Consider the following 225,625-nt stretch of genomic DNA (forward strand, 5'->3'; position numbering starts at 1 on the left):
CCATCATCGACAGCGACCCGCCGCAGACCGATGCCATCGAGGAAGAGCCGTTCGATTCGGTGATCTCGGAGACCACGCGGATCGTGTAGGGGAAGTCGGTCGGCGCGGGCAGGACCGCCTGCAGCGCGCGCCAGGCCAGCTTGCCGTGGCCGATCTCGCGGCGGCCGGGCGAGCCCACACGGCCAACTTCGCCGACCGAATAGGGCGGGAAGTTGTAGTGCAGCAGGAAGTTCTGCCGGTAGTTGCCGTTCAGCGCGTCTATGATCTGCTCGTCCTCGCCGGTGCCCAGCGTGGTGACGACCAGTCCCTGCGTTTCACCCCGGGTGAACAGGGCCGAGCCATGCGCCCGCGGCAGCACGCCGGTTTCGCAGACGATCGGGCGGACGGTCTTGGTGTCGCGGCCGTCGATCCGGCGGCCGTGCTTTACCACGTCGCCGCGCAGCACTGCCGATTCCAGCTGCTTGATCGCCGGGTAGAGGTTCGGGTCCGCCTTGTCCTCGTCGCTCATCCTGGCGGTGATCTCGGCGACGGCGGCCTCAATGGCCTTGGTGCGTTCCTGCTTGTCGCGGATCGCGAAGGCGGCGCGCATCTGCTCTTCGCCGGCGGCTTTCACCTTGGCATAAAGCGCCGAGAAATCGGGCGGGGTAAAGTCGAACGGCTCCTTCGCGCAGTCCTCGGCAAAGTCGATGATCAGGTCGATCACCGGCTGCATCTGTTCGTGACCGAAGACGACCGCACCCAGCATTTCCTCTTCCGTCAGCTCGTAAGCCTCGGATTCGACCATCATCACGGCGTCCTTGGTGCCGGCGACGACAAGATCAAGCCGCTGTTCGGGCTTCATCCGCAGTTGGGTCATGTCGTCCATGCTGGGGTTCAGCACATACTTGCCATCGACATAGCCCACACGCGCGGCACCGATCGGGCCGCGGAAAGGCACGCCCGAGACGGTCAGCGCAGCCGAGGCCGCGATCATCGCCACGATGTCGGGGTCGTTCACCAGGTCGCACGACAGCACGGTCGCCATGACCAGCACTTCGTTGCGGAAGCCATCGACGAACAGCGGGCGGATCGGCCGGTCGATCAGACGCGAAACCAGCGTCTCCTTCTCCGAAGGGCGCGCCTCGCGCTTGAAGAAGCCACCGGGGATCTTGCCGGCCGCATAGTATTTTTCCTGATAGTGAACCGTCAGCGGGAAGAAGTCCTGGCCTTCCTTCGCCGTCTTGGCGAAGGTCACGTTGGCCATGACCTGGGTTTCGCCCAGCGTCGCGATTACCGACCCGTCGGCCTGGCGCGCAACTTTCCCCGTTTCCAGCGTGAGCGTCTCATTGCCCCACTGGATCGATTTCTTCGTCACATTGAACATGTATCGTTTCCTCTGGAGGTCCGGCCCCTGCCGGCACCCCCGTACATCTGGCGGCCCCATTGCCGCCGTCCCCCCCGATCCTTCGCACGGGCCCCGGGGGCGGGCCTCACGTCTCAGATGGCGGGGCCATACAGGAAAACGCTGGATTTGGAAAGCGTGAGCTTGGACACCGGGTGAAAGGCCGGCAAGGCGGCAGGAAGACAGTCTGTCGAAGGACCAGCGCGAATGCGTGACGGGGGGGATGAAAACCTGCACCGCGCCCGGGCAAGCCTTCGGAAGCGCAGGAAATGGCCGGCAGGCCATGGGAACCCGGTCGGCATGAAAAACCCGGCCACGCTGGGACGAGGCCGGGCAGCTTGTCGATGACTTCGTCGCGCGGGCAGCGCCCGCAGCGCGACAGGCGTCAGATCGCCGACTTGATCCAGTTTTCCAGAGCGGCCTTCGGCGCGGCGCCGACCTTGTTCGACACGACCTGGCCATCCTTGAACAGGAACAGCGCCGGGATGCCGCGCACGCCCAGAACGGCGGGGCTGTCGGGATTTTCGTCGACGTTGACCTTCACGATCTTGACCTTGCCAGCATATTCGGCGGCCAGTTCCTCAAGCGCCGGGCCGATCTGACGGCAGGGGCCGCACCATTCAGCCCAGAAATCCACGACAACCGGGATCGGCGACTGGCGCACTTCGGCGTCGAAGGTGGCATCGGTAACGGCGACAGTGGCGGCGCCCATGGTCATTCTCCTGCGGGAAAGGGTCAGTCTGGCAAGCTAAGAACCGGGGCCGGGAAGGTCAAGGGATCGTGGCACGGGCAAGGGCAGCGCTCACGATCCCGGGATCAAGGGGCATGAGCCGGGGCGCACGGGTCCACAGGATCGCGGTCTCGATCGGTCGGTCGGGATAGACCTGCGCCAGAAGGTGGGCATAGGCGCCCAGCTGACGCAGGATGCCCTCGGGAACCAGGTCGGGGTGATCCGGGATCAGGGCGTTGGACTTGTAGTCGATGACACGCACGCGGTCGGGGGCGACGATCAGGCGGTCGATCGTGCCCACGAGACGCGCGCCGTTCCAGTCGCCGGAGACGGCCACTTCGGCCAGAGTGTCGGGTGAAAAGAGGGGGGAAAGATCGGGATGGTCAAGCACCGTCCGGGCCTCGGCCAGAAGCGCCGCGGCAAGGTCGGGGCCGATCAGGCCCGCGGCATGGGCGGGCCAGTCGGCGCGAGGCAGACAAGGCAGGCGTTCCAGCAGAAGATGCAGCGCCGTGCCCCGGCGTTTCGCTTCCTCGCTGTCAAGGGCCGCTTCGCCGGGCAGCGCCTTCGCACCGCCGAGGTCGGAGGGGGACAGGACCGGCGGACCTGCAGGCGCGGGAGGGGCCGGGCGCGCAAGCCAGTCGGGCAGAGTCTGTTCTTCCACCCGGGGCTCTGCCTTTCGCACGGGGAGGGGCCAGTCGCCGAAGGCGTGGCGGCGGATGCCCTCGCCCGCGTCGGTGGCGATCGCGCGTTCGACCCCGTCACGGATCAGGGAATACCAGCTGTCCTCCTGCCTGACCTCGCCCGCGACGGCGGCGACCAGCCAGCAACGCGCGCGGGTCATGGCGACGTAAAGCAGGCGCAGCCGTTCCTCGGCCTCGCGCGCCTTGCGGGCGGAGCGTTCGGCGGCGATCAAGGCCGGGCTTTCCGCCTGTGGCGCCTTCCATACGGCGGGGCCATCGGGCAGGCGGTAAAGTTCGTCCCGTTCTTGCGGCTTGCGGTCCCCGGTGTCCGGCAGGATGACGATTTCGGCCTCCAGCCCCTTGGCGCCGTGGACCGTCATCACCCGGATGCGGTCGCCTTCGCTATCAAGCTGGCGCTTCACCTCGACATCGTCGGTCTGCATCCAGACGAGAAAACCGGTCAGGCTGGGCACCTCGTTCGCCTCGTAGGCAAGGGCCTGGCCGAGCAGTTCGTCGATACCGTCCTCGGCCTCGGGCCCCAGCCGGTCCAGCAGCTTGCGGCGGCCGTCGTGTCGGTAAAGCACCCTTTCCAGAAGATCGTAGGGCCGCAGGAAATCGGCCTGGTCGCGCAGGTCGTTCAGGAAGGCCAGCGTTGCGTGGTGGGCGGGGTCGTCGCGCAGGGCCTCCCACAGGAAACCCTTGCGGGAGTGGGCAAGACGGAAAAGGTCGGCCTCGGACCAGCCGCAGAGCGGAGAGCGCAGGACAGCGGCCAGCGACAGGTCGTCCTCGGGCGTGTCGAGGAACGCAAGCAGCGCGGCCAGATCCTTGACTGCAAGCTCACCCCCAAGTTTCAGCCGGTCGGCCCCGGCAATGGGCAGGCCCAGCGCCTTGCAGGCGCGGATGATCTCGTGAAACAGCGGCGATCGGCGCTGGACGAGGATCAGGAAGTCACCATAGCGGATCGGGCGCTCTGGCGGCTTGTCGTTGCCTGCCTGCGGAATCTGCTCGCCGCGCTCCACCCGGTCGCGCATCCATTCGGCGATCCTGCGGGCCAGAACGACAACAGGGCTTTCCGGGCTGGGCTGGTCGACGGGATCGTGCCAGTCGCCTTCGGGCTCGGCTCCGGTGGGTTCGACGGGGGGCCAGACATCGACGCGACCAGACAGGGTTTCATGGAACGCTTTGTGACGCGATTCGCCACCAAGGGCCGCCTGCTGGGCGGGGGTGAAGGTGCGGTCCACCACCTGAAGGATCGCAGGGGAAGAGCGGAAGGAATATTCCAGCGAACGCATGACCAGCGCGTTCCCGCCAGCAAGAAAGTCGGCGAAATGGTCGCGCTTGTGATCGAAGGCGGCGACATCCGCGCCCTGGAAGGAATAGATCGACTGCTTCTTGTCGCCGACAACGAACAGCGTCCGGGGCCGGTTTCCGGCACCTTCCCCGGCGGTCATCTCGGAGGTCAGGGCCTGGATCAGATCCCATTGTTCTGGACTGGTGTCCTGCGCCTCGTCGACGAGCACATGGTCGATGCCCCCGTCCAGACGGTACAGCACCCAGGCGGCAAGCGAGGGGTCTTTCAACAGTCGCCGGGCCCGCCGGATCAGGTCGTCGAAGTCGAGATGGCCGCCGTCGGCCTTGCGCCGGTCGTATTCGGCCAGGAACGGCAGGGCCAAGCCATGGAGTGCGGCGGTTTTCTCGGCGGCAGCAAGGGCGAGGCGCCTTTCCCTGGCAGCCTCGACCCGCAGCATCAGGGCCTCGAGGGCGGGCATCAGGTCGGCAAGGCGGTTGCGTGTGGCCTTGGTGGGAAAGTCGCCGACCTTGGCGGTGAAACGTTTTGCCGGATCCCTGGTGCCATCGCCGAAAAGCAGGACGCCTTCCAGCATCGCCAGAACCTCTGGTCCGGGGCGCGCAAGATCAATGGCGCCGAGCCTTTCGGCGGCCTTCACATCGCTGACGGACCCCGCCGCCAGACCGGAGATGAGGTCGGGCAGCCAGGCGGCCTCATCGCCTGCAAAGACCCCCTGCAAAAGGTCTGGCACGCCAAATCCCGGCGGCAGGCCGAACAGCTTCCAGATCGCGGCGCGGTCAATCTGCGGGTCGAAACTGTCGCGGTAGCGGGCGATCTGTTCGACGAGCGCGGTGAAATCCTCGCCCGTGTGCAGGCGCGTGACCTTGCGCACGGCTTCGGGGGCCAACCGGTCGGCAAGATCCTCGACGATCTGGGCGCGCATCAGTCTGGCCAGCCGGTCGTCCATCTCGGTGAACCCTGGCGGCACCCCGGCCTCGAGCGGGAAGCGGCGCAGAAGGCTGGCGCAGAAGCTGTGGATCGTCTGGATGCGCAAGCCGCCCGGTGTCTCGATCGCGCGGGCGAACAGCTGCCGGGCGCGCGCCAGGCGGGGCGCGTCAAGCTCGGTCTCGCCCAGATCCAGCAGCGCGCGGCGCAGATCTTCGTCGGGCTTCATCGCCCATTCGCCAAGACGCTTGAACAGGCGGTTCTGCATCTCGCTTGCTGCGGCCTTGGTGTAGGTAAGGCAGAGGATATGCTGCGGCTCTACCCCGCCCAGCAGAAGCCGCGCCACCCGGTCGGTGAGAACACGGGTCTTGCCCGACCCCGCATTTGCCGAAAGCCAGGTGTTCCGCGCGGGATGGGCGGCGTCGATCTGGGCAAGGCCGGCCGGGGTGATCGTCATGCCAGATCCTCGCCCCTCGGGATGGCGGTCATGTCCCATTCGCCGAACCGCGAAAGGTGATCATAGTCAGAGGTGTAGCTGGTGCTGTGTGGCGCACGGCGGGCGGTGTAGCCCGTGCCTTGCCGGGCATAGCGGGATACCAGCGTGCGGAATTCCTCCCAGACCCGGTCGATCTCGCCCGGCCCCGGCACGGTGACGACTTCTTTCAGGTCGCCCTTCACGCCGACATAGGTCAGCCGCGCGACCTCGGCCGGATCAAGGCCGGGAAATCCCCCTCGTTCGGCCATGGCCGCAGCGAGAAGCAGCTGCTTGTCATAGGCCTTCTGCTGTTTTTCCGTGGGCGGCGTGCCGGTCTTGTAGTCGATCAGGTGCAGCCGGCCGTCGGGCAGGCGGTCGATGCGGTCGGGCTTGCCGGTGAGGGTGAAATCCAGATCCTCGATCGTGACGGCGCCCTTCTGCTCGGTCAGCACGGGGGTGCCGCCGGTATTGGCCGAAAAGCGCAGGAAGGCGTCCGCCGCGCGGTCGATCCGCGCCAGCCAGACGCTGCGGGCCAGCGGCCAGGCGACATGGGCCTCAAGCGTGTGCGCGGCAATCCGCAGCAGCGTTTCGCGGTCACGGCCGCCCTCGCGGACGAATTTTTCCAGGATCTCGTGCAGCACGATGCCGCGCAGGCGGGGGTCGGGCTCGGGGCGCAGCGGATCAAGCGGGCGCAGGCGCAGGACGTGGCGGGCATAGATGGCGTAAGGGTCGCGCACCAGCGTGCCGATTTCCGTCAGCGACAGGCGTTTCGGGCGCGCCTCAACCGGGGGGCGGGGTGAGGGGCGTGGGGCAGGTTCGGCCAGCGCCGGCGGCCTGTCGAAGGCTGCGGCAAGCGCCAGCCAGTCATGGCCGCGCTGGCGCATGGCTTTCAGCGCCTGCGGTCCCTGCCGGTCGGGCAACCCCTCCATCAGGTTCACCAGCCGGTTCAACCAGCGCGACGGGACGGTTTCCGCCTCGGCCCCGCGGAGGCTGCGCGACAGGACGACGCGCGGCGCGGCAATGGCCTGCTGATAGTCATGCGCGGCAAGGCCGATCTGGCGTTCGGGCAGAAGAAGGCCCGCTGCCTTGCGCATCGCCCGGTTCAGCCAGGGGTCAGGCGCGGCCTGCGCGGGCCAGACCCCGTCATTCAGCCCGCCCAGCACGACCAGATCCGCCCCCTGCACACGCGCCTCCAGCGTGCCGCGGATCATGATCGAGGGATTGACGGTTTCTGCCTCGCGCACCTCGCCCGAAAGGACGGTGCGCAGAAGGTTGGCATAATCACCCGGCGTGACTGCGCCGCCCGCCCCGGCCTCGGCGGCAAGGTCGGCCATGGCAGACCGGGCGGCTTCGCCGGCCTCTTTCTCCCATAGCGCACCGCTGCCGCTTTCGCCAAAGCCGCGGGCAAGGCGTTCGGTGACGCTCAGGTGGCGGGCGACAAGTTCAGGCAGCGGCGTGGTGCCGGTGTCTTCGTGGCCGCACAGGGTTTCGCCCAGGATCGCGGCCCATTCGACGGCACGGCCGATGCCCGAGGCGGCAGCCCAGGCGGCCAGACTTTCGGCCGTGGGGAAGGCCGGACCGTTGCGCCGGGCGTGAAGTTCGTATTCCCGCGTCAGGATCAGATGCCCGCCGCGTCCGGGGCCGGAAAAGACAAGGGGATGCTTCAGGATGGCAAGCGCCGCGTCAATGGTCAGGCGCTGGCCGAACAGCCCCGCCACCTGCCGCAACAGGCGGCCCGGTGCCGACAGGGCCAGCGGGCGGCCGGCGGAATCGTCGGGACGCAGCCCCCAGCGGTCAAGCGCCGCCGTCACCCGGCGGGTCAGGTTGCGGTCGGGGCAGACCAGTGCCGCGGTGGTGCCTGCCTCCGCCGCCTGGCGCAGCACGAGCGCAATCGCCAGCGCCTCGGCCCTTTCCGAGGGGGCCTCGATCAGGGTCATATCCCTTGTGGCAGGGATCAGGTCGGGCAGCGCCTGCCCTTCCGTCAGCCACTGGTCAGTGACCGGTGCGGGGCGAAGCGAGAGAGAAATCAGCCGGTTGCGATCCGGGGCGGGGGCCTGCGCGGTTGTCCAGGGGCGCACGTCGCGGGGGGCGATGCCCAGCGCCTCCATCAGGCGGCGAAACCGGTATTGCGGGTGATCCTCGGCGGTCAGGGCGTCGTCCATGCCGTGCCAGACGGCATCGGGCAGATCGAAGTCGAAGCCCGGCAGCACGACCGCGCCACCCGGCAACCTTGCGATGGCCTGCATCAGAAGCGCCGTCGTCCCGCGCGAGCCGGTCGAGCCGGCAAGCATCACCGGGTGGCCGGGCGGAGAGACCTGCCAGCCTTCGGCCAATGCCTCGACGGCCCGGCGCTGACGGGCCTCGGCATCCATCCCCTCGCCTGACATCGCCTCGGCAACGATGCCCAGAAACACCTGCATGCGCGCCCAGTGGGCCGAATGGTTGCCAACGTCCAGCGCGGCGATCCGGTCGCGGGAAACGGCTTCTTCCTGCATCTCGGCCATGAGACGGGCAAGACTGTCGGCCAGATCGTAAAGCCCGGCGCGGGGGAAGTGGGTGCTGCCGGTCTGAAGCAGCCCCTCCAGGAGGCGCGCAAAATGCAGGCGGCGGCGCAGGGGCGGCACGACGGGGGCAAGGGGCTCGCGGGCCAGCGCCTCGGGAACTTCGGTGACCAGCAGAAGCCGCGGCAGAAGGCGGGCGCCGGTCGCGGCAAAGCAGTCGGCGACCCGGCGGCGCATGCGGGCGGTGTTCAGGATCAGGGTCAGGCGGGCCAGCGTCTCGGGCGGCTGGCCTGCATGGCGCGCGAGGATTCCGGCGACAAGCTCGGCCGGAAAATCCACTCCGGGCGGCAAGGCGTAAAGGGCCGGCTCAGTCATGGGCGGCATCGTGCAGAAGGGCTTCCGCCGCGGCAATTCCTGCCGGATGGCCCACGTCGCACCACGTGCCGCGATGCACGATCCCGAAGGCGCGGCCGCGGGCGATCAGGTCATCCCAGGCCCGGTTCAGGGAAAATACCTGTTCCTCGATCCGGTCCAGGCAATCTGGGTTCAGGACATGCGCGCCGATATAGACGTGATCCTCGCCCCCTGCCCCGCGAGAGATGCGGCCATCTGGGTCCAGCGCGAAATCACCCTTCGTCCCATGGGCAAGGGTCTGCTCTGCCGGCAGGAGGAGGAGGAGAGCATCCATGGCTGTGCCGTCCCAGGCTGCGGCCAGCTGGTCCAGCGGGTTGTTGCCGGTCCAGATGCCGTCACTGTTCAGAACCGCCACCGGGCCGGGGCCAAGCAGCGGCAGCGCCGCCTTGAGCCCGCCGCCCGTTTCCAGGATCGGTCCCGGCTCATGGCTGATCATGACCCCCCGGCCCGCCAGATGCGCGGCCATCTGGTCGGCGCGGTAGTGCGTGTTCACCACGATGCGGTCGGCGCCCGCGCCCCGCGCGGTTTCCAGCGCATGGTCGATCAGCGCCCGGCCCGCGACCGGGATCAGCGGCTTCGGCCGGTCGGCGGTCAGCGCGCCCATCCGCGTGCCGAAGCCCGCGGCGAAGATCATCAGCGGGAAGGGAAAGCGGCGCATTGCGATTCGATCCGGGACAGGATTTCGGGGCTGGGAGCGGGCAGCACAGCCTGACAGACGGCGCGCAGATCGGCCAGAACGGGGTGGGTGAGGTTCCCTTGCAGCTGATCCCAGACACGGGGGATCAGGCGCAGGTAGCCGGGTTTTCCTGCGTGGACGCACAGGCGGGCGAATACCCCCAGAATGCGCAGGGCCCGCTGGGCACCAAGGACGGCATAGTGGGCAGCGAAGCCTTCGGGATCAGCGCCGACAGCCCCTGCGAAACGGGCGACCAGGGCGGCTTCGGTCGCAGGCGACACATCGCGGCGGGCATCCTGCAACAGGGATACAAGGTCATATCCCGGCTGGCCCATCTGGCCAAGCTGGAAGTCCAGCAGCCCCACCCGCGCCAATTCGTCCCGCCAGGGCAGCCAAAGCAGGTTTCCGGCATGGAAATCGCGCAGGATCAGCACGCGGGGGCCATCGGCATGGGCTTCCAGCGCGGCCTGCAGCGCGGCACGGAACGCGGCGGGGTCTGGCTTCGCCCCTGTCGCGGCAAAGGCATAATGGTCCAGCGCGAAGCAGGCGGCTTCGGCCCAGTCGGCCGCAGTCAGGTTCGGCAGCCCGGGGGGCGCGGGCGCGCGCTGCAGGTGAAGAAGAACGTCCACCGCCTGCGTGTAAAGCGCCAGTTCGCGGGCAGGGTCGGCGTCAAGTAGCCGGGCGTAGAGGTCGTCGCCCAGATCTTCAAGCAGAAGGAACCCATGCACCAGATCCGCAGCCAGAATCGCGGGGGCCGAAAGACCGAGGCTGCGCAGATGGCGGGCCATGGCGACAAAGGCACCCGGGTCGTCGGCCCCGCCGGGCGGGTTGTCCATCAGGACAGCCGTCGCCGCACCCAGCCGAAGCCGTTCGTAGCGCCGGTCAGAGGCGTCGCCGGCCAGATGCTGTCTGAGGGCCTTGCCCCAGCCGGCGCTCTCGAGAAAGACCACGGCCCGGGCCGCGCGGTCAGCCATGGGCCAACGCCCCGATCAGCCCGGCACGTCCGCCCGTCAGCACGGCCTGCCGCCCATCGCCCTTCTGTGATAGCCGGATATGCAGGGCATCGGGCGGAAGGTGACCGCCCAGCCGGTCGGGCCATTCCACCAGGCAGATCGCGCGGATGAAGGCCTCGTCCAGGCCCAGTTCCCAGACCTCGTCGGGATGGGTCAGGCGGTAGAGGTCGGCGTGCCAGATCTCGACGTCGGCCTCATAGACCTGGACCAGGGTGAAGGTTGGCGAGGGCACCTCTTCCTCGCGCCCGAGCCGCGCCCGGATGAAGGCGCGCGCAAGATGGCTTTTGCCCGCACCGATCGGGCCTTCCAGAAGGATGCAGTCGCCCGCCCGCGCCAAACGCGCCAGCCGACCGCCCAGCGCGGCGGTGGCGGCTTCGTTCGGGAGATCAAGCGTAAGGGAGGGGGCCGGTGCATCGGTCATGGGGCGCGAGTCTACCCGCCGCCCCGGCTGCCGCAAGCCCCCGCAGCGCCGCGTCAGGCCGACAGCAGGCTGCGGATGTCGTCGCGAACCGGCACCACGGCTTCGCTTGCCCGCGCGCGGAAGGTGATCAGCGTGGCCCCACCCGGCAACGAGCGGAGCCGACAGGTGACCAGCCGCCCGTCCAGAAGTCTTACCTCGCCTTCCCAGGGGGCACGGTCGCCCAAGGCCGCGACAAAGGCGATGGCATCGTCCCACAGAAGCGTCGGCGCCGAATGGTTGCGCCACCAGGCCGACAGAGTGCCGATCCCGGCATCGGACAGCATGACCGCGGGATCGTGGTTCCAAAGCCGGGTATAGGCAAGGTTCGACATCAGCAGTTGCCCACCCTGCGAAAAGACCGCGACTGCATCTTCCACCGCGTCGATGACCGACTGGCCCAGTTCCAGATCCGCCCGATAGCGCCGGGTGCGCAGCATTTCGCTCGAGATGTCCTCGAACATGAAGGCAAGCGCGCCGTTCGGATGCGGCCGTCCGATCACCCGATAGGTCTGGCCGCCCGGCAGGTTCCACGTTTCCTCGAAATGGCCGGCCGAAGCCTCCTCCTCGACCCGCATCACCTGGCGTCGCCAGCTGCGATAGTCCCTGGGCTCGGGTATCATCGCCTTGGCGCGCATCGCATCCAGCACGGCCGACAACGTGGGACGCGAAATCAGGAATTCGGGTGAAAGCGCGGTCAGGTCGGCCAGCGCCGGGTTGAACAGTTGCAGGATGCGCGAACGGTCGAAGATTGCCAGACCGATGGGCAGGTCGGCGAAGGTCTTGGTCAGGGTCTGCATGAACTCGCGCAGCGCGGTTTCCGCCTCGACCGCGGCATCGGCGGCGAGGGCATAGTGCAGCACCTCCTCGCCCGCCGAGACGCGGAACAGGTCGAACCATTCCAGCCCGCTGCGCGCCTGCAGGCTGATCCGGGGCGTTCGGCCGCCAGAGGGTTCGGTCGTCTGGAACAATCTGGGCAAGGGCCAGCTCAGATCCTGCCGGTCGGGCAGAAGTTCAGTCGCGCGGATCAGATAGGCATGATTGGCCCAGACCACCTGCCCACGGGCATCCTCTTTCCACATCACGACGGGTGATCGGGCCAGAATGACACGCTGGGCCAGAACCTCGTGCTGAAGGGCGGCCAGCACCGCGCCGTCACCCGGACCGGGCTGCCCGTCGCCGGCGGCCTGGATCATCGTCAGTCTGGTCAGGCCCCGCAGGTATTCGCCTTTCAGAACCAGGGGCGGCTGCACGTCGCCGGACGAGGCGATCACGATCAACCCGGCCCGGGGCAGCGTGTCAAGCGCCTGCGACAGGCCGGGAAAAAGCGGACCAAGCGTGCCAATCAGCCGCGACAGGGCGCCACCGTCCTCTCCCTCCGGCAGGATCGATCGGGCTGCGGGCGTGGCATCCAGAAGCCGGTCACCATCGAACAGGAATGCGGCCGCAGGCCCCTGGGCGGAAAAGATGCTGCTGGTCCGACAGGGTCTGCGCATCTGCCAGGCGGCCATCAGGGCAAGGCTGGCCAGCGCGACCAGCGTCGCGGTCAGCACCATGGCGACGGCGGCAAGCAGATCCTCGATCACGACAGCCTTCATCCTTAACGCTCGGGTAAGCCTAATGGCAGAAACCTTAACCGAGCGTTAAGCAGACCGGGCGCTATTCGATCCGCCGGTTCTCGCCCAGGGCGGCGCCTTCGGGCGCGGCGAGGTCCTCCATGGCCCAGACGGCCTCGACCACGGCGCCGCAGCGTTCGGGTCGGTCCTCGGGCGGAAGAAAGGGGTCGGTCGCATTGGCGAAGGTCAGTTCGGCGCCAGAGCGTTCCAGAAGCGTCTTGGCGATGAAAAGGCCCAGGCCCATGCCGTCATAGCCCGGTCGGCGCGCGCTTTCCCGGTCCGAGCGGCGGAAGCGCACGAAGGGGTCGCCGATCCGGCCGATGACGTTGGGGGGAAAGCCCTCGCCGTCGTCGATGATCCGCACGGTCACCGTCCGGTCCGTCCATTCGCCTTCGATCCAGACGGTGGTGCGGGCAAAGTCCACCGCGTTCTGCACAAGGTTTCGCAAACCGTGGATGATCTCGGGCCGGCGAACGATGGTGGGCTGGCGCTCGGGCGCGCCTTCCGTCGGGGCAAAGCTGAATTCGACCCGCTTGCCTCGCGACATGTGGGGTTCGGCCGCCTCGCGCAGGGCGGCCGACAGGGGGGCCTGGCGCAGGTGCAGGTCATCCTTTCCCGCCCGGCCCATGTCGCGCAGGATGTCCCGGCAGCGATCGGCCTGATCGCGGATCAGCCGGGCGTCCTCCTGCAGGTCGGGGCGGTCGGCAAGTTCCTGCATCAGTTCGGCGCTGACCAGCTTGATGGTGGCAAGCGGCGTGCCCAGCTCATGCGCCGCCGCCGCCACCACGCCGCCAAGATCGGTCAGCTTCTGTTCCCGTGCCAGCGCCATCTGGGTGGCTAGCAGCGCCTGTGACATCGACCGCATCTCGGTGGCCACCCGGCGCGAATAGAGGCCGATGAACAGGATGCCGATCACGATGGACAGCCAGAACCCAAATTCGAAGATCCGCGGGATCACCAGTTCGCGCCCGTCGGCAAAGCGCAGGGGAATGTTCCAGAAGGCCGCGACCGAGATCAGCAGGATCGCTGCCATCCCCAGCAGAACCGTCGATTGCAGCCGCAGCGCGCTGGCCGAAATGGTGACCGGCGCCAGCACCAGAAGCGCGAAGGGGTTCGTCAGCCCTCCGGTGACGAAGATCAGGAAGGCCAGCTGCGCCAGGTCGAAAAGCAGGGTGAAGAAAGCTTCGGCCTCGTTCAGCCGCTTGTTTTCCGGGAACAGCGTGATCGCAAAAAGGTTGGCGATGATCGAGGCGCCGACAGCCAGATAGCACAGACCCAGCGGCAGCTGCAGGCCATACCAGCGGTCGGCCACGATGATTGCGGCCAGCTGGCCGACGATCGCCATCCAGCGCAGCAGGATCAGAGTACGCAGCCGGACCCAGTTGCCCTGCATCTCGCGTTCGGGAAGAGGGATGCCCGCCGTAACCATGCTGTGACCAGTTGTCCCCGTGGGCGCCTTTGCCATTGTTAAGGCGGTCCGCTTCTGGGATCAATGCGCCCGGATCGGACCCCTGACCGTCGGAGACCCCCATGACCAGACTTTACGCCGGACTGGCCGCCGCCGCCGTGGCCGCGCTGATCGGCGGAACCGCAGCCTATGTCTTCCTGAACCGCACCGATGATGCCTTTGCCCAGTGCCGCCAGGGCAATGTCGCCGGGGGGGATATCGGCGGTCCGTTCACCCTGGTCAACACGAAGGGCGAGACTGTGACGGACGCGGACGTGCTGACAAAGCCCAGCCTGGTCTATTTCGGCTATACCTTCTGCCCTGACGTCTGCCCGTTCGACATGGCGCGCAATGTCGAGGCGGTCGATATTCTGGCCGAGAAGGGTTACGACGTGACCCCGGTCTTCATCTCGATCGACCCCGAACGGGATACGCCCCAGGCCCTGGCCGACTATGAATTCAACATGCATCCGAAGCTGGTGGCCCTGACCGGCAGCCCGGAACAGGTGAAGGCGGCCTCGCAGGCCTACAAGACCTTCTATCGCCGCCAACCCTCTGAGGAAGGCGACGAGTTCTACCTGATCGACCATTCGACCTTCACCTATCTGATGCTGCCCGGCGTCGGATTTGTGGATTTCTTCCGCCGCGACATTACATCCGGGCAAATGGCGGAAAGCGTTGCTTGTTTTCTAGAGGCGGGCAAAGCTGGCAGCTGACCGCCGCGCAGCTGGGGAATGACGCATGGCAAACGATCTGGGCGCTGACCTTGGGGCCGACCGGTCCCTGCTTCTGGTCGATGACGACGAACCCTTCGTGAAGCGCCTCGCCAAGGCGATGGAAAAGCGCGGCTTCCAGCCGGATACCGCGCAAAGCGTGGCGGAAGGCCGGGCCAAGGCGCAGACGAATCCGCCGGCCTATGCGGTCGTGGACCTGCGGCTTGAGGACGGAAATGGCCTTGACGTGATCGAGACGCTGCGCGAACAGCGGCCGGATTGCCGCATCGTGGTATTGACCGGCTATGGCGCGATTGCGACCGCCGTGGCGGCGGTAAAGATCGGCGCGATCGATTATCTGTCAAAGCCCGCCGATGCCGACGACGTGACCAATGCGCTTCTGGCAAAGGGCGAAACCCTGCCGCAGCCGCCGGAAAACCCGATGTCGGCTGATCGGGTGCGTTGGGAACACATTCAGCGGGTTTATGAAATGTGCGACCGCAATGTCAGCGAAACCGCACGTCGCCTTTCGATGCACCGCCGCACGCTTCAGCGGATTCTGGCGAAACGCAGTCCGAAATGATGCGGAATTGTTGCCCCTTTTGAATTGGGCGCCTATGAAGCGGCATCCAGTTTGAAGGGGGGGGGGTAGAAAATTGGAAATCGATCTGAACAATCTTTCGCTGAAGGAACTGAAAGATCTGCAATCACAAGTGGCAAAGGCCATTGCCACCTATGATGAGCGCCGCAGACACGAAGTGCTTGTCGAATTGGATGCAATTGCAAAGGCGCGGGGTTTTTCGCTGGCGGAACTGACCGGCATTTCGGCGGGGCGGAAGCGGTCGCTCTCGTTGGCGAAATATGCCAACCCGGCGAACAGTGCCGACACCTGGTCGGGCCGTGGCAGGAAACCGCGCTGGTTCAGCGAGGCGCTGGCCAGGGGGATGAAGCCGGAAGACATGGCGATCTGAACTCGGGGGCGGGCAGGTCCGTCCGGCGGGGGGTTCAGACCTGTGATTTCAGCCATCCGAGAAACGCCCGGGCGGCCGCGCGCTGCTGGCCGGGCAGGTTCACGATGAAATAGGCCGGCAGGGTTTCGGCGCGTTCATGGACCAGCCGCAGACGGCCCTCGGCCACGTCTGCCTCGACTAGTGCCAGGCTTTCCACCACCAGACCCAGCCCCTGCCGTGCCGCCGCGATGGCAAGGTGGTCGCTGTCGATGTCGGTGCGGCTGAGCGTTGCGGGATCAAGCCCCAGGCTGCGCAGGTAGCTGTCCTGTTCCGGCCAGTTCGGGCTGAGCACCCAGTCCATCCTGCGCAGGTCTTCGATCGTCAGGTCACGTTCGCCGGTCAGGGCGGGTGCCCCAGCAATCACCAGCCGGGCCGGGGCAAGCCAGGTCGCCTCGACCCCCGGCCAATCGCCGTTGCCATAGCGGATGGCCAGGTCCATCCGTTCGCGCCGCAGGTCCATCACGCGGGCATCAGGATGCAGCGACAGGCCGATATCGGGGTGGCGGTCCCAGAAACCTTTGAGCCGCGGCATCAGCCATTGCGCGGCGAAGCTGGCCGTCAGCGTCACCCGCACGGGGCGGTCCGCCTCGCCCGCCCGCAGCGCCTCGACCCCACGGATCATGGCGGCGAAGCCCTCGCCCAATGCCTCGGCCAGCTTCTCGCCATCGGCGGTCAGGCCGACCCCGCGCCCTTCGCGATGCACGAGCGGGCGGGCCAGATGATCCTCCAGCGCGCGAACCTGCTGGGCAACGGCGGCATGAGTGACATTCAGCACCCGCGCCGCCTGGGAAAAGCTGCGCAACTCCGCAGTCGCGGCGAAGGCACGCAGCGCGGTCAGCGGCGGAAGGGAGCGCCAGTCGGTTGGCATATGTTAGAATAACTCATATATTCATAGCGTTTCTGAATCATATCATGGCCCTTTTCATGGCAAAAGGGGCCATTCACCAAACCGATGGAGAAAGAAAATGTTGAACATCTTTGCCGAAGCCCTGATGATCGCCGCGCGGATGGCACCCCTTGATCGGCCAACGCGTCACAGCAGCCGCAGCCAGCGCGACGTGCCGGGTTCAGACGTTCTCTGCCGCAGCGGCAAGCGGCAACCGCAGGCACGGTGACGGCGGAAGGCCGTCAGCCGCAATCGGCCAGTAGCCGCGCCACCCGCGATACATAGTCCGCCCGCACCTCGGCGGGCGGACGCAGCCTGATTTCGAGCCGGTGAACCACCTGCGGCGCGGGGCGGCCAAAAAGCCGGTCAGCCTCGGCCTCCTGAAAGCCGGCGATCCGAACCGCCTCGAGCCAGGCGCTGATCCTGTCCGCCGCCTTGATCGCCTTCTTGATTGGCGAGGGCAGGACAGCAGGCAGACCGAAGCGCAGATGGATCGCCGCGGACAGCCGGCGGTCAAGCTCTTCATAGCCGGGGCCGACAGCGGCCTTTACCGGGCTGATCATGTCGCCGATCACGTATTCCGGCGCGTCGTGCAGCACCGCCGCAAGCTTCCAGCGCGGTGCGATTCCGGCGTTCATCCGGCTGAAGATGGTCTCGACCAGCAGCGAATGTTCCGCCACCGAATAGGGCCAGTCGCCCCGCGTCTGCCCGTTCCAGCGCGCGACGAAGGCAAGGCCATGAGCGATGTCCTCGATCTCGATATCGACCGGGGTCGGGTCCAGCAGGTCCAGCCTGCGCCCTGAAAGCATCCTTTGCCACGCCCGCGGCTGTTTCGCCTTCACTGCCTGCCCCTTTGTTGTCTGTCCGGCCGTTCGATGCTATCTGCCCCGCAACCACAGGATCAAGGAGCGCCCGCATGGCTGCGGATTACATCGTCAAGGACATCTCGCTGGCCGATTTCGGCCGCAAGGAACTGATCATCGCCGAAACAGAGATGCCGGGCCTGATGGCCTGCCGCGAGGAATTCGGGGCGTCACAACCGCTGAAGGGTGCGAAGATCGCCGGCTCGCTGCACATGACGATCCAGACGGGCGTGCTGATCGAGACGCTGAAGGCGCTGGGCGCGGATGTGCGCTGGGCCTCGTGCAACATCTTCTCGACCCAGGACCATGCGGCGGCGGCCATCGCGGCCACCGGCACGCCGGTCTTCGCGATCAAGGGCGAAAGCCTTGAACAATACTGGGATTACACCGACCGCATCTTCCAGTTCGGCGGCGAAGGCGGCACGGCGAACATGATCCTCGACGATGGCGGGGATGCGACGCTCTATGTCCTTCTCGGCGCGCGGGTGGAGGCCGGCGAGACCGACCTGATCGCGGTGCCGACCAGCGACGAGGAAGTGTGCCTCTTCAACCAGATCCGCAAGCGGATGGCCGCCACCCCCGGCTGGTTCACGAAACAGCGCGCCGCGATCAGGGGTGTGTCCGAGGAAACCACCACCGGCGTCCACCGCCTGTACGAGCTGCACCGCAAGGGCCTGCTGCCCTTCCCGGCGATCAACGTCAACGACAGCGTGACGAAGTCGAAGTTCGACAACAAGTATGGCTGCCGCGAAAGCCTGGTCGACGGCATCCGCCGTGCGACCGACACGATGATCGCCGGCAAGGTCGCCGTCGTCTGCGGCTATGGCGACGTGGGCAAGGGCTCGGCGGCGTCCCTGCGCGGTGCGGGCGCGCGGGTGAAGGTGACCGAGGTCGATCCGATCTGCGCGCTGCAGGCGGCGATGGACGGCTATGAAGTCACCCTGCTGGAAGATGAGGTCGCAACCGCCGACATCTTCATCACCACCACCGGCAACAAGGACGTGATCCGCATCGAGCACATGCGCGAGATGAAGGACATGGCCATCGTCGGCAACATCGGCCATTTCGACAACGAGATCCAGGTCGCCGCCTTGCGGAACCACAAGTGGACCAACATCAAGGACCAGGTGGACATGATCGAGATGCCCTCGGGCAACCGGATCATCCTTCTGTCCGAAGGCCGCCTGCTCAACCTGGGCAATGCTACCGGACATCCGTCCTTCGTGATGTCTGCCAGCTTCACCAACCAGGTCCTCGCTCAGATCGAGCTGTGGACCAAGGGCCAGGACTATGCGCCGGGCGTCTATATCTTGCCCAAGGCGCTGGACGAGAAGGTGGCCCGCCTGCACCTGAAGAAGATCGGCGTCAAACTGACCGAGCTGCGCCCCGATCAGGCCGCATATATCGGCGTGAAGGTCGAAGGCCCGTTCAAGCCTGATCACTACCGCTATTGACGCTGGCCGGGCCGGATTGGAGACAGGACGTCCTGTTGACGACCTGTCGCCAATCCGGCCCACAGTGCAGCGAAATCTTGTGGCTGAAGAAGGCCGCAGCCAACCGCGGAACCGGAAACCGGTGCAACCGGCCGGCAGCGAGGGCCGCGACATTTTCCGTTGCCGTTTGGTCTTGATCCCGTAAGCTTGCCCTTGTCCTGCCAGGACGGGACCTGTGAGGGAACGAGGGAGAGAGATGGGAAAGCGCGACGAACTTATTGCCAGGTATGCCGATGACCTGAAGACCAAGTGCAAGGTCACCCCGGACATGGCGCTTCTGACCAAGGTCACCATCGGCTGCGGCCCGGCGATCTACGACAACGACGCCCAGACCGTTGCCGCCTCGGACCCGGCAGAACTGGAGAGGATCAAGACCAACTTCCTGATCAGGAAGCTGGGGCTGAAGGACGGCCCAGAGCTGATGGAAGGAATCAATGCCGCGATCGACACCTACGGCAAGTCGGAACGCAACAAGTATCGCGCGGTATTCTACTATCTTCTGGTGAAGCACTTCGGCAAGGAAGCCGCCTACGCATGATCGCCGGCGCCTGCCGGGCGGTGACCCGCGCCGATCAGGTGCGGGCCTTTGGCTGACCGTTGCCGTCCGTCAGACCGGCGATCGCACACCCAGCATCTGTGCAAGCCGCATCATCACGGCACGGTCGCTCTCGGTCCAGTCTGCGACGCGGCTGGCCCAGAGCACGGCCTCGCTGGAATGGATCAGCCCGTCCGACAGGATGCGCAGATGGTTCGCGCGCAGCGTCTCGCCGGAACTGGTGATGTCGGCGATCGCCTCGGCGGTGCCGTTTTTCACCGTGCCCTCGGTCGCGCCCTGGCTGTCGACCAGCTGATAGTCGGCAACACCCTGGGCGGTCAGGAAGTCGCGCACCAGCCGGTGATACTTGGTGGCGATCCGCAGGCGATGGCCATGCACCTTGCGGAAGGCCGCTGCCGCCGCATCCAGGTCATCCACCGTCTCCACATCGATCCAGACGTTGGGCACCGCGATGATCAGGTCGGCCTGGCCGAAACCAAGCCGCGCCAGCTCCACCACTTCCACCGCCCCGGTGCCCAGTTCCTCGCAGACCAGATCGGACCCCGTGACCCCCAGATGGATCCGCCCCGCCGCCAGTTCCCTGGGGATTTCCCCGGCCGACAGCAGAACCGGGGCAACCCCATCGATCCCCTCGACCACGCCGGAATATTCCCGGTCGGCACCGGATCGCCGCATGGCGACGCCGCGCACACCGAACCAGTCGAAGGTGTCCTGCATCAGCCGCCCCTTTGACGGCACCCCGATACGGATCATGCCACCACCCCCTTCAGCCGGGCGACAAGGCCGGGCCGGATCACGCCGCCGACAGCCGGGATGAAGGCCCCCGCGCCCAACACCGCCGTCAGCGCGTCATAGCGGCCGCCGCTGGCGACCGGGGGCATTCCGTCCGCCAGAAAGCTGAACACGAAACCGTCGTAATATTCCAGCGCGGTGCGGCCATGGCTGGCCTCGAAGGCCAGGGTCTCGACATCCACGCCCTTCGCCGCCAGCGCCTCTAGCCGGGCGGCGAAGCGGTCCACCGCCGGGGCGATGGCAGGCAGCATTGGTGTGATGCCGCGCAGATGGGTCAGCGCAGCTGCGGCCGGGGCTTCCAGCGTCAGCAGGTCATAAAGCAGTGCCGCCTCGGTCGCCTTGATCGGCGGGGTTTCGGCATCGGCGACCAGGGCCTCGGCCCGGGCGACGATTTCCTCGGGCGTGCGCAGGCCGATGAAGGTGCCCGCCTCCTCAATCAGCGCCATGGGCGAGCCGGCCTTCAGCCGCTGCAGCAGGCGCAGCCGGCCCGGTGGAACCGGTGCCCGACCGGCGAAGCGGTCAAGCAGGGCGCGAAAGCGCACCGGACGCCAGATATGCCGCAGCAGCGCGGCCTTGCGGCGATCGGTCGTCTGAAGCCCCCGGACGGCAGCCATCAGAATGCCGATGTCGCCAGTGACGGGACGCAGGTTCAGACCGGCCAGCAGGTCGCGGAACAGCGCGAAGACCTCGGCATCCGCCGCCTCGGGCGCGGCGCGGTCGAAGACCTCATAGCCGACCTGAAGATATTCGCTGGCCCGGCCGGAGCCGCGTGCCTGCTTGCGGAACACTTCGCCCAGGTACGCATAGCGTGCGGGTTCCGCCCCGTGGGCCATATGCGCCTGCACCACCGGCACGGTGAAATCGGGGCGCAGCATCATCTCGCCGCGCACGGGATCGTCGGTCACATAGGCGCGGGCGCGGATGTCCTCGCCGTAAAGGTCCAGGAGGGTGCCGGCCGGTTGCAGGATGTCGGTTTCGACCGGAACGGCACCGGCCTGCAGGAAGGCAGCAAGCAGGCGTTCGCCCTCGGCACGGATGGCGGCCTTGGGGGTCATTGCCCGGCTCCCCTTGCCAAGGGCTGGCCCCCCCCCACCCTTGCCCTAACCCACAAGGGGAGAGGGAAGCCCCGCAATGCCCGGCCCTGCAAGGGACGGCGGCATGCATGCCTATCCCCTCTCCCCCTGCGGGAAGGGAGCAGGCGACAGGCTGATGAACGGGGCAAGGAACGGACTGCGATCATTGCCCCAGCATCCGCCTGACCGCTGCCACCAGGTCGCCACGCGGCACTTCGACCTGCGCGGGGCGGTCCTTCCATTCCTCCAGCGTGGCACTTTCGGCAATCTTCGCGCCCAGGACCAGATCCTTGAGGATCACCGTGCCCACAGCCGCCTCGTTGCCGCCCTGGATCACGGCCACGGGCGAGGCGCGCTTGTCGGCATATTTCAACTGATTTCCGAAGTTCTTCGGGTTGCCCAGATAGACCTCGGCCCGGATGCCTGCCTGCCGCAACTCGCCCACCATCGCCATGTAGTCGGCCATCCGCTCGCGGTCCATCACCGTTACCACGACCGGCCCGGCGGTCTCGCCCCCGATGCGCCCCTTGGCCCGCAGCGCGGCAAGAAGGCGGTCAACCCCGATCGAAACGCCCGTTGCCGGCACGTCCTGCCCGGTGAAGCGTTTCACCAGCCCGTCGTATCGCCCGCCCCCCGCGACCGAGCCGAAGTTCCGCGGCCTGCCCTTTTCGTCGGTGATCTGGAAGGTAAGTTCCGCCTCGTAGACCGGGCCGGTATAGTAGCCCAGGCCACGCACGACGCCGGGGTCGATCATGATGCGGTCCGGGCCGTAGCCCTGCGCCGAAAGCAATGCTGCGATGGCCTCCAGCTCTGAAATCCCCTCGGCGCCGACGGTCGAGGTTCCCACCAGTTCGCGCAGCCGGGCCAGCGTCTCTGTCCCGCTGTCACGGCGGGCCGTGGTAAAACCCATCACCACCTCGGCCTGCGCCACGCTCAGGCCGGCGCCTTTGGTGAAATCGCCGCTTTCGTCCTTGCGCCCCTCGCCCAGAAGCGCCCGAACCCCCTCGGGCCCCAGACGGTCGATCTTGTCGATGGCGCGCAGCACGATGCCGCGTTCATGGGCGAATTTCTCGGGGTCGGCAGGGTCCAGCACGCCTGCGACCTCCATCACCCCGTTCAGAACCTTGCGGTTGTTGACCTTCACCACATAGTCACCGCGTGGAATGCCCGCGACCTCCAGCGCGTCGGCCAGCATCGCGCAGATCTCGGCATCCGCCGCGACCGAACCCGACCCCACAGTATCTGCATCGCACTGGTAGAACTGCCGGAACCGCCCCGGTCCCGGCTTTTCGTTCCTCCACACCGGCCCCATTGCATAGCGGCGGTAAGGGCTGGGCAACTCGTTGCGATATTGCGCGGCAACCCGCGCCAAGGGCGCGGTCAGGTCATAGCGCAACGCAAGCCAGTCATTGTCTTCCTCCTGCCAGGCAAAGACACCCTCGTTCGGGCGGTCCACGTCGGGCAGGAACTTGCCCAGTGCCTCAACCGTCTCGACGGCGCTGGTCTCCAGCGGGTCAAAGCCGTAGCGGTGATAGACCCCGGCAATGGCATCCAGCATCGCCTTGCGTTCGGTCACTTCCGCACCGAAATAGTCGCGGAAACCCTTCGGCGGCTCGGCACGCGGGCGGCGGACTTTTTCACTGGCCATGGGGGCGGACCCTTCGCTTTTCACCGGACCCCGTGTATCGAATGGGGCAAGGGGCGGCAAGCGCCCCGGAAGGACGCCCATGGACCGGATCGACACCCTTGAGGAACGCATCAGTCACCTGATCCGCGCGGTAGAGGATCTGTCGGACGTGGTGGCCCGCCAGACTGTGGAGATTGACCGGCTGACCCGGCTGACCCGCCTGCTGGCCGAACGCGAGGCAGAGCGTGAGGCAGGCCTTGACGCGCCCCCCGCAAACCAGAAGCCCCCGCACTGGTGATGCGCTCCCTGATCGGCAGTGACCCGGCAGCCCTGGCGGTCACGCTTGCCCTTGGCACGGTGGGCGGGGTCGTCGCCCAGGCGCTGCACCTGCCGCTGGGCCATCTGCTTGGCTCGCTTGCCGTGACGGGTTTTCTGGCTGTCTCCGGCCTCCGGCCACTGGGGCAAAGCGTCACCATGCCGGCCCCGCTGCGGATGTGCTTCGTGCCGGTGATCGGCGTCGCCATCGGGGGCGCCTTCACGCCCGAGGTGGTCGGGCAGGCGCCCGGCTGGTGGCCCTCGCTGGTGGCGCTGTGCCTGTTCGTGCCCTTGGCCCATGCGCTGGCCTTTGCGATCTACCGCAAGGGCGGCATCGACCGGCAGACGGCCTTCTACGGGGCGGCGCCGGGGGGGCTGATGGAAACCGTCCAGCTTGGCGAGGAAGCGGGGGCGGATGTGGCCCTGCTGACGGTGCTGCAATTCCTGCGGCTGATCGGGACGATCATTGCCGTGCCATTGATCTTCTGGGGGATGACGGGGCATGCGGTCGGCTCGGCCTCGGGCGTGCAGATGGTGGGGTCAGGGGCGGCGCTGGGGCTGCTCGACGTGGCGATCCTGACGGGCGCGGGGCTGCTTGGCGTCGGTGTCGGACGGGTGCTGCGGCTGCCGGGCCGGATCATCACCGGCCCGATCCTTCTGTCTTCGGCCGCGCACGCCCTGGGCTGGGTCGAGGGTGTGCCGCCGGGCTGGCTGATCGCAGTCACGCAGATCGTCGTCGGCACAGGCCTTGGCGCGCGTTTCGCCGGTGCCCCCATGGCGGTGCTGCGCCGGGGGGCAGTGCTGGCGGCGGTGAACGGGCTGGCGGCGCTGGGCATTGCGCTGGGCTTTGCCCTTGCGCTGCATGCGCTGGTGGACGAGCCGGTGGCCGCAGTGTTCCTGGCCTTTGCCCCGGGCGGCCTGGCAGAAATGAGCCTGATCGCGCTGAGCCTGAACATGAGCGTGATCTACGTCACCGCACACCATGTTGCCCGGATTGTTCTTGCCGTTGCCCTGGCAGGTGCGGGACGCAGGCTTTTGCCCTGACAGGGCCGCGGGATCCGACAGGCCCGCAGCAACGGCAGTCGGCTCATGCGCCGACGAGGGATGTCACGGCAAGAAAGATGACCGCGGCCGCCATGGCCATCCCGACCGGCACATGCCGCTGGGCACGGGCGCTTTCCCAGCCGAGCCTCTGGAAGAACGGCACGCGCTGAACCGCAAGCGCACCAAGACTGACGGCGCCAAGCGCCAGGGCAAAGACCTGCATGAAGCCCACGACGTCCTGCGCGGGGACGAACAGCATGATGACCGGCATCATCTTTGCGTCTCCTCCCCCGATCACACCCAGGGCGAAGAGGGCGAAGCACAGGGCAAAGGTGATGCCAGCCGCCAGAAGCCTGGGAGAAAGCTCTGGCCAGGCCAGCATGAAGGGGGCCGTGACGGCAAACAGCCCAAGCGCGACCAGCACATGCGTGTTCGGAATGCGCAGATGGCGCAGGTCGGAAATCGCGCTGGCGGCAACGATCAGGGCAAGCGCGGACAGAAGCAGCCCTTCGGCAGTCATCAGGCCAACCTGGCCTGCGAGGCCGGTGCGCCGCGTGTCGGGGCGGACGACGTCAGTCGATAGATCAGCTCGCCCAGGTTGGAGCAGTTCGTCTTGGCGTAAAGGCTGCTCAGGTGCGAGCGCAGGGTCGATTCGCGGATGTGCAGTTCCGTCTGCACCTGTTCGATCGACAGGCCACGGCTCAGAAGCAGCGACACCCGGTATTCGGCGCGGCTTAGCCTGGCCGGATTCTCGGCGCTGAGGATCGGCGCCAGATCCCGGCTGGAAGCCTTGGAAGGTGGTCGCAGGATCGCCTCGGTGAACAGGCCCTGGGCCCGCTTTTGCCAGGTTGTGGCCAGGACAGGCGCAAGACTGTTCAGGATAAGTTGCTGATGGTTGCGCAACCGGTCCCGGAAATGGAATTCGACGGTATCGACGAAGCGCGACTGCAATTCCAAGGGGATGACGGCAAGTTCCCGCAGGTGACGTGCAGTATGGAACTCTTCCAGGTCAGAGGTCGTTCCCGTCTCGACCATCGAGCGGAACCACAGACTGCCTGGCCGGGATGCCTCGAAATACGGGCCCATCAGCGCGCGTGCAAAACCCCTGTCCACGGGACTGGCGTTTCCATCCTCGATCGCACGATCCCAGGCCAGGCTGCGCAGCGAAGCGCCGCCATCGCGGGCATAACGGACCATGGCCACGATCTCGGCGCCAAGTCCCTTTCCCAGGGTTTCAAGGCTTTTCAACAGCGGATCACGGCCATGCAGGCATTCGCACCACTGTGCAACGGCGCCGATCAGGCCAACCTCTGCAACCAGACGCAGATCGGACTGGTCTTCGCTTTCGGTCCGCTGCAACAACGACATGGCCATCACCTGGAACTGCACTGGTCAATGGCCCAGATGATGAACCATCCATGGCCATCTGCAAGAAGTTTGGACGGGTGTTCCCGTTCGGCAAGGCTGTTTCAATTTGCGGTTGCCGCGTCTGCGGGATTGTGTGTCGGAACGATACCAATGGCCTGTGGTGCGATTTCCGGCATGCGTACCCCGGCGCCGGAAATGGCATCAGAACTGGCGCAGATAGCGAATCACCACAGGTCCGATGGTCATCATGATCAGGGCCGGCAGCATCAGGGATGCCATCACGGCCGACATCTTCACCGGCAGCTTGTTGGCCATTTCCTGGGCGCGCAGTTCGCGGGTCTGACGCAGTTCGTCGGCATAGGTTGTCATCGCCTGAGACATGCTTGTGCCGAACCTGATCGACTGCTGAACGACATTGGCGAAGGAACGGATCGATTCCAGTCCCACACGGTCGGCCATGTCGCGCATGGCCGCATCGCGCGGGCGGCCGGCCTGCACCTGATACTGAACCGTCAGGAATTCCTGCGATATCTCGGGTGACACGCGCTTGAGTTCGTTGGCGACCCGGGTCATCGCCGCGTCAAAGCCAAGCCCGGCCTCGATCGAGACCTGGATCAGGTCCAGCGCATTCGGGAAACCCTCTTCGATCCGCAGCTTGCGTGCCTTGACCCGCGATTCCAGCCAGTAGGTGGGCACGAAATAGCCGATGGCCAGCAGGACCGAGAGAATCTGATACACCCGCAACGTGCTGAAGCCGACCAGAGTCTGGGTCAGCCCCGCCGGAAGGATCGTGTCCGACATCCGGGCAAGATAGAGCAGGGCAAGGAATGTCACAGGCAGGCCCATCGCAAGGCCGACACGGACCAGAGTGTAGATCTGTATGGCATCCGGCCGTGTAAGCCCGGCCTGCATCAGCTTGCGCTGCAGAGAGCTGCGCTTTTCCTTTTCGGAAGGCACGAACGCCTTCATCAGCGTGCCCGGTCCCCGTTCCGCCGGCAGCAGGAACATCCGATCCCGGCGCTGCTGCTGTCGAGTGCGGGAAATCGCTGCGATCCTTGCCACCGCCGGGTCAGGCCGACGCAGCGCAGTCACCAGGCCGATGGCCAGAAGAAGCACCCCGAACCCCACGCCGATCGCCAGCAGGGCTTCGGGCTGCAGGCCCAGCCGCAGGGCAACCTGTTCCAGATATTGCAGCATGGCGGCCTCCGGTTCAGACGTGGAAATTGACCAGTTTGCGCAGGATCAGCGCATTCGCGATCGTCAGTACGATGATGGCGGTCGCCATGGGCGCAAACAGTGGGTCGTCATAGACGCCGGCGTAGTAGTTCGGCGACGAGATCGAGGTGAACACGAACATCAGGATCGGCAGCACCGAAAGAAACGCCGCCGAGGCCCGCCCCTCGGCCGAGATGGCGCGCACCTTCCGGCGCATCATGATGCGCGACCGCACGACCTTCGATAGCAGTTCGACCACGTGGGCCAGGTCGCTGCCGGTGCCGTGCTGTATGCCGATGCTGGCGGAAAGGTAGTAGACATCCTCGATATCCACCCGTTCGGCAAAGTCCTGAAAGGCATCCGGCAGGGTATCGCCGTAGTTCACCTGATCGAAGATGATGCCGAATTCGCTGCCGATCGGGTCCGGCATCTCCTGCGCGACGGTGCCGATGGAGATGTCCAGCGGATGCCCGACGCGCAGGCCCCGGGCCATCAGTTCCAGCGCGTCGGGAAGCTGCATGATCAGGGCCTGCTTCTTCCGCTCGACCCGCAGCCGCAGGATGCTGACCGGCACGCCAAAGCCGAGAACAAGGGCCAGGACGGCCGCCGCCGGCACTGGCACCGGCGTCAGAAGCATGGGCAGGAAGCTGCCCAGGGCCAGCACAAGGCAAAGCGCCAGGAAGCTGCTGACCGAAAGGGAAAGGTCGGCGCGCCGCAACAGCACCGCAAGCTTGCCGAGGATCGGGATCCGTCCGCCGACCTCGTCGGCCGAGGGCGGTTTCAGCAGTGCCAGCCGTTCTTCGATCGAACGACCCTCGCGGATCATGCGCAGCCGGCGCGAGCGGACCTCTTCCGTTGTCTCGCGCCGGCTGAGAAAGGCGGTAAGCGACGTGAAGGCAACAAGCACGCCCACGGCAACACCGCAGTAGATCAGAAAGATCTGTGTCTGTTCGGAAAAGAAGTCCTGCACCGCTCAGCCCCTTCCCAGCTGGAAATCGGCCGGATCGAAATGCGCGCCGGCACTGATCAGGGCGTCGGCGCAGTGGGGCCGAATGCCGGTCGGGACGAATTCGCCCAGGACATGGCCATCTTCGCCGACCCCAAGCCGGCGGAACACGAAGATGTCCTGCATGGTGATGACCGAACCCTCCAGACCGGTGATCTCGCTGATGCTGATCAGGCGGCGGCTGCCGTCGGAAAGCCGCGCCGCCTGGACGACGATATGGATCCCCGAGGCGATCTGTGCGCGGATGGCCGACAGGGGCAGGTCCAGACCGATCATCGTGACCATCTGCTCGATCCGCCCCAGCGCATCGCGCGCCGAGTTCGCATGCACCGTTGTCATCGACCCGTCATGCCCGGTGTTCATCGCCTGAAGCATGTCGAAGGCCTCGGCCCCGCGCACCTCGCCGACGATGATCCGGTCGGGGCGCATCCGCAGCGCGTTCCGCACGAGGTCGCGCTGAATGACGGCGCCCTGCCCGTTCGGGTTCGGCGGACGGGTTTCCAGCCGGACGACATGGGTCTGCTGCAACTGCAATTCCGCCGCGTCCTCGATCGTCACGATCCTGGACCTGTCGTCGATGGCTGCCGAAATGGCGTTCAGAAGCGTGGTCTTGCCGGATCCGGTGCCGCCGGAAATCAGGATGTTCATCCGGGCCTGGACCAGCGCCTGAAGGAAGCGCATCGCAGGTTCGGTCAGCGTCCCGATCTCGACCAGGCGACGCAGCGTCAGCGGCTTGCGCGAGAACTTGCGGATCGACAGGCTGGGGCCGTCGATGGCGCAGGGCCGGATGATCGCATTGACCCGGCTTCCGTCCTCGAGCCGCGCATCGACCCAGGGGCTTGCCTCATCGACCCGGCGACCGACGCGCGAGACGATCTTTTCGATGATCCGCATCAGGTGCCGTTCATCCCGGAACCGCGCCCGCGCCCGTTCCAGCACACCGTTGCGTTCGACATAGACGTTGCTGTGCCCGTTCACCAGAATGTCGTTGACCGTGGGATCGGCCATCAGCGGTTCCAGCGGTCCCAGACCCAGCACTTCATCCATCAGCTCGTTGACAAGCTTGCGGAAGTCCTCGGCCTTCAATGGCCTGCCCATGTCGCGAAGCTCTTCGGTGACAAGGGCCGAGACTTCACGGCGCAGCTCGTCAGGTTCGACCTTGTCGATGGCGGCGAGGTTCAGCCTTTCAAGCAGCACTTCGTGCAGGCGGCTTTTCAGTTCCAGCGCCTCAAGCAGCTCCCGGTCTTCGGGCACGATGACGGCCGGCACCATCGGGCGTGGTGGTTCTGCCCCGATGAAGGGCACCACCTTGTCGGCCTTGCTGCCACGACGGGACAGATCGACGAAATCCTTGAACATGGTTACCTTCCCGGCCGATCGGCTCTTGCATCATGGGTGGGGCTTGTCTCGCTGGCCGCCTTCAGCAGGTCGGCAGCGATCTGGGCGATTTCCTTGGTCAGCGCTGATCCGCTGGCCGCCTGTGACAGCGGACAGCCGCGATCCATGGCAATTTCCGCCGCCCGTGGATCGGGGGGCAGCCAGTGCCTGAACTCGGTCTCCAGCGCCTTGGCGGCCTCGATGTGGCGGCGCGACCGGATCAGCGGCTTCTTCTCCTGACCGACGATCACCTCGACATGGATCGACGGGTTCTGTTCCTTGAAGAAGTCGATCAGCCGCCGTGTCTGCTGAACGAAGGGCACCGAGGTGCCGCTGACGATCAGCACGTGATTTGCTGTCTCGAGAACCGGGGTAAGCCAGTCGACCATGGCATGCGGCAGGTCGATCACGATGAAATCGTAGTTCTGCCGCAGGCGCCGGATCAGCGCGCTTACCTGGTCGGGCTGAAGCGCGTTCAGCGGCATGAACCCCGCCGGCGCCGTCAGCACGGCCAGGCCCGATGGCGTCGTCTCGATGGATTGCTGCAGGAAGACGCTGTCCGGCTCGATCCGGTCGCGCGCCATGCTGTAGAAGGCATTGTTGGGTTGCAGGTCCAGAAAGCCCGCCACCGCACCGAACTGAAGGTCCAGGTCCACCAGCGCGACCTTGCGATTTTCCGTCTTGCCGAACAGCTTCTTGCGACTGCACAGCTGGTCGGCAAGGTTCACGGCCAGCGTCGTGGCGCCGATGCCGCCGCGCGCCTTGGAAATCGCGATGACCTGCCCTTCGCGCTGGTCCTGCGGGTTCAGCGTCAGGCGCCTGGGCATCGACAGACGGCTGACGACCCTGGCCAGTTCGGCATCCTCGATCGTATCCGGCACCACCTCCGACACGCCGGCGCGCAGCAGGCCGTGCGCCACGCCGAACGGAACCGTGCTGTCGCTGACCGCAAGCAGCCGCGCCGTCCCACCCGATGCGATCAGCGACTTGAGGGCCTGTTCCTCCTTCAGCGCGTCGGACGAGGCCTTGAAGATGATCAGCTCGGACGACCTGGCAAACTCGTTCGCCTTGCCGTTCATCCCGGAAAGCGAGCTATTGCACTGTGTGACCGAAAGTCCGGCCTGCTTGCTGAGGATTGCGCCGATCCGGTCGTTGAACTCCGGGTCTTCCGAGATCAGGACGATATCTTTGTCTTTCTGGGCCATCTGTCCGTTCCTGGATTCCCTGCTCTTTATCCATTCCCGCCATGCGCAAGATCCTCGCCCGGCAAGGAGACGCTTATCGCGGGCATCGGGATCGACGATCCGGGCGAAGGCCCGCCCGGCGCCGCCCCGGCCAGCCGCGCCAGCGCCGAAAGCGGGGTCACGAAATCAAAGTCCACGCCTTCCAGTGCAACCGTGACGACAGGCACATAAGGCCCGCCAAGGAAACTGAGCCGGGGGTCGTAGCTGTAGGTGAACCGCAGGTTGGCGATCGTGCTGTTCGGCGGCAGCACCACGCGCGCCTGCGTCCAGACCTCGGCAGCCGTCGGGTTCGCGGCGCTGCCGGTGCAGGTGATCGTGGCCGGAGCCTGGCAGATGTTCGCCCCGGCACTGCATTTCGTGCCGTAGTCGGTGCCGGCGGGGGCAGAACCCGACAGCGAGACAAAGGTCGGCACGCCGAGGCAGGCCGGCGGGCGCACCACGGCGACCCGCGCCGCGGCATGCACCGCGCGTTCGGAATTGACCACATGATAGGCCAGACGGCCAAAATCGATCAGCCCGAAGAAGATCAGCAGGAAAAGGCTGATCACGATGGCGAATTCGACCAGCGTGGCCCCGCCCTCGTCACGCAGGAACGCCGAAGCGCGGACACTGGGGGGCGCACGGCGGGTCATGATCCGTAGACCCTGCTCTGGTCGGTGACGCTGGTCTGCAGCGCCGGGCGGTCGCCCCCCACCAGGGTGAACAGCCCGGCGAAGGGAAAGGTCACCAGCACATCGGCGCGCACCGTGACGATCGGGGCCATGTCGGACCGGTAGGCGCCCGCATTGCAGGTCAGGCTGGGCTCCACCGCCGTGACCGTGACACCGCTGGGCAGGATCGACCGGCCGTCGCTTGCGTTGCGGACGATGCCGGTCAGAGTTGCTGCATAGCCCGTCACGTCGCCGCCCGTATCGCAGATGTTGCGCGGCGCGACACGGGCCAGGAACCGCGTGGCATCCCGCACCCCGGCGATCACCGTCTGATAGGACCACATCATCCGCGCGCCCTCGACGATGACGGCAAAGACCAGCAGCATCACCGGCAGGACGATCGCGAATTCCACCAGCTGCGCGCCCGACTCGTCGGCTGCGAAGCGGCGGATCCTGGGGGCAAGACGGCGGCACTGCATCGCGGTCACCGGTAAAGCTGCACGACATCGCGGACGAGCCCGCCGATGTCCTGCCCGCCTTCGCCCGCAAAGCTGGCCGAGCCGACGATCTCGCCGTAGATCTGGAAGTCAACCACAGGCTCGGTCAGGAAGATCTTGAAGAATTCCTTCACCGGCACATTGCTTGCGCTGCCGCGGATCCCGTTTGCCGCGCAGTCGATCCCGGCCACGGTGATGATCCGGCGGTCCGGGGGGGCCGGGGGCCGGGTCGAGCAGGTCGGAAGGCCGGACTCGGCCCTGCCGGCCGGCAGGATGCGCCCGGACCGGGCCGCGGCGATCTCTGCCAGGTAGTACTGGTAGCGCGTTTGTGCGTTCGGGTGCGGATCCGGTGTGTTCAGGGCACCCGACGGCGTACCGTAGTTGACGTTGACATAGTTCGTCCTGCCGGCGGCCCAGTTGCCGTCGCCAAAGCGGGTGCAGGTTCCATTGGCGAAACAGGTGTCGCGGGGCAGCGCAACGGTATTTGGCGACGGGTCAGAGTTGTTGCCGATGCAGGCATTGCCACCGCCGCTGTTACCTCCGCCAGAGTTGCCACCACCGCTGTTGCCGCCCCCGGAATTGCCGCCGCCGCCACCAGGAATGTTGGGAACCCGTCCCTTGATGACGTTCGGCGCGGGCGCGTAATCCGGATCGTTGCGCTTGCCGTTCATGATCGACTGATAGATGTCGAAGCGCACGTTGAAGAACGCATCTTCCAGGCCGACCTTCTGGCCCGGCTCCATGTCCACGCCGCGCTGGTTGAAGCACTGGGTGATGTGGTCCACTGCCCCGACAAGGCAGGCAAGCAGTTGGGCACCTTTTTCTTTCGCACAGGGACCGGTCGGGTCGATCTTCATGCCGGTCGGGTCAAGAAAGCCGAAATCCCCCGGGCCCCAGGCGGCACCGTTGCCTCCCCTGCGCAGCAGCACCATCTTTCCGATGTTGTCCTTGGCGCTGTAGTTCGGGCTTGGCAGGCAGAACATCATCGGCGTGATGTCGCAGGCATAGGTGGACAGGCCCGCCACGGCGGTTGCGCCCAGGTTGAAGTCGCGGTTCTGCCGGTTGGTCAGCGCGGCGAAGGCGGCGCCGAAGGTGCTTTCCACCACGGTCGGCGTCACCGTCACCCGCACGAAGGCGGCCCTTGCGGGGTCGGTCGTCACCGCCGTCATCGCCGAAGTGTCGTTTGCGGGCAGCGACGAGAAGAAGGTCAGGGTAAAGCTGGCCTGCCCTTCAAGGATGCGGCTGGTGTTGCCAAAGCTCTGGCTGTCCCTGATCAGGTTCGCGGCGGCGGTGGCGCGCACGATGGCGTCGCTGTTGCCGTCCAGTTCGCCCGCCGCGGCCAGCGCCACGCTGTCGGCGAACGACTGAAGTTCCGACCGCGTGATGCTGGCGCGGCCCAGGTCGAAGGACAGCGCCACGATCCCCAGGATCACGCCCAGCGCAATGCCCCAGAAGACCAGGATGGTGCCGGCCTGGTTGCGGGCGAAATCCCTGATCCTTGCCGGATTGCGCATCGCTTTGCCCCCCTGTTCCGGCCCGGTCAGCGCAGTTCGTCTTCCGTGGTCTCGACACCGCGGCGGACGACGACGGAACGCACGGTCACCTCTTCGGGCGCGGCGACATCCTGGGGCTCGGGCTCGCGCAGCACGTCGCGCAGGCTGATCGCTTCCAGAACCGGCTCGTCCTCGTTCTCGATGGTGCGCAGGGCAAGGCTGAGCGTGCCCGCCTGTTGCGCCAGCGCCAGGCGCTGGCCTTCGTCGGCGGTGACCTCAAGCGTGACGGTGCGGGCGACGCCGGGCTTGTCCGTCTCGGCGTTGGCGTCCTGATCGACGCCGATCACCCGGATGTTCTGCAGGATGGTGACGGTCTTCAGATCCTCGGACCGGCCATGGGTCAGGATCACGTCCACCTTGTCGCCGGGCGTGACGAAACCGCCGACACCGGTTTCCGCCGTCACCTTGATCGCGATGGCGCGGCGGTTCGGACCCAGCGACTGGACGATCGTCACCTTTTCGCCAAAGCCGGAAACCTTCGAGGCCAGCAGCAGATCGCCCTTGGCCAGCGCCATCTTGGCGCGGCGCGGGTCGGTGCCCGCGGCGGGCAGCAGGGCGGCGGGGTCGGTAAAGGCCCCCGGTGGCAGGGCGGATGCCGGCCAGTCGATCACGGCCAGCTTGCCCGCGTCGATCACCTTGCCGAAGGGAATGTCCTGCGTGGCGATCACGACCTTGACCAGATCGTTGGTGCAGGCCTGGGCTTCGACCTGCGCATATTTCGTTTCCATCAGGTCGCGCACCATGTAGGCGGATCCCCCCGCGACAGCGAGACCTGCGACAAAGGTGAGAAGGGAGGTGATCCGCATGGGGGACTCCGGCGCTGGAAAAGGGGGGCGGCTTGTCGGTCTCGAGGGCAGTGGATCAGGGCCGTCCGCAGCGTTACGGACGGCCCTGTATGTTCAGTCGTTGGCTTGCAGCACGCCGCTGGCCTGGCCCATTTCGGCGTCCACATCCGTGCCAAGCACGGTCAGTGCGCCGACGCCGACGGTCACCGCCAGCGTCAGGGCGATGCCGTATTCGACCAGGGTCACGCCCTTCTCGTCCTTGATCAGGCGGGCGAAGGTCTTCTTCAGGAAATTCGTCATGTTACACTCCATCTGGTTGCTCTGGCAGAAACCTGTCCAGTCCTGGCACCCGGCGCGGCAAGCAGTGCGGGCCCATTGCCACCAGACTACGCCCGCGTCGTGCCGGGGCGCATCCACTGGAACGATGAACTTTACCCGCCACGGTTGAAAGATTGGCTGGGCCGGGGCGGGAATGTGGCCGAATGGTGGCCGGCCCGGGGGAATCATGGCGGGAAACGGGCGGGTGATTCCCCGGTGTTCCGGGCCATGCGGCGCCGGTTCGGCGTGCGGGTGCCTCAGGCGCCCAGGCGGTCTGCCACCGTGGCGATCGGCAGGATTTCCAGCCCCGCGGCCCTTGCCTGCCGGATGAAGCCGTCCAGCCTTTCGGCGGGGCAGCTGTAGGGGTGATCGCTGTCGTCCACCCCGTGGGCCAGGGCGATGGCCCAGGCCCCCTGGCGCGCGACGGCGGCCAGCGTTGCGCCCCAGTCTGCCCCCCGGGCAAAGATGTTGTCGATGGCGATGATCCGCAGCTGGTCACGATCGGCGCCGGACCGGTTCAGCCCCGGCCGGACGCTGCGCGATGTCGCAAAGCGGCGACTGCACAGCCACTTGGCCCCAAGCGAGATTTCGCCATAGGGGTAGGCAAAGCTGCGGGCGCGGAACCCCGGGCCGACGGCCTGTTGCAGGAAGGCGTCGTTCAGGGCGATTTCGCGGCGCACCTGGCCGGGGGTCAGGCCAAGCGTGCTGACGTGGTGGAAAAGGTGGGATCCGATCTCGTGCCCCTCGGCGGCGATGTCGGCCACATCCTCGGGCCGATACTGTTCGCGGTTCTCGAAGATGGTGCCGCACAGGGCGCCGTTCAGGAAATAGGTCGCCCGCACCCCGTGCCGGCGCAGGACCTCGCCGCCCGCAGTCCAGGCAGAGCGGGGGATGTCGTCGAAGCTGATGCTGAGGAACCCCTGCCCCGGCAGATCGGGCAGCCGCCTGAGCCGCAGGCGCGTGGCCGCGGCAAAGGAAATGCGGCCCGCCAGCGTGGTGCGGCGCGGGGCGGGGTCGGATGGCTGGCCGGGGGCGGGGTGTGCGGCACGCCCGCCCGGCGCAGGCGTGCCGTCCGAAGGCCTATGATCTGTAGATTTCAAGGATCTTTCCCCCAAGAAGTTGCGAACAGACCCCGGCATGCAGGGATGCGCGCATCAGCGCCCGCGTCCGTCGCGCCGGCGAAAGAACGGAAAGCCCGGCCTGCGCCAGCAGCACGGACACCTTCGCCGTGGACGTGGCGAACAGGATGGCCCGCCCTGCGGCGCGCGCCGGGGCGTTGATGCGGCCGAAGGTCTGGCCCGCGCGGAAGTTCCGTCGCAGCAGGAAGCCCAGTTTCTCGCGCCTTTCGGGGATGTCCTCGAACGCGACGGCGGCAGGGGCATAGCCGATCGTGCCGCCATCCCTGACCAGACCGTGAAAGAAGACGTCGTCCTCGCCGCCGGTGCGGCCATAGGCCGGGTCGAAGCGGCGGTCGCGCAGCCGCCCGCTGCCCAGGCGCAGGATGACATTGCCGGTGTAGCCTGTCAGGATCCTGCCGTCGGGCCGGATGACCGGGACAACATCGTGCAGGCCCGCCTTGCGCATCCATGCCGGCGCCCCGGGCCGGTAGCTTGCACGGACCGGGCCCAGCACCGCATCGGCGGCCGAGCCCGAGATTTCCGCAATCAGCGCCGCGGCCCAGTCGGGGGTTGCCACCTCGTCGTCGTCGATCATCGCAAGGAAATCGGCGTCAAGCGCGATGGCCCGCTCCATCAGCGCGTTGCGCGCAACCGAGATGTTGCGCGCCGGGGCGTGGACGTAATGCACGGGCAACGCCTGGCCGACCCCGGCCCGTTCGACCACGCCCCGCGCCGAGGGCGTGTCGTCATTGTCGGCCACGATGATGCAGCAGCTGCATTGCTGCAGGGCCGACTGCGCAGCCAGGCTTTGCAGCGTCCGGTCCAGGATCGGCCGCCGGAAGGTGCAGACCCCGAAGGCCACGCGCGGACCGGGCGCGGAAGGGCCGCTGAATCGTGTGTCCTTCATCGCCGACCCTCTGAAGCTGTTCGGCGCCACCCGACATTCCCGCCGGCTTCGGCGGTTTTGGGCTTATTTAGGCCATAATTGCCATGCATCCATTGATGCAGACCTGACCTGTTGTTAGCGTATGTGTCAGGTCGCCGCACGATAACAGGCACTGACGGCGACCTGGGGCATACGGGCAAGCTAGAGAGCAGACGATGAAGCTGTCTTCCTTTTTGATTGGAATGTTCGTCACGGCCGGCGCAACGGCAATTGCGGTCTTGGCACTTGGCGGGTCGTTGATATTTGCGGTGGCAATGTGGTTCGCTGCCCTTGTGGTTGCGCAACTGCTTTACACGGCACTTCTGGTCGCCATGGCGCGGCTCGCCGGCGACGGCCAGCACACGGCCTGGGCGGACGGGGGCACGCAGGGTGTCTTTGCGCATCAGGGTGACTTCGCCAAACCCGTGAGAGAGCGGTCGGGCAGCCCGAAGGCGTGACCGAACGGCCCAGGTCGGGTTGAAGGCTGCATCTTTGGCGGCAGTCCGGTCACTCCCCTTATCTGACTTTGCAAGCGACTTTGCGTGGCGCGCGTTCCTTCGCTTTTCGCGGAAGTTCTCGATCAGCCGTCTGGCATGGCGAATGTAGGCCCCGGGCCCCTTGCGCGCCACCTTCCGCAGGATGGCGGCGCTGCCGGGCGTGACCATGGATCGCGAATCCATGCAGAGCACCGGCTTGCCCGAAATTCTGGAAATCTGATCGGCTTCCCAGGCATTGCTTTCGATGAACAGGCCGGCTTCGATCTTCCGGTAGAAATCTCCCTTGAACCGCCCGCCACCCCCGCTGGCCTTCCTGGCGGCATTCGAGCCGGCCGGATGCATCACCAGCTTGTCATAGCTCACCCCATGGCGCTGCAACCATGCCTCGGTGGCGGGGCGGTGCCGTTCCAGCCTTCCGGTGACCAGCCATCCCACCTTTGCCGTCGGAAGAAACAGCGGCTCGGCCGTTTCGAGGAAGCGCGCGTAGCGATCGCCCTCGTCATCCTCCTCGACAAGGCAGTCGCGGCACAGGACGCCGTCGATGTCCACGCACCACGTCTCGATCGCGTCATGATGCATGACATTCCAGGCGAAGAAATGCCGCAGCGTCGGCACCAGCCTGCTGTAGAAATCCACAAGCGGGGCACCCACGGGCGTGGCATAGACCACGGCGATGCTGATGCGGACCACGGCGATGCTGATGCGATGCGGAAGAGCGCGCGCCACCAGCCCTTCGCGGATCTTGCGCAGCTGGGCACCCGTGCCGACGCTGTCATCGACGATCAGCACATTCAGCGAACCGTCGGTCGCGCGCTTTCCGCGAAGGCTGCGATCACCCGAGGCGAGCATCCGTCCTTCGTAGAACCCCTGCAGATCGGTGATCGGCAGGTTCATGTGCAGGGCGATCATGCTGGCCGGAACAAGCCCGCTGCGCGGGATGGCAACGATCAGGTCAAGGTCGCGCGGCAGGCGCGGAAGCATGGACAGCACGTCTGCCTCGAGGTCGGCGTAGCTTTTGAATTCCATTCTGCGCCGCCTCCTGCGTTGCGTGACGAAAACTCAGACCATCCGTGCGGCACTTTCAGGGTGAAGAAGATCGACCTCGCGGTTGGCCCGCAGGGCATAGGCCAGGGACGCGACCACCATCACCGTCAGTGCATTGAATTCGAAAAAGACCGGCACCTCGACCATTGAAAGGACCATGACGAAGGCGGTGGCCATGAAGCAGAACAGGGCCGAGGCCCTGCCGGTATAGAGAACCCAGCGTGTGCTCAGCAGCAGGGCCGGGATCAGCAGGGTCAACAGAAGAACGACACCGACAATCCCGATATCGACAGCGTTCGACAGGAAGAGGTTGTGGAAATTGAACCCTGATTTCGATGCGATGTAGAAGTCTGCCCAGATCTGCTCGGCCAGGGCATTCCCCTCTACCCAGAAAGCCCGATAACCTGTGCCCAGCAGAGGCGACCGGGAGATCTGGTCCATGGCAGAGGCCCAGAGATCGGTTCGACCCGTAAGCGAAGGATCCTTTCCCGTCACGTCGATCACTAGCGCGATGATCGCATCAAGAAAGTAGATCGAGACAAGAACCACGATAACGGCAAAGACGCAGAACAGGGCAATCGCGGCCATCCGGCGTGCGGGCGGCAGCAGCTGCGTGCCAAGAATGACCAGCGCCGCGCCGAAGACGAATGCCGTGGCAAGGACAGCCCCTACCGATTCTGCCATCACGATCTGGGGCAATCCGACAAGCAGGCCAAGAAGACCGGCCCGGCGCCACGTCCTGGCCTGCCCGCGATCGGCCAGCAGCGCGAAGGAACACAGAACCAGCGAGACCATCGTGAAGGCATAGTAGTTCTTGCTTTCGAAGATGCCGATCCAGATACCGTCCTCTCGGACGTTGCCGATCAGAAGGCTGGCCAGCCCCGCGATCATCAGCGACAGGAAAAGGACGCGCAGGAACACCAGCGGCGACAGCCTGCTGGCGATCGTCACGGAAATCAGGAAGGTGAGCAGAAGCTGGACGCCATGGCGCAGCGAAAGGTCGGGATGTTCGGACCACAGCAGGCTGAGGATGCACCACACCGGCAGCAGATAAAGCCACCAGTGGCGGCGCGTTTCATCCATCGCCAGATCGGCACGCCGCAACAGCAGCAGCAGGCCGGCGGCAAGGAACACCAGCACGCTGATTCGTCCAAGGTAGGAGACGAAAACCAGAGAGGTCAGGATCAGGGCGCTCAGCACCGTGTTCGGGCAGATGCTGATGACCGCTGCCTGCCGTGCGCCGATGCCGTTCTGTTCCAGGACAGATGTCATCTCAATCGTCCGACAGTGTGCAGAGGACCGATCCTTCGAATTGGCAGCCTTCGCCGGCTGCCGTGTATGCGACCCAGTCGATTTCCATCCGCCTGGGCCTTTCGGGCGGTTCGAACGGACCCATCCAGTCGTTCAGCGTCTCTGTTCCCCAGATGCTGAGATAGATCTTCTGCGGCCGTTCCGGGAGGATCGGATCCTCGACAGATCGGATCAGCTTGCCATCGACGAACCAGCGCAGTCGTCCGGGTTCCCAGATGAAGGAATAGACGATGAAATCGGAATTGGACGGATGCGGCAGGGGGTGGACACTGCCGTGATGCGGCTTGCCATCGACATAGGTGTTCACGGTCACCTCATCGACATTGGCTGTCAGGATCTCGAAGTCGATCTCGTCATGCCGTTCGCCATGGACCGGACCGATGTAGGTGAAGAAAGCCGAATTCAATCCGCTTCCGTCATCGGTCTTGATCCTGGCTTCATAGGTGCCATAGCCGAACCGCTGCTGCGACTGGATCTCTCCGCAGCGGTAGGCGTGGGTCGGGGTGGGATCGGCAATGAAGTCAAGGGCCACCCTGCCCGGCAGATGAACCACGGCCGAAGCCGACCATTGGCAGTTCTGGTGGTCGCCGTTGCTCCAGCCATCCGACACATACCAGCGATCGGGATCGAATGTCGTGAAGTCATCCTTGAAGGATCCGCCCAGGACCAGTTCTGCCCCTGCGCCGCCTGCCGCGGTCAGCCAGACGACCAGGCCGTAACCTGCCGCCCGCAAGGGCTTCAGCGCAGCATCGCACCTGCGGCGCGCTCTCGGATCACGATTTGGGTTCACTGTAGCCATCATAGTATTCTTCGAATGGGGTGGTGCGGCTGTAGCGCGCCAGGGCATCCATGTCGGTCTTGTTCAGGGCAATCCCGATCAGCTTTTCGTATAGGGCAGAGTCCGCGGACAGAACCTCCTGCAGGATTTCCTTCGACACCTTCCCCCACTCCAGCACCATCACCAGGCCATCCAGCAACGGGGCCAGCGCGCGCGCATCCGAAACCGGCGCGAGGGGTGCCAGATCGATCACCGTCAGGTCATAGCGCCGGCGGGCCTCGTTGATCAGGCTTCGGAACTCCGGCACGCCGATCAGATCGCCTGCCGTGGCGTCATTCGTCGAAGAGGTGAAGGGCAGAAAATGCAGGCCCGTGTTCACTTCACGCCGCAGCGCCCCCTCCAGGGCGGCCCGCCCCGTCAGCACCTCGCGCAGGCCCACGCCCATCGACTGGCGCAATCCCCGGCTCAGGGCAGCGGTCCTGACGTCGGCATCCACCAGCAGGACCGACCGTCCCGCAACTGCCGCAAGGGCCGCCAGGTTCCTGGCCGACGTCGTCTTGCCTTCACCCGGGCGGATCGACACCACGCCAAGCACATAGCCCGTCTTGCCACCGCCCGAGGATTCGACCGCGATACGAATGTTGCGCAGCGTTTCGGAATATTGGGATCTGGGATTCTTCAGCACGGCAAATTCATGCCTGAAGGCCTTGCGGGGGGCGTCGCTGCCGCGTGCCGGTCTGCTTGCCGTTTCGGGCTCGGTCGCACCGTCCATGTCATCGGGCGCCATCACGGGCAGATAGCCAAGGAACGGCAAGCCGCTGGCATCCTGCAGGTCTTCCCGCGTACGGATCACCCGTTCCAGGCGTTCCCGCCACAGGGCAGCACCGACGCCGGCGATCGCCCCCAGGATCAGCATGATCGCAAGAACCATGGTCTTGCGGGGGGCGACAGGCTTTTGCGGCACATCCGCAAAGGATAGCACCCGCACATTGGTGACCGGGAAGGTCTGGGTCTGTTCCAGATCCTTCAGACGCAGCAGATAGGTCTCGTTCAGGGCTTCGTAGATCTCGGCCTGACGCTCCAGCGCGCGCAGTTCCACACGCGATTTCGCAAGATCCAGGTTCTCGTTCGAGATTTCGTCGATACTGTTCTGCAGCATGGAAATCTCGGTTTCGACAGCGCGCACGGCATTCGCGGTCGTCTCGTAAAGACGCTGCATCTCGCGCTGCAGGGCGCGACCCTCCATGGCAATCCGCTCGCGCAGCTGGCGAACCTCTGCATGGTCCGCCCCGTAACGCCGTTCGGCTTCGTCAAGCCGCTGCTGCAGGCTGAGCAGACGTTCCTGGCCGGCCGAAAACTCTGCATCCGGGACACGCGCCCCCGCGGCACCGGATTCAACGAAACGTTCCGGATCCAGCTGGCGCAGCTCGTCATAGGTCTTGCTCAGCGCCTGCAGCCGCGCACGCTCGACCGTGGCCCTGGCAAGGTCGGACTTGAGCTGGGCGATCATCTGGACCGTGATCGGTTCGCCCTCGATCGTCTCCAACCCGCTGCGCGCCCGGTACTCTTCGGCCCGCAGGGCGGCCTGGGTCGAGTTGTCCTGAATGACGAACAGGCGTTGCTGCAGCCAATCCAGCACCCTGGCCGATGCCTCGACGTTGCCGATCAGCTGATCGGCGACAAAAGCCTCGCCATAGGCATTCACGATGGCCGCGACAAGCTGCGGGTCGGATGATGCATAGCGCACAAGAAAGACCGAGCTGCGTCCTTCGCGGCGAACGTCGATGCTCTCGCGCAGCGCATCGGCCGCGACCATGCGCTTGTGCAGTTCGGCCGCTTGCGGATCTGCCAGATCCGCAGCGGGCCCGCCGCCGGGGATGATGGCTGACAGCACCGCGCGCAAACCTTGCACGATTCGCCCGGGCAAGGACCGGGGCGGTGACATGAAGGTTTCGTTCTCATGCAGGCGCAGCTTGTCCACGACCGCCAGCGCCAGGGTCTGCGATTGCAGCACCCTCAACGCGCTTTCCAGCGTCACCTCGCTTTGCGTCATCGACGTGGGTCGGTTGAAGCCGTTGCCGACGCCTGCGACGTCATCGCCGATCATCACCTGGGTCGAGGCCATGTAGACCCGCGGCGCCGTCAGGACATGCAGCAGGCCAAGCAGCAGCGCGACGGCAACAGCCGCGATGACCACATTCTTCTGCCGGATGACTGCAGCGACCAGGGCATTCAGATCAATCTCCCTGCCCTTGCGCACCGGGCCGACTGTCGGCTTCGGCCCCTGTACGATACCGGGATCGCTGTCTTTGATTTGCACGAGCATTCGCTTCACTGTCACCTTCCGGTCATCTCATGTGGCGCATGGCCGGATCCGGGCCCTTGCCCTGCCACGCCCGTTCGCAGGCGCAATGCCTCGGCCCAGAAGCCCAAGGACCAAGCCATCTGCGTGACGGCCCCCGGCACACCACATGCCAGTATTGCCGGTTTCCCTGCCCGAAGGGCCGTCACGACGCCGGCCCCAAGGCAGGCGCAAAGCCAAAGGCCAAGCGGCAGTGCCAGCAGCGGTACGGCCGGCGCAAAGGCCGCCAGGCCACCGACCGGCGCAAGCCCGATCAGGATGAAATGCCGCTTGCGCAGACTGCCCGGGTGCCTTCGGGCCGTTGCCATCCGGCCGGCCCCGAAGCTGAAATACTGCCGGGCCACGCCGCGCAAGGTGTCGCGGGGGTGATACTCCATGACTGTCGCCGCGGTCAGCCAGATGCGGAACCCCGCCTTCACCAGCCGCTGGTCAAGTTCCACATCCTCGTTGTGGCTGAAGCCTTCATCATAGCCACCGACCTTGCGGAATGCCGCCACCCGCATCAGCGCATGATGGCCGTGTTCGACGAAACGGCCCTCGCCACTGCCACGATGGGCCGAACCGCCGTTGCCGAACAGCGAATTCTGCGCTGCGGCTATGTTGCGCTGCATCAGTCCCCGGCCCGTCGCGTGCATCCTGACGACGACCGAGTCGGCACCGGTCCGGCAAGCCTCGGCGAAAAGTGCCTCGCAGTAGTCATGCGGATAGTCGGCGTGGGCGTCCACGCGAATGATCCAGTCGGCCGTATCGCCAAGATGCCTGACGGCAAGGTTCACGGCGGCCGATTGCAGACGCCCGGGGTTGTGCAGCAGGAAAAGCCCGGGCCGATGGCGGGCTTCCTGCCGGACCAGGTCCAGTGTGCCATCGGTCGAACCGCCATCAACAACCAGAATGTGCGCCCCAAGCCGATCGGCGCCACCGGCGACGGCGCGGATCACCCGGATGATGTGGCGCGCCTCGTTCAGCGTCGGAATGACGATGGCGATCCGCCCCGGTGGACCGGGCGTGCCACCGGCGGTCGCCGGCTGGACGTCGTCAAGGGGATATGGCGTCATGAGGGTCATCCGGCCACCCTTTCGGCTTGGGGGGACAGCAGGTCGGCAGCGGGGTCTGAATCCATCCTGCGTCCGGCCAGCTGGTCGACCAGCCGTGCACATTCCCGCCGCGTCGTGCGCCAGTCTGCCATGTCGATCGCGCGGATCCGCGATTGCAGCGATGCCAGTTCCGCATCGTCAAGCCCGGCAAGCAGGGCTGATACCGTATCCGGCCGCAGGTCGGCCAGGACGAGGCCAAGTCCCCGGCGCGCAAGATACCGGCCGGTTTCGGTACCGGACAGCGCAAGAGGGACGGCACCGTGGACGCAGCTTTCGTATAGCCGGTTCGGAAGCAGCCAGTCCGAATTGGCCCCGGCATCGAACCGGTCAACCAGCCAGGCAATGTCGACCTCGCCGTAGATCCCGGGCAGATCGTCGGGATAGCTGTAGGCACCGTGAAAAGAGATATGCGGGTTTGCCTCCACGACCTGATGAAAATCCGGCAGGACGGCCAGCGCCGGACGCCCCCGCAGGACCAGGCGCACCCGCCCCTCCGCAGCCCTGCAAAGCCCGTCGAGGCAGCGCAGCGACTCGGCGCAGCGCAGGATGCCGAACCAGCCGATGACCAGCGGCTCGCCTGCCTTTCGCGGGGGGCGCATGACCTGCGGCGCCGGGTCAGCGGCCATCGGATCCCAGACCTTGTTCTCGACCAGCAAAGCGGGCGCTGCCACCTGACCGTAGCGGCGGAAATGTTCTTCCCAGAACCGTTCCGAGGAAATCACCACCCTGTCCACGCCGCGGCAGAGATGGCGTTCCACCTGGCGCATCAGCGAGGGCACAAGGCCCGGACCGACCATCAGACGGTGAATGTCGAGAACCTCGTAGATCAGCCGGGTCGGCCTGTGCCGGGACGACAATCTGTGAACCCTGCGGGCAAGCGGCAGCATCTCCAGGTTGCGGGCAACGATGACATCGAACGCCCCTTTGCCGGCAAGGTCACGGGCCTTCGCGATCGAACGCAGGGCGCTGAACCCACGATGCAGGAAACGGCCGCTGTGGGTCTGCCCCAGCACCGTTGCCTTGCGACCGATAGGACCGGTCAGGCGGCGGAAGCCGGCAACACGCACCGAAGCACCGCCTGCCTCCAGCATGCTTGCCCGGCGCCAGGTGGCCGGATCGTCCAGATCATGCGACAGGTAAAGGATGTTCGTCATGCCTCCTCCGGATGGGCGACGGCGGCGGTATCTGCGGAAACGGGCGCGCCCTGCCCGGATAGGCCAGCTTTAGCAGCAGCGGTCCGGCGCACCTCGGCGCCAACATGACGGGGCACCAAGCCCAGCGCGAATTCGCCTGCCTCGTCAAGCGCGACGATGGCGAGATCGTTCCTGCATGCCAGGCTTGCCAGACGTGCCCAGATGCGCGCCGCTGATGGCCCTGATGCAGGGCCGCACACATCCGGCACCTCGAACCTGGTGAAACCGGAATATTCCGCCGGAACATCCTGCCCCTGTCGGCACAGCAGAAGGTTGATCCGGGTTCGGGCGGCATTCTGACGAAGACGCCTGCGCTGCAGGCGTTCCCCAAGACTGCGGATCAGGAACGCCATGTTGCGCGGAGATCCGAGCAGACCGGCAGTGGCCGCAAACCACCTGCGCGTCCTGATCGCGTCGATTACGCGAACATATCCAAGTTCCCTGACATGATCCCGCATGCGCAGGCTGACCGCGCGCGACAGGTCCGCCTTGTCAGGGGGCAGTCCGTCCAGGAATTCCGACTGCGCCTGCACCATCCGCTCCAGGCTGAAGGCGCTGATCCGGTGCGAGGTGGACTGTGCGTGACGGCGGTAAAGATACATGGCCTCGGGGATCACGAAGAACCGCGCGCCCGCCATCAGAAGATGCAGATAGAGATCATAGTCCTCGTCGATCCTCAGCGCCTCGTTGTAGCGGATCTGGCCCATCGCCCCACGGCGGATCAGCGGCTTGAGATATCCAAGCGACAGATCGCTTGCCCCGGCCAGATTCCCCGAGACCAGGGCCAGTGCATCGATTTCCTGCGGACCGCGCAGATCCAGATCCTGCAGAAGGGTGCCCGGCTGCTCGCCCGGATCTTCCCCGAAGAAGACCAGATCATCCGCCACTATGTCGGCGCCAAGGTCCACTGCCGCCGCCAGAAGGCGCTGCAGTCGCTGCGGGTGGATCATGTCGTCCGAATCGAAGATGGCGATCCAGTCGCCCAGGGCAGCGTTCAGCGCGCGATTGCGGGCCGCCGCCGGGCCGGTCGGTCTGTCCGACTCAAGCAGCCGGACACGGGGATCATTCGCCATGGCGTCCCGGATCAGCCGAAGGCTGCCATCGCCCGATCCGTCATCGCTGATGACAAGCTCCAGGTTCCGGTGGGTCTGATCCAGCACAGACCGGATCGCACGTTCCAGATGCGGCTCACCGTTCAGGTTCGCCATGATGACCGAGATCAGCGGTTCGCCCGTCGCCTCGGGGACGGTCTGCGCGCGGTGCTGGGCGAACTGGGCATGCCCTGCTTCACTCACCTGCGGCCCCCTTAGAGAACGTCTGTTTCAGCTCGGCAATCTCGCGACCGGACAGGCTTAGGATGATGCCAAGATAGACGGTCGCCCCCACGACAATCTGCGCCGCAAGGATCATCGCCGGCCCCGCCTCTGGCAGAAAACCCGGAAGCACCTCCAGCACGGCGCACATCGCAAGCGTTGCCAGCATCGGCATGAACAGAGGCTCCAGATACTGCCGCAGACTGACACCGGTCAGCTTTCGGGCGATAAGAAAAGTGCCTGGCAGCATGACGGCATGCGCCGCAACCAAAGCAGCCATGACAGCCGGGAAGCCCTGGTTCAGGAACAGCAGGATCGCCACGACTGCCATCAGGTTTCGCAGCAGATCGACGATGAATGGCAGGTCCGCCCTGCCAAGACCGGTGGCCAACGCATGCGACGTTGCGACGAGTGCCGCGAAAAGACCAATGACGGCAAAAGCCCGCACTGCCGGCACCGCGGGGATCCAGTGATCGCCCAGAACCAGGGGCACGGCGCTGTCGGCCACCGATAGCAGCCCGCCGAAGACCGGAAAGGAGATGATGACAGTTGCACGCAGGGCGTTGCGCAGGGCCCGGATGTGCGTGTCAGGCTCTTTCTGGATCGAGGCGAAGAACACCGTGGACACCGGCTGGATCACCCCGGAGGTTACCCCGTTCAGCAGATCGAAAAGCCGCTTGCCAAGAAAGTACAGGCCCAGGACAGCCGGTCCTGCCAGGAACCCCAGCACCAGCCTGTCGATGTTCAGGAAATACAGCGCATTGTTGGCAGAGGCGAAAAGTCCGAAACGCAGCAGGTCGCGGACGGCGCTGACCCGCACACGGAACCCGGGGATCCAGCGCGCGGCCCAGACAAGGATGGCCAGCGACACGACCGAGGTGATCATCGGTGCCATGGCCAGGGCCCAGACCCCGTAACCGTTCAATGCCATCAGGATGCAGATCAGCCCGCTGATGCTGTTTCCGATGGCCGTCCGGGCCGCGATATGCTTGAATTTCATGGCCCGCACGATCAGCGCCTGCGGCACGACCGCCACCAGATCGAGGATCATCTTCACCCCGAAAAAGGGCAGAAGCAGCGTCAGGATGGGCTCGCCGGCGATTTCGGCCACCGTGTCGGCCAGCAGCACGATCGGCACGAAGAAGATCAGGCCGGATCCGACGCACAGCCAGAACACCGTATCCAGGTGTTCGTCCGCGATTTCGACCCGCTGGATGATCGCTTCGCCAAATCCGCCAGGGGTTGCGCAGCCCACGACAGTGATGATCGAGATGGCAAGAGCGACGACCCCGAATTCCTGCGGCCCCATCAACCGAGAGGTGATGATGAACACGATGACCGAGATGAGCAGCGCCGAACCGGTATTCAGGGCCGACCAGCCGACGCCCAGAATGGCAATCCGGCCACGTCCGACCGACACATGAGAACGCGCACCGGGAACGGCAACGGCGTCCGCTGCTGGTTGCCCGGCGACCGGCTTCATTGACTCACCCGGCTTCGCTGGTCATCGAACCAGCGGCCCCAGGTTCTGGGCATCGCGACGGTGACAACGTCTCCGGGCTCAAGCTCGGTTTCAAGGCCGGAAAGCCTGATGGCGTCCTGGCCCTTGCCCCGCAGGATCGTGACGATCGGTTCGGGCATCGTCAGATCCTCGTCCGTCAGGCCGCTGCCCAGCACAAGTCCTGTCTCGACAATGGAAAGGCTTTGCTGCGTGTCCAGCGAGGCAAGCACGCGCTCCAGCTCTTCTTCAACGCGCTGAAGTTCGCGCGTGTCCTCGATCAGGTCGCGGTCCCGCAGGGCCTGCTTTTCGGCCTCGGCCTGGGTTATGGCCTGCCGCGCCCGCAGCCTGGCGGTTGAAACGTCAAGCAACTGCGCCTCGGTCAACGCAAGCGAACGTTCGGTTTCGGTCACGCGGGATCCGACGGCAAGGCCGCGTTCGGCAAGGGACTGGGCGTTCTCCTTTTCGCGGCGGGCACTTTCGACCAGAAGTTCCAGGGCCTCGGCCCTGCCGGTCAACGATTCTATCTCGTTCAGAAGAAGCAGGATCTGGTTATCTAGGGTGGCAAGTTCGCGTGTGCGCCGTTCCCGCCGCAGCCGAAGCACTTCGTTCTCGCTCTTGATCAGGCTTTCTGGCCAGGTTCCCCCGTCCTGGCGTTCGGGAACGACCAGCTGTTCATGCCCCTCGATCGCGGCCTGCAGCATGGCGCGCCGTATCGCCAGGCGCTCGCCCTCGAGCTGGAGCAGCCGCATGGTGCCCTCACGCGTCAGGATTTCGCGCGGATCGACGGACCCGTTTCCCTGTCCCAGGCCACCGCCACCGGCCTGCGCGACAAGCTGCGCAGCGGTCAGTCCCGGCCTAAACGGGTATTCGCCCGGGTTGCGGACCGCCCCGGTCACATAGACGGGACGGTAGGCCGTGACCTGAATGATCGCGTCCAGCGATGTGGTGACGGCAAGCCGTTCCTGCAGACCTGCGGCGATCTTCCCGGACAGGTCGTCCGGCGACAGGCCGCCCGCATCGACAGGTCCCAGGAAGGGCACCGTCACCCTGCCTTCGGCATCGACGCGCAGATCGCCGCGCATGGATTCCCATTCCACCGCCTGTCCTTCGACCGGCTGCCATTCCAGAACGCGAAGGCTGAGCTCGTCACCTGGCGATATCCTGTAGCCTTCGGCCACTGCGGCCACGGGCAGAAGGCAAAGCCACAGGACTGCACCAAGAAGGCACCGGCAGGATGACATTCAACCTTTCCTTCAATTACGCGACGCTTGCGGACTCACTTCAGTATGATCCCTGGCCGGTCAATGCGACGGGGACCGTCTTCAGAATCAGGGCCATGTCGAGTTTCAGCGTGCTGTGCGTCGCGTAATAGCGATCAAGAACGACCCGGCGTTCATAGGACGTATCACTTCTGCCGCTGACCTGCCACAATCCCGTCAGTCCCGGACGGCATTTCAGATAATGGCGCAAAGACCGACGGTATCGGACACACTCTGCCTCCTCGATTGGACGAGGCCCGACAAAGCTCATGTCACCCAGCAGGATATTGAACAGCTGCGGCAATTCATCGACGCTGTATTTTCTGATAACCCGGCCAAGCGGCGTAATTCGCGGGTCGCATTTCAGCTTTCTTGTCGCCTGCCATTCCCTTCTCGCCTGAGGATCGCGATCGAGGTGTTCGCGCAGCCTTTCAGCGGCATCCGGCACCATGCTGCGGAATTTCCAGATCCTGAATGGCTTGCCGTTCGCTCCGATGCGCGTCTGACCGAACAGGGCCGGGCCACCGTCCGACAACCGGATCGCAAGAGCCACGCCGATCAGCAACGGAGACAGCAGAACGATCGCCACGGTCGCGAGAGCGACATCGAAGGCACGCTTGCGAAAGCCCCCCCGGATGTCGCCACCGATCTCAAGGGATTGTTGCGCAGATGGCAGCACTATCCGGTCCTGCTGCGAAAGTCTGATATAATTCTGTTTCATTTCAATAAGTCCACCCCTTATCGCTAGTGCGGCGACGGCAGTCTTCGAAGTGTCGTCAGGCCGGATGAGAACCGCTGAAGAGCCGGGATCAGATTATGTCCAAAATGTGGCTTGAGGCTAGGGAGTTTCGATCCGGAAGATCGACGTTAGGGCAGGCGGCACTACTAGAGCTTGTAAATTATGGTAGCTTTTTCAACCTTAAATGGCATATTGCCCCGCCAGGGACACATCCCGAAAACCGACGTCTCCCGGAGCCGGAAATATCGCCAACCGATTCGCCGGGGCACAGATCCCGACCGGTCGTCATTCGAAAACCCCCCGTCTCCTGAGATCAGGCGTACGGGATGATTTTGCATCACCTTGTTTGCTGCCGATTGTTTCCGATTCAGCTACCAATCCCGCATGGCAATTTGCCCTGACCATGCTGGAACCGCAGCGGGACAGCCATGAAGCAAGGCCGATCGAAATGCCGACGACGGGCGCGCGGCGTTCGGGCTTTTCGGGCCCCGGCGGCCCATGCAGGCTGTTTTAGGTGGGCGGATGGGAAAGGATGCGAACCTGCCTCGCCACGAAATTCCGCAGGCACGAAAGACCATGAGCCGGTTTTCTGCCCCGTATTCTGCATCAAGGCCCGATTTTCATCGGTTCAAGGGCCGGTTCAATCCGACACTCACTGAAAGTGGCTCACTCCCGAACTGCAAAACCAAGATTGAAAACTGTCCCGGCTTTGCCGGCATGCTGGCAACGAAACCGCGTGCCAGCGGCAGAATGAAGCGGCCAGTGAAGAATTTTCCGGCAGCATGCGTTGCGGCCCCATATCGGACGAATCGGCGGCCGCAGGCTTCATCGCCCTGACAGAACCGGCCGATCCACCTTGGTCAACACACGGTTCACCGAGTCGGGCGGTGGCGGATTGCATCAGCTTTTCAGGAGCGACAGTCGCGGATCACCCTCGGGCAGAATCGTGAAAGTGTTTCGGGTGAACAGGCCAAAGCCATAGTCCCGGCGTTCGTGAACCATGTAGATATCGAAGCCGGCGCGCTTGCAGCCCTTCAACGAGGCCATGTTGTCGCCGGCAACAAAGGTGAACGCATAGTCGGCACCGAAATCGCGCGCCCGGTCAGCGATAAGATACATGGCCTCGGACATGATGCGCTGCCCGCGATAGGCAGGCGGGGTATAGGCATTTTCAAGCAGCGCCTCGTTGCTGGCCAGAACGGGAAAGCCCCAGGATTTTGCCTGGATCTTCTCGTTCTGATCCGCGCCCATCAGCCACTGCATGTAACACGGCGTTCCCGTCGTTTCGTCGACCGCCACATATGGCGTGGGTATGTCGGCAGCCAGATGTTCCAGCCGATATCTGATCTCGACTTCGTCTGCGGGGTCGGTTCCGTTGCGACGGTGCCCGAAAAGGGCCTCTTCATCTCCGGGGGCGAAGGGCCGCACATGCAGCGGTATCTTCGCCCGCGGGGGCTCGAACTGCTCATGCAACGACCGGCGCAGGCCGAAGCGCCACGAATAGCAATAGGCGCCCTTCTTGAGGCGCCAGGAAATCCTGTCGTGCAGCGTGCGCCTTACGACAATCTGGCCCGAATCTGACATCGCCACCCCCATTGTCACCTTCAGGAATTCCGATCTGACACAGCCTAGCAGAATGCCTGCAGAATCCTACGGTCAGCTGCGCGCTCGCGCGGGCTATCCACATCTTCCTTTGCCGGCCTTGCCCTGGACCAGAAACCTCTTGCCAAACCCCGGATATCCAAGGCAGCCTGACGCCGTTGCGCGCAGAGTGACGCATGAACGACAGTGTCCGGCTGGTCCTTGGCTTCCGCAATGGCAGTTGCCCCGAAAGGGGCGGCCGGGTGTTCTTGCCAAAGGGGCCCTTATGCGAGGGATGCGCGGCCAGTCGGCGATTCCGTGGCCCGATGCGCACCCTGAATGGTCGCGGAAGCTTGAGTATTCAGTCATGAACCACATGGTCACCGACGCCGGATCACCGGGAACACGTCGATCGACGGCACGAAAGATCGAACTTCACACCGACTGGCGCGCCCTCGAGAAGACATGGCGCGCGCTTGAGGCCGACGGCCGCTGCACGGTGTTCCAGACATACGACTGGGTCGCACCCTGGTATGAAAATACCAACAGGCATGGCGTTGCGAAGCCGCTGATCGCAACCGTCGCCGATGAAGGTGGCGTCGTCTGGATCCTTCCGCTCTGCCGCCACCGCTGGAAGGGGCTGAATTTCATCTCGCTCGCCGATCTCGGGGTCAGCGACTACGGCGGGCTTCTCATGGCCCGCAACGACCGGATCGGCGATCATGAGGTTCGCGATGTCCTGACCGACATCCTGCGGGCGCTTCCCCGCTGTGACATGGTGCACTTCCAGAAACTTCAGCTGCGCATTGATGACCGGCCCAACCCCCTGTTGCAGGTGGGTCATGTCGTTGCCATGCGGGAAAAATGCTACGGGATCGAGGTGAACCGACCCTGGGCAGATCTGTCGAAGGACATCATGCAATCGCGACTGCGATCAACGATCCGCCAGCAGAAGAAGAAGATTGCCGTTCATGGCCCGCTCAGCCTGGAGCATGTCAGGGATCCGCGCGCAATGAAGGCGGCGATGGATATCCTTTGGGAAATGCGGCGCGGCAGGTTCAGACGCATCGGACGCGCCGACACGCCCGAGGTGTGGCGCAGCTTCTATTATGACGTTGCGACGAACCCGGAACGGCAGCTGGATCTCTGCGTGACCATCTGTCGCGCGGGCGACACGCCGATCGCCGCGTGCTTCGGCCCGACCCGGGGCAGAACCTATCATGTGGTCCTTCCGACCTTTGCCGCCGACGAATGGGAAACCTATCGTCCCGGCATGCTGATGTTCGACGCGATGCTCGAAGAATTCGGCCCGAGAACCGGATTCACCGGCTATTTCGATTTCACCATCGGCGATGAACCGTACAAGCAGCGTTTCGGCGCAGTCGGCAGCCCGCTGATGGAAACGATGACCCCCAGAAGCCTGAAGGGCCGTCTTGCCTTTGTCTATTGGCGCGCCAAGGCTTCAAGGCGCCATCGTCCGGTCAGGCAGAAGGCAGAGAACGACTGACCCGCCTGCGGCTTGTGCCGCGACACGCACGGAAATTGCCGAACAGGCTTCGCGCGACCCGGCCGGTTCCGCCGGGTGGCGCATCCTTGGCGGCCACCCGAACCCCGGCGATGACCCCGCCATCCGCGACAGGTGCCTGATCTGGGCACGTGAAAAAGCAAAGGCCCGGGCAATCATGCCAAGGCCTTCGGATTGAATGGCGGACCCGGAGCGATTCGAACGCCCGACCCTCAGATTCGTAGTCTGATGCTCTATCCAGCTGAGCTACGGGTCCGCGATGCGGGCGATGTAGACCCAAGGGCCGGGGTTTGCAAGGGGCAAATCACCCCTCGGCATCCGTGGTCGACTTGGGAAGGTGGATGACGAACTCGGTACCCTCGGCATCGCTGCGCGCAAGCTCCAGACGCCCGCCATGTCCGCGCACCAGTTCGGCGGCGATCGCAAGGCCCAGGCCCGTGCCGCCCTTCCGCGCGCCGCCCTGGAAGGCCGAGAAAAGATGCTCGCGTGCCTTCGGCGGCAGACCGGGGCCGGTATCGCCGACACGGATCCACCAATCCCTTTCATCTTCGCCGGCAGAAATCTCGATGGTGCCGGGCTGGCCGGTGGCCTCGATCGCCTGGCGGGCATTGCGGACAAGGTTCGACAGCACACGATGAAGCTGCTCGCCATCGGCGCGGATCATCAGGCCCGGCGGCACATCGATAAGAAACGTGATCTGGGTTTCGGCTCCCAGCCCTTCGCCTTCCGCAACTTCCGCGGCCAGTTGCGCCATGTTCAGCCGGCGCAGTTGCGGTGGCGGCTCCTCTGCCTTGCCGAATGCCAGGGTTGATTCGCACAGGCTGACCGCCCGGCTGATCGAGTTGATCAGCTTCGGCGCAGAACGCGCCACGGCCGGATCGGCGCTGCCTTCCAGCCGGTCGGCGAACAGCTGCGCCGTGGTCAGGATGTTGCGCAGGTCGTGGCTGATCTTGGCCACTGCCGCGCCCAGCTGGGCCAGTCGTTCCTTCTGCCGCAGGGCGCCGGTAAGCTGGGTCTGCATCGACTGCAGCGCCTCTTCCGCCGCGCGCAACTCTTCGACATCGGCGGTGGGCTCGATCACGCGGCGCGCATCCTCGGGTGCCTCGGCATAGGTCTGCATGTGATGCACGACGCGGCGGATCGGCACGACCAGCAGCCGCTGCACGGCCAGAAACAGCAGCAGGGCGGTAACCACCGAGATCAGGGCAGACAGGACCAGGATCCGCAACCCGTAGTCCAGCATCTCGCGCCGCAGGGCGCGGGTTTCCATCGTCACCTCGATCAGGGTTCCTGCCTCCTGCACCGGATAGCCGATCACGCGGATGATGCGGTTGTGCGGATCGAACAGCACGGCAAAGGCATCGCGGATCAGTTCCCACGGGCCGGCCATGCGCAGGTCGTAGGTGGCATGGATCTCGCCCGGCACGGGCGAGGAAAGGACAAGCTGCCGCACCTCGTCGCGCCGCAGGACGACGTTGAAGACCTCGGCGTTCTTCAGCAGTTCGGCTTCCAGGTCCGGGGCGATCATGTCTTCCGCGGCAAGCTGGGTCAGCGCGGCGATCTGCGCCTGTTTCAGCCGGGTCAGCAGGAAATCTGCCCGGTACCGCGCAATCGAGGGCACGAAGATCAGCACTTCGGCCAGCATGACGAAGATCACGGTCAGAATCAGGAACCGTCCCGAAAGCGTGTTGAGAAAGCCCCGTCGCCGTTCCGTCACCCGAACCTACCTTGGCAATCCGGCGTCAGGGGATCCAGCGCTGCACCAGCCGGACGATCCGCCTTACTGCCGGATTGTCGAACAATTTCGGGCTAAAATAGGCGCCTGCAGCGCGTTTGGAAACCTCTCCCAGCGTGGGATAGGCGGCAATCATCCCGGCAATGGCGGACATTTTCAGCCTTGCGCCGATCGCCAACGCCCACAGGCCGATCAGCTCGCCCGCCTGCGGACCGACGATCGAGGCGCCCACGGGTCGGCCCCCGGCCACCATGACCTTGATCAGCCCAACCGCCCTGCCGTCGGCCAGGGCACGGTCGTTATGGGCAAAATCCGCCCGGACCACGGTCAGACCTGCGCCATGGGCGGCGCGCGCCTCGGCTTCGGTCAGGCCGACCTGGGCAAGTTCCGGGTCGGTATAGGTCACGCGCGGGACGGCGCAAGGGTCGGCCTTCGCGGGCAGGCCCAGCACCGCCTGGCGGATCACGATTCCCGCGTGCCAGCCCGCGACATGGGTGAGTTGCGGCCCGCCCGCCGCATCGCCCACGGCATAGACGCGGCGGTTGGTCGTGCGCAACCGGGCGTCCACTGTGACACCTTTGGATGTATGCGCGATTCCGGCGGCCTCCAGCCCCATCCCGTCAAGCGATGCCCTGCGGCCCACGGCCATCAGGATGTGGCTGCCCTTCACTTGCGTCCCGTCAGCCAGTGTGACTTCGACCGCGCCCTCGGCTCCGGCCAGACGGACGACCGGCAGGCCCGCGACGACGGCGATTCCCTCAGCCCTGAGCGCATCGGCCACGACCGCAACCAATTCCGGGTCTTCCCGACCCAGGATCCCGGCCCCTTCTATCACCGTGACCCCGCAGCCCAGTCGGCGATGCGCCTGGGCCAGTTCCATCCCGATCGGCCCGCCGCCAATGACGATCAGATGCTGCGGCCGCTCCCGCAGGGCGAAGATCGTTTCGTTGGTCAGGAAGGGCACCGTATCCACCCCCTGGATCGGCGGGACATAGGGGCGCGAGCCGGTGGCGATGACAAAGCGCCGGGCGCGGATGACATGATCGCCTGCCTGCACCTCGCGCGGGCCGGCGAAGCGGGCAAAGGCGCGGATCACGGTGCAGCCCAGGCCCTCGAACCTCTCCTGGCTGTCCACGGGCGCGATCTGGGCGATGACGGCAGCGACGTGATCCTTGACCGCGCCGAAATCGACCCGCGGATCGACACCGATCACGCCCGGGAACCCGCGGCGCTGACCCTCGGCCGCCCGGGCGGCGGCGATCAGCGCCTTGGATGGCACGCAGCCCGCGTTCAGGCAGTCGCCGCCCATCTCGCCGGCTTCGATCAGCACCACCCGCGCACCCATCTGCACCGCCCCGGCGGCGACCGACAGCCCGCCTGCCCCGGCGCCGATCACGCAGATGTCGGTGTCGATCCGCATCTCAGCGCCCCTTGCGCAACGCCTTGAGAACCATGGGCAGCGCCGCAAGCGCGGCAAGGCCCAGCATCGGCAGCAGGATCGGGGGGGTGAAGACGATCGACAGGTCAGGCTTGTCGCCGCGGGCGAAGACCTCTCCCAGCCCGGCGCCTATCGAGGTGAACACCAGCGCCGCCGGGATGATGCCGAAGAAGGTCGTGGTGGCATAGACCCGCAGGCGAATGCCGGTGAAGGCGGGGATCAGGTTTGCCAGCACGAAGGGCACGGCCGGGATCAGCCGCATCAGGAACAGGACGGACCATTCGTTTTCACGGATGCCCGCCATCAGCCGCGCCGCGCCGCCGCCGCCGCCCGCTACGCGCGCTGCCATGCGGTTGCCGAAACCCGCGCGCACCGCCAGGAAGATCAGGATCGCCCCCAGCGTCGCCCCGGTCACATTGTAAAGGACGCCGGGGAAGAGCCCGAACAGGAATCCCCCGGTCAGCGAGGCCACGGTCCCTCCCGGAAGGCTGAGCGCGACGATCGCCGCATAGGCCGCCATGAAGGCCAGGACCGTCGGCAGGTAATGCGCATCACGGAAGGCCAGCAGCGCCTCGCGGTTCGCCGCCAGTGTCTCGAAGCTGAGCTGTTCGCGCAGGAGAACCGCACCGGCCAGAGCTGCGGCAAGGATTGCCAGCACCGGCAGACGCCGTACCCAGGGGTTGCGCGAACTGGGTGCAGTCTTGACGATCAGGGTCGGCTCATGTCCTTGCATGTCGGGAGGATGGCCGATGCGGCCGCGATTGCACAGGGGCATCACGCGGCCTTGAAGCCCGATCCGCCCACGCAGCGCGGCTTGCGGCATTTCCCGCGCATCGCAGGGGAAATGTTGCAGGAAATCCGCGCCGGGTGCGTTGACTTGGGCGAAAACCGCCCGTAAAGGACGGGCTTCAAGTTAGGGGCCCTCGAATCCGTCCGGGGTTCGGGGCAATTACGGAGAGCCGCGATGAAGCGCACCTTTCAACCGTCGAACCTGGTTCGCAAGCGCCGCCACGGCTTCCGGGCGCGCATGGCAACCAAGAACGGCCGTCTTGTGCTGGCAGCCCGCCGTGCCAAGGGCCGTCACAAGCTGACCGCCTGATGCTGGCCCCTGCGGGGGCAATGGGTGGCGACAGGATACCGCCGGAAAACCCCGGGAACGGCCCCCGCGCCGCCACACCCGCCGGTTCTCCGGCGGTTTCGTTTTGCGTCCTGCGCAAGCGCACCGATTTCCTGAAATGCGCTTCGGCGCGGCGGCAGGGGACCGATGGTTTCCTGTTGCAGGCCCGCGACCGCGGGGATGGAGACAGTACGGTGCGTGTGGGTTTCACTGCGTCGAAGAAGATCGGCAACGCGGTTACGCGCAACCGGGCCAAGCGCCGGTTACGGGCGCTTGCGCGCGAGGTTCTGGCCGACCTTGCCCGCCCCGGCTGGGACTATGTTCTGGTCGCGCGGCCAGAGGCGACGGTGACCCGCGCCTATGCCGATCTGTGCGCGGATCTGCGGCGCGCCCTGCGCTCGGTGCACCGGGCATGACACCGCTTGCGCATATCCTTGCCCTGCCCGTCCGGGCCTACCGGCTGTTCCTGTCGCCCTGGGTCGGCCACGGTTGCCGGTTCCAGCCGACCTGCTCGGCCTATGCGCTGGAGGCGCTGGAGCGGCACGGGGCCGTCCGCGGCGGATATCTGACCATGCACCGGCTGTGCCGGTGCCACCCCTGGGGTGGCCATGGCTATGACCCGGTGCCCGGCGCGGACCCGGAACACGACAGGACGCAGCACGGATCCTGAGACCCGCCGCCTAGACCGGAATATTGTCGATCAGCCGCACGCCGTCGATCCAGGCCGCCGCCAGCATCCGGCGCGGGCGACGCGGATCGTCCGAGGGCATCAGCGTTTCGGCATCTCGCAGCTCGATGTATTCCACCCGCTCGAACCCGGCTGCGCGCATGGTTTCTGCCGCCTCGCGGATCGCCATGCGGTCGGCATGGCCGGCGCGGATGTCCTCGGCCGCGCGGGTGATGGCCGCATAAAGCACCGGAGCCTTCGCCCGCCCTTCGGGCGTCAGCCGGACGTTGCGAGATGACATTGCCAGACCGTCCGCCTCGCGGATCGTTTCGCAGCCCACGATCTCGACCGGCAGGTTCAGGTCACGCACCAGCCGCAGCACGACCTGCAACTGCTGCCAATCCTTCTGCCCGAAATAGCCCCTGTCCGCCAGGGACATGCCGAACAGCTTGGTCACCACCGTCGCCACACCATCGAAATGGCCCGGGCGCATGTGGCCCTCCAACGGCTGTGCCACGCCGGCCATCGAAACCGTGGTGATGAAACCCTCGGGATAGACCTCTTCCACCGACGGGGCAAAGATCGCATCGACCGGCACCGTGGCCAGCAGGCTTGCATCCGCCTCTTCGTTGCGGGGATATTTCTTCAGATCCTCGGGGTTGTTGAACTGTTTCGGGTTCACGAAGATCGTGGTGATCACCCGGTCGCATTCCGCCCGCGCGCGGCGGGCCAGAGACAGGTGGCCGTCATGCAGCGCGCCCATCGTCGGCACCACGCCCACCGTTTCGCCCCGTGCCTTCCAGCCCCGCGCCAAGGCGCGCAGGTCGGCCACAGTCCGCAGGATCGGGATCATTTCTTCACCGGAAGCACGTCGGGAAAACCGTGTTCTTCGGCCGGGAAAGCGCGGCTGCGCACCTCGGCGGCATAGGCGGCAATCGCCTCGTCCGCCGCGCGGCCCAGCTCGGCATAGCGTTTCACGAACTTCGGCCGGAACTCGGTGAACAGACCCAGCATGTCATCGACCACCAGAACCTGGCCATCGCAATCGACCCCGGCGCCGATGCCGATGGTCGGGATCGAGAGGGCCCGCGTCACCTTGCCTGCAAGACCGGCCGGCACCTTCTCCAGCACCACGGAAAACGCCCCAGCGGCCTCGACCGCGCGGGCGTCGGCCATGACCTTCGCCGCCTCGGCGTCGCGGCCCACCACCTTGTAGCCGCCCAGCGTGTTCACCGCCTGCGGCGTCAGGCCGATGTGCGCCATGACCGGCACGCCGCGTGCGGTCAGGAATGCGATCGTATCGGCCATGTGCTGGCCGCCTTCCAGCTTTACCGCCGGGGCGCCGGTTTCTGCCATCAGGCGGCTGGCATTGCGGAAGGCCTGCTGCGGCCCTTCCTCGTAACTGCCGAAGGGCATGTCGATCACCGGCATCGCCTTCTGCGCGCCCCGGACGACGGCACGCCCATGCAGGATCATCATCTCCATCGTCACCCCCAGGGTCGAGGGCAGCCCGTGGATCACCATGCCGACAGAATCGCCCACCAGCACCACGTCGCAATGCGCATCGACCAGGCGCGCGACAGGTGTGGAATAGGCCGTCAGCACGACCAGAGGCACACCGCCCTTGCGGGCGCGGATGTCGGGGGGCAGCACGGGACGGACGGGGGAGGTGGCGCTCATCTTCGGTCCCTCGCGGTTCGCAATCTGCCCGCCATATGGGCACAAGCGCACCGCAACCGCAACAAAATTGCGCCGCACCGCAGCGTCACCGCCAGGGCTTGACGCGGCCCGCCCCGGACGCCCCAATGCGCCAGAGGAAAGGAGCCCCCATGTCCCTTGTCGAACGCCTGACCCGCGACGGCATCACGCCCGAAGTCGCCCGCCCGGACCCCGCCAGGGTCGTGAAGGGCGATCCGGTGCATACCACCTGGAACATCGAGGACCGCGACGGCCTGTATGCTGGCCTGTGGCAATCCACCCCCGGGGCGTGGCGCATGTCCTATACCGAATGGGAATATGTCCACATCCATTCCGGCCATTCGATCCTGACCGGCGATGACGGCACTATCGTTCATCTGCGGGCTGGTGACAGCTACATCATCCGCCCGGGCTTTCAGGGCGTGTGGGAGGTCGTCGAGACCACCCTGAAGGACTATGTCATCCTGACCTAGACGTGTCCGAGGTGCCGACGATGACCGTCGCATCCACCGGCATCGGGCGCGGGCAATCCCCGGGCTCGATGCCGCGGCGGGCGCAGGCGGCAAGTCGCTTTTCTTCGGCAATCCGGGCTGCCTCGCGGTCCTTTTCGGCCTTGCGCGCGATCTCGGCCAGGTCGCGCTCCTTCTTCGCCATGTTCTCGGGCGTAGCCGGAACCACGCGGCCGAAGGCGTCGATCATCTGCGGGCCTTCGATGGCCAGGCTTTCGGCCTCGGTCCGGACCTTGACCCGTGTGCCGATCGGGACGCGGTTGTAAAGATCGATGATGTCCTGATTGAACAGCCGGATGCAGCCCGCGCTGGTTGCCGCGCCGATCGAGGCGGCATCAGAGGTGCCGTGAATGCGGAACATCGTGTCGCGCCCACCGCGGTAAAGATACAGCGCCCGCGCGCCCAGCGGATTCATCAGGCCACCCGGCAGTCCGCCGGCATAGGCGGCGTAAAGGTCGGGCCGGGTGCGCACCATGTTTGCGGTCGGCTGCCAGCGCGGCCATTCCGCCTTGCGCCCGATCACGCCGGTACCCTTGAACGACAGCCCCTCGCGGCCCACTGCGATGGGATAGCGCGTGGCCGTGCCGCCCTCGCCCACAAGGTAGAGCTTGCGGGTGAAGATGTCGACCACGATGGTCCCCGGCGCCTCGTCCCCGGCATAGGCTACTTCGGCCCGCCGGTTGTCGCCGGTCAGATACTGCGCCGGCACCGGTTCGATGAAGAATTCGCCATCCTGAACGCCTTCATACCCCTGGACGACCGGAGGCTCTGACGGCGTAGGGTTTCCGGCACAGGCGGCAAGCAGCGGCAGGGCAAGGATCGCGACGATCCGGGCAACAGACAAGGACACTTGGCAGACTCGGGTTTGGTGGCAGCTGTGCCAGCTTGCGCCATGGCAAACCGCCTGCGTCAAGCCCGAATCCGTATATTTTTCCGAATCTTGCGCGACAGGGCGGCCCCGGAACCGGATTTCTGCCGATTCCGGGGCCGCCAGGCGCGGCGTTCGGTCAGCCCACCACGTTGAACGCCGGGCCATAGGGGTAGTGCGTGATGTCCTCTGCCCCGTCCTCGGTGATGACCAGGATGTCATGCTCGCGGTAGCCGCCGGCACCCGGCTGGCCATGGGCGATGGTCAGCATCGGTTCCATGCTGATCACCATGCCGGGTTCCAGCACCGTCTCGATATCCTCGCGCAGTTCCAGCCCCGCCTCACGGCCGTAATAGTGGCTGAGGACGCCGAAGGAATGGCCATAGCCGAAGGTGCGATACTGCAGCATGTCGCGTTCGGCCAGGAAGGCGTTGATCTTGTGGGTGACCTCGGCGCAGGACACGCCGGGTTTCAGCAGGCTCATCCCGTATTCGTGCGCGGCGATGTTCGTTTCCCAGACCTTCAGGCTGGCTTCGTCCACTTCGCCCACGAACATCGTCCGTTCCAGCGCGGTGTAATAGCCGGAGATCATGGGAAAGCAGTTCAGCGACAGGATGTCCCCGCGTTGCAGCTTGCGGTTCGTCACCGGGTTGTGCGCGCCGTCGGTGTTCAGCCCCGACTGGAACCACACCCAGGTGTCGCGGTATTCGGCATCGGGGAAGCGCCTCGCGATCTCGCGCTCCATCGCGTCGCGGCCGACCATGGCGATTTCCAGCTCGGTCGCGCCTGCCTTGACCGCCTCACGGATCGCATAGCCGCCCACATCGGCCACGTTGGCCCCATGCCGGATCAGCGCGATCTCGGCCGGCGACTTGCGCATCCGCTGTTCCATTGTCGCGGCCGAGATATCCACCCCGCGCTTCGGGCGCAGGAAGGCATTGAGCTTTTCGGCCCTCTCCATCGTCAGATGGTCGGCCTCGCAGCCGATGACCTTGCCCTCGCCGGTGATGCTGACCACGGCGCGCCAGAAGTTGTCGCGCTTCCAGTCGGTATAGGTGATGTTGTCGCCGATCGATCGCCGCCACGGCTGGCCCGCGTCGATACCCGCCGAAACCGTCACGCAATCGGATTTCGTCACGACACAGGCATACGGCCGACCGAAGCTGCAATAGAGGAAGCCGGAATAGTAGGCGACATTATGCATGCTGGTCAGCACCACCGCATCCAGCCCGTGCATCTCCATGATGTCGTGCAGGCCGGCAAGGCGGTCATGGTATTCCTCGTCGGCGAAGGGAAGGGCGTCCTTTCCCGGTCCGTTGTGATAGCGATAGTATTCGGGACGGATCAGTTCCATGTCAGACCCCATTGCTGCGGGGCCACGTCAGGACCCCGAAAGGTCCCGGCGTTCAGGACGGTAGCGGTTCCCCGCAAGCGTCGGGGCCGCGGCCCCTGTGGCGACGCCATCGCCACGGCTCATGTCGGCTATGTGCGCCCGCAACATTTCGCGCAAGCGCCTTTGCGACCCTTGCTGGCCGCTTTTGCGACCCCATCTAAGGTGCGACGCAGGAAATGGAGTGACAGATGCGCTGCCCGGTGGACGGAGAAACCCTGGTGATGGCCGACCGAAGCGGGGTCGAGATCGACTATTGCCCGAAGTGCCGCGGTGTCTGGCTGGATCGGGGCGAGCTGGACAAGATCATCGATCGGTCGCTTGGTCTGGTGGCGCAGGCGCCGGCCCCCGTGCCACCACCATCCCCGAAGGTGCAGCAGGCTGGCCCGATCTACCAGCCGGAACCGCGCGCGCCGCACCACAGCGACGACGACCGCCGCCGCCACAAGGATGATGACGACGATTATCGCAGGGGCTACAAGAAGAAGCGCCGCGACAGCTTTCTGTCCGACATCTTCGATTTCTGATACCTGCGCCTCTTGTCGGCGACTGGGTCGCTCCGAGGGTGCTGCCAGCGACGCACATACGCATGAAAAGCAGCCCCGGCCCATCGGCACGACTGGCCGCGGCCTGCATGCTGCTTTATCCTGACGGTGTCCCGATCGGCGACAAGGCGCGATCCCATGTCAACACCATCGCGGAAAACCGCATTCGGACCGAAGACGAAGGCCTTGACCAGGTGCCCGGACGGCCGGGCGCCGCGCGCCGTGCCCCTGGCTGATCATTGACGCCATGCGGCCCGGCTCACGGAACCTGATCACCGATGTCGCGGGCCTGCGGGTCGGCAATGCCGATGACGCGGCCTTGCGGTCGGGCGTCACCGTGCTGACCGCCGACCGTCCCATGGTTGCCGCGGTGCATGTCATGGGCGGCGCGCCCGGCACGCGCGAGACCGATCTGCTGGCCCCGGACCGGCTGGTGCAGAAGGTGGATGCGCTGTTCCTGTCTGGCGGGTCGGCCTTCGGGCTGGATGCAGGCACGGGCGTAATGGACGGCCTGCGCGTCATGGGCCGGGGCTTTCCGGTCGGCCCGGTGCGCGTGCCCATCGTGCCGGGGGCGATCCTGTTCGACCTTCTCAACGGCGGGGACAAGGCCTGGGCCGAAAGCCCCTATCCGGCGCTGGGCCGCCGGGCACTTGAGGCGGCGGATACGGGATTTGCCCTTGGCACGGCCGGGGCGGGTTACGGCGCGATGACGGGCCGACTGAAGGGCGGCCTGGGGTCAGCCTCGGCGGTCCTGCCCTCGGGCATCACGGTGGGGGCTCTGGTCGCCGTCAATGCGCTGGGATCGCCCACCGTGGGCGATGGGCCGCAGTTCTGGGCGGCACCTTTCGAGGAAGGCGCCGAGTTCGGTGGGCTGGGCCCCGCGCCGGTCACCGCGCAGGAGGCGCCACTGCCCGCCAAGCGGCTGGGCGAGGCCACGACCATTGCCATCGTCGCCACCGATGCCGCGCTGACCAGGGCGCAGGCCCGACGCATGGCAGTTGCCGCCCATGACGGGATTGCCCGGGCGCTGGTGCCGTCGCATACGCTGCTGGATGGCGATCTGGTCTTCGCTGCCGCGACCGGCGCACGCGCCATGCGGGACGAGCTGACCGACCTGTTCCAGATCGGCCATGCCGCCGCCACCTGCCTGGCCCGTGCCATAGCGCGCGCAGTCTATCTGGCCCGGCCCGTGCCGGGTGACATCCAGCCCTGCTGGCGGTCGCGCTTCGGCATGACCGGCACAGGCCTCACCAGCGTCTGAGCGCCGCTTCGTCCTCGTCCCTGGCCGCGACCCAGGCTTCGCCTTGTGCGCGGATCTCCTTCTTCCAGAAGGGCGCGCGGGATTTCAGGTAATCCATCAGGAATTCGGCCGCCTGGAAGGCGTCGGCCCGGTGCGGGGCTGCGGTGGCGACCATCATGATCGCCTCGCCCGGTTTCAGGCTGCCGTAGCGGTGGATCACCAGCGCATCCGCCAGCGCCCAGCGCGCCACGGCCTGGGCGGCGATGTCCGAAATGGCCTTTTCGGTCATACCGGGGTAATGCTCGATTTCCATCGCCGTCAGCCCGCCATCCGGGCGCACGATTCCGGTGAAGGTCACAACCGCCCCGGCCCCGATGACGCTGTCGGTAAAGGCCGCGACTTCCGCCCCAAGGTCAAAGGCAGCCGACTGGACCGCGACCCGCATTGTCAGCCGCCCGTCATCGGCGGAAAGAAGGCAACCTCGCGCACCCCGGCAAGGGGGGCATCGAAATTGGCCAGCTCCTGGTCCAGCGCCACCCGCAGGGCAGAGGTATCGGCAAAGGCGGCGGCATAGCGGTCTTCCCGGCCCCGAAGTTCGGCGACCAGATCGGCAACGGTTGCGGCCGTGGTTTCGACCCTTTCACGGGGCACGCCGATCCGTTCACGGACCCAGGCGAAATAGAGCACTTCGATCATTTTTCGTCCCGCAGGTAGGGCATCGACTTGGCGAAGTATTCCCAGCCGGTGATCAGGGTCAGAAAGGCCGCAATCCACAGAAGGGCAATTCCGGCCAGGTTGGCGTATGAGGCGCAGTCGCGGTTGCCGCAGGTGCGGATTGCTTCGGCCTCGCCGGCGGCGACAGCCTCCATGTGCTGTTCGGGCGTCATCCCCTCCAGCGCCAGCACGTTCAGGTAGTCAAGGCCGGTTCCCAGAAAGAGAACGGCGATTGCCAGCATCTGGGCGGTGGTCTTCCATTTGGCCAGCTTCGTCACCTTCAGCAGGCTTGCCTTGGCACCCAGAAACTCGCGCAGGCCGGAGACGAATACCTCGCGGAAGAAGATGACGGTCGCGGGCAGGATGAGCCACGGGTTCATGCCGTTGTAACCAGTGATGACCATCAGTGCGATCAGCACCATCGCCTTGTCGGCGATCGGGTCCATCATCGCGCCGAACTTGGATTCCTGCTTCCAGAGCCGGGCGAGATACCCGTCGAACCAGTCGGTCAGGGCGGCCCCGATGAACAGCGCCAGAGCGAACCAGTCGGCCCAGGGGCGATGGAAATACAGGAACATTACCGCAACGCCAGGGGCCGCCAGCAAGCGCAGGACAGTCAGAGAGTTCGGGATCGTCCAGGTCATGGGCAAGTCGTAGACGAAGGGAAGGACAGGGGAAAGTGCTTTCCGGGCCTGCAGCGCGACGATTTCCGACGTCAATCACCCCGGATTCCGCCACCCCGCGCCTGTCCCTATCCCTTTGCCGAGAAATAGTCGGCGATGGTCCTGGCCATCGCTTCCGAGATGCCGTCGACCGCCTGCAGGTCCGCCACCCCGGCGCGGGCGACAGCCTTTGCCGACCCGAAATGCGCAAGAAGGGCGCGCTTGCGCGCGGCGCCGATGCCGGGGATGTCGTCCAGCGGCGTGGCGCTGACCGCTTTCGCCCGCTTGGCGCGGTGGGCGCCGATGGCCCAGCGGTGGGCCTCGTCGCGCAGGCGCTGGATGAAGTAGAGGACCGGGTCGTTCCGTTGCAACGCAAACGGGCGTTCGCCGGGGCGGTGGAATTCCTCTTTCCCCGCATCGCGGTCGATACCCTTGGCGACGCCGACCATCGGGATGTCCTCCACCCCAAGCTCGGCCATGATCTCGGCCACCGCCGACACCTGCCCCGCACCGCCGTCGATCAGGAGGAGGTCGGGCCACATGTCGGTCTTGCGCTCGGGGTCTTCCTTCAACAGGCGCTCGAAGCGGCGGGTCAGGACTTCCTTCATCATGCCGAAGTCGTCGGAGTTCGCCCCGGCCTCGGACTTGATGTTGAACTTGCGATACTGCGATTTCAGGAAACCTTCCGGCCCCGCAACGATCATTCCCCCCACGGCATGGGCACCCTGGATGTGGCTGTTGTCGTAGACCTCGATCCGCCGCGGCGGGGCGTCAAGGTCGAAGGCCTCGGCCAGACCCTGCAGCAGCCGGCTCTGCGTGGAGGACTCGGCCATCCTGCGGGCAAGGCTTTCGCGGGCATTCCTGGCCGCGTTCGCCACCAGCTCGGCCTTCTCGCCGCGCTGGGGAACGGCCAGCTCGACCTTGCGTCCGGCGCGGGCAGACAGGGCCTCGGCCACCAGATCGGGATTGTCCACCGGGTGCGACAGGAGGATCAGCCGCGGCGGGTCCTTGTCGTCGTAGAACTGGGTGAGGAATGCTTCCAGAATCTCCGGTGCCTCTGCGCCGGCGCCGGTCTTGGGGTAGAAGTCGCGATTGCCCCAGCTTTGATTTGCACGGATGAAGAAGACCTGCACGCAGGCCTGCCCGTGTTCCAGGTGCAGGGCGACCACATCCGCCTCGGCCACGCCCTGAGGGTTGATGACCTGGCTCTGCTGCACCTGGGTCAGCGCGCGGATCCGATCGCGGAGCGCCGCGGCGCGTTCGAATTCCATGGCCTCCGACGCCTCGGCCATCTGCCGGGCCAGCTCTGCCTGAACCGAGGTGCTCTTGCCCTGCAGGAAGCGTTTGGCGTCCTCGACAAGGGCCGCATAGGCCTGTTCGCTGATCTTGCCGACGCAGGGGGCAGAACAGCGCTTGATCTGGTATTGCAGACAGGGCCGTGTCCGGCTGTCGAACACCGAATCCGAACAGTTCCGCAGCAGGAACACCTTCTGCAGCTGGTTCAGCGTGCGGTTCACCGCACCAGCACTGGCGAAGGGGCCGAAATAGGCGCCCTTCTCCGACTTCTTGCCCCGGTGCTTCCTGATCTGTGGAAAGCGGTGTTCGGAAGAGATCAGGATGTTCGGAAAGCTCTTGTCGTCGCGCAAAAGCACGTTGTAGCGCGGCTTCAGCTGCTTGATGAGGTTCTGTTCCAGAAGCAGGGCCTCAAGTTCCGTCCGCGTGGTCAGGAACATCATTGATGCCGTTTCGTGGATCATCCTGGCGATGCGGGCCGAATGTCCCGAAGGCCGCGCATAATTGGCCACCCGCGCCTTCAGGTTCCGCGCCTTGCCGACATAAAGCACCTCGGAAGCTGCGTTCAGCATCCGGTAGACACCCGGACTGCCGTCGAGCGTCTTCAGGTAATCCTGGATCACCTCGTGTCCGCTGCGGGGTTTGTCGTCCATGGTTTACAGTCGGTCGATTCTCGGGTCAGGGCTGCACCGAACCGGGGTCGGAGGCAAGGGGAAAGCTGTCCACGGTTTCTGTGGATAACTATGCGGAGAAGTTTCGTGCAGGGCCGATTTTCCGTGGATTCAGGCCGGTTTCGTGAGGTTGCCTAATTTTTGGGCACAATTTCAACCTTTTGAAAACAAAGAAAAGATTTTCATGCATAAAGCAAATCCCTGAAATCTCACGGCTTTTATGACAGTCTCGTGAATGGGGCGTGAGAAGTGGACAACTTCGCGTCATATCAGGCTGACGGGCTATTCCACGCCCAGGACATCGGGGGTCTGCCAGGCCAGATGCTGGCCTCCGTCGATGGCAATGAACTGCCCTGTGACGGCGGGGCTGTCCATGAAGAATCCCAGCGCCGCAGTGATGTCTGCCGGGTTCGCGCCGCGGCCCAGAACGGTTGCCGCACGCTGGCGGGCAAAGTGCGCCGCGCTTTGCCGGGCGCCTTGCAGGGTCGGGCCCGGGCCGATGGCGTTGACGCGGACATGGGGCGCCAGGCCCTGCGCCGCAGTCCTGGTCAGCGCCCAGAGCCCCATCTTGGCGATGGTATAGGTCGAGAACTCCGGCGTCAGCTTCAGGATGCGCTGGTCGATCAGGTTGACGATCAGGCCCTGCGCCAGCGGCTCGCCATGCTCGTCGGTGGTGGCAGGTGGGCATTGGCGGGCAAAGGCCTGTGTCAGGACGTAGGGTGCCCGCAGGTTCGATTCGATGTGCCGGTCCCAGCTTTCGCGGGTCGCGGTGTCGATCCGGTCGTATTCGAAGATCGAGGCATTGTTGACCAGCACCGTAAGCGGACCAAGCGCAGCGGTCACGGCGGGAACCAGGGCCTGCGTCTCGGCCTCGACCAGAAGATCGGCGTGGAAGCACATTGCCCGGCGCCCCATGGCGCGGATCTCGCGTGCCACCGCCTCGGCTTCGTCGCCCGAGGTGGCGTAATGCACGGCCACGTCATGCCCGCGCTGCGCCAGATACAGCGCCATGGCCCTGCCAAGCCGCCGTCCTGCCCCCGTCACCAGTGCCGTCATCCCGCCTTGCCTCCGCAGTCGCATGTCTTGCGGCCGATCAGATAGCGTCCGCATTTTGCGCAGACAGGGGGCGCCGACTTCTTTCGCAGCACCCTGGGCAGGGCGCCGGGAAAGAGAACACGCCCGATCATGGCGACAAGCACCATGCCGCCCAGAAAGACGATGATGATCTTCAGAAGCATCTAGAGCCCATACCGCGCCCAGAGCGCCCTGTCCTCTGCCGCGCCCAGGGTTTCGGCGACCAGCGAAAGACCCAGGCGCTGGAACAGGCTGCGCCTTCGGCCAAGCGGGACCAGCTTGACCTTGTCGCCGTAAAGCGCCTTCAGCTTCGGCACCGCATGCGCCACGCCATCGGTCAGCCCAAGGTCCACCGACTGCCGGCCCACCCAGATGTCGGCGTTGAACAGGTCCGCCGTCGGGTTCAGCCGCTGACCGCGCGACCGCTTCACATGGTCGATGAAGGCCTGATGAATCGGCGCTTGCAGGGCCTTCAGCCGCTCGACGTCCTCGGCCTTCTGGGGCAGGAAGGGATCTGCAAGGCTCTTGTGCTTTCCTGCCGCCACCACGCGGCGTTCCACGCCTTGCCGCGCCATCAGTTCAGGAAAGCCGAAACTGGCAAAAATGACACCGATCGAGCCAACGATGCTGCTTTCATCCACCCAGATGTCATCCGCCGCGCAGGCCAGCCAGTAGCCGCCCGAGGCCGCCACATCCTCGACAAAGGCATGGACGGGCACCTTCTTCTCATCCGCCAGCCGCCGGATGCGCGCGGCGATCAGGCTGGACTGAACCGCCGACCCGCCCGGAGAATTCACCTGCAAGGCAACCGCTGCCGGCTTCATGCGGAAGGCCTTTTCGATCAGCGGGGCCAAAGCCTCGTCGTTCAGGCTGCGGGCGCCGATGCCGATGGTGCCGCCAAGGCGGATCACCGGAACAATGGACGGTCTGGGCAGAAAGGGGATGAACAGGCGCATGGGCCAGAGGTAAGCGGTAAGGGCCTTGCGGGCAAGGGCGGCGCGCGGCAGGGTCTGGCGCATGATCGACAAGCTGGAAATGTTCATCGCGCTGGCCAAGGAACGGCATTTCGGCCGCGCTGCCGAGGTCTGCGGAGTGACGCAGCCGTCGCTCTCCAGTGCGATCCGGCAACTGGAGGACCAGCTGGGCGTGCAGCTGGTCTTTCGCGGCAGCCGGTTTCAGGGCCTGACACCGGAAGGGCAAAGGGTGCTGGATCGGGCGCTGAAGATCGTCGGTGATGTCCGCGCGCTGAAGGACGAGATGCGCGTCGTGCGTTCCGGCCTGTCGGGCAACCTGCGGATCGGGGTCATCCCCACGGCCCTGCCGATGGTGGCCGACCTGACGGGGCCCTTCACGCAAAGGCATCCCAACGTGCGGGTGTCGATCCTGTCGCGCACCAGCATCGAGATCCTGACCGGGATCGAGGCGCTCGACCTCGAGGCGGGGATCACCTACCTGGACAACGAACCGCTCGGCCGGGTGTCGCAGGTGCCGCTTTACACCGAATTCTACCGGCTGCTCATCGCACCGGGGTCGGAAATCGCCTTGCGCCGGCAGGTGACCTGGGGCGATCTGGCAACCGTGCCGCTGTGCCTTCTGACCTCGGACATGCAGAACCGCCGGATCGTGAACCAGCACCTTGGCGAGGCCGGGGTGATCGCCCAGCCCATGATCGAGTCGAACTCGACCATGGCGCTGGTCGCGCACGTGCTGACCGGCCGATGGGCGTCCATCGTGCCGAAAAAGCTGGCCGACATGTTCGTGGCCGACGGACGACTGGTGTCGATCCCGATCGTCGAACCCGAAGCCGAGCACACGGTGGGCCTGATCACCGCCCGCCGCGACCCGCAGACCCCGATCCTCCAGGCCCTGCTGGATGAGGCAGTCCGCCGCTTTCGATAGATGCTCTCTATTGTTTGACGGCATATCTGAATTGATATTCCTATCAATCGGCGTATACCGCAACATGCCAGCCAGAGGTTGTCCGCATGCTTGATTCCCATGCCCTATCCGACCGGATCGCCGAAATCCTTGATGCCCATCAGGGGCTTGAGGGTCCGCTGCTGCCGATCCTTCATGCGATCCAGGAGGCCTTCGGTTACATCCCCGAAGCCGCCGTGCCGCAGATTGCCAAGGCGCTGATGCTGTCGAAGGCGGAAGTGCATGGGGTGATCAGCTTCTACCACGACTTCCGCGACAAGCCGGCCGGGCGGCATGTGCTGAAGCTGTGCCGGGCCGAGGCCTGCCAGACCATGGGCGCCGATGCCGTGGCGGACCGGATCAAGAAGGCGCTGGGCATCGGTTGGCACGAGACGACACCGGACGGCCGCGTGACGCTGGAGCCGGTGTTCTGCCTGGGCCTCTGTGCCTGCGGACCTGCGGCGATGGTTGATGGTCGGCTGGTCGGCCGGGTGGACGAGGGTGTGCTGGCAGAGGTGGCGAAATGAAGCTGTATGTTCCGCTTGACAGCGCCGCCGTTGCCCTTGGCGCCGACCGCATCGTCCAGGCGATCCTTGACGAGGCTGCCGCGCGCGGGGTCGAGGTGCAGATCATCCGCAACGGCAGCCGCGGCATGGTCTGGCTGGAGCCTCTGGTCGAGGTGGTGACGGACGCGGGCCGCATCGGGTTCGGCCCGATGACGCCTGCCGATGTGCCGGGGCTGTTCGGCGATCTGGCCTCGCATCCCAAGGCGCTGGGGCTGGTCGAGGAACTGCCCTGGATGAAGGGCCAGACCCGGCTGACCTTTGCCCGGGTGGGGGTGATCGACCCCCTGTCGCTGGACGACTACCGCGCGCATGGCGGTCTGGTGGGGCTGGAGCGTGCCAAAGGCATGACCAAGGCCGAGATCGTGGCCGAAGTGACGGAGTCGGGCCTGCGCGGACGCGGCGGCGCGGGGTTCCCGACCGGCATCAAGTGGAAGACGGTGTCCGAGGCCCCGGGCGAGCAGAAATACATCGTCTGCAACGCCGACGAGGGCGACAGCGCCACCTTCGCCGACCGCATGCTGATGGAGGGCGATCCCTTCTGCCTGATCGAGGGCATGGCGATTGCCGGCCTCGCCTGCGGGGCGAGCAAAGGCTATGTGTACATCCGTTCGGAATACCCGGTGGCCATCCGCATCATGGACGAGGCCGTGCGCATCGCGCGCGCCGCCGGAATCCTTGGTCCTGCCTTCGACATGGAAATCCGCGTCGGTGCCGGGGCCTATGTCTGTGGCGAGGAAACCAGCCTTCTCAACAGCCTGGAAGGCAAGCGCGGCATTGTCCGCGCCAAGCCACCCCTGCCCGCGCTGCAGGGCTTCATGGGCCGCCCGACCGTGGTGAACAACGTCATCTCTCTGGCCTCGGTGCCGGTGATCCTTGCGAAGGGCGCGGCGTTCTACAAGGATTTCGGCCTTGGCCGAAGCCGCGGAACGATCCCCTTGCAGATCGCCGGCAACGTGCGCTTCGGCGGGCTTTATGAGGTCGCCTTCGGTCTGACCCTGGGTCAGATCGTCAACGAGATCGGCGGTGGCACGGCCTCGGGCCGGCCGGTCAAGGCGGTGCAGGTCGGCGGGCCGCTGGGCGCCTGGTTCCCGCCGGCGCTGTTCGACACGCCTTTCGGATACGAGGAATTCGGCGCGAAGGATGGGCTGATCGGCCATGCCGGGCTGACGGTGGCCGACGACACGGTGGACATGCTGGCCATGGCGCGCTTTGCCATGGAGTTCTGCGCCATCGAGTCCTGCGGCAAGTGCACCCCCTGCCGCATCGGATCGACCCGCGGGGTGGAGACCATCGACCGGCTGGCCCGCGGCGACGCTTCGGCGCTGCCGATCCTGACCGACCTGTGCAACACCATGAAATTCGGCTCGCTCTGCGCGCTGGGGGGCTTCACCCCCTATCCGGTGCTGAGCGCGCTGACCCATTTCCCCGATGACTTCGCCCGCGCGAAGGAGGCCGCAGAATGAAGGACTTCATCATCCCCGACCGCGATTTCGGCACCCCTGCCGCCAAATCGAAACAGATGGTCACGCTGACCATCGACGGCTTCGACGTGACCGTCCCGGAAGGCACCAGCATCATGCGCGCGGCGGCAGAGATCGGAATCTCGGTCCCGAAGCTTTGCGCGACCGACAGCCTCGAGGCCTTCGGATCCTGCCGGCTGTGTCTGGTCGAGATCGAGGGCCGCGCCGGCACTCCGGCCTCCTGCACCACGCCGGTTGCGCCGGGGCTGAAGGTCCACACCCAGACCGGCAAGCTGAAGCAGCTGCGCCGCGGGGTGATGGAGCTTTACATCTCGGACCACCCGCTGGACTGCCTGACCTGCGCGGCCAACGGCGATTGCGAGTTGCAGGACATGGCCGGCGCCGTGGGCCTGCGCGACGTGCGCTATGAGGCGGTGGAGACCCATTTCCGCCCCCGCAACACCAGCGGCGAGGCCAATCCGCAATGGCTGCCGAAGGACGATTCCAACCCCTATTTCACCTATGATCCGTCCAAGTGCATCGTCTGCAGCCGCTGCGTGCGCGCCTGCGAGGAAGTGCAGGGCACCTTCGCGCTGACGATCGAGGGCCGGGGCTGGGACAGCCGGGTTTCGTTCGGGGCGAAAACGGACAATGCGCTGGCGTCCGACTGCGTGTCCTGCGGCGCCTGCGTGCAGGCCTGCCCGACCGCGACGCTGTCGGAAAAGTCGGTGATCGAGATCGGCACCCCCGACCGTTCCATCATCACTACCTGCGCCTATTGCGGTGTGGGCTGTTCCTTCAAGGCCGAGATGCGCGGCGACGAGCTGGTGCGGATGACCCCCTACAAGCACGGCAAGGCCAACCGGGGCCATTCCTGCGTGAAAGGCCGCTTCGCCTATGGCTATGCCATGCACAAGGACCGCATCCTGAAGCCGATGATCCGCGAGGCGATCACCGAGCCGTGGCGCGAGGTCTCGTGGGCCGAGGCGATGGAATTCGCGGCCAGCCGCATGAAGGCGATCCAGGCGAAATACGGCCGGAACTCGGTGGGGGTGATCACCTCCAGCCGCTGCACCAACGAGGAAACCTACCTGGTGCAGAAACTGGCACGCGCGGTGTTCCGGAACAACAATACGGATACCTGCGCGCGTGTCTGCCATTCGCCCACGGGCTATGGGTTGGGGCAGACCTTCGGCACCTCGGCGGGCACGCAGGATTTCGACTCGGTCGAGGAAGCCGATGTCATCATGGTGATCGGTGCGAACCCGCATGCAGGCCACCCGGTCTTTGCCAGCCGGATGAAGAAGCGGCTGCGCCAGGGGGCCAAGCTGATCGTCGTCGATCCCCGCCGCACCGAAACGGTGGAAGGCCCGCATTACAAGGCCGCTTATCATCTTGCGCTGACGCCCGGCACCAACGTCGCCGTTGTCTCGGCCATGGCGCATGTGATCGTGACCGAGAAACTCTACAACGAGACCTTCATCCGGGAACGCTGCGACTGGGACGAGTTCCAGGACTATGCCGAGTTCATCAGCGACCCGCGCCACAGCCCCGAGGCGGTGCAGATGGTCACTGGCGTTCCGGCCGAGCAGATCCGCGCCGCCGCCCGGCTTTACGCTACCGGCGGCAATGCGGCGATCTACTACGGGCTGGGCGTGACCGAACATTCGCAGGGTTCGACCACCGTGATCGGCATCGCCAACCTGGCCATGATGACCGGCAACATTGGCCGGCGCGGCGTGGGGGTGAACCCGCTGCGCGGGCAGAACAACGTGCAGGGTTCCTGCGACATGGGGTCGTTCCCGCATGAACTGCCGGGCTACCGCCACGTGAAGAACCCCGAGGTCCGCGCGATCTATGAAAAGGCCTGGGGCGTGACGATCGACCCCGAGCCCGGCCTGCGCATCCCCAATATGCTGGATGCTGCGGTCGAGGGCAGCTTCAAGGGGCTCTACTGCCAGGGCGAAGACATCCTGCAATCCGACCCTGACACGCATCATGTCGCCGCCGGTCTTGCGGCGATGGAATGTGTCATCGTCCACGACCTGTTCCTGAACGAGACCGCGAACTACGCGCATGTGTTCTTCCCCGGCTCGTCCTTCCTGGAAAAGGACGGCACCTTCACCAACGCCGAACGCCGCATCAACCGCGTGCGCAAGGTGATGGCGCCGAAACAGGGCTATGCCGACTGGGAAGTGACCCAGATGTTCGCCAATGCCATGGGCGCGAACTGGACCTACACGCATCCCAGCCAGATCATGGACGAGATCGCCATGACCACGCCCTCCTTTGCGGGGGTGAGTTACGAGAAGCTCGAGGAGCTGGGGTCCGTCCAGTGGCCGTGCAATGACAAGGCGCCCGAGGGCACACCCTTGATGCACATCGACGGCTTCATGCGCGGCAAGGGCAAGTTCATCCGCACCGAATATGTGGCGACAGATGAAAAGACCGGCCCGCGCTTCCCGCTTCTGCTGACCACGGGGCGCATCCTGTCGCAATACAACGTCGGTGCGCAGACCCGCCGGACGGCGAATGTGGTCTGGCATGATGAGGACGTGCTTGAAATCAACCCCCACGACGCCGAGAACCGCGGCATCCGCGAGGGCGACTGGGTGCGCCTGGCCAGCCGCTCGGGTGAAACGACGCTGCGTGCGACGATCACCGACAAGGTGCCGCCGGGGGTGGTCTATACCACCTTCCACCACCCCGAGACCCAGGCCAACGTCATCACCACCGATTTCAGCGACTGGGCGACGAACTGTCCGGAATACAAGGTGACGGCGGTGCAGGTCTCTCCGTCGAACGGACCGTCCGAATGGCAGCAGGAATATGCCGCCCAGGCGGCCCTGTCGCGCCGCATCCTGGCCGCCGAATGAAGGGCGCGCGGCCAACCCCTCGGCTGGCATTCGGCCCCTCGGTCCAGCCGGGGGTGCGGGTGCTGCCCGAAGAGGTGGCTGTCGCGCTTTCGTTCAATGGCAGCACCCAGGCGGTGATGATGGCGACGCCTGCGGATCTGGAGGATTTCGGCTACGGCTTTGCCCTTACCGAAGGCATCGCGGCGCCGGAAGATATCCTGTCGGTTGACGTGGTCGCGCTGCCCAGGGGCTTCGATGTGCAGATCTGGCTGAAACCCGAAGCCGAGGCGCGGCTCGCCGCGCGGCGGCGGGTGATGGCCGGGCCGGTGGGCTGCGGCCTTTGCGGGATCGATTCGATCGACCAGGCGCTGCGCGCGGTTCCGGTCGTGATGCCCTCGGCTTTCCGCATGACGCCGGACCAGGTGTGCCATGCAGTCGCGGCCCTGCCGGGGCAGCAGCAGCTGCATGACGCGACCCGTGCGGTGCATGGCGCGGCCTTCTGGAACGGAAGGATGCGTCTGTCGCGCGAGGACGTGGGCCGGCACAACGCGCTGGACAAGCTGGCGGGCGCGATGGTGCGTCACGGCATCGCGCCAGAGGGTGCGGTGGTGCTGACCAGCCGGGTTTCGACCGACATGGTGCAGAAGGTCGCCATGCTGGGCGCCCCCCTCATCATCGCCGTTTCGGCCCCCACAGCCGAGGCAGTCGAACTGGCCGATCAGGCGGGAATAACCCTGATCGCCCTGGCCCGCGGGGACCGGTTCGAAGTCTTTTCACATACGGATCGTTTGACGACGGAGAATGCCCATGTCGGCTGAAAAGATCGTGCGGATGGCAAACCAGATCTCGCTGTTCATGGAAACGAAACCCCACGCCGAGGCCGTGGCAGGCCTTGCCGCCCACATAAACGATTTCTGGGAGCCCAGGATGCGGCGCCAGCTCTTCGCGCTGATCGAGGCCGGTGGGGCGGGTCTGCGCCCCCTTGTCCTGGACGCGGCCCCGCTGATCCGCCGGCCTGTGGACCAACCTGCCACCTGACGCGGGACCGCGGGGCCGCCAAAGGCCGCACTCACTCGCGCAGGACCGCCTCGAGATAGGCGCCGTAGCCGCCCCTTCCATGAAGCCTTGCGCGTTCCGCCATCCCGGCGCGATCGATCCAGCCCTGACGGAATGCCACTTCGTCGGGCGATCCCACCTGCATCCCCTGCCGCTCCTGAAGCGTGCGGACGAAATTCCCGGCATCAAGCAGGCTGCCCGGCGTGCCGGTATCCAGCCAGGCAAAGCCGCGGCCCATGCGTTCGACCTCAAGCGAACCCTCGGCGCGGTAGTGTTCCAGGACATCCACAATCTCCAGCTCTCCGCGCAGCGAGGGGGTGATGCGTGCGGCGATCTCGGGCGCGCGGCCGTCGAGGAAGTAGAGCCCGGTGATGGCAAAGCTGGAGGGCGGCACCTTCGGCTTTTCGACGATCTGGGTGACGCGGCCATGGGCGTCGAAGGCCGCGACGCCGTAGCGTTCGGGGTCGGAGACGTGGTAGCCGAAGACCGTGCCGCCCGAGGGCTGCTGATCGGCGCGCTTCAACATCTCGGGCAGGCCGTGGCCGAAGAAGATGTTGTCGCCCAGGACCATGGCCGAGGGCGCTCCGGCGAGGAAATCGCGGGCAAGGAGGTAGGCCTGGGCGAGGCCTTCGGGTTTCTCCTGCACGATCCAGGTGAAGGACAGCCCCCACTGGCGACCGTCACCGAGGAGGCGCTGGAACTGCGGCTGATCCTCGGGCGTCGTGATGATGGCGATGTCGCGGATGCCGGCGAGCATGAGGACCGAGATCGGGTAGTAGATCATCGGCTTGTCGTAGATCGGCAGAAGCTGTTTCGAGACGCCCAGCGTGATCGGCCAGAGGCGCGAGCCGGTGCCTCCGGCGAGGACGATGCCTTTGCGGGTCATGGGCGCAACTCCTGCACTATGGCGGCGAGGCCCGCGCGCCAGTCGGGGCGCGGTATGCCGAATGCTGCCGTGAATGAACTGCAATCGAGGCGGGAATTCAGCGGCCGTCTGGCCGGGGTGGGGTATTCGCGGGTCGGGATGTCGTTGATCCGGCAGGGAAGGCCGGCCTCGGCCATGATCGCGCGGGCGAAATCGGCCCAGCAGGTATCGGGGCTGCCCGAGAGGTGATGCGTGCCGCCGGGCGCGCCTTCGGCCATGGCGCGGGCGGCGGTCATCAGGGCGCCGGCGATGGCGGCGGCGGGGGTGGGGCCGCCGATCTGGTCGGCGACGACGTTCAGGCTTTCACGCTCGGCGCCGAGGCGGAGCATCGTCTTGACGAAGTTTGCGCCGTGGGCGGAGACGACCCAGGAGGTGCGCAGGATGAGGTGGGGGCCGTCCGCCGCGCGGATGCCCAGTTCCCCGGCCAGTTTCGACCGGCCGTAGGCGTTCAGGGGCGCGGTCGCGTGGTCGGGGGCGAAGGGCTGGTTGCCCGCACCGTCGAAGACGTAATCGGTGGAAATGTGCAGGAAAGGGATGCCCCTTGCGGCGGCGGCGCGGGCCATGGCGGCGGGGGCCTCGCCGTTGACGATGGTGGCAGCGGCTTCCTCGGTTTCCGCCTTGTCCACGGCGGTCCAGGCGGCGGCGTTGACGATCGCATCGGCATCATGGGCCGCGATGGCGGCGGCGCAGGCGGCGGGGTTGGCGAGGTCCGCTTCCTCGCGCCCGAGGAACGTGGCCCCGGGGGCAAGACGCTGAAGCTCGCGCGCGACCTGGCCGGTCTTGCCGAAGACGAGCAGTTTCATGCCTTTCCCAATCGTTCGCCCACCCCATTGCGATCGAGGAGCGGGCGCCACCAGGCTTCGTTGTCGAGATACCATCGGACGGTGCGGCGCAGGCCCTCTTCCACGGTCACGCTGGGCCGCCAACCGAGTTCGTCGCGGATGCGGGAGGGGTCGATGGCATAGCGGGCGTCGTGACCGGGGCGGTCGGCGACGAAGGTGATCTGGTCCGCGTAGGGGGTGGATTTGGGGGCCATCTCGTCGAGCAGCGCGCAGATCGTGCGGACGAGGTCGATGTTGCGCCGTTCGTTTTCCCCGCCGATATTGTAGCTGCGGCCGACCGTGCCCTTTTCCAGGACGAGAAGAAGGGCATCGGCGTGATCCTCGACGTAAAGCCAGTCGCGCACGTTCTCGCCCTGGCCATAGACCGGGATCGGCCGGCCGTGCAGCGCGTTCAGGATCACGACCGGGATCAGCTTTTCGGGGAAATGGTAGGGCCCGTAGTTGTTCGAGCAGTTGGTGAGGACGACCGGCAGGCCGTAGGTTTCGTGCCAGGCCCGGACGAGGTGGTCGGAGGCGGCCTTGGACGCGGAATAGGGCGAGCGCGGGTCGTAGGGGGTTTCCTCGGTGAACTGGCCGGTGGGTCCGAGCGAGCCGAAGACCTCGTCGGTGGAGATGTGGTGAAAGCGGAAGCCCGAGGGCTTGCCTGCGCGGGTCCAGTGGGCGCGGGCGGCTTCCAGCAGGTTGAAGGTGCCGGTGATGTTGGTGTCGATGAAGTCCGAGGGGCCGTCGATCGACCGGTCCACATGGCTTTCGGCGGCCAGATGCATCACCGCATCGGGGGCATGGGTGGCGAAGATCCGGTCCAGCGCGGCGCGGTCGCGGATGTCGGCCTGTTCGAAGCGGTAGAGCGGCGAATCCGCGACCATGGCGACATTGGCCGGGTTCGCGGCATAGGTCAGGGCGTCGAGGTTCACCACCTGATGCCCGCGCGCGACGGCCAGACGGACGACGGCGGAGCCGATGAAGCCGCAACCTCCGGTGACAAGAAGTTTCATGTCGCCTCCCAGCGGAAGGGGATGCCGATCTCGGACAGAAGCGGCGCGCGGGCGTCCTTGTCGGACAGGATCGGGGCCGAGATGCCCCAGTCGATGCCGAGGGCTGGATCGTCCCAGCGCACGGCGCCGTCATGGTCGGGGCTGTAGAAGTCGGTGCATTTGTATTGCACCTCGGTGTCGTCGATCAGGGTAAGGAAGCCGTGCAGGAAGCCCCTGGGCACCAGAAGCTGACGACCGTTGTCGGCCGTCAGTTCCACCGCGACCCAGCGGCCGTAGGTGGCAGAGCCTTCGCGGATGTCCACCGCCACGTCGAGGATCGCGCCGCGCGAACAGCGCACCAGCTTGTCCTGCGCGCGGGGGGGGCGCTGGAAATGCAGCCCGCGCAGGGTGCCCTTCGCGGCCGAGAAGGAGTGGTTGTCCTGGACGAAGGTCAGGTCCAACCCGGCCTCGGCCATGCGGGAGGCGTTCCAGGTTTCGCTGAACCAGCCGCGCGCGTCGAATTGGCGGTTCGGGTTCAGCACAAGCACCCCGGGAAGGCGGGTCGGTTCAATCTGCATGGCGGTCCGGCAGTTGCATCGCGGCATGGTGACCTGAACCGCAAGGCATTTGCAAAGGGTGAAAATGCGCCGCTGGCCCCCTGTTTCCCGGCAATGGTTCTGCTATCACTCCGCCGAAGCAGCGGAAGGATGCGAAAGATGACCCATCTCTGGGTACGGGCAGAGCAGCGGCCGAACGAGGAACGGGTAGGCCTGACCCCCGAAGGTGCGGCCGAACTGGTCAGGACAGGGATCCGGGTGACCGTGGAACGTTCCTCGGTCAGGGCAATACCGCTGGAAGGTTATGTGGATGCCGGCTGCGAGATTGCCGCCGAAAATTCCTGGCCGCAGGCCCCCGCCGATGCAATCATCTTCGGGCTCAAGGAACTGCCCGAGGACGGCACGCCCCTGACCCACCGCCACATCATGTTCGGCCACGCCTACAAGGGCCAGCCGGCGGGGCGGGTGCTTCTGCAACGCTTCAAGGCCGGAGGCGGGACGCTGTATGACCTGGAATACCTGGTGGACGAGACCGGCCGCCGGGTCGCCGCCTTCGGCTATTGGGCGGGCTATGCCGGCGCGGCGGTCAGCCTGAAGTGCTGGGCGGCACAGCAGCGCGCCGGGATTGCGGGTCCGGTGCACAGGGTGGCCTCGAAAGAGGCGCTGCTTCAGGAACTGGCGGCCGATCTGGCAGGGCTGGGCCGTCCGCGGGCAATCATCATCGGCGCGCTCGGCCGGGTCGGCACCGGGGCAGCGGACCTGTGCGACGCGATGGGCGTTCCGGTCACGAAATGGGACATGGCCGAAACGGCGCACGGCGGGCCATTCCCGGAAGTGCTGCAGCACGAGATCTTCCTGAACTGCATCCTGGCGCGACCGGGTTGCCCGGTCTTTGTTCCCGCTTCGGCGAAGACCGCGCCGCGCAAGCTGACGGTGATCGGCGACATCGCCTGCGACCCGACCAGTGATTTCTCGCCGATCAAGGTCTATGACCGGGCGACCGACTGGGCGGCGCCAGCGCTGCGGGTGCATGACGCGCCCCCGCTGGACGTGATGGCGATCGACAATCTGCCCAGCCTGATGCCGGTGGAATCCTCGCAGGATTACGCCGCGCAGCTGTTGCCGTCGCTTCTGACGCTGACGGACCTGGACAAGGGCGTCTGGGGCCGCGCCAAGGCGGAATTCGACCGCCACATCGCCACGATCTGACAGGGAGGCAAGCATGACGATCCATTGGTGCGGCACGGGGCTGTCGTCGATACCGGGGCTGCGGCGGCTGATTCAGGGCGGGCATCCCGTCACCGTCTGGAACCGCACGGTCGAAAAGGCGCGCGCCGAGGTGGGTGACCTCACGCAGGACATCCGCCCCTTCAGCCTGGAGGCCCTGGCCGAGGCGCTGAAGCCCGGAGACATCGCCGTATCGATGCTGCCGGCCGACCAGCATGTGGCCATCGCGAAGCTGTGTCTGGAGAAGGGGGCGAACTTCTGCTCCTCCAGCTACATCGCCCCCGAGATGCGGGCGCTGGATCAGGACTTCCGGGAAAAGGGGCTGGTCTCGATCAACGAGGTCGGCCTCGACCCGGGCATCGACCACCTCATGGCGCATGACCTGGTGGCGCGTTATCGCGCGTCGAAGGCCTATCACAACGACAACGTGCTGAGCTTCACCAGCTACTGCGGCGGGGTGCCGAAGATCCCGAACGCCTTCCGCTACAAGTTCAGCTGGGCCCCGGCGGGTGTGCTGAAGGCCCTGCGGTCGCCTTCGCGTAGCCTGCGGCACTTCACAGAACTGCGGGTCAGCCGCCCGTGGGAGGCGATCACCCGCTATGATGCGCCGCTGCCGGTGCCGGAAAGCTTCGAGGTCTATCCGAACCGCGACAGCTATCCCTTCATGGAGGAATACCGGTTCGAGAAGCACTGGAAGGTCAAGGACTTCGTCCGGGGCACGATCCGGCTGAACGGCTGGGCCGATGCCTGGGCGCCCATCTTCCGCGAAATCGAGGCACTGGAGGGCAAGCCCCTGGCCGAGATCAACGCCGCACTGGAAGCCCGGGCTGCGGCGCTTTTGAAGGACAACGCCTATGCCGAGGGCGAGCCGGACCGCGTGGTTCTTTTCGTCTCGCTGAAGGCAGAACGCGACGGACGACCCGTGTTCCACGAAACCTGGGCACTGGATGCCTGGGGCGATGCGCGCGGCACGGCGATGTCGCGGCTGGTGTCGGTTCCCGTGGCCATGGCGATCGAGGCAGTCCTTTCGCGCGAGATCCCGGCCGGCGTCCATGGTGCGCCCCACGATCCCCGTCTGGTGCGGCGCTGGCTGGATGAGGTGCAAACCCTGGCCCAGTTCATGGCACGGATCGACCATCTGGCCTGACGGCTGTGATCTGCCTTTGACGTGACAGGACCTGCCGCCCGAGGCTATGCTGTCTGCGAGAACCCGGGCCAACCGGGCGCATCAGGCGACGGGGCAGGGCATGGGCGGCACTGGCGCGGCATCAGAACGGATGGTCAGTCTGGCGGATCGGCTGGCCATACTCGCGGCCCGCAGGGCGCGGGTCGCCAGCGGATTTGTCATGCAGCCCGAACCGCGGTCGATCGGGGTCTATGCCCATGGAAAGCGGCTGACAGCGGGACATATCCTTCTGGCCGGGCATCTGGCCGAAGCCCCCGGAACGCCGCTGTGGGATCTGGCACCCGACCCCGCTTTCGTCGCTGCGGCGCAAGGGTTTTCCTGGCTGGACGATCTGGCCGCCTTCGGCACCCCGACCGCGCGCCGGCGGGCGCAGGACTGGACCTGGGACTGGATCGCCCGCTTCGGCACAGGCAAGGGACCGGGCTGGTCACCCGAACTGACCGGACGCAGGATCATCCGCTGGATCCACCACGCCACATTCCTGCTGACAGCCCGTAACCGCGCGCAGACCGATGCCTTCCACCGCGCCCTGTCGCTGCAGGCCGCCTTTCTGTCGCGCCGCTGGAAAGGCGCACCCCCCGGCCTGCCGCGATTTGAGGCACTGGCTGGCCTGATCCATGCCGGCCTGTTGCTGATCGGAATGGAGCGACTGATCGCCCCCGCGACCGCTGCCCTGGCGGGCGCCTGCGATGCGGACATCGATGGCGCAGGCGGCATTCCCAGCCGCAATCCCGAAGAACTGATGGACATCCTGACCCTGCTGACATGGTCGGCCACCACGATGACCGAGACAGGCCACCCGGTGCCCGACGCCCTGTCGCGGGCGATCACGCGCACGGCCCCTACGCTGCGGGCCCTGCGGCATGCCGACGGCACTCTTGCGCGCTTTCACGGCGGCGACCGGGGCATCGAGGGACGGCTTGATCAGGCTTTGGCCGCCGCAGGCGCGCGCCTTGCCGCACCGCCTGCCATCGCGATGGGATTTGCCCGCCTTTCCGGCCGTCGGACCTCGGTGATCGTCGATGCCTCTGCGCCTCCGGCAGGGCGCGCCGCCTTGACGGCACACGCCTCTACCGCGGCTTTCGAACTGACGTCAGGCCGGCGCCCGCTGGTGGTCAGCTGTGGCGCCGGTGACGAGTTCGGACCCGCCTGGCGGCTTGCTGCACGCGCAACGCAGTCGCATTCGGTGCTTTGTCTGGAGGGCGTTTCCTCATCCCGGCTCAGCGCGGCGGGCGACGCGCTACAATACCGCGCCGCGGTCACGGAATCGCGGCTGATCCAGGGACATGAGGGCAGCGATCTTTACATTGCGCATGACGGCTGGCTTTCCAGCCATGGCCTGACTGCGGGGCGCAGCCTGACCCTGTCGCACGACGGCCGGCGCCTGTCGGGAGTCGAAACCCTGACTGCCCTGACCGCCGAAGCCCGCCGCCGGTTCGAGGAGGTGATGTCCCAGACCCGGATGGATGGCACGGGCTTTGCCGTCCGCTTCCACCTGCATCCCGAGGTCGAAGCAACCCTGGACACGGCAGGAACCGCGGTCTCGATGTTACTGCGCAGCGGCGAGATCTGGCTATTCCGTGCCACCGGGCCTGTCGTCCTGTCGCTGGAGCCTTCGGCCTATCTGGAAAAGGGCCGGCTTGACCCGCGTCCGTGCCGGCAGATCGTGCTGCGCGGGCAGGTGCGGACGTTCGAAACCCGGATAGGCTGGACCTTGGCGAAGGCACAGGATACTCCGCTGGCCATCCGGGACCTGGAAGGCGCCGAAGCGGGCGACCCCCTGGGCTTGGGCGGGTAGTGCAGGGGTTTTGCCATGACCAATCTCATTCCCATCGGCCGCGCGCTGATTTCGGTGTCGGACAAGACCGGCCTTCTGGACCTGGCCCGCGCCCTGGCAAGCTACGGGGTAGAGCTGATCTCGACCGGCGGGACCAGCGGCATGCTGCGTTCGGCGGGGCTGGCCGTGCGCGATGTCAGCGACGTGACCGGGTTCCCCGAGATGATGGACGGCCGGGTCAAGACGCTGCATCCGAACGTGCATGGCGGGCTGCTGGCCCTTCGCGATGATGACGAGCACCTGGTGGCCATGGCCGCGCACGGGATCGAGCCGATCGACCTTCTGATCGTCAACCTTTACCCGTTCGAGGAAACGGTGGCGAAAGGCGCCGACCACGCCACCTGCATCGAGAACATCGACATCGGCGGGCCGGCGATGATCCGGGCGGCGGCGAAGAACCATCGTTTCGTCACCGTGGTGACGGACCCGGCGGATTATGCAGCGCTGCTGGATCAGCTGAAGGCGCATGACGGGGCGACCACGATGGCCTTCCGGCAGAAGCTGGCCTTGACCGCCTATTCCCGCACCGCCGCCTATGACACCGCCGTCTCGACCTGGCTTGCGGACCAGATCGGCGAAGCGACGCCACGGTATCGCAGCTTTGCCGGGAAACTGGCGCAGCCCCTGCGCTATGGCGAGAATCCGCATCAGGCAGCGGCCTTCTATGTGGATGGCAGCCACCGGCCCGGCGTGGCGACGGCGCGCCAGTGGCAGGGGAAGGAGCTGTCCTACAACAACATCAACGACACCGACGCTGCCTTCGAACTGGTGGCGGAGTTCGGCGGGGGCGCCCCGGCCTGTGCGATCATCAAGCACGCCAACCCCTGCGGCGTCGCCACCGCAGCGACCCTGACCGAGGCCTACATCCGTGCCTACCAGTGCGATCAGACCTCGGCCTTCGGCGGGATCGTGGCGCTGAACCAGGTGCTGGACGGGGCGACGGCGGAAGAGATCGTGAAGATCTTCACCGAGGTCGTCATCGCCCCCGATGCGACCGACGAGGCAAAGGCGATCTTCGCGGCGAAGAAGAACCTGCGGCTTCTGACCACGGGCGCGCTGCCGGACCCGAAGGCGAAGGGCCTGGCCTTCCGGCAGGTGGCGGGCGGGTTCCTGGTGCAGGACCTGGATTCCGGGCATGTCACGGCGTCCGACCTGAAGGTGGTGACGAAACGCGCGCCGACCGAGGCGGAACTGCGCGACCTGATGTTCGCCTGGACCGTGGCCAAGCATGTCAAGTCGAACGCGATCGTCTATGTGAAGGACGGCGCCACAGTGGGCATCGGCGCGGGCCAGATGAGCCGGGTCGATTCGACCCGCATCGCCGCGCGCAAGGCGCAGGACATGGCCGAGGCGCTGGGCCTGCCCGGGCCGCTGACGAAAGGCTCGGTCGTGGCGTCGGATGCCTTCTTCCCCTTCGCCGACGGGCTGATCACCGCGGCCGAGGCCGGGGCGACGGCGATCATCCAGCCCGGCGGGTCGATGCGCGACGACGAGGTGATCACGGCGGCGGACGAGCGGGGCCTGGCCATGGTGTTCACCGGCATGCGGCATTTCCGGCACTGAGATGCGGCGGTTCTGGATCAGCGCGGGCGCGACCTTCGGCCTTGACCAGATCACCAAGCTGGCCATCGTCCATGGCCTGAACCTGCGCGAGCGGGGCGAGATCGACGTATTTCCCCCCTACCTCGTCTTTCGCATGGCGTGGAATCAGGGCATCAACTTCGGCCTCATGGCACACGGCTCTGACGTGGCGCGCTGGGGGCTGATTGCCTTGGCTCTGGCGATCTCGGGCTGGGTGGTCTGGTGGATGCGGACCGAGCGCGGCAACTGGAAGGCAGAACTTTCGGGCGGACTGCTGGTCGGCGGGGCCATGGGCAACGTGATCGACCGCATCGCCTATGGCGCCGTGGCCGATTTCCTGAACATGTCGTGCTGCGGGATCGAGAATCCTTATGCCTTCAACGTGGCCGACATTGCCATCTTCGTCGGCGCGCTGGGCCTGGTGGTGTTCGCCAAGGGGTCGGCGAAGGATGGATAACCCTTCCGCCGCAGACACCAAAGACCCCGTGACGACCGGATCGCTTTAGGCTAAGAGAAGCTCAAGACCGGTTCGGAGGCAGGCATATGCACGCGGCAGGAGGCAAGGCGATCATCGCGCTGTTGGCGGTGCTTGTCCTATCGGCCTGTGGCAACGGCGGCGATCCGCAGCTGATGAACCTGCGTAGCGGAAGCGGCCCGGACGAATTCGGCATCGTGCCGCCAAAGCCGCTGGCCATGCCGGAAAGCCTGACCGAACTGCCAGAGCCCACCCCGGGCGGTACGAACCGCACCGACCGCAACCCCGAGGAAGACGCAGCCATCGCCCTTGGCGGCAAACCTGGCGCGGCCGGGGGCATTCCGTCCGGCGACAGCGCGCTTTTTGCCCATGCCGCGCGGTTCGGAATGGATGCCTCGATCCGCTCGACCCTCGCCGCGGAAGACCTGCAATGGCGGCGCGACAACCAGGGACGTATCCTGGAACGGCTGTTCAACGTGAACGTCTACTACAAGGCCTACCGCGAACAGAGCCTTGACCAGCACGCCGAACTGGCCCGCTGGCGCCTGCTGGGCCTGCGCACGCCGTCGGCACCGCCGCCCAAGCAGGGCGAGTAACAAGCGCGTGCCCCGACGCCGGCACGGCTTGATTGCCCGTCCGAACCCTGCACCTTATCCGTGACTTCCACGAGGGGAATCCCGATGCTCGGACACCTGGGCCGAAGCGCACTGCTGGCGCTGGCCATTGCCCTTCCCGCTGCCGCCGAACCGGTGACGACCTTCACGCTGGACAACGGGCTGAATGTCGTCGTGATCGAGGATCACCGCGCGCCAGTCGTCGTGCAGATGATCTGGTATCGCGTCGGCGCGGCCGATGAACCGCCGGGCCATTCCGGTATCGCGCATTTCCTGGAACACCTGATGTTCAAGGGCACCGATACGGTCGGGCCGAACCAGTTTTCCGCCATCGTGGAGGCGCAGGGCGGTGACGACAACGCCTTCACCTCGTGGGACTACACCGCCTACTTCCAGCGCATCGCCGCCGATCGGCTTGACCTGGTGATGCAGATGGAAGCCGACCGGATGCGCAACCTGCGCCTGACCGAGGAGGACGTGGCCACCGAACGCCAGGTGATCCTGGAGGAACGCGCCCAGCGCACCGACTCGTCCCCGGGCGCGCTCCTGACGGAACAGATGCGCGCGGCGCAATACCTGAACCACCCCTACGGCATTCCGGTCATCGGCTGGCGGCACGAGGTCGAGGCGCTGGATCGCACGGCGGCGCTGACCTACTATGAACGCTTCTACGCACCGAACAACGCGACGCTTGTCATCGCGGGCGACGTGGACCCTTCCGCCGTCAAGGCGCTGGCCGAGGAACATTACGGCCCCATCGCCCCTTCGGACGGCATTGCCCCGCGCAACCGCCCGCAGGAACCCCCGCAACTGGCCGAACGGCGGCTGAGCCTGGCCGACGAACGGGTGTCGGAACCCTATGTCTTCCGAACCTACCTTGCCCCCGAACGCAATCCCGGCGACCAGAAGGAGGCCGCCGCCCTGACCGTCCTGGCCGAGCTTCTGGGCGGGTCGGGCCAGACCTCGGTGCTGGCCCGCGCCCTGCAATTCGACAGCCAGACCGCCGTCTACTCCACCGCCTTCTACGACGGAACCTCGATCGACGATGCCACCTTCGGCCTGATCGTCGTGCCCGCCCCCGGTGTCGGCCTGGCCGAGGCCGAGGCCGCACTGGACCGGGTGATCGCCGATTTCCTGGCAACCGGCCCCGACCCCGCGGCGCTGGAGCGCATCCGCACCAAGGTCCGCGCCGCCGACATCTATTCGCGCGACGATGTGATGCGCCTTGCCCGCCGCTATGGCGAGGGCCTGTCCATCGGCCTTTCGCTGGACGACATCGACAGCTGGGACGAGGCCCTGTCCGCAGTGACCGAGGCCGACATCATGGCCGCCGCAGAAAAGGTCTTTGACCGCAGGAACGCCGTAACCGGCTGGCTGACCCGCCCGGACACCGACACCGCCGCCGGCACACCGGCACCCGAAGCCGTGCCCGCCGTTCCTACCGGCCAGGAGGTCACCGAATGATCCGCGCCCTTTTCGCAGTCTTTCTGGCCCTGGCCACACCCGCGCGGGCTGAACTGGACATCAAGCAGGTCACCTCTCCGGGCGGGATCACCGCCTGGCTGGTCGAGGATCACAACATCCCCTTCACCGCGCTGGAAATCCAGTTCCGCGGCGGCACCTCGCTGGATGCGCCGGGCAAGCGCGGGGCGGTCAACCTGATGACCGCGCTCATCGAAGAAGGCGCGGGACAGATGGACAGCCGCGCATTTGCCGAGGCGCGGGATGCGCTGGCGGCGGAATTCACCTTTGACGCGGGCGCCGATTCGGTCGGCGTCTCGGCGCGCTTCCTGACGGAAAACCGGGATCAGGCCGTCACGCTGCTGCGCGAGGCGCTGGTCAACCCGCGCTTCGATCAGGATGCGATCGACCGGGTGCGCGAACAGGTGCTGTCGATCCTGCGGTCATACGAGAAGGATCCCTCGAAACTTGCCGCGCGCCGGTTCAACGAACTGGCCTTCGGCAACCATCCCTATGGCTCAATCGGCGACGGCACCCTGGAAACCGTGGCCGCGCTGACCCGCGACGATGTCGTTGCCGCCCACCGGGCGGCGCTTGCCCGCGACAGGGTCTATGTCTCGGCGGCGGGCGACATAACCGCAGACGAACTGGGCCCGCTGCTCGACCGGCTGCTGGGCGACCTGCCCGCGACCGGCGCCCCTCTGCCTGGCCCGGCCGAGGTGCGGCTGCCCCCGGGCGTCACCGTCATCGACTTTCCCACGCCGCAATCCACCGTTCTGTTCGGCCACATCGGCATTCCGCGCGAGGACCCGGACTTCTTCGCCGCCTTCATCCTGAACGAGGCGCTGGGCGGGGGCCGCTTCACCTCTCGGCTGATGTCCGAAGTGCGGGAAAAGCGCGGCCTGACCTATGGAATCGGCAGCTATCTGGTAAGTTACGATCTTGCCGACATGTATCTGGGCCAGTTTTCGGCATCGAACGACAAGGTGGCCGAAGCGATCGCCGTCCTGCGCGCCGAATGGGCGCGGATCGCGGCCGAAGGGCTTTCCGAACGGGAACTGGCCGACACCAAGACCTATCTCACCGGTTCCTACCCGCTGCGCTTCGATGGCAACAGCCGGATCGCCAGCATCCTGGTTGGGATGCAGATGGAAGGCATGCCGATCGACTATGCCGTGACCCGCAACGCCAAGATCGAGGCGGTGACGATGGATGACATCCGGCGCGTCGCTGCCCGGCTCTACCAGCCCGAGGCGCTGCATTTCGTTGTCGTGGGGCAACCTGTCGGTCTGTGACAGGCAGATCGCAAGGTCACAGGGCACCCTGTTCGGGGGTGCCGGTCGGCTTGGGCCGGCTGCGCGACAGCTGCACAGCCAGGATCCCGGCCATGACAATGGCCACGCCGACAAGATCCAGCAGCCGGACACGTTCGCCCAGCAGCGCAGCAGCGATGGCGACGCCGAAGAAAGGGTTCAGGAAATGGAATGTGGCGGCGCGCGTGCTGCCGATCCGCCCGACCAGGGCGAACCAGATCAGCGTGGCAGAAAGGCCGGGAACAGCGATCTGATAGGCGAATGCAGCCAGGAAGGCCGGGGACCAGCGCACGGAAATCGTCTCTGTTCTTGCGGAAATCAGCCCCAGCACAAGTGAACCAACCAGCATCTGCAACCCCACGACCATCAGCAGATTGCCACCCGAAGATGCCCCCCGCACCGTCAGCGTGGCCACCGCGAGCGCCACCGCGCCAGCGATGCACAGCAAGACGCCCAGCAGGTCGGCCCCGCCGGAAAGCCGTGTGCCCATGATCAGTCCGACGCCGGCCAGCCCCGCGATCAGCCCGGCCATGCCCAGTGGCGCCACCCTCTCGCGAAAGAGCAGCCAGCCCAGCGCCGCCACGATCAGCGGCATGGATGCGGCAATGATCGCGGCAAGCGAGGCTTCCACCCACTGCATGGCGATGAAGTTCAGGCCAAGGTAAGCCCCGTTCTGGCACAGGCCGAACAGGATGACCGCGCGGGCCTGTGCCGCCGGCAGGCGCCAGGTCTGGCCCAGCGCACGGGCAATCACAATGGCGATCAGCCCGGAAATCAGGAAGCGCACCGACAGCGCCACCAAGGGCGGGGCATGGGCGACGATCACCCGCGCGGTGGCGAAGGCCGAGGACCACATGGCCGCAAAGACCGTGCCAAGAAGAAGCGCGCGGAAATCCATCCGGGGTTGGTGCCTGCCGCCGCGCGGAAGGTCAAGCCGGCGGCGGCTGCCACAGTTCGATCGGCGTGCCCTCGGGGTCATGGATGCGGGCGAATTTGCCATGGCTGCCGTCGCCATCCCAGTCAGCCCGGGTTTCGACCGCTATGCCCGCATCCCGCAGCCGGCTGATCAGGCCCGCCAGGTCATCGACGCGCAGGTTCAGCATCCATTGCCTGCCGGGCGCGAAATAGTCGGTATCGGCGGCAAAAGGCGAAAGGACTGTCGGCCCGGCCTCCTGCATCCAGACGGCGATCTCGGGCTGCGTGATGCCCAGATGGATCCGGTACCAGTCGCTCAGCGCCGCCGGATCCCGCGCCCGGAAGAAGATGCCGCCGATGCCCGTGACCCTTGCCATGCGCGCCCTCCAAGCAAAAGGGCCGCCCGTGGGCGACCCTTTCACGAAATGCCGATCCGGTGCAGCCTCAGCCGTTCACCACGTCCTTCAGCGCCTTGGCGATGGCGAACTTCACCTGCTTGTCGGCAGGCTTGGTCATCGTCTCGCCCGTGGCGGGGTTGCGGACCTGACGCTCGGGACGGGCCTTGCAGGCGACCTTGCCGAGGCCCGGAATGGTGACGGTGCCACCCGCGGCGACTTCGCGCGATACCACCGTAGCGATGGCCTCCAGCGCGGCGCCGGCGGTCTTCTTGTCGCTGCCCATGGCTTCGGCGACGGCAGCCACCAGCTGGGTCTTGGTCATCGGTTTGGACATCGGATCATCCTTCGTTTGTTATCATTTGGGTTCTGTTCACGCCTGAACCCCGCCATGCGGGGCTTCCCCTCCCCGGAACCGGGGCCATCGCCCAAACACACAGTTTCGCCGCCAAAATCAACCCCGGAACATTGCGCCCGGGACATTTGACGCCGTTTTCGCGGGATCACAGGAAAGCGGTTTCCTCGAATGACCGCAGTTTCCGGCTGTGAATGCGCGCAAGCGGGGTCTCGCGCAGGCGTTCCATCGCGCGGATGCCGATCTGGAGATGCCGGCTGACCTGCGTCTTGTAGAAGTCGGACGCCATGCCGGGCAGCTTCAGCTCGCCATGCAGCGGCTTGTCGCTGACGCAGAGCAGCGTGCCGTAGGGCACCCGGAAGCGGAATCCGTTCGCCGCGATGGTGGCGCTTTCCATGTCCAGCGCCACGGCGCGCGACTGCGACAGGCGGCGGACGGGGCCGGACTGGTCGCGCAGCTCCCAGTTGCGGTTGTCGATCGTGGCGACGGTGCCGGTGCGCATGATCCGCTTCAGCTCATAGCCTTCCAGCTTGGTGACCTCGGCCACGGCCTGTTCCAGCGCGATCTGGATTTCCGCAAGGGCAGGGATCGGCACCCAGACCGGCAGATCGTCGTCCAGGACGTGATCCTCGCGCAGGTAGGCATGGGCGAGGACGAAATCGCCCAGGCTCTGGCTGTTGCGCAGCCCGGCACAGTGGCCGACCATCAGCCAGGCATGGGGCCGCAGGACAGCGATGTGGTCGGTCGCGGTCTTGGCATTGGACGGCCCCACCCCGATGTTGACCAGGGTGATCCCGTTCCCGTCTGCCCGTTTCAGATGGTAGGTCGGCATCTGCGGCATCTTCGCCGTGGGCTGGATCACCCCATCGGGCGACGTGATCTCCTGGTTCCCGGTGGCCACGAAACTGGTGTAGCCGGACCGCGGGTCGGACAGGGCGGCGCGGGCATAGGCCTCGAACTCGTCCACATAGAACTGATAGTTGGTGAACAGGACGTGGTTCTGGAAATGCGTCGGGTCGGTCGCGGTATAGTGCGACAGGCGCGCCAGGCTGTAATCCACACGCTGCGCGGTGAACGGCGCCAACGGGGCCGAACCGTCGTCATATCGCGTCAGCGTTCCGTTCACGATGTCATCGTTGGTCGTCGCCAGGTCGGGCACATCGAACACGTCGCGCAGCGAGAAATCCATCACGCCTTCCTGCGGCACCGACAGACCGGGATTGCCGCCCACGGCGAAATGCACCGGGATCGGCGTGTCGGACACGCCGATCTGCACCGGCACACCGTGGTTGCGCACCAGAAGCTCGATCTGCTGGATCAGGTAGTTGCGGAACAGGTCGGGCCGGGTGACCGTCGTCGCATAGGTTCCGGGTGCCGAGACATGACCGAATGACAGGCGCGAATCGACCTTGTCGAAGCTGGTCACGGTCAGGCGGATTTCCGGGTAGAAGGCCCGCACACGGCGGCCGGGATGGCCCTTGCCGATCGTCGCCTGGAACTGGTCCACAAGGAAACCGGTTGCCCTGTCGTAAAGCAGCTGCAGCCGGTCGACCGCAGCGGCGGCATCGGTAAAGCTTTCGGATGCCGGAACTTCCGGGCTGAGAATGGCAGAGTGAGGGTCGTCCTGCATCGCGGGTCCTGCGGTTGATCCGGCATATAAGCCGGAAGCCGCGCCCCTCTGCAAGTGAAGGGATTGCGACAGCGGTTCAGACCGAACGGAACAGCGCGATCAGCGCCCGGTCGCCGGCATGTTCGGCATCCAGCGCCGCCGCTGCCGCGCCATAGATCTCGACCTCGATCAGCTGAAGCCCGGCAATCCGGCCCTCGCGCGCCAGGCCATCGAGCGCGCGGTCGAAGCCTGCTGCTTCCCAGACCCGGCGGTTGATCGACAGCGCGAACTGCGCGGCGGGCAGGGCGACATCCAAAAGGTTCGGAAAGGCCTCTGGCCCGACATGGCCGGCGGTGAAGGTTCCTGAACTGACGATCCCGCCATACCGCCGCGGCAGGGTCAGCGGCCGGGTGATATCGGCGCGGAAAAGGCTGGAATAGAGCCGCTTTTCCGCGGCCCGGGCCAGCATCTCGGCCGAGAAATCCACAGCATCAATCTCGCCGGTAAAGCCCATCTCGCGCAGCCGTTCCGCAAGAAGGCCGGTGCCGGCGCCAACGTCCAGCACCGGCCTGCCGGCGGCGGTTCCAGCGAAGGCTGCCGCGACATGGGCCGGCAGCAGATACTGCATGTCTGCCGCGAAACCCGCATCGTAACTGGCCGCCCAGTCACGGTAATAGGCCAGGCAGGCTTCCGGCCCCGTCAGCGTCAGCGCGCCTTTCAGTCCCTGAACCATCCCCTACCTCCGGCTTGCAGATTGGGCCAGGCCGCCGGATGCCGCAAGCCCTTGCACCCGGCCCCGCGGCCCCCGATAGTCGCGCGCATGTCCATGCTTCTTTCCCTCGGCCACGGCTATTCCGCCCGCGCCCTTGCCCGCCGCCTGATACCGCAGGGCTGGCGCATCGTGGGCACCACACGCAACCCCGCCAAGGCCGAGGCCTTCCGCGCAGAGGGCGTCGAACCGCTGCTCTGGCCGGGTGATCTGGCACCCGCCCTGGCCGAGGCCACGCATATCCTGGCCTCGGCCGCCCCCGATGCGCTGGGCGATCCCTTCCTGCAGGCGGTTCCAGCAATCGCGCAAGCGAAGGTGGAATGGGTGGGATATCTGTCCACCACCGGCGTCTATGGCGACCATCAGGGCGGCTGGGTGGACGAAACAACACCCCTGACCCCGCAATCCGACCGCGCCCGACAGCGCGTGGTGGCCGAACGGCAATGGCTGGATACCGGCCTGCCGGTCCACATCTTCCGTCTTGCCGGGATCTACGGCCCCGGTCGCGGCCCCTTCGAGAAGGTGCGCGACGGCACCGCGCGGCGGATCATCAAGCCCGGCCAGGTCTTCAGCCGCATCCATGTCGAGGACATCGCCCAGGTGCTGGAAGCCTCGATCCGCCATCCGAATCCGGGCGCCGCCTACAACGTCTGCGACGACAACCCCTGCCCGCCCGAAGAGGTGCTGAGCCATGCCGCCCGCCTTCTGGGGTTGCCCGATCCGCCGGCCGTCCCGTTCGAAGAGGCCGAGATGACGCCGATGCAACGCGCCTTCTACGCCGATTCCAAGCGGGTGCGGAACGACCGGATCAAGACCGAACTGGGTGTCCGCCTGCTTTACCCGGACTATCCCGCCGGGCTGGCCGCCCTGCTGGCCGAGGAAACCCGTTGACCCACGCCTTCCTGCCGTGCGGCCTCGGGCGCAAGGCAGGCAGGTCTATTCGGCTGCCACGCCAAGGACCTGGCCGGTCAGAATCGCCTCGGTGACGGCCGAAAGCGCCAGGGCGGCGGCGCCATGGGCCCAGAGCAGGTCGCCCCAGGCATGAATCTCGATCGGCGGTCGGGGGCGGCCGGTTGCAATGACCAGGTTTTCCATCTCGGCCAGTGTCTCTGCGGCGTAAAGATAATCATAGCGCATCCGTTCGCCCGACAGGATGATCAGCGAAGGGTCAAACAGGTTGACCACGTTCGACAGGCCAACCGCCAGGTAGCGCCCGGCCCGGCGGAAGATGGATTTGGCCGTCGCATTTCCGGCTTTGGCGTGATCATACAGGCTTTCCAGCAGCACGTTGATCGGCTGGCTTTCCTTGTGCCCCCAGTTCAGCGCGGTCGTTGCCTCGCGGGCAAGCGCATAGTCGGCGATGTAGGCCTCCAGGCAGCCGCGCTGACCGCAGCGGCAAAGCGCACCATCCAGCTGCACCTTGGTGTGGCCCAGTTCCATCCCGACGCGCTGCGCACCGCGATAGATCCGGTGGTTCATCACGAAGCCCATGCCCACGCCGTGTTCGATGGTGACCACGGCGAAATCCGGCAGGCTGCGGCCCGCACCGAACCACAGTTCGGCCAATGCCACCAGGTTCGCGTCGTTGTCGATGGCCACGGGAAGGCCCAGCCGGGCGCTGGCGGCATTCGACAGGTTCACCGCCCGGTCGGCCAGAACCGATGACCACAGCACCATGCCTTCGGCAGAATCGACAAAGCCGGGCACGCCGATCCCCACGGCGGACAGATCGGCCCTGGACATGCCGGCCTTGATGCAGACCCTGTCCAGCAAGGTCTCGATCGCATCAAGGATTTCGTTGACCGACATCGGTCCGGGGCGTCTGGGAATGACGTCATCCGCGATCAGCCGGCCTGCGAAATCGACGATCACGGCGGTATGTTCCCGGTCGGACAGCTTCATTCCCGCGACACGATGTGCCTCGGCGCGCACACCCAGGGCCACGGCCGGGCGGCCGCGCCCGGCCTCGCCGTCGCGCTGGGCTGCGACCTCCTCGATCAGGCCCGCGTCGATCAGTTCCGAGGTTATCGTCGTGACCGAGGCCGGACTGATCCCGAGATCCTTGGCCACCTGGACCCGCGGCATCAGCCCCGCAGCACGCACCAGTTCGAACACCTGCTGACGCAGCGGGCGCTGTGATTCTGCCAGCGGTGGAATCAGCGGGCCGACACCCCTGTGCGCCTCGCTGCTGCCCGGACGGATTGCCTTCGGTGGCATTTCTTTGATCTCCGAAGTAAAATGGCGCCACGTCTGCGGAAACTGTCAGGCATTCGTCCCGCCATGCCCGCGCCGGTCGGGTCAGGGCATGTGACCTCAGCTTTTACGACGATTTTTATTTTGACAACTGAAATTATTGACGGCAGGCTTTTTCCGTTCGGCGAATCTGCCGGGCCGGTCAAACATGGCCGATCCATAGGGAGGATACATATGCGTACCGCAATTCTCGCCGCCGTCCTGGCGGTGACCGGCTTCTCGTCCGCCGCTCTGGCCGAAGGCAAGAAGATCGGTGTTTCGTGGGCCCAGTTCCAGGAAGAGCGCTGGAAGATCGACGAAGCCGCGATGAAGGCCGCGATCGAAGCCGCCGGCAACGAATATGTCTCGGCGGACGCCCAGTCCTCGGCCGAAAAGCAGCTGTCGGACATCGACGCGCTGATCGCGCAGGGCGTGGATGCGCTGGTCATCAACGCCTGGGACAAGGACGCCATCGGCCCGGCCATCGAGAAGGCCGCTGCCGAAGGCATCCCGGTCGTGGGCTATGACCGCCTGATCGAGGACAACCGCACCTTCTACCTGACCTTCGACAACGTCGGCGTCGGCCGCATCATTGCCCAGGAAGTGTACAAGCTGGTGCCCAAGGGGAACTACGCCATCATCAAGGGCGACCCGGGCGACCCGAACGTCGGCTTCCTGCGTCAGGGCATGGAAGAGGTGATCGGTGCGGCCGTGGCCTCGGGCGACATCAAGATCGTCGGCGAGGCGAACTCGGACGGCTGGAAGCCCGAGAATGCCCAGAAGAACATGGAACAGATCCTGACCGCCAACAACAACCAGATCGATGCCGTTCTGGCACAGAACGACGGCATGGCGGGCGGTGTGGCGGCTGCGCTGGCCGCGCAGGGCCTGAACGTTCCGCTGGGCGGACAAGACGGCGACCTTGCCGCGATCAACCGCGTGGCGCGCGGCACGCAGACCGTCTCGGTCTGGAAGGACGCCCGCCAGCTGGGCAAGGCCGCGGGCGAAATCGCCTCGGCGCTGGCTGAAGGCGCGGCGCTGGACTCGATCCCGGGCGCGGTCAAGTTCTCGGGCGGCGAGAAGGGCATCGAGATGAATGCCATCCTGCTGACCCCGACCCCGATCACCAAGGAAACGATCGGCGTCGCGATCGAAGCGGGCCACATCTCCAAGGAACAGGCCTGCGAAGGCGCGATGCCCGACGTTCCTGCCTGCCAGTAATCTGGTCTGATTGCCGGCGCCGTCCCGCAGGGGCGGCGCCGGTCGCCTTCTTCTGGCCGGTCCGTCGCCCCTAAGCCGGGGCCTGAAGCTGCGCTTTCCCCGCGCACGGCATCGGCACAGGCCCATCCCCTCTCAGGCTGGACGAGGACATGACCGACACCCCCCATTCCCCTGCTTCCCAAGCATCCAAGGAAAGCGGCTTCACCCGTTTCCTGCGCGCAACCGAGATCGATCCGCGCCTTCTGGGCATGGTCGGCGCGCTGCTGCTGATCTGGCTGGCCTTCGAGGCCTATTCGACCTTCGTCCTTGGCCGTCCCTCGATGCTGCTGGGCGCCAGCCAGGCCGAGGCGAACGGCTTCCTGACGCCGCGAAACCTGTGGAACCTTTCGGTGCAGACCGCCTATATCGGGATCATGGCCACGGGCATGGTGCTGGTCATCATCACCCGCAACATCGACCTGTCGGTGGGTTCGATCATGGGCATGGTGGGCATGTACATGGGCCTGTTGCAGGTCGAATACCTGACACCGGCGCTGGGGCTGGGCCATCCGTCGATCTGGATCATCACGGTCATCTTCGGCATCGTCATGGGTGCGCTGATCGGTGCGTTCCAGGGAGTGCTGATCGCCTACCTGTCGATCCCCGCCTTCATCGTCACGCTGGGCGGCCTTCTGGTGTGGCGCGGCGCGGCCTTCCTGGTTGCCGGCGGCAAGACCATCGCGCCCCTGGACGAGACCTTCTCGCTGATCGGCGGCGGCTCCTTCGGGGCGCTGGGCCGCACCGGCAGCTGGATCTTCGGCGTGATCGCCTGCGCCTTCGTGGTTTGGGCCTTCCTGAACGGTCGCAAGTCGCGCCAGCGGCACGGGTTCCCGCTGCGCCCTGTCTGGGCCGAAACCTTCGTGATCGGCCTGGTCTGCGCGGTCATCATCGGCACGACGGCGCTGTTCAACTCCTACATCTGGCCGCGCGGAAACATTCAGAAGTACTACAGCCAGCTTGGCCAGGAGCCACCGGCCTGTGCTCAGGCGAACGACACGATCTATACCGATGTCTGCGCCAGCTTCGGCCACGGCTACGCCTATCCGGTGCTGATCATGATAGCGGTGGCCATCTTCATGACGGTCCTGATGACCCGCACGCGCTTCGGCCGCTATGTCTTTGCCATCGGCGGCAACCCCGAGGCGGCGACGCTGTCGGGCATCAACACGCGCGCGATGACGGTGAAGATCTTCACCCTGATGGGGGCGCTGGCCGGGATCGCGGCTGTCATCGGCTCGGCCCGCCAGAACAGCGCCACCAACGCGATGGGCAACCTGGACGAGCTTTACGTCATCGCTGCGGCCGTCGTGGGCGGCACCTCGCTGGCCGGCGGCGTGGGCACGATCCATGGCGCGATCATCGGCGCGCTGATCCTGACCAGCCTGCAAACCGGCATGGTGCTGATCGGATTCGGCGACGGCTCGTACCAGCGCATCGTGATCGGCATCGCCCTGGTGTTCGCCGTGTTCCTCGACATCGTTTACCGCAAGCGCATCAAGTGAAGGGGCCAAGATCATGGTAGACAGAACCGGAACCCCTCTTGTCGAAATGCGTGACATCTCGATCGCCTTCGGGGGGATCAAGGCCGTCGATCACGTCACGGTCGATCTTTACCCCGGCGAAGTCGTGGGCCTGCTGGGCCACAACGGTGCGGGCAAGTCCACGCTGATCAAGTGTCTGTCGGGCGCCTACAAGGCCGACAGCGGGCAGATCTTCATCAATGGCAAGGAAGTCGAGATCAACAATCCGCGCGATGCGCGCGCGCTGAACATCGAGACGATCTACCAGACGCTGGCGCTGGCCGACAACCTGGACGCTGCCTCGAACCTGTTCCTCGGGCGCGAGATCGTGAACAGTTTCGGCTTCGTCGACGAAAGCGCCATGGAGGCCGAGACACGCAAGATCATGGGGCGGCTGAACCCGAACTTCCGCAAGTTCAACGTGCCTGTGTCCGCACTGTCGGGCGGGCAGCGTCAGTCGGTCGCCATCGCACGCGCGGTCTATTTCAACGCCAAGATCCTGATCATGGACGAACCCACCGCCGCGCTGGGGCCGCATGAAACCCAGATGGTGTCCGAACTGATCCAGGAGCTGAAGGCGCAGGGCCTGGGCATCTTCCTGATCGAACACGACATCCACAACGTGATGAAGCTGTGCGACCGGGCATCCGTGATGAAGAACGGTCAGCTGGTCGGCACCGTCAACGTCGATGAAGTGACCGACGAGGACATCCTGGGCATGATCATCCTGGGCAAGAAGCCAGCGAAGGCGGCCTGACATGTACATCGGGCTGGACCTAGGCACATCCGGGTTGAAGGGCATCCTGATCGGCGAGGACCAGACGGTCCTGGCCGAAGCCACGGCCCCGCTTACCGTAAGCCGGCCGCATGAGGGATGGAGCGAACAGGCCCCGTCCGACTGGATCACCGCCGCCGAAACCGTGCTGGATGCACTGGCGGCCAGGGGGCTGGGGGCGGTCAGGGGCATCGGCCTGTCAGGCCACATGCACGGCGCCACGATCCTTGATGCGGCGGACGAGGTGTTGCGCCCCTGCATCCTGTGGAACGACACCCGCAGCCACGCAGAGGCAGCCGAGCTGGACGGCGACCCAATGTTCCGTCGTATCACCGGCAACATCGTCTTTCCCGGCTTCACCGCGCCCAAGCTGGTGTGGGTGCGGCGCCACGAACCGCGTGTCTGGGAAAAGGTCGCCAAGGTTCTTCTGCCGAAGGATTACCTGCGCCTCTGGCTGACGGGCGAGCATGTGGGCGAAATGTCGGATGCCGCCGGGACCAGCTGGCTGGATACCGGGCGGCGTGACTGGTCTGACGATCTGCTGGCGGCAACCGGCCTGTCGCGTGCCCAGATGCCCCGGCTGGTCGAGGGCAGTCAGGTGTCAGGCACCCTGCGCGATGCACTGGCAGACCGCTGGGGCCTGCCGAAGGGCGTGGTCGTTGCCGGTGGCGGCGGCGACAACGCAGCCTCGGGCGTTGGGGTGGGCGTGGTCCGCGCGGGCGAGGCCTTCGTCTCCTTGGGCACCTCGGGCGTGCTGTTCGCGGCAAACGACGGCTATCAGCCCGACCCGGCAACGGCGGTGCACACCTTCTGCCATGCCCTGCCCGACACCTGGCACCAGATGGGCGTGATCCTGGCCGCGACCGATGCGCTGAACTGGTATGCGCGGCTGGTAGGCACCGACGCGGCGCGGCTGACCGCAGAACTGGGCGACCTGCAACCCCCCGGAAAGACGATCTTCCTGCCCTATCTGGGCGGCGAAAGGACGCCGCTGAACTCGGCCAGCGTTCGGGGCGCCTTTGTCGGGCTGGAACATGCCACCGACCGTCAGGCCGCCACCCGCGCGGTGCTGGAGGGCGTGACCTATGCGATCCGCGACAGCCGTGATGCGCTGGCCGCGACCGGCACGAGGCTGGAACATCTGCTGGCGGTCGGGGGCGGCTCGCGCTCTGACTACTGGCTTAAGTTGCTCGCGACGGCGCTGGATTGCCCGGTGCAGCTGCCCGTGGCGGGCGATTTCGGCGGGGCCTTCGGGGCCGCTCGCCTGGGCCTGATGGCCGCGACCGGCGCCGGGGCCGAAATCGCCACCCTGCCGCAGATCGCCCGCACCATTAACCCCGATCCTTCCCTGAAGGACGCCTTTGACGCGGGCCATGCAAGGTTCCGCGCAGCCCAATCCGCCATCAAGGACCTGACATGACCGACTTCTTCAAGGGTATTCCCGCCATCCGGTACGAGGGGCCGGAAAGCACAAACGAATTCGCCTTCCGCCACTACAACCCCGACGAAATCGTCATGGGCAAGCGGCTGGAGGACCACCTGCGCTTTGCCGTCGCGTGGTGGCACAGCTTCGCATGGCCCGGCGGCGACCCCTTTGGCGGACAGACCTTTGAACGCCCCTGGTTCGGCGACACGATGGAACTTGCAAAGCTCAAGGCCGATGTCGCGTTCGAAATGTTCGACATCCTGGGCCAACCCTTCTACTGCTTTCACGACGCCGACGTTCGCCCCGAAGGCGCGACCTTCGCCGAATCCTTGCGGAACCTGAACGAGATCGCCGATTACCTCGGCGAAAAGCAGGAAAAGCACAAGGCAAAGCTCCTCTGGGGCACGGCGAACCTGTTCAGCCACCGCCGCTGGATGGCCGGCGCGGCCACCAATCCCGACCCGGATGTGTATGCCTATGCGGCAGCAACGGTGAAGGCCAATATGGATGTGACTCACCGTCTGGGCGGGCAGAATTACGTTCTGTGGGGCGGACGCGAAGGCTATGAGACCCTTCTGAACACCGATCTTCGGGCCGAACGCCAGCATGCTGGCCGCTTCCTGCAGCAGGTCGTGGACTACAAGCACAAGATCGGCTTCAAGGGCACGATCCTGATCGAGCCCAAGCCGCAGGAACCCTCGAAGCACCAGTACGACTATGACGTGGCCACGGTTTACGGCTTCCTGGTCGATTTCGGGCTTGAAAAGGAGGTCAAGGTCAACATCGAGCAGGGCCACGCAATCCTGGCGGGCCACAGCTTCGAACACGAGATCGCGCTTGCCGCCGCGCTGGGCATCTTCGGGTCGATCGACATGAACCGGAATGACTACCAGTCCGGCTGGGACACCGATCAGTTCCCCAACAACCACGCCGAAAAGGCGCTGGCCTTCTATGAAATCCTCAAGGCGGGCGGATACACCACCGGCGGCACCAACTTTGACGCCAAGATCCGCCGGCAAAGCCTGGACCCCGAGGATCTGGTCCTGGCCCATGTCGGGGGCATGGACACCTGCGCCCGCGCGCTGAAATGCGCCGCTGCACTTCTGCAAAGCGGCGAGCTGGAGGCCGCCCGCAAGGCCCGTTATGCCGGATGGGAGTCCCCGGCCGCGCAGGCCATGCTGAAGGGCACCCTGGAAGAGGCCGCCGCCCGCGTGATCGCCGAAGGGATCGAACCGCAGCCGAAATCCGGTCGCCAGGAACGGCTGGAAAATCTCTGGAACCGTTTCGTCTGATCGGGCGAACCGAATTCTTCAGAAACATCATGCCGGAGCCTGCAATGGCTTCGGCGCCGTTCTGCTCAGCACTCGTCGCCATGGCGTGGCAAGGCCTTCGGCCTTCAGCGTTTTCGGCGCAGCCGGGCATCGAGTTCGGCGTTGATCGCCCCACCCAGAAGCACCGCCCAGACGCTGAGATAGAGCCACATCATCAGGATGATGACGGCGCCGATCGAACCGTAGATCGCGTTGTAGCTGTTGAAGTTCGCCAGATAGACCGAAAAGCCGATGGATACCCCGGCCCAGGCCGCGGTGGCGACCAGAACGCCGACCGTGATCCAGGGGGAACGGAACCCGCCCTCGACGTTGGGGCCGAAGCGATACAGGATCGACAGGCAGGTCAGCACCAGAAGGAACATGGCGCCGAAGGGCAGAACCTTGGTCAGCCAGGCCTCGAAAGTGCCAAGCTGCACATAGCTGAGCAGGATCGGCACCACGACGATCGTGACCAGCGCCACGAACAGCGCCCCGATCAGCGCCAGGGTCAGGATGAAATCGACCACATAGCCCCAGATCCAGCGGCGCGGCTTGGACCGATGCACCACATCCAGCCCCTGGATCAGGGCCGACACACCCGCCCGCGCCGAATAGAGCGCGATCACCAGCGACACCACGGTCGTCCATTGCAGCGCGGCGCGGGGCGCCATGATCAGGCCCATCACCTGATCGTGGATCAACTGCCGGGCCTCGGGCGGCAGGAACCGCTCGGCAACTTCCAGATAGCCCTGGATCACCCCGGGGTCCGCGAACAGGCCCCATACCGCCACCGCCGCGCCCAGGCCTGGAAAGACGGCGAACATTGCGTAAAAGGCCACACCGGCGGCAACCAGGCCGAAATGGCCATCGCCGACCCTGCCGATGACCGCGATGATGAAGTCCCAAAGCTGCCGCAACCGCCTCATGCCGCCAGCATTCCCCGGAAAACCGGGCCCGCGCAACTTGAAGCCGCACGACCTGCGTGAAATGGTAGCGGCAACAGGAGGACATCATGACCTATATCCCCGCCGCCAACCGCTATGACCGGATGATCTACAACCGCTGCGGCCGGTCCGGCCTGAAGCTGCCTGCCATCAGCCTTGGCCTTTGGCACAACTTCGGCCACGACACGCCGCATGCCACCAAGCAGGCGATCTGCCGGACCGCCTTCGATCACGGCATCACCCATTTCGACCTGGCCAACAACTATGGCCCGCCCCCCGGCAGCGCCGAGGAAGCCTTCGGCGAAATTCTGAAAACCGATTTCCGCGGCCTGCGCGACGAGCTGATCATCTCCTCCAAGGCCGGCTACCTGATGTGGGATGGCCCCTATGGCGAATGGGGCAGCCGGAAATACCTGATCGCCTCATGCGATCAGTCGCTTAAGCGGATGGGTCTGGACTATGTGGACATCTTCTATTCCCACCGTTTCGACCCTGACACACCGCTGGAAGAAACCATGGGCACACTGGACCACATCGTACGCTCGGGCCGGGCGCAATACATAGGCATCTCCAGCTACAACAGCCAGCGCACGCGCGAGGCGGTGGCGATCCTGAAGGACCTCGGCACGCCGCTTCTGATCCATCAGCCCAGCTACAACATCCTGAACCGCTGGGTCGAAACGGATGGGCTGAAGGACACGCTGAAAGAACTGGGCGTCGGCTCGATCGCCTTCGTGCCGCTGGCCCAGGGGATCCTGACCAGCAAGTATCTGAACGGCATCCCGGCGGGCAGCCGGGCAACGCAGGGCAAGTCGCTTGATCCTGCGGCGGTAGAGAAGGCCATCGCCTCGGTGCGCCGGTTGAACGACATGGCCGCGGCGCGCGGCCAGACCCTTGCGCAAATGGCGATTGCCTGGGTGCTGCGGAACGGTGGTATCACCAGCGCGCTGATCGGCGCCAGCCGGCCAGAGCAGGTGATCGACTGCTGCGGCGCGATCGGGAACCTCGACTTCACGCCCGAGGAACTGGCGCAGATCGACTCGATCTCGGAGGAGAAGGAACTGAACCTCTGGGCCAGCTCTTCCGAAAACTGACCACCGGGGACCGCTCCCACCCGACCAGAGGAACGGCACGGCTGGCGCCCTGAAGGCCGGGTCCGGCGTCAGGGTCTGCGTCATCGGGGAGGAAGCGCCTTCAAACGGGGCGTTTCCTGACCCTTTCGCCCGCAGGCTGCACCGACCGTCAGCCACGGCCCAGCCTTGGGCCTGATCATGAATACGGGGGCCGACGGGACGAGCCCCCGGACAAGGGCGATCCGGCCCCGGCTCAGTAACCGTGGGGCGATCGACCGCCCGCTGCGCCCGTCAGATTGCGAAAGCCGGCGACGGCAGCCGCCGCCGCAGAGGACAGAAACCGCGTGTCGCCGCCGACGGTCACCATCCGGAACCCCCACCCGATCGCACGATGGGCATAGTCCGGTGTTCCGCAATGCAGGCCCGCGACGATCCCGCGCGCCTGACAGGCTGCCGCGATCTTCTGCAGGTGGCCGATCATCTCGGGTTCCTCGCGATCCATGCCGAAGGGCAGGCGGCCCTCGCTGACCGAAAGGCTCAGGTCGGCCGGTCCGACATAGATCCCGTCAAGGCCCGGCGTCGCCACGATCGCGTCGAGGTTCGCAAGCGCTTCGGCCGTCTCGATCATGGCGAAGGCCAGAACCTCGGCATTAGCGCGTTCGGCATAATCCGCGCCCAGGGCAAAGACTGCGCGCGTCGGCCCGAAGCTGCGCACACCCTGCGGCGGATAGCGCAGGTAGCTGACCAGCCGCGCGGCATCTTCCGGGGTGTTCACCATCGGGCAGATCACACCCTCGGCCCCGGCATCCAGCGCCTTCATCACATGGGCGGGGTCAAGCCAGGGCACGCGGGCCAGAAGCGTTGCCCCGCTGGCGCGCATCGCCTGCAACATGGGCAGAAGGTCGCTGTAGTCCAGCGCGCCATGCTGCATGTCGATGGTCAGCGAATCGAACCCCTGCGCTGCCATGATCTCGGCCACGAAGGGGTTGCCGATCGCACACCAGCCGTTCAGAGCGGACCGCCCCTGCGCCCAGACCGCGCGCAACCGTGTCATCCCATTCTCCTGCATCTGCATTACGGCTTGCTTGCCGCAACGGACAGTGGAGGGAAAGTTCTGTCGTGTTCAAGGGAGAAACCGAAAAGGATGGTGCCGGTGAAGGGACTCGAACCCCCGACCCCATCATTACGAATGACGTGCTCTACCAGCTGAGCTACACCGGCATCCTTTTCGTGCGCAGGCTCTTAGCATCGGGCCACGGCAGAGTGTAGCCCTAATTTGCACGCCGCGCGATCTCGTCCAGCGGGGTCCGGTCCTCTGGCGGTTCGGCTTCACGGACAGCCTCGGGCTCGGGCTCCGGCACGGGTTCCGGGCGGGCCTCGATCAACGGAAGCAGATCGGCCAGGGCGGGCGAGGGCGTCGCCACCGAAGGCGGCTCGCGCCAGCTGAGCGTGTCGAACCCGCCGCAGTTGCTGCAGACGGGGTGCCAGCTGGCATGGATGGCCTGGCACTTGTCGCAGCACCACTGCGGGCCGCGCGGGGCGGCAATGGCCTTGGCGACAAGGTCGCGGATCAGCGCCTCTTCGGCGCCCTCGCCACGCGCAATGGCGGCCAGAATCGCCAGTGACCGTTGCGTCGGATGCCGTGTCGCCACATCGCCCAGCGCCCGGCGCGCTGCGGGGAAGTCCTCGACCGCCAGCAGAAGCTCGGCCTCGAGCATCCGAGTTTCGTCATTGTCGGGGCGCAGGGCGGTCAGGGTCCGGAACCGCTTCAGCCGCTCGACAGGGGTTTCTTCGGGTTCTATCGCAGCGAAGGCGGCGGCAAGGTCGGGATGGGGCATGACCTCCCAGGCCTTCTTCAGCACACGCGTTGCGTTCTTCTTGTCGCCCTTCTCGATATAGGCGCGCGCGGCCAGGGCGGCCGCGGGAATCAGGTCGGGCGACAGCCGGTTCGCCTCGATCGCAGCCTCGCGTGCCTCGATGCTGGCGGATTCGTCAATAACTGTCTGCGCCTGTTGCAGGGCCAGCACCGCATCGCGGCGACGGAACACGTCTTTCGGCAGGGTTCCGGCGCGCAGCTTCGCACCCAGGGTCGCCCGCGCACCGGACCAGTCGCCTGCATCGGATTGCAGCTTCAGCAGGATATCCAGCGTCTCGGCATGTTTCGGACGCAGCTGATAAGCCTTCTCGGCCAGTTTCAGCGCAACTTCGCGGTCGCCTTCTGCCAGCTTCTGATGCAAGAGGCCGCGCACCCCGACAAAGCGGGTCTTTTCGTCGGCCAGCAGCGCCTTGTAGGCCTCGGTCGCGCGCTTGCCATCCCCCGCAGCCTCGGCCGCCTGGGCAACCAGAAGCGTGGTGATCTCGGGCTTGCCCAGCAAACGTTCGGCCGCCTGGGCGCGCGAGAGCGCCAGCTTCGGCTCGCCCGAGGCCAGGGCCAGCATGCTTTCGGACAGGGCCGTGAAACCCTTGCGCTCGCGGTTGCGATCGAAGTAGCGCGAGATCGCGGTTTCGTCGCCGTTCAGAAAGTGGATGACGGCGGCGATCAGGCCCAGAACCTTTAGCGTCAGCCAGACGGCGGCCAGCAGCAACCCGGCCAGAACCACGGCCTGCACGGGACCGATGGTGAATTCCCATCCGGCGACAGTGATCCGCATCGCCTCGCCCGTTTCGGCCAGAAGCCCCACGCCCAGCGCAAGCGCGGCGATGAAGGCGACGAAAAGGATGACCTTGGCCAAAGACCACAGCATCTAGCGACCCTCCAGCGCTGCATCGACGGCCAGCCGCGCCTCGGCCCTTGCGATCCAGCCATCAAGCGGGCCGCGGATTGCGGCATCCAGGCTGGAAAGTTCGGTCAGCGCATCCGCAAGCCGGCCTTTGGAAAGGGCGAATTCGGCGCGCGACAGGACGGCATCCGGATCGTCGCCCTCGCGCGGGGCAAGCGACCGGGCACCGGTCTGGGCCGCAAGGAATGCCACCAGCCGGTCGGCCCATCCGCCGCCACCGGACGCCTTGCGCGCCAGTTGCAACGCCTGCCGCGCGGCCTCAGGAAAGTCGGCCTGCAAGTCGGCCAGCGTCGATACGCCACTGACGTAGGGGGCCAGCACCGCAGTCAGACCGGGGTCATCCACCGCCGCGAGTTCGGCCTGGAAATCGGCACCCGATGCAACGGCCGCGCGCAGAGCGTCCAGCGCCTGGGCCCTGGCGGCGGCCCTGGCGGCCGCCGCCGCCTCTGCCGCGCGACTTTCGGCCTCGGCCTCGGCCGCGGAAAGCCGGTCAAGCGCAGCCTGCAAGTCGGTCGGATCCACGCCACGGGGCACGGCGGCGAGCTGCCGTTCCAGATCGGCCAGTTTCGCGGCCAGCGCAGCCGTCGAAGGCCCGCCATCCCCGGCGGGCAGGGCCTCGATGGCAGCAATGCGGCGGTCAAGCTCATCCAGCGCCGAGAGATCGGGGGGTTCCGGTGCGGGGGCGGCCTCGAGCCTGGCCACGCGGTCGCTTAGCGCGGCAAGATCGGCACGCAGCGATGCCAGCGCGGCCTCGTCAGAACGGACGGCAGAAAGGCTTTCGGTCAGACGCTGATCAAGCGCGGCCAGCGCGCCACTTTGGTCCGGGGCAGACAGGCCGAAGACGTTGTAGTGCGACAGACCAAACCCCAGCGCGGCCGCCAGTACCCCGCCCAGCAGCGCGGCAAAGAAACCCGATCGGCGCGGTTGGGCCGGGGCCGGAACGATCCCGGACTTTGGTTCGGGCGGATCATCACCGGAAGGCCCAGCCGGATGAGGCACTGGTTCCGGCCCAGGTTCAGCGACAGACGCATCAAGCGGCGCATCCGGCGCTTCGACGGGGGGCTCGGTTTCGGGGGTCATGCGCTGTGCCATGGGTGCGGCCCTTTCGCCTCTGGCCTGGGTTCACCTAAGCACTCAAGAGGCCCGGGTTCAAGGCGGGGGAAGGGCGTCAAGCACCGCTGCGATCGCATCAAGCATTGCCGCCGCATCGGGTCGTGCGGCCAGGGCCAGCGACCGGTGGGGCAGGTTGCGCACGACCTCTGCCACGGCCGGGCTGATCGCAACAAGATGAAGATCGGCCTGCGCACCCTGTGCCTGGGCCGCGAACAGCGCGGCACTGCGCGGCGAGAACAAAGGCACGATCAAGGGACCTTCGCCATCCAGCAGCTTCTGTGCTTCGTCTGTCAGCGTCTGGGGAACCTGTCTGTAAACCACGACGGATTCAGTCTCTATTCCAGCGGAATTCAGTCGTTCCGCCACCTCGCCGCGGGTCTCTTGGCCGCGAAGGTGCAGCAGCCGGCCTGCGGGCGGATCGGCCAGGATCGCGGCAACCAGCGCGCGTGCATCACCGTCGGCCGAACGCGCCCTGAACCCTGCCTTGGCAGCGCGATCTGCCGTTTTCGCGCCGACGCACCAGGCCAGCCGGGGCAGGGCGGTTGCCAACCGGACCGCCGCATCCACCCCTGTGGCCGAGGTGAAGATCACCCCGGCGAAAGGGCCGGCCGGAAGCCCGGGTGTCAGATGCACTGCCGCCATCAGCGGCGCGACGACGGGACGCAGCCTGCCGCCGAACCGCTGGTTCAGCTGTTGCGCAAAGCGGCGGGCCTCTGCCTCGGGCCGGGTCAGGAGGACGGGCACCGCCGCCACATTGGATTGTCTCGCCATGCCCTTGGTGTTACCTGCGGCCAGACTTTCGCGCAACGGCGGCCATGGACCGGACCCTCACCCTTCTCGGCATCGAATCAAGCTGCGACGACACCGCCGCGGCCGTGGTCCGCGCGGGCGCGGGGGCAGAGATCCTGTCGTCCGAGGTGTTGGGCCAGACCGCGCTGCACGAGGCCTATGGCGGCGTGGTGCCCGAGATCGCCGCCCGCGCCCATGCCGAACGGCTGGACGGCGTGGTGGAAACCGCCCTGGAAAAGGCGGGCGTCACGCTGGAGGATATCGACGCCATCGCGGTAACCGCCGGGCCCGGGCTGATCGGCGGGGTGCTTTCGGGCGTGATGCTTGCGCGCGGAATCGCGGCGGCCCGTGGATTGCCGCTGATTGCCGTGAACCATCTGGCGGGCCATGCGCTGACACCCCGGCTGACGGACGCAGTCGCCTTTCCATATCTGATGCTGCTGGTTTCCGGCGGGCATTGCCAGTTCCTGCTGGTGCAGGGCGTGGGCCGCTATCGCCGTCTGGGCGGTACGATCGACGATGCCCCGGGCGAGGCTTTCGACAAGACGGCCAAGCTTCTTGGTCTGCCGCAGCCCGGCGGCCCGTCGGTCGAGGCCGAGGCAGCCCGTGGCGAAGTGACACGCTTCCATTTTCCGCGCCCGCTTCTGGACCGGGAGGGCTGCGACATGTCCTTTTCCGGCCTCAAGACCGCGCTTTTGCGCGCACGCGATGCGCTGGTGGCCGAAAAGGGCGGCATCACCCTGCAGGATCGCCGCGATCTGTGTGCAGGCTTTCAGGCCGCGGTGGCAGAGGTGCTGGCCGTCAAGACCGACCGCGCCCTGGCGATGGCCGGGGTGCAGCCGACCGCGTTGTGCGTGGCCGGTGGCGTGGCCGCGAACAAGGTCATTCGGGCCAGGTTAGAGACTGTTTCGGCGCGTGTGGGGGTACCTTTCGTTGCACCGCCCTTGCGGCTTTGCACCGACAATGCCGCGATGATCGCCTGGGCGGGGATCGAGCATCTGCGGGCCGGATTTCCCCCCTCGACCGATTTCGCCGCGCGCCCGCGCTGGCCCCTGGACGAAAGTGCCCCGGCGCTGCTGGGTTCGGGCAGGAAGGGGGCCAAGGCATGATCGGCATCGCGGGCGCGGGCGCCTTCGGCACGGCGCTGGCCGTGGCCCTTGCCCGGAGCGGGCGCGAGGTGCGGCTTTGGGCGCGGGACGCGGAACAGGTGCGGATGATGCAGGAGACACGGCGGAATGACGCCGCGCTTCCGGGGGTGGATCTGCCGGAAAACATCTCTGTGCAGGCGGAAATCGCGGATGTCTGCGGCGGGCAGGCGCTGCTGCTGGCGGTGCCGATGCAGGCGCTCGGGGGGCTGCTCGACCGCTGGTCGCAGATCGACGCGCGCCAGCCGCTGGTCGCCTGCTGCAAGGGGGTTGACCTTGTGACGCTGCGCGGCCCGGTTGCGGTCATCGCAGGGCGGCGACCCGCCGCCATGGCCGCCATCCTGACCGGCCCGAGCTTTGCCGCCGACATTGCAAGGGGCCTGCCCACGGCCCTGACCCTTGCCGCGACGGGCGAAATCAGGGGCTTGCAGGAACTGCTTTCCACCCCGACCCTGCGGATCTACCGCACCGATGACGTGACGGGTGCCGAACTTGGGGGCGCCTTGAAGAACGTCATCGCCATCGCCGCCGGAGTGGTGATCGGCGCGGGCCTTGGCGACAGTGCCCGGGCGGCGCTTATGACGCGCGGCTATGCCGAGATGGTGCGGCTGGCGCTGGCCTTGGGCGCCCGGCCCGAAACGTTGTCGGGCCTGTCCGGCCTGGGCGATCTGGTGCTGACCTGCACCTCGACGCAATCGCGGAACTTCCGTTTCGGGCTTGCCCTGGGCAAGCGCGAGACCTTCGACCCCTCGATCACCGTGGAAGGCGTGGCCACGGCGCGGGCAGTGGTCCGCCTGGCTGCGGAAAGGAGCATCGACATGCCGGTGACCGCAATGGTCGATGCCCTTGCCCTTGGCCGGATCACCCTCGAAAGTGCCGTGGCAACGCTGATGAGCCGCCCCCTGAAACAGGAATGACCATGCGCTACGCACTGATCTGCCTTGACAAGCCCAATGCCCTGCAAACCCGCGTGGAGAACCGGGAGGCCCATCTGGAACACATCCGCTCCTCGGGCGTGGTCGAACAGGCCGGGCCGTTCATCGACGCCGCCGGGCAGATGTGCGGCAGTCTGGTGATCCTGAACGTCGGCTCCAAGGCCGAGGCCGAGGCCTGGGCAGCAGCCGACCCCTATGCGAAGGCCGGGCTGTTCCAGTCGGTGATGATCCAGGAATGGAAGAAGGTGATCGGATGAACTACTGGCTGTTCAAGTCGGAACCCGATGTCTGGGGCTGGGATGATCAGGTCGCCAAGGGGGACGAGGGCGAGGAATGGCATGGCGTGCGCAACTATCAGGCGCGCAACAACATGCGGGCGATGAAGATCGGCGACCGGGGCTTCTTCTACCACTCCAACGTGGGAAAGGAGATCGTCGGCATCGTCGAGGTCTGCCGCGAAAGCGCCCCCGACAGCACGACCGACGACCCTCGGTGGGACTGCGTGTGGATCCGGGCGGTGCAGCCCCTGAAGCGTGCCGTCAGCCTAGAGGAGTGCAAGGTCACCCCGGGGCTGGAGGGCATGGTGCTGGTCAACAACACCCGCCTGTCGGTGCAACCGGTCAGCCCCGAGGAATGGGCGATCATCTGCCGGCTTGGCGGCGTCGAGGCCTGAGGCATCCCCGTCAGGGCGTAGCCTCGCGCGACGTCGTCTTCTCGTCGCGGGATCGCTGGGGCAAGCAACGAAAGCATCGACGCGCCGCCGCAAAGGAAAAGGCCGCCACGGTTTCCCCTGGCGGCCCCGAGATCCGGTTGCCGAAGCAGGCTCAGCCCTGGCGAGCCTTGTAGCGCTTCTGCGTCTTGTTGATCACGTAGACGCGGCCCTTGCGGCGCACGACCTGGCAATCGCGGTGACGCGTCTTCAGCGAGCGGAGCGAGTTGGCGACTTTCATGGTCGGCTCTCCTTCTTCGCGGCGCTTCCCGCGCCAGATTGAAACCAATGCCCCCGGACGGGGGCGGCGAATGGTGGGCGGTACTGGGATCGAACCAGTGGCCACTACGATGTCAACGTAGTGCTCTACCGCTGAGCTAACCGCCCACATGCCCTTGCGCCTTGCCCCAGCCCCTTCCGGTTAAACGAAAAGAACGCGGGGCAAACCGCGTCGGTCAGGCCGGGTCTATACTGACAAGCGCGCAGGGCTGCAAGGGGTTTTGGCTTTCGATCTTCTCGGGCTATATCATGCAAAGCGGAAGGAGGTCCCGTGCCGCAAGAGGTGACCGAAGCCTATGTGCTGCAACGCCCGGCCCGGGCCGTCGGGCCGGTCATCTTTGCCTCGCCGCATTCCGGGCGTGATTATCCGGCCGCCTTTCTGGCGCGGGCAGTCCTGGACCGTCAGGCCATACGGTCGTCCGAGGATGCCTTCGTGGACCTGCTGTTCGAATCGGCCCCGGCACTGGGTGCGCCGCTTCTGGCGGCGCGGGCGCCGCGCGCCTTCATCGACCTGAACCGGGCGGCGGACGAACTGGACCCTGCCGTGATCGAGGGAATCGCGCGTGCGCCGCACAATCCCCGGGTCACCTCGGGGCTGGGGGTGATTCCCCGCGTGGTGGCCGGGGGGCGGCCGATCTATTCCGGCAAGCTTGGCCTTGCCGAAGCAGAGGCGCGGATTGCCCGGTTCTGGCACCCCTATCATCAGGCGCTTGCCGCCCTGGTGGAAGAAACGCGTGCCACCTTCGGGCAGGCCGTGCTGATCGACTGCCATTCCATGCCGCACGAAGCGATCGAGGCGCATTCCCGCCCGGGCCAGTCGCGGCCAGAGGTGGTGCTGGGCGACCGCTACGGCGTGGCCGCGGGGCGCGAGGTGGTGGACCGGATCGAGGCCGCCTTTGCCGGGGCGGGCCTGCGGGTCGGGCGCAATGCACCGTTCGCCGGGGCCTATATCGCACAGGCCTACGGTCGGCCGATGCGTGGGGTGCATGTGGTGCAGGTCGAAATCGACCGGGCGCTTTACATGAACGAGGCGCGCATCGAACCGCTGCCGGGGTTCGATGCCTTCCGCTCGCTTATCGAGGGCGTCGTGGCCGAGATCCTGCGGCCCTCGGGCCTGGCACTGGCGGCGGAATAGGGCCCGCCCCGCGCCCCGGACGCGATCCGGGGCGCGCGGGCTTCAGGTCACGACCGTTTCGCGCCTTTCGGCGGCACGAACCGCCTGGAGGTGTCGCGGGGGTCTGCCTTGGGCTTCGCCGGGCGGTCCTTCGCAGCGGGCTTGTCGAACTCCGCCTTGCCGAACGGCTTTTTTCCGCCTGCGGCATGGCTCTTGAAGCCGCCGGCCTTGGCGCCGCCCTCGCGCTTCAAGAAGGGACGCGCCTCGTCACCCCTGGGGGCAAAGGTCTTTTTCGGACGGTCGCCGTCCTCGCGCGGGCGGAAGCCCTCGCCCTTGGGCGCATGGGGTTTCTTCGGGCGATCACCATCATCGCGCCGCCTCGTGGCGACACCTTCTGCGGCGTGGCTCTTGTAGCCCGCAGCCCGGGCCGGCTTGTCGGGCGATCCGCCGTGGCTCTTGTAGCCGGCCGAGCGGGGGGCGGCCTTCTGATCGGGGGTCCAGCGCGGCTTTTTCGGGCGGTTCTCATCACCTTCGGGGCGCGGGGCGCGGTCGGCATGGGGCTTGCGTTCCGGACGCGGGCCATCTTCGCGCCGCGGCTTCCAGTCGGGCCGGGTCTCGGTCGGGCGGGGGCGGTCATCATATTTGGCCCGCGGTCTGGGGGTGTGGTCGCTGCGCGCCGATTCGGCCTCGATCTCTTCCACCACGCGGGGGGGCTTGGGGGTATAGGCGGGCTTTTCGCGGCGTTCGGCACGATCCGGCCGTTCCGGCCGCGCCGGGCGCTCGAACCTGGGTCGGTCGAAATCGGGCTCGCCCTCGAGGCGGGTCATCGTGATGCCCTTGTCCAGTTCGATTTCGTTGCCGAAGCGCGGGGCGAGGGCTTCGCTGATCTGCACGAAGGTTTCATCCTCGCGCACCCGGATCGCGCCGATGCCGTCCTTGGCGATGCTGCCGGCATCGCAGATCTTCGGCAGAAGCCAGCGCGCCTCGGCCCGGCCTGAGCGGCCGACCGACAGGCGGAACCAGACCGAAGGGCCGAACTCGCCACGCTCACGCGGGGCAGGGGGCGGCGGGGTGGGCAGGTCGGTGGACAGCACCTCGGGCGCGGACCGCCCCTCGCGCCAGAGGCGGACGAAGGCGGCGGCCAGCGCCTCGGCCCCGTAGCGATCCAGCAGATCGGCTGCAATGCCCGCTTCCTCGCCGATCGGCGCAGTCAGCGAGGGATGTTCCAGCAGGCGCTGATCCTCGCGCGCCTGCACCTCGTCGGCGCCCGGGGCGGCGCCCCATTCCGCCACGACCTTGGCGCCGTGAAGCAGACGCTGGGCCTTCTTGTAGTCGGCCGGCGTCACGATCAGCGCCGAGACACCCTTCTTGCCTGCCCGGCCGGTGCGGCCCGACCGGTGCAGCAGGGTTTCCGGGTTAGATGGCAGGTCGGCGTGGACCACCAGTTCCAGCCCAGGCAGGTCGATGCCGCGCGCGGCCACGTCGGTGGCAATGCACACCCGGGCCCGACCGTCACGCAGCGCCTGAAGGGCATGGGTACGCTCTTGCTGCGAAAGTTCCCCGGACAGGGCCACGACCTGGAAGCCGCGGTTGCCCATGCGGGCAAGCAGATGGTTCACGTTGGCCCGCGTCTTGCAGAAGACGATCGCCGTACGCGCATCGTAATAACGCAACACGTTGAAGATCGCATGTTCCCGGTCGCGTACAGCGACCGAAAACGCGCGGTATTCGATATCGACGTGCTGCTTCGCCTCGCCCTGGGCCTGAATGCGCAGGGCATCCTTCTGGAACTCGCCCGCGAGTTTCTCGATTTCCTTCGGCACGGTGGCCGAGAACATCAGCGTGCGGCGTTTCGGCGGGGCGGCGGCGAGGATGAACTCCAGATCCTCGGCGAAGCCCAGGTCCAGCATCTCGTCGGCCTCGTCCAGCACCACGGCGCGCAGGGCCGACAGGTCAAGGCTGCCGCGTTCGATATGGTCGCGCAGACGACCGGGGGTGCCCACGACGATATGCGCGCCGCGTTCCAGTGCCCGGCGTTCGGTGCGGTAGTCCATGCCACCGACGCAGGTCGCGATCTTCGCCTGCGCGCCGGCGTAAAGCCATTCCAGTTCGCGCGCGACCTGAAGCGCCAGTTCGCGCGTTGGCGCAATCACCAGCGCAATCGGCTTGTCGGCGAAAAGCAGCACGTCCTGCCCGTTCAGGATTTCCGGCGCGATGGCCAGGCCAAAGGCCACGGTCTTGCCCGATCCGGTCTGCGCCGAGACCAGCGCATCTCGGCCCGCCACGCCTTCGGCCAGCACCGCCTGCTGCACCGAAGTCAGCGTTTCATAGCCCTTCTCGGCCAAAGCCTGCGCCAGCGGCGCGGCCAGTGTCTCGATCGTCATGGATGTCTTTCCAAAGGGAGGCGCAATGCGCCTGAAAAAGCCAGAACGGCCCCTGTCCCCTTGATGCGGGCCTCCTCGCCCGCAGTGCCGGAATCTCGACCGTCGGCAGGGTCAGTAGCCTAATGCACGGCGGCTGTATAGGGCCGAACGCGACGCTTCCGCGAAGAATGCACGCGGCAAGGGCCGGCAATCCGGCGCGCCAGGTTCAACGCAGACCGATTTCCGCAAGCGCCTGGGCAAGCCTGGGGGGAAGCGGATCATCCTTGGCACGGCCCGGCGCCAGGTCGCGCGGGCTGTCCTTCGGATCAAGATAGCGCCACCCCTGGAAAGGGCGGCGGGGGGCGGGTTCAGTACGGATCACTTCGTGGTCGAGGACAAGGGCGCAGCGCGGGATGCCGTCGCCGAGGTTCACCTCCTGCAGGTCGAGGATGCGCTGACGGCACAGGATCACGCCCTTGATCACCCAGTAGAGCGAGCCGCCGTCCAGCACCTCGGCCTCGCGTTTCGGCCACATGCGGGTGACGTGGAGCGCCCGGCCCTCCGGCCAGTGCGGGCGCTGGCTGCGCTGCCAGTCGAGCAGATCCTCGACCGAGTCGGCGCCGACGCAGAGTTTCAGGAGGTTGATCATGCGCCCGATCATAGGGCCTGCGGCGGGGGCTTCAAGTTGACCCCCGGGGGGCAGGGGCGTATCTTGGGCCTTCTGCCGGACTTATCCACAACAGACAGGAAGATTCGCCCGATGTCGCGATTCGATGCCCCCATCGCCGAAGCCATCTGGGACATGAAGTATCGCTTCAAGGAGGCGGACGGCACGCCGATCGACGGGACGGTGGAAGACACCTGGCGGCGGATCGCGCGCGCTCTGGCCGCGGTGGAGGCCGAGCCCGCGAAATGGGAGGACGAGTTCTATTCCGCGCTGGAGGATTTCCGCTTCCTGCCGGCCGGCCGCATCACCGCCGGGGCTGGGACCGGGCGTCAGGTGACGCTGTTCAACTGTTTCGTCATGGGCACGATCCCCGACACCATGGCCGGGATCTTCGACAGCCTGAAGGAGGCCGCGCTGACCATGCAGCAGGGCGGCGGGATCGGCTATGACTTCAGCACGATACGGCCGCGAGGGGCGCCAGTCGCCGGGGTGGCGGCGGATGCCTCGGGGCCATTGTCGTTCATGGATGTCTGGGATGCGATGTGCCGCACGATCATGTCCGCCGGCAGCCGCCGGGGCGCGATGATGGCGACGATGCGCTGCGATCATCCCGACATCGAGGCCTTCATCGAGGCGAAGAAGGATCCGGCCCGACTGCGCATGTTCAACCTCTCGGTCCTGGTGACCGATGCCTTCATGGCCGCGGTCAAGGCCGATGGCCCGTGGGAGCTGGTTTTCGGCGGCAAGGTCTACAGGACGGTTCAGGCGCGCGACCTGTGGAACCGGATCATGCGGTCCACCTATGATTTCGCCGAGCCGGGGGTGATCTTCATCGACCGGATCAACGCCATGAACAACCTTGCCTATTGCGAGACGATCGCGGCCACCAATCCCTGCGGCGAGCAGCCCCTGCCACCCTATGGCGCCTGCCTTCTGGGCTCGATCAACCTGGCGCGGCTGGTGAAGGATCCGTTCGAACCCCATTCGCAGCTGGACATGGATCAGTTGAACCGCCTGGTACGCACGGCGGTGCGGATGATGGACAACGTGGTGGATGCCAGCCGCTTTCCGCTGCCGCAGCAGGCCGAGGAGGCGCGGGCCAAGCGGCGGATCGGGCTGGGGGTCACGGGGCTTGCCGATGCGCTTCTGATGGTGAGGTTGCGCTATGGCTCTGAGGAGGCCGCGCGCGTCACCGGGATCTGGATGCATGCCATCGCACGGGCGGCCTATCTGGCCAGCGTCGATCTGGCGAAGGAGAAGGGCCCCTTCCCGCTGTTCGATTCCGCGAAATACCTGGCTTCGGGCACGATGCAGCGGATGGATGCCGATGTGCGTGCAGCGATCGCCGCGCATGGGATCCGCAATGCGCTTCTGACCAGCGTGGCACCGACCGGGACGATCAGCCTTTACGCCGGCAACGTCTCAAGCGGGATCGAGCCGGTATTCGCCTATGCCTATACCCGCAAGGTGTTGCAGAAGGACGGCAGCCGCACCGAGGAGGAGGTAGTGGATTATGCCGTCCGTCTGTGGCGCGAGAAATTCGGCGATGCGGCCCTGCCCGACTATTTCGTGAATGCCCAGACGCTGCCGCCGCTCGACCATGTGCGGATGCAGGCGGCAGCGCAGGAATGGGTGGACAGCTCGATCTCGAAGACGATCAACTGCCCGGCGGACATTTCCTTCGACGATTTCAAGGATGTCTACATGGCCGCCTGGGATCAGGGCTGCAAGGGCTGCACCACCTACCGCCCGAACGAGGTGACGGGTTCGGTCCTGACCGTGTCAGAAACCACCGACAAGGCGCCGGGAGAGGGGCCGGAGCAGGCCCGGGCCGCAGCTTCCGGGGGCGAGGTGGTCTATCTGTCCGAACCGCTCGACCGCCCGGCCGCGCTGGAGGGGCGCACCTACAAGCTGAAATGGCCGGGAACCGAACATGCCCTTTACATCACGATCAACGACATCGTGACAGCGGGTCACCGCCGGCCCTTCGAGGTGTTCATCAACTCGAAGAACATGGAGCATTACGCCTGGACGGTGGCGCTGACCCGGATGATTTCGGCGGTGTTCCGGCGCGGGGGGGATATCTCGTTCGTGGTCGAGGAACTGAAGGCCGTGTTCGACCCGCGCGGCGGGGCTTGGATGGACGGCCGCTACATCCCCTCGATCCTTGCGGCCATCGGCGGGGTGATCGAGCGTCACCTGATCGAGATCGGCTTCATCGAGGGCGAGGGGCAGGGCCTGAAATCGGACCCCAAGGCCGAAATCCTGCGGGTCGGCGAGGCGCCGCGCAAGGCCTGCCCGGCCTGCGGAAGTTACGACCTGCGGATGGTGGAGGGATGCCTGACCTGCGGGTCATGCGGGCATTCGAAATGCGGCTAGGCAGAGCACGGGAAGTGCTGCCGAAGGCGTGAAAGCGCGGCGCGGGAACAATCGCCTTTACCTTCGCGGCGTTTGTTCCCGCGCCGCTCAGGCCGGGGCAAGACCAAGCAGCTGACGGGCCTCGGCCGGTGTGGCGACAGGGCGCCGGTGTCGGTCGCAGATCTCGACCACGCGGCGGACAAGGGCAGCGTTCGAGGGCGCCAGCGTGGTCCTGTCCAGCCGCACGTTGTCTTCCAGCCCGGTGCGCGCGTGCCCGCCCGCAGCAACGCACCATTCGTTCAGCGTGATCTGATGCGGCCCGATCCCGGCGCCACACCATTCAGAACCCGGCAGAAGGCGTTCGACCGTGCGGATGTAATAGTCGAACACGTCGCGGTCGGCGGGCATGGCATTCTTCACGCCCATAACGAACTGCACATAGGCCTGGGCCTTCAGCCGCCCGTCGCGCTGCATCGCCGCAGCCTGGTGGATGTGGGAAAGGTCAAAGCATTCGATCTCGGGCTTGATCCCGTAGGTCAGCATTTCCGCAGCCAGCCAGTCCACCAGATCGGGCGGGTTTTCATAGACGCGCGTCGGGAAGTTGTTCGATCCGACCGACAGGCTGGCCATGTCGGGCTTCAGCGGCAGCATCCCCCCACGCGCCTTGCCGGCGCCGGACCGCCCGCCGGTGGAAAGCTGCACGATCATGCCGGGGCAGTGCCTGCGCACCCCCTCCATGAGCCGAGCGAATTTCTCGGGGTCGGAGGAGGGCGTGCCATCGTCGTTGCGGACATGGGCATGCACGATGGTCGCTCCGGCCTCGAACGCCTCGTGCGTGGATTCGATCTGTTCGGCGACGGTGATCGGCACGGCCGGATTGTCCGACTTCTGCGGAAGCGAACCGGTGATCGCGACGCAGATGATGCAGGGCTTGGTCATGGGCGGCTCAGCCTGGGGCAAGGACGAAGTCATGTTCCACCAGGAAGAACGGCCGGGTAAATCCGGCCTCGGCGATGCGCGCCGGATCGGACACAAGATCGAACTTTGCCAGCAGGCTTTCCTTCACGCCGAAGACCGCATCGGAATTGATGTAGGGATCGTCGGGGTCGAAGATGTGCGTCACCAGCCGCGCATGGCCTGGCGCCTCGATGATGTAATGCAGATGTGCAGGGCGGTAGGGGTGCCGGCCCAGCGCACGCAGCAGTTGGCCGACCGGCCCGTCATCGGGAATCGGGTAGAACTTCGGCTTCACGCCCTTGAACCAGTAGCGCCCGTCGGCCCCGGTACGGAACACGCCACGCAGGTTGAAGTCGGGCTGGATACCCTTCTGCTGCACGTCGTAGAAGCCTTCGTCGTTGGCCTGCCAGACGTCGATCTTCGCATTGGCCAGGGGCGACCCGTCGGTGGACCGGATCGTGCCGCGCACCAGCATCGGCTCGCCCTTTTGGTCAAGGCAGATGTCGCTGCCCATCGGCAGTTCCGGCGCGTCGGCGACGTGGAAGGGGCCGAGGACCGTGCTTTCGCTGGCGCCCGAGGGTTTGCGGTTGTTGATCGCATCGACCAGCATCGAAACCCCAAGAACATCGGACAGAAGGATGAACTCCTGCCGCCAGTCGGTGCACATGTGGCCGGTGGCGGTCAGGAACTTGATGGCCTCGAACCATTCCGCCTCGGTCGGCTCGATCTCCTTCACGGCGGCGTGCAGGTGACGGGTCAGGATCGCCATGACCTCGGCCAGACGCGCGTTCCGGGCCCTGGCATTGCGGCTGATGACGACCTCGGCAGAGTTGGCCTCGGTGAAGAACCCCTGTTCGGTCATGGTCAGTGCCCCAGGATGCTGCGCAGGACGTGGGTCAGGTCGGCCGCAGGGTCGCCGGACGCGCCGACCGACCGCCAGGCGACGTGATGGTCAGGGCGCACCAGCACACAGCCCGCGTCGCGGATTTCCCGCACCTTGTGCCAGTCACCGACGTGATCCTCGTAATCGGCGCGGGGACCGATGGTGATGGCGCGGATCGGCAGGTTCAGCGCACGGCCGACCTCGGCCGCGGCCTTCACCCATCCCTGGCCGCCGATTCCGGTAAGGATGGTGAACTGGCCCTTGCCGCACAGATCCAGCGTGGAATGCCTGCCGCCATGACGGTCATAAACCCAGGCATGCGGCAACCGCGCGCCGGGGAAGGTAGTCGGCTGATAGTAAAGCTCCATGTCCGCGTTCGGCGGCGGCGGGTCTTGCCCATCGGTGACCACCGCGCCAGAGCTGTAGCGCTGGTTCATCTCGACCCCGTGGCAGTCGAATTCGTAGACCTTGAAGTCGATCGCCTTGCGCAGCGCCTCGCGCTGGCGCTCGCCGGCTTCGGTGGCGTCGCAGCGGGCAGCCATGCTGCGCTGGATCTTTTCGTGGTCAACACCGCCGTCCATGCCCAGCGCCTCGAAGATCGGGCCGAATTCGGCGATGGACTGGTTGGCGCGGGTGACGATCTGTTTGGCGACCGGCGCGCGCTCGGCGCTGTAGCTGTCCAGAAGCCTGGGGGTCGCCTGTCCCTTGATGACGGCGGCCAGTTTCCAGGCCAGATTGAAGCCGTCCTGGATCGAGGTATTCGACCCCAGCCCGTTCGAGGGCGGGTGACGGTGCGCCGCGTCGCCCATGATGAACACGCGCCCCGATTGCATGTGGGTGGCGTAGCAGTTGTTCACCGTCCAGGTGTTGGCGCTGATCAGGTCGATCTCCAGATCTGGAACGCCGACCAGCTGCCGCGCGACCTGGGTCGCCATCGCCGCATCCACCACCGGGGCGGGCTGGTTGATGTCGTAGCCCCAGACGATCAGCCATTCGTTCCAGGGCCGCACCATGCGGACCAGGCCCATGCCGATCCCGCCCACATCGGCGCCGGGCTGCATGACCCAGTAGAGAACGCTGGGCCGGTGCGCGACGTAACGCGACAGGTCGGCGCGGAACAGGATGTTCATCGACCCGCCGACGCCCATCCTGCCCTCGAACGGCAGGCCCGCGTGCTCGGCGACGAGGCTGTTCCCGCCGTCCGCCCCCACCAGGTATTTCGACCGCACGGTGAAATCCTTGCCTGTAAGCCGGTCGCGGCAGGTGGTCGTGACCCCTTCGGCGTCCTGGACATGGGAGAGGTACTCGGTGGACATCCGCGACTGGGCACCCCGGCGACAGGCGGTGCCGAAGAGGATCGGCTCCATGAAGGTCTGCGGCAGGTCGTTCATCTCGCAGGGGCTGGCGCGCAGGTGGCGGGCCTTGCTTTCGGGCGAAGTGCCCCAGGATTGCATCCGGCCCAGTTCCTCGCCGGCCAGCGACACGCAGAAGACGTTGTTGCCCATCAGCTCCTGATGGGTGGCGTGCTTCATCGCCTCCTCCTCGACCTCGGGGCCAAGGTCGCGCAGGACTTCCATGGTGCGCTGGTTGGTGATGTGGGCGCGGGGGGTATTGGCCAGCCAGCGGTAGCGGTTCACGACCAGCACCTCGACCCCGTACGAGGCCAGGAGGGCCGCCGTGGCCGATCCGGCCGGTCCGGTACCGATGACAAGAACGTCGGTGGTGATGTCAGCCATTTCGGGCTCCTTCCAGGATCAGGCGGCGTTGAATGGGGAACAGGGCAATGCCCCAGCGGTCGGCGATCAGGCCCCAGAGACCGCGCGGGGCGAACAGCATGGTGACGATGGCCAGCAGGCCAAGCGCCAGCAGATACCAGCTGCCATAGTCGGCGAAGGCGGTCTGCAGGCCCCAGAAGACGAGAACGCCGAGGATCGGCCCCTCCAGCCGGCCGATCCCGCCGATGACGGCAATGAAGATGACATAGGCGGTCCAGTTGGTGACGGAGAAGGCCGCGTCGGGCGAGATGCGGGCGGTCTGGACATAGATCAGCGCGCCGACCAGGCCGGTCATCGTGGCGGCCGACAGGAAGACCAGCCACTTGACGCGCTGCGCGTCCACCCCGACAGACCGGGCCGCGTTGTCGTTGTCGCGGACGGCAGCCAGCGCAAGCCCCGTGCGCGACCGCAGAAGCGCGTAGATCGCCGCCATCGTGCCCACCGCCAGCGCGAGCGCCAGCCAGTAGGCCAGGATGTCGCGCGCAGCGGCATCGCGGATACCGAACAACTCGGCAATGGCCGCGACGCCGATGATGTCTGATGTCGCCTCGCGCGGCAGGCTGGTGCCGGTGCCGCCGCCGAGCGTCTTCCACTGGGCGACCAGAAGGCGCGTGACCTCGGCGATGACCCAGGTGCCGATGGCAAAGTATGCTCCTTGCAGGCGGAAGGCGAAGAAGGCCATCGGGATTGCCAGCAGGAAGGCTGCGACCCCGCCCAGAAGAATCGCTGGAACTGGATCCCAGCCCCAGAGGATGACGCCTGCGAACATCGCATATGCGCCGATGCCGACAAAGGCCTGCTGGCCGACGCTGACCATCCCGCCATAGCCCGCGATCAGGTTCCACAGCTGCGCCAGCGTCAGCATGGTCAGGATGAAGAACAGATCCTGGATCAGGCTGCGCGAGGCGAAGGCGGGCAGGACCAGGCCCAGGACAACCAGAGCCACGGCAGCGAGGCCGGCGACGGTCGAGGCGCGGGTGCGGGTGGTGACCTTGTGCATCTTAGTCCACCGCCCTTGGGAAAAGGCCGCGCGGGCGGATGATCAGCACGGCAAGAAAGGCCAGATGACCGGCAAGGATCTGCCATTCCGGATTGATCTGCGCGCCCACGGTCTGGGCGATGCCGATGATCGCACCACCCGCCAGCGTGCCCCAGAGGCTGCCGAGGCCGCCGATGATGACCACCTCGAAGGCATAGATCAGGCGCGCGGGACCGATCGAAGGGTCGAAGTTCGCCCGCATGCCAAGGTAAAGCGCGGCAAGGGTGACGATGACCATGGCAAGGCCCGTGGCCATGGCAAAGACCCCGCGCGGGTTGATGCCCATCAGGCTTGCGGTGACCGGATCGTCACTGGTTGCCCGGAAGGCGCGGCCGATCGCGGTGGTGTAGAAGATGCGGTTCAGGATGAAGATGGCCAGCACCGCCGAGCCGAAGGTCAGAAGCGGCAGGGTGCCTATGGTGACCACGCCCAGGTTGATCGAGGCGCTTTCCAGCGCGCCGGCGCGGATGCGCTGGCTGTCGGCCGAGAAGACCTCCAGCATGCCGTTCTGCAGCGCAACCGAGAGCCCGAAGGTGATGAGCAGCGGCGGCAGGATGTCCTTTCCGACGACCCGGTTCAGGACGAAGCGTTGCAAGGCCCAGCCCAAGGCGAACATGACCGGGGCGGCGATCAGGGCCGACAGGAAAGGGTTCAGCCCCAAGAGATTGACGGTGACCAGGATCAGGAAGGCGGCAAAGACGATCAGATCACCATGGGCCAGATTCACCAGCCGCATGATCCCGAAGACAAGGCTGAGGCCCGCAGCGAAAAGGGCATAAAGACCGCCAAGCAGGATGCCCTGGACGAGGACGTCGAGCCAGATCATCGCGACGACCTCGCAGAGTGGCAGGATGCCCCCCCTCCCCATCCGTCCCCCCGCGTGGGGGATGGAGGCGCGGGACAGCATGGCCGGGCGCCTCCCCTCCCCCTGGTGGGGAGGGGATTGGGGTGGGGGGCACGCAGGGAAAGGCTGGCAGGCGTCATGTGGGTTCCCCGAAATAGGCGGCGTGGATCGCCTCGAGGCTGATTTCGGCGGCGGGGGCATGCAAGGTCACGCGGCCCTCCATCAGGCAGTAGACCCGGTCGGCGACCGAAAGCGCGCGGGCGATGTCCTGTTCGACGATCACCACCGCCGCGCCGGTTTCGCGGATCGCGGGGAGGGCGGCGTAGATGTCGCGGATCACCACGGGGGCGAGGCCGAGGCTGACCTCGTCGCAGAGAAGAAGCTCGGGGTTCGACATCAGCGCGCGGCCGATGGCGACCATCTGCTGCTGGCCGCCGGAAAGCGCAGTGCCGGGCGAGTGGCGGCGGTCCTTCAGGATGGGGAACAACGCATAGATCGTGTCGAGCGACCAGCGGCCACCCCCCCGGCGCACTTGTCCCCCGATCAGCAGGTTCTCCTCGACGGAAAGCGAAGGGAAGAGCTTGCGCCCCTCGGGCACCATGGCGATCCCGCGCTGCATCACCTGGTCGGCGGGCAGGTCGCCGATCGGCTCGCCCCGGTGCAGGACCATGTCGGGGTCGTTGCGCAGCACTCCGGTGATCGAGCGCATCAGGGTCGTCTTGCCCGCGCCATTCGCGCCGATGATGGCGACACATTCGCCGGGGCTCACGGCAAGGTCGATGCCGAACAGCGCCTTGAACTGGCCGTAGGCGGCGGTCAGGCCCCGGGTTTCAAGGATGGGCGTCATGTCAGACCTCCATCCCCAGATAGATCTCGCGCACCTCTTTCGAGGCCATGATCGCGTCGGGCTCGCCGATCCCGATGACGCGGCCGAAGTCGAGGACCAGCAGCCGTTCCACGACCGATGTCAGGGCGTGCAGCACATGTTCGATCCAGATGATCGTGATGCCTTGCGCGTGCAGACCCCGGATCGTGGCGATCAGCGCCTGACATTCGCCTTCGGTCAGGCCGCCGGCGATTTCATCGAGAAGCAGAAGCTCCGGCCCGGTGGCCATGGCGCGGGCCAGTTCCAGCCGCTTGCGATCGAGCAGGGACAGGCTGCCGGCCAGCTGGTTGGCCTTGGGCAAGAGTTCGGTATCGCGCAGGACCGCGACGCAATGGTCGGTCACCTCGGCCTCGTGCTTGTTCTGGCCGTAGGCGGCGGCGGTCAGCAGGTTCTCGAACACCGTCAGCCCCTCGAAGGGCTGGGGGATCTGGAAGCTGCGGCCCAAGCCCATGCGGACGCGGGTCATCGCCGGGCTGCGGGTCACGTCGCGGCCCAGGAGCGTGACCGTGCCCGCATCGGCGAGGATATTGCCGGTTATCAGGTTGAAGAGCGTCGATTTCCCCGCCCCGTTCGGCCCGATGATGCCCAGCGCCTGGCCCTTCGGCACAGAAAGGCTGACGTCATCGGTCACCTTCAGGGCACCGAAGCTTTTCGAGACATTGGAAAGCGTCAGGACGTCGGTCATGCTGAATGTGGCCAGGGTGGCCCCCGGGAAGAAGTCCCGGGGGCCAACAAGATCAGGCCAGCGCCTCCATCTGGCCAGCAGCCGGAATCTCCGGCGCGGTCTGGTTGTCGACGATGACAAGGTCGAAGGTGTCGTCGTCCTTCCGCCGCCACTGGCCGCCAACCAGCGGGGTCTTGCATACGTTGGTGGCGGCGAAAGGTGGCACGCCGGCGCCGTTCCAGGCCACCTTGCCAACCATCGTGTCCATGTCGGTCGCGGCAATCGCCGCTGCGACCGCCTCGGCATCGGTCACGTCTTCGACGCGGCCCATGACGTTCGAGGCGACCTCGAACAGGGAATGGACAAAGCCGATCGGCTGGGTCCAGGGCCGGCCCGACTTCGCCGTGTAGTCGGCGGCAAGGTCGGCGCAGGACTGGCCGGTGAGCGAGGACTTGAACGGGTGCTGCGCGCTCCACCACACCTCGGACGAGAGGTTGTGCCCGGCCTCGCCCAGGGCCTCTACCGACTGCGGGAACAGGATGGCCTTGGCCACGGTGATGACCTTCGGGTTGAAGCCCTGTTGCAGCGACTGGTTGCGGAAGGTGGTGAAGTCGGGCGGGATCACGACGCCGGTGACGATGTCGCAGTTCGCCGCCTTGAAGGCGTTGATCTGTGCGGTGAAATCGTCGGTCAGGTTCTGGTAGCGGCCCGGATCGGTGAGGGAATAGCCCTGCGCCGCGAAACCGGGGCCGACACCCACGTTCGGGTCGCCCCAGGCGTTGCCGTCGCCATCGTTCGGGAACAGGCCGCCGACCTGCTTGTTGGTGTCAAGCTGGTTCCACATGTTCAGGAAGACGGCGATCACGTCCTCCAGCCCCCAGAAATAGTGGAAGGCGAAGTCGAAGGGCTTCCACGAGGCCGGGTCGCCGGGGTTGCCCTGCTGGCCGATGAACCAGGGCTGCCAGGGCGCCTTGGTCGAGATGACGGGCATCCCCTCCGCCTCGCAGGTGGTGGCCACGGGGTTCGTCGTCTCGGGCGTCGAGGCGACGACCATCAGGTTGATCTCGTCGTTGACGATCAGTTCCTTGGCCACGGCGGCGGCGCGGTTCGGGTCGGACTGGCTGTCCTTGACGATGACCTGGAAATTCTGGCCGACCTCGGTCGCAAGGAAGCTGGCGATGTTGTAGCTGTCGCTTTCGGCAAAGCCGGCCAGCGGGCCGGATTGCGGGCTGACATAGCCGATGCGGATCCTGGCCCCCTGTGCGATGGCAGGGGCGAACAGGCCCGGCGCCGTGGCGGCAAGGCCGGTGGCGGCGCTGGTGCGCAGGAATTTCCGTCTGGTAAGCATTATCGTTCCTCCCTCTTGGTTGCCTGTCATGCGGGGCATTGCCCATCCCAGGCCTGTTGCAGCAGTTGGCGGATGCCGTCCCGGCTGACGGGGCGTGGATTTGCGTATGGATTCCGGGTGGCGATCTCGGCCGCGCGATCGAGGTCGCCCTCGGTCATCCCAAGGTCGGCCAGACGCAGCGGCGCGTTCACCGCCTTGGCAAAGTGCCAAAGCCCGGCGCCCGCGCTGCCATGGCCGAAGGTATCGGCAATCGGGGCCAGAAGGCCACCCACGGCAGCTTCGTTGTAGGCGGTGGTGTGGGGCAACAGCACCGCGTGGGTTTCGGCGTGCGGCAGGCCGAAGCTTCCGCCCAGCACATGCGCCAGCTTGTGGTGCAGCGCCATGGTGACATGGCCGAGTGTCACCGAGCAGCCCCAGGCCGCATAAAGCGCCCTGGCGCGGGCTTCGCCGTTTACGGGATCCTCGATCAGAACCGGCAGCGCATCGCGGAAGGCGACCATCGCATCGCGCGACAGCGCCTCGGTGATCGGGTGGCGGTCGGGGGCATAGAAGCCCTCCATCGCGTGGGCGATGGCGTTCAGCGCCGAGGTCACGGTCAGCGCCACCGGCAGGGTCAGGGTCAGATCCACGTCATAGACCACGACCTCGGGCCGGATCGCCGGGTCGCGGCGGGTGGTCTTCTCTCCACCCGCGGTTTCGCCCAGGATGTCGGTCATTTCCGAACCGGCATAGGTGGTGGGGATCACCAGCTGATCCGCCCCGGTGCGGACGGCAATGGCCTTGCCCAGACCCGTGGTCGAGCCGCCGCCCAGCGATACGACACAATCCGCCCTTGCCGCGCGGAAGGCGGCGATCGCCTGTTCGGTCACCTCGACCGGGGTATGCATCGCGGCACCGGCAAAGATGCCGGCAGCCTTGTCGCCCAGCCTGTCGGCCAGGGCCCGCGCTTCGGCCCGCTGATGCGGGGTGGACAGAATCAACGCGCGGGAATGGCCCATACGGGCGACTTCATCGGGCACCTGCGCCAAGGTGCCGTGGCCGAAGACAACCCGGGTCGAGAGGCCGGGAAAGACGAAGGGCCGGGTCATCGCGCCGCCCCCATGGCCGGAGAGCGTCCGGCGGCAAGATCAATCAAAACAGTCTCTAACATGGCGATTTCTGCGTCTGACACCTCGTGCGGGCGACCGGGGAACACGTCGCACCGAAGCCTTGCCCCGGCACGGCCAAGCTCGGCCGCAGCCTCGGCGAATGCCTGAACCGGAATCCAGGGATCCGCATCGCCTGCCGACAGATAGACAGGCAGGCCGGATGGCAGGCTTGCGGGTCGGTCGTCGCCCGAAAGACCAACGCGGCAACCGGTAAGGGCCACAACGGCGTCGGGCAATTCTTTGCCGGTGCAGACATGTTCCAGCGACAGGCAGGCGCCCTGGCTGAAACCGGCCAGCAGCAGGGGCAAGCCCGGAGCATGGGCACGCAGGCCGGATATCGCCCGTGCAAGACCGTCCAGAGACATCGCCAGGTCTTCCCGGGTGGCGTCGGTCAGCGGATCGACCGCCCGGGCAGCATACCAGCTTTTCCCCTCGGCGCGCGGCAGGGCAAAGGCCACGTCACACAAGGTCAGGCGGCGGATGACCGCCGCCTCCATCTCTTCGGGCGACTGGCCGCGACCATGGACGAAGACGCACAGCACCTTCGCCCGGTCGGGCGCCGCACCCAGAGAGACGATGTCGGCAACACCCGGCATCAGAATTGTGCCGGTTCCAGACCCGCTTCCATCTCGGCACGCCGGTCCTCGAACCAGGGCGGGAACACAAGGCTCTTGCCGATGGCGTCGGCGGGTTCGTCCTTGGCCCAGCCTTCCGGCACGGTCCAGGCGAGTTCGAACAGCGCCCCTCCCGGCGACCGCATGTACATCGACTTGAAGTAGTTGCGGTCCTTCTGTTCGCTGACGTCCGTGTAGCCCATGCCCTCCAGCCGGGCCTTCAGGGCATACTGGTTTTCCTCGTTCCCGGTGTTGAAGGCCAGGTGGTGGATCGTGCCGCCCGCCAGCGTCCAGGTGCCCTGCGGGCTGTCGCGGTCGATCACGATTTCCAGCGCAGAATGCAGGCCGTTGTCTTCCGGCACGATCCACATGCTGCCCCTGTCATCGCTGCCTTCGCGGCGAAACTGCATACCGTGTTCCAGGAATTCCTCCATCGTGCCCGCATCCATCACGGCGACCGCACCGCCGTAGATGCCGCGGATGCCATGAGCACCCGACACGCCCTGTGCCGGGTTGGCGATCGGGGTGCGGGTATCGTCGGGGTTTTCCACCAGCTCATGCGGGATGCCGCAGGGATGGGCAAAGCTGACGCGGATCAGACCGAAACGTTCGCCCTTGACCGCCGGGATGCCCATGCCGTTCAGGCGGTCCACCCAGAAGTCGGCCGCGCCGACCGGGATCGACTGCATGATCGTCCGGCTCTGGTTCGTGCCGCGGCGCCCGAAAATGCCCGGCTTCTTGAACGGAAAGGTGGTGATGATGGTCGAGGCGTCGCCCGCAGGCGAGCCATAATACAAATGATAGACCGGAATGACGCCGTCGAACAGCACCGTCCGCTTGATCGAGTAGAGGCCAAGCCCCTTGGTGTAGAAGTCATAGTCTTCCTGCACGCCGTGCGTGCTCATGGTCAGGTGGTGATAGCCGGAGACTAGGGCCATGCTGGTCATCCCCTCTGGTCCTGGGTGGGTTGCGGGGTGTCGTCCCGGTCGAGAACCAGGGCGACGCTAAGGGTGAAGGCCGGGCCTTCGGGTCGGATGGTGCCGATGAGCTCGGGCTTGACGGCAAAAAGCGCATCGCGGCCGATCGCCGGATCGCTGCCGTCGAAGATCGCCGTGACAAGGCGGCGGTATCCCGGCGCGGTGACGGCGAAATGGATGTGGGCAGGCCGGTCGAGCGACAGGCCAAGCTTGCGGGCAAGCTGCCCGACCGGCCCGTCATCGGGCAGGCTGTAGCCGCCGGGGCGGATCGTGGTGAAGTGGAATGCCCCGGCGGCATCGGTGATGAAGCGACCGCGCAGGTTGTGCTCGGGCTGATTGTCGGGATCCTGGTTTTCGTAGCGACCGGCGGCATTGGCATGCCAGACCTCGACCAGGGCGCCGGCCAGCGGTTCCCCGGAAAGGTTTGTCACCCGGCCCGTCACCGACAGGGGTTGTCCGTCGCCATTGCGGCAGAGGTTGACCCCAAGTGGCAGGTCAGGCGCGTCGGCGCGGTAGAAGGGACCGGGCAGCGTGCCGGGCGTGGTGCCTGGCCGATCCTTGCAAAGCACGCCATCCGACAGGCCGAAGACATCGGCCAGCAGCACCCATTCCTGCCGTCTTGCGTCGGTGGCATAGCCAACATCAGTGAGGAACTGCACGAAGGCGTCCAGCTCTGCCGGGGTCGGCTTCAGCGTGGCGACGATCTGGAAGGCATGATCGACAATCTGGCGCACAGCCTCGCCCAGACGGCCCGGCGGCGCTGCCGCAAGGCGGCGGCGCAGTTCGGCTGCCACCGCCTGCCCTTCGGATGATCCGCCCTGCCCGTCCATTGCCAGACCTCCCCCTCGCACCATGCAAGCTAGAGGGGCGCGGCAGACTGGCAGATGACTTTTCGGAAGATCAATATATCATTCTGTTATGAAACTGAGCGAGGCGCACCTGATCCAGCTGTCTGCCGTTGTCGATGCCGGCAGCGTCAGCAAGGGCGCGCTGGCGTTGGGCCTGTCGCAGCCGGCGCTGTCGCGGTCGCTGGCCCAGCTTGAGGCGCGGGTCGGCAAGCCGCTGTTCGTCCGCGGACGCAGGCCGTTGCAGGCAACGCCGCTGGGCATGCAGCTTGCCGCGCATGGCCGCCGGATCCTGGCCGAAAGCCGCCGCGCAGCCGAAGCGGTGCAAAGCCTGTTGCGCGGCACGCGGGGGCTGGTGCGGGTCGGCGGTGTGCCCTTCTTCATGGATGCGATGATCAGCAGGATCATCGCCGCCTTCCAGAACCAGCACCCCGACGTGGATTTCGAACAAAGCTACGGCAACCTGTCAGAGGTCGGAACCGGCCTGCGCGCCGACCAGCTTGACCTGGGGATCGTGCCACTTGGCACCTCGGGAGAGCCGGAGGGGCTGGAGTTCACCCCGATCCTCGCCGCGCGCAACGTGGTCTGCTGCCGGACCGGCCATCCCCTTCAGCGCACCAAGCGGCTGACGACCGGCGATCTGGGCCGCTACCCCTGGGTCGCGCCTCTGCCGGGGTCGCCGCTGCTGGCCGACCTGTTCGCCATCCGGTCGTCGCTTGGGTCGCTGGAGCTGGACATCCGCTATTCGGGCGGCTCGCTTCTAAGTGTCATCAACTACCTGATCGAAACCGATGCGCTGGCCGTGCTGCCGTTTTCGGTCTGGTTTGCCGAACGCAAGCAGCATGCCATTGCAGTTCTGCCGGTGGATATTCCGCAGCCGCAGCGGCACCTGGGCATCCTGAAGCTGGCGGGCATGCCCAGGAACCCGGCCGCCGCCGTCTTTGCCGATTTCGTGGTGCAGTCGTTCCAGCAGATGCAGCAGATGATCCTGCGACACGAAAACGCCGTGGTCTGGCGGCGTTAGGTGCTGAGGCCGCCCGCCAGATCCGGCACGTCCAGCGGACTGAAGCCATAGTGGCGCAGCCAGCGCAGGTCGGATTCGAAAAAGGCACGCAGGTCGGGGATGCCATATTTCAGCATGGCAATGCGGTCGATGCCCATGCCGAAGGCGAAGCCCTGCCACTGGGTCGGATCGACGCCGGCTGCCTGAAGCACCTTGGGATGCACCATGCCGGAACCCAGGATTTCCATCCACTTGTCGCCTTCGCCGATCCTCAGCTGGCCACCTACGTTGGAGTAGCGGATATCCACCTCGGCCGAAGGTTCGGTGAAGGGGAAGTGGCTGGCGCGGAACCGCAGTTCGACCTTGTCCACCTCGAAGAAGGCGCGGCAGAATTCTTCCAGGCACCATTTCAGGTTGGCCATGCTGATGTCCCGGTCGATGGCCAGACCTTCGACCTGGTGGAACATCGGGGTGTGGGTCTGGTCCATGTCCATCCGGTAGACGCGGCCTGGCGCGATGACACGCAGGGGGGCGCCGCGTTCCATCAGCGCGCGGATCTGCACAGGGCTGGTGTGGGTGCGCAAGACGTGGGGCGCGCGGTTATCGCCGGGTGCGCGGTGCATGAAGAACGTGTCATGTTCCTGCCGGGCAGGATGTTCCGGCGGAATGTTCAGCGCGTCGAAGTTGTACCAGTCGCTTTCGACCTGCGGTCCTTCGGCAACCGAAAATCCCATGTCGGCGAAGATCGCCGTCAGTTCCTCCATCACGCGGGAAACGGGATGGATCGTGCCCGTGCGGCGGGGACGCCCAGGCAGGGTCACGTCCAGCCATTCCGCCTTCAGCCGCTCGTCCAGCGCGGCATCGGCCAGCGCGGTCTTGCGGGCACGCAGCGCGGCGTCGATCTCGTCCTTCAGGGCGTTCAGACTGGCACCGGCGGCCTTCCGTGCCTCGGGCTCCATCCTGCCCAGCGTCGCCATCAGGGCGCTGATCTCGCCCTTCTTGCCCAGGGCGGCAACACGGACCTCTTCCAGCGCGGCCTCGTCGGCGGCGCCGGCGATGGCGGAGAGATATTTGCCCCGAAGCGTGTCGATCCCGTCCATCGTCTTCTCCAAAGGATGCGGCCCCGTGCTAGCGGGGAAGGACCAGCGATGCAAGGCTTGCGGGCAGGGCAGGGCAGGCCTATCACCAGCCGGTGCAGGCCACGGCGGGCCTGCGAAGGATCGGGGCGATGATCACGCGCGGCTTCACGAAAGGTGATGCAGTATCCGAGGCCGTCTATTCGGATTGCGAACGCTACCGCTATCTTCTGACGCGAACCTGGCAGGATGGGCCGAAGGCGCTGTTCATCATGCTCAACCCTTCGACCGCGACCGAGATGCAGAACGATCCCACGGTCGAACGCTGCGAACGGCGGGCCCGGGCGCTGGGGTTCGGGGCGTTCAGGGTGACAAACATCTTTGCATTCCGCGCAACCGACCCAAGGGTGATGCGGGCGGAACCCGACCCGGTGGGGCCAGAGAATGACGCCGCGATCCTGAAAAGCCTGAGCTGGGCCGATGCGGTGGTATGCGCCTGGGGAAACCATGGTTTGCACATGAACCGCGGGGCGGTGGTCGAATCGATGCTGCGCGGTGCCGGCGCCCGGCTGACGCACCTAGGCCTGACGGGCCAGGGGCAGCCGCGCCACCCCCTGTATGTCGCCTATGACCAGAAGCCCGAACCCTGGTAGCGCCCGATCAGGCCCTTTCCAGGATCACGTCGGCCAGGTTCACCGCATCGCCCCGAATCACCGCAAGGGGGTGGCCGTCCAGGTAAAGCGTGCTGCCATTGCCGCCCTCGCCGACCAAAAGGCTGAGGCGGGGTTCGGGATGAATGGCCGGGTCGTAGACGATCACCAGCCTGTCCTGCGCGGCACTGTAATCGGATACATGCGCCACCTCGCCTTCACCCGGCCAATCGTGCAGAATGATGGCGTCTTCGTCGGCCCCGCCATGGCCGTGATCGCCGGGACCGAGAAGCAGCGTATCCCTGCCCTGGCCGCCGTTCAGAAAATCCGGCATGCCCTTGCCCGCTTCGCCTTGCAGGCCGGACAGCCAGTCATCGCCGGAACCGCCGTCAAGGATGTCTGATCCCGCCCCCCCGGCCAGGGTGTCGTGACCCTCGCCGCCGGCAAGCCAATCATCCCCTTCCCCGCCATCGAGGACATCATCCCCGGCGCCGCCCAGAAGCGTATCGGCCCCGTCGCCACCGAACATCGTGTCATTCCCGAAATGGCCCGAAAGCGAATCAGAACCGGACCCGCCGAACACAAGGTCGTCGCCATCCTGGGCGTCCACCGTGTCGTTCCCGGCGCCGCCGTGAACCCTGTCGTCCCCGGCCCCCGCCCAGACGGCATCGTTGCCTTCGCCGGCTTCGACAAGATCATCACCGGCGCGGGCGTCGATCAGGTCGCCCCCACCCCGGCCTTCGACCGTGTCATTGCCATCACCGCTGGACAGAAGGTCGCCTTCCGCCCCGCCCCCAAGCCAGAGATCAACCGGCGGGTCTGCCTTGAGATCGCCGGAAACGGGGTTCCCATCGATCATCGGTTCGGGACCGGCGATCCGGTCGAGAAGGCCCTGTTCCATCGGTGTGCTGTCCGGCCCGAGGCTGCCATCCCCTTCGCCGGAGTCTTCCGGCCCCGATGGGTCGCGGCCGGAAAGGATTGCATCCGCCGCAAGGCCCGCGGCAAGAATCCCGAGCAGTCCGAAAAGCGTCAGCACGATGTCACCCCCAGGTCACGGCGCCGTTGATCCGCGCTTTCGTTAACCATAAGATAAGATTAGGAAAACCTGCTGATTCCTAGCATGACTGCCCCTGATTCAGAAGCGGCCTCGCAGGAAATCTCCGGTCCTGGTTAATCGCCTCTGAAGGCCTTGGCTGCGCAAACCCTTTCCTTCCTTCGCGAATCCGCTTATAGGCCCGCATCCGCCCCGAAGGCGGACCCCCCTCCAAGGGCCCTGCTGGACGACATCCCGGCTTGTGCCATGACCCTTTGCAAAGGAGACCCCGATGTCGATCACCGTTGAAGAAAAAGCCCGTCTGATCAAGGAATACGCGACCAAGGAAGGCGACACCGGTTCGCCCGAAGTGCAGGTCGCGATCCTGTCGTCGCGCATCGCCACGCTGACCGAGCATTTCAAGGGCCACAAGAACGACAACCATTCGCGTCGTGGCCTTCTGATGCTGGTCGCCCAGCGCCGCAAGCTGCTGGACTACCTGAAGAAGAAGGACGAGGCGCGCTATGCCTCGCTGATCTCGCGCCTGGGCCTGCGCCGCTAAGGCCTTCGGCAAGGAAAACGGAACGCCCGCGCCACCCGCGCGGGCGTTTTGCTTTGCCTGACTTGAGGTGACCCCCGACCCCGGCCATATAGGGAAAAACGGAGGGTCCAATGGCCGAAGACAAGTTCCCCGGCTGGCACGGCACCACGATCCTTGCGGTCCGCCGCGGCGGCGAGGTGGTGGTCGCAGGCGATGGGCAGGTTTCCCTTGGGCAGACCGTGATCAAGGGGACCGCCCGCAAGGTTCGGCGGCTGAATCCCGGCGGGCATCCGGTCGTGGCGGGGTTCGCAGGATCTACCGCCGATGCCTTCACCCTGCTGGAGCGACTGGAAAAGAAGCTCGAGGCCGCCCCGGGCCAGCTGGCCCGCGCCTGCGTCGATCTGGCCAAGGACTGGCGGATGGACAAATACCTGCGCAACCTTGAAGCCATGCTGATCGTCACCGACGGCGCCGACCTGTTCGTGATCACCGGCGCAGGCGACGTGCTGGAGCCGGAACATGACGTGGCCGCCATAGGATCGGGCGGCAACTTCGCGCTGGCCGCAGCACGGGGCCTGATGGCAACGGACATGCCCGCCGAGGAGATCGCCCGCCGCGCCATGGCCATTGCCGCCGACATCTGCGTCTATACCAACGGCAACCTGACCGTGGAGACGATCCGGAAATGACGCCCGAGGATCTTCGCGCCGCCGTCGCCGCCGGCATCCTGACCGAGGCACAGGCGGCGTCGCTGACCGCGCTGGCCAATGACCGTCTGGGCAAACGTGCCGCCCTTCCCGCCGAAGACGAGCCATTCGAATTCTTCCGGGGCTTTTCCGAAATCTTCGTCTCGATCGGCCTGGTCATCCTTCTGTCCGGGATCGCGGCCATGCTCGCCTGGTTCGGCGGCGTGGCGCTGATGACGGTCCTGCCGCTGATCTGCGCCGGTATCTGCTGGTGGTGGGCCGGATACTTCACCCTCAAGCGGCGGATGAACCTGCCGTCGATGGTGCTGGCTTCGGCCTTCGGGGCCGGCATCTACCTGTCGGCGATCACCGTGCTGGGCCAGGCAGACCTGCCGCTGCGCAGCGTGGTCGTGCTGGCCTTCGTCCTGTCGGCCTTGGGCATGTCGGCCTGGTATCGCCGGTTCCGGCTGCCGTTTTCGGCCTTCATCCTGGGGCTTTTCGTGCTGGGGGCGATCTACACCATGACCGCCTCGGTCGATTCGCTGGGCGGTTTCGTTGCGGGTGGCCGGGGCGGCATGGGCGGGTTCTTCGACCTGCGCGAAAGTCCGCAGTTCGCCACCGCAACGCTGCTTTTCGGCATCGTGGCCTTCCTCGTGGCCATGTGGTTCGACACCCGCGACCCGCACCGGCTGGGCCGGCACGCCGCCACCGCCTTCTGGCTGCACATGCTGGCCGCGCCCGCGCTGGTGAACACGGTGGCGCTGACCCTCTATAACACCGGCGGCGCCGGCGGGATCGGGTTGCTGATCGTCGCCCTGGTCATCATCACCCTGCTGGCTCTGATCATCGACCGGCGGTCCTTCCTGACCGCCGCCATTGCCTATATCGCGCTGGTCATCGCCTGGGTGATCGGCGACCGGGGCGATTTCGGCACCTGGGCCTTCATCCTGATCGCCCTTGGCGGCCTGATCACCGCCATCGGCACCTGGTGGGTGCAACTGCGCGCCACCGTGTTGCGCGCCCTGCCCGACTTTCCCGGCAAATCCCGCCTGCCACCCTATGGGAGCACCGAATGACCGACCTGACCCCGCGCGAGATCGTCTCGGAACTTGACCGCTTCATCATCGGCCAGAAAGAGGCCAAGCGCGCCGTTGCCGTCGCCCTGCGCAACCGCTGGCGGCGCAAGCGGTTGGGCGATGATCTGCGCGATGAGGTCTATCCGAAGAACATCCTGATGATCGGCCCGACCGGCGTGGGCAAGACCGAGATCAGCCGCCGCCTGGCGAAACTGGCCAAGGCACCGTTCCTGAAGGTCGAGGCCACCAAGTTCACCGAGGTCGGCTATGTCGGGCGCGACGTGGATTCGATCATCCGCGATCTGGTCGATGTGGCGATGAGCGATACCCGCGCCCGGATGCGCGAGGATGTGAAGGCCCGCGCCCACAGGGCTGCCGAGGACCGGGTGATCGAGGCACTGGCCGGCAAGGATGCGCGAGAACAGACCCGCGAGATGTTCCGCGCCAAGCTGAAGCGGGGCGAACTGGACAACACCTTGATCGAAATCGACGTGGCCGATGCCTCACCCATGCCCCTTGGCTTCGGGATGCCCGGAATGGAAAGCCAGATGCAGGGCTTGCAGGATCTGTTCAAGGCCTTCGGCGGCCGCACCAGCCGCAAGCGGATGACGGTGGCGCAAAGCTATGACGTGCTGATCGGACAGGAGGCCGACAAGCTTCTGGACGACGAGGCGGTGCGCACCGCCGCGCTGGAGGCGGTGCAGGAAAACGGCATCGTCTTTCTGGACGAGATCGACAAGATCTGCGCCCGGTCCGACGCGCGCGGTGCCGATGTCAGCCGCGAAGGCGTGCAGCGCGACCTTCTGCCCCTGATCGAGGGAACGACCGTTTCGACGAAGCACGGCCCGGTCAAGACCGACCATATCCTCTTCATCGCCTCGGGCGCCTTCCACATCGCGAAACCCTCGGACCTTCTGCCGGAACTGCAGGGCCGCCTGCCGATCCGGGTAGAACTGGCGCCGCTGACCGAGGAGGATTTCATCCGCATCCTGACCGAAACCGACAACGCCCTGACCCGGCAATATGCCGCGCTGATGGCGACCGAGGATGTGAAGGTGACCTTCACGCCGGACGGGATCGCCGCGCTTGCCCGCATCGCGGCCGAGGTGAACCGGGCGGTCGAGAACATCGGCGCGCGGCGGCTTTACACCGTGATGGAGCGGGTGTTCGAGGAACTTTCTTTCAACGCCCCGGACCGTTCCGGCCAGTCGGTGACCATCGATTCCGCCTTTGTAGAGACGAATCTGGGCGCCCTTGCCCGGTCGGCCGACATCTCGCGCTATGTGCTCTGACCGATGACGGTGATCGCCCCCCCTGCCCCTGCCTTCCCATCGGACTGGCCCCGCTTCGGCATGGGAACGGCCTCGCTGGGCAACATCTTCGCCACCTATTCCGAGGCCGAGGCGGCAGAAACCTTCGCCGCGGCCTGGAAAGCCGGGGTGCGTTATTTCGACACTGCGCCGTGGTATGGCCACGGCCTAGCCGAGCATCGGCTGGGAACGGCGATGCGGGACTGGCCTCGCGACCGGGTGGTGGTCTCGACCAAGGTGGGGCGGGTCTATGATCCCGCAGGGCGCGGGCAGGACGTGCGGATCAACTGGAAAGGCGGGCTGAACTTTGCCGTCCGCTACGACTATTCCGCCGCAGGCTTCGAGGCATCGCTCATGCAAAGCCGGCTGCGGCTGGGCCAGCCGGTCATCGATGCGCTGATCATTCACGACCTCGACCGCGACTATCACGGACCGGCCTTCGACCGGCACATGAATGACCTGACCGGGTCGGGTCTTGGCTATCTGCACCGTCTGAAGGCCGAGGGCGTGATCTCTGCCGTGGGCATGGGCATGAACACGCTGGCGGATTTCGCGGCCATTGCACCGTGGATCGAGGTGGATTTCTTCCTGGTCGCCATGCCCTATACCCTGGCCGATCAGGCCGCGCTGCGAGGACCGATGGCCGACTGCCTGCGACGCGGGATCAAGGTGGTGATCGGCGCGCCGTTCGCCTCGGGTTTGCTCGCCAACCCCTCGGCGCCGGGGGTGATGTATGCCTATGCGCCGGCAAGCACCGAGATGGTGGCGAAAGCCCTGGCAATCGAGGCGGTCTGTTCGCGGCATGGCGTGCCCCTTGCGGCGGCGGCGCTGCAGTTTCCGCTGCTGCATACGGCGGTTGTCTCTGTCATTCCCGGCGCGGTCTCTGCGGCGCAGGTGACGCAGAACATGGCCAACGTGGCCCTGCCAATCCCGACAGAACTTTGGCAAGACCTCAAGATGCAGGGGTTGATTGACCCGGACGCCCCTACCGGTTGAAAGGCGCCGTGCCACCGGTGTAGGGTGGCGCATCGCCCGGGGGGACGACCGTGACCGACGACGCCGTGACGCCGATGATGGCGCAATATCTGGAGATCAAGGCGCAGAATCCGGGCGCCCTTCTGTTCTACCGGATGGGCGATTTCTACGAGATGTTCTTCGACGACGCAGTGGCCGCCGCTGCCGCGCTGGACATCGCGCTGACCAAGCGCGGGATGCATCTGGGCGAGCCGATCCCGATGTGCGGCGTGCCGGTCCATTCGGCCGAAAGCTACCTGCTGACCCTGATCCGCAAGGGCTTTCGCGTCGCCATCGCAGAACAGCTGGAAGACCCGGCCGAGGCGAAAAAGCGCGGCTCCAAGGCTGTGGTGCGGCGCGATGTGGTGCGGCTGGTCACGCCCGGCACGCTGACCGAGGACAGCCTTCTGGAAGCACGTCGCCACAACTTCCTGGCTGCCTATTCCGAAGTGCGCGATCAGGCTGCGCTGGCCTGGGCCGACATCTCTACCGGCGAATTCCGGGTGATGCCATCCTCGCCGACCCGCCTTGGGCCCGATCTTGCCCGCATCGCCCCCCGAGAGCTGCTGCTGAACGAGGCGCGGGAGCGGGAAATCGTCTCTAACATGGCAGAAAATGCGGTTTCGATCACACCGCTATCGCGGGGCAGCTTCGATTCCGCCAATGCCGAAAAGCGGCTGTGCGACCTGTTCGGCGTCGCCTCGCTGGACGCCTTCGGCAGCTTCGACCGGGCCGAGGTTTCGGCCATGGGCGCGCTGGTCGACTACCTGCACCTCACCCAGCGCGGCCGCATGCCGCTGCTGCGTCCCCCGGTGCGCGAACTGTCGGGCGGCACGATGCAGATCGACGCCGCCACCCGCCGCAATCTGGAACTGACGCAGGCGCTGTCGGGCGGGCGCGAGGGTTCGCTCCTCGCGGCGATAGACCGGACCGTCACCGCCGGCGGCGCGCGGCTCCTAGAACGCCGCCTCTCCTCGCCCTCGCTTGACCTCAAGGTCATCCATTCCCGCCAGGCCGCGCTGGACTTCCTTCTGGAAGCCCCCGCCCTGCGCGCCCGCCTGCGCGAGGCGCTGCGGCGGGTTCCTGACATCGACCGCGCCCTCTCGCGCCTGGCGCTCGACCGCGACGGCCCGCGCGACATGGCCGCGATCCGCGCGGGGCTGGAACAGGCCGGACAAATCGCCGCCCTTCTGGCCGAGGCCCCGCCCCTTCTGGCCGAGGCCGCCCGCGCCCTGGTCGGCCATCAGGCGCTGGTGGATCTGCTGACCCGCGCGCTGGTGGCCGAGCCGCCGCTTCTGGCCCGCGACGGCGGCTATATCGCGCAAGGCTACGACCCCGAACTCGATGAAACGCGGGCCCTGCGCGACGAGGGCCGCGGCGTGATCGCCCGGATGCAGGCCGAATATGTCGAGGCCACGGGCATCGCCAGCCTGAAGATCAAGCACAACAACGTGCTGGGCTATTTCATCGAGACCACGACCACGCATGAAGAGCGCATGCGCTCGATGCCCGAGCTGTTCATCCACCGCCAGACCACCGCCGGACAGGTCCGCTTCACCACGCTGGCGCTGTCCGATCTGGAAACCCGGATACTGAACGCAGGCAACCACGCACTGGAGATCGAAAAGCGTCACTATTCCGGCCTGAAAGCCCGAATTCTGGACAATTCCGCCGTTATCGCGCAGGCCGCCCGCGCCTTGGCCGAGATCGACCTGGCCGCCGCCTTCGCCGATCTTTCCGCTGAAGAGGGTTGGTGCGCCCCGGTGGTGGACGACAGCCGCGCCTTTCATGTGGTCGGCGGCCGCCACCCCGTGGTGGAGCGCGCCCTTCGGCGCGAGGGCCAGCCCTTCGTCGCCAATGATTGCGCGCTGACGCCTGCGGAAACCCCGGCGATCTGGCTGCTGACGGGTCCGAACATGGCGGGAAAATCCACCTTCCTGCGCCAGAACGCCCTGATCGCGCTTCTGGCCCAAGCCGGCTCCCATGTCCCGGCCACGTCCGCCCGGATCGGGCTTGTCTCGCAACTGTTCAGCCGGGTGGGCGCAGCCGACGACCTGGCCCGTGGCCGGTCAACCTTCATGGTCGAGATGGTGGAAACCGCCGCGATCCTGAACCAGGCCGACGACCGCGCACTGGTGATCCTGGACGAGATCGGCCGCGGCACTGCGACCTATGACGGGCTTTCGATCGCCTGGGCAACGCTGGAACATCTGCACGAGATGAACCGCTGCCGCGCGCTGTTCGCAACGCATTACCACGAGATGACGGCGCTTGCCGGCAAGCTTCCTGGGGTCAGGAACGCCACGGTCACGGTGAAGGAATGGGAAGGCGAGGTCATATTCCTGCACGAGGTCCGCGAAGGCGCCGCCGACCGCAGCTATGGTGTGCAGGTGGCCAGGCTTGCAGGGCTGCCGCCCGCCGTGATCGAACGGGCGCGCGAAGTGCTCGAAGCGCTGGAAAAGGGCGACCGCGAGGGCGGCAAGCCCACCGCGCTGATCGACGACCTGCCCCTGTTCCGCGCCGCTTCACCCGCCGTACCGGCCGCGCAGCCCAGGGTATCGGCAGTTGAGGATCGGCTCAAAGACGTTCACCCCGATGAGTTGACGCCCATCGAGGCCCTGAAACTTGTCTATGAACTCAAGCGTTTGGTGTAGGGTGCGCCACAGCGCACCGTCCGGCGGTGCGCTGTGGCGAGGCATTCGCCCTATTCCGCCGTGTTCGATGACACGCCGACCTGTGCCGGGCGCAGCAGACGGTCGTGCAGCATGAAGCCTTCGGTCGCCACCTGGATGATCTGGCCAGCCTTGGTGCCGGGCACCGGGGCCTCGAACATGGCCTGGTGCAACTGCGGATCGAAAGTATCCCCCACAGCGGGGGAAATTGCCTTTACCCCGTGTCGGGCCATCACGTTGGTCAGTTCCTTCAGCGTCAGCTCCACCCCTTCGATCAGCGCGGCACTGGCGGCGCGGCTTTCCTCGGGAATTGCCTGAAGCGCACGGTTCAGGTTGTCATAGACCGGCAGAAGATCGCGCGCGAGCCGCGTGCCACCATACATCTCGGCCTCTTTCCTGTCCCGCTCGGCGCGCTTGCGGGAATTCTCGGCATCCGCCAGGGCGCGCATGAACTTGTCGCGCAATTCATCGCGCTCGGCCCTCAGGGCCTCCAGCTCGTCCACTCCGGCGTCCTCGGGGGTTGCCGCAAACTCTTCCAGCTCCACCTGCGACGAAGCGGCTTGTTCCTGCACCATCTCATGGTCCTCGTCTAAGTCAGCCCTTGCCCCGTTCCGAGACAAGGCGGCCCACCAGTTGGGCGGTGTAATCGACAATCGGGACGATGCGACCGTAGTTCAGCCGTGTCGGACCGATGACGCCCACCGCGCCAATGATTTTCCGATCTGCGTTCATATAGGGAGAAACCACCAGACTTGAACCGGAAAGTGAGAAAAGCTTGTTCTCCGACCCGATAAAGATGCGCACACCATCGCCCTGCTCGGTCAGGGACAGGAACTCGGCAATGTCGCGCTTGCGCTCAAGATCATCGAACAGCACGCGAATCCGCTCGATTTCCGCCTGATCGACCACCCCGTTGATCAGATTCGCCCGGCCGCGCACGATCAGCCGTTCCGACGGTTCGCCGGCGTTTTCCCAAAGGGCAAGGCCGCTTTCGACCAGATCCCGAGCGAGCGAATCGATCTCTTGCCGACGCTGCGCGATTTCTTCGGTGATGCGCGCCCGAAGTTCCGACAGGGTCCGCCCATCGGCAAGCGCATTCAGGAAATTCGCCGCCTCGCGCATGGATGAAGGCGTCTGCCCTGGCGGCGGCGTGAAGATCCGGTTCTCGACCTGGCCGTCGGCAAAGACCAGCACCACCAGAGCCCTATCGGGACCGAGGCTGACAAACTCGATATGGCGGATCGCCGCTTCGCGTTTCGGCGCAAGCACGACGCTTGCACCCCGGGTGATGACCGACAGGGCGGCGCCGACCTCGTCGAGAAGGGTGGTCACGTCATGGTCATTGGTGCCCAGGGTCGCGTCGATGCGTTCCTGATCTTCGGGGGCGACCTGTCCGACCTCAAGCAGGCTGTCCACGAACATGCGCAGCCCGAGTTGGGTGGGCACGCGTCCCGCCGACACATGCGGGCTGTCCAGAAGGCCAAGATATTCCAGATCCTGCATCACGTTGCGCACAGTCGCGGCGGAGACCTTCTCGGACATGGCTCGGGTCAGGGTGCGCGACCCCACGGGCTCGCCCGAAGCCAGGTAGCCTTCGACCACCCGGCGGAAGACCTCGCGCGTACGGTCGTTCATGTCGGCCAGGATAGGCTGAGGAGTGCTCATGGTTTCAGCAATCGGGGTTGCATCCGGTGTCTGTGGTTGCGTATGTGGCCGCATCCCAGGCAGAAAGGTCCGGCAATGCGCCCGTCAGGCAGGAAGTTAAGCGATCTGCGCGCGGTTTCAATCGAAACCGGCGTGATGAGGCATGCCGAAGGGTCATGCCTGATTCGCATGGGCGAGACGCATGTCCTGTGTTCCGCCACGATCGAGGACAAACCCCCGCCCTTCCTGAAGGGGTCCGGGCAGGGCTGGGTGACGGCAGAATACGGAATGCTGCCGCGGGCGACCAACACGCGCACCCGCAGAGAGGCAGCGGCAGGAAAGCAGTCTGGCAGAACTCAGGAAATTCAAAGACTTATCGGACGATCACTGCGGGCGGGCGTTGATCGGCAGGCGCTTGGGGAACGGCAGATCGTCGTGGACTGCGACGTGATACAGGCCGACGGCGGCACCCGCTGTGCCTCGATCACCGGCGGCTGGGTGGCGTTGCGCCTGGCGGTGAACAGGCTGCTTGCTGCGGGCGCGATCACGACCGACCCGATCCTGGACCATGTCTCTGCCGTGTCCTGCGGAATCTATGCCGGGCAGCCGGTGCTGGACCTTGACTATGCCGAGGATTCCGCTGCCGGGACCGACGGAAACTTCGTGATGACCGGCGCGGGAAAGCTGATCGAGGTGCAGATGTCGGCCGAGGGGTCCGCCTTCAGTCAGGACGAGCTGCTGCATCTGCTGGACCTTGCCCGTCACGGCAATGCGGCGCTGGTCGCCGCGCAGAAGGCGGCACTGGGCTGATGCTGAAACGCGGGGATCGACTGCTGGTTGCCACGCACAACCGGGGCAAACTGGAAGAAATCGCCGATCTTCTGGCACCCTACGGTGTGACGGTGGTCGGCGGCGGCGAACTTGGCCTGCCCGAGCCGGAAGAAACCGAAACCACCTTTGCCGGCAATGCCAGGCTGAAGGCTCACGCTGCCGCAAAGGCCAGCGGGATGGTGGCACTGGCAGACGATTCCGGGCTTGCCGTCGATGCGCTGGACGGTGCCCCGGGTGTTTTCACCGCCGATTGGGCCACAACGGCGAAGGGCCGCGATTTCAAGGTCGGGATGGAGCGCGTCTGGCGTGAACTTGAGGCCCGAAATGCCCCGGAACCCCGCCGTGCCCAGTTCTGCTGTACGCTGGTTCTGGCAGCGCCGGATGGGCAGGACCTTGTTTTTGAAGGAAAAGTGCAAGGCCGCCTGGTCTGGCCCGGTCGTGGAGACCAAGGCCATGGCTTCGACCCGATCTTCCTGCCGGATGGCTACAGCCAGACCTTCGGCGAAATGGACCGCTGGGAGAAGAACCGCCTGTCCCATCGCGCCGATGCCTTCGCCAAACTGGTCGCTGCCCTGTTTGCCTGATGGAAGACTGGCGCCATGCGGGTTTCGGCCTTTATCTGCACTGGCCCTTCTGCCAGTCGAAATGCCCATATTGCGACTTCAACAGCCACGTCGCATCAGGCGTCGATCAGTCACGGTGGCTTCGCGCATTCGAGGCCGAGATCGACCGCGTCGGCGCAATGACGCAAGGTCGCGTGCTGAACACCGTCTTTTTCGGCGGTGGCACCCCATCGCTGATGGAGGCGGCAACCGTTCAGGGCATCCTTGACCGCGTTCGCGCCACCTGGGTGCTTGCAAACGATGTCGAGATCACGCTTGAGGCCAATCCCGGCTCGGTCGAGGCTGCCCGATTCGAGGGCTATGCAAAGGCCGGCGTCAACCGGGTTTCTCTTGGAATTCAGTCACTTGATCAGAACGATCTTCGCCGTCTCGGGCGTGCGCACAGTGTCGAGGACGCTCATTCCGCCATCGCCATAGCGCAGTCCACCTTTCAGCGGTTCAGCATCGACCTGATCTATGCGCGCCAGAACCAGACGCTGGCGGCCTGGCGGGACGAGCTGCGCCGCGCGCTGGATTTTGGCACGTCCCATTTGTCACTTTACCAGTTGACCATCGAGGATGGCACCGTCTTCGGCCAGATGCATGCAAGAAACCTGCTGCACGGCCTTCCGGGTGAAGACCTTGCCGCCGAAATGTTCGAGCTGACGCAGGAGATCACCGAATCATTCGGTCTGCCGGCCTATGAGGTTTCGAATCACGCCCGCCCCGGCGACGAATCGCGGCACAATCTGATCTACTGGCGCATGGGGGATTATGCGGGCATCGGCCCCGGCGCCCACGGGCGCCTCACGCTGGATTCGGGGCGCATCGCAACCGTGGCGGAACCCCTGCCGACACTCTGGCTGAACCAGACCCTTTCCGCGGCGGGGGCGGCAGAACGGATCGAATCCCTGGCGGCCGAGGACCGCGCCGCCGAATATCTGATGTTTGCGCTGCGCCTTCGGGAAGGCGCCTCTCTGACCCGGTTCGCCGATCTGGCGGGCAGCCCCCTGCCCGACGCAGCGCTTGACGAGGTGATCAACCTAGGTCTCATCCGCCGGGATGGGGACCGCATAGCCACGACCCGGTCAGGCGTGATCGTCCTGAACGCCATTCTGCGTCGGCTGCTGGCTGATCGTCAAAGCAGCGGCTGAAACCACCTAATCTGGTAGACGCGACAGCATCTGGCACAGCATGTCGAGATCATCCAGCGTCTTGTAGCGAATGGTGATCTGCCCGCTTTCGCCGTCGGCACCGTGGTCGATCGTCACCGGAAGTCGCAGGTTGGCGGAAAGATCCGCCTCCAGCGCCCGCGTGTCGGCATCCTTTTCACGCTTTGCCGGTGCCGGTCTTGCCGATTTTCCCGCCCCTTCGGCCTTGGCGAGCTTTTCCGTCTCGCGCACGGAAAGACCCTTCGCCACGACCTGGGCCGCCAGCTCCGCAGCCCGCGGATGCCCGATAAGCGCCCTGGCGTGGCCGGCGCTCAGCGTTCCGCTGCGGACCATTTCCTGCACTTCGTCCGGAAGGGTCAGCAGTCGCAGAAGGTTGGCCACATGGCTGCGGCTTTTGCTCAGAGCCTCGGCCAGTTTTTCCTGTGTGTGTCCGAACCGCGTCATCAGCTGACGGAATCCCAGCGCCTCTTCAATGGCGTTCAGATCCGCGCGCTGAATGTTCTCGATGATCGCCACTTCCAGGACTTCGGTATCATTCAGGTCGCGCACCACGACGGGGACTTCGTGCTGCTGCGCCAGTTGTGCCGCCCGCCATCGGCGTTCACCCGCAACGATTTCATACCGGTCGCTGCCAGGCTTGCGCCGCACGATCAGCGGCTGGATGACGCCCTTCTGCCGAATCGAATCAGCCAGCGATTCCAACTCTTCCTTGCGGAAGTCCAGCCGTGGCTGCTGCGGATTGGGCTCCAGCCTGTCGACCGGCAGATAAAGCTCGGCCTTGCGCGGGGTTCCCAGTTGCTCCGGGCCGGCAAGATGGACGTCTGCCATCAAGGCAGACAGACCACGTCCCAGACCGCGCTTTTCGTTCTTGCTGCTCATCTCTCAGGCCTCTGAAATCTCGGGTGTCTTGCGCCGGGCGGCAATCTCGCGCGCCAGGGCGCGATAGGCCTCTGCCCCCTTCGATCCCGGATCGTAGGTCAGAACCGGCAGCGCATGTGATGGGGCTTCGCTGATGCGGACATTGCGCGGAATCGTCGTTTGCATGACCAGCTCACCCATGTTTGCGCGAGCGTCGGCTTCGACCTGCGCGGTCAATCTGTTGCGGCGGTCATGCATGGTCAACACAACACCTTCGATCCGCAGGTTCGGATTGGCCGAGCGCCGCACATCGCGAATCGTCAGCATCAGCTGAGAAAGCCCTTCCAGCGCAAAGAATTCGCATTGCAGCGGCACAAGGACCGAATCGCAGGCGACAAGGGCGTTGACGGTCAGAAGGCTCAACGCCGGTGGGCAATCTATCAGGACGTAGTCGAAACCGAAGCTGTCCATTTCCGGCCGGCGCAAGGCATCGTGCAACAGATAGCTGCGCTTTTCGTTCGACACGATATCAAGGTCGGCCGACGCAAGGTCTGCGTTAGCCGGGATGATCATTACATCGGGAATACCCGTTTCAACCACAACATCCTGTAGATCTGCCTGATCGACAATCAAATCGTAGCTTGTCTTCTTTCGGGCATCCGGACGGATTCCGAACCCCGTGGACGAATTGCCCTGCGGGTCGATGTCCACGAGAAGCACCTTCAAGCCAAGCTCGGCAAGCCCGGCAGCCAGGTTGATCGCAGTCGTGGTCTTGCCCACCCCGCCCTTCTGGTTGGCCAAAGCAAGAATGTGGGCGCGCTTTGCTTCAGTCTTGGTTTGCACGATGAATGTTCCTGATCACCAGAACCGCTGAATCCCGATCGGATTGGCTGGGTCGCGTTTCAATGTCGAATGTCCACCTGTTCCGCGCCTCGGTCAATTCCTCGGCATGGCGCGCCCCCTTGGGAAAGATGGCCGTTCCGCTCGCACGCAAATGCACCGCAGCGAAGCCCAGCAGATCGGACAAAGGGGCAAGCGCACGGGCAGAAATCACATCGGCTTGCAGCGGCGCCAGGGATTCGATCCTTTGGTGCAACACGACCACAGGCAAGCCCAGCGATCTGGCCGCCTGACGAAGGAACGTCGCCTTGCGCCGATCGGCCTCGATCAGGGTAAACTTAAGTCCCGGATGCTTTTCGCGGGCAATGGCCGCCAGCACAAGGCCCGGAAAGCCCCCGCCCGACCCCAGATCAACCCAGGCTCGCGCATCTGGGGGGCATAGCAGAAAAAGTTGCGCCGAATCTGCAATGTGCCGGTCCCACAGGTCAGACATCGTGGCCTTGCTGACCAGATTTATGGCCGGACTCCATTTGCGAACAAGACCTTCCAGTCCTTTCAGCGTGGCAAATGTTTCACGTGAAACATCCACCCCGCCCACCTCGACTTGGTCGTTCACCATCATCCGACCAGCCGTTCGGAATGGCCCTTGCGCAGATGCGAAAGGATCAGCAGCATCGCCGCCGGCGTAACCCCCTCGATCCGCGCGGCCTGAAGCATGCTTTCCGGCCGGATCTGTTCAAGTTTCTGCTTCAGTTCATTCGATAGCCCGGAAATACGCCGATAGTCGAAGTCTGCAGGGATTCGCTGCGTCTCCTGGCGCCGAAGATCGGCCACTTCACGCGTTTGCCGATCAGAATACTGGTCGTAGGTCGCATCAATCTGCAGCTGTGCAAGCGCCGTCGGCTCAATGGACCGGTACACCTCGAAGCTGTTCACCAGCCGATCCAGATCTGCCCCCGGCAGGGCCAGGGTGTCATACGCGCTGCGCTTCCCCCCGTCGCGGCTGACGTTCAGACCACAGGCGACAAGATCCTTCGGCGACAGCATGGCAGAAGACAGCGCCCCTCGGCACGATTCCAAGGCCTCCAGCTTGGCCTCAAAGGCGATGCGACGCGCTTCCGACACGCAGCCGGCCGCTAGGCCTACCGGAGTCAGCCGTCGATCGGCATTGTCGGCCCGAACAGTCAGCCGGAACTCTGCCCGCGAAGTGAACATGCGGTAAGGCTCAGTGACACCCCGCGATGTCAGATCATCAATCATGACGCCGATATAGCTATCGGTCCGGCTGAAAAGGATCGGTTCAGCCCCCCTGGATGCTGCGGCGGCGTTGATCCCGGCCACAATACCTTGGGCTGCCGCCTCTTCATACCCCGTCGTGCCGTTGATCTGCCCAGCGAAGTACAGGCCCTGTACGACACGCGTCTCCAGCGTCCCGTGCAGCGAGCGGGGGTCGAAATAATCATATTCGATCGCATAGCCCGGTTGCAGGATCACGGTGTGTTCCAGGCCGGGAATCGTGTGGATATAGGCGTGCTGGACCTCTTCCGGCAATGAGGTGCTCAACCCGTTCGGATAAACCGTGTGGTCGTCCAGCCCCTCCGGCTCCAGGAACACCTGATGCGAAACCTTGTCGGCGAACCGCACCACCTTGTCCTCGATCGACGGGCAATAGCGCGGGCCGACGCCCTCGATATGGCCCCCATACATCGCGGAACGACCCAGGTTGTCCCGGACGATCTGGTGGGTCGCCTCAGTCGTATGGGTGATGCCGCAGGCGACCTGCCGAGCCTCGGGCGCCCGGTTCAGGAACGAGAACATTACCGGGTTCTCATCCCCCGGCTGACTGTCGAGCCGCGCCCAGTCGATGGTCCGGCCATCCAGCCGCGGCGGGGTTCCCGTCTTCAGGCGGCCAACCGGCAGGGCAAGCTCGGCAAGCTGTGTTGCCAGCAGCTTCGACGGCGAGTCACCCATGCGACCGCCCGGCATCCGCCGGTCGCCGACATGAATCACTCCATTCAGGAAGGTGCCTGCCGTCAGCACCACACGGCCCGAGGCCAGCTCTACGCCCGAGGCCAGCACCACCCCCGCCACCGCACCGCCAGAAAGGCGCAGCCCGGCAACTTCGCCCTCGATCACCTGAAGGCGCGGGGTGGCCAGCAGCTCGGCCCGCATCGCCTCACGATAGAGGCGTCGGTCGATCTGCGCCCGCGGCCCCTGCACCGCAGGGCCCTTGCGCCGGTTCAGCAGCCGGAACTGGATCCCGGCACGGTCCGCCATCCGGCCCATCACCCCGTCCAGCGCATCGATCTCGCGCACCAGATGGCCCTTGCCAAGACCGCCGATCGCGGGATTGCAGGACATCGCGCCCAGCGTCTCCACCCGCAGCGTGACCAGCGCGGTGGCCACGCCCATCCGGGCCGCGGCGGCTGCAGCCTCGGCGCCGGCATGGCCGCCGCCGATCACGATGACATCGTAGTGTTTCACGTGGAACACTCCCTACTTGCCGATGCAGAAGCTGGCGAAGATCTCGCCCAGCAGGTCATCCACATCCACGCGGCCAACCAGGGCATCCAGGGCCCGGACCGCCTGCCGCAGATGTTCCGCCGCCAGCTCGACGCGCGAGTCATTCCTTACCACTTCTGCCCGCGACTCGGCCAGAGCAGCAATCGCCGTTGTCACGGCCACGCGATGCCGTTCGCGCACCAAAGCACCGGCCGAGCCCACCCGCTGCGCCAGGATTTCGCCGATCCGCGCAATCAATTCGGGCACGCCTTGCCCGGTCTTGCCAGAGACGGCCAGCCCAGAATACCCAGATATGGTATCCGCCTTTCCATGAACCACCAGATCATCGCCTTCCGGTTCCAGGGGCAGCGGCGAGCCATCGGTCAGGAACAGCCGCAGATCCGCCGCCTGCGCGCGGGCAAGCGCCCGCTCGATCCCGGCGCGTTCCAGCCGATCCTCGGTTTCCCGCAGACCCGCCGTATCGAGGAAGGTCACCGGCAGACCGGCAATCTCCATCCGCACCTCGATCACATCTCGTGTGGTGCCGGCGATCTCGGACGTGATGGCCGCCTCGCGACCGGCAAGCTGATTGAGCAGCGTGGATTTCCCCGCATTGGGCGCGCCAACGATCGCCACCTCAAAGCCGTCGCGGATCCGTTCGGCCGCATGAACCCCGGCCGCCTCGCGACCGAGATCCGCCATCAGCCCGTCGATCAGCTCCAGCACCTCGGGCGAGACATCGACCGGCACATCCTCGTCGGCAAAATCGATAGTCGCTTCCAGCAGGGCGGCAGCCCGGATCAGGTCGCGCCGCCAGCCTTCCACTTTCTGGCCAACTGCGCCCGACAGCACCCGCACGGCCTGCTTGCGCTGTGCCTCGGTCTCGGCGTCGATCAGGTCGGCCAGCCCCTCGACCTGCGGCAAGTCCAGCACGCCGTTTTCCAGCGCGCGGCGGGTGAACTCTCCCGGCTCGGCCATCCGCAGCCCCGGCTGATCGGCCAGGGCCCGCAGCACCGCGCCCACCACCGCCGGGCCGCCGTGGCAATGCAGCTCTACCACCGTCTCGCCGGTGAAGCTTGCACCTTCGGCAAAGGTCAGGACCAGGGCTTCGTCCAGAAGCTCTCCACCCCAGGTCAGACGGCGCAGACTGGCGCGGCGCGGCTCGGGTAGACTGCCGCACAGCGCCCGGCCCGCTGCAAGCGCCTCGGGCCCCGAGATCCGAACCACGGCGAGGCCCGACCGACCCCGCGCCGTGGCGAGGGCATAGATCGTGTCCATCGCCGGCTGCGCCTTACGTGTTCATCGATTCAAAGAATTCAGCGTTGGTTTTGGTCTGCTTGAGCTTGGAAATCAGGAACTCGATCGCATCCGTCGTGCCCATCGGGTTCAGGATCCGGCGCAGGACATAGGTCTTCTGCAGGTCGGTCTTGTCCACCAGCAGATCCTCTTTCCGGGTGCCGGATTTCAGGATGTCCATGGCCGGGAACACGCGCTTGTCGGCAACCTTGCGGTCCAGCACGATCTCGCAGTTCCCGGTGCCCTTGAATTCCTCGAAGATCACCTCGTCCATGCGGCTGCCGGTGTCGATCAGCGCAGTGGCGATGATGGTCAGCGACCCGCCTTCCTCGATGTTCCGGGCCGCGCCGAAGAACCGCTTCGGGCGTTGCAGGGCGTTCGCATCCACACCGCCGGTCAGCACCTTGCCCGAACTCGGCACCACAGTATTGTAGGCCCGGCCCAGACGGGTGATCGAATCCAGCAGGATCACCACGTCGCGCTTGTGTTCGACCAGACGCTTGGCCTTCTCGATCACCATCTCCGCCACCGCGACGTGCCGCGTCGCCGGTTCGTCGAAGGTCGAGGAGACGACCTCGCCCTTCACCGACCGCTGCATGTCGGTCACTTCCTCGGGGCGTTCGTCGATCAGCAGCACGATCAGATAGCATTCCGGGTGATTGACCGCGATCGAATGCGCGATGTTCTGCAGCAGGACGGTCTTCCCGGTGCGCGGCGGGGCCACGATCAGCGCGCGCTGGCCCTTCCCGATCGGCGCCACCAGGTCGATGATCCGCGCCGATCGGTCCTTGATCGTGGGGTCGTCGATTTCCATCCGCAACCGCTCGTCGGGGTAAAGCGGCGTCAGGTTGTCGAAATGAACCTTGTGCTTGGCCTTTTCGGGGTCATCGAAGTTGATCTTCGTGGCCTTCACCAGGCTGAAGTAACGCTCGTTTTCCTGCGGGGCCTTGATGACGCCCTCGATCGTGTCGCCGGTGCGCAGGCTGAACTGGCGGATCATCTCGGGGCTGACATAGATGTCGTCCGGGCCGGGCAGATAGTTGGCCTCGGGGCTACGCAGGAAGCCGAAGCCGTCCTGCAGCACCTCAAGCACACCATCACCGCCGATCTCCCAACCTTCCTCGGCATGCTCCTTCAGGATCGAGAACATCATCTCGCCCTTGCGCATGCTGGGGGCGTTCTCGATTTCCCATTCCTCGGCCATGGCCAGAAGGTCGGCCGGGGTCTTGGCCTTGAGGTCGGCGAGATTGAGACGTTCGATAGTCATGGAATACCTTCAGGGGATCGGCCCGACGGGCGGATCACAGCATGGTTGGGTCGGGAGGCGCCATGGGCCGGACGGCCCCGCATCCGGCCGGATACGACGCAGCCCGGCAAAAGTCAACGGCGCAGCGTCAGAACCGGGTAATGACCGCGAAGACGATGACCACCATCAGCAGCGTCGGAACCTCGTTCATGATGCGGTAGGTCCGGCCACTGCGTGTATTGCGGCCGCTTGCAAAATCCTTTCGCCGGGCGGCCAGCCAGCCATGGAAACCCGTCATGGCCAGCACGCATGCCGCCTTGGCCCATGACCAGGGGGCCGACCAGTCCACGATCCCGGGCGTGAAGACCAGGGCAAGGCCGAAAACCCAGGTCGATATCAGGGCGGGGTTCATGATCGCCCGCAACAGACGGCGTTCCATCGTCTGAAACATCTCGTCCGTGCGGGTGCCGGTCAGCACCTGTTCGGCATGATAGACATACAGGCGCGGCAGGTAGAACAGCCCCGCCATCCAGGTGATGACCGAAATAACATGTAGCGCCTTGATGACCAGATACCACTCTGTCAGCCAATCGGTCATGTGCCTTCTCGCAGGTGCAGCCTCAACTTCAGCTTCGTCTTACAAAGAAGAAGAAAAAGAAGGAATGAGGTTGTAGTAGACCCTGTGGAGAAGGGGATTAACCCGATCATCCCCAGATTTTCCCACGGAACAAAAGCTGTGGATGAATTCGGGATAACTTGGTTCCAGACGCGCCTTCTGAAATAAAAACAATTAAAAACAATATGTTATCGGTAGAAAATCCAGTCTCATTTCCACAGGACGCGCAGGCGGATCGTCATGACAGACCTGTCATCCCCAATCAGCGTGACAAGTCCTTGCACAGCGGGATATCTCTGGCATGGCGGGCGTGAAAAGCCCCCGGATCAAGGGGAACTTCCTTCGCGCGGGCTTTTCCCGGATCCTGCCCAAAGGAACAAACCGAGGATATGCACAGGGTTTCCCATGACGATCATTCTGGCCTCTACCTCTCCTGTCCGGCTGCAGATGCTCCGGTCCGCAGGACTTGCGGTAGAGGCAGTAGCCCCGCGCGTGGATGAATCCGCAGTGCGTGATGCGCTTCTGGCTGAATCCGCCCGTCCCCGCGACATTGCCGACGCGCTGGCCGAAATGAAGGCGCGAAAGGTGGCAGAACGGCGGGCTGACACGCTGGTTCTGGCTTGCGATCAGGTGCTCGAAATCGAGGGAAGGATCCTTTCGAAACCCGAAAGCCCCGAGGAAGCGCATGAACACCTTCGCCTCTTGCGTGGCAGGTCGCACAAGCTGCTGTCTGCCATCGTTGCCTATGAAGACGCCAAACCCGTGTGGCGCCATATCGGAGAGGCGCGTCTGACCATGCATCCTGTCAGTGACAGTTACCTGGACGACTATGTTGCACGAAACTGGGAAAGCATCCGCCACTCTGTCGGATGCTACAAGATCGAGGAAGAAGGCATCCGGCTGTTTTCGGCGATTTCCGGCGACCACTTCACGATCCTTGGCCTGCCGCTTTTGCCCCTGTTGGCATGGATGAGAACTCGGGGCATGATCGCGACATGACCGAGCATACCCGTATTCCCCTGGCCTGTGTTATCGGACACCCGATCGCCCACAGCCGAAGTCCGGCGCTGCATGGCTACTGGCTGAGGCGCTATGGCATCAAGGGGCACTATGTGCCGATCGACATTGCGCCGCTTGAGCTGAACGAACTTTTGCGGATCCTGCCAAGGCTTGGCTTTGTGGGCGCGAACGTTACGATTCCCCACAAGGAGGCGATCCTGAACATCGCCGACATCGTTACCGACCGGGCGGCGCTGATCGGGGCCGCGAATACCCTGATCTTCCGCAAGGACGGAAAGATCCACGCCGACAACACGGATGGATCCGGCTTCATCGCCAACCTGCGCCAGAATGCCCCGCACTGGGTACCGGCAGCCGGCCCGGCCGTTGTGCTGGGGGCTGGCGGCGCGGCACGTGCCGTGGTCGCTGCGCTGATCGAGGTCGGGGTGCCAGAAATCCGGCTGATGAACCGGACAAGGGCACGCGCCGATGCCTTGCGGTCCGACTTTGGCGCGAAGGTCCATGTGCACGAATGGGTGCAGGCGGCGAACCTGCTGGAAGACGCCGCAATGCTGGTGAACACCACCTCGCTTGGCATGACGGGCAAGCCTGACCTCAACATCCCGCTCGACCGGCTGAACCCGCACGCCCTGGTCACCGACCTGGTTTACACCCCGCTCAAGACCCAGCTTCTGATCGAGGCAGAGGCGCGCGGAAACCCGGTGGTGGACGGGCTGGGGATGCTTCTGCATCAGGCGGCTCCCGGTTTCGAACGCTGGTTCGGCATCAGGCCGGACGTCGACGAAGCCACGCGCAAGGCCGTGTTGTCGGCATGAGCTTCCTGCTGGGGCTGACCGGTTCGATCGGAATGGGGAAATCGACAACCGCAGCGATGTTCGCAGAGGCCGGCATTCCGGTCTGGGATGCCGATGCCGCCGTTCATCGCCTTTACCAGCCGGGCGGCAGGGGTGCGCGGGCTGTCGCGGGGCTGTTTCCGGCAGCCATGGAAGGGGATGGTTCCGTCAGCCGTCCGAAACTTCGCGCGCTGCTGCGGGCCGATCCTTCCGCACTGGACCGGCTGAATGCGGCCATCCATCCCCTGATCGCCGAAGATCGCGCCGAGTTCCTGCGCCAGCACCTGGCGGCGCCGGTCGTGGTTCTGGACATACCCCTGCTTTTCGAGACCGGGCTCGACGCTTCGTGCGACGCGGTCGCCGTTGTCACCGCCCCGGCAGAAATGCAGCGTGACAGGGTGCTGAGCCGCGGCATGTCGGACGCCGACCTTGCGCTGATTCTGGCACGGCAGTTGCCAGACGCCGAAAAGCGTGCCCGCGCCGATTACATCATTCCCACGACCAGCCTTGAAGCCGCCCGCGCCGCGGTGAAGGATGTGCTGGCAGACATAGACCGTCGGACCCGCCAGAATGCGTGAGATCGTCCTCGACACCGAAACCACGGGCTTCGAACCCGCCGAAGGGCATCGCATCGTCGAGATCGGCGCGGTAGAGCTTTACAACCACCTGCCGACAGGGCGGACCTTTCATCAGTACATCAATCCCGAGCGCAGCATGCCGCGCGAGGCGTTCGAGGTGCATGGACTCGGCCACGACATCCTTGAGCCCCCGGGGCCGCCCGTGCCCGGGGGTGTGACCCTGCGCGACAAGCCGGTGTTCGCCCGCATCGGACAGGCGTTTCTGGATTTCATCGCCGATGCGCAGCTGGTCATTCACAACGCCGCCTTCGACATGAAGTTCCTGAATTTCGAGTTCGAGCGCATCGGCCTGCCAACCCTGCCTTATTCGCGGGCGACCGACACGCTGATGATCGCGCGCACCAGGTTTCCAGGCTCGCCGGCGTCGCTCGATGCGCTGTGCCGGCGGTTCGGCATCGACAATTCGATGCGCGAAAAGCACGGCGCGCTTCTGGACAGCGAAATCCTTGCCGAAGTCTATCTGGAGCTGATCGGGGGCCGACAGCCCGACCTGGTCCTTGCCGGAGCCGCCGCACGCCCGGCCAGCACGACCGCAGCCGAAGCCGCCTGGCGGCCCCGCCCGCGGCCAGAACCCCTGGCCCCGCGGATCACCCCGGAAGAGGCCGCCGCACACGAGGCAATGATCGCAAGGCTGGGCGACGCGGCGATCTGGCGCAAGACAGGCTGATCGTCAGTTCGGGCTTCCACCGGCCGTCTGCTGGGCCTGCTGAAGCTGCGCCCTGCGGGCCAGTTCCTGCCGGTACAGGGCCAGGAAATCGACCGTATCCACATTCAGCGCAGGGAAGCCGCCGTCGCGCGTGACATCCGAGATGATGCGGCGCACGAAGGGAAACAGCAGCCGCGGGCATTCGATCAGCAGGAAGGGATGCAGCTGTTCCTCGGCGACGCCTTCGATGTGAAAGGTGCCGCCGTATTCCAGCTCCAGAAGGAACAGGGGTTCATTGTTGACCTTGTTCTTCGAGGTCACCTTGAACTTGGTGATAACCTCGTACTGGTTGGCCACGGGCCGCTTGCGTGCGTCAAGGCTTACGGCCACCTGGACGTCGGGCTGAACCTCGGCGCCGGACAGACCCTTCTGCATCACCACGTTCTCAAAGGACAGGTCGCGGACGTACTGTGCCAGAACCTGCATGCGGACCTGCGGCGGGGTGGCGGCGGCGCCATTGCCGGGCTGGTTTTCGTCGGCCATCAAGGACTCTCCCAAAAGCTTTGCCGCGTTCCTATCAGGTCAGTCCCGTTGGCTCAATGGCGCGTCCATTCGGATGGCGGCCTTTCCCGGCCCGGCTGGTCGGGGGGTTCGACTTCGTGCCATTCGCCTTCGATGATGGTGGTGTGAACCGTCGTGCCGCCAGCCTTCTGCAGGCGGCGCCCGATCAGGGTGATGATGATCTGGCGAACCGGCGGGAGAAGCAGCAGCAGGCCGATCGCATCGGTCAGGAAGCCGGGAAGAATAAGCAGCCCGCCCCCCAGAACCACCATGACACGATGCGCCAGCGGCGACAGCGGGTCACGAAATTCATGCATGTCGCGGCTGATCGCGACCGGACCACCGCTTGCCACCCCCCTCAGCACGATCATGCCAAGCATCGCGGAAAGGATGACCCAGCCAATGGTTGCCCACATCCCGATCCAGCCGCCAATCTGGACGAAAAGGCCGATCTCGATCAGAGGAACGGCGAGAATGACCAAAAGAAGCCACATGTTTCTTCCCCTTGGGCCTCTGCGGCCGTCCTCTGGTAGACTTCACGGGCACCCCACCCTACATAGGGCAGGCAGTGCGAAAGCCAAAGAGAAACCCAAACCTGTAGAGGGTGGCATGAACGGATCCCTGATCCAACTTCTGGTCCTGGCCGGGATCGCGATTTTCCTGATCCTGAAGCTGCGGTCGGTTCTTGGAACCCGGGACGGTTTCGAGAAGCCGCCGATCCCCCTGGACGAGGTGCGCCCCCGTGTGCGCCGCGACTTCGAGGTGATCGAGGGCGGGGTTGACCGCGACATCACCGACCACGTCCCCGAGGGCTCTTCCGCAGCAAAGGCGCTGGCCGCCATGAAGCAGGCAGAGCCATCCTTTGCCGTCACGCCCTTCCTGCAGGGCGCGCGCAGCGCCTATGAAATGATCCTGATGGATTTCGAGAAAGGCGATCTTGAGCGGATCCGCCCCTTCCTGTCCGATGACGTTGCCGCCAGCTTTGCCGAGGCCATTGCCCAGCGCGAACGCGAGGGGCTGACGATCGAGGCAAGCTTCGTCGGCATGAAGGAAATGGCGCTGCAGGACGCGACCTTCGACAAGGCCACCGGCATCGGCGAAATCTCGGTGCGCTTCGTCGGCGAACAGACCTATGTCGTCCGCAACAAGGCCGGCGAGATCGTCGAAGGCAACCCGCGCGAGATCCGGAAATCGCGCGATGTCTGGACCTTTGCCCGAAAGATGGGCTCGGACGACCCGAACTGGCAGCTTGTTGCCACGGGCGAATGATGCACCGGGGATGCGCGGATTTCTTCGCATCCTGGGGGTCATGGCGGCAATGACCGCAGGTCCGGCCCCGGCCGAGATGCTGGAGTTCGAGGCGCTTGACGGCTGGCATGATGACAACCACGCCGAGGCGTTGACAGCCTTCCTGCGTACCTGCGACCTGATCGATGCGCCGGACTGGCGCCCGATCTGCGCGGTGGCCGCCGATGTGCCGCAGGACGACACCTCTGCACGCAGCTTCTTCGAGCTTTTCTTCAGGCCGGTTGTGGTGGGCAGACCACCCGCCCTTTTCACCGGATATTTCGAGCCCGAACTTGAGGGGTCTCCGGTCCGCAGCGGGCGGTTCCAGTATCCCATCTATCGCCGCCCGCCAGAGCTGCGCGAGGGGATGGTGTATCATAGCCGCCAGGCCATCGAATCCGGCGCGCTTGCGGGTCGCGGGCTGGAGCTGGCCTGGCTGGACGATCCGGTGGATGTCTATTTCCTGCAGGTGCAGGGATCGGGCCGGATCCGCATGTCCGACGGGTCGGTGATCCGCGTGGGTTACGCGGGGTCGAATGGCCACGCCTACCGCTCGGTCGGGCAAGAGATGGTCCGGCGCGGCACGCACACGATGGATCAGGTCTCTGCCCCCGAAATCGCCAGTTATGTCCGCAGCAACCCGGGCGAAGGCAGGAATCTGCTGCACACCAATCCGTCCTACGTCTTTTTCCGCAAGATCGGGACGCTGGATCCGAAGGATGGACCGATCGGCGCAATGGGCCGGTCGATCACCACGCTGCGGTCAGTCGCCATCGACCCCAAGTTCACCCCCCTCGGCGCACCGGTCTGGATCGAGAAGGACGGACGTGCGCCGATCCGCCGCCTGATGGTGGCGCAGGACACCGGGGGGGCGATCAAGGGCATGCAGCGCGCCGACATCTTCTATGGAACCGGCCCCGCCGCCGGCGCGGCCGCCGGAACGGTGAAGGATCCGGGGCGCATGGTTCTGCTGCTGCCCATCGACCGGGCTTTCGCCATGCTGGAAGGCAACTGATCCCATGGCGCGGCGCCGCCAACTTTCGCCGGAGGAGGTCGAGCTCTGGCGCGCGGTTGCCCGGACGACGCGCCCGATGCACGGCCCCGACGCGCCGCGCCCACCCGAGGCAGATTCGCGTCCGGTGCCGGAGCCGCTGCACCCCGCACAGCCCCGGCTGCCACCCTTTACGCTGGGCGAAAAGGTCCGCGTTCCCGAACGGCGCGAACTGGCGCCCACCTTGCCCGAGTTGCTGGCGCAGGCGCCCTTGCAGATGGATGCCAGAACCCACGGCAAGATGCGGCGCGGCAAGCTTGCCCCCGAGGCCCGGATCGACCTGCATGGCCTGACGCTGGCAGAAGCGCACCCCGAGCTGATCCGCTTTGTCCTGAACGCCCATTCCCAGGGGCTGCGGCTGGTTCTTGTCATCACCGGGAAGGGCAAGCGCAGCGAGGATCTGGGCCCGATACCCCAGCGCATGGGCGCGCTTCGCCATCAGGTGCCGCACTGGCTGCGACTGCCGCCCCTGGGACCGGTGGTTCTGCAGGTCAGCGAAGCGCATCTGAAGCATGGGGGTGCGGGCGCCTATTATGTCTATCTGCGTCGGCGCTGACCGGCTTACTCTGCCGGATCGACAATGGCCTCGACCGGCGCAAGCACGACCTTTGTCGCGTTTTGCACCGTCAGGACCAGCCCTGGCAAAAGACCGATCCGCGACCGCGCATCTGCCTTGAATGCCTGATCAATGCCGATCAGCCCACCGAACAGGCTAAGCAGCGCCGGGTTCTGCCCCAGGTTCAGATGACCCGAGCCGGTGTTGTAGGCAGCGGTGTCCAGGTAGATCACCTTCAGATCGGCCAGTCGGGAAACATCGTCCAGCCGGCCCAGCCGGTCTGCCTCGCCGGCGATCAGGGCCGACAGGCCCAGCACCCGGTCGCGCGAGCTGCCAAAGATTACAAAGGGTTGCGGCAGACCCCCCATGTCGCGTGCCTGTGACCGGAACACGTCCACGTCTAGATCGGGCGAAATCAGGATGACCCCGGCAATGCGGCCCAGCGTGCGCGAATCCTTGCGGATGGCCATCTGGCGCAAGGTCTCCATCGTCAGGGCAGAGCCCATGGAATGAGCCACGATGACGATCTCGCGCGCACCGGCATCGGCGACCGAATCGAGCAGCTCCTCGAACCCGCTCCGGCTGAACATCGCCGATTCGCGGTCGTACACATAGCCAAGCGCCGAGCCGCGTGACGGCCAGGCAAAATGCACCCCCACCCCCGGCACCCTGAGGTCATGGTGCATCTGCGCCACCCGCAGCACGCTATCGGCCATGGTATTGTTGAAACCGTGGACATAGACCACGGCATCGGTCTGCCCCTGCCGCCCCATCGCCGCCGACAGCGCCGCACGAAACTCGCGCGCCGAGGCAAAGCGGGTCTCGTTCATCAGCAGGAAATGCCGTTTCGGATCGGGTTTCTGCCCTTGGCGCGGCCAGTCAAGCGAGCCCGGTTCGCGGTCGGTCGGGATCGAAAGATCGTAGCGGACGAAGCCGGTCGTGTCCGAACGAAGACGGGTAAAGCCTTCCGGTCCCGGCTGCCGCATGGTGCCCACGAAGATCGTCGTGGCAGGTTCCACCCCACCCCCGGCCGGGGCAGCGACAAAGGCAGCCCTTGGCGCGCAGGACATGAGGATGAAGACAAGCGCAATCAGTCGCAATGGCATGTCGTCACCCTGACCAGCCCTGCCGGCGCGGTCAAGGCGCGTGCGGACACACTAGGCGGCAACCCCCAGCGCGCGCAGATGATCGCGCATCCGGACCGTTTCGGTCAGCACATCGTCGAACAGGGTGTTCATGTAACCCTGATGCACATATTCCACCGCCAGCCAGCCGCGGTAGCCGGCATCGCGCAGCGTGCCGATCATGGCGGTGAAATCCAGAACCCCTTCGCCCCATTTTGCCTGCAGCGAACCGGGACGCGCCTGCCGCAGATGCACATGCCCCGCGTGCGGCGCCAACACGTCGATCTCGGCCTGACGGAAGCCCATGCAGACGAAATGCGCATAGTCCAGCGCCAGCTTCAGCCCCGGCACCTGGTCCAGCATCCGCAAGGTATCGGCGGGCGAGGCAAGCAGACCCCCGACATGCGGCTCGACCGTCAGGGTCACGCCGTGGCGCCGCGCCACCGCGAGAAGATCGCGCAACCCGGCTGCTGCCGCCTCGAAGGCCCCCGGGCCACTGATGCCCGGCAGCACGAAGATGGTCGGGCATCCTGCCGCCCTGGCAAAGCGGCAGACCGTCTCGAACTCTGCCGTGTTCCGCGCACGGGCAGCGGGATCGCTGACCGCATTTTCGGCGATGTCGCGCCCGAACAGCCAGTAGAGGTTGGAAACCGTCAGCCCGTCCAGATCGCCCGCCGCGGCCTCGGGCTCGGCCAGGATCTTCTGCCGGTCCAGGGCTGCCCCGTGCAGAAGGCCGATATCCATTGCGCGGAACCCCAGGGCTTCGGACACGCCCCGCGCCTCGGCCAGGGTGCAGGTCGGAAACGACCAGGATGTGATGGTCATGCGCATGTCTTCCCCCCGACTGGTCATGCCAATTCCGGAAAACTGACCGTAGACACGGCGCAAGACAAGCAGATTTTGCCGTTTCTGCCCCTGCCAAGCCGCGATGCAGCAACGAAATCGCTTGCTTTCCTGAAATTGGTCTGACCAATATTTCCCGCAACCGGAGCGGGGGGAGCCAGTCCGGTTCTGAAAAAAAACCACGGGAGGACGTCGTTTCATGAAACATCTGAAAGTTTCCACGCTTGCGCTTTGCGCATTGCTTGCAGCCCATGGCGCGCACGCGCAGGCTGTCACCGCCGACAAGGGCGGCAAGGTCAACATGGTGCTGCTGCCGAAGTTCCTTGGCATCCTGCCCTTCGATCAGGCCAACCGTGGTGCGGAAGAGGCCCATGCCGAACTGGGCAATACCGGCACGCTGCTATACACCGGGCCGACGCCCGAGAATTCGGTCGCCGGACAGATCGAGATCCTCACCACCGCCGGATCGCAGGGCCAGGATGTCGTGATGCTGTCGAACAATGCCGGTGATCAGATCGCCCCCGCGGCCGAGGCCGCGCAGGCCGCAGGCACCAAGGTCGTCACCTGGGACAGCCCTATCCCCAGCGGCAAAGGGGAATCGCTGTTCGTTGCGCAGGTCGATTTCGGATCCATCGGCGTTGTGATGGCCGACATGGCCCATTCGATCATGGGAGGCGAAGGCGAATTTGCCGTGCTCTCGGCCACCCCGGACGCCGCGAACCAGAACGCCTGGATCGCCGCCATGCAGGAGGCGTTGAAGGATCCGAAGTACGCCAACATGAAACTGGTGGATATCGTCTATGGCGACGACCAGTCCGAGGTCAGCTACAACCGCGCCCTTGCGCTGGTGGACAGCCATCCGAACCTGAAGCTGATCATGTCGCCTACCACCGTCGGCATTCAGGCCAGCGCGAAGGCGATGCAGGACGAAGGGCTTTGCGACCGGGTCAAGGTTTCAGGCCTGGGCCTGCCAGCCGAGATGGTCAGCTACACGCTGAACGGCTGCGCACCTGAGTTCGCTTTGTGGAGCTTTGTCGATCTGGGCTATCTGACCTACTACACGAGCTACATGCTGGCGACCGGAAAGATCAAGGGCGAGGTCGGCGAGACCTTCACCGCCGGCCGCATGGGTGACTACACGATCGAGGAAGATCCGGGCCGCCCGGGCGCAAAGCGCATCCTGATGGGGCCGTTCACCGTCTACACCAAGGACAACGTCGAGGCAGAGGCGAAGTAACGCCATTGCCCGATCACGGTCAGCCCCTTGCTCCCCGGGGGCTGACCGCCCTTGCCCGAAGGTTGCCGGAATGCCCCCTGTCCTTGAAATGCGCAACATCACGAAAAGCTTCGGCGGCACGGCTGCGCTGTCCGGCTTTTCCCTGGTGCTGAAGCCAGGGCGCATCCACGCCCTCGTTGGCGAGAACGGTGCCGGAAAATCCACCCTGATCAAGACGATGACCGGCATCCATCAGCCCGATTCCGGCGAGATCCTGGTCGATGGCCAGCCCGTCACGCTGCGGGGCACTGCTGCCGCCCAGCGTGCAGGCATAGCGGCGATCTATCAGGAGCCGATGGTCTTTCCCGACCTCTCGGTTGCCGAGAACATCTTCATCAGCCACCAGAACCGCCCGCAGCTGATCGACTGGTCGGCCCTGAACGACGAGGCCGCCGCAATGGTCGCCCGGCTTGGCGTCACGCTCGACCCCACGCGATCGGCGGCGGAACTGACACTGGCCGAACAGCAGACGGTAGAGATCGCGCGCGCGATCTCGCTGAATGTCCGCGTGCTGATCATGGACGAACCTTCCGCCTCGCTGTCGGAACACGAGGTGCAGCGTCTGTTCGGCATTGCCCGGTCCTTGCGCGATCAGGGGGTGGCCGTCCTTTACATCTCTCACCGTCTGGAAGAGATCTTCGCGCTGGCCGACACCGTCACCGTGATGCGCGACGGCCAGCATATCTCGACCCGGCCGGTGGACCAGGTGACCCAGGCCTCGATGATTGCGGAAATGGTCGGCCGCGACATGGCTGGCCGCTTCGCGCGCGCGCCGTCGAAGACGACGGGCGAGGTGCTTCTGAAGGTTTCTGACCTTTCCAGAAACGGCGTCTTCCGCAATGTCAGCTTCACCGTGAACAAGGGCGAGATCCTGTGCTTCTCGGGCCTCGTCGGGGCGCGGCGGACGGATGTGGCTCTGGCGCTGTTCGGCGTGGCCCCGGCCGATGGCGGCCGTGTCGAACTGGCCGGAAAGACCGTGACGATCACCAGCCCCGCCCAGGCAAAGGCGCTTGGTATCGCCTATGTCTCGGAAGACCGCCGGAAGCTGGGCCTTGCGCTGACCGAGGGCATAACCCCCAACCTGACCCTGCCGATGCTGCCGAAATACTCCGGCCCCTTTGGCTGGCTTGACCGGGTGCGGGAACTGGCGGATGCGCAAGCCTTCCGCGACAGGCTGAACATCAAGGCGGCCAACCTGACCGTTCCGGTCGGCACCCTTTCCGGCGGCAACCAGCAGAAGGTGATGCTGGCCAAGTGGCTGAACACCCGCCCCCGCCTGCTGATCGTGGACGAACCCACGCGCGGCATTGATGTCGGTGCCAAGGCCGAGGTGCACCAGATCCTGCGCAGCCTGGCGGCAGAGGGGGTTGCGATCATCATCATCTCGTCCGACCTGCCCGAGGTACTGTCGCTGGCCGACCGCATCATCGTGATGCGCGAAGGCCGGATCGTCGGTGAGTTCAAGGGCGAGGAAGCAACGGATGAGGCCGTCATGCACCTTGCCGTCGCGGCAGAGGTGGCCTGATGCGGGTTTCGCTTTCCACCCTTCGCATCCTGGTCCTGCTGGGCGTGTTCATCGCCACGGTCCTGTTCTTCGCCAGCCAGATCGACGGCTACATGAACGCCCGTCTGTTCAACCGGATCTCGGGGTCGGTCGCGGTGATCGCGCTGATCGCGGTCGGTCAGGCCTTCGTCGTGCTGACGCGCAACATCGACCTTTCCATCGGCTCGGTCGTGGGCTGCACCGCCTATTTCACCGGCGGTATCCTGATGGCATGGCCAGACCTGCCGCCGGTTCTGGTCCCGGTTCTGGCCATGGCCATCGGCGCGGCATTCGGGGCGTTCAACGGCTTCCTCGTGGCCCGCTTCCGGCTGCCATCCATCATCGTGACCCTGGCCACGCTGGCGATCTTCCGCTCGATTCTGGTGCAATCCTCCGACGGTTCATCCATCACCACCGATCGCCTGCCCGCCTGGCTGACCGAATTCGCCACCACGAACGCCTTCACTGTCGGAGATCTGCAAGTCCGCTGGATCGTGGTGATCTCGCTTCTTGTCGTGCTTACAGCGCATGTCTTCCTGACCCGGTTTCGCGCCGGGCGGACATTCTATGCCATCGGCTCCAACCCCGACGCGGCGGCCTTTGCGGGCCTCAATGCGGCCCGGACCATCTTCCTGGCATTCGTGATCTCCGGCGCCCTGGCTGGGCTGGCCGGTTTCCTGTTCCTTTCACGTTTCGGCAACATCACCGTGGTCGCGGGCCTGGGGCTGGAGCTGAAGTCGGTCGGCGCGGTCGTCGTTGGCGGGGTCAACATCTTCGGCGGGTCGGGTAATGTGCTGGGCGTGCTGATCGGGGCCGCGCTGATCGATCTGATCGACACCTCGCTGGTGCGTTGGGCGCTGGTGAGCGAATTCTGGCGCGAGGCGGTGCTTGGCCTTCTGATCCTTTTGGCGGTTGCCGCCGACACGGTTCTGATGCGCCGCCTTCTGCGCCGCAAAGGGGGTGCCGCATGACGTGGATGCGCAGCTGGGAAGGGTTTCTGTTTCTTGTCCTTGTCCTGATCTACGCGCTGAACGCCTGGACCTCGCCCGTCTTTCTGACGGTGGGCAACCAGATCAACATGGTCCAGCTTTCCGTCGAGAAGATCATCGTTGCCCTGGTGATGACCTTCGTCATCATCAACGGCGAGATCGACCTTTCGGTAGCCTCGGTCATGGGCCTCGCCGCCTGCGCATTCGGCTGGATGGTGCAGGCAGGCGTGCCGGGGGGCTGGGCCATCGTCATCGCGCTGGGCATCGGCCTGGCTTGCGGCGCGTTCAATGCGCTGTTCATCGTGGGCTTCGGCATCCCGTCGCTGGTCGTGACCCTGGCCACGATGATCGCCTTCCGGGGATTCGCCCGCGTGCTGGTGGAAGACCGCGGGATCAGCGGCTTTCCAGACTGGTTCAATGCGCTGGGCCAGAGGGGTCTGGTCGGGCCGGTGCCGCTGGCGATCATCATGTTCGCCGTGCTGGCGGTTCTGGCCTTCCTGATCCTGCAGCGCACAGCCTTTGGCCGTAAGGTCTATTTCATCGGTGCGAACCGGGCGGTGGCCGAATATTCCGGGCTGGACGTGCGTTCGGTCAAGATCAGGATCTTCATCGCCTCGGGAACCGTCTCGGCCCTGGCCGGCATCATGTTCGCCGCTCGGGTCGGTGCGATCCGGGGCGATATAGCACAGGGGTTCGAGCTGGACATCATCACCATGGTTCTTCTGGGCGGGGTCAGCATCTTCGGCGGCGCGGGCACCATGTCGGGTACGATCCTTGCTATCCTGATCGTTCTGGCCCTGCGCAACGGCATGGCGCTTCAGAACATCACCGGGCATATCCAGACCGGCGTTCTTGGCGTGCTGCTGATCCTGTCGGTGATGGTGCCGATCATCCGCGAAACCGGCAGCCGCCTGCTTGCGAGGGTGCGATGAAACAGCCACGACTTCATCTGGTGAAGACGCTGTCCGAACCGATCGGCAAGAAGGCCGTCAGCGAACTGGTCGTCCAGCGCATCCTTGATCTGGTCAAGGCGGGCCATCTGTCCGCCGGGGACAAGCTGCCGCCGGAACGCGACCTGGCAGAGCAGCTGGATGTCAGCCGCCCCACGGTGCGCGAGGCACTTCGTGCGCTGTCCATCCTGGGCGTCCTGGAAATCCGTCACGGCGGCGGCGTCTATGTCACGGCGCTGGATGCCGACGACCTCTTGTCGCCGATGGATTTCTTCGTCTCGCTCAACGCCCAGAACATGGCGGAACTCTTCGATGCCCGCATCCATTTCGAGCCGATGCTCGCGGGGCTGGCGGCCGAACGTCTGACCGACGCGGCCCTGGGCCGGCTGGCCGACCTGGTCGCCGCCCAGGTCGCCGATCCGGAGGACGCCGAGCTGTTCCACGACACCGATGTGGAATTTCACAAGACCATCCTCGAAGCCTCGGGCAACGACTTCCTGTCACGTTTCGGCAAGCTGTTGCAGCTGCTGGGCGATCAGGGGCGGCAGGCCTTCCAGAAGCGCAAGTCGATCCGCCAGCAGTCGATCGAGGATCACCAGGTGATCCTTGCCGCCCTGCAGGCCCGCGATCCCGCCGCCGCACAACGCGCGATGCGGCAGCACATGGTCAATGTCCGCAACGCATTAAGGGAGGTGACAGGTGCGTAAGGCGCGTATCGCAGTTCTCGGCGCCGGATGGTGGGGCGCGCATGTCTACATTCCCTCGCTGCTGGCCGATCCGACGGTCGATCTGGTGGCAGTGAACCGGCGCGACCCCGCGGCGCTGAAGGAAATCACCGACCGCTTCGGCATTGCGCGGGGCTACACCGATTATCGCGAGCTTCTGGCCACCGAGAAGCCCGATGGTGTTGTGATCGTTTCGCCGCACACCGTTCACCATGAACAGGCCATTGCCGCACTTGATGCCGGCGCGCATGTCCTGATCGACAAGCCGATGGCCACCAGCGCCGCGCAGGCGCGGGAAATCGTCTCTAAAGCGGCGGAAAACGGCCTTCAGATCATCATACCCTATGGCTGGAACTTCAAGGATTTCACGCGGCAGGCCGCCGATCTGATGCGGCAGGGGCGGATCGGCACCATCCGTCACGTCGTCTGCCAGATGGCCAGCCCGACCGAAGATCTGTTCGGTGGCGAGGGGCTGATCGAAACCCGTGACCACATGTTCCAGCCGCAGAAGGACACCTGGGCCGATCCGGCCAGGGCGGGGGGCTACGGCTGGGGGCAACTGTCGCATGCGCTGGGCCTGATGTATGCGCTGGTCGATCTGGCCCCGGTCGAGGTCATGGCGATGACCGGTCTCTCTCCGGCAGGGGTGGACTGGTATGATGCCGCCGTGGTGCGCCTGTCGAACGGGGCTACCGCCGCACTGTCGGGGTCTTCCACCGTGCCCAAGCACTGCGGCTATCAGCTCGACATCCGCATCTTCGGCTCGGACGGGATGCTGCTGATCGACGTCGAGCGCGAACGCATGGAGCTGCGCCGCAAGGACAGTCAGGACGTGGTGCTGGATGTGCCGAAGGGCGCCGGGGCCTATCAGTGCATCGAGCCGACCCAACGCCTGGCGCAGATCTGTCTCGGCACGGCGCAGCGCAACGAAGCCCCCGGTATCGTCGGCCAGCGTGCCGTGGAAACGCTGGATGCCATGTATCGCGCCGCCCGGTCCGGCAAGGTGGAGCAGGTCTGATGCCCCGCTGGCCGAACCGGACCGAGGACATCGTGAAAGGGGGCTTTTCAACCCCCCTTGACGCGCCGATGGTGCCGGCGTTCCCCTTCACCTTCCGGGGTTGCCAGATCCTGACGCTGGTCTATCGCACCGACATCGAGGCGATCCGCGCCCTGATGCCGGAACCGCTGGTCCCCACCGGGGCCGAGGTGATGATCCACATCTACCGGATGACCGACACCCAGTGGCTTGGCCCCTATCACGAGGTCAACGTCATGGTTGGCGCCGAACTGTCCGGCAGGGCTGTCGGCAGCTATTCGCCCTATCTCTTCCTGTCCTCAGACATCGGCGTGGCCCATGGGCGCGAGGTTCATGGCCAGCCGAAGAAGCTGGCCCGGCCCTGGCTCGATTTCCGGGGTGATCTGATTGTCGGCGGGATGGAGCGGAACGGGATCGACGTCCTGACCGGGACCATGCCCTACAAGCAGACTGCCGCCGATATCGGCCAGTTGCAAGCGATCTTCCCCTTTGCCACCAACCTGAACCTCAAGGCGGTGGACCATATCGACGGCACCCCGGCGATACGGCAGCTGACCAGCCGCAGCCTGGCCGATGTGACCATCCACGAATGCTGGCGCGGCCCCTGCACGGTCGAGCTTCGCCCCAATGCCCAGGCGCCGATCCATCGCCTGCCCGTCCGCGAGATGCTGGATGGCTTCTTCTGGGCCGCTGATTTCACCCTGGTCCCCGGCCAGATCATCCACGACTACCTGAAGGAGGCATGACATGGCATCCTATGCATGGGTTCTGGGCGTCCGCCCCGGCTGCGAAGAGGAGTACAAGCAGCGCCATGACGAGTTGTGGCCGGAAATGGACGCGACCTTGCGCAAGTCCGGGATCCGCAACTATCACATCTTCCGTCACGGCCTGACGCTGTTCGGCTATTTCGAGACCGACGACCTGCAGGCCACCATCGACTATCTGAAAAACGACCCGGTGAACGCGAAATGGTCGGAAAGCATGGCCCCGATCATGCAGATCGACATCAACCCGCGCACCGGATTCCCCTTCCTTCTTCCCAAGCAATGGAGCCTTGACCCGTGACCCTTTCAGGCAAGACCGCCCTTGTGACCGGCGGCAACCGCGGCATCGGGCTGGCCGTCGTGAAGGCGCTGGCCGAGGCTGGCGCAACCGTGCATTTCACGGCCCGCAGTGCCGCCAACATCGCCGCCGCCCGGCGAGAGCTTGGCGATCTTCCCGCCACCGGCCACCACGCCGACATGACCGACAGCGTTGCGATGACCACGGTGCTGGAACAGGGCTTCGACATCCTGGTGAACAACGCGGGCATCATCGGCCCGATCGGGCGCATCCTTGATGTCTCGCCCGAGGACTGGGCCCGCAACATCCAGACCAATCTGATCGCGGCCTTTCATGCAACGCAACTGGCCCTGCGCCACATGGTCGGCCAGGGTGGCGGCACCATCGTCAACCTGTCCTCCGGCGCAGCCCACCGGCCGATGGAAGGGTGGAGCGCCTACTGCGCGGGCAAGGCCGGGCTCGCCATGCTGACGCGGTCCGTGCATCTGGAATATGCCGGGCATGGCATCCGCGTCTTCGGATTCGCTCCTGGCGTGGTCGATACCGACATGCAGGGATCGATCCGTGCCTCGGGGATCAACCCGGTTTCGCAGATCCCGCGCGAGAATCTGGCCCCGGCTGACGAGCCGGCCCGCGCCATCGCCTGGCTGTGCACCCCGGCCGCCGACGCGCTGGCGGGGCAGGAACTGGACGTGCGCAACCCCGATCTGCGCAGGATGGTCGGCCTGAGGGCGCTGGAATGAAGCGCGTCGTCGTGACCGATGCCACCTTTCCCACCGTGGAAAAGGAAGAGGCAGCCGCCCGCGCCGCCGGCGCGATCCTTGAACGCCATGCCTGCAGGACAGCCGAAGAAGTCGCGGCAGCGGTCAGGGGCGCCGACGTGGTCGTGGTGCAGTTCGCACCACTGACCCGTGACGCCATCGCGGGACTGGCACCTGGTGCCACCGTCATCCGCTATGGCGTGGGCTACAACAACCTGGATGTGGCGGCGCTGAACGACCATGGCGTGAAGGCCGCCTATGTTCCCGACTACTGCACCGCCGAGGTCGCGGACCACACCGCCGCCTCGATCCTGGCACTGCTGCGCAAGCTGCCGGCGCTTGATGCCTCGGTTCGGCGCGGGGAATGGGCGGCGGTGGCCATCTCGAAACCGCTGAAAAGCTTCGGCGAGACGGTCGTTGGCTTCCTCGGCTTCGGCCGCATCGCACAGGAGGTGGCCAGCCGCCTTGCCCCCTTCGGTTTTCGGTTTCTGGCGCATGACCCCTATTTCAAGGGCGACTTCCCCGGTCTGACGTTGTGCGATCTGCCCACGCTTCTTGCGGGTTGCGATGCGCTTACCCTGCACGCGCCAGCCACCCCCGAAACCACCAGGATCATCAATGCCGCGACCCTGGCGCAGATGCGGGCAACCGCGATCCTGGTCAATACTGCCAGGGGCGATCTGATCGACGAGGCAGCACTTGCCGCAGCCCTGGCGGCCGGCACCCTTGCCGGAGCCGCGCTTGATGTGTTCCAGACCGAACCCCTGCCGGACGACAGTCCGCTGCGGCAGGCCCCGAACCTGCTGCTTGGTCCGCATGCCGCCTGGTATTCCGATGTGGCGGTGGAACGGCTACAAAGCCTTGTCGCAGATGAAATCACCCGCGCGCTGACCGGGCAGGGGGTGCGCAAGCCCGTGCCCGGCTCGACCGCAAACTGAAGGACGAACCATGAAACTTCTCCGCTACGGGCCGAAGGGGCAGGAAAAGCCCGGCCTCCTCGATGCCTCGGGCACGATCCGCGATCTTTCGGCCCATGTGGCCGACCTTTCCGGCGCTGTCCTGACCGATCTCGACCGGCTTAAGGCCATCGACCCGGCAACCCTGCCCAGGGTCGAGGGCTCGCCCCGCCTTGGCCCCTGCGTCGGTGGCACGGGCAAGTTCATCTGCATCGGTCTGAATTATGCCGATCACGCGGCCGAAAGCGGCCTTCAGGTTCCCCCGGAACCCGTGATCTTCATGAAGGCCACCTCGGCCATCTGCGGTCCGGACGACCCGATCCTCATCCCGCGGGGCAGCCAGAAGACCGACTGGGAGGTCGAGCTTGGCGTCGTCATCGGCAAGCCCGCCAAATACATTAGCGAAGACCGGGCCCTGTCGCATGTGGCCGGCTACTGCGTCATCAACGATGTCAGCGAACGCGCCTTCCAGACCGAACGCGCCGGCCAGTGGACCAAGGGCAAGTCCTGCGACAATTTCGGCCAGACCGGCCCCTGGCTGGTGACGCCCGATGAGGTGCCTGATCCGCAGAACCTTGGCATGTGGCTGAAGGTGAACGGTGAGACGATGCAGAACGGGTCCACCCGCACCATGGTCTATGGCGTCGCCCACATCATCGCCTATCTCAGCCAGTTCTTCACCCTGCATCCTGGCGACATAATCTCGACCGGCACGCCACCCGGCGTCGGGATGGGCATGAAGCCGCCGCGCTATCTGAAGGCCGGGGATGTGGTTGAGCTGGGGATCGAGGGTCTCGGCACCCAGAAGCAGACCTGCGTGCAGGATTGACATGACCATCCGCAGCGTTCAGGCCATTCCGGTTGCCTACCCCGAACCGAACGACCATTCCCGCCTGCGCTCTGTCTGCCTGGTGAAGATCACCACAGAGGACGGGGCCGTGGGCTGGGGCGAATGCTGCACCTATTTCCCCGAAGCTTCCCGCGCCGCCAGGGCCCTGGTCGAGGGGATGGCCGAACTGGTGGTGGGAAAGGACGAACTTCACAGCCATGCCATCTGGCTGGCCCTGAAGGAACACAGCTGGTGGTATGGCAACGGTGCCGGGATCGCATCGCTGGCGATTTCCGGCATCGACATCGCGCTGTGGGATCTGAAGGGAAAGGTGCTGGGCCGGTCGCTGCTTGATTTGCTGGGCGGCCCGGTCCGCACCCGTCTTCCTGCAATCGCCTCGATCCACGGGACCAAGGCCTCGATCCCCGAAATGGCCGATGACATAAGGGGCTACCTGTCGGGCGGAATGCAGGGCGTGAAGATCGGCTTCGGCAAGAAGGGCGATGCGCATCTTGGCTTCGATCACGCCCGCGATGTCGAATTCGTCCGAACCGTCCGCGCCGCGATCGGCGACAAGCGGCTGATGATCGATCTTGGCATCAAGAACTTCTGGGACGTGCCCACCGCCATCCAGCGGGCCCGCGCGTTCGAGGCCTACGACGTGCATTGGCTGGAAGAACCGCTTGGCGACCACGATCCCGAAGGTTACCGGGCGCTGCGCGCCGCTACCTCTCTCAGGCTCGCCTATGGCGAGAAGGAGTGGAACCACAAGGGAGTGGAGCGGATCGTGGAAACCGGCACCGTCGATGTGGTCGGCCTTGACCCCGGCCGGATCGAGGGCATCACCGGCTTCCTGAAAGCCGCCGAGATCTGCCACGCCCACCGCCGGCAGGCGAACGCCCACAACTTTTCCACCGCCATCGTTTCTGCCGCCAGCCAGGCGCTCAGCTTTGCCTGCCCCGCCTGCAAGGAGCTTGAACTGCAACCCGTCTATGGCCCCGCGCAGAAAGATCTGGTGGACAGGCCGGTCTGGCATACCGACGGCTGGATCAACCTGCCCGAGGGGCCCGGTCTGGGGATCGAGATCAACGAAGACCTTGTGCAATCGGCAAGGCTTGACCGATGAGCCACCTTGACTGGGGCCTTTCCGGAAAGACCGTCATCGTCACCGGTGCAACCGGCGCCATTGGCCGCGCGGTCGCCGAAGGTTTTGCCGAGGCGGGGTGCAGGGTGGCCGTGGTCGATCGCGACCAGATAGCCTGCGACTCCACCGCAAACGCCCTTGGCGGCGGGCACCGCGGCTATGGCACGGACCTGCGGCAGATCGGGCAGCTGCCGGCGCTGGTCGGGCGGATCGAAACCGATCTTGGCCTTGCTTCGGTCCTGGTCAACATCGCCGGGATCATCCTGCGCACGAATGACCTTTTCTCGGTCACCGAAGAAGACTGGGATGCCCAGCACGACATCAACCTGAAGGCACTGTTTTTCCTGACCCAGGCCTTCGCGAAGCGCCTGGCCGACACCGGAACGCCCGGGTCGGTCATCAACTATTCCTCGCAGGGGGCGCTGTCCGGCGGTCTTTCCGGGTCGGTTGTCTACAACGCGACCAAGGGTGCGATCACCACCATGACCCGTGGCATGGCCCGCAGCTGGGCACCTCTGGGTATCCGTGTCAACTCTGTCGCGCCGGGCCTGGTGGACACGCCGATGCTGAAGGTTCCCGGCCAGACCGAGGCCGACCGCGAGGCGATGATCCGGTCGATCCCCATGCAGCGGCTGGGCCTGCCCGAAGACCATGTCGGCGTGACTGTCTTTCTTGCCTCGGACATGGCGCGTTACATGACCGGGGCGATGATCAACGTCTCGGGCGGTCTGCTGATGTACTGACCAGGCAGCGCAGGCCGGGGCACGGATTGCCAGCCGTGATCTCAGGCCGTGGTGATCCTTGCCGCAGCTCGCTGGCCAGCCCAGCGCCCGCTGGCCCAGCAGGCGGTCAGCAGATAGCCGCCGGTCGGGGCTTCCCAATCCAGCATCTCCCCGCAGGCAAAGACCCCCGGCAGGGCGCGCAACTCCAGATCCGGCGTCAGCGCATCCCATCGCACGCCCCCCGCGACCGATATTGCCTCGTCCAGCGGGCGCGGGCCGGCCAGCGGCACCGGCAGCCGCTTCAGCCGGGCCAGCGGCGCGTCACGCGACCATTCCATCACCAGCGCCGCCTGCACCTTGCCAAGCCCCAGCTTGCGCAGGCGGTTCGCCGTGCTTTCAGCCGGTTTCATCCGGGCCAGGCGGGCTGCAACCTGGTCTTCCGTCAGGTCCGGCAGCAGGTCCAACGCAAGCGTCGCCCCCTCGCGCAGGTCGCGGCTGACGGCATAGATTCCGCCCCCCTCGATTCCGCGGGAGGAGATGACGAACTCTCCACGTTCGCGGCGGTCGCCGACCAGCAGCGCCACGCCTTTGACCGGCTGGCCGAAGAACGCGGCCATGCGTTGCGACCAGTCGATCCGGAAGCCCATGTTCGCGGGCTTCCAGTCGGAAATTGCCACGCCCTTTTCCCGCAGCCAGGGAACCCAGGCCCCGTCCGACCCCAGCCTCTGCCAGCTGGCCCCGCCCAGAGCCAGGACGGTTGCATCGGGTGTCAGCACGCGGTCGCCCTCGGGCGTGGCGAAGCGCAGCCCCGCAGCGGCAAACCCCGACCAGCGCCAGCGGGTGCGGATCTCGACCCGCAGCGAGACCAGCCTTTGCAGCCAGGCCCGCAACAGGGGAGAGGCCTTCATCGCCACGGGAAAGACGCGGCCGGACGATCCCGTGAAAATCTCCTGTCCCAGGTCGCGGCACCATTGCTGCACCTCGTCAGGGCCGAACCCGGCCAGAATCGGGCGCAGCTGCGGCGCATCGTAGCGGGATACGAAGGCTTCGCGCGGTTCGTCCCGGGTGACGTTCAGCCCCGATTTTCCGGCCATCAGGAACTTGCGCGCGACCGAGGGCCTGGCTTCGCAGACGATGGTCCGCACCCCGGCTTTCGCCAGCTCTTCCGCCGCCATCAGACCTGCGGGACCGGCGCCGACGACAAGGGCTTCAGCCAAGGGCGCCATCCTGCCGGTTCAGGGCCGGATGCGGCAGTGCTGCGGGGCGCGGCAATGCGGCCTACCTCCGGTTATGGGCGATCCGCCCGATGGTGTTCAGAAGGATCTGCGCCGCCAGGATGGCCGTGGTGCCGGTATGGTCGTAATCCGGGGCGACCTCGACCAGGTCGATGCCGATGATGTTGCCCTGTTTCGTCAGGCCGTCGATCAGCTCCAGCACCTCGTAATACAGGAACCCGCCGTGCGAGGGCGTGCCGGTGCCGGGGGCGATCGAGGGGTCGAAGCCGTCGATGTCGAGGGTCAGGTAATAGTCTACCCCCTTCGGAATGCGGGCCAGCGTGCCTTCGATGCCCAGCCTGCGCACCTGACGGACGGACAGGATGTCGTCGCCCATCGCGCGGGCCGCATCGTAGCCATCCTTCGCGGTGGAACTGACGTTGCGGATGCCAAGTGCGGTGATGCCTTTCACATGCGCCTGCTCGGCTGCGCGGCGCATCGGGTTGCCGTGGCCGTGGCGGACGCCGTGGCGCACATCGACAAAGTCCAGATGGGCGTCGATCTGGACGATGTGGATTGGGCGACCTTCGAAGGCGCGGATGCAGGGGATGTTGACCGAATGGTCGCCGCCCAGCACCACCGGCACTGCCCCGGCGGCCAGGATGGCGCGCACCCCCTTTTCGATGTTGGCGTGACTGGTCTCGGTATCCGTGTGGACGATATCGGCGTCGCCGATGTCGAGGATGCGAACACCTTCCAGATAGGTCACGTCATCCTCGTGGTCGTAGGCCCCCGAATGGCCGAAGGAAAACAGGGTCGAGGCTTCGCGGATCGCACGCGGCCCAAAGCGGGCGCCGGCGCGGAACTGGGTGCCGAAGTCGAACGGGGCGCCCAGCACTGCAAAGTCTGCTTCGATCCTTGACCAGTCAGGCTGGTAGGGATTCTTGCCGAAGGTCGAGATACCGACGAAGGGCAGGTTCAGGCGGCCGGTCTCGTAGGCGTTCGTCATGGGGTTCCCCCGTTGGTCATGCGTTTCAGGACGGCAACATGCACCGGATCGGCGGCCAGGGCCTGTTCGGCCAGCGACATTGCCGTGTCGATCAGCGCCTCGACGGCGCAGATGCCGTCGATCAGCCCCCAGGCCAGCGCCTCGTCGGTGCCGATCCTTTGCCCGGCCAGCAGCATCAGCTTGGCCCGGGATGGCCCGATCAGGGCGGCAAGCCGGGCCGGATCGGACGGCTGGGGCAGGTAGCCCAGCCGCATGACCGGGTAGAAGAACTGCGCCGACGGCACCGCGATGCGCAGGTCGCAGGCCAGTGCCATGCCCATCGCCCCACCTGCCAGCGTGCCGTTCAGTGCCGCAACCGTCAGACCGGAATAGCCGGCGATGGCAGAGGACAGGGCCTCCCATTCCGGGCTGGCGCCCAGGCCGGCCCGCATCCCGTCAAGGTCTGCCCCGGCGGAAAAGACCTTGCCCGCGCCGGTCAGGATCAGGGCATTGGTCCGGGCCGCCTCTACCGCCCGGCGCAGGTCGGCCAGCATGGCCCCGGTCAGAGCGTTTGCCTTCTCGGGCCGGTTCAGCCGGATCACCGTGCAATTGCGGATCTGCCCTGTCTCGATCATTGCCGTTCTGTCTGTCATTCCCGACCCGGCCTGCATGGCAGACTCCCTTGACGCGTCAGGAGGTGATAGAAAGGATGCCGCATGGAATTCAACCGGAAAGACCCTGCAATGACCCGGATGCTCGCCTCCTCGACCGCATTGGTGCTTTCTCTCTCCGCCACCGGAGCCCTGGCTGATGTCACGCCTGAACAGGTCTGGGAAAGCTGGCAGGCGCTTTATGCCGCAGGCGGACAGCAGATCACCGTCGGCAGCGCCACGCGCAATGGCGACACGCTGGAGGTGTCGGGCCTTGTCGTGACGCACAAGGACGAGCTTGGCGGCACCTATGCCGTCAGCATCGACAGGCTGGATTTCAGCGACAAGGGCGACGGCACGGTTGCGATCACCATGTCCGAAACACTTCCGATGCAACTTGCCTTTCCGGAAACGGACGATGGACCGTCGTCGATCAAGCTGACCATCTCGCAGCCGGGCGCCGTGATCACCGCCGGGGGCACCGTCGAGGCGACGAGATACGATTTCGATGCCCCGACCGTTTCCATCACCCTGGACGAGGTAAAGGACGAGGACGGCAAGGCGCTGGACACCGCGGCGACCATGGTCATGACCGAAGCCCGGGGCAGCTATCTGATGAGCCGTTCGGACGAGACGGTGGCGCTTGACAGCAATTTCACCATCAAGTCGATGGCCCTGGACCTTGCGGGAAGCAGCCCCGAGACATCGGGAAAAGGCACCTTCAAGATCTCGATTGCCGATCTGAAGGGCGCGACCAGGGGCAATTTCCTGGGCCCCGAGATCATGGCAAACATGGCCAAGGCCCTGAACAGCGGCTTCAGCACCGACTCGACCTTCTCGTTCGGACCCATGTCCATCGACCTTGACGTGACCGACAGCAATGGCCCGGTCAAGATGGCCGGCACCGCGACCGGGGGCGGCTTCGTCCTGGGGGTGGACAAGACGCGGGTGAATTACGGCACTTCGCTGACCGGGGCGAACTTCAGCCTGTCCGGGCCGGACATCCCGTTCCCGGAACTGACTTTCGGCTTCGGCGAGACCGCGTTCAACGTGCTGATGCCCGCGTCGAAATCCGATACTCCGCAGGACTTTGCCTTCCTGGCCAAGCTGGTGGACCTGACCGTCTCGGAAGATGTCTGGGGCCTGTTCGACCCGGCGGCGACGCTGTCGCGCGAACCGGCGACCTTCATTTTGGACACCAGGGGCACCGGGCGCTGGCTGGCTGACATCATGGACCCGGCCTTCCAATCCACCGGGACAGAGCCTCCGGGCCAGCTGAACTCGCTGGACCTGACGCAGTTTCTGGTCAAGGCGGCCGGGGCGCAGGTGGCGGCTACGGGTGGGCTGACCTTCGACAACAATGATCTCCAGACCTTCCAGGGCATGCCTGCACCCAGCGGCCAGATCAACGTTTCGATCACGGGCGTGCAGAAGTTGATCGACAACCTGATCGCAATGGGCCTTCTGCCCGACGACCAGGCCATGGGCGCACGCATGATGCTGGGCATGTTCACCCGTCCCGGCTCGGCACCGGACGAGGTGACAAGCCTTCTGGAATTCAAGGACGGCGGCTTCTTCGCCAACGGCCAGCGGCTGCAATAGGCGGGCGGGCCCAGGGGGGCGGTCTTGCACAGCGCCCCCCTTCGGACTACCTAGCCCGACATCATCCGGGACCGATCCATGACCCCCAGTCTTTCCGACCTGACGCAGGCCCTGCTTGACGCTGCACGCAAGGCCGGGGCCGACAGCGCCGATGCGCTGGCGGTGTCCGGCACGGCGCTGTCGATCGAAATCCGCAAGGGCGCGCTGGAACAGGCAGAGCGGTCGGAGGGCGTGGAAATCGGCCTGCGCGTGCTGATGGGCAGGCGGCAGGCTTGCGTTTCGGCTTCGGATACCTCTCCGGCCACGATTCTGGCCCTGGCCGAACGCGCCGTGGCGATGGCCCGCGAGGCCCCGGAGGATCAGACTGTCGGCCTTGCCGACCCCTCGCAACTGGCGCAGGACTGGAACCTTGCCGCGCTGGATCTGGCCGACCCCGCCCCGGAACCCGGCCCCGCGGCCCTGGAAGAGCAGGCCCGCGCTGTCGAGGCCGCGGCCCTTGGCGCAAATGGCATCACCCAGGTCGAAGCCGCCGCCGCCTTTAGCCGCCGCGCGCTGCATCTGGCGGCGACGAATGGCTTTTCGGGGGGCTACGGGCGCACTTCGGTCTCGCTTTCCGCGGTGGCGTTTACCGGCGCGGGCACCGACATGCAGCGCGACTATGCCGGGGAGTCGCGTGTCTATCTGTCCGACATGCCGGATGCCGACAGCATCGGCCGGCTTGCCGCCGAACGCGCCTTGCAGCGCGTGGGGTCGGTGAAGCCGAAGACCGGCACCTATCCGGTGCTTTACGACGAACGGGTTGCGGCATCGCTGGTCAGCCACCTTCTGTCGGCGATCAACGGCACGGCGATCGCGCGCGGATCCAGCTGGGCGCGCGACCTTCTTGGCCAACGGATCCTGCCCGCCGGGATTTCCCTGATCGAAGACCCGCACCGCCCGCGCATTTCCGCCTCGCGCCCGTTCGATGGCGAGGGGCTGGCGACCCGCCGCCGCGCGATCGTGGACGATGGTGTGCTGACCGGCTGGGTGCTGGACCTTTCGACGGGGCGCAAGCTGGGCATGCCGTCCACGGCCAACGCCTCGCGCGGGGTCTCGGCGCCACCATCGCCTTCGACCACCAACATCGACCTGACGCAGGGTCAGGTCAGCCGTGACGACCTTCTGGCACAGATGGGCACCGGGCTTTGGGTCACCTCGATGATCGGATCGACGATCAACCCGACGACGGGCGACTATTCGCGCGGCGCGGCGGGGTTCTGGGTGGAAAACGGCCGGATCAGCCATCCGGTCCACGAGTGCACCATCGCGGGCAACCTGCGCGACATGCTGCGCCGCATCATCCCGGCGAACGATGCGCGGCCCCATCTTTCGACGCGCGTGCCCTCGATTCTCATCGACGGGATGACCATTGCCGGCGCGTGACCTGGCCCTGTTGACCGAAGCCGCGCGCGAGGCCGGGCGCATCGCGCTGCGCTACTGGCGCCGCGATCCGAAGGTCTGGGACAAGGGCGGCGAGCATGGCCCCGTCTCGGAGGCCGATCTGGCGGTGAACGACATGCTGAAGCTGGTCCTTCAGTCGGCGCGTCCCGATTACGGCTGGCTGTCCGAAGAGACGCCCGATGACCCTGCCCGGCTGGAGTGCGAAAGTGTCTTCATCATCGACCCGATCGACGGCACACGCGCCTTCATTGCCGGGGAGGAAACCTTCTCCCATTCCCTTGCGGTGGCCCGTCAGGGCCGGGTGACGGCGGCGGTCGTATTCCTGCCGGCGCTTGACAGGATCTATACCGCGTCCGAATCGGCGCCAGCCCTGCGGGATGGCCAGCCGATGGCGGCCAGCCGTCGTGACCGGCTGGAGGGGGCCGACATCCTGACCACCAAGGCCAACATGGCGCCCGAGAAATGGCCCGGAGGCGTGCCCGAGATCTTCCGCCACTTCCGCGCTTCGCTGGCCTGGCGCCTGTGCCTGGCGGCAGAGGGACGCTTCGACGGGATGCTGACCCTGCGCCCTGCCTGGGAATGGGACATCGCGGCGGGCAGCCTGATCGCGGAACGGGCCGGTGCCGTGGTGACAGATGCCAGGGGCGCTGCGCTGCGCTTCAATACGGCCAGCGCCCGCGCCGACGGCGTGCTGGCCCTGCCCCCTGCGTTGCACGCCGAAGCGCTGCGCAGGCTTGGTGCCGGACCCGCCGCTGGTCGATGAGTTCGTCAGGCCTTGCAGGGGTTGCGACGACCAGAGAACGAACCCGCCAGAGAAAGCCGTTTCGCTGACCCTATCGCAGGGCGCGCCCCTTGATGATCGCCTCTGCCCCGAATCTGGCCCGGATCGCATCGGTGGCGCGCTCGGCTGCGGCGCGGCGGCGCGCCTCGGGGTCGAGCAGGTCACCCGACAGGTCGGCGACGGCCTCGGGAGCAAGGTCCGAAATCCCCACGCCGATCAGCCGGAACGGTCCCCGGGTGCCGGCATGGTCGAAAAGATCGCGCGCTGCGCGATAGATGCGATCTGCCAGCTGGGTCGGGTCCGGCAGCGCATGGCGCCGGGTGACAAGCTGGAAGTCGCCGCGCTTCAGCTTCAGCGTCACGGTGCGCCCCGCCAGCCGTTTCGCTTTGGCGCGGTCGGCCACCTGTTCGGCCAGCCGCCACAGATGGCCGTCCAGCAAATCCGGGTCCGAAGTATCCTCGACGAAGGTTGTTTCCTTGGAAATCGACTTCGGCCGTTCATCGCGGTTCACCCGGCGGGTGTCGATACCCTGCGCCAGATGCCAGAGCCGGTCGCCCATCGCCCCGAAGCGCGCGGTCAGATCAGACCTTTCCCAGCGCAGAAGGTCTGCGATGGTGCGGATGCCGGCCTGTTCCAGCGCCGCCTGTGTCGCCGTGCCCACGCCCCAGATGATGCGCACGGGCTTTGGGCGCAGGAAGGACCCGGTTTCCGCCTTGCCGATCACCGAGAAGCCCCGCGGCTTGTCAAGGTCGGAGGCGACCTTTGCCAGGAACTTGTTGTGCGACAGGCCGATCGAGCCGGTAAGGCCCAGCTCTTCCTCCATCCGTTTCGTCAGCCGGGCCAGCAGCACCGCTGGCGGCGCGCCGTGCAGGCGTTCGGTGCCCGATAGGTCGAGGAAGGCCTCGTCCAGCGACAGGGGCTCGATGGCGGGGGTCAGTTCCTCCATCATCGCGCGGATGGCGCGGGAGGCTTCGGCATAGGCGGCGAAGCGGGGCTTCACCACCACCGCCTCGGGGCAAAGCTTCAGCGCCTGGAACATCGGCATGGCGGAGCGCACGCCCCGGATCCGCGCGATGTAGCAGCAGGTCGAGACGACGCCCCGGCTGCCGCCGCCCACGATCACCGGCTGGTCGCGCAAGGCCGGGTTGTCGCGCTTTTCGACGGCAGCATAGAAGGCGTCGCAATCCATGTGGGCGATGGAAAGCCGGGTCAGTTCGTCATGTGCCACCATTCGCGGGGAACGGCAGGCAGGGCAGCGCGCAGGCGTTGCGTCAGTCAGGGTCAGGCAGTCGCGGCACAGGCTGGGCATGGCGGCAAGGCTAGCACTGTGTCAGCTGCCACGCATCTGGTCGATGAAACTGCGCGCCGAGGCAACGCAGCCGCGCATCCGATTGCCGTGCTTGCCGCGAAACGCCCGCTGGCACCGGCAGCCTTCAGAATACGGCATGCGCCCCACGGTCATCGGCGACCTCGCCCCGCAGCATTGCGGCATAGTGGTCCTCCAGACGATCGACGCCGAATTCCGGCGTTGCTTCGGCGTCATAGCGCGCGCCATCCCAGACCAGCATCGATTCGGTCGCATAGTAGCGGCCGATCCGGGCCAGCTGGGCCTTGGCCCGCAGCTTCGGCGCAACGAGGCCCGCGAAGGACAGACCCCGGATGATCCAGTCCATCATCGCGACAGGCACATGCCGGATGCGGACGGGACGGTCGAGAAGCCGTTCCAGGATCGCGGCCTGGTCAAGCGGCGTCAGCGCCGGACCGGGGCCGCCGACCGGCAGGATGCGGTTCCGCTTTGCCGGGTCGGTCAGGCAGAGTGCAAGATAGCGCCCGAGGTCGGAATCCGAGATCGGCTTGCAGGCGGTCAGCCTTCCGTCACCGAAAACCACGAAGGCCCGGCCGGCCTTCACGCGCGGCACCTGTCCTGAAAGCGACTTGAAATAGGCCGTGGGCCGGATGATCGACCAGTCGATCGGCGCCGCCTGCAATTCCGCCTCGAAGGCCAGCTTCGCATGCTGGAATTCCAGCAAGGGCTTTTGGACGCAGATCGCCGACAACAGCACGAACTGCCGCACGCCTTCGGCCAGTGCAGCCCGCAGGGCAGCGGAATGCGCCGCGTGGTCCACCGCCCAGGCATCGCGCGGCTCGCCGGTCCGGCTGGCCAGACACGAGACCACCGCTGCCGGCCTGACAATGCGCATGGCGTCCCGCACCGCCTGCAAATCGGTTGCGGATCCTTCGATCAGCCGGCAGCCTGCCAGAGCGGCCGCATCTGCCCCCTGACGGACCAGTGTCGTCACCTCGAACCCGGCGTTGAGCAATGCCCGCGCGGTGGCCCGTCCGATGGTTCCCGTTCCGCCCAGCAGAAAAACGTCGCGCTGCCCATCGGCCTTGCCCATTTCGTCCCCCGTTCAGGCTGCGGTTGACTGTAGACCCGGTGTCCGGTTCCGGCAAAGCATCCTAGTGGACACGCACGCTTGTCCGGGCAGATCGTCCCTCGGCGTCAATCACGCTGAGCGTGACGAACCCGGTGCCGGGCAGGGCCAGCATCGCCTCGCGCGAGTCCGCCGCGATAAGGACCGGCACGCCATCGGCAAGCCAGGTGAAGGGGCCGGTGCCCCCGGTAACCCTGACCTTCAGCCCGGCAGGCAGAAGCTCTACCTCCGTGCCATCGGGCGGGAAGGCGACGGCGGGCGCGTCGGCAGCCGGCACGAAGGCGGCCATGCGTGACCGGAACCGCTTGAGCGGTTGCGGCAGCTCTGCGTTCGACACCAGCAGCGTGGCAGCGGGCGCGGCGGGTTGCGGGTCCAGCCGACGCTTGAGCCGGTTGAAGGACTGGAACAGCACAGGGGCCGCAACATCCGCCCCGAAGGCACCGGGTACCGGTGTGCCGTCCGCCCGGCCCATCCAGACGCCGACCACATGACGCCCGTCATAGCCGATCGCCCAGGCGTCGCGGTGGCCATAGGAGGTGCCGGTCTTGTAGGCCAGCCGGTTTGACGGCGCCCCCGGCGGCGGGGCCAGGCCTGCAAGGATGTCGCCCACCTGCCAGGCTGCAACCGCCGAGACCACACGCTGCCCTTCAATGGTTTCGGCCCCCAGCCGCCAGATCAGGGGGCGCGCCACGCCGCCCCGGGCCAGCGCCGCATACAATTGCACCATGTCGGTCAGCGTCACGCCGACACCCCCCAGTGCGATTGCCAGCCCCGGCTGGTCGCCCGGAAAGGCCGGCCTCATCCCGGCCTTTTCCATCGCCGAGATCAGCCGCGCCGGGCCAAGCGCCTCTGTCAGCTGCACGACGGGAATGTTCAGCGACAGCTGCAAGGCCTCGCGCAGGCGGATTGTGCCGCGATAGAGCCTGTCGAAGTTCTGCGGCGCATAAGTTCCGAAGGCCATCGGCCGGTCCTCGATCATCGTCTCGGGGTGCCCGAGGCCCTCGTCGAAAGTCAGGGCATAGACCAGTGGCTTCAGCGTCGATCCGGGGCTGCGCAGGGCCCGGGTCATGTCCACGAACCCCTGCCGCAGGTCAGCCTGGTAGCCGGCCGAGCCGACGCTGGCGAGGATTTCGCCCGAGGCATGGTCGGCCACCAGGATCGCAACCTGCAACTGTTCTCCCCGGCCCTCGACCGCCTGCACCGCCAGCTCTTGCAGCGCCTTCTGGAGGGTAGCGTCGATGGTCAGGCGGTGTGTGGTCAGCACCGGCTGTTCGGCCCGTGCGCGATCGGCCAGATGCGGTGCGAGGGCGGGAAAGGCCTTGCGCAGGCCGGGGACGGGTTCGCGAAGCGCGGCTTCGGCTTCGGCCGCGTCGATCACGCCGGCACCGACCATCCGCGCAAGCACCCGGTCACGCGCGGCCTCGGCCCGGTCAGCGGCCCGGTCGGGGCGGCGGGTTTCGGGGCTTTGCGGGATGGCGACAAGAAGCGCGGCCTCGGCCGGGGTCAGACGGGCTGGTTCCTTGCCGAAATAGCTGATCGAGGCAGCGCGGACGCCCTCGAGATTCCCGCCGAAGGGCGCAAGGTGCAGGTAGAGCTGCAGGATCTGGTCCTTGTTCAGCCGCCGCTCCAGCGCCAGCGCGACGCGCATCTGCCTGAACTTGCCCGCCACCTGACCGGTGGTGCCTTCTTCCAGCAGGCGCGCGACCTGCATCGTCAGGGTCGAACCACCGGACACCACGCGCCCGTTCCAGACCGCCTGCGCCAGCGCCCGGGCCATCGAGCGCACATCCACCCCCGGATGGTCGCGAAAGCGTTTGTCCTCGTAGGCCACCAGCATCCTGAGATAGAGCGGATCGACCTTGTCCGGGGGCAGGGCCAGCCGCCAGCGGCCGTCCGCCACGGTGTAGGCGCGCAGAAGCGTGCCGTTACGGTCCAGCACCTCGACCGAGGTTTCCACCGCGACAGGCGGCAGGATGGTTGCGGCGATGAAGGCATCGAACCGGTCCCGGCCAAGCGCCCCGAGCCACAGGCCAAGGGCAAGGGCAAACAGCCAGCGCGCGCGGATCATCGGCAACCCCCGGCGCAGGGCCCGGCGCCCGCGCTCCCCTCCCCCCTTGTGGGGGAGGAAGAGGGAGGTGGGGCCGGGTGTCTGATCAGGGCCTTGGCCCCCCACCCCCATCCCCGCCCCACCAGGGGGAGGGGAGGTGCAGATGGCCGCTGGTCGGTCACGGCGTGACCGTCAGCGTCCCGGTTTCGCTGCGTGCGCGGAAGTCGGGGCGATACATGTCTTCGACCATGGCCGCCGGGTGGTGGAAGGTGCCATGGCTGATCGCACGGACGACATAGGCCAGGCGGAAGCTCTGATCGGATTGCCAGTCCACTGCCGAAAGGAAGCGGTCCTGCCGGAATTCGGAATGTTGCACCGAGTCAAGCGTATCCAGCCAGGACAGTTCCGATGTGGCGCCCGCGCTCATCAGGTTCGGGTTGTCGATCTCGAACCCGGCGGGCAGCGGGTCGTTCACCATCAGCCGCGCCTCGCCATAGCCGAAGGGCTGGACCTCCAGCACCACGACCAGCCGGGTGCCGGCGGCGACACCCTCGTGGAGGGAAACCTGCTGGCCGTCCATGGTATGGTAGGTTCGGGTGATGGCATAGCCGTTGCCGCCCGCAGGTTCGGGCTCGGACGGCACGCCGTAGGTGGTTATGGTCAGCGTCGTGTCGGCGCCGGTGTTCGTCACCACCGCCGGGGTCGCCGCCCCCGCCTCCAGCACGCGCACGAGCGGGCCATCGGCCGGCAGGCCGTCGATGGTGATGCCCTCGGCCCCCGGCCGGTCGATCAGCGCGTTGGTGGCCAGAAGCGCCCAGGTCGCCTCCTGCGTCGAAAGGTTGGTGCCCCTCGCGGCCAGCCGGTCGGTCAGCGCCTCGCGGTCCACCGCGTTCGACCCGGCCTCGACCGCCAGCGTCAGAAGCGCCGCCGTGTCGCGGTAGCGGGTGCCATAGTCCACCCGCCAGACCTGGCCCTGCTCCGGCCCCTGCGCGTCGAGCTTGGCCAGAGCCTTGCGGAACATCGCATCCGCCCGCGGCTGGTCGCCGTAGGAGGCCAGCGCCGCCGCCAGCTGCGCCTGTGCGAGCGGCGTCGCGAAATCGTCGCCCTTCACATCGGCGTAATAGCGCAGGTCGCCCACCGCCGCCGCGCCCTCGCGGGCCAGCACCATCAGCGCATAGGCCAGCGCCTCGCCGCCGCCGTTGGCTTCCGCGCTGAAGTCGGGCGCATAGTTCACCTGGTTGCGCAGGTTCGCCAGCGCGTTGCGGAACGCGAGGTCCGGCACCCGGTAGCCCTGCGCCCGCGCCCGGCTGAGGAAGTCGGTCACATAAGCGTCCAGCCAGAAATCGCCCTGCTCGGGCCCCCAGAGGCCGAAGCCCCCGGTCGAGGACTGGTTGGCCAGGATCTCCACCACCGCCTCGTCGATCCGGGTCTGGATGTTCTCGGCCCCCTTCAGGTCCATCACCCGCGCCACCTGGTCGAAGTACAGCAGCGGCAGCGCCTTCGAGGTGATCTGCTCGGTGCAGCCATAGGGATAGCGGTCGAGTGCCGCCAGCATCCCCGGCGCGTTCAGCCGCGCGATCGGGCCGACCGCCATCACCGCCTTGCCCGACCCCGGAACGAGGCCGGCGAACACGTCACCGTCGAAGGTGAAGCTCTGCCCCGAGGCCAGGTCCAGCCGGCTGATCCGCGCCACTTCCGGGTCGTTCACCTGCACCGGGATCGTCAGCGTCTTCTTCAGCACCTTGCCGTCCGGCGTGGTCAGGCTGATGTCGATGCTCTGCACGCCCACATCCCCCGCCGTCACCGGCACCTCGAACACGGCCTTGGCCTTCTCGCCCAGGTCAAAGCCCGAAGGCACCGCGCCCAGCGTCAGCCCGTTCGCGCTCACGTCGAGGCTCATCCGCCCCGAGGGCCCGGTGGCATGGACCACCTCAAGCAAAAGCCGCGACGTGTCGCCCGGCGACAGGAAGCGCGGCAGGCTGGCCGTCACCACCACGGGATCGCGCACCAGCACATCGGCGCTCGCCTGCCCGACGCCGGTCTTCGACCAGGCCACGGCCATCACCTTCACCGTGCCGTTGAAGCTCGGCAGGTCGAACGTCGCCCGCGCATAGCCGTCCGCGCCCACCTCGACCGGGCCGGTGAAATAGGCCACCAGTTCCTCTGTGGGCGGCGGCGCCTGCAACCGCGCCTGCGCGCCCGCGTCGCCCCCCGAGCGGACCTCGCCGGTCGCGCCGTTCAGCCCGTCGATCAGACGCCCGTAGATGTCGCGGATGCCCACACCCAGCCGACGCTGGCCGAAGTAGTGGTCCTGCGGATCGGGGGCCTTGAACCCGGTCAGGTTCAGGATCCCCACATCCACCGCCGCGATGGTGACCCAGGCCGTCTCGCCCGCCGTCACACCTTCGACCTTCACCGCCACGTCCAGCGGCCCGCGCGGCGCGGCTTCGGCCGCGACCTCGACCCTGGCCGCCAGCGCCCGCGCGCCGGGGTCGATCTTGGCATGGGTCAGCCCCAGCGCCCGCGCCGGGTTACGCCCCGCCGCCACATCCATCGGCCGCAGGACCGAGGCGGTGACATAGACCCCCGTGCCCCAGTCATCCGTCACCGGCAGCTGGATCAGGTTCTCGCCCTCCTTCACCTCGACGGCCTGCATGGCGACCAGCCGGTTCGACAGCACCGTGACCAGCGCCGTCCCCGCCGCGCGCGGCACGACGCGCAAGGTCGCCGTCTCGCCGGGGCGATAGGCGGGCTTGTCCAGCGACAATTCCAGCGTGTCGGGCGTGGCCGAGGCATCGGCGGGCGCATACCAGCCGGCATGGAACTGCATCGAGGTCGCCGCGCGGTTGCCGTCGGTGCGCTGCACCAGGATTTCGTAGGTGCCCCATTGCACCGGCGCCGCGATCTCGACCGGGGCCGCGCCCAAGGTGACCTCGCCCTCGGCCACCGGTGTGCGGGTCACCACCGGCTCCCAGCTCCAGTTTCCGTAGCTCTGATACCATTGATAGTCGTATTCGACGCGCGTCACCGTCCACTTGACGGGGGCCGCGACCAGAGTCTCGGCGGCATCGACAGCGATCAGCTGGAACCGGGCCTCGCCGCCTTCGGGCGCCACACCGTCGAACAGCGGCTTCACCCCCAGCAACGGATCGGCGGGCGCGAGCATCCTGGTCATCGACCGTTCCACCGGACGACCCGAGCCTTCGGCGACGCGGATCGTCAGCCGCGCCTCGAGTGGGCGGAAGGGATCGGCCACCTGCGGCAGGAAGACCTGCAGGGTCGCGGTGCCTTCGGCATCGGTCTCGCCGCCTTCCAGCGGCTGCATCTGTGCGCTGAAGGGTTCGTTGTGCCGGCCGAAGACATAGCCGGGGAATTTCTCCAGCCCTTCGGCTGCCCGAAGCAGGATCTCGCCCTCGATCCGCAGGCCCGCACCCGGCGCGCCAAACAGGTAGCGCGCGGTGACGGTCAGATCGACGGGCGCGGTGTCGGCGACAGACAGGGGTCTGTCGTCCATGGTCAGGTCGAAATCGATGCGCTCGGGCAGGAAGTCCTCGACGAGGAAAGTCTTCGAGGCCAGCGGCGGGGCATCGAGGTCGGCGAACATTTCCAGCCGCCAGATACCGCGCGGGGCGTTGCCGGCGATCGGCTGGCTGAAGACGTAGCCGCCGCCCTGATCCGTGACCGCCGACCGGGCATATTCCACGCCATCGGGTCGCTTGATGACGGCAGTCAGCGGCAGACCTTCGACCGCCTTCTGTTCCGGGTCGCGGGCGAGCGCGGTGAAATAGACCGTCTCGCCCGGGCGATAGGCGCCGCGTTCGGTGGTAACGAACACATCGACCGGCGGCGCAGCCTCGCGCCCCTCTACCCCGCGGTCTGACAGGTCGAACTCCGGCTCGGTCAGCGACAGGAAGCTGATATCCCGGTCCGCGTCTTTCACCACCACCATCGCCGGGGCCGAAGCGCCCGTTCCCCGCGTCAGGCCCGCATCGAAGGCCGCATGACCCATGGCGTCTGTCGTGGCCGTGCCCAGCACCGTGTTGGCGCGGTTCAGCAGCTCGACCGTAACCCCCTGCCTGGCCTCGGCGGTGCCGAGGCTGCGGACGATGACATGCAGCCCGTCGACCCCCGACAAGGTGGTGATGCCCAGGTCCGAGACCACGAACCACTGCCAGCCCGGCGGAATCACGTAGGGATCAGCCCCTGGCACTTCCGCCTTCAGTGCGTATATGCCGGCAGGCCGGCCCTTTAGGGGCTCGCTCATCGGAAGGCGCGTGGTTATGTCGCGGTTCACCTCCTGCCCCACCGTGGCCGATCCGGTCCAGATCCTTTCGCCGACCATGTCGGTGAAGTCGAATTCTGCATAGGTCTGGATCGGCTGGCCGAAGTAGTAACCCTGAATTGCCCGCAGCAGGTTGCGGTCGGTTACGCGATACAGCGCAAGATCCAGCCTGTCGGTGTTCACCGTCTCGACCGGAAGGGTAACGTCTGCCGTATTCGGCAGCACATAGCCCCGGCCGGGGAAGCGGACGCCGGGGTTGCGGTCGCGGACATACTGGGTGATCTCGACCGATCTGGCCAGAACCTGCCCGTCCGCCGCCGGCAACCCTTCGCGGAAGGTGACGGTATAGCGCTTGCCATGTTCCAGCCCTGCCACGCAAAGCTGCCGCCCGCCGCCGTTTTCCACCACCAGCCCCGGTTCGGTCAGCTGGACGAAGGTGGCGTAATCCACGCCCGAGGCCACCAGATCCTCGCTGAAGGTCGCGCAGAGGCGCGGGCGGGCCAGATCGGACTGCACCTGGGTTTCCTCGATGCGGAAGCCGTATTTGCCGATCGCCGCGTCCAGAAGCGCCGCCGTATCGGTCCGGTTCTGCAAGGACTGCGCCAGCCGCAGCGCCAGCACCGCGTCGCGGCCGCGGCCGTTGCGTTCCAGCACTTCGGCCATCACGACCAGGATCGAATGACGCAACGCCGGGCTGTCGGCCCGCAGATAGGCGTTGATCGAGGAACTCAGCGCCTGGCCGTAGAAGAACCACTGCTGGTTGGGATCCTTCTTGCCGGCCTCAAGCTGGCGGCGGGCAAGATCGGACCACGTCGCGGCATCGTCCGTCCGGTTCAGCGCCGCACCGGTATAGGCCGCCGAACCCGCCCAGTCGCCGCGCGATTCGTATTCGGCTGCCATCCGCAGATGTTCCTCGGCCGTCGAGGGGCCGGTGACGTGCTGCCGTCCCAGACCCTCGGCCTGGGCGTAGGCGGACGAGATGTCCCAGTCGGGAATGAAGGTCAGTTCGGCCCGACGGTCCGTCGCCGCCGCGCGGATGGCCGCATCGGACGCGACCACGCGCGCCGAATAGGCGCCCTGGAAGAATGTGCCCTCGCCGGGGCTGGCCTTGACGAAGCATGAACCGTTGCGGGTGTTGTAGACATAGGCCTCGCAGCGCGCATTGGTCAGGCAGGCGCGTTCGCAGGCCTCGATGGTGGTGTCGAAGATGCTGGCGATGTCGCCGCCTGGCAGATCCTCGTCCTGGGTGACGATCACCCGGCGCTCGGGGATCAGATCCTGCGCCGAGGCCCAGCCGGACATTCCGGCAATGCATGCCGCGAAAACGACTTTCGGAAACCAGCGCATCGAAAATGCCTCCCTTGCGGATGGGGAAAATGTCGCACGGGCCCGTCCGGCCTGACAAGTCGCGCGAACCTCATGGCGTTAAGTCTTGGTTCACTTCAATCAGCGAGGCTAGTGGCGGAAACCGGATGTGCGGACTTTGCTGCAGCCCGCATCCGAAGGCGTGATGTCGGAAGCAAAGCGATGGATCTTTCGGAACGTCTGGCCAGGGAACGGCGCGCGCGGCTGGCTGCGGAACGGTTGCTTGAACAGAAAAGCCGTGAACTTTTCGCCGCAAACGAAAAGCTGGCGATTCATGCCCGTGCCCTGTCCGACCAGATCGTGGAGCAGCGCCAGGCTGTGCAATCCGCGCTGACCGAGGCCGAGGCGCTGAAGTCGCAGAACCATCGCGTTCTCAAGGACCTGGATCGCGCGCATACGGCCGCAGTCATGGCAGAACGCCGGCTTTGGGATTCGATCAATGCGATCCGGGATGGTTTCGCGGTTTTCGACAGCGCACTGCGCATGGTCACGGCAAACCGCGCCTGGCTTGCCCCCTTCGGCGGCCAGCCGGTAGCCCCGGGAATCGCCTATGCCGAAATGCTGCGCCTGATCGCCGGATCGGGCCGGATCGACCTGGGCGCGGAAGAGCCCGAAAGCTTTGTTTCCAGAATGCTTGCGCGGATCGGGGGCGACCCGATCGAACCCGTCACGCTGAAATTCCGCAACGGCACCTGGGTCAAGCTGCAGGACCATCGCGCCCGTGACGGCGACCTTGTCTGCCTGGCAATCGACATCACCGAACAGATGCGGATCTGGGCCGCGATCGAGGCGATACCGGATGGCTTCGTCCTGTTCGACCGCGAGGACCGCCTTGTGTTCTGCAACCGCCGCTACCGTGACATCCATCCCCCCAGCGCGGATATCATCGCCCCCGGTGTCACCTTCGAACAGATCCTGCGCCACGGGCTGAAGCTGAAGAAATACCCCGAGGCCGAGGGAAGAGAGGAGGAATGGCTGCATCAGCGACTGAAGCGGCACTTCGCCCCTTCCTCGATCAGTGAGCAGCAGATGCCCGATGGCCGCTGGCTGCGGGTTCTGGAGCAGGCCACGCCCGACGGCGGCCATGTGGGCCTGCGGGTTGACATCACCGAGGCCAAGCAGCAGCAGCAGGCGCTGGAAGATGCACGCAACGCCGCCGAGGCCGCCAACCGCGCCAAGTCGGCCTTTCTTGCAAACATGAGCCACGAGATCCGCACCCCGATGAACGGTGTCGTCGGCATGGCGGAACTGCTGTGCGACACCACCCTGAACGAGGAACAGCGCCTTTTCGCCGAAACCATCCGGTCGTCGGGCGAGGCGTTGCTGGTCATCATCAACGACATCCTCGACTATTCCAAGATCGAGGCGGAACGCCTGACCTTGCGCCCCGAACCCTTTGACCTGGAGCGCACGATCCACGAGGTGACGATGCTGCTGCAACCCCGCGCGCGGGAAAAGGGCATCGACATGATGATCGACTTCGACATGTTCCTGCCCACGCGCTTCGTCGGCGATCCTGGGCGGCTGCGCCAGGTGCTGACCAACCTGATCGGCAATGCAGTCAAGTTTACCGAAACCGGCCATGTCCTGACCCGCGTCGTCGGCGTGGACAGCCAGGACGGGATGCAGACCCTGCACATCACGGTAGAGGATACCGGCATCGGCATCGCGCCCGAACACCTCGACCACATCTTCGGCGAGTTCAATCAGGTCGAGGACGAGCGCAACCGCAAGTTCGAGGGGACCGGGCTTGGCCTGGCCATCACGCGCCGCCTGATCGAACACATGGGCGGCGACGTCTGGGTGGACAGTGACCTTGGCAAGGGCTCGTCCTTCGGGTTTCGCGTGACGCTTCCGGTGGCCGAAGACGCCGGCCCGGTGCAGGCGCCGATTGCCGTCAGGCGGGTGCTGGCCGTGGACGATCAGCTGATCAACCGCACGATCCTGGAACGCCAGCTTGCCCCCTGCGGGATCGAGGTGACGCTGTGCCGTTCCGGGGGCGAGGCGCTGGAGCGGCTGTTATCGGACCCGCCCTACGACGTGTTGCTGACCGACCATGCCATGCCCGAGATGGACGGCGTCGCGCTGCTGGCTGCGGCGCGCGCCGCGGGGCATGGGTTGCCGGCGATCCTGCTCAGCTCAAATACCTGCGGGCTGGGCGGGGCGGCCGACAGCTTTGCCGCGATCCTGCAGAAGCCCGTTCTGCGCTCTGATCTCTACCGCCACCTTCAGGCCCTTTCCGCACCGGTTTCCGTGGCCGATCCCGTCATTGCGGTGCCGCCATCCGACAAGCGACGGCTGCGTGTGCTTGCGGCCGAGGATAACAGGACCAACCAGCTGGTCCTTCAGAAGATGGTCCGCGCGATGGACCTTGACCTGGTCTTTGCCGACAACGGGCGCCTTGCGGTAGACCTGTACCAGAGTTTCCGGCCCGACATCATATTCATGGACATCTCCATGCCCGAGATGGATGGAAAAGAGGCCGCCCGTGTGATCCGTTCCCTTGAACCGCCAGGGGCGCACGTTCCGATCGTCGCCCTTACGGCCCATGCGATGGAGGGCGATGCCGAGAACATCCTTGTGGTCGGGATCGACGAGTGTCTGACAAAACCGCTGCGGAAGACCGCGATCGAGGCCGCGCTTGCCAGGCATTGCCCGCCGGATGTGCGCCCCCCGCTGACCGCTGCCTGACCGGTCAGTCGCCAACAGGAACAATCCGCCGCCCGCCCGAGGCAATCCCCTCGCGGATTCGGCTGTCCACGTCTTTTCCTGCCAGCGAGGCCAGAAAGCCATTGAATTCGGTCGTCGTCCTGGTCGCCAGGCGGCCTGCCGCGATGACCTTGTCCACATGATCGGGTTTCAGCTTCAGCCGGGTCGGAACGGCGTTCATCTCGTCGCGCAGGGCTGGGGGAAGGGTTGCAAAACTGACCTCGCCGACGAACAGTTTCACATCGCGGCAGTCCCATCCGGCGACCGAACCGCGCAGCCGGCGAACCTCGGACAGGGGGCAGCGCGCAGCGCCATTTGATTAGCTCGCTTTCCCACTGCCGCAACTCGCCGCGCATGGAATCATAGCCCGAACGGCTGGCGGCAGCCAAGGCGATGATGGCGATCGACTTCGCCAGCGCCACGCCGCCGGGACCGGGAACCTTCTTTGTCCAGTCGTCATCCTGGTCCACCCCGGTGTTGGCCACCAGGAACAGCATCCGCTTCAGCCTGACCGCCTCGGCCGCCGTCAGCGGCGCATGGGGCACCTGCGCCCGGGCGCGTTCCACCGCAAGGCCGGTGGCGCGGTAGTTGTCGGTGATCCCGCCGTCCGGAAGCTTGACCAATTTCACCTCGTCGGGGTCGGCATGGCTTTCCAGCGCCCGCGCACGGGCACGCATCGCCGCCGTGGCCGCGGGGTTGTGGCGGGCCGCGGTCAGCCAGTCGGGCTCGCGGTAATCGCAGCGCCCGTGATGCGCCTCCAGCACGATGGGGGTGAAGACCAGCGGATAGGCCGCAGCTGCCGCCACGGTTTCGCTGAGGCGGACCTTCGAGAGGTCGGAACAAAGCGCATCGAAGGTTTCCGGGCTGAACAGGAATGGCACGTTGTTCGCCATGTCGGCGGCGTTGATCCAGGTCTTGACGCGAGACCATTCGTGCAGGTCGCCAAAGGTCGCGCCATGGAACAGCCGTTCATCCAGCCAGCGCCCGAAGGTGTCGCGCCGGTTCACGCCCCCTGCCATGCCCTTGGCGATGGTCAGCGGGTTCAGACGGGAGGTTACCATGTACTCCTCGCCGTCCTGCACCAGGACACGGTCGCGGAACCTGGTCAGCCCGGCTGGCCCGTTCAGCCCGAACTGCGCCGCCATGATCGACCCGCCCGACACGCCCGAGACCAGATGCACATGGTCGAGCAGGCCGTCAGGCGTGCCGGTTTCCACCCCGGCGGCGCGCAGTTCCTCAAGCATGCCATAGGCAAAGGCGGTGGCCCGGAACCCGCCGCCAGAGAAGGCGAGACCGATGTAAAGCGCGCCGTCGCCGACAGTCGCGGGTTCGACAAGCGCGGGATTCTCGCCTTGCAGAGGCTGGTTCCACGGCGCGCAGCCCAGAAGGATCAGCAGAAGAAGAAACGCGCGCCGCATGTCGGGCCCGTTTCGGGGTCAGCCAGATTGCTGAAGCCTTGGCCAGAGGATTTCAAGGGTGAAACCGGATCCCCCTGGCATCGAAAGCTGCGCGCCGTGCCGGGCCGCAATGGCGCGGACCAGGGCAAGGCCCAGGCCGTGGCCCGGCAGGGCACGGTCACGTTCGGCACGGACGAACCGCGCGAAGGCCTCGCCCCTCATCGCGCCCGGCAGGCCTGGCCCGGTGTCGGCAACGCGCATCAGGTGCCGGTCGCCTGCGGTGCACCACTTGATCGCGTTGTCCAGAAGGTTGGCCAGCATCTGCGCGATCAGGTTGCGGTCGCTCAGCACCCCAAGGCCCGGATCGATGGTTGCCCCGGCCAGCAGACCCTTGTCCTCGGCCAGGGGCTGGTAAAGCTCCCACATCTCGGTTGTGACTACGGAAAGGTCCACCGGCACCAGTCCGCCACCCGTGCCCTGGCCGGCCTCGGCCCGGCTGATGTCCAGAAGCGGATCGAACATGCAGATCGCCTGGCGCATTTCGGTCTTCAGCTCGGCGGTCAGGTTGTCCTGACCCTCGATCCAGCCCAGTTTCTGCAGCATTCGGTTCAGGGGGGTGCGTAGTTCATGCGCGATGATGTCGGACAGGCGGTACGTTGCCCGGTTCAGATTCCGGATGCGGTCCAGCATGGCTTGGACATGGGTTTCGAGCAGGCCGAATTCGTCATCGGAACGCGGCCCCGGCAGGCGGGCGTCCAGCTGGCCTTCGGCCACATGGTCGGCCAGCGCGTTGATCCGGTTGATCCTGGCCATGACCGAGCGCGCCGCGAAACCGCCAACCAGCGCGCCAGCAACAAGAAGGGCGCCCAGAAGGCCGAGCATTGCCCGCCGCATAGCCGCCAGCCCGCGGGCCAGCCCGCGCGGGTGCCTGCAAGAACGGTGCCGCCCCGGTCCGTCAGCAGAAGCATCTCGTCCGCCGTTGCCGCCGCAGCGCGGTAGTCGATGGCCTGGCGCAGCGCGATGATCCGGCGCTGGTCATACGGCGCGGCAAAGCCGTCAAGATCGGCCCATTGAATACCACGCTGCGCCTCCATCAGCCGGGCTTCGACCAGGCGGTACTGCAGCGCCATCGCGCCCAGAGACAGCGCCGCCACTGCCAGCACCATAGCTGCGGCCAGCCGCAGCGTCGCGCGCGCCGCGCATCGCGTCGCTTCCCGCCTCTTCCAGCTTGCGGCGCAGCCGCCCGACATGAACATCCACGACATTTGTGTCGGGGTCGAAATGCAGGTTCCAGACATCTTCCAGCAGCTGCATTCGCGTGACCACCTGACCCGCGTGGCGGGCAAGGAAGGTGATCAGTTCGAATTCCTTCGGACTGACCGCGACATGCAGGCGCCTGACATGCACCGTTCGCGCCTTCAGCCGGATTTACAGATCGCCGAAGGCCAGCAGTTCGTTGTCCTGCACCTGCATCGTGGCGCGCCTCAGCAGCGCACGAAGGCGGGCGCGCAACTCGTCGGGTTCAAAGGGCTTCGCCAGATAGTCGTCGGCGCCCTTCTCCAGCCCCTCCACCCGGTTCGCGGCACGGCCCAGCGCAGACAGGATCAGCGCCGGCGAGCCACCCGCCCTGATCTGCGCCATCGCCTCTACCCCGTCGCCACCGGGCAGCATCCTGTCCAGCACGATGACCTTGTAAGGGTAGATGCGGCGGCGGCGATCCCGGCCTCCAGCGTGGCGCAATGGTCGGCGGCGCAGCCTAGGTGTTCCACTGCGGCGCACGGCGGCGGCGGTTTCGGCGTCATCCTCGACGATCAGGATGCGGTCGGACATCGGCATGGGATCATTCAGAACACGGCCACTGCCGGATCAAGCACATTCGCCCCGCCAACCGGGCGCATCCCGTCGTGGCTGCCCCAGGGGTCCAGACGGCTATGTCGCGTCGCCCCACCCGGCGCCTGCACCAGGATCAGGACCTGAGCGGTGATCTCGTCATCGGCAAGGTCCACCGCAGCGCCGTTGACTGTCAGGATGCGGTCGCCTCTGCCAAGGCCTGCATGCAGCGCGGGAGAGTTGTCGCTGACGGTGGTCACCATCCCCGACCCGTCCAGCACCACACCCAGCGCGGCAAGGCGGCAGGATGTCACCGCCTCGGGCATCGTGGCTGACGCCTGGCGCAGCTTCAGTCCCTGCGCCTGATCCCGGGCTGCCAGCGACAGGGGCAGATCCGGCGTCTTGCCGCCGCGCAGGATGGTCAGCCTGGCATGACCCGCGACGCTGGCCCGTTCCACCGCAAAGGCAAGGTCGCCGGGACGCAGCAATTCGGCCCCGTCCACCGCAATCAGGATGTCGCCGCCGACCAGTCCGGCCTGTGCCGCCAGCCCCCCGGCTCTACCCCGTCGATCAGCAAGCCAAGGCTGGACAGACCCAGCGCCTCGGCTACCTGGCGGTCAGCGTGAACTCGATGCCGAGCGGCGCACGCAGCGCAAAGACCTTGATCCCGAGGGCGGGCAGGTCGGCGAAAGCGGCAGGCCCGGCTTGCCGTTCAGCTCCGGCGGGGCAGAGATCACCGCCACATCGCGCACCGGATCGCGGGCGATGACCGCAGCCACCGCCTCGACCTCGTGGCGCGTGACCAGCCGCACGGCTTCGGCCTCGCCCACCACATGGGCGTTGGTCACCACCACCGATCCGTGGCCGCAAAGAAAGGCCGAGCCGAGGAACCGGTCCTCGCTATCGGCGCTGCGCACGGTGAAGACCCGGTCCATTGCCGCGTCCGGGGGCAAGGCCGCCGCCGGGCGCACCAGCACCAGCAGCAGCACCATAAGCACCGCCAGCCCGACACTTTCGCCACCATGATGCAACCCTTGTCCAGCGTCGGTGCCGTCTTGCTGGCAGCGCCCCCTGCCAAGGGCACATGACAAAGGCCGTCATGCGGAAATCCCGCATTTGCAGGTGGAAACCCGCGGCTCATCCTTGCGCCATCTAAAGCCGGACGAGTCCCCCCGCGATGCGCCCCACGCTGCTTGCCCTGTCCATCTTCTGCCCGGCTGTGCCCGCCGGGGCCTATGCCCCTTCGCCCGTGAAGCTGGCCGAACTTTCCGCACGAACCTGTGCGGCAGGGGTCGCGGCGGCGTAACCGATGCTGATCCTGTCGGCGGCAAGGCTGCGCAAGGCGCTGGCCCCGGTGCGATCGGATCGCGCCGCCATCGGGGGCGCAGCGGGCGAGGGCGAACCCATGGGCTGGGAAGAAATGCTGGCCACCGCAAGGGCGCTGGCGGCGGGGGACGAGGCGCTGCTGGGTCTGATCGACGACATCCTGGCCGAGAAGTTCAAGGGCGTGGCTTCGGGTCCGGTCTACAACATCGGTTCGCTGAAGAACGGCGGCGGCGACACCTATCCGCCGATCGAAACCCGGGGCGGCGGTCGGTGCCGGCAATCTGGATGTAGAGGTGGAATTTCTGACCCGCACGCCAGGGGAACGGACGCTTGAGCCCCTGCCCTTCACTCCGCTTCCGACCCTCTTGCCCGAGGATAAGGTACATGTGCTGGCGCGGAACAACACCGACGGGCCGGTGGACGTGAACGTCCTTTACATCGGCGCCGACTGGTCGATCAGCCATTGGTTCGCGGGTCGGCTTCAGCCGGGTGACGAACTGAAGGAAGGCCTGTTCAAGATCTCGGACCAGGTGCTGGGGCAGGAACGGATGCTGGTCGTGCTGACGCCTGCAAAACCGCACAGCCCGGTCGAGGATCTGTCCTGGCTGGCGCAGTCGGCGCTGGACAGCTCGCGCAGCCTGGGCAGATCGGCCTTTGGCGATGTGCTGGCCGAAGCCGGGTTCGGCATGACGACACGCGGTGCGATGCCTCTGTCGGACGCCGGTGACGATGCTTTCCCATGCCTGCGATACCGCAACTGGAGCTGCGCACTGTCGCGCGCGACTAGAGTGCAGGTGCCGCACAACGCAGAACGGCCCGGGAAATTCCGGCAAAGACGGCAAACCCCATCGCAAGCGCAGGATCTTGGTGCCATAAACACCGCATGCTTCATGTCACCGACACCCTCACCCTTGCCGAATGGGAGCTTTCCGAAAGCTTCATGCGTGCATCCGGTCCGGGCGGGCAGAATGTCAACAAGGTTTCGACCGCCGTCGAATTGCGGTTCGAGGCCGACCGTTCGCCGCATCTGGCGCCGGGGGTCAAGGCGCGGCTGAAACGACTGGCCGGCCGGCGCTGGACGAACGAAGGCGCCATCGTGATCCAGGTCGATGACACCCGCAGCCAGGCCCGCAACCGCGAGATCGCGCGCGAAAGGCTGGTCGAACTGATCCGTGCTGCGCTGGTTGCGCCGAAGCGGCGGATCGCCACGAAGCCGACCTTGGGCAGCCAGCGCCGCCGCATCGCCGCCAAGACTGCGCGCGGCGAGGTGAAGGCGCTGCGCAACCGGGTGAAGGACGAAGAATGACCCCAGTCGAGACTGCCGCGCATCATTGGGAAGGGCAGGTGCTGCGCCTGATCCGCGACCGCGAGAATCATGTCTTCGAGATGGTGACCCCACAGGGCCGCGCGGCGCTGCGCCTGCATCGTCCGGGCTATCAGTCGCCCGTCGCGATCCGGTCGGAACTGTGGTGGTGCGCCGAACTGGCCCGGGCGGGTCTGCCAATTCCCGCCCCCCTGCCCTCACACGACGGCAGGCTTCTGGTGGCCCTGCCCGGTGGTCTTCATGCCTCGGCGATCCGCTGGCTGGAAGGCGAGGCTCTTGGCGAGGCGGCAAGGCCCTTCACCCAGCCCCTGCCGAAGGTGCTTGATCTCTACCACGCGCTGGGCGCGCTGCTTGCCCGCGTGCATCGTGCGACGGACGCGCTGACCTTGCCCGAGGGCTTTACCCGCCCACGGTGGGACCGCGCGGGTCTGGTCGGTGACCAGCCGCTGTGGGGCCGCTTCTGGGAGCATCCCTCAGCCGGCCCCGACCAGCGCGCCACGCTGATCCGCGCGCGCGATGCGCTGCGCGAACGGCTGGCTGGCGAGACGGGCCTGATCCATGCCGATGTCCTGCGCGAGAATGTCCTTGTGAACGACCGTTCGGTTTTCCTGATCGACTTCGATGATTCCGGCTACGGCTTCCGGCTTTACGACCTTGGCACCGCCCTGGTGCAGACCGTTCTGCACCCCGAACACCCGCAACTGCGCGACGCGCTGATGCAGGGCTATGGCACGACCGACACCTCGATGGTCGAGGCCTTCATGCTGGCCAGGACGCTTGCTTCGGTTGGCTGGACGATGCCGCGCCTGGCACCGGACGATCCCATCCATCGCAGTCACCTGCAACGTGCCGTCATCTGCGCCGAACGGGTGCTGAACCGCGCGTGACGGGGGCCAAAGGGCCGCTTATCCAGCCCCGCCCCTGGGCGGCGGCTACCGGCGTGCCGTAGGCGGCAGGATCCTTGTCCTGGGTCTTGCAGGGGGTGACCGGCGGGGTTGGTGCGCGGCCGATCCTGAAGTTGTGCGCGATCGGCTAGACCACGACCTCCTGCACCTCTTGCCGACCGACGCCGAAGACGCGCTTGTAGCGCTCGATCTCCTCGGCCGGGCCGGTCGCCTTGGCGGGATTGTCCGACAGTTTCACCGTGGGCCGCCCGTTTGCGCTTTGCGCCTTGCAGACCAGGCTGAAGGGGGCCAGTGCATCCCCGGCGACCAGGCCGCGGAAATCGTTGGTCAGCATGGTGCCCCAGCCGAACGAAACCTTTACCCGGCCGTGGAAGCGGGCGTAGAGGTCTTCGATCTTTTCCACGTCCAGTCCGTCCGAGAAGATGACCAGCTTCTTCGTCGGGTCTTCGCCGCGTTCCTGCCACCAGCGGATCGCGGTTTCCGCACCCACCACGGGATCGCCCGAATCGATGCGGATGCCGGTCCAGCCCGCCAGCCAGTCGGGCGCATTCCGCAGAAAGCCCTCGGTGCCATAGGTGTCGGGCAGGATGATCCGCAGATTGCCCTCGTGCTCTTCATGCCAGTCGGCCAGCACCTTGTAGGGGGCCTGGCGCAGTTCCTCGTCGCTGTTGGCCAGGGCGCAATAGACCATGGGCAGTTCATGGGCATTTGTGCCGATCGCCTCGACATCGCGGTTCTTGGCGATCAGGCAGTTCGAGGTGCCGATGAACTTCTGGCCCAGCCCTTCCAGCATCGCCTGCACGCACCAGTCCTGCCAGAGGAACCCGTGCCGCCGCCGGGTGCCGAAATCGGCGATCTTCAGGTCGTCAATGCGGCGCAGGCGTTCGATCTTTTCCCACAGCCGCGTCATCGCGCGGGCGTAGAGCACCTGAAGCTCGAACCGGCCCATGCTGTTCAGCACCGCCCTGCTGCGCAGTTCCATCAGCACGGCCAGCGCCGGGATTTCCCACAGCATCACCTCGGGCCAGCGGCCTTCGAAGGTCAGCTCGAACTGACCGTCGCGCTTTTCCAGGTGATATGCGGGCAGGCGCAGACCCTCGAACCATTCCATGAAATCGGGGCGGAACATCTGCCGCTTGCCGTAGAAGGTGTTCCCGCGCAGCCATGTGCTTTCCCCGCGGCTGAGCGACAGCGACCGCACATGGTCCAGCTGTTCGCGCAGTTCGCCCTCGTCAACCAGGTCGGCCAGACGAATCCTTGTGGACCGGTTGATCAGGCTGAAGACAACGGTCGTATCGGGCTTGTTGCGGAAGATCGACTGGCACATCAGCAGCTTGTAGAAGTCCGTGTCGATCAGGGATCGCACGATCGGGTCGATTTTCCACTTGTGGTTCCAGACGCGCGTGGCGATATCGACCATGGCGACCCCCTGTCCTTTGCCGCGTCATCGCGGCCCACGCCCGTTTTCCCCTGTGGCACGGGGCAAGGCAAGCCCCGCATGTTGCCCGCGCCCGTCAGGGTGGCAGGACGCAGTCGTAGGGCCGTCCGTCCGGCATCACGCAAAGGCGCACGGCAAAGTCGGCCGGCAGGGTGCCGGTTCCGGGCAAATGCTTTTCCCGGTCCAGCGCATCAAGGTAGTTGGCGCAGATCGCATTGGCATAAAGTCCGCGCCGCTCATCCCGTTCGAACCACTGCGCGAAGGTCGCACCGATTGCCCGGACCTCGTCGCCACTGGCCGTCATCTCGGCCTCGTAGCGGGAGGCCAGATCTTCATGCGTTGGCCAGTTTCGCAAGGCCTCCCAGGCTTCGGGCTGCCCTGCTTCGCGCAGGCCCCAGGCCACATGGATGCCCATCGCCGCCGCGTCCGCCTCCATAGCCAGGCGAGACCGGATGTATTCGGATGACGAAGTTTCGATCGTGGGGCAGTCGCCCCGGCTGAGCTGTTCGACATGCCGGATCTCGTGGATCAGGATTGCCAGCTGCAGGCCGGGCTCCAGCCCGCCGCGCAGCACGATCCGGTTGGTCGCGGGCTCGAAATAGGCCTGCTCACTGAACAGGCTGTCATCAAGGCAAAGCGTCGGGGCCTGTTCGGCAAGGGTTCTGGCCAGCGATGGGTGCGGTGCGAGCGCACCCTTCAGCGCCCGGACAAGCCCGGGCAGGCTGCCCTGATCGCCCTCATACGGCGCAGAAAGGCAGATCGCATCGGCCATTCCGGCCCTGGCACCCAGCATGATCCCGCATATCGCCAAACCTGCCAGCCGCCCGGGTGCAGGCGTCATGTCAGCAGAACCCCGGCTGCCAGCATCTCGGCTCGGGCTGAGGCAAGCGAACCGTTCAGGTCGATGGCGCGGCACAGGTCGCTTTGCACGGTGACACGAAAGCCAAGCCGAGATGCATCCAGCGCCGAATAGGCCACGCAGAAATCCGTGGCCAACCCGACCAGCGTGACCCCTGTCACTCCGCGTGACCTGAGATAGCCCTCCAGCCCGGTCGGCGTGGTCCGGTCATTCTCGAAGAAGGCGGAATAGCTGTCGATCTGGGGGCGGAAACCCTTGCGGATCACCAGCTGCGCCGCATCGGTGTTCAGACCGGAATGAAAGGCTGCACCCGCGGTGCCCTGCACGCAATGCGCGGGCCACAGGACCTGCCTGCCGTAGGGCATGTCGATCATCGAAAAGGGCGCGGCGCCCGGGTGGTTGTCGGCGAAGGACAGGTGATTGGCAGGATGCCAGTCCTGCGTCAGGACAACTGTCGCGAACCCTGCCATCAGCGCATTGATTCCCGGCACGATCTCGTCGCCGCCCGCAACGGCCAGGGCACCGCCGGGGCAGAAATCATTCTGCACGTCGATGACGATCAGGGCTTCGGTTGCGGGCTTCATGGCGTTCTCCGCGATCACTTGTCAGCCCTGACTAGGTTCGGGGGCGGCATGCGTCAAGCGAAGCGCTTGAAAATCCCGAAGCGCAGGCGCAAAGGGGGTCCATGCTGACCGTCGCTGCGCTTTATCGGTTCACCCGCTTTTCTGATCCTGCCGCCCTGCGGCCCGGCCTGCTGGAGGTCTGCGTATCGCATGGCGTCAAGGGCTCGCTTCTGCTTGCGCCCGAGGGGATCAACGGCACCATCGCCGGCACGCGCGAGGGGATCGACGCGGCCCTTGCCGCGATCCGGGCCCTGCCGGGCTGCGCCGATCTGGAATGGAAGGAAAGCCTTGCCGAAACAATGCCCTTCGGCCGGATGAAGGTGAAGCTGAAGCGCGAGATCGTGACCATGGGGCAGCCTGATGTGGACCCCCTTGCCCGGGTCGGGCATTACGTCGCGCCGGCCGACTGGAATGCGCTGATCGCTGACCCCGATACTGTGGTGATCGACACGCGCAACGCCTATGAGGTTGCCATCGGCACCTTCCGCGGCGCGGTGGACCCCGGCACGCGCAGCTTTGGCGAATTTCCCTTGTGGTGGCAGGAAAATCGCGACCGCTTTGCAGGAAAGCGCATCGCGATGTTCTGCACCGGCGGCATCCGCTGCGAGAAATCGACCAACTACCTGTTGGGTCAGGGGCTGAATCAGGTCTATCACCTTAAGGGCGGGATCCTGAAATACCTGGAAGAGGTGCCAGAGGAAGAAAGCCTCTGGCAGGGCCAGTGCTTCGTTTTCGATGATCGCGTCTCGGTGGGTCACGGGCTGGTGCCCGGCGGCCTGAAGGTCTGCGGGGCCTGCCGCCGGCCGGTGGCAGAGGCGGACCGGGCCTCGGCGGATTACGAGGAAGGCGTCAGCTGCCCGGCCTGCGTGAACGAATATTCGCAAGCCGACCGCGCGCGGTTCCGGGAACGGCACCGCCAGATGCAGCTGGCGGCCAAGCGCGGCAGGAAGCACTTGGGAGGCTAGGTTTGCAGACCCGATCACGCTGGTGAAAGGGGCTTGCGAGACGGCAGCGGATCCCGCTTTTCCCGCATCCCGCGCTGATGCCGCATGGCAAGCCGGCCACAGATTTCGCGCAGATGTGGGAAAGGACTCTGCCGGTGGGGGCCTCAGGCCGGACCGGAGCCTTCGATTCGGCACCAGACCGACCGGCCGATCCCCGGCCGCCCTGGCATCGCGCATTTCATCAGGCCGGCTTCCGGCGCTTCCTTCAGTCCGCCATCTTCAATGATCGATCCCGCCACCCGCATCACCGGACAGCTTCCAGCCGGGCATCCTGCAAGCTGCAGTCGCGGATGACGTCGGCACCACAGCGCCGGGGCGCAAGGTCGCGGGTCAGGCAGATCCGCGCCTCCTGGATGAGCCCGTTCTTGCAGGTGATCGTGATCTGGTCGCGGCGAAGCCCCGGGTTCGCTTCAAGGAAGGCCGTCTCGATCACGCTGGCCGGCAGGGTCAGGGGGCGAAGGACGCGGGCGAAGAGGTCGGGGATCGCGATGCTGTCATGCGCCGCGCGGGCGGTGCGGTAATAGTCGTTCGCCGAAAGCCCCGAACAGCGCCCGTGCTTCCTCCACTGGTAGAAGGCCGCCCCGGCCCCGCCCATGATGTCGGCCATGGCGGCGGTCTCGCCCCGGGTGGGGTCGCGTTCCACCGTCCGGCAGAACGAGGGCCACCCCTCTTCGTATTGTGGCCACAGCCCGTGCAGCACGAACGTCAGCCCGCGCCCGGGGTCGCACTGCGGATCGTTTCGCGCGTCGCCCTCCAGCGCACACCAGGCGGCGGACCATGACAGGGAAAGAACGTAATAGTCGAAGTCACCCGCGCGCTCGCCCTCGGCCCGGGCGGCGGCAGACCAGCACAAAGCCGCGAGGGCCAGCAGCACTGCACGCATTTCCGCTTCCCCTTTGCGCGATCCGGGCCTATATGGGCAATCGAATTCCCCGAAATCGTGGAACTCGCGGGCCAGGCCCGCAGCCGTTTTCCCGGCACGGGACAGGTTTGTAAAGGAGAGATCCGATGTCGAAACCGCTCATGGCCAAGGCAACCGCCGTCTGGCTGGTGGACAACACGACGCTCAGCTTCGCCCAGATCGCGGATTTCTGCGGCCTGCACGAGCTTGAAGTTCAGGGTATCGCCGACGGCGACGTGGCGGCCGGGGTCAAGGGTTTCGACCCGATCGCCAACAACCAGCTGGACCCGATCGAGATCAAGCGCGCCGAGGCCGACCCGCTGTATCGCATGAAGCTGAAGTTCAACCCCGCCGCCCAGGGCGAGGAAAAACGCCGCGGCCCGCGCTATACCCCGCTGTCGAAACGCCAGGACCGACCCGCCGCGATCCTGTGGCTGGTGAAGTTCCACCCCGAGCTTTCCGATGGCGCCATCAGCAAGCTTGTCGGTACCACCAAGCCCACCATCCAGTCGATCCGCGAACGCACGCACTGGAACATTGCAAACATCCAGCCCATCGACCCGGTGGCGCTGGGCCTGTGCAAGCAGTCGGAACTGGATGCTGCGGTGCAGGCTGCCGCGCGGAAGAAAGCGGCGGAAGGCGTGGTGATGTCGGATGACGAACGGCGCAAGCTGGTGTCTACCGAACAGTCGCTGGGCATGGCGCCGGAACCCAGGGTGCCGACGGGCCTTGAAGTGTTCGGCGACGAAGAGAAGGATACGTCCTCGCCCGCCGACTTCTCGGACGCCGACAGCTTCTTCAACCTGCCTGCTGGTGGGCACGACGACGAGGACGATGACGATCATCGCCGCTGAGGCCGGCCCAGGCAGGAAGGTGTGATGGCCATCACCCTGACCTCTCTGACCGATCTGTCCGCGCCGGGCTTCGATGACATCATCGACGTCCGGTCGCCTGCCGAATATGCAGAGGATCATCTGCCCGGCGCGATCTCGCTTCCCGTGCTGGACGACGAGGAGCGCGCGCGCGTCGGCACGATCTACAAGCAGGTTTCACCCTTCACCGCGCGCAAGGTCGGCGCGGCGCTGGTGGCGAAGAACGCTGCCCGGCACCTGGAGGGGCCGCTGGCCGACCGGCCGGGAGGCTGGCGTCCACTGGTCTATTGCTGGCGGGGCGGGCAGCGATCCGGATCGTTCGCCACCATCCTGTCGCAGATCGGCTGGCGGGTGGAAACGCTTGCCGGTGGCTACAAGGCCTGGCGGGCGCTGGTGGTGCGCGAGGTCTATGACACCCCGGTTCGTGCGCCGGTGGTGGTGCTGGATGGCAATACCGGATCTGCCAAGACCGAGGTTCTGAACCTTCTGCCCGGCTTCGGGGTGCAGGCCATAGATCTGGAAGGGCTGGCGCGGCATCGGGGCTCTCTCTTCGGTGCGCTGGGGCCGCAGCCTTCGCAGAAGGCCTTCGAGGCGGCCCTTGCCCAGGTGCTGGCCGGGCTGGATCCGGCGCGGCCCGTGGTGGTTGAGGCGGAAAGCTCGAAGATAGGAAATTGCCGGCTGCCGCCGATGCTGTGGAAGGCGATGGTCGCGGCCCCCCGCGTCGCAATTGCCGCGCCCCGGTCGGCCCGCGCGGCCTATCTGGCCCGGGCCTATGCCGACCTGACCGCCGACCGGGTCAGGCTGGGTCAGGTCGTGGGCCTGCTGCAACCGCTGCACCCGCGCGAGGTGATCGCGGACTGGCAGGCCATGGCCGCCGCAGGTGCGTTCGAGGTGCTGGCGGACAGCCTGATGGAACGGCACTACGACCCGCGTTATGGCCGGCACCGGGCGCGCATGCCGGCGCCGGCAGCGGAAGTCACGGCCGACAGGCTGGCACCGGGCGATCTGCCCGGGCTTGCGGCAAGGATCGCCGAAGCGGTGCTGGGACTGGCGAAGGTCTAGCCGCGCTCGATGGCCAGCGCGATGCCCTGGCCGCCGCCGATGCACATGGTGATCAGCGCGGTCCGACCGCCTGTCCGTTCCAGCTCGTGCATGGCCTTGACCACCAGGATCGCCCCTGTCGCCCCCACCGGGTGGCCAAGGGCGATGGCGCCGCCATTCGGGTTCACCCGGGCAGGGTCCAGGTCCAGCGCGCGGCTGACGGCCAACGCCTGCGCTGCAAAGGCCTCGTTCGATTCCACCAGGTCGAAGGACTGCGGCCTGACCCCCAGCTTGCGGCACAGGGCCTGCACCGCCGGGATCGGGCCAATCCCCATCACCTTCGGGTCCACCCCGGCCAGGGCATAGCCCATGATCCGCGCCCGCGCGCGGCCGCTGTGGTCGCCCCGGCAAAGAACCAGCGCGGCTGCCCCGTCGTTGATGCCGGACGCATTGCCCGCCGTCACCGTGCCCTCCTTCTGGAACACCGGCTTCAGCGCGGCCAGCGCCTGGGGGCTGGTGGCCTTGGGGTGCTCGTCCGTATCGAAGATCATCGTGCCCTTGCGGCCCGCGATCTGGACGGGAACGATCTGGTCGCGGAACCGGCCCTCGGCAATCGCCCGGGCGGCGCGGGCCTGGCTTTCCAGGGCGAAGGCGTCCTGATCGGCGCGGCTGATCCCGTGGCTCATGGCCACGTTCTCGGCCGTCACCCCCATGTGGCCGGTGCCGAACGGGCAGGTCAGCGCCCCGGTCATCATGTCCAGTGCACGGACATCACCCATCTTCTGGCCAAAGCGCGCGGCCGGAAGGATATGGGGTGAGCGGCTCATGCACTCCGCGCCGCCCGCAAGCGCCATGTCGGCATCGCCAAGCATCAGCGTCTGCGTGGCCGAGACCACCGCCTGTGCACCCGACCCGCACAGCCGGTTCACGTTCATTGCCGGGGCCGTCTCGGGCACGCCCGCACCCATCGCCATCACGCGGGAAAGATACATGTCGCGCGGCTCGGTGTTGATCACATGGCCCATCACCACCTGCCCGATCTGCCCGCCCTCGACCCCGGCGCGGGCCAGCGCGGCCCTGGCCGCATGGGTGGCAATGTCGATGGGCGGCAGCGCTGCAAGCGACCCGCCAAAGCCGCCGATGGCGGTGCGGGCCGCGGAAAGGATGTGAATGTCGGTCATGGGGGCCTCCGTCCGTGGGCCCAGAATGCACGAAATCCGCGCGGGCGCAGAGTCGACGTTGCGTCACGGCTGTCATTGACAGCGGCCGACAGCCGCGGGAGACGTTGCCGGCAAGCAGGAGCCGATCGTGAAAGAGCTGATCCGGGCCAACGCCGGCCTTCTTGTCGCAGGGGTGGCGACATTCGTGATGATGGGGGCGGGCCAGTCGCTTTACGGCCCCGCCCTGCCTGCGTTTTCGCGCATCTTCGCTGTCAGTCTTGCCGAGGCGGGGGTTCTGGTCTCGGCGCATTGGGTGGGCTGCTTTCTGGGCGTGGGGCTGATGTACCTGAGGGGCGCCCATGTCACGCCCCGGCATGCGCTGGCGGTGATGGCGCTTGGCGCGGGCATCATGGCCTTGCTGATCGGCTGGTGGGTCACGATCGCCGGGGCGGTGGTCTTCGGGGCGGGCTATGGAATGTCCACTGCCGTGTTCAACCCGCGCGTCCTGCGCGCCTTCGGAACCCTTGGCCCCTCGATGCTGAGCATGCTGAACGCCACCTTCGGGGTTGGTGCCATCGCGGCACCGCTGATCTTCGTGGCGCTTGGCAGCGACCCGCGCTGGTCTTTCGGGCTGACGGCCGCCTTCGCGGCTGTGGTTTGGGTCTTTGCCGGTCCGGCGGGGCGCACGGCAGCCGCGCCGCCGGGCGAAACCCGGCCCTTCCGCCCGCATTGGGTGATCATGAGTTTCGGCGCCATGGCCATCGGGCTGGAAGCCTGCCTGATCGGCCTTGGACCGAGCGCCCTTATCCGCGCGGGAGAGACCGAGGCGAGGGCGGCCGAGCTTCTCAGCGCCTTCTTCGTGGTGTTCCTGCTGTCGCGGGTGGCCCTGGTGTTCTTTGCCCACCGGATCGCGCCCTTCCTGCTTTACACGCTGTCCATCGTCGCAACAGCGGTGCTGGCGCTGGGGGCGATCCTTGTCTCGCCCGCCCTGTTCTTCGTCGCGATCGGCGCCCCTGCGGGCATGTTCTTCCCCGGCTTCTATGTCACCGCCAGTCGCAAGATGGGCGACGACCTGCGCGTGCCGCCCACCATCATCGCCTCGGGCCTGATCGGCGGAATCGCCTGCCCGCTGATCCTGGCGCCGATCATGGCGGGCATGGGCGAACGCGGCTTCTTCTGGATCCTGGCCGGGGTCACCCTTGCGTTGGGCCTTGCCGCAGCACTGTCGATGCGCAGCATGCGCGCCTAGCGCGCCGCCTGCCATGCCGCTACCCAGTCAAGCGGCCAGAGCAGCATGAGGATATTCAGCGCCAGCCCGTCGCGGATGATCCAGATCGTCGCCCCCTCGAACAGCACGATCAGCGCGACCGTGGCCCAGACCGGCAGGCGGGCGGCCAGCCAGAAGCCAAGCAGCATGGCGAACACGTCCGAAACCGTGTTGATGACGCTGTCGCCATAGTAGTCCAGCGAAATGGTCACCGTTCGATAGCGTTCGATGACCGCGTCGGAATTCTCGATGATCTCCCAAAGACATTCGATCGCGGTGGCGATCGACAGCCGCCAGCCAAAGGACAGCCGCCGCGCCACCAGCCACAGCCCGGCGTAGAACAGGAAGCCATGAATGATGTGGCTGGGGGTATACCAGTCCGTCAGGTGCTGGGAATTCTCGGCGCTGGCGACATCGCCATGCCACAGGCTGACATGGCCGCAGGGGCAGATCGGTTCACGCCCGATCCACAACAGCCATGCAGCGGTCAGCAGGATGGTTCCTGCCACGAAAAGGGCGGGTGTCTGGCGTCCGGTCATGGCGCGACGGAAGCACATGCGGGCCGCAGCGTCCATACGCATGCGGCCTGGCCGCACCGGTTGCCATCCGCTTTGGCTGTTGCGGCCCGGCAAGGACTTGCCTTCCACCCTTCAGCCCTATCCTGCAAAGGATGCCATGCCCGCGTGCCACGCCGGCAAAAGCTTCGCCACGGAAGACTGGAATGACCGGCAAGAACCTCTACCGCTATGGACCCAGCAGGGGCGAACTCTGGTTCTGGCTATGGGTTTCGGTCGGGGGTCTTGCCCTGATGGCTGTGGCACTGCTTGTGCGCGGCATGCCGTCCGGCCCTGCGCTGGTCGAGGTCGTGGGCCTTGCTGGCCTTGTCTTCGGCTATCTGGGGCTGCGTTCGGTCAAGCGGCTGATCCGGCGGGAACACCCCTGACCCCTGATCGGGTCCGGGCATGGGCTTTGGCTGGCGAAAGACCGATCTCAGCCCCGTGAAATGGCCAGCCTCTGCCGCCCGGACGGCGCAAGCAGCGATGCCTCGCGCCCCTCGATCACAACGGCGGAAAGCGGCCCGCCATAGGCGGCGCCGGAATCAAGGTTCAGCCGGTTTCCGTAATGCGTCGGCTGGTCCAGCGCCGTGTGACCATGCACGATCAGCGGCCCGAAGCTTTCGGTTGCCGTCAGGAAGGGATCGCGGATCCAGACAAGATCGGTTTCGGTTTGTTCCGACAGGGCAATGCCGGGGCGGATTCCGGCATGAACAAAAGCCGCCTCTCCCGCAAGATGCAGGGTCGGTCTTGCGGTCAGGAAGTCGACATGCGCCTGCGGCACGGCCTCGACCGCCTCGGCATGGACCTTTTCCACCGGCCGGTCGCCGGCACTGGCCACGCCATAGGACCGCAGGGTATCGGCCCCGCCCAGCCGTGGGTGCAACCAGGACAGTTCCGCCCGCAGGCCTGGTTCGGGTTCCCAGGGATCGCGAAGGAAGCGGGCAAACATCCGGTCGTGATTGCCCTTCAGGATGATCCAGTCGTGGCCCTGGGCAAGCCCGGCAATCAGAAAGTCGATCACGCCTCGGCTGTCCGGCCCGCGATCCACGAGGTCGCCAAGATGGATCACCGGGCCGGGGCCATGGCGGGCCATGTCAGCGGCAATCAGGTCATGCGCGGCCCGCAGCAGATCCAGGTGCCCATGGATGTCTCCTATGGCGTAAAGGTGCTGCATGGCGCGGGATCCCGTGTGATGTGGCAGGGGGACGGAACTCGGCGGTCCTTGAACCAGCGGCGAAACCGGATGTCCAGCCGGAAACGGACAGTCGGGCGCACCGGCCCGAACCGGTGCGTGCAAGGCAGACGAATAAAGTGGATGACCAGCACCCGACCGGAGCGCGCAACAGGCAGGTCATTTGCCGGCGCCCCATTCGTCAGGCACGCGGACCTGCCACTGCATGACGCATGGCCTGGCGGATGCGGTCTGCCTCTGGAGGCCGCAACCTCTCTGCGCCGGTGACATCCGGCGCGGAGAGGGCAACGAACCGGAAAGCGCCGTCAGCCGTGCTTGACCATCACATGCCGGACGACCGTGTAATCCTCCAGCGCATAGGCCGACATGTCCTTGCCGTAGCCCGACTGTTTCAGCCCGCCATGCGGCATTTCATTGGTCAGCATGAAATGCGTGTTGATCCAGGTGCAGCCATAGCGCAGCCGCGCCGCCGTGGCCATCGCGCGACCCACGTCCTTGGTCCAGACCGATGAGGCCAGGCCATAGTCGCTGTCGTTGGCCCAGGTCACGGCTTCCTCGACATCACTGAACGGGGTGACGGAGACCACCGGCCCGAACACTTCGCGCCGGACGATCTCGTCGTCCTGCTTGGCGCCGGCAACGACGGTGGGCTTGTAGTAGAAGCCTTGGTCCATCGCCTCGCCGCCCGTGGTGATGTGGATGTGGTTCAACTCGCGCGCGCGGTTGACGAAGCTGGCCACCCGGTCGCGCTGGCGTTGGCTGATCAGGGGGCCGATCTCGTTTCTGGTGTCGTCCTCGTCCCCCAGCACGATCGAGGATGCTGCCGCGGTCAGATCGGCTACCAGGTTTTCATAGATCTTCTTGCCCGCATAGACCCGGCAGGCGGCGGTGCAGTCCTGCCCGGCGTTGTAGAAGCTGAAGGCGCGCAGCCCCTCGACCACCGCACCGATGTCGGCATCGTCGAAGACCACGACCGGGGCCTTGCCGCCCAGTTCCAGATGCGTGCGCTTCACCGTCTTGGCGGCGGCATCCAGCATCTTCTTGCCGGTGGCCACGTCGCCGGTAAGGCTGATCATGTCCACCTGCGGATGGTTGATCAGATGGTTCCCCACCGTGTGGCCCCGCCCGGCGATCACGTTGACCACGCCTTCCGGCAGCACATCGGCCAGGATGTGCGCCAGCTTCAGTGCGGTCAGCGGCGTCTGTTCGCTGGGCTTGAACACCACCGTGTTGCCGCCCCCGATGGCCGGGCCCAGTTTCCAGGCCATCATCATCAGCGGATAGTTCCACGGCGCGATCGAGGCGATGACGCCGATCGGGTCACGACGGATCATGCTGGTGTGGCCCGACAGATATTCCCCCGCCACCGTGCCGGTCATGCAGCGCACCGCCCCGGCGAAATAGCGGAAGCAATCGACGATCGCCGGGATTTCATCGTTCCGGGCGGCATTGATCGGCTTGCCGCAGTTCAGGGCCTCGAGGCTGGCGAAGGCATCCGCTTCGGCCTCGATCCGGTCGGCGATGGCCAGCAGCACGGCCGACCGTTCAGCCGGCGTGGTACGCGACCAGCTGTCGAAGGCCGCACGGGCGGCGGCGACAGCGCGATCGACCTGGGCGGTCGATGCCTCGGGCACCTCAAGGATAAGCCCGCCGGTGCGGGGGTTCAGGATCGGCTCGGGGGTTTCCTGGCCGGTCTCGAAGTTGGGCCCGATGAGCAACTGGGTGTGGATGGATTGGTGCAGAGTCATGGGGTTTCCTCCCTTATTTGCCCATGCCGGCGGTCTCGGACCCGCCGCGGGTGAGGTAGTAGGCGATGAGGATCGGCACGAAGGTGGCGGCAAAGACCACGATCGCGACGACATTGGTCACAGGGCGCTGCCGCGGGCGGACCAGCTCGTTCAGCATCCAGATCGGCAGGGTGGATTGCTGGCCCGCGGTAAAGGTGGTGACGATCACCTCGTCGAACGACAGCGCGAAGGCCAGCATCCCCCCGGCCAGAAGGGCCGAGCCCAGGTTGGGCAGCAGCACGTAGCGGAAGGTCTGGAAGGCATTGGCGCCCAGGTCGGCGCTGGCCTCCATGATCCCGCCCGACAGGCGCCGCATCCGGGCGACGGCATTGTTGTAGACGATGACGATGCAGAAGGTCGCGTGGCCCAGCACAATGGTCCAGGTGGAAAACGGGATGTCCATGATCCCGAAGGCCGACCGCAGGCTCATCCCCGTGATGACGCCCGGCAGGGCGATGGGCAGGATGATGAGCAAGGACAACTGATCGCGCCCGAAGAACCGCGCCCGGCTCATCGCGGCAGCGGCCAGCGTGCCCAGAACCATGGCCATCAGCGTGGCGATGGCCGCCACCTTCAGCGACAGGTAGAGCGGCGGCCAGATGTCGGGCCGTTCCCAGGCGACACCGAACCATTTCAGCGTCAGGCCGGGGGGCGGGAACTGGTAGGTGCGTTCCTCGGTGGTGAAGGCGTAAAGAAAGATGAACAGGATCGGCAGGTGCAGGAACAGAAGCCCGCCGATCGCCGTGATCTTGAGCAGCAGAGAGGGCCGGTCAGAGCGCATCGAAGGCCCCCGCACGTTTTGCAAGCGTCAGGTAGATCAGCATGATGACGATGGGGACGACCGCGAAGGCTGCGGCCAGCGGAATGTTCCCGGCGGTGCCCTGCAGCTGATAGACCGCAAGGCCGATGAAGCGTGAGGAATTCCCCACGATCTGCGGGATGATGTAGTCTCCCAGGGTCAGCGAGAAGGTGAAGATCGACCCCGCGATCACCCCCGGCATGGCCAGGGGCAGGATCACCGTGCGGAAGGTCTGCCCCCTTGTGGCGCCCAGGTCGGCCGAGGCCTCCAGCATCGAGTTGGGCACCCGCTCCAGCGCGGCCTGCATCGGCAGGATCATGTAGGGCAACCAGATATAGACGAAGACCAGGAAGGTACCGAAGGGCGAGGTGGACAGGGACGAACCTTCCAGCCCGGGGATCGACAGGATCCCGTCGATCAGAAAGCCCGTGCCGGTGCCCGAGGCGGCCCAGGTCAGCACCCCTTCCTTGGCCAGGATCAGCTTCCAGGCATAGACCTTGACCAGATAGCTCGACCAAAGGGGCAGCATGACGCCCAGGTAGAAGGCGGCCTTCCATGGGCCGCGCGCGTATCGCGCCGCAAAATAGGCGATGGGGAAGGCCAGGACCGCGCAGGTCAGCGTAACCGCTGCCGCCATGACCACGGTTCGCAGGATGATGTCCAGATTCTGCGCGCGGAACAGTTCGGCATAGGTCTTGAGCGTGAATTCCTCCTTCACCACGCCGGAAAATTCGTCGATCGAGTAGAAGCTTTGCAGCAGCAGCGCCGCAAGCGAGCCCAGATAGACCACCCCCAGCCACAGCAGTGGCGGGGTCACGAGGATAAGCAGCAGCAGGTTCGGCCGCCGCCAGAAGACGCCGGTCAGCCGGTCGGCCGCGCCCCTTGCGGGCAGGATTGCCGGCGCGCTCATCGCCGACCCTCCCCCGAGCATGCTGCCCGGATACCTGGTTCCGATCCTGTGCGCCCCTGCCCGGCGCCGCAGCCTCTGGCGGGAATAGTTGCGAACGGAAGAAGCCGCATCCTGCCATACTTCTTCCGTTCCGAAATATCCCGGGGGTGAGCGCCGCAAGGCGCGAGGGGGCAGCGCCCCCTGCGATGGATGCTCCTGGCGCCGCGCATCACGCTTCTCCCATCAGATGCAGGGCCTGCGGCGCGAAGGCGATGGCGCGGATCTCGCCCTCGGCCGGCACCGGCTCGCCTGCGGGGACCAGCGCGGCGATCTCGGTTTCGCCTGCCCGGATCACCACCCGTGTGCCGGATCCCAGGTAGCGCAGCGCCGTCACCGGGCCCGACACCGGCCCGGTTGCGGCCAGCTTCGTCGCTTCGGGGCGCAGGCTTGCCCATTGCGGCGGTCCGCCAAGCGCGCGGGTCAGTTCGGGCGGCAGCACGTTGGACGAGCCGACGAAATCCGCCACGAACCGCGTGGCAGGGCGGTCATATATGTCTTGCGGGGTGCCGATCTGGGCGATCTTCCCCTCGTTGAAGACGGCCAGATGGTCGGCCATCGACAGGGCCTCGTGCTGGTCGTGGGTGACGAAGACGAAGGTCAGCCCCAGCTTGTGTTGCAGGGCCTTCAGCTCGTCCTGCATCGCCTCGCGCAGCTTCAGGTCAAGGGCGCCCAGTGGCTCGTCCAGCAGCAGCACGCGCGGCTCGTTTACCAGGGCGCGGGCCAGCGCCACACGCTGACGCTGCCCGCCCGACAGCTGCGCGGGCTTGCGGTCGCCGTAGCCGGACAGTTTCACCAGCGCCAGCATCTCCTCGGCCTTCGCATGGCGCTGGGCGCGGCCCATGCCCTTGACCATTAGCCCGTAGGCCACGTTGTCGCGCACGTTCATGTGCGGAAACAGCGCATAGTCCTGGAACACCGTGTTGACGTTGCGCAGATGCGGCGGAACCGAGGAGACATCTTCGCCGAAGATGCGGATCGTGCCCGAGGTCGGCTTTTCGAATCCCGAGATCAGCCGCAGGCAGGTGGTCTTGCCCGAGCCTGACGGCCCGAGCATGGCGAAGAAACTGCCTTCGGCGATGGTCAGGTCCACACCATCGACGGCGCGGACACTGCCGAAGTGGCGGGAGACATTCTGGAATTCGACGGCTGCGGTCATGGAAACGGGTCACGCAATCTGAACCCGGCTCCCCCCATCCCACCCTACCCCCCGACGAGGGGGGTAGGAGGCGCAGGGGTCGGCCGGCAGGGCTAGGGCTTCAGGCCCGGCTAATATCCCCCCTTGCTTGCGCTAGGGGGGCAAGGGGGCGCATCAGCGCCCGCCGATCACGCCGATGTAATCGGACACCCAGCGGTAATAGGGCACACAAGCCCCTTCGCCCTGAGAGCAGTTCGACACCGGGGTGGTCCAGAACCGGATCTTGTCGAAATCGTTCATCCCGTTCGCCGCACAGCTTTCGGCGGTGGACATGCCGCGCCCATCGGTGCAGGCGGCCGGCACGCTGGGGTTGGCGCCGAACCAGACCGCGAGGTCCGATTGCAGGTTCGAGGACAGCGTATGTTCCATCCACAGATAGGCGCAGTTCGGGTTGGCGGCATTCACATGCATCATCGTGGTGTCGGCCCAGCCGGTGGCGCCTTCCTGCGGGATCGTCGAGGCCACCGGCTGACCATCCGCCTTCAGCAGGTTAACCTGGAATGGCCAGGAGCCCGAGGCCACGACGCCCTCGTTCTTGAAGTCGTCGATCTGGATGAAGGCATCATGCCAGTAACGGCTGACCAGGTTGCGCTGCTGGCGCAGAAGGTCCAGCGCGGCCTTGTACTGTTCCTCGTTCAGCTCGTAGGGCGAGGTGATGCCCAGTTCGGGCTTGTGGAACATCAGATACTGCGCGGCGTCGGCAATGTGGATCGGGCCGTCATAGGCCTGGACCCGACCCTTGTTCGACTTGCCGTCAGGCAGCATCATCTCTTCGAACACCACATTCCACGAGGTTGGCGGCTCCTTGAATACCTCGGTGTTGTACATCAGCACGTTCGGCCCCCACATGTACGGCACGCCGTAGTGCACGCCGTTCACCGTGTGCCAAGGTGCGCTCTTCAAGCGGTCGTCCACCGTGTTCCAGGACGGGATCAGGTCGATGTTGATCGGCTGCACCCTGTCGCCTGCCACCAGCCGCAGGCTGGCATCGCCCGATGCGGTGACCAAGTCGAACCCGCCTTCGTTCATCAGCGCCACCATTTCGTCGCTGGTGTTGGCGGTCTTGACGTTGACCTTGCAGCCGGTGGCTTCCTCGAACTTGGTGACCCAGTCGAATTCCTTCATCGTCTCGCCGCGTTCGATGTAGCCGGGCCATGCGACGATGTTCACCTGCCCCTCGGGGGCGCCGATCTCGGTGATCTGGGCAAGGGCAGGGCCAAGGCCGGTCAACGCGCAAAGAGCCGTCGTGGCCATGAGTTTAATGGATTGCATATCAGACTCCCTGTGGATGAACCGCGTCCGCGTGGCGGCAGAGGCGATGTGCCGGTGTGCCGGTCATGTCAGTAGGCTAGGCAACTGCGCAGAAATCGCAAATGCAAAACGCTTATGAGTGATATCGGTTATTCCGATGGGTTGCAGGACAGACCGTCCATCAGGCCGGGGCAGAGGCTGCGCAGTCGCCCTGCCAGGCGGTTCAGGCGCTGCGGATCATGCGGAAAAAGCCTGTCCGGCGGGGCGGCCAGCAGCCAGCCCGGCAGCGGCGCACCGTCGATCTGTGCGGGGTCCAGGCCGGGAATAGCCAGCCTTCCGGTCTGGCACAGCCAGCGGTGGCAGTCGGAAGACCGCAGGACGGCCGCCGCCACCCCGGGGTGAAGGGTCAGCGGCAGTTCGGGGGGGTCTTCGCGATCAAGGTCGGTCAGCGGTCGGATCAGGCAGGCAACCTGACGGGTGGCCTCCACCGTTGCCCCCGCGGCAGCGCGCAGACGGAACATCAGGACAAGTGCTTCGGCCGACAACCCCGGATTCACGATGCGGCCGGCCAGGCTGTCGGGTGGGGCGTGCCCGCACAGGAAGCTGGCGGCGAAATCGGCGGCGATATCGCCGCCGGCAAGGACGCGGCGATCGTAGGGGCGCAGCACGACAGGGCGGCCGAAGGCGGCCTCGGTATCGGAAATGGCATCTCGCAGGGCTTCGCGCAGGGGGGGAAGGGGGCGGTTCTCGACCTTCAGCCACTCCTGCAGCCGCGACCGGAAATGCTCGACGGGGTGACGGATGTAGAGAATGGGGCTGATGTCGTCCGACAGTTCGGACAGCAGCCCGCAAAGGCGCCGTTTCGCCGGACCCCCGGTGTGCTGGATCAGGAATTCGCTCGACAGGACCAGGACGGCGGGCCGGTCCACCCGGACCCGGGCGCAGGCGCGGTTCCAGGCCTGCCAGGCACGTTCCACGACCGCCTCGGCGCCACCTCTGGCGGCAAGATAGGCGGCGGGCAGGCGCGCAGGATCCTCGACCAGAGCAAGCAGCAGATGGTGGGCGAACTCGGTTCCGCCGAAAGCCGGATAGAACACCCCGGCCTGCGCCAGCCCGGCGCGCGCCCCATGCAGGGCCTGCTGCAAGGCTGTCGTGCCTGTCTTGCCCTGCCCCATGTGCAGCAGGATTCTCACGGCGAGGCCCCGCTGCGCGCGGGGATGCCGACCTGGGCGGATCGCACGAAGTTGTGCGCCGGCACCGAAAGGGGCGCCCCCTTGCGCCAGGCAAGGCCCACCTGAACCGTGGGCAGGTCGCCCGAGACATCGCGGATCTCGATCCGGTCGCCTTCCAGCGACCAGGGGCGGTAGACAAGGCTGGGCAGGATGGCCAGGCCCGCGCCGGTGGCCACCAGCGACCGCACCGCCTCGACGCTGCGAGTGCGGAAGGTGATCTGCGGTTTCACCGGCAGGGCGGCCGTAAGACGGCGGGTCGATTCCTCGATCTCGTCCACCATCAGCTGGATCAGGGGCTGACCGGCCAGTTCCTCCAGCGTGATCGATTCCTGCTGCGCAAGCGGGTGACCAAGCGGCAGCCAGAGCCGGTAGGGCGACACAAGCAGCGTTTCGACGTTCAGGGCCAGCCGGTCCTTGACCGACGAGGTCAGAAGGACCGCCACATCAAGTTCGCCCCCGATCAGAAGGTGCTGCAGATAGTCGCCGTTGTCCTCGATCACGTTGAGTTCGATCTGGGGGAAGGCACGGCGGTAGCGCGACAGGATGTCGGACAGCACATAGCCCGCGACCAGGCTGGTGACGCCCAGCGACAGCCGGCCGGTCGCGGCCTCGGCCTCGGTCTGGAAGGCGGCGCGCGCACTGGCAACGTCGGCAAGGATCTTGCGGGCATGGCGAAGGAAGGCCGACCCCTTGTGCGTTATCATCAACCCGCGCGCCTGCCGGTCGAACAGGATAACGCCAAGGTCGTCTTCCAGGCTGCGGATCGCCTCGGTCACAGACGACTGGCTGATCGACAGGGCCCGCGCCGCGCCGGAAACCGAACCGGCCTCGGCGGCGGCGACGAAGAATTGCAACTGGCGAAGGGTGAAGGCCATGCGGGTCTCTGCTGGCAGGCGCCGGGGGTTCGCCTTGCGCAGCCGAAAGGGTTGCCTGCGCAAACCGGGATGCTGCCAGTCTGCCCATTCCGCTGCGCAGGGCAAGCGTGCAAACGGGCAGGTTGTCGTCCCGCCGGCGGCGTGGTTGCCTGCACACTTCAGCGAAGGAGGCAGGCATGTGGTGGGCAGTGGCGGCAGTGGCTTTGGGCGGGGTGGCGATTGCGGTGCAGGCCCCGATCAACGCGGCGCTGGGGCGCGGGCTGGGCGGAGCGGTACCGGCGGCGGCGGTATCCTTCGGCGTGGGGTTCCTGGTGCTGCTGGTAGCGTCGCTGGTTCAGGGGCAGGGCGGGGCCTATGCAAGGCTGACCGCCGTGCCGGTCTGGACCCTTGCGGGCGGCGTCCTTGGCGCCTGGTATGTGTTCGCGGCCGTCTGGGGTGTGGCGTCACTGGGGGTCGTCACCCTGGTTGCGGCGCTGGTCTTCGGGCAGATGGCGGCGGCGCTGGTGATCGACGCGACCGGCGCGCTGGGCATGGCGGTTCGCGAGATCACGCCCACGCGGATTGCGGCGGCGGCGATGGTTCTGGGCGGGCTGGTGCTGTCGCGGCTCTAGCGGGCAGCCTCTGCATTCGACATCGTCTCCTCGTCGGAGGCCCGGCGAGGAGTGACCAGGTCAGCGACGAGCGGCCTGGTCCTGCACCACGTCAGGAACGATCGACCGGCTTTGACCGCATCATGGCGACGGTTTCGCGTTCCGCCCTGCGGCATGAGACCGGCGGCAGGTTGCGGGCGATCAGGTCCATGTCCTCCAGCACGCGTGTGCCGATTTCCCTGAGTGCGAAGCTCAGGGCACCGGCACGGTGCGGGGAAAACAGCATGTTGGGCGTGTGGCGGATCGGGTCGTCCTTGGGCAGCGGCTCGACCGGAAAGACGTCGGTTGCCACGCGGATCCGGCCTGCGGCGGCAGCGGCGCAGAGCGCGGGAAAATCGGCCGCGGCCGCGCGGGACATCAGCAGCAGCATGGCCCCAGGCTGCATCAGCGACAGGGCGCGGGCGTCGATCATGCCACTGTTTTCCGTGGTGATCGACGCCATGACGAAGACGAAGCGGTTCCCGGACATGAGCGTATCGAAATCGACGGGCTCGACGCCAAGGCGCCTGAGGTGGCCGGCGGGCAGCCATGGGTCATGCGCCTGCACCCGGCAGCCGAAGGGGGCGAGCAGCCGGTGCAGCGCGCGGCCCAGATCGCCGAAACCGATGATGCCGACGGTCGAGCCCGCAAGCAGTTCCGATTCGCGGTTGCCCTCGAACAGCCATTTCTCCTCTGACCTCAGGAAGGCGGCGTGTTGGCCGTGGATGTTGCGGGCAAGCGACAGCGCCATTCCCAGCGCCATTTCGGCCACGGGGGCGGCGAAGACTGCGCCGGGGGCCAGCACATGAATGCCGCGGCGGAAGCATTCCTCGTAATCGATGTTCGGCAGGAAATTGGTTTCGACGTTGAAGATGGCGCGCAAGGCCGGAGCCAGGGCCAGCCGCTCTGCGCCCATGGGCTGCTGCGAGATCAGGATCTCGGTCCGGGGCAGGTGGGCTGCATAGAATGCGTCACGATCCTCGCCCTGCCATTCGGTCACCTGATTCCGGCTGCGGAACGCCTTCAGGTCTTCCGGGGTGAAGATGTCGTCGGTGGTGCGGGGTTCCGGGTCGTAAAGCACACGCATCGGCAGGATCCTTCGGGCTGTTCCTGCGCAAACATAGGGGGACGCCGGGCCGGGCGACAGTGGTCAGGCAAGCGGTTGCGCAGTTCGGATGTGCACTGTGCCACGGATATGATGCCAGCAGGCATTTAGCACGTCCGGCAGAATGCCGGCGCGGGCGGGCGCATGGTCCGGCCCCTTGCCTGCTGCACGGCAAGTCCAAGCCCCGGGGCATGATCGAGCAGATCGTCGGCCAGGGCCCTTTCCCCGTCGAAGCCGATTACCGCCTTCCGCGCAGCGGCAGGTCGCCTAAGGGCCGGTCAGGCACCGGTCCAGACTGCCCGCTCCAGCAGGACCCAGCCTTTCGGCGGCGGCGGAGCGGGGCTGTCATCCTGCCAGAACTCCAGCCGGAGGTGGTCGGGCCGGTCGGGCATGTCGGCTGTCGCAAGAAGGGACCACTGCATGCGGAACCCGTCCAGCAGCAGGCCTTCGGCATAGAAGGCGATCTCTTCGGCTTCCAGCGCCTCGGACGGGTAGGCGTCCCAGTCCCCCGCGCCGCCCCAGAAGACCAGCCCCTCCAGGTCGGGCAGCTTGCGGGCATGGCGGGCGAGGGGCGCGAGGAAACCCTCGACCGGCGTTTCAGGCTTGGGCATGGCCGGGTCTCCTGTCGTCAGGCCGAACGGGCGATGCGCGGCCGGCCCGAGGCCGTGGCGGTGACCTTCGCCTCGATGAACATGGTGCGCCCTTCGATCTCGACCTCCTTCACGGCGCGGTCCACAGTGACGCGCAGGTCCACCGCGCCCGCCTGACGCGCCCGATCGGAGGCTTCTGTGACCACAGCCGCCTCGACTGCCGCGAGGGCCGCTTCGACCGAGGCAAAGCTTTCCAGGCCCGCGGCCAGATGCGCCACATAGCGCCCCTCGGCAGGCGATGAGACCAGACCCGTCGCGCGCTGGCTGACCTGGCCTGCCACGGCACCGATGGCATTGGCCACCCCGGCATGTTCCGGCAGGATCATGTCGCACCCCAGCCGCTCGCCCACCGCGCCGTAGTAGGACGGGGCCGAGGCGCCGAGGCCGATCACCGGCACCCCCAGCCGCAGGTCGGTCTGCACCACGCCCCGATGCCGGTCGAGACCCCGGCGCGCAAGGATGTGGCGGGCCAGCATCTCTGGCGATTCGCTGTCGAAGGCCGGATCCTCGCCGAAGGCGGCCTCCAGAAGGCAATCGACCGTCTGCCGGGTCAACTGGTCCACCACAGCCTGGGCCAAGCCCTCGGGCCCGGTTGCGAAACGTTCACCTGCACCGGTCCGCCGCCGGGCCATCAGCCGCAGCGCCTTTTCGGCAGCCTGCCGGTCCCAGCTGTCTAGCCGCCCCAGGACATGCGCGGCGTCCGACGGCGTAACCCCCGACAGCATCACCAGCCCGCGCGCCACCAGCCGTTCCAGCGCCGCGACCTCCAGCCGCGAGGTCAGCGCCTGCGCCATCGGCATCGGCTGCGTGATCCGGTCCAGCACGGCCAGGTCGCGGGCCCCCAACCCCCCGCGCTGGCCGGACATCGGCACGACGAAGCGGCCATCCATCTCGCCCACCGCATCCGATGACAGCCAGCGGTCCAGTGCTGCATGGACCATCGGCCCGTGTTCGACGGCCAGCAGCGAGACCGGCATCAACCGCCGGGGGCCAAGGCGCAGGCCGCCCGTCAGCCCTTCGGTGACCAGATGCACCTCGCTGTCGCCGCCAAGGCCGGTGGTGCGCATCGCCACCGCCTCGACCATGGTGCGGAAGCCGCCGACGCGGGCGCCTTGCGGGTCGATCTCGGGCAGACCGTCACGCAGCAGGGCCACATCGGTCGTCGTGCCGCCGATGTCGCTGACCAGGGCATCCTGCGCCCCGGTCAGCCAGCGCGCGCCGACGATGCTGGCGGCGGGGCCGGAAAGAATGGTCTCGATCGGGCGTTCGCGCACCATGGCGGCGGAAATCAGCGCCCCGTCGCCCCGCACCACCATCAGCGGCGCGTCGATTCCCACCTGCACCAGGTGCCGTTCGCAGGCGGCAACCAGGCGGTCGATCATGCCGATCAGCCGGGCATTGAGGACGGCGGTCAGCGCGCGCTTCGGCCCGTTCAGATTGGCCGAAAGCTCGTGCGAACAGGTCACGGGTCGGCCGGTGACCCGGCGGATCAGGTCGCGCGCCGCAATCTCGTGCGCGGGGTTGCGGGTGGCGAACTGGGCGGCGACGGCAAAGCCCGAGACCTCGTTGCCGATTTCGCGCACCATCAGTTCCAGCAGATCAAGGTCCAGCGGCGCGACCTCGGTTCCGGCATGGGTATGGCCGCCGGGCAGGCGCACCACGGGATCGCCCTTCAGCGCCTCGGTCAGGCCGCCCCGGCCCAGGTCGGAATCGTCAAAGCCGATGAAGACCAGTGCCACGCGTGCGCCCTGCCCTTCGACCAACGCATTGGTGGCCAGCGTGGTGGACAGCGACACCAGCGCCACATCCCCCGCCGTCACCCCGGCTGCGGCAATCGCGGCATCCACGGCCTGGCCGATGCCCACGGCAAGATCATGGCGAGAGGTCAGCGCCTTGGCCTTGCCGAGGATGCGGTTCGTTCCGTCGTCCAGGATCACCGCGTCGGTATAGGTGCCCCCGGTATCGACACCCAGAAAGATGGCCATGGTCGCCCCTTGCAGCCGCCGTTTCCCGCCAGCTAGGGCAGATGGGCCGCACTGTCAGCCCCGGAAACGACATCACTGCCGCTGACGGCGGCGATGGGCGGGTGGCAGGCCCAGCATGGTGCGATACTTGGCCACCGTGCGCCGCGCGATGGGGGCGCCGCCCTCGGCCAGGGCAAGGGCCAGGGCCTCGTCCGACAGGGGCGCTGCCGGATCCTCGGCCGCGACCAGCCGCGCCAGCCGGTCGCGCAGGGCGCCCGACGCCGGGCCGCCTTCGCGCACCGACCGGGTGAACAGCGCCCGCAGCCACCATGTGCCGCGCGGCGTATCCACGGCCGTCCCCGCGACGACCCGGCTGACGGTGCTTTCATGAAGCCGCAGCGTTTCGGCCACCTCGGCCATGGTCATCGGCACCAGCGCGCCGATCCCCTGCTCCAGTGCCGCGACCTGCCGGGCCAGGATCTCCTGCCCTACGGCCAGAAGGGTTCTGTTGCGCCCCTCGACCATGCGCAGGATCGCCCTCGCCTCGGCCCGGCCCTTGCCGCGGCCCTCGGCGACCGAGACGGTCGGCAATGCCGATCGGTTCAGCGAGACGGTCCAGCCGTCCGGCCCCTTCTCGGCGATCAGGTCGGGTTCGCGCACCGGGGCGGCGCAGGGTTCGAAGCGTGCGCCGGGTTTCGGATCGTAGCCGCGTAGCGTGCCGATCCGGGCGCGGATCGACGCCGCATCCACTCCCGCCTCGCGCGCGAGACGGTCGATGTCGCCCCGCGCCACCAGGTCCAGCCGGTCCAGAACCGCGGCCATGGGCGCGTCAAGCTCGCCCGCGTCCTCGGCCTGAAGGCGCAGGCATTCAGCCAGATTCCGGGCAAACAGGCCGGTCGGCTCGGCCTGCTGCTGCAACCGGCGCAGCACAGCCTCGGCCTCGGCCAGGCGCAAGCCCGCCTGTGTCGCAAGGGCGGCCAATGGACGGCCAAGCCAGCCGGACGGCTCCAGCGTCTCGATCAGGGCCTCGGCCAGGCGCGCCTCGGCCCCGCTGAGGCGCAGGGCTGCGATCAGCCCCAGGGCATGGCCGACCAGGCTTGGCGCCGCCGTGGCCGTCTCGGGCATCTCGCCCCTTGGGCCAAGCGCGGACTTCCAGCGCGGGGTCCAGTCCGAGGGCGGCGGGCGGGTGACGACCAGCGCCGGGTTTTCGGACGCCTGCTCCTCCAGATAGCGGGCAAGGCCGGCTGCATCGGCGCGCAGCACGCGGATCGAGGCGGCAAGCGTCGTCGTCAGCGCCATGCGCTGGGTCTGCTGCACCGAGATCCGGCTGCGCTGCTTCATCCCGCCTCCTTGCGCGATGGTTCACATGCGGCCGGCCAGGGCGCAACGGTCATTGCAGGCGGGGCCTCTGACACCGATTGCCTGACAGGTGCCTGACGCCATCGCAGGGCCCTGCGCCTGGCTTCATCCCTGCAACAGGATCGCATCCTTGCCCGAAAGGCTGATCTCGATGCCGGTTCCAGGCACCGGGGGCGGCTGGTCGGCGCGGTTGAACGTGTCCAGCACGACCGTTTCCCCCGCCACGTTGGCACGCAGCCGGATGATCGAGCCCATGAAGTGCACATCCTCGATCCGGCCAGAGATGACCGTTTCGTAACCGGGTTCGCGGCCCAGCCGCAGCGCCTCGGGGCGCAGTGCGATGGATTGCGCGGACCCCGTGCCCGCATTCAGGGCGGCGGGCAGGGTCATGATCGATCCCCCCAGGCGGACCTTGCCTGCGGCGGGGTCTTCGACCGTGACCTCGAAGGTGTTCAGCGTGCCGACGAAGTTCGCCACGAATCGCGTGGTCGGGCGGTTGTAGATCTCGAAGGGCGTGCCGACCTGGTCGGCGATTCCGGCGTTCATCACCACGATGCGGTCGGAAATCGACATCGCCTCTTCCTGGTCGTGGGTGACGAAGATCGTGGTGATGCCCAGATCCTGCTGGATCTCGCGGATCTGGTTGCGCAACGAGACGCGCACCTTGGCATCCAGTGCGGAGAGGGGTTCGTCCAGCAGAAGGACGCGCGGTTTCGGCGCCAGGGCGCGGGCCAGGGCCACGCGCTGCTGCTGGCCGCCCGACAGCTGGAAGGGGAAGCGCCCGCCAAGCTCTGGCAGGCCGATCAGTGCCAGCATCTCGGCCACCCGCGCCTCGCGTTCGGCCTTGGCGACGCCCTTGACCTTCAGTCCGAAGGCCACGTTTTCGGCCACGGTCAGGTTCGGAAACAGGGCGTAGGCCTGGAACATCATGCCGATGTTGCGGGCATTGGCGCGAAGGCCGGTCACTTCCTGTCCGTCAATGATGATTGACCCCGAGGTCGGCGCCTCGAACCCGGCGATCATGCGCAGGACCGTGGTCTTGCCGCAGCCCGAGGGGCCGAGCAGCGAGATGAACTCGCCCTTTTCGACCGACAGGTTGAAATCCTTCACCACGCGGTTCGTGCCGAAGCTTTTTTCCAGATGGGTCAGGGTCAGGAAGGACATCAGGCCTTGGCTCTTTCGTGTTTGGCAAGACGGGCGACCAGCTGCATCAGCCCCATGCAGCCCCAGGTCAGGGCAAAGGCGATCACGGCCAGCGCCGGGGGTTCATAGGCGCGGTTGGCCCCGATCAGCTGCATGTAGGGCCCGAAGGCCGGGCGGTTCAGCAGCGCAGCCATGGTGAATTCGCCCATGACGATGGCCAGCGTCAGGAAGGCGCCGGACAGGACCGCGATCATCACGTTCGGCAGGATGATCCGGCCAAGGATGGTGATCCAGCCAGCACCAAGCGATTGTGCGGCTTCGGTCAGCGTCGCAACGTCGATCGTGCGCAGGCCCGTATCGACCGAGCGATACATGTAGGGCAGCGCCAGCGTGGTATAGCCCATGGTCAGAAGGATATCGGTCCCCAGCGCCGAGCCGGTCAGCGGCAGGAAGCTGGAGGTGTTGTAAAGCCGGATATAGCCGAAGACGATCACGATGGCCGGGATGACCAGCGGCAGGAGGGTGACAAATTCGACAAAGGGCCGCGCCTGCGGCAGTTTCAGCCTCACCCAGTAGGCGGTGGGCACCACCAGGAACACGCCGACCAGGATCGTTGCCCCTGACAGGATCAGCGAATAGCTGAAGGTGTCCCAGAAGCGCGGGTCGCCGAAGACCACGCGGTAGGCGTCGAAGGAATATTCCCCGCGCCGCATCCGCAGGCTGAACTC

216 protein-coding genes, 3 tRNA genes and 2 pseudogenes (2 of these 221 only partly in view) are annotated in these 225,625 nt (G+C 66.1%); 87 read left to right on the plus strand and 134 right to left on the minus strand.

The genetic code is table 11. The features are described from left to right. The 9 genes from pnp to regB all read right to left on the minus strand — a co-directional run. Positions 1-1,363 carry the 5' portion of a polyribonucleotide nucleotidyltransferase gene (gene pnp / locus EZM81_RS03185; protein ID WP_135450077.1) on the minus strand. The gene continues 779 nt to the left of window position 1, outside the view, so 1,363 of the gene's 2,142 nt are visible here — the first part of the coding sequence; it begins with the start codon at positions 1,361-1,363; its stop codon lies beyond the left edge, outside the window. 403 nt (positions 1,364-1,766) lie between these two features. Then, positions 1,767-2,093, minus strand: a complete 327-nt coding sequence (gene trxA, locus EZM81_RS03190; protein ID WP_135450186.1) for a thioredoxin — start codon at positions 2,091-2,093, stop codon at positions 1,767-1,769. 58 nt (positions 2,094-2,151) lie between these two features. Further along, the gene (gene addA, locus EZM81_RS03195; RefSeq protein WP_136644758.1) at positions 2,152-5,481 is read right to left on the minus strand and encodes a double-strand break repair helicase AddA; all 3,330 of its coding nucleotides are present in this window, start codon (positions 5,479-5,481) and stop codon (positions 2,152-2,154) included. Next, entirely contained in the window at positions 5,478-8,375 is a 2,898-nt protein-coding gene (addB, locus tag EZM81_RS03200) for a double-strand break repair protein AddB (RefSeq protein WP_248298121.1), read from the minus strand. The genes addA and addB overlap by 4 nt, the downstream gene beginning before the upstream one ends. Beyond that, positions 8,368-9,072, minus strand: a complete 705-nt coding sequence (locus tag EZM81_RS03205) for a nucleotidyltransferase family protein (RefSeq protein WP_135450074.1) — start codon at positions 9,070-9,072, stop codon at positions 8,368-8,370. The genes addB and EZM81_RS03205 overlap by 8 nt, the downstream gene beginning before the upstream one ends. After that, positions 9,048-10,064, minus strand: a complete 1,017-nt coding sequence (locus EZM81_RS03210) for an aminoglycoside phosphotransferase family protein (RefSeq protein ID WP_136644760.1) — start codon at positions 10,062-10,064, stop codon at positions 9,048-9,050. Before EZM81_RS03210 ends, EZM81_RS03205 begins: the two co-directional genes overlap by 25 nt. Then, positions 10,057-10,524: a tRNA (adenosine(37)-N6)-threonylcarbamoyltransferase complex ATPase subunit type 1 TsaE gene (gene tsaE / locus EZM81_RS03215; protein ID WP_135450072.1), complete on the minus strand. Its 468-nt coding sequence runs from the start codon at positions 10,522-10,524 to the stop codon at positions 10,057-10,059. Before tsaE ends, EZM81_RS03210 begins: the two co-directional genes overlap by 8 nt. Before the next feature lie 53 nt (positions 10,525-10,577). Next, positions 10,578-12,158: a PAS-domain containing protein gene (locus tag EZM81_RS03220; RefSeq protein ID WP_136644761.1), complete on the minus strand. Its 1,581-nt coding sequence runs from the start codon at positions 12,156-12,158 to the stop codon at positions 10,578-10,580. 61 nt (positions 12,159-12,219) lie between these two features. Continuing rightward, a complete protein-coding gene (gene regB, locus EZM81_RS03225) occupies positions 12,220-13,605 on the minus strand; it encodes a sensor histidine kinase RegB (RefSeq protein WP_136644762.1) in 1,386 nt (461 codons plus the stop codon). A 101-nt stretch (positions 13,606-13,706) separates the two neighbouring features. Here regB and EZM81_RS03230 point away from each other — a divergent pair, with 101 nt between their 5' ends. The 3 genes from EZM81_RS03230 (at position 13,707) to EZM81_RS03240 (ending at position 15,307) form a co-directional block, all read left to right on the plus strand. After that, positions 13,707-14,339, plus strand: a complete 633-nt coding sequence (locus tag EZM81_RS03230; RefSeq protein WP_136644763.1) for an SCO family protein — start codon at positions 13,707-13,709, stop codon at positions 14,337-14,339. A 25-nt stretch (positions 14,340-14,364) separates the two neighbouring features. Further along, positions 14,365-14,919: an ActR/PrrA/RegA family redox response regulator transcription factor gene (locus EZM81_RS03235; RefSeq protein ID WP_136644764.1), complete on the plus strand. Its 555-nt coding sequence runs from the start codon at positions 14,365-14,367 to the stop codon at positions 14,917-14,919. A 73-nt stretch (positions 14,920-14,992) separates the two neighbouring features. Further along, entirely contained in the window at positions 14,993-15,307 is a 315-nt protein-coding gene (locus EZM81_RS03240) for an H-NS family nucleoid-associated regulatory protein (protein WP_135450067.1), read from the plus strand. A gap of 34 nt (positions 15,308-15,341) precedes the next feature. Here EZM81_RS03240 and EZM81_RS03245 read toward each other — a convergent pair whose 3' ends face one another. Continuing rightward, positions 15,342-16,214 (minus strand): LysR family transcriptional regulator, encoded by an 873-nt coding sequence (locus tag EZM81_RS03245; RefSeq protein ID WP_136644765.1) that lies wholly within the window; start codon positions 16,212-16,214, stop codon positions 15,342-15,344. Positions 16,215-16,474: 260 nt separating this feature from the next. After that, a complete protein-coding gene (locus tag EZM81_RS03250; RefSeq protein WP_211195379.1) occupies positions 16,475-17,041 on the minus strand; it encodes an HD family hydrolase in 567 nt (188 codons plus the stop codon). 107 nt (positions 17,042-17,148) lie between these two features. On the opposite strand from EZM81_RS03250, the gene ahcY reads away from it, so the two are divergent. Both ahcY and EZM81_RS03260 read left to right on the plus strand, forming a co-directional pair. After that, complete coding sequence (gene ahcY, locus EZM81_RS03255; protein ID WP_136644767.1) at positions 17,149-18,549, plus strand: adenosylhomocysteinase; 1,401 nt, start codon at positions 17,149-17,151, stop codon at positions 18,547-18,549. Between the two features lie 235 nt (positions 18,550-18,784). Continuing rightward, positions 18,785-19,126 (plus strand): DUF2853 family protein, encoded by a 342-nt coding sequence (locus tag EZM81_RS03260; RefSeq protein ID WP_135450063.1) that lies wholly within the window; start codon positions 18,785-18,787, stop codon positions 19,124-19,126. Positions 19,127-19,195: 69 nt separating this feature from the next. Here EZM81_RS03260 and hisG read toward each other — a convergent pair whose 3' ends face one another. The 3 genes from hisG to hisS form a co-directional block, all read right to left on the minus strand. Next, on the minus strand, positions 19,196-19,897 hold the full coding sequence (gene hisG, locus EZM81_RS03265; RefSeq protein ID WP_135450062.1) for an ATP phosphoribosyltransferase: 702 nt from the start codon (positions 19,895-19,897) through the stop codon (positions 19,196-19,198). Continuing rightward, complete coding sequence (locus EZM81_RS03270) at positions 19,894-20,991, minus strand: ATP phosphoribosyltransferase regulatory subunit (RefSeq protein ID WP_135450061.1); 1,098 nt, start codon at positions 20,989-20,991, stop codon at positions 19,894-19,896. The genes hisG and EZM81_RS03270 overlap by 4 nt, the downstream gene beginning before the upstream one ends. A gap of 181 nt (positions 20,992-21,172) precedes the next feature. Then, entirely contained in the window at positions 21,173-22,657 is a 1,485-nt protein-coding gene (gene hisS / locus EZM81_RS03275) for a histidine--tRNA ligase (RefSeq protein WP_136644768.1), read from the minus strand. 79 nt (positions 22,658-22,736) lie between these two features. On the opposite strand from hisS, the gene EZM81_RS03280 reads away from it, so the two are divergent. Beyond that, entirely contained in the window at positions 22,737-22,934 is a 198-nt protein-coding gene (locus tag EZM81_RS03280; protein WP_135450059.1) for a SlyX family protein, read from the plus strand. After that, positions 22,934-23,995, plus strand: coding sequence for an AbrB family transcriptional regulator (locus EZM81_RS03285; RefSeq protein ID WP_169052291.1), 1,062 nt, complete (start codon positions 22,934-22,936; stop codon positions 23,993-23,995). The genes EZM81_RS03280 and EZM81_RS03285 overlap by 1 nt, the downstream gene beginning before the upstream one ends. A gap of 43 nt (positions 23,996-24,038) precedes the next feature. On the opposite strand, the gene EZM81_RS03290 is transcribed toward EZM81_RS03285, so the two are convergent. From EZM81_RS03290 to EZM81_RS03405, 24 genes are all read right to left on the minus strand, one after another. Next, positions 24,039-24,515, minus strand: a complete 477-nt coding sequence (locus EZM81_RS03290; protein ID WP_135450057.1) for a prepilin peptidase — start codon at positions 24,513-24,515, stop codon at positions 24,039-24,041. Then, on the minus strand, positions 24,515-25,363 hold the full coding sequence (locus EZM81_RS03295) for a helix-turn-helix transcriptional regulator (RefSeq protein ID WP_169052292.1): 849 nt from the start codon (positions 25,361-25,363) through the stop codon (positions 24,515-24,517). Before EZM81_RS03295 ends, EZM81_RS03290 begins: the two co-directional genes overlap by 1 nt. A gap of 201 nt (positions 25,364-25,564) precedes the next feature. Next, positions 25,565-26,560: a type II secretion system F family protein gene (locus tag EZM81_RS03300; protein ID WP_135450055.1), complete on the minus strand. Its 996-nt coding sequence runs from the start codon at positions 26,558-26,560 to the stop codon at positions 25,565-25,567. A 13-nt stretch (positions 26,561-26,573) separates the two neighbouring features. Further along, positions 26,574-27,548, minus strand: a complete 975-nt coding sequence (locus EZM81_RS03305) for a type II secretion system F family protein (protein ID WP_136644771.1) — start codon at positions 27,546-27,548, stop codon at positions 26,574-26,576. Positions 27,549-27,551: 3 nt separating this feature from the next. Next, a complete protein-coding gene (locus EZM81_RS03310; RefSeq protein ID WP_135450053.1) occupies positions 27,552-28,943 on the minus strand; it encodes a CpaF family protein in 1,392 nt (463 codons plus the stop codon). Positions 28,944-28,945: 2 nt separating this feature from the next. Next, the gene (locus EZM81_RS03315) at positions 28,946-30,166 is read right to left on the minus strand and encodes an AAA family ATPase (protein WP_136644772.1); all 1,221 of its coding nucleotides are present in this window, start codon (positions 30,164-30,166) and stop codon (positions 28,946-28,948) included. A 26-nt stretch (positions 30,167-30,192) separates the two neighbouring features. After that, positions 30,193-30,837, minus strand: a complete 645-nt coding sequence (locus EZM81_RS03320) for a TadE/TadG family type IV pilus assembly protein (RefSeq protein WP_136644773.1) — start codon at positions 30,835-30,837, stop codon at positions 30,193-30,195. Continuing rightward, the gene (locus EZM81_RS03325; protein WP_135450050.1) at positions 30,834-31,334 is read right to left on the minus strand and encodes a TadE/TadG family type IV pilus assembly protein; all 501 of its coding nucleotides are present in this window, start codon (positions 31,332-31,334) and stop codon (positions 30,834-30,836) included. Before EZM81_RS03325 ends, EZM81_RS03320 begins: the two co-directional genes overlap by 4 nt. Positions 31,335-31,339: 5 nt before the next feature. Next, positions 31,340-32,866: a pilus assembly protein TadG-related protein gene (locus tag EZM81_RS03330; protein ID WP_136644774.1), complete on the minus strand. Its 1,527-nt coding sequence runs from the start codon at positions 32,864-32,866 to the stop codon at positions 31,340-31,342. 26 nt (positions 32,867-32,892) lie between these two features. Beyond that, positions 32,893-33,711 (minus strand): Flp pilus assembly protein CpaB, encoded by an 819-nt coding sequence (cpaB, locus tag EZM81_RS03335; RefSeq protein ID WP_136644775.1) that lies wholly within the window; start codon positions 33,709-33,711, stop codon positions 32,893-32,895. Between the two features lie 93 nt (positions 33,712-33,804). Then, positions 33,805-33,990 carry a Flp family type IVb pilin gene (locus EZM81_RS03340; protein ID WP_136644776.1) on the minus strand — a complete coding sequence of 62 codons (186 nt, stop codon included), beginning with the start codon at positions 33,988-33,990 and terminating at the stop codon, positions 33,805-33,807. A gap of 275 nt (positions 33,991-34,265) precedes the next feature. After that, a complete protein-coding gene (locus tag EZM81_RS03345; protein ID WP_169052293.1) occupies positions 34,266-35,108 on the minus strand; it encodes a polysaccharide deacetylase family protein in 843 nt (280 codons plus the stop codon). Beyond that, on the minus strand, positions 35,089-36,033 hold the full coding sequence (locus EZM81_RS03350) for a glycosyltransferase family 2 protein (RefSeq protein WP_136644778.1): 945 nt from the start codon (positions 36,031-36,033) through the stop codon (positions 35,089-35,091). Before EZM81_RS03350 ends, EZM81_RS03345 begins: the two co-directional genes overlap by 20 nt. Then, a complete protein-coding gene (locus EZM81_RS03355; protein WP_136644779.1) occupies positions 36,030-37,574 on the minus strand; it encodes a phosphoribosyltransferase family protein in 1,545 nt (514 codons plus the stop codon). Before EZM81_RS03355 ends, EZM81_RS03350 begins: the two co-directional genes overlap by 4 nt. Positions 37,575-37,607: 33 nt before the next feature. Then, entirely contained in the window at positions 37,608-38,864 is a 1,257-nt protein-coding gene (locus EZM81_RS03360; protein ID WP_135450042.1) for an O-antigen ligase, read from the minus strand. Between the two features lies 1 nt (position 38,865). Beyond that, positions 38,866-39,702 carry a family 16 glycosylhydrolase gene (locus EZM81_RS03365; RefSeq protein WP_136644780.1) on the minus strand — a complete coding sequence of 279 codons (837 nt, stop codon included), beginning with the start codon at positions 39,700-39,702 and terminating at the stop codon, positions 38,866-38,868. Continuing rightward, a complete protein-coding gene (locus EZM81_RS03370) occupies positions 39,677-41,941 on the minus strand; it encodes a GNVR domain-containing protein (RefSeq protein ID WP_169052294.1) in 2,265 nt (754 codons plus the stop codon). The genes EZM81_RS03365 and EZM81_RS03370 overlap by 26 nt, the downstream gene beginning before the upstream one ends. A 77-nt stretch (positions 41,942-42,018) precedes the next feature. Further along, positions 42,019-43,098, minus strand: a complete 1,080-nt coding sequence (locus tag EZM81_RS03375; RefSeq protein ID WP_136644782.1) for a glycosyltransferase family 2 protein — start codon at positions 43,096-43,098, stop codon at positions 42,019-42,021. 5 nt (positions 43,099-43,103) lie between these two features. After that, the gene (locus tag EZM81_RS03380) at positions 43,104-44,291 is read right to left on the minus strand and encodes a glycosyltransferase family 4 protein (protein WP_136644783.1); all 1,188 of its coding nucleotides are present in this window, start codon (positions 44,289-44,291) and stop codon (positions 43,104-43,106) included. Beyond that, a complete protein-coding gene (locus tag EZM81_RS03385; RefSeq protein WP_136644784.1) occupies positions 44,288-45,625 on the minus strand; it encodes a glycosyltransferase family 2 protein in 1,338 nt (445 codons plus the stop codon). Before EZM81_RS03385 ends, EZM81_RS03380 begins: the two co-directional genes overlap by 4 nt. Beyond that, positions 45,618-47,126 carry a lipopolysaccharide biosynthesis protein gene (locus EZM81_RS03390; protein ID WP_136644785.1) on the minus strand — a complete coding sequence of 503 codons (1,509 nt, stop codon included), beginning with the start codon at positions 47,124-47,126 and terminating at the stop codon, positions 45,618-45,620. The genes EZM81_RS03385 and EZM81_RS03390 overlap by 8 nt, the downstream gene beginning before the upstream one ends. Further along, on the minus strand, positions 47,123-48,385 hold the full coding sequence (locus EZM81_RS03395) for a polysaccharide biosynthesis/export family protein (RefSeq protein ID WP_136644786.1): 1,263 nt from the start codon (positions 48,383-48,385) through the stop codon (positions 47,123-47,125). Before EZM81_RS03395 ends, EZM81_RS03390 begins: the two co-directional genes overlap by 4 nt. A gap of 40 nt (positions 48,386-48,425) precedes the next feature. After that, on the minus strand, positions 48,426-49,124 hold the full coding sequence (locus EZM81_RS03400) for a sugar transferase (RefSeq protein WP_135450035.1): 699 nt from the start codon (positions 49,122-49,124) through the stop codon (positions 48,426-48,428). 918 nt (positions 49,125-50,042) lie between these two features. Then, a complete protein-coding gene (locus EZM81_RS03405) occupies positions 50,043-50,726 on the minus strand; it encodes a GNAT family N-acetyltransferase (protein WP_135447965.1) in 684 nt (227 codons plus the stop codon). A gap of 364 nt (positions 50,727-51,090) precedes the next feature. Here EZM81_RS03405 and EZM81_RS03410 point away from each other — a divergent pair, with 364 nt between their 5' ends. Further along, on the plus strand, positions 51,091-52,230 hold the full coding sequence (locus EZM81_RS03410; protein WP_167850900.1) for a GNAT family N-acetyltransferase: 1,140 nt from the start codon (positions 51,091-51,093) through the stop codon (positions 52,228-52,230). A 197-nt stretch (positions 52,231-52,427) separates the two neighbouring features. On the opposite strand, the gene EZM81_RS03415 is transcribed toward EZM81_RS03410, so the two are convergent. The 4 genes from EZM81_RS03415 to EZM81_RS03430 form a co-directional block, all read right to left on the minus strand. Further along, positions 52,428-52,504: transfer RNA gene (locus tag EZM81_RS03415), tRNA-Arg, on the minus strand. Positions 52,505-52,552: 48 nt separating this feature from the next. Continuing rightward, positions 52,553-53,893, minus strand: a complete 1,341-nt coding sequence (locus tag EZM81_RS03420; RefSeq protein WP_135448011.1) for a HAMP domain-containing sensor histidine kinase — start codon at positions 53,891-53,893, stop codon at positions 52,553-52,555. A 97-nt stretch (positions 53,894-53,990) separates the two neighbouring features. Then, on the minus strand, positions 53,991-55,403 hold the full coding sequence (locus EZM81_RS03425; RefSeq protein ID WP_136644788.1) for an NAD(P)/FAD-dependent oxidoreductase: 1,413 nt from the start codon (positions 55,401-55,403) through the stop codon (positions 53,991-53,993). A gap of 1 nt (position 55,404) precedes the next feature. Then, positions 55,405-56,154 (minus strand): TVP38/TMEM64 family protein, encoded by a 750-nt coding sequence (locus tag EZM81_RS03430; protein WP_135447959.1) that lies wholly within the window; start codon positions 56,152-56,154, stop codon positions 55,405-55,407. A 231-nt stretch (positions 56,155-56,385) separates the two neighbouring features. Here EZM81_RS03430 and rpmH point away from each other — a divergent pair, with 231 nt between their 5' ends. The 3 genes from rpmH to yidD are packed head-to-tail and all read left to right on the plus strand — an operon-like array spanning position 56,386 to position 57,208. Then, positions 56,386-56,520 carry a 50S ribosomal protein L34 gene (rpmH, locus tag EZM81_RS03435; protein ID WP_103259146.1) on the plus strand — a complete coding sequence of 45 codons (135 nt, stop codon included), beginning with the start codon at positions 56,386-56,388 and terminating at the stop codon, positions 56,518-56,520. Next, positions 56,520-56,954, plus strand: a complete 435-nt coding sequence (rnpA, locus tag EZM81_RS03440) for a ribonuclease P protein component (protein WP_240783938.1) — start codon at positions 56,520-56,522, stop codon at positions 56,952-56,954. The genes rpmH and rnpA overlap by 1 nt, the downstream gene beginning before the upstream one ends. Next, positions 56,951-57,208 carry a membrane protein insertion efficiency factor YidD gene (gene yidD, locus EZM81_RS03445; RefSeq protein ID WP_136644789.1) on the plus strand — a complete coding sequence of 86 codons (258 nt, stop codon included), beginning with the start codon at positions 56,951-56,953 and terminating at the stop codon, positions 57,206-57,208. Before rnpA ends, yidD begins: the two co-directional genes overlap by 4 nt. Before the next feature lie 10 nt (positions 57,209-57,218). On the opposite strand, the gene panC is transcribed toward yidD, so the two are convergent. Further along, complete coding sequence (panC, locus tag EZM81_RS03450; protein WP_136644790.1) at positions 57,219-58,058, minus strand: pantoate--beta-alanine ligase; 840 nt, start codon at positions 58,056-58,058, stop codon at positions 57,219-57,221. Next, on the minus strand, positions 58,055-58,885 hold the full coding sequence (gene panB, locus EZM81_RS03455; protein ID WP_136644791.1) for a 3-methyl-2-oxobutanoate hydroxymethyltransferase: 831 nt from the start codon (positions 58,883-58,885) through the stop codon (positions 58,055-58,057). The genes panC and panB overlap by 4 nt, the downstream gene beginning before the upstream one ends. Before the next feature lie 149 nt (positions 58,886-59,034). Between panB and EZM81_RS03460 the strand changes: the two genes are divergently transcribed. Then, positions 59,035-59,376, plus strand: a complete 342-nt coding sequence (locus EZM81_RS03460) for a cupin domain-containing protein (RefSeq protein WP_136644792.1) — start codon at positions 59,035-59,037, stop codon at positions 59,374-59,376. Here the strand turns inward: EZM81_RS03460 and EZM81_RS03465 are convergent. Next, the gene (locus EZM81_RS03465) at positions 59,363-60,262 is read right to left on the minus strand and encodes a L,D-transpeptidase (RefSeq protein ID WP_371685717.1); all 900 of its coding nucleotides are present in this window, start codon (positions 60,260-60,262) and stop codon (positions 59,363-59,365) included. The genes EZM81_RS03460 and EZM81_RS03465 overlap by 14 nt on opposite strands. Before the next feature lie 157 nt (positions 60,263-60,419). After that, complete coding sequence (locus tag EZM81_RS03470; RefSeq protein ID WP_136644951.1) at positions 60,420-61,628, minus strand: aminopeptidase P family protein; 1,209 nt, start codon at positions 61,626-61,628, stop codon at positions 60,420-60,422. A gap of 233 nt (positions 61,629-61,861) precedes the next feature. Here EZM81_RS03470 and EZM81_RS03475 point away from each other — a divergent pair, with 233 nt between their 5' ends. The 3 genes from EZM81_RS03475 to EZM81_RS03485 all read left to right on the plus strand — a co-directional run bounded on the left by EZM81_RS03475 (position 61,862) and on the right by EZM81_RS03485 (position 63,476). After that, positions 61,862-62,197 (plus strand): zf-TFIIB domain-containing protein, encoded by a 336-nt coding sequence (locus tag EZM81_RS03475; protein WP_136644794.1) that lies wholly within the window; start codon positions 61,862-61,864, stop codon positions 62,195-62,197. 62 nt (positions 62,198-62,259) lie between these two features. Then, on the plus strand, positions 62,260-62,451 hold the full coding sequence (locus tag EZM81_RS03480) for a hypothetical protein (RefSeq protein WP_136644795.1): 192 nt from the start codon (positions 62,260-62,262) through the stop codon (positions 62,449-62,451). An 11-nt stretch (positions 62,452-62,462) separates the two neighbouring features. Beyond that, positions 62,463-63,476, plus strand: coding sequence for a P1 family peptidase (locus EZM81_RS03485; protein ID WP_136644796.1), 1,014 nt, complete (start codon positions 62,463-62,465; stop codon positions 63,474-63,476). On the opposite strand, the gene EZM81_RS03490 is transcribed toward EZM81_RS03485, so the two are convergent. The 7 genes from EZM81_RS03490 to EZM81_RS03520 all read right to left on the minus strand — a co-directional run bounded on the left by EZM81_RS03490 (position 63,463) and on the right by EZM81_RS03520 (position 68,825). Next, positions 63,463-63,900, minus strand: coding sequence for a molybdenum cofactor biosynthesis protein MoaE (locus EZM81_RS03490; RefSeq protein WP_135447940.1), 438 nt, complete (start codon positions 63,898-63,900; stop codon positions 63,463-63,465). The genes EZM81_RS03485 and EZM81_RS03490 overlap by 14 nt on opposite strands. 2 nt (positions 63,901-63,902) lie before the next feature. After that, the gene (moaD, locus tag EZM81_RS03495) at positions 63,903-64,148 is read right to left on the minus strand and encodes a molybdopterin converting factor subunit 1 (protein ID WP_136644952.1); all 246 of its coding nucleotides are present in this window, start codon (positions 64,146-64,148) and stop codon (positions 63,903-63,905) included. Then, positions 64,148-64,813 (minus strand): CDP-diacylglycerol--glycerol-3-phosphate 3-phosphatidyltransferase, encoded by a 666-nt coding sequence (gene pgsA, locus EZM81_RS03500; protein WP_135447938.1) that lies wholly within the window; start codon positions 64,811-64,813, stop codon positions 64,148-64,150. Before pgsA ends, moaD begins: the two co-directional genes overlap by 1 nt. 107 nt (positions 64,814-64,920) lie before the next feature. Beyond that, positions 64,921-66,777, minus strand: coding sequence for an excinuclease ABC subunit UvrC (uvrC, locus tag EZM81_RS03505; protein WP_136644797.1), 1,857 nt, complete (start codon positions 66,775-66,777; stop codon positions 64,921-64,923). A 300-nt stretch (positions 66,778-67,077) separates the two neighbouring features. Next, on the minus strand, positions 67,078-67,851 hold the full coding sequence (locus tag EZM81_RS03510) for an SDR family oxidoreductase (protein WP_135447933.1): 774 nt from the start codon (positions 67,849-67,851) through the stop codon (positions 67,078-67,080). Continuing rightward, a complete protein-coding gene (locus EZM81_RS03515; RefSeq protein ID WP_135447931.1) occupies positions 67,848-68,033 on the minus strand; it encodes a hypothetical protein in 186 nt (61 codons plus the stop codon). Before EZM81_RS03515 ends, EZM81_RS03510 begins: the two co-directional genes overlap by 4 nt. After that, a complete protein-coding gene (locus EZM81_RS03520; protein ID WP_136644954.1) occupies positions 68,034-68,825 on the minus strand; it encodes a S49 family peptidase in 792 nt (263 codons plus the stop codon). It abuts the gene before it with no gap. 61 nt (positions 68,826-68,886) lie between these two features. Here EZM81_RS03520 and EZM81_RS03525 point away from each other — a divergent pair, with 61 nt between their 5' ends. The 6 genes from EZM81_RS03525 to EZM81_RS03550 all read left to right on the plus strand — a co-directional run bounded on the left by EZM81_RS03525 (position 68,887) and on the right by EZM81_RS03550 (position 75,705). Further along, a complete protein-coding gene (locus EZM81_RS03525) occupies positions 68,887-69,768 on the plus strand; it encodes a LysR family transcriptional regulator (RefSeq protein WP_135447928.1) in 882 nt (293 codons plus the stop codon). Positions 69,769-69,854: 86 nt separating this feature from the next. Beyond that, positions 69,855-70,313, plus strand: coding sequence for a formate dehydrogenase subunit gamma (locus tag EZM81_RS03530; RefSeq protein ID WP_136644798.1), 459 nt, complete (start codon positions 69,855-69,857; stop codon positions 70,311-70,313). Beyond that, the gene (locus EZM81_RS03535) at positions 70,310-71,815 is read left to right on the plus strand and encodes an NADH-quinone oxidoreductase subunit NuoF (RefSeq protein ID WP_135447923.1); all 1,506 of its coding nucleotides are present in this window, start codon (positions 70,310-70,312) and stop codon (positions 71,813-71,815) included. The genes EZM81_RS03530 and EZM81_RS03535 overlap by 4 nt, the downstream gene beginning before the upstream one ends. Beyond that, positions 71,812-74,688, plus strand: coding sequence for a formate dehydrogenase subunit alpha (gene fdhF / locus EZM81_RS03540; RefSeq protein WP_136644799.1), 2,877 nt, complete (start codon positions 71,812-71,814; stop codon positions 74,686-74,688). The genes EZM81_RS03535 and fdhF overlap by 4 nt, the downstream gene beginning before the upstream one ends. Further along, positions 74,685-75,485, plus strand: a complete 801-nt coding sequence (gene fdhD, locus EZM81_RS03545) for a formate dehydrogenase accessory sulfurtransferase FdhD (RefSeq protein WP_136644800.1) — start codon at positions 74,685-74,687, stop codon at positions 75,483-75,485. Before fdhF ends, fdhD begins: the two co-directional genes overlap by 4 nt. Further along, positions 75,475-75,705, plus strand: coding sequence for a formate dehydrogenase subunit delta (locus EZM81_RS03550; RefSeq protein ID WP_136644801.1), 231 nt, complete (start codon positions 75,475-75,477; stop codon positions 75,703-75,705). The genes fdhD and EZM81_RS03550 overlap by 11 nt, the downstream gene beginning before the upstream one ends. Positions 75,706-75,736: 31 nt before the next feature. Here the strand turns inward: EZM81_RS03550 and rfbA are convergent, their stop codons facing one another. From rfbA to rfbC, 4 genes are read right to left on the minus strand one after another with little or no spacing between them, the layout of a single operon-like run. Beyond that, the gene (rfbA, locus tag EZM81_RS03555; RefSeq protein WP_136644802.1) at positions 75,737-76,609 is read right to left on the minus strand and encodes a glucose-1-phosphate thymidylyltransferase RfbA; all 873 of its coding nucleotides are present in this window, start codon (positions 76,607-76,609) and stop codon (positions 75,737-75,739) included. Next, complete coding sequence (rfbD, locus tag EZM81_RS03560; RefSeq protein WP_136644803.1) at positions 76,606-77,451, minus strand: dTDP-4-dehydrorhamnose reductase; 846 nt, start codon at positions 77,449-77,451, stop codon at positions 76,606-76,608. Before rfbD ends, rfbA begins: the two co-directional genes overlap by 4 nt. Further along, positions 77,448-78,485, minus strand: a complete 1,038-nt coding sequence (gene rfbB, locus EZM81_RS03565) for a dTDP-glucose 4,6-dehydratase (protein ID WP_136644804.1) — start codon at positions 78,483-78,485, stop codon at positions 77,448-77,450. The genes rfbD and rfbB overlap by 4 nt, the downstream gene beginning before the upstream one ends. Continuing rightward, on the minus strand, positions 78,482-79,042 hold the full coding sequence (gene rfbC / locus EZM81_RS03570; protein ID WP_136644805.1) for a dTDP-4-dehydrorhamnose 3,5-epimerase: 561 nt from the start codon (positions 79,040-79,042) through the stop codon (positions 78,482-78,484). The genes rfbB and rfbC overlap by 4 nt, the downstream gene beginning before the upstream one ends. A gap of 138 nt (positions 79,043-79,180) precedes the next feature. Between rfbC and EZM81_RS03575 the strand changes: the two genes are divergently transcribed. The 8 genes from EZM81_RS03575 (at position 79,181) to EZM81_RS03610 (ending at position 88,697) form a co-directional block, all read left to right on the plus strand. Continuing rightward, on the plus strand, positions 79,181-80,230 hold the full coding sequence (locus EZM81_RS03575) for a saccharopine dehydrogenase (protein ID WP_136644806.1): 1,050 nt from the start codon (positions 79,181-79,183) through the stop codon (positions 80,228-80,230). Between the two features lie 13 nt (positions 80,231-80,243). Further along, a complete protein-coding gene (locus tag EZM81_RS03580; RefSeq protein WP_135447904.1) occupies positions 80,244-81,395 on the plus strand; it encodes a saccharopine dehydrogenase family protein in 1,152 nt (383 codons plus the stop codon). Positions 81,396-81,441: 46 nt separating this feature from the next. Further along, positions 81,442-83,232 carry a heparinase II/III family protein gene (locus EZM81_RS03585; protein WP_248298124.1) on the plus strand — a complete coding sequence of 597 codons (1,791 nt, stop codon included), beginning with the start codon at positions 81,442-81,444 and terminating at the stop codon, positions 83,230-83,232. Positions 83,233-83,247: 15 nt separating this feature from the next. Beyond that, positions 83,248-84,834, plus strand: a complete 1,587-nt coding sequence (purH, locus tag EZM81_RS03590) for a bifunctional phosphoribosylaminoimidazolecarboxamide formyltransferase/IMP cyclohydrolase (protein ID WP_136644807.1) — start codon at positions 83,248-83,250, stop codon at positions 84,832-84,834. Between the two features lies 1 nt (position 84,835). Continuing rightward, a complete protein-coding gene (lspA, locus tag EZM81_RS03595; protein WP_135447900.1) occupies positions 84,836-85,309 on the plus strand; it encodes a signal peptidase II in 474 nt (157 codons plus the stop codon). An 86-nt stretch (positions 85,310-85,395) separates the two neighbouring features. Then, the gene (locus EZM81_RS03600) at positions 85,396-85,923 is read left to right on the plus strand and encodes a DUF3035 domain-containing protein (RefSeq protein ID WP_135447898.1); all 528 of its coding nucleotides are present in this window, start codon (positions 85,396-85,398) and stop codon (positions 85,921-85,923) included. An 84-nt stretch (positions 85,924-86,007) separates the two neighbouring features. Then, complete coding sequence (locus EZM81_RS03605) at positions 86,008-87,405, plus strand: pitrilysin family protein (protein ID WP_136644808.1); 1,398 nt, start codon at positions 86,008-86,010, stop codon at positions 87,403-87,405. Continuing rightward, positions 87,402-88,697 carry a pitrilysin family protein gene (locus EZM81_RS03610; RefSeq protein WP_136644809.1) on the plus strand — a complete coding sequence of 432 codons (1,296 nt, stop codon included), beginning with the start codon at positions 87,402-87,404 and terminating at the stop codon, positions 88,695-88,697. The genes EZM81_RS03605 and EZM81_RS03610 overlap by 4 nt, the downstream gene beginning before the upstream one ends. Before the next feature lie 16 nt (positions 88,698-88,713). Here the strand turns inward: EZM81_RS03610 and EZM81_RS03615 are convergent, their stop codons facing one another. From EZM81_RS03615 to EZM81_RS03635, 5 genes are all read right to left on the minus strand, one after another. After that, entirely contained in the window at positions 88,714-89,613 is a 900-nt protein-coding gene (locus EZM81_RS03615) for a DMT family transporter (RefSeq protein WP_136644810.1), read from the minus strand. 31 nt (positions 89,614-89,644) lie between these two features. Continuing rightward, on the minus strand, positions 89,645-90,007 hold the full coding sequence (locus EZM81_RS03620) for a VOC family protein (RefSeq protein ID WP_135447889.1): 363 nt from the start codon (positions 90,005-90,007) through the stop codon (positions 89,645-89,647). A gap of 67 nt (positions 90,008-90,074) precedes the next feature. Next, positions 90,075-90,362: an HU family DNA-binding protein gene (locus EZM81_RS03625; RefSeq protein ID WP_135447887.1), complete on the minus strand. Its 288-nt coding sequence runs from the start codon at positions 90,360-90,362 to the stop codon at positions 90,075-90,077. 166 nt (positions 90,363-90,528) lie between these two features. Beyond that, a complete protein-coding gene (locus EZM81_RS03630) occupies positions 90,529-92,010 on the minus strand; it encodes an AMP nucleosidase (RefSeq protein WP_136644811.1) in 1,482 nt (493 codons plus the stop codon). 76 nt (positions 92,011-92,086) lie between these two features. Continuing rightward, positions 92,087-92,722, minus strand: a complete 636-nt coding sequence (locus tag EZM81_RS03635) for a class I SAM-dependent methyltransferase (RefSeq protein WP_136644812.1) — start codon at positions 92,720-92,722, stop codon at positions 92,087-92,089. Positions 92,723-92,809: 87 nt separating this feature from the next. On the opposite strand from EZM81_RS03635, the gene EZM81_RS03640 reads away from it, so the two are divergent. Further along, the gene (locus EZM81_RS03640; protein ID WP_135447882.1) at positions 92,810-93,649 is read left to right on the plus strand and encodes an SDR family oxidoreductase; all 840 of its coding nucleotides are present in this window, start codon (positions 92,810-92,812) and stop codon (positions 93,647-93,649) included. 45 nt (positions 93,650-93,694) lie between these two features. On the opposite strand, the gene EZM81_RS03645 is transcribed toward EZM81_RS03640, so the two are convergent. Continuing rightward, a complete protein-coding gene (locus EZM81_RS03645) occupies positions 93,695-94,975 on the minus strand; it encodes an ROK family protein (protein WP_135447880.1) in 1,281 nt (426 codons plus the stop codon). Between the two features lie 210 nt (positions 94,976-95,185). Between EZM81_RS03645 and EZM81_RS03650 the strand changes: the two genes are divergently transcribed. From EZM81_RS03650 to xylA, 5 genes are all read left to right on the plus strand, one after another. Beyond that, the gene (locus EZM81_RS03650; protein WP_135447878.1) at positions 95,186-96,211 is read left to right on the plus strand and encodes a substrate-binding domain-containing protein; all 1,026 of its coding nucleotides are present in this window, start codon (positions 95,186-95,188) and stop codon (positions 96,209-96,211) included. Between the two features lie 149 nt (positions 96,212-96,360). Then, complete coding sequence (locus tag EZM81_RS03655) at positions 96,361-97,752, plus strand: sugar ABC transporter permease (protein ID WP_136644813.1); 1,392 nt, start codon at positions 96,361-96,363, stop codon at positions 97,750-97,752. A 13-nt stretch (positions 97,753-97,765) separates the two neighbouring features. Then, positions 97,766-98,527 (plus strand): ATP-binding cassette domain-containing protein, encoded by a 762-nt coding sequence (locus EZM81_RS03660; protein WP_135447874.1) that lies wholly within the window; start codon positions 97,766-97,768, stop codon positions 98,525-98,527. A gap of 1 nt (position 98,528) precedes the next feature. Beyond that, positions 98,529-99,965, plus strand: a complete 1,437-nt coding sequence (xylB, locus tag EZM81_RS03665; protein WP_136644814.1) for a xylulokinase — start codon at positions 98,529-98,531, stop codon at positions 99,963-99,965. After that, positions 99,962-101,263: a xylose isomerase gene (gene xylA, locus EZM81_RS03670; protein ID WP_136644815.1), complete on the plus strand. Its 1,302-nt coding sequence runs from the start codon at positions 99,962-99,964 to the stop codon at positions 101,261-101,263. The genes xylB and xylA overlap by 4 nt, the downstream gene beginning before the upstream one ends. A gap of 104 nt (positions 101,264-101,367) precedes the next feature. Here xylA and EZM81_RS03675 read toward each other — a convergent pair whose 3' ends face one another. After that, positions 101,368-102,207 (minus strand): YihY/virulence factor BrkB family protein, encoded by an 840-nt coding sequence (locus tag EZM81_RS03675; RefSeq protein ID WP_136644816.1) that lies wholly within the window; start codon positions 102,205-102,207, stop codon positions 101,368-101,370. 86 nt (positions 102,208-102,293) lie between these two features. Between EZM81_RS03675 and mgrA the strand changes: the two genes are divergently transcribed. Then, positions 102,294-103,319, plus strand: coding sequence for an L-glyceraldehyde 3-phosphate reductase (gene mgrA / locus EZM81_RS03680; RefSeq protein ID WP_136644817.1), 1,026 nt, complete (start codon positions 102,294-102,296; stop codon positions 103,317-103,319). Positions 103,320-103,551: 232 nt separating this feature from the next. Here mgrA and EZM81_RS03685 read toward each other — a convergent pair whose 3' ends face one another. The 5 genes from EZM81_RS03685 to EZM81_RS03705 all read right to left on the minus strand — a co-directional run bounded on the left by EZM81_RS03685 (position 103,552) and on the right by EZM81_RS03705 (position 107,962). Continuing rightward, positions 103,552-104,352 (minus strand): HpcH/HpaI aldolase/citrate lyase family protein, encoded by an 801-nt coding sequence (locus EZM81_RS03685; protein ID WP_240783936.1) that lies wholly within the window; start codon positions 104,350-104,352, stop codon positions 103,552-103,554. A 91-nt stretch (positions 104,353-104,443) separates the two neighbouring features. Then, positions 104,444-104,519, minus strand: a tRNA-Thr gene (locus tag EZM81_RS03690). A gap of 50 nt (positions 104,520-104,569) precedes the next feature. Continuing rightward, complete coding sequence (locus tag EZM81_RS03695) at positions 104,570-106,042, minus strand: heme biosynthesis protein HemY (RefSeq protein ID WP_136644818.1); 1,473 nt, start codon at positions 106,040-106,042, stop codon at positions 104,570-104,572. Beyond that, complete coding sequence (locus EZM81_RS03700; RefSeq protein ID WP_211195380.1) at positions 106,043-107,170, minus strand: COG4223 family protein; 1,128 nt, start codon at positions 107,168-107,170, stop codon at positions 106,043-106,045. It lies immediately after the preceding gene. A 57-nt stretch (positions 107,171-107,227) separates the two neighbouring features. Continuing rightward, positions 107,228-107,962: a uroporphyrinogen-III synthase gene (locus EZM81_RS03705; protein WP_136644820.1), complete on the minus strand. Its 735-nt coding sequence runs from the start codon at positions 107,960-107,962 to the stop codon at positions 107,228-107,230. Between the two features lie 44 nt (positions 107,963-108,006). Between EZM81_RS03705 and tsaD the strand changes: the two genes are divergently transcribed. The 4 genes from tsaD to EZM81_RS03725 are packed head-to-tail and all read left to right on the plus strand — an operon-like array spanning position 108,007 to position 110,733. Further along, positions 108,007-109,089 (plus strand): tRNA (adenosine(37)-N6)-threonylcarbamoyltransferase complex transferase subunit TsaD, encoded by a 1,083-nt coding sequence (gene tsaD / locus EZM81_RS03710; RefSeq protein ID WP_136644821.1) that lies wholly within the window; start codon positions 108,007-108,009, stop codon positions 109,087-109,089. After that, complete coding sequence (locus EZM81_RS03715) at positions 109,086-110,042, plus strand: NAD(P)H-dependent glycerol-3-phosphate dehydrogenase (protein ID WP_136644822.1); 957 nt, start codon at positions 109,086-109,088, stop codon at positions 110,040-110,042. Before tsaD ends, EZM81_RS03715 begins: the two co-directional genes overlap by 4 nt. A gap of 2 nt (positions 110,043-110,044) precedes the next feature. Continuing rightward, positions 110,045-110,317 carry a YciI family protein gene (locus EZM81_RS03720; RefSeq protein ID WP_135447995.1) on the plus strand — a complete coding sequence of 91 codons (273 nt, stop codon included), beginning with the start codon at positions 110,045-110,047 and terminating at the stop codon, positions 110,315-110,317. Further along, positions 110,314-110,733, plus strand: coding sequence for an EVE domain-containing protein (locus tag EZM81_RS03725; RefSeq protein ID WP_136644958.1), 420 nt, complete (start codon positions 110,314-110,316; stop codon positions 110,731-110,733). The genes EZM81_RS03720 and EZM81_RS03725 overlap by 4 nt, the downstream gene beginning before the upstream one ends. Positions 110,734-110,884: 151 nt before the next feature. Here the strand turns inward: EZM81_RS03725 and ykgO are convergent, their stop codons facing one another. Further along, the gene (gene ykgO / locus EZM81_RS03730) at positions 110,885-111,010 is read right to left on the minus strand and encodes a type B 50S ribosomal protein L36 (RefSeq protein WP_023666132.1); all 126 of its coding nucleotides are present in this window, start codon (positions 111,008-111,010) and stop codon (positions 110,885-110,887) included. A gap of 71 nt (positions 111,011-111,081) precedes the next feature. Then, a tRNA-Val gene (locus EZM81_RS03735) sits at positions 111,082-111,156 on the minus strand. A 163-nt stretch (positions 111,157-111,319) separates the two neighbouring features. Between EZM81_RS03735 and EZM81_RS03740 the strand changes: the two genes are divergently transcribed. Next, a complete protein-coding gene (locus EZM81_RS03740; protein ID WP_136644823.1) occupies positions 111,320-112,183 on the plus strand; it encodes an N-formylglutamate amidohydrolase in 864 nt (287 codons plus the stop codon). A 47-nt stretch (positions 112,184-112,230) separates the two neighbouring features. Here EZM81_RS03740 and EZM81_RS03745 read toward each other — a convergent pair whose 3' ends face one another. Beyond that, complete coding sequence (locus tag EZM81_RS03745; protein ID WP_136644824.1) at positions 112,231-114,546, minus strand: DEAD/DEAH box helicase; 2,316 nt, start codon at positions 114,544-114,546, stop codon at positions 112,231-112,233. Between the two features lie 205 nt (positions 114,547-114,751). Next, positions 114,752-115,174: a DUF1489 family protein gene (locus EZM81_RS03750; RefSeq protein WP_371685718.1), complete on the minus strand. Its 423-nt coding sequence runs from the start codon at positions 115,172-115,174 to the stop codon at positions 114,752-114,754. A 111-nt stretch (positions 115,175-115,285) separates the two neighbouring features. On the opposite strand from EZM81_RS03750, the gene EZM81_RS03755 reads away from it, so the two are divergent. After that, positions 115,286-117,571, plus strand: coding sequence for an adenosylcobalamin-dependent ribonucleoside-diphosphate reductase (locus EZM81_RS03755; RefSeq protein ID WP_136644825.1), 2,286 nt, complete (start codon positions 115,286-115,288; stop codon positions 117,569-117,571). Positions 117,572-117,658: 87 nt separating this feature from the next. Here EZM81_RS03755 and EZM81_RS03760 read toward each other — a convergent pair whose 3' ends face one another. The 12 genes from EZM81_RS03760 to EZM81_RS03815 form a co-directional block, all read right to left on the minus strand. Continuing rightward, positions 117,659-118,489: a 3-keto-5-aminohexanoate cleavage protein gene (locus tag EZM81_RS03760; RefSeq protein ID WP_136644826.1), complete on the minus strand. Its 831-nt coding sequence runs from the start codon at positions 118,487-118,489 to the stop codon at positions 117,659-117,661. Between the two features lie 7 nt (positions 118,490-118,496). Continuing rightward, the gene (locus EZM81_RS03765; RefSeq protein ID WP_135447840.1) at positions 118,497-119,369 is read right to left on the minus strand and encodes an intradiol ring-cleavage dioxygenase; all 873 of its coding nucleotides are present in this window, start codon (positions 119,367-119,369) and stop codon (positions 118,497-118,499) included. Positions 119,370-119,371: 2 nt separating this feature from the next. Then, positions 119,372-121,126 (minus strand): FAD-dependent monooxygenase, encoded by a 1,755-nt coding sequence (locus EZM81_RS03770; protein WP_136644827.1) that lies wholly within the window; start codon positions 121,124-121,126, stop codon positions 119,372-119,374. Then, on the minus strand, positions 121,119-122,165 hold the full coding sequence (locus EZM81_RS03775; protein WP_135447836.1) for a branched-chain amino acid ABC transporter permease: 1,047 nt from the start codon (positions 122,163-122,165) through the stop codon (positions 121,119-121,121). Before EZM81_RS03775 ends, EZM81_RS03770 begins: the two co-directional genes overlap by 8 nt. A 1-nt stretch (position 122,166) precedes the next feature. Next, positions 122,167-123,030: a branched-chain amino acid ABC transporter permease gene (locus EZM81_RS03780; protein WP_136644961.1), complete on the minus strand. Its 864-nt coding sequence runs from the start codon at positions 123,028-123,030 to the stop codon at positions 122,167-122,169. Between the two features lie 154 nt (positions 123,031-123,184). Then, complete coding sequence (locus EZM81_RS03785; protein WP_169052296.1) at positions 123,185-123,895, minus strand: ABC transporter ATP-binding protein; 711 nt, start codon at positions 123,893-123,895, stop codon at positions 123,185-123,187. A 1-nt stretch (position 123,896) separates the two neighbouring features. After that, complete coding sequence (locus tag EZM81_RS03790; RefSeq protein WP_135447831.1) at positions 123,897-124,619, minus strand: ABC transporter ATP-binding protein; 723 nt, start codon at positions 124,617-124,619, stop codon at positions 123,897-123,899. A 52-nt stretch (positions 124,620-124,671) separates the two neighbouring features. Then, positions 124,672-125,946: an ABC transporter substrate-binding protein gene (locus EZM81_RS03795; RefSeq protein ID WP_136644828.1), complete on the minus strand. Its 1,275-nt coding sequence runs from the start codon at positions 125,944-125,946 to the stop codon at positions 124,672-124,674. 26 nt (positions 125,947-125,972) lie between these two features. Continuing rightward, positions 125,973-127,034, minus strand: coding sequence for a maleylacetate reductase (locus EZM81_RS03800; RefSeq protein WP_136644829.1), 1,062 nt, complete (start codon positions 127,032-127,034; stop codon positions 125,973-125,975). Then, a complete protein-coding gene (locus EZM81_RS03805) occupies positions 127,031-127,690 on the minus strand; it encodes an alpha/beta hydrolase (protein ID WP_136644830.1) in 660 nt (219 codons plus the stop codon). Before EZM81_RS03805 ends, EZM81_RS03800 begins: the two co-directional genes overlap by 4 nt. After that, complete coding sequence (locus EZM81_RS03810) at positions 127,690-128,646, minus strand: VOC family protein (protein ID WP_136644831.1); 957 nt, start codon at positions 128,644-128,646, stop codon at positions 127,690-127,692. The genes EZM81_RS03805 and EZM81_RS03810 overlap by 1 nt, the downstream gene beginning before the upstream one ends. A 5-nt stretch (positions 128,647-128,651) precedes the next feature. Next, positions 128,652-129,515 (minus strand): dioxygenase, encoded by an 864-nt coding sequence (locus EZM81_RS03815; protein WP_136644832.1) that lies wholly within the window; start codon positions 129,513-129,515, stop codon positions 128,652-128,654. Between the two features lie 88 nt (positions 129,516-129,603). Here EZM81_RS03815 and EZM81_RS03820 point away from each other — a divergent pair, with 88 nt between their 5' ends. Further along, on the plus strand, positions 129,604-130,554 hold the full coding sequence (locus EZM81_RS03820; RefSeq protein WP_135447819.1) for a LysR family transcriptional regulator: 951 nt from the start codon (positions 129,604-129,606) through the stop codon (positions 130,552-130,554). On the opposite strand, the gene pheS is transcribed toward EZM81_RS03820, so the two are convergent. Continuing rightward, complete coding sequence (gene pheS / locus EZM81_RS03825; protein WP_135447817.1) at positions 130,551-131,633, minus strand: phenylalanine--tRNA ligase subunit alpha; 1,083 nt, start codon at positions 131,631-131,633, stop codon at positions 130,551-130,553. The genes EZM81_RS03820 and pheS overlap by 4 nt on opposite strands. A 128-nt stretch (positions 131,634-131,761) precedes the next feature. Between pheS and EZM81_RS03830 the strand changes: the two genes are divergently transcribed. Continuing rightward, positions 131,762-132,262, plus strand: a complete 501-nt coding sequence (locus EZM81_RS03830; protein WP_135447815.1) for a DUF1643 domain-containing protein — start codon at positions 131,762-131,764, stop codon at positions 132,260-132,262. A gap of 7 nt (positions 132,263-132,269) precedes the next feature. On the opposite strand, the gene EZM81_RS03835 is transcribed toward EZM81_RS03830, so the two are convergent. Continuing rightward, entirely contained in the window at positions 132,270-133,295 is a 1,026-nt protein-coding gene (locus EZM81_RS03835; protein WP_136644833.1) for a calcium-binding protein, read from the minus strand. Between the two features lie 289 nt (positions 133,296-133,584). Here EZM81_RS03835 and rpsO point away from each other — a divergent pair, with 289 nt between their 5' ends. The 6 genes from rpsO to mutS all read left to right on the plus strand — a co-directional run bounded on the left by rpsO (position 133,585) and on the right by mutS (position 140,573). Then, entirely contained in the window at positions 133,585-133,854 is a 270-nt protein-coding gene (rpsO, locus tag EZM81_RS03840; protein ID WP_135447811.1) for a 30S ribosomal protein S15, read from the plus strand. 110 nt (positions 133,855-133,964) lie between these two features. Beyond that, positions 133,965-134,522, plus strand: a complete 558-nt coding sequence (gene hslV / locus EZM81_RS03845) for an ATP-dependent protease subunit HslV (RefSeq protein ID WP_135447808.1) — start codon at positions 133,965-133,967, stop codon at positions 134,520-134,522. Beyond that, a complete protein-coding gene (locus EZM81_RS03850; protein ID WP_136644834.1) occupies positions 134,519-135,595 on the plus strand; it encodes a hypothetical protein in 1,077 nt (358 codons plus the stop codon). The genes hslV and EZM81_RS03850 overlap by 4 nt, the downstream gene beginning before the upstream one ends. Beyond that, on the plus strand, positions 135,592-136,887 hold the full coding sequence (hslU, locus tag EZM81_RS03855; protein WP_135447804.1) for an ATP-dependent protease ATPase subunit HslU: 1,296 nt from the start codon (positions 135,592-135,594) through the stop codon (positions 136,885-136,887). Before EZM81_RS03850 ends, hslU begins: the two co-directional genes overlap by 4 nt. Before the next feature lie 3 nt (positions 136,888-136,890). Then, positions 136,891-137,901, plus strand: coding sequence for an aldo/keto reductase (locus tag EZM81_RS03860; protein WP_136644835.1), 1,011 nt, complete (start codon positions 136,891-136,893; stop codon positions 137,899-137,901). Positions 137,902-137,951: 50 nt separating this feature from the next. Next, positions 137,952-140,573, plus strand: a complete 2,622-nt coding sequence (gene mutS, locus EZM81_RS03865) for a DNA mismatch repair protein MutS (protein ID WP_136644836.1) — start codon at positions 137,952-137,954, stop codon at positions 140,571-140,573. Positions 140,574-140,623: 50 nt separating this feature from the next. Here the strand turns inward: mutS and EZM81_RS03870 are convergent, their stop codons facing one another. Both EZM81_RS03870 and hrcA read right to left on the minus strand, forming a co-directional pair. Next, the gene (locus EZM81_RS03870) at positions 140,624-141,166 is read right to left on the minus strand and encodes a nucleotide exchange factor GrpE (RefSeq protein ID WP_136644837.1); all 543 of its coding nucleotides are present in this window, start codon (positions 141,164-141,166) and stop codon (positions 140,624-140,626) included. A 19-nt stretch (positions 141,167-141,185) separates the two neighbouring features. Beyond that, entirely contained in the window at positions 141,186-142,256 is a 1,071-nt protein-coding gene (gene hrcA / locus EZM81_RS03875) for a heat-inducible transcriptional repressor HrcA (protein WP_135447795.1), read from the minus strand. A 75-nt stretch (positions 142,257-142,331) separates the two neighbouring features. On the opposite strand from hrcA, the gene rph reads away from it, so the two are divergent. Genes rph through hemW form a run of 3 tightly spaced genes read left to right on the plus strand, consistent with a single transcriptional unit; the run spans position 142,332 to position 144,822 of the window. Next, positions 142,332-143,045 (plus strand): ribonuclease PH, encoded by a 714-nt coding sequence (rph, locus tag EZM81_RS03880; RefSeq protein ID WP_135447793.1) that lies wholly within the window; start codon positions 142,332-142,334, stop codon positions 143,043-143,045. Next, positions 143,045-143,650: an RdgB/HAM1 family non-canonical purine NTP pyrophosphatase gene (rdgB, locus tag EZM81_RS03885; RefSeq protein WP_136644838.1), complete on the plus strand. Its 606-nt coding sequence runs from the start codon at positions 143,045-143,047 to the stop codon at positions 143,648-143,650. The genes rph and rdgB overlap by 1 nt, the downstream gene beginning before the upstream one ends. Then, positions 143,650-144,822 (plus strand): radical SAM family heme chaperone HemW, encoded by a 1,173-nt coding sequence (gene hemW, locus EZM81_RS03890; RefSeq protein WP_136644839.1) that lies wholly within the window; start codon positions 143,650-143,652, stop codon positions 144,820-144,822. The genes rdgB and hemW overlap by 1 nt, the downstream gene beginning before the upstream one ends. 6 nt (positions 144,823-144,828) lie before the next feature. Here hemW and EZM81_RS03895 read toward each other — a convergent pair whose 3' ends face one another. The 7 genes from EZM81_RS03895 to hemJ all read right to left on the minus strand — a co-directional run bounded on the left by EZM81_RS03895 (position 144,829) and on the right by hemJ (position 152,180). Beyond that, entirely contained in the window at positions 144,829-145,719 is an 891-nt protein-coding gene (locus EZM81_RS03895) for a ParB/RepB/Spo0J family partition protein (RefSeq protein WP_136644840.1), read from the minus strand. A gap of 3 nt (positions 145,720-145,722) precedes the next feature. After that, positions 145,723-146,541 (minus strand): ParA family protein, encoded by an 819-nt coding sequence (locus EZM81_RS03900; protein ID WP_136644841.1) that lies wholly within the window; start codon positions 146,539-146,541, stop codon positions 145,723-145,725. After that, the gene (gene rsmG, locus EZM81_RS03905; RefSeq protein ID WP_248298125.1) at positions 146,525-147,160 is read right to left on the minus strand and encodes a 16S rRNA (guanine(527)-N(7))-methyltransferase RsmG; all 636 of its coding nucleotides are present in this window, start codon (positions 147,158-147,160) and stop codon (positions 146,525-146,527) included. Before rsmG ends, EZM81_RS03900 begins: the two co-directional genes overlap by 17 nt. Then, positions 147,157-149,022 carry a tRNA uridine-5-carboxymethylaminomethyl(34) synthesis enzyme MnmG gene (gene mnmG, locus EZM81_RS03910; RefSeq protein ID WP_169052297.1) on the minus strand — a complete coding sequence of 622 codons (1,866 nt, stop codon included), beginning with the start codon at positions 149,020-149,022 and terminating at the stop codon, positions 147,157-147,159. The genes rsmG and mnmG overlap by 4 nt, the downstream gene beginning before the upstream one ends. A gap of 12 nt (positions 149,023-149,034) precedes the next feature. After that, a complete protein-coding gene (gene mnmE, locus EZM81_RS03915) occupies positions 149,035-150,318 on the minus strand; it encodes a tRNA uridine-5-carboxymethylaminomethyl(34) synthesis GTPase MnmE (RefSeq protein ID WP_136644843.1) in 1,284 nt (427 codons plus the stop codon). A gap of 13 nt (positions 150,319-150,331) precedes the next feature. Then, positions 150,332-151,603, minus strand: coding sequence for a transcription termination factor Rho (gene rho / locus EZM81_RS03920; protein ID WP_135447778.1), 1,272 nt, complete (start codon positions 151,601-151,603; stop codon positions 150,332-150,334). A 127-nt stretch (positions 151,604-151,730) separates the two neighbouring features. After that, entirely contained in the window at positions 151,731-152,180 is a 450-nt protein-coding gene (gene hemJ / locus EZM81_RS03925) for a protoporphyrinogen oxidase HemJ (protein WP_135447776.1), read from the minus strand. A gap of 423 nt (positions 152,181-152,603) precedes the next feature. Here hemJ and EZM81_RS03930 point away from each other — a divergent pair, with 423 nt between their 5' ends. Genes EZM81_RS03930 through dnaQ form a run of 4 tightly spaced genes read left to right on the plus strand, consistent with a single transcriptional unit; the run spans position 152,604 to position 155,356 of the window. After that, the gene (locus EZM81_RS03930; protein WP_136644844.1) at positions 152,604-153,197 is read left to right on the plus strand and encodes a nucleoside triphosphate pyrophosphatase; all 594 of its coding nucleotides are present in this window, start codon (positions 152,604-152,606) and stop codon (positions 153,195-153,197) included. Beyond that, positions 153,194-154,033 carry a shikimate dehydrogenase gene (locus EZM81_RS03935; RefSeq protein ID WP_136644845.1) on the plus strand — a complete coding sequence of 280 codons (840 nt, stop codon included), beginning with the start codon at positions 153,194-153,196 and terminating at the stop codon, positions 154,031-154,033. The genes EZM81_RS03930 and EZM81_RS03935 overlap by 4 nt, the downstream gene beginning before the upstream one ends. Next, positions 154,030-154,629, plus strand: coding sequence for a dephospho-CoA kinase (gene coaE, locus EZM81_RS03940; protein WP_136644846.1), 600 nt, complete (start codon positions 154,030-154,032; stop codon positions 154,627-154,629). The genes EZM81_RS03935 and coaE overlap by 4 nt, the downstream gene beginning before the upstream one ends. Next, positions 154,622-155,356, plus strand: coding sequence for a DNA polymerase III subunit epsilon (gene dnaQ / locus EZM81_RS03945; protein ID WP_135447769.1), 735 nt, complete (start codon positions 154,622-154,624; stop codon positions 155,354-155,356). The genes coaE and dnaQ overlap by 8 nt, the downstream gene beginning before the upstream one ends. A 3-nt stretch (positions 155,357-155,359) precedes the next feature. On the opposite strand, the gene secB is transcribed toward dnaQ, so the two are convergent. Both secB and EZM81_RS03955 read right to left on the minus strand, forming a co-directional pair. Then, positions 155,360-155,878 carry a protein-export chaperone SecB gene (gene secB / locus EZM81_RS03950; RefSeq protein WP_136644847.1) on the minus strand — a complete coding sequence of 173 codons (519 nt, stop codon included), beginning with the start codon at positions 155,876-155,878 and terminating at the stop codon, positions 155,360-155,362. Between the two features lie 53 nt (positions 155,879-155,931). Further along, complete coding sequence (locus EZM81_RS03955) at positions 155,932-156,390, minus strand: FxsA family protein (protein ID WP_136644848.1); 459 nt, start codon at positions 156,388-156,390, stop codon at positions 155,932-155,934. Positions 156,391-156,505: 115 nt separating this feature from the next. Between EZM81_RS03955 and EZM81_RS03960 the strand changes: the two genes are divergently transcribed. From EZM81_RS03960 to EZM81_RS03970, 3 genes are read left to right on the plus strand one after another with little or no spacing between them, the layout of a single operon-like run. Beyond that, positions 156,506-157,165: a Tim44/TimA family putative adaptor protein gene (locus EZM81_RS03960; RefSeq protein WP_135447763.1), complete on the plus strand. Its 660-nt coding sequence runs from the start codon at positions 156,506-156,508 to the stop codon at positions 157,163-157,165. 10 nt (positions 157,166-157,175) lie between these two features. Further along, the gene (locus EZM81_RS03965) at positions 157,176-158,198 is read left to right on the plus strand and encodes a murein transglycosylase A (RefSeq protein ID WP_136644849.1); all 1,023 of its coding nucleotides are present in this window, start codon (positions 157,176-157,178) and stop codon (positions 158,196-158,198) included. Positions 158,199-158,202: 4 nt separating this feature from the next. Continuing rightward, complete coding sequence (locus tag EZM81_RS03970) at positions 158,203-158,790, plus strand: Smr/MutS family protein (RefSeq protein ID WP_135447759.1); 588 nt, start codon at positions 158,203-158,205, stop codon at positions 158,788-158,790. A 5-nt stretch (positions 158,791-158,795) separates the two neighbouring features. On the opposite strand, the gene EZM81_RS03975 is transcribed toward EZM81_RS03970, so the two are convergent. Beyond that, positions 158,796-159,896 carry an alpha/beta hydrolase gene (locus EZM81_RS03975; RefSeq protein WP_136644850.1) on the minus strand — a complete coding sequence of 367 codons (1,101 nt, stop codon included), beginning with the start codon at positions 159,894-159,896 and terminating at the stop codon, positions 158,796-158,798. Between the two features lie 51 nt (positions 159,897-159,947). Further along, complete coding sequence (locus EZM81_RS03980) at positions 159,948-160,739, minus strand: sugar phosphate isomerase/epimerase (RefSeq protein ID WP_211195381.1); 792 nt, start codon at positions 160,737-160,739, stop codon at positions 159,948-159,950. Between the two features lie 217 nt (positions 160,740-160,956). On the opposite strand from EZM81_RS03980, the gene EZM81_RS03985 reads away from it, so the two are divergent. From EZM81_RS03985 to EZM81_RS04045, 13 genes are all read left to right on the plus strand, one after another. Continuing rightward, complete coding sequence (locus EZM81_RS03985; protein ID WP_135447753.1) at positions 160,957-161,994, plus strand: rhamnose ABC transporter substrate-binding protein; 1,038 nt, start codon at positions 160,957-160,959, stop codon at positions 161,992-161,994. 70 nt (positions 161,995-162,064) lie between these two features. Then, positions 162,065-163,558, plus strand: coding sequence for a sugar ABC transporter ATP-binding protein (locus EZM81_RS03990; RefSeq protein ID WP_136644852.1), 1,494 nt, complete (start codon positions 162,065-162,067; stop codon positions 163,556-163,558). Next, positions 163,558-164,547, plus strand: a complete 990-nt coding sequence (locus tag EZM81_RS03995) for an ABC transporter permease (RefSeq protein WP_136644853.1) — start codon at positions 163,558-163,560, stop codon at positions 164,545-164,547. The genes EZM81_RS03990 and EZM81_RS03995 overlap by 1 nt, the downstream gene beginning before the upstream one ends. Further along, the gene (locus EZM81_RS04000) at positions 164,544-165,497 is read left to right on the plus strand and encodes an ABC transporter permease (RefSeq protein ID WP_135447746.1); all 954 of its coding nucleotides are present in this window, start codon (positions 164,544-164,546) and stop codon (positions 165,495-165,497) included. The genes EZM81_RS03995 and EZM81_RS04000 overlap by 4 nt, the downstream gene beginning before the upstream one ends. Beyond that, positions 165,494-166,222 (plus strand): FadR/GntR family transcriptional regulator, encoded by a 729-nt coding sequence (locus EZM81_RS04005; RefSeq protein WP_136644854.1) that lies wholly within the window; start codon positions 165,494-165,496, stop codon positions 166,220-166,222. Before EZM81_RS04000 ends, EZM81_RS04005 begins: the two co-directional genes overlap by 4 nt. Next, positions 166,215-167,258 carry a Gfo/Idh/MocA family protein gene (locus EZM81_RS04010; protein WP_136644855.1) on the plus strand — a complete coding sequence of 348 codons (1,044 nt, stop codon included), beginning with the start codon at positions 166,215-166,217 and terminating at the stop codon, positions 167,256-167,258. The genes EZM81_RS04005 and EZM81_RS04010 overlap by 8 nt, the downstream gene beginning before the upstream one ends. Beyond that, positions 167,258-168,022 carry an acetoacetate decarboxylase gene (locus EZM81_RS04015; protein WP_136644856.1) on the plus strand — a complete coding sequence of 255 codons (765 nt, stop codon included), beginning with the start codon at positions 167,258-167,260 and terminating at the stop codon, positions 168,020-168,022. The genes EZM81_RS04010 and EZM81_RS04015 overlap by 1 nt, the downstream gene beginning before the upstream one ends. A 1-nt stretch (position 168,023) precedes the next feature. Next, on the plus strand, positions 168,024-168,341 hold the full coding sequence (locus tag EZM81_RS04020) for an L-rhamnose mutarotase (RefSeq protein WP_135447738.1): 318 nt from the start codon (positions 168,024-168,026) through the stop codon (positions 168,339-168,341). Beyond that, the gene (locus EZM81_RS04025) at positions 168,338-169,081 is read left to right on the plus strand and encodes an SDR family NAD(P)-dependent oxidoreductase (protein WP_136644857.1); all 744 of its coding nucleotides are present in this window, start codon (positions 168,338-168,340) and stop codon (positions 169,079-169,081) included. Before EZM81_RS04020 ends, EZM81_RS04025 begins: the two co-directional genes overlap by 4 nt. Continuing rightward, positions 169,078-170,037 carry a C-terminal binding protein gene (locus tag EZM81_RS04030; RefSeq protein WP_135447734.1) on the plus strand — a complete coding sequence of 320 codons (960 nt, stop codon included), beginning with the start codon at positions 169,078-169,080 and terminating at the stop codon, positions 170,035-170,037. Before EZM81_RS04025 ends, EZM81_RS04030 begins: the two co-directional genes overlap by 4 nt. A gap of 10 nt (positions 170,038-170,047) precedes the next feature. After that, complete coding sequence (locus EZM81_RS04035) at positions 170,048-170,884, plus strand: fumarylacetoacetate hydrolase family protein (protein ID WP_136644858.1); 837 nt, start codon at positions 170,048-170,050, stop codon at positions 170,882-170,884. 1 nt (position 170,885) lies between these two features. After that, positions 170,886-172,010, plus strand: coding sequence for a mandelate racemase/muconate lactonizing enzyme family protein (locus EZM81_RS04040; RefSeq protein ID WP_169052298.1), 1,125 nt, complete (start codon positions 170,886-170,888; stop codon positions 172,008-172,010). Beyond that, a complete protein-coding gene (locus EZM81_RS04045) occupies positions 172,007-172,771 on the plus strand; it encodes an SDR family NAD(P)-dependent oxidoreductase (protein ID WP_135447728.1) in 765 nt (254 codons plus the stop codon). Before EZM81_RS04040 ends, EZM81_RS04045 begins: the two co-directional genes overlap by 4 nt. A gap of 41 nt (positions 172,772-172,812) precedes the next feature. Here EZM81_RS04045 and EZM81_RS04050 read toward each other — a convergent pair whose 3' ends face one another. The 3 genes from EZM81_RS04050 to EZM81_RS04060 are packed head-to-tail and all read right to left on the minus strand — an operon-like array spanning position 172,813 to position 175,587. Continuing rightward, positions 172,813-173,976 (minus strand): TIGR03862 family flavoprotein, encoded by a 1,164-nt coding sequence (locus EZM81_RS04050; RefSeq protein WP_136644860.1) that lies wholly within the window; start codon positions 173,974-173,976, stop codon positions 172,813-172,815. 52 nt (positions 173,977-174,028) lie between these two features. After that, positions 174,029-174,973: an agmatinase gene (speB, locus tag EZM81_RS04055; RefSeq protein ID WP_136644861.1), complete on the minus strand. Its 945-nt coding sequence runs from the start codon at positions 174,971-174,973 to the stop codon at positions 174,029-174,031. Next, positions 174,970-175,587, minus strand: a complete 618-nt coding sequence (locus EZM81_RS04060; protein ID WP_136644965.1) for an enoyl-CoA hydratase/isomerase family protein — start codon at positions 175,585-175,587, stop codon at positions 174,970-174,972. Before EZM81_RS04060 ends, speB begins: the two co-directional genes overlap by 4 nt. 81 nt (positions 175,588-175,668) lie before the next feature. On the opposite strand from EZM81_RS04060, the gene EZM81_RS04065 reads away from it, so the two are divergent. The 3 genes from EZM81_RS04065 (at position 175,669) to EZM81_RS04075 (ending at position 179,407) form a co-directional block, all read left to right on the plus strand. Further along, positions 175,669-177,204 carry a DUF2125 domain-containing protein gene (locus tag EZM81_RS04065; protein WP_136644862.1) on the plus strand — a complete coding sequence of 512 codons (1,536 nt, stop codon included), beginning with the start codon at positions 175,669-175,671 and terminating at the stop codon, positions 177,202-177,204. A gap of 78 nt (positions 177,205-177,282) precedes the next feature. Continuing rightward, entirely contained in the window at positions 177,283-178,626 is a 1,344-nt protein-coding gene (locus EZM81_RS04070; RefSeq protein WP_136644863.1) for a TldD/PmbA family protein, read from the plus strand. Beyond that, positions 178,613-179,407, plus strand: coding sequence for a 3'(2'),5'-bisphosphate nucleotidase CysQ (locus EZM81_RS04075; protein WP_136644864.1), 795 nt, complete (start codon positions 178,613-178,615; stop codon positions 179,405-179,407). The genes EZM81_RS04070 and EZM81_RS04075 overlap by 14 nt, the downstream gene beginning before the upstream one ends. 70 nt (positions 179,408-179,477) lie before the next feature. Here the strand turns inward: EZM81_RS04075 and EZM81_RS04080 are convergent, their stop codons facing one another. From EZM81_RS04080 to EZM81_RS04095, 4 genes are all read right to left on the minus strand, one after another. Then, a complete protein-coding gene (locus EZM81_RS04080) occupies positions 179,478-180,734 on the minus strand; it encodes a DNA polymerase IV (RefSeq protein WP_135447716.1) in 1,257 nt (418 codons plus the stop codon). A 124-nt stretch (positions 180,735-180,858) separates the two neighbouring features. Next, a complete protein-coding gene (locus EZM81_RS04085) occupies positions 180,859-181,824 on the minus strand; it encodes an NAD(P)H-binding protein (protein ID WP_136644865.1) in 966 nt (321 codons plus the stop codon). A 61-nt stretch (positions 181,825-181,885) separates the two neighbouring features. Continuing rightward, the gene (gene pbpC / locus EZM81_RS04090; RefSeq protein WP_136644866.1) at positions 181,886-183,928 is read right to left on the minus strand and encodes a penicillin-binding protein 1C; all 2,043 of its coding nucleotides are present in this window, start codon (positions 183,926-183,928) and stop codon (positions 181,886-181,888) included. A gap of 157 nt (positions 183,929-184,085) precedes the next feature. Then, positions 184,086-189,491, minus strand: a complete 5,406-nt coding sequence (locus tag EZM81_RS04095; RefSeq protein WP_248298128.1) for an alpha-2-macroglobulin family protein — start codon at positions 189,489-189,491, stop codon at positions 184,086-184,088. A 225-nt stretch (positions 189,492-189,716) separates the two neighbouring features. On the opposite strand from EZM81_RS04095, the gene EZM81_RS04100 reads away from it, so the two are divergent. Then, entirely contained in the window at positions 189,717-192,245 is a 2,529-nt protein-coding gene (locus EZM81_RS04100; protein ID WP_136644868.1) for a response regulator, read from the plus strand. A 617-nt stretch (positions 192,246-192,862) separates the two neighbouring features. On the opposite strand, the pseudogene EZM81_RS18480 reads toward EZM81_RS04100, so the two are convergent. From EZM81_RS18480 to EZM81_RS04125, 7 genes and pseudogenes are all read right to left on the minus strand, one after another. Next, positions 192,863-193,681 (minus strand): annotated as a pseudogene (locus tag EZM81_RS18480) (patatin-like phospholipase family protein); the annotation flags it as partial. 18 nt (positions 193,682-193,699) lie between these two features. Continuing rightward, positions 193,700-194,542 carry a HAMP domain-containing sensor histidine kinase gene (locus tag EZM81_RS04110; protein ID WP_169052299.1) on the minus strand — a complete coding sequence of 281 codons (843 nt, stop codon included), beginning with the start codon at positions 194,540-194,542 and terminating at the stop codon, positions 193,700-193,702. Between the two features lie 174 nt (positions 194,543-194,716). Further along, positions 194,717-195,067 (minus strand): helix-turn-helix domain-containing protein, encoded by a 351-nt coding sequence (locus tag EZM81_RS18485; RefSeq protein ID WP_248298130.1) that lies wholly within the window; start codon positions 195,065-195,067, stop codon positions 194,717-194,719. A 21-nt stretch (positions 195,068-195,088) separates the two neighbouring features. Further along, positions 195,089-195,490 (minus strand): response regulator transcription factor, encoded by a 402-nt coding sequence (locus EZM81_RS18490; protein ID WP_248298132.1) that lies wholly within the window; start codon positions 195,488-195,490, stop codon positions 195,089-195,091. Positions 195,491-195,504: 14 nt separating this feature from the next. Beyond that, on the minus strand, positions 195,505-195,816 hold the full coding sequence (locus EZM81_RS18635) for a PDZ domain-containing protein (protein WP_371685719.1): 312 nt from the start codon (positions 195,814-195,816) through the stop codon (positions 195,505-195,507). A 96-nt stretch (positions 195,817-195,912) separates the two neighbouring features. Further along, positions 195,913-196,041 (minus strand): annotated as a pseudogene (locus tag EZM81_RS18640) (PDZ domain-containing protein); the annotation flags it as partial. 66 nt (positions 196,042-196,107) lie between these two features. After that, the gene (locus tag EZM81_RS04125) at positions 196,108-196,521 is read right to left on the minus strand and encodes a serine protease (protein WP_135447695.1); all 414 of its coding nucleotides are present in this window, start codon (positions 196,519-196,521) and stop codon (positions 196,108-196,110) included. 146 nt (positions 196,522-196,667) lie between these two features. Here EZM81_RS04125 and EZM81_RS18645 point away from each other — a divergent pair, with 146 nt between their 5' ends. From EZM81_RS18645 to EZM81_RS04140, 4 genes are all read left to right on the plus strand, one after another. Further along, positions 196,668-196,796 carry a hypothetical protein gene (locus EZM81_RS18645; RefSeq protein WP_256371605.1) on the plus strand — a complete coding sequence of 43 codons (129 nt, stop codon included), beginning with the start codon at positions 196,668-196,670 and terminating at the stop codon, positions 196,794-196,796. A gap of 3 nt (positions 196,797-196,799) precedes the next feature. Then, a complete protein-coding gene (locus tag EZM81_RS04130) occupies positions 196,800-197,150 on the plus strand; it encodes a hypothetical protein (protein ID WP_136644872.1) in 351 nt (116 codons plus the stop codon). A gap of 549 nt (positions 197,151-197,699) precedes the next feature. Beyond that, positions 197,700-198,122, plus strand: coding sequence for an alternative ribosome rescue aminoacyl-tRNA hydrolase ArfB (arfB, locus tag EZM81_RS04135; protein WP_136644873.1), 423 nt, complete (start codon positions 197,700-197,702; stop codon positions 198,120-198,122). Continuing rightward, positions 198,119-199,027 carry a phosphotransferase enzyme family protein gene (locus tag EZM81_RS04140; protein WP_136644874.1) on the plus strand — a complete coding sequence of 303 codons (909 nt, stop codon included), beginning with the start codon at positions 198,119-198,121 and terminating at the stop codon, positions 199,025-199,027. The genes arfB and EZM81_RS04140 overlap by 4 nt, the downstream gene beginning before the upstream one ends. A gap of 145 nt (positions 199,028-199,172) precedes the next feature. Here the strand turns inward: EZM81_RS04140 and pncB are convergent, their stop codons facing one another. From pncB to pncA, 3 genes are all read right to left on the minus strand, one after another. Continuing rightward, positions 199,173-200,465 carry a nicotinate phosphoribosyltransferase gene (pncB, locus tag EZM81_RS04145; RefSeq protein WP_136644875.1) on the minus strand — a complete coding sequence of 431 codons (1,293 nt, stop codon included), beginning with the start codon at positions 200,463-200,465 and terminating at the stop codon, positions 199,173-199,175. Between the two features lie 94 nt (positions 200,466-200,559). Next, positions 200,560-201,276 carry a DUF6782 family putative metallopeptidase gene (locus tag EZM81_RS04150; RefSeq protein WP_169052300.1) on the minus strand — a complete coding sequence of 239 codons (717 nt, stop codon included), beginning with the start codon at positions 201,274-201,276 and terminating at the stop codon, positions 200,560-200,562. Between the two features lie 44 nt (positions 201,277-201,320). Then, positions 201,321-201,926, minus strand: coding sequence for a bifunctional nicotinamidase/pyrazinamidase (pncA, locus tag EZM81_RS04155; RefSeq protein ID WP_136644877.1), 606 nt, complete (start codon positions 201,924-201,926; stop codon positions 201,321-201,323). A gap of 101 nt (positions 201,927-202,027) precedes the next feature. On the opposite strand from pncA, the gene EZM81_RS04160 reads away from it, so the two are divergent. Beyond that, on the plus strand, positions 202,028-202,930 hold the full coding sequence (locus EZM81_RS04160; protein WP_136644878.1) for a rhodanese-related sulfurtransferase: 903 nt from the start codon (positions 202,028-202,030) through the stop codon (positions 202,928-202,930). Positions 202,931-203,213: 283 nt separating this feature from the next. Here EZM81_RS04160 and EZM81_RS04165 read toward each other — a convergent pair whose 3' ends face one another. Next, complete coding sequence (locus EZM81_RS04165; RefSeq protein WP_136644879.1) at positions 203,214-203,852, minus strand: ribonuclease T2; 639 nt, start codon at positions 203,850-203,852, stop codon at positions 203,214-203,216. A gap of 125 nt (positions 203,853-203,977) precedes the next feature. On the opposite strand from EZM81_RS04165, the gene EZM81_RS04170 reads away from it, so the two are divergent. Both EZM81_RS04170 and mnmH read left to right on the plus strand, forming a co-directional pair. Further along, complete coding sequence (locus EZM81_RS04170; RefSeq protein WP_135447674.1) at positions 203,978-204,724, plus strand: DUF1013 domain-containing protein; 747 nt, start codon at positions 203,978-203,980, stop codon at positions 204,722-204,724. A 24-nt stretch (positions 204,725-204,748) separates the two neighbouring features. After that, positions 204,749-205,804: a tRNA 2-selenouridine(34) synthase MnmH gene (mnmH, locus tag EZM81_RS04175; protein ID WP_136644880.1), complete on the plus strand. Its 1,056-nt coding sequence runs from the start codon at positions 204,749-204,751 to the stop codon at positions 205,802-205,804. Here mnmH and bktB read toward each other — a convergent pair. Beyond that, entirely contained in the window at positions 205,801-206,964 is a 1,164-nt protein-coding gene (gene bktB / locus EZM81_RS04180; protein ID WP_136644881.1) for a beta-ketothiolase BktB, read from the minus strand. The genes mnmH and bktB overlap by 4 nt on opposite strands. Before the next feature lie 127 nt (positions 206,965-207,091). On the opposite strand from bktB, the gene EZM81_RS04185 reads away from it, so the two are divergent. Continuing rightward, positions 207,092-208,192 (plus strand): sugar MFS transporter, encoded by a 1,101-nt coding sequence (locus tag EZM81_RS04185; protein ID WP_136644882.1) that lies wholly within the window; start codon positions 207,092-207,094, stop codon positions 208,190-208,192. On the opposite strand, the gene EZM81_RS04190 is transcribed toward EZM81_RS04185, so the two are convergent. Continuing rightward, positions 208,189-208,749 carry a DUF2585 domain-containing protein gene (locus EZM81_RS04190; RefSeq protein ID WP_136644883.1) on the minus strand — a complete coding sequence of 187 codons (561 nt, stop codon included), beginning with the start codon at positions 208,747-208,749 and terminating at the stop codon, positions 208,189-208,191. The genes EZM81_RS04185 and EZM81_RS04190 overlap by 4 nt on opposite strands. 182 nt (positions 208,750-208,931) lie before the next feature. Between EZM81_RS04190 and EZM81_RS04195 the strand changes: the two genes are divergently transcribed. Continuing rightward, positions 208,932-209,153, plus strand: coding sequence for a hypothetical protein (locus EZM81_RS04195; RefSeq protein WP_136644884.1), 222 nt, complete (start codon positions 208,932-208,934; stop codon positions 209,151-209,153). Positions 209,154-209,200: 47 nt separating this feature from the next. On the opposite strand, the gene EZM81_RS04200 is transcribed toward EZM81_RS04195, so the two are convergent. From EZM81_RS04200 to EZM81_RS04235, 8 genes are all read right to left on the minus strand, one after another. Then, positions 209,201-209,941 carry a metallophosphoesterase gene (locus EZM81_RS04200; RefSeq protein WP_136644885.1) on the minus strand — a complete coding sequence of 247 codons (741 nt, stop codon included), beginning with the start codon at positions 209,939-209,941 and terminating at the stop codon, positions 209,201-209,203. Positions 209,942-210,264: 323 nt separating this feature from the next. Next, positions 210,265-211,689 (minus strand): gamma-aminobutyraldehyde dehydrogenase, encoded by a 1,425-nt coding sequence (locus EZM81_RS04205; protein ID WP_136644966.1) that lies wholly within the window; start codon positions 211,687-211,689, stop codon positions 210,265-210,267. A gap of 31 nt (positions 211,690-211,720) precedes the next feature. Beyond that, entirely contained in the window at positions 211,721-212,527 is an 807-nt protein-coding gene (locus EZM81_RS04210; protein WP_136644886.1) for an ABC transporter permease, read from the minus strand. After that, positions 212,517-213,455: an ABC transporter permease gene (locus tag EZM81_RS04215; protein WP_211195382.1), complete on the minus strand. Its 939-nt coding sequence runs from the start codon at positions 213,453-213,455 to the stop codon at positions 212,517-212,519. Before EZM81_RS04215 ends, EZM81_RS04210 begins: the two co-directional genes overlap by 11 nt. A 208-nt stretch (positions 213,456-213,663) precedes the next feature. Beyond that, positions 213,664-214,650 (minus strand): ABC transporter ATP-binding protein, encoded by a 987-nt coding sequence (locus tag EZM81_RS04220; RefSeq protein ID WP_135447656.1) that lies wholly within the window; start codon positions 214,648-214,650, stop codon positions 213,664-213,666. A gap of 153 nt (positions 214,651-214,803) precedes the next feature. Further along, entirely contained in the window at positions 214,804-215,943 is a 1,140-nt protein-coding gene (locus EZM81_RS04225) for an ABC transporter substrate-binding protein (protein ID WP_248298133.1), read from the minus strand. A gap of 146 nt (positions 215,944-216,089) precedes the next feature. Then, positions 216,090-217,133, minus strand: coding sequence for a hypothetical protein (locus tag EZM81_RS04230; protein WP_136644889.1), 1,044 nt, complete (start codon positions 217,131-217,133; stop codon positions 216,090-216,092). Continuing rightward, complete coding sequence (locus tag EZM81_RS04235; protein ID WP_136644890.1) at positions 217,130-218,047, minus strand: LysR family transcriptional regulator; 918 nt, start codon at positions 218,045-218,047, stop codon at positions 217,130-217,132. The genes EZM81_RS04230 and EZM81_RS04235 overlap by 4 nt, the downstream gene beginning before the upstream one ends. A 176-nt stretch (positions 218,048-218,223) precedes the next feature. On the opposite strand from EZM81_RS04235, the gene EZM81_RS04240 reads away from it, so the two are divergent. Continuing rightward, on the plus strand, positions 218,224-218,658 hold the full coding sequence (locus tag EZM81_RS04240; protein WP_135447647.1) for a DMT family transporter: 435 nt from the start codon (positions 218,224-218,226) through the stop codon (positions 218,656-218,658). A 91-nt stretch (positions 218,659-218,749) separates the two neighbouring features. Here EZM81_RS04240 and EZM81_RS04245 read toward each other — a convergent pair whose 3' ends face one another. The 6 genes from EZM81_RS04245 to EZM81_RS04270 all read right to left on the minus strand — a co-directional run. Then, positions 218,750-219,763 carry a hydroxyacid dehydrogenase gene (locus tag EZM81_RS04245; RefSeq protein WP_136644891.1) on the minus strand — a complete coding sequence of 338 codons (1,014 nt, stop codon included), beginning with the start codon at positions 219,761-219,763 and terminating at the stop codon, positions 218,750-218,752. Positions 219,764-220,059: 296 nt separating this feature from the next. After that, positions 220,060-220,392, minus strand: coding sequence for a hypothetical protein (locus EZM81_RS04250; protein WP_136644892.1), 333 nt, complete (start codon positions 220,390-220,392; stop codon positions 220,060-220,062). 17 nt (positions 220,393-220,409) lie between these two features. Further along, a complete protein-coding gene (locus tag EZM81_RS04255; RefSeq protein ID WP_136644893.1) occupies positions 220,410-222,416 on the minus strand; it encodes a hydantoinase/oxoprolinase N-terminal domain-containing protein in 2,007 nt (668 codons plus the stop codon). 72 nt (positions 222,417-222,488) lie between these two features. Further along, positions 222,489-223,736 (minus strand): RNA polymerase sigma-54 factor, encoded by a 1,248-nt coding sequence (locus EZM81_RS04260; protein ID WP_136644894.1) that lies wholly within the window; start codon positions 223,734-223,736, stop codon positions 222,489-222,491. Between the two features lie 123 nt (positions 223,737-223,859). After that, positions 223,860-224,918: an ABC transporter ATP-binding protein gene (locus EZM81_RS04265; protein ID WP_135447637.1), complete on the minus strand. Its 1,059-nt coding sequence runs from the start codon at positions 224,916-224,918 to the stop codon at positions 223,860-223,862. After that, positions 224,918-225,625: the 3' portion of an ABC transporter permease gene (locus EZM81_RS04270; RefSeq protein WP_135447635.1), read on the minus strand. The gene runs 75 nt beyond the window's last position; 708 of the gene's 783 nt are visible here — the last part of the coding sequence; its start codon lies off the right edge, out of view — the gene reads right to left on this strand; it ends in the stop codon at positions 224,918-224,920. Before EZM81_RS04270 ends, EZM81_RS04265 begins: the two co-directional genes overlap by 1 nt.

The organism is Tabrizicola sp. YIM 78059 (assembly GCF_004959785.1).
GTDB classification, from domain to species: Bacteria; Pseudomonadota; Alphaproteobacteria; order Rhodobacterales; family Rhodobacteraceae; genus Tabrizicola; species Tabrizicola caldifontis.

Coding starts and splice junctions, on each gene's coding strand:
- trxA (WP_135450186.1), bottom strand. CDS start 2,093: ATGGGCGCCGCCACTGTCGCCGTTACCGATGCCACCTTCGACGCCGAA.
- addA (WP_136644758.1), bottom strand. CDS start 5,481: ATGACGATCACCCCGGCCGGCCTTGCCCAGATCGACGCCGCCCATCCC.
- addB (WP_248298121.1), bottom strand. CDS start 8,375: ATGACTGAGCCGGCCCTTTACGCCTTGCCGCCCGGAGTGGATTTTCCG.
- EZM81_RS03205 (WP_135450074.1), bottom strand. CDS start 9,072: ATGCGCCGCTTTCCCTTCCCGCTGATGATCTTCGCCGCGGGCTTCGGC.
- EZM81_RS03210 (WP_136644760.1), bottom strand. CDS start 10,064: ATGGCTGACCGCGCGGCCCGGGCCGTGGTCTTTCTCGAGAGCGCCGGC.
- tsaE (WP_135450072.1), bottom strand. CDS start 10,524: ATGACCGATGCACCGGCCCCCTCCCTTACGCTTGATCTCCCGAACGAA.
- EZM81_RS03220 (WP_136644761.1), bottom strand. CDS start 12,158: ATGAAGGCTGTCGTGATCGAGGATCTGCTTGCCGCCGTCGCCATGGTG.
- regB (WP_136644762.1), bottom strand. CDS start 13,605: ATGGTTACGGCGGGCATCCCTCTTCCCGAACGCGAGATGCAGGGCAAC.
- EZM81_RS03230 (WP_136644763.1), top strand. CDS start 13,707: ATGACCAGACTTTACGCCGGACTGGCCGCCGCCGCCGTGGCCGCGCTG.
- EZM81_RS03235 (WP_136644764.1), top strand. CDS start 14,365: ATGGCAAACGATCTGGGCGCTGACCTTGGGGCCGACCGGTCCCTGCTT.
- EZM81_RS03245 (WP_136644765.1), bottom strand. CDS start 16,214: ATGCCAACCGACTGGCGCTCCCTTCCGCCGCTGACCGCGCTGCGTGCC.
- EZM81_RS03250 (WP_211195379.1), bottom strand. CDS start 17,041: ATGCTTTCAGGGCGCAGGCTGGACCTGCTGGACCCGACCCCGGTCGAT.
- ahcY (WP_136644767.1), top strand. CDS start 17,149: ATGGCTGCGGATTACATCGTCAAGGACATCTCGCTGGCCGATTTCGGC.
- EZM81_RS03260 (WP_135450063.1), top strand. CDS start 18,785: ATGGGAAAGCGCGACGAACTTATTGCCAGGTATGCCGATGACCTGAAG.
- hisG (WP_135450062.1), bottom strand. CDS start 19,897: ATGATCCGTATCGGGGTGCCGTCAAAGGGGCGGCTGATGCAGGACACC.
- EZM81_RS03270 (WP_135450061.1), bottom strand. CDS start 20,991: ATGACCCCCAAGGCCGCCATCCGTGCCGAGGGCGAACGCCTGCTTGCT.
- hisS (WP_136644768.1), bottom strand. CDS start 22,657: ATGGCCAGTGAAAAAGTCCGCCGCCCGCGTGCCGAGCCGCCGAAGGGT.
- EZM81_RS03280 (WP_135450059.1), top strand. CDS start 22,737: ATGGACCGGATCGACACCCTTGAGGAACGCATCAGTCACCTGATCCGC.
- EZM81_RS03285 (WP_169052291.1), top strand. CDS start 22,934: ATGCGCTCCCTGATCGGCAGTGACCCGGCAGCCCTGGCGGTCACGCTT.
- EZM81_RS03290 (WP_135450057.1), bottom strand. CDS start 24,515: ATGACTGCCGAAGGGCTGCTTCTGTCCGCGCTTGCCCTGATCGTTGCC.
- EZM81_RS03295 (WP_169052292.1), bottom strand. CDS start 25,363: ATGTCGTTGTTGCAGCGGACCGAAAGCGAAGACCAGTCCGATCTGCGT.
- EZM81_RS03300 (WP_135450055.1), bottom strand. CDS start 26,560: ATGCTGCAATATCTGGAACAGGTTGCCCTGCGGCTGGGCCTGCAGCCC.
- EZM81_RS03310 (WP_135450053.1), bottom strand. CDS start 28,943: ATGTTCAAGGATTTCGTCGATCTGTCCCGTCGTGGCAGCAAGGCCGAC.
- EZM81_RS03315 (WP_136644772.1), bottom strand. CDS start 30,166: ATGGCCCAGAAAGACAAAGATATCGTCCTGATCTCGGAAGACCCGGAG.
- EZM81_RS03320 (WP_136644773.1), bottom strand. CDS start 30,837: ATGACCCGCCGTGCGCCCCCCAGTGTCCGCGCTTCGGCGTTCCTGCGT.
- EZM81_RS03325 (WP_135450050.1), bottom strand. CDS start 31,334: ATGCAGTGCCGCCGTCTTGCCCCCAGGATCCGCCGCTTCGCAGCCGAC.
- EZM81_RS03330 (WP_136644774.1), bottom strand. CDS start 32,866: ATGCGCAATCCGGCAAGGATCAGGGATTTCGCCCGCAACCAGGCCGGC.
- cpaB (WP_136644775.1), bottom strand. CDS start 33,711: ATGCGGATCACCTCCCTTCTCACCTTTGTCGCAGGTCTCGCTGTCGCG.
- EZM81_RS03340 (WP_136644776.1), bottom strand. CDS start 33,990: ATGACGAATTTCCTGAAGAAGACCTTCGCCCGCCTGATCAAGGACGAG.
- EZM81_RS03350 (WP_136644778.1), bottom strand. CDS start 36,033: ATGAAGGACACACGATTCAGCGGCCCTTCCGCGCCCGGTCCGCGCGTG.
- EZM81_RS03355 (WP_136644779.1), bottom strand. CDS start 37,574: ATGGAATTCAAAAGCTACGCCGACCTCGAGGCAGACGTGCTGTCCATG.
- EZM81_RS03360 (WP_135450042.1), bottom strand. CDS start 38,864: ATGACATCTGTCCTGGAACAGAACGGCATCGGCGCACGGCAGGCAGCG.
- EZM81_RS03365 (WP_136644780.1), bottom strand. CDS start 39,702: ATGGCTACAGTGAACCCAAATCGTGATCCGAGAGCGCGCCGCAGGTGC.
- EZM81_RS03375 (WP_136644782.1), bottom strand. CDS start 43,098: ATGACGCCATATCCCCTTGACGACGTCCAGCCGGCGACCGCCGGTGGC.
- EZM81_RS03380 (WP_136644783.1), bottom strand. CDS start 44,291: ATGACGAACATCCTTTACCTGTCGCATGATCTGGACGATCCGGCCACC.
- EZM81_RS03390 (WP_136644785.1), bottom strand. CDS start 47,126: ATGAAGCCGGTCGCCGGGCAACCAGCAGCGGACGCCGTTGCCGTTCCC.
- EZM81_RS03395 (WP_136644786.1), bottom strand. CDS start 48,385: ATGTCATCCTGCCGGTGCCTTCTTGGTGCAGTCCTGTGGCTTTGCCTT.
- EZM81_RS03400 (WP_135450035.1), bottom strand. CDS start 49,124: ATGAAACAGAATTATATCAGACTTTCGCAGCAGGACCGGATAGTGCTG.
- EZM81_RS03405 (WP_135447965.1), bottom strand. CDS start 50,726: ATGTCAGATTCGGGCCAGATTGTCGTAAGGCGCACGCTGCACGACAGG.
- EZM81_RS03410 (WP_167850900.1), top strand. CDS start 51,091: ATGAACCACATGGTCACCGACGCCGGATCACCGGGAACACGTCGATCG.
- EZM81_RS03420 (WP_135448011.1), bottom strand. CDS start 53,893: ATGCTGGCCGAAGTGCTGATCTTCGTGCCCTCGATTGCGCGGTACCGG.
- EZM81_RS03425 (WP_136644788.1), bottom strand. CDS start 55,403: ATGCGGATCGACACCGACATCTGCGTGATCGGCGCCGGGGCAGGCGGG.
- EZM81_RS03430 (WP_135447959.1), bottom strand. CDS start 56,154: ATGCAAGGACATGAGCCGACCCTGATCGTCAAGACTGCACCCAGTTCG.
- rpmH (WP_103259146.1), top strand. CDS start 56,386: ATGAAGCGCACCTTTCAACCGTCGAACCTGGTTCGCAAGCGCCGCCAC.
- rnpA (WP_240783938.1), top strand. CDS start 56,520: ATGCTGGCCCCTGCGGGGGCAATGGGTGGCGACAGGATACCGCCGGAA.
- yidD (WP_136644789.1), top strand. CDS start 56,951: ATGACACCGCTTGCGCATATCCTTGCCCTGCCCGTCCGGGCCTACCGG.
- panC (WP_136644790.1), bottom strand. CDS start 58,058: ATGATCCCGATCCTGCGGACTGTGGCCGACCTGCGCGCCTTGGCGCGG.
- panB (WP_136644791.1), bottom strand. CDS start 58,885: ATGAGCGCCACCTCCCCCGTCCGTCCCGTGCTGCCCCCCGACATCCGC.
- EZM81_RS03460 (WP_136644792.1), top strand. CDS start 59,035: ATGTCCCTTGTCGAACGCCTGACCCGCGACGGCATCACGCCCGAAGTC.
- EZM81_RS03475 (WP_136644794.1), top strand. CDS start 61,862: ATGCGCTGCCCGGTGGACGGAGAAACCCTGGTGATGGCCGACCGAAGC.
- EZM81_RS03480 (WP_136644795.1), top strand. CDS start 62,260: ATGAAAAGCAGCCCCGGCCCATCGGCACGACTGGCCGCGGCCTGCATG.
- EZM81_RS03485 (WP_136644796.1), top strand. CDS start 62,463: ATGCGGCCCGGCTCACGGAACCTGATCACCGATGTCGCGGGCCTGCGG.
- EZM81_RS03490 (WP_135447940.1), bottom strand. CDS start 63,900: ATGCGGGTCGCGGTCCAGTCGGCTGCCTTTGACCTTGGGGCGGAAGTC.
- pgsA (WP_135447938.1), bottom strand. CDS start 64,813: ATGACCTGGACGATCCCGAACTCTCTGACTGTCCTGCGCTTGCTGGCG.
- uvrC (WP_136644797.1), bottom strand. CDS start 66,777: ATGGACGACAAACCCCGCAGCGGACACGAGGTGATCCAGGATTACCTG.
- EZM81_RS03510 (WP_135447933.1), bottom strand. CDS start 67,851: ATGACGGCACTGGTGACGGGGGCAGGACGGCGGCTTGGCAGGGCCATG.
- EZM81_RS03515 (WP_135447931.1), bottom strand. CDS start 68,033: ATGCTTCTGAAGATCATCATCGTCTTTCTGGGCGGCATGGTGCTTGTC.
- EZM81_RS03520 (WP_136644954.1), bottom strand. CDS start 68,825: ATGCGCCTGTTCATCCCCTTTCTGCCCAGACCGTCCATTGTTCCGGTG.
- EZM81_RS03525 (WP_135447928.1), top strand. CDS start 68,887: ATGATCGACAAGCTGGAAATGTTCATCGCGCTGGCCAAGGAACGGCAT.
- EZM81_RS03530 (WP_136644798.1), top strand. CDS start 69,855: ATGCTTGATTCCCATGCCCTATCCGACCGGATCGCCGAAATCCTTGAT.
- EZM81_RS03535 (WP_135447923.1), top strand. CDS start 70,310: ATGAAGCTGTATGTTCCGCTTGACAGCGCCGCCGTTGCCCTTGGCGCC.
- fdhF (WP_136644799.1), top strand. CDS start 71,812: ATGAAGGACTTCATCATCCCCGACCGCGATTTCGGCACCCCTGCCGCC.
- fdhD (WP_136644800.1), top strand. CDS start 74,685: ATGAAGGGCGCGCGGCCAACCCCTCGGCTGGCATTCGGCCCCTCGGTC.
- EZM81_RS03550 (WP_136644801.1), top strand. CDS start 75,475: ATGTCGGCTGAAAAGATCGTGCGGATGGCAAACCAGATCTCGCTGTTC.
- rfbA (WP_136644802.1), bottom strand. CDS start 76,609: ATGACCCGCAAAGGCATCGTCCTCGCCGGAGGCACCGGCTCGCGCCTC.
- rfbD (WP_136644803.1), bottom strand. CDS start 77,451: ATGAAACTGCTCGTCTTCGGCAAGACCGGCCAGGTCGCGCGCGAGCTT.
- rfbB (WP_136644804.1), bottom strand. CDS start 78,485: ATGAAACTTCTTGTCACCGGAGGTTGCGGCTTCATCGGCTCCGCCGTC.
- rfbC (WP_136644805.1), bottom strand. CDS start 79,042: ATGCAGATTGAACCGACCCGCCTTCCCGGGGTGCTTGTGCTGAACCCG.
- EZM81_RS03575 (WP_136644806.1), top strand. CDS start 79,181: ATGACCCATCTCTGGGTACGGGCAGAGCAGCGGCCGAACGAGGAACGG.
- EZM81_RS03580 (WP_135447904.1), top strand. CDS start 80,244: ATGACGATCCATTGGTGCGGCACGGGGCTGTCGTCGATACCGGGGCTG.
- EZM81_RS03585 (WP_248298124.1), top strand. CDS start 81,442: ATGCTGTCTGCGAGAACCCGGGCCAACCGGGCGCATCAGGCGACGGGG.
- purH (WP_136644807.1), top strand. CDS start 83,248: ATGACCAATCTCATTCCCATCGGCCGCGCGCTGATTTCGGTGTCGGAC.
- lspA (WP_135447900.1), top strand. CDS start 84,836: ATGCGGCGGTTCTGGATCAGCGCGGGCGCGACCTTCGGCCTTGACCAG.
- EZM81_RS03600 (WP_135447898.1), top strand. CDS start 85,396: ATGCACGCGGCAGGAGGCAAGGCGATCATCGCGCTGTTGGCGGTGCTT.
- EZM81_RS03605 (WP_136644808.1), top strand. CDS start 86,008: ATGCTCGGACACCTGGGCCGAAGCGCACTGCTGGCGCTGGCCATTGCC.
- EZM81_RS03610 (WP_136644809.1), top strand. CDS start 87,402: ATGATCCGCGCCCTTTTCGCAGTCTTTCTGGCCCTGGCCACACCCGCG.
- EZM81_RS03615 (WP_136644810.1), bottom strand. CDS start 89,613: ATGGATTTCCGCGCGCTTCTTCTTGGCACGGTCTTTGCGGCCATGTGG.
- EZM81_RS03620 (WP_135447889.1), bottom strand. CDS start 90,007: ATGGCAAGGGTCACGGGCATCGGCGGCATCTTCTTCCGGGCGCGGGAT.
- EZM81_RS03625 (WP_135447887.1), bottom strand. CDS start 90,362: ATGTCCAAACCGATGACCAAGACCCAGCTGGTGGCTGCCGTCGCCGAA.
- EZM81_RS03630 (WP_136644811.1), bottom strand. CDS start 92,010: ATGCAGGACGACCCTCACTCTGCCATTCTCAGCCCGGAAGTTCCGGCA.
- EZM81_RS03635 (WP_136644812.1), bottom strand. CDS start 92,722: ATGGTTCAGGGACTGAAAGGCGCGCTGACGCTGACGGGGCCGGAAGCC.
- EZM81_RS03640 (WP_135447882.1), top strand. CDS start 92,810: ATGTCCATGCTTCTTTCCCTCGGCCACGGCTATTCCGCCCGCGCCCTT.
- EZM81_RS03645 (WP_135447880.1), bottom strand. CDS start 94,975: ATGCCACCGAAGGCAATCCGTCCGGGCAGCAGCGAGGCGCACAGGGGT.
- EZM81_RS03650 (WP_135447878.1), top strand. CDS start 95,186: ATGCGTACCGCAATTCTCGCCGCCGTCCTGGCGGTGACCGGCTTCTCG.
- EZM81_RS03655 (WP_136644813.1), top strand. CDS start 96,361: ATGACCGACACCCCCCATTCCCCTGCTTCCCAAGCATCCAAGGAAAGC.
- EZM81_RS03660 (WP_135447874.1), top strand. CDS start 97,766: ATGGTAGACAGAACCGGAACCCCTCTTGTCGAAATGCGTGACATCTCG.
- xylB (WP_136644814.1), top strand. CDS start 98,529: ATGTACATCGGGCTGGACCTAGGCACATCCGGGTTGAAGGGCATCCTG.
- xylA (WP_136644815.1), top strand. CDS start 99,962: ATGACCGACTTCTTCAAGGGTATTCCCGCCATCCGGTACGAGGGGCCG.
- EZM81_RS03675 (WP_136644816.1), bottom strand. CDS start 102,207: ATGAGGCGGTTGCGGCAGCTTTGGGACTTCATCATCGCGGTCATCGGC.
- mgrA (WP_136644817.1), top strand. CDS start 102,294: ATGACCTATATCCCCGCCGCCAACCGCTATGACCGGATGATCTACAAC.
- EZM81_RS03685 (WP_240783936.1), bottom strand. CDS start 104,352: ATGACACGGTTGCGCGCGGTCTGGGCGCAGGGGCGGTCCGCTCTGAAC.
- EZM81_RS03695 (WP_136644818.1), bottom strand. CDS start 106,042: ATGCTGTGGTCTTTGGCCAAGGTCATCCTTTTCGTCGCCTTCATCGCC.
- EZM81_RS03700 (WP_211195380.1), bottom strand. CDS start 107,170: ATGGCACAGCGCATGACCCCCGAAACCGAGCCCCCCGTCGAAGCGCCG.
- EZM81_RS03705 (WP_136644820.1), bottom strand. CDS start 107,962: ATGGCGAGACAATCCAATGTGGCGGCGGTGCCCGTCCTCCTGACCCGG.
- tsaD (WP_136644821.1), top strand. CDS start 108,007: ATGGACCGGACCCTCACCCTTCTCGGCATCGAATCAAGCTGCGACGAC.
- EZM81_RS03715 (WP_136644822.1), top strand. CDS start 109,086: ATGATCGGCATCGCGGGCGCGGGCGCCTTCGGCACGGCGCTGGCCGTG.
- EZM81_RS03720 (WP_135447995.1), top strand. CDS start 110,045: ATGCGCTACGCACTGATCTGCCTTGACAAGCCCAATGCCCTGCAAACC.
- EZM81_RS03725 (WP_136644958.1), top strand. CDS start 110,314: ATGAACTACTGGCTGTTCAAGTCGGAACCCGATGTCTGGGGCTGGGAT.
- ykgO (WP_023666132.1), bottom strand. CDS start 111,010: ATGAAAGTCGCCAACTCGCTCCGCTCGCTGAAGACGCGTCACCGCGAT.
- EZM81_RS03745 (WP_136644824.1), bottom strand. CDS start 114,546: ATGACGATCGAGACACTGGCCGCGCCGCTGGCGCAGGCTTTGGCCGAG.
- EZM81_RS03750 (WP_371685718.1), bottom strand. CDS start 115,174: ATGATCAACCTCCTGAAACTCTGCGTCGGCGCCGACTCGGTCGAGGAT.
- EZM81_RS03755 (WP_136644825.1), top strand. CDS start 115,286: ATGTCGCGATTCGATGCCCCCATCGCCGAAGCCATCTGGGACATGAAG.
- EZM81_RS03760 (WP_136644826.1), bottom strand. CDS start 118,489: ATGACCAAGCCCTGCATCATCTGCGTCGCGATCACCGGTTCGCTTCCG.
- EZM81_RS03765 (WP_135447840.1), bottom strand. CDS start 119,369: ATGACCGAACAGGGGTTCTTCACCGAGGCCAACTCTGCCGAGGTCGTC.
- EZM81_RS03770 (WP_136644827.1), bottom strand. CDS start 121,126: ATGGCTGACATCACCACCGACGTTCTTGTCATCGGTACCGGACCGGCC.
- EZM81_RS03775 (WP_135447836.1), bottom strand. CDS start 122,165: ATGCACAAGGTCACCACCCGCACCCGCGCCTCGACCGTCGCCGGCCTC.
- EZM81_RS03780 (WP_136644961.1), bottom strand. CDS start 123,030: ATGATCTGGCTCGACGTCCTCGTCCAGGGCATCCTGCTTGGCGGTCTT.
- EZM81_RS03785 (WP_169052296.1), bottom strand. CDS start 123,895: ATGACGCCCATCCTTGAAACCCGGGGCCTGACCGCCGCCTACGGCCAG.
- EZM81_RS03790 (WP_135447831.1), bottom strand. CDS start 124,619: ATGACCGACGTCCTGACGCTTTCCAATGTCTCGAAAAGCTTCGGTGCC.
- EZM81_RS03795 (WP_136644828.1), bottom strand. CDS start 125,946: ATGCTTACCAGACGGAAATTCCTGCGCACCAGCGCCGCCACCGGCCTT.
- EZM81_RS03800 (WP_136644829.1), bottom strand. CDS start 127,034: ATGACCCGGCCCTTCGTCTTTCCCGGCCTCTCGACCCGGGTTGTCTTC.
- EZM81_RS03805 (WP_136644830.1), bottom strand. CDS start 127,690: ATGCCGGGTGTTGCCGACATCGTCTCTCTGGGTGCGGCGCCCGACCGG.
- EZM81_RS03810 (WP_136644831.1), bottom strand. CDS start 128,646: ATGGCCCTAGTCTCCGGCTATCACCACCTGACCATGAGCACGCACGGC.
- EZM81_RS03815 (WP_136644832.1), bottom strand. CDS start 129,515: ATGGACGGGCAGGGCGGATCATCCGAAGGGCAGGCGGTGGCAGCCGAA.
- EZM81_RS03820 (WP_135447819.1), top strand. CDS start 129,604: ATGAAACTGAGCGAGGCGCACCTGATCCAGCTGTCTGCCGTTGTCGAT.
- pheS (WP_135447817.1), bottom strand. CDS start 131,633: ATGGACGGGATCGACACGCTTCGGGGCAAATATCTCTCCGCCATCGCC.
- EZM81_RS03830 (WP_135447815.1), top strand. CDS start 131,762: ATGATCACGCGCGGCTTCACGAAAGGTGATGCAGTATCCGAGGCCGTC.
- rpsO (WP_135447811.1), top strand. CDS start 133,585: ATGTCGATCACCGTTGAAGAAAAAGCCCGTCTGATCAAGGAATACGCG.
- hslV (WP_135447808.1), top strand. CDS start 133,965: ATGGCCGAAGACAAGTTCCCCGGCTGGCACGGCACCACGATCCTTGCG.
- EZM81_RS03850 (WP_136644834.1), top strand. CDS start 134,519: ATGACGCCCGAGGATCTTCGCGCCGCCGTCGCCGCCGGCATCCTGACC.
- hslU (WP_135447804.1), top strand. CDS start 135,592: ATGACCGACCTGACCCCGCGCGAGATCGTCTCGGAACTTGACCGCTTC.
- EZM81_RS03860 (WP_136644835.1), top strand. CDS start 136,891: ATGACGGTGATCGCCCCCCCTGCCCCTGCCTTCCCATCGGACTGGCCC.
- EZM81_RS03870 (WP_136644837.1), bottom strand. CDS start 141,166: ATGGTGCAGGAACAAGCCGCTTCGTCGCAGGTGGAGCTGGAAGAGTTT.
- hrcA (WP_135447795.1), bottom strand. CDS start 142,256: ATGAGCACTCCTCAGCCTATCCTGGCCGACATGAACGACCGTACGCGC.
- rph (WP_135447793.1), top strand. CDS start 142,332: ATGCGCCCGTCAGGCAGGAAGTTAAGCGATCTGCGCGCGGTTTCAATC.
- rdgB (WP_136644838.1), top strand. CDS start 143,045: ATGCTGAAACGCGGGGATCGACTGCTGGTTGCCACGCACAACCGGGGC.
- hemW (WP_136644839.1), top strand. CDS start 143,650: ATGGAAGACTGGCGCCATGCGGGTTTCGGCCTTTATCTGCACTGGCCC.
- EZM81_RS03895 (WP_136644840.1), bottom strand. CDS start 145,719: ATGAGCAGCAAGAACGAAAAGCGCGGTCTGGGACGTGGTCTGTCTGCC.
- rsmG (WP_248298125.1), bottom strand. CDS start 147,160: ATGATGGTGAACGACCAAGTCGAGGTGGGCGGGGTGGATGTTTCACGT.
- mnmE (WP_136644843.1), bottom strand. CDS start 150,318: ATGGACACGATCTATGCCCTCGCCACGGCGCGGGGTCGGTCGGGCCTC.
- rho (WP_135447778.1), bottom strand. CDS start 151,603: ATGACTATCGAACGTCTCAATCTCGCCGACCTCAAGGCCAAGACCCCG.
- hemJ (WP_135447776.1), bottom strand. CDS start 152,180: ATGACCGATTGGCTGACAGAGTGGTATCTGGTCATCAAGGCGCTACAT.
- EZM81_RS03930 (WP_136644844.1), top strand. CDS start 152,604: ATGACGATCATTCTGGCCTCTACCTCTCCTGTCCGGCTGCAGATGCTC.
- EZM81_RS03935 (WP_136644845.1), top strand. CDS start 153,194: ATGACCGAGCATACCCGTATTCCCCTGGCCTGTGTTATCGGACACCCG.
- coaE (WP_136644846.1), top strand. CDS start 154,030: ATGAGCTTCCTGCTGGGGCTGACCGGTTCGATCGGAATGGGGAAATCG.
- dnaQ (WP_135447769.1), top strand. CDS start 154,622: ATGCGTGAGATCGTCCTCGACACCGAAACCACGGGCTTCGAACCCGCC.
- secB (WP_136644847.1), bottom strand. CDS start 155,878: ATGGCCGACGAAAACCAGCCCGGCAATGGCGCCGCCGCCACCCCGCCG.
- EZM81_RS03955 (WP_136644848.1), bottom strand. CDS start 156,390: ATGTGGCTTCTTTTGGTCATTCTCGCCGTTCCTCTGATCGAGATCGGC.
- EZM81_RS03960 (WP_135447763.1), top strand. CDS start 156,506: ATGAACGGATCCCTGATCCAACTTCTGGTCCTGGCCGGGATCGCGATT.
- EZM81_RS03965 (WP_136644849.1), top strand. CDS start 157,176: ATGCGCGGATTTCTTCGCATCCTGGGGGTCATGGCGGCAATGACCGCA.
- EZM81_RS03970 (WP_135447759.1), top strand. CDS start 158,203: ATGGCGCGGCGCCGCCAACTTTCGCCGGAGGAGGTCGAGCTCTGGCGC.
- EZM81_RS03975 (WP_136644850.1), bottom strand. CDS start 159,896: ATGCCATTGCGACTGATTGCGCTTGTCTTCATCCTCATGTCCTGCGCG.
- EZM81_RS03980 (WP_211195381.1), bottom strand. CDS start 160,739: ATGACCATCACATCCTGGTCGTTTCCGACCTGCACCCTGGCCGAGGCG.
- EZM81_RS03985 (WP_135447753.1), top strand. CDS start 160,957: ATGAAACATCTGAAAGTTTCCACGCTTGCGCTTTGCGCATTGCTTGCA.
- EZM81_RS03990 (WP_136644852.1), top strand. CDS start 162,065: ATGCCCCCTGTCCTTGAAATGCGCAACATCACGAAAAGCTTCGGCGGC.
- EZM81_RS03995 (WP_136644853.1), top strand. CDS start 163,558: ATGCGGGTTTCGCTTTCCACCCTTCGCATCCTGGTCCTGCTGGGCGTG.
- EZM81_RS04000 (WP_135447746.1), top strand. CDS start 164,544: ATGACGTGGATGCGCAGCTGGGAAGGGTTTCTGTTTCTTGTCCTTGTC.
- EZM81_RS04005 (WP_136644854.1), top strand. CDS start 165,494: ATGAAACAGCCACGACTTCATCTGGTGAAGACGCTGTCCGAACCGATC.
- EZM81_RS04015 (WP_136644856.1), top strand. CDS start 167,258: ATGCCCCGCTGGCCGAACCGGACCGAGGACATCGTGAAAGGGGGCTTT.
- EZM81_RS04020 (WP_135447738.1), top strand. CDS start 168,024: ATGGCATCCTATGCATGGGTTCTGGGCGTCCGCCCCGGCTGCGAAGAG.
- EZM81_RS04030 (WP_135447734.1), top strand. CDS start 169,078: ATGAAGCGCGTCGTCGTGACCGATGCCACCTTTCCCACCGTGGAAAAG.
- EZM81_RS04035 (WP_136644858.1), top strand. CDS start 170,048: ATGAAACTTCTCCGCTACGGGCCGAAGGGGCAGGAAAAGCCCGGCCTC.
- EZM81_RS04040 (WP_169052298.1), top strand. CDS start 170,886: ATGACCATCCGCAGCGTTCAGGCCATTCCGGTTGCCTACCCCGAACCG.
- EZM81_RS04045 (WP_135447728.1), top strand. CDS start 172,007: ATGAGCCACCTTGACTGGGGCCTTTCCGGAAAGACCGTCATCGTCACC.
- EZM81_RS04050 (WP_136644860.1), bottom strand. CDS start 173,976: ATGGCGCCCTTGGCTGAAGCCCTTGTCGTCGGCGCCGGTCCCGCAGGT.
- speB (WP_136644861.1), bottom strand. CDS start 174,973: ATGACGAACGCCTACGAGACCGGCCGCCTGAACCTGCCCTTCGTCGGT.
- EZM81_RS04060 (WP_136644965.1), bottom strand. CDS start 175,587: ATGATCGAGACAGGGCAGATCCGCAATTGCACGGTGATCCGGCTGAAC.
- EZM81_RS04065 (WP_136644862.1), top strand. CDS start 175,669: ATGGAATTCAACCGGAAAGACCCTGCAATGACCCGGATGCTCGCCTCC.
- EZM81_RS04070 (WP_136644863.1), top strand. CDS start 177,283: ATGACCCCCAGTCTTTCCGACCTGACGCAGGCCCTGCTTGACGCTGCA.
- EZM81_RS04080 (WP_135447716.1), bottom strand. CDS start 180,734: ATGCCCAGCCTGTGCCGCGACTGCCTGACCCTGACTGACGCAACGCCT.
- EZM81_RS04085 (WP_136644865.1), bottom strand. CDS start 181,824: ATGGGCAAGGCCGATGGGCAGCGCGACGTTTTTCTGCTGGGCGGAACG.
- pbpC (WP_136644866.1), bottom strand. CDS start 183,928: ATGATCCGCGCGCGCTGGCTGTTTGCCCTTGCCCTTGGCCTGTGGCTC.
- EZM81_RS04095 (WP_248298128.1), bottom strand. CDS start 189,491: ATGTCCGGCTGGGCCTCGGCGCAGGATCTGATCCCCGAGCGCCGGGTG.
- EZM81_RS04100 (WP_136644868.1), top strand. CDS start 189,717: ATGGATCTTTCGGAACGTCTGGCCAGGGAACGGCGCGCGCGGCTGGCT.
- EZM81_RS04110 (WP_169052299.1), bottom strand. CDS start 194,542: ATGCTCGGCCTTCTGGGCGCCCTTCTTGTTGCTGGCGCGCTGGTTGGC.
- EZM81_RS18490 (WP_248298132.1), bottom strand. CDS start 195,490: ATGTCCGACCGCATCCTGATCGTCGAGGATGACGCCGAAACCGCCGCC.
- EZM81_RS18635 (WP_371685719.1), bottom strand. CDS start 195,816: ATGCCCGAGGCGGTGACATCCTGCCGCCTTGCCGCGCTGGGTGTGGTG.
- EZM81_RS18645 (WP_256371605.1), top strand. CDS start 196,668: ATGCGCCCCACGCTGCTTGCCCTGTCCATCTTCTGCCCGGCTGTGCCC.
- EZM81_RS04130 (WP_136644872.1), top strand. CDS start 196,800: ATGCTGATCCTGTCGGCGGCAAGGCTGCGCAAGGCGCTGGCCCCGGTG.
- arfB (WP_136644873.1), top strand. CDS start 197,700: ATGCTTCATGTCACCGACACCCTCACCCTTGCCGAATGGGAGCTTTCC.
- EZM81_RS04140 (WP_136644874.1), top strand. CDS start 198,119: ATGACCCCAGTCGAGACTGCCGCGCATCATTGGGAAGGGCAGGTGCTG.
- pncB (WP_136644875.1), bottom strand. CDS start 200,465: ATGGTCGATATCGCCACGCGCGTCTGGAACCACAAGTGGAAAATCGAC.
- EZM81_RS04150 (WP_169052300.1), bottom strand. CDS start 201,276: ATGCTGGGTGCCAGGGCCGGAATGGCCGATGCGATCTGCCTTTCTGCG.
- pncA (WP_136644877.1), bottom strand. CDS start 201,926: ATGAAGCCCGCAACCGAAGCCCTGATCGTCATCGACGTGCAGAATGAT.
- EZM81_RS04160 (WP_136644878.1), top strand. CDS start 202,028: ATGCTGACCGTCGCTGCGCTTTATCGGTTCACCCGCTTTTCTGATCCT.
- EZM81_RS04165 (WP_136644879.1), bottom strand. CDS start 203,852: ATGCGTGCAGTGCTGCTGGCCCTCGCGGCTTTGTGCTGGTCTGCCGCC.
- EZM81_RS04170 (WP_135447674.1), top strand. CDS start 203,978: ATGTCGAAACCGCTCATGGCCAAGGCAACCGCCGTCTGGCTGGTGGAC.
- mnmH (WP_136644880.1), top strand. CDS start 204,749: ATGGCCATCACCCTGACCTCTCTGACCGATCTGTCCGCGCCGGGCTTC.
- bktB (WP_136644881.1), bottom strand. CDS start 206,964: ATGACCGACATTCACATCCTTTCCGCGGCCCGCACCGCCATCGGCGGC.
- EZM81_RS04190 (WP_136644883.1), bottom strand. CDS start 208,749: ATGACCGGACGCCAGACACCCGCCCTTTTCGTGGCAGGAACCATCCTG.
- EZM81_RS04195 (WP_136644884.1), top strand. CDS start 208,932: ATGACCGGCAAGAACCTCTACCGCTATGGACCCAGCAGGGGCGAACTC.
- EZM81_RS04200 (WP_136644885.1), bottom strand. CDS start 209,941: ATGCAGCACCTTTACGCCATAGGAGACATCCATGGGCACCTGGATCTG.
- EZM81_RS04210 (WP_136644886.1), bottom strand. CDS start 212,527: ATGCGCTCTGACCGGCCCTCTCTGCTGCTCAAGATCACGGCGATCGGC.
- EZM81_RS04215 (WP_211195382.1), bottom strand. CDS start 213,455: ATGAGCGCGCCGGCAATCCTGCCCGCAAGGGGCGCGGCCGACCGGCTG.
- EZM81_RS04220 (WP_135447656.1), bottom strand. CDS start 214,650: ATGACCGCAGCCGTCGAATTCCAGAATGTCTCCCGCCACTTCGGCAGT.
- EZM81_RS04225 (WP_248298133.1), bottom strand. CDS start 215,943: ATGGCCACGACGGCTCTTTGCGCGTTGACCGGCCTTGGCCCTGCCCTT.
- EZM81_RS04235 (WP_136644890.1), bottom strand. CDS start 218,047: ATGGCCTTCACCCTTCGCCAGTTGCAATTCTTCGTCGCCGCCGCCGAG.
- EZM81_RS04240 (WP_135447647.1), top strand. CDS start 218,224: ATGTGGTGGGCAGTGGCGGCAGTGGCTTTGGGCGGGGTGGCGATTGCG.
- EZM81_RS04245 (WP_136644891.1), bottom strand. CDS start 219,763: ATGCGTGTGCTTTACGACCCGGAACCCCGCACCACCGACGACATCTTC.
- EZM81_RS04250 (WP_136644892.1), bottom strand. CDS start 220,392: ATGCCCAAGCCTGAAACGCCGGTCGAGGGTTTCCTCGCGCCCCTCGCC.
- EZM81_RS04255 (WP_136644893.1), bottom strand. CDS start 222,416: ATGGCCATCTTTCTGGGTGTCGATACCGGGGGCACCTATACCGACGCG.
- EZM81_RS04260 (WP_136644894.1), bottom strand. CDS start 223,736: ATGAAGCAGCGCAGCCGGATCTCGGTGCAGCAGACCCAGCGCATGGCG.
- EZM81_RS04265 (WP_135447637.1), bottom strand. CDS start 224,918: ATGTCCTTCCTGACCCTGACCCATCTGGAAAAAAGCTTCGGCACGAAC.